This window comes from Sphingomonas astragali (assembly GCF_051400615.1).
In the GTDB taxonomy this organism is placed as follows: Bacteria; Pseudomonadota; Alphaproteobacteria; order Sphingomonadales; family Sphingomonadaceae; genus Sphingomonas.
Map to the genome: position 1 here is coordinate 1,422,339 of NZ_JBLFFH010000001.1, position 229,011 is coordinate 1,651,349.

The 229,011-nt window shown below is 68.8% G+C and carries 185 protein-coding genes, 1 tRNA gene and 1 pseudogene (1 of these 187 cut by a window edge); 93 read left to right on the plus strand and 94 right to left on the minus strand.

The window, feature by feature from the left end:
• The 6 genes from ACMGER_RS07015 to ACMGER_RS07040 all read left to right on the plus strand — a co-directional run.
• Positions 1 to 1,110, plus strand: a 1,110-nt coding sequence (locus ACMGER_RS07015) for a BapA/Bap/LapF family large adhesin (RefSeq protein WP_436811363.1), incomplete at its 5' end; no start/stop codon positions are given.
• A 165-nt stretch (positions 1,111 to 1,275) separates the two neighbouring features.
• On the plus strand, positions 1,276 to 2,532 hold the full coding sequence (locus ACMGER_RS07020; protein WP_436811364.1) for a TolC family protein: 1,257 nt from the start codon (positions 1,276 to 1,278) through the stop codon (positions 2,530 to 2,532).
• Positions 2,529 to 4,679: a type I secretion system permease/ATPase gene (locus ACMGER_RS07025; protein ID WP_436811365.1), complete on the plus strand. Its 2,151-nt coding sequence runs from the start codon at positions 2,529 to 2,531 to the stop codon at positions 4,677 to 4,679. Before ACMGER_RS07020 ends, ACMGER_RS07025 begins: the two co-directional genes overlap by 4 nt.
• Positions 4,676 to 5,863 carry an HlyD family type I secretion periplasmic adaptor subunit gene (locus tag ACMGER_RS07030; protein WP_436811366.1) on the plus strand — a complete coding sequence of 396 codons (1,188 nt, stop codon included), beginning with the start codon at positions 4,676 to 4,678 and terminating at the stop codon, positions 5,861 to 5,863. The genes ACMGER_RS07025 and ACMGER_RS07030 overlap by 4 nt, the downstream gene beginning before the upstream one ends.
• Complete coding sequence (locus ACMGER_RS07035) at positions 5,860 to 8,985, plus strand: UDP-N-acetylmuramoyl-tripeptide--D-alanyl-D-alanine ligase (protein ID WP_436811367.1); 3,126 nt, start codon at positions 5,860 to 5,862, stop codon at positions 8,983 to 8,985. The genes ACMGER_RS07030 and ACMGER_RS07035 overlap by 4 nt, the downstream gene beginning before the upstream one ends.
• A gap of 149 nt (positions 8,986 to 9,134) precedes the next feature.
• Positions 9,135 to 9,560 carry a winged helix DNA-binding protein gene (locus ACMGER_RS07040; protein WP_436811368.1) on the plus strand — a complete coding sequence of 142 codons (426 nt, stop codon included), beginning with the start codon at positions 9,135 to 9,137 and terminating at the stop codon, positions 9,558 to 9,560.
• Positions 9,561 to 9,721: 161 nt separating this feature from the next.
• On the opposite strand, the gene ACMGER_RS07045 is transcribed toward ACMGER_RS07040, so the two are convergent.
• Positions 9,722 to 10,678: a manganese catalase family protein gene (locus ACMGER_RS07045; protein ID WP_436811369.1), complete on the minus strand. Its 957-nt coding sequence runs from the start codon at positions 10,676 to 10,678 to the stop codon at positions 9,722 to 9,724.
• 402 nt (positions 10,679 to 11,080) lie between these two features.
• A complete protein-coding gene (locus tag ACMGER_RS07050) occupies positions 11,081 to 11,293 on the minus strand; it encodes a response regulator transcription factor (RefSeq protein ID WP_436811699.1) in 213 nt (70 codons plus the stop codon).
• A 386-nt stretch (positions 11,294 to 11,679) separates the two neighbouring features.
• Here ACMGER_RS07050 and ACMGER_RS07055 point away from each other — a divergent pair, with 386 nt between their 5' ends.
• Together ACMGER_RS07055 and ACMGER_RS07060 are read left to right on the plus strand one after the other, a co-directional pair.
• Positions 11,680 to 13,026: a GntP family permease gene (locus ACMGER_RS07055; RefSeq protein WP_436811370.1), complete on the plus strand. Its 1,347-nt coding sequence runs from the start codon at positions 11,680 to 11,682 to the stop codon at positions 13,024 to 13,026.
• A gap of 40 nt (positions 13,027 to 13,066) precedes the next feature.
• The gene (locus ACMGER_RS07060) at positions 13,067 to 13,744 is read left to right on the plus strand and encodes a FadR/GntR family transcriptional regulator (RefSeq protein WP_436811371.1); all 678 of its coding nucleotides are present in this window, start codon (positions 13,067 to 13,069) and stop codon (positions 13,742 to 13,744) included.
• 250 nt (positions 13,745 to 13,994) lie between these two features.
• On the opposite strand, the gene ACMGER_RS07065 is transcribed toward ACMGER_RS07060, so the two are convergent.
• Positions 13,995 to 14,519, minus strand: a complete 525-nt coding sequence (locus ACMGER_RS07065; RefSeq protein ID WP_436811700.1) for a gluconokinase — start codon at positions 14,517 to 14,519, stop codon at positions 13,995 to 13,997.
• A gap of 218 nt (positions 14,520 to 14,737) precedes the next feature.
• On the opposite strand from ACMGER_RS07065, the gene ACMGER_RS07070 reads away from it, so the two are divergent.
• The 3 genes from ACMGER_RS07070 to ACMGER_RS07080 all read left to right on the plus strand — a co-directional run bounded on the left by ACMGER_RS07070 (position 14,738) and on the right by ACMGER_RS07080 (position 23,948).
• On the plus strand, positions 14,738 to 17,755 hold the full coding sequence (locus tag ACMGER_RS07070; RefSeq protein ID WP_436811372.1) for a glycosyl hydrolase family 28-related protein: 3,018 nt from the start codon (positions 14,738 to 14,740) through the stop codon (positions 17,753 to 17,755).
• A gap of 41 nt (positions 17,756 to 17,796) precedes the next feature.
• Positions 17,797 to 20,817: a TonB-dependent receptor plug domain-containing protein gene (locus ACMGER_RS07075; protein ID WP_436811373.1), complete on the plus strand. Its 3,021-nt coding sequence runs from the start codon at positions 17,797 to 17,799 to the stop codon at positions 20,815 to 20,817.
• 86 nt (positions 20,818 to 20,903) lie between these two features.
• Positions 20,904 to 23,948: a glycosyl hydrolase family 28-related protein gene (locus tag ACMGER_RS07080; RefSeq protein WP_436811374.1), complete on the plus strand. Its 3,045-nt coding sequence runs from the start codon at positions 20,904 to 20,906 to the stop codon at positions 23,946 to 23,948.
• An 11-nt stretch (positions 23,949 to 23,959) separates the two neighbouring features.
• On the opposite strand, the gene ACMGER_RS07085 is transcribed toward ACMGER_RS07080, so the two are convergent.
• Positions 23,960 to 25,897, minus strand: coding sequence for a TonB-dependent siderophore receptor (locus ACMGER_RS07085; protein ID WP_436811375.1), 1,938 nt, complete (start codon positions 25,895 to 25,897; stop codon positions 23,960 to 23,962).
• Positions 25,898 to 26,036: 139 nt separating this feature from the next.
• Here ACMGER_RS07085 and ACMGER_RS07090 point away from each other — a divergent pair, with 139 nt between their 5' ends.
• On the plus strand, positions 26,037 to 26,876 hold the full coding sequence (locus ACMGER_RS07090) for a LytTR family DNA-binding domain-containing protein (protein ID WP_436811376.1): 840 nt from the start codon (positions 26,037 to 26,039) through the stop codon (positions 26,874 to 26,876).
• 14 nt (positions 26,877 to 26,890) lie between these two features.
• On the opposite strand, the gene ACMGER_RS07095 is transcribed toward ACMGER_RS07090, so the two are convergent.
• Positions 26,891 to 27,355 (minus strand): Lrp/AsnC family transcriptional regulator, encoded by a 465-nt coding sequence (locus ACMGER_RS07095; protein WP_436811377.1) that lies wholly within the window; start codon positions 27,353 to 27,355, stop codon positions 26,891 to 26,893.
• A gap of 128 nt (positions 27,356 to 27,483) precedes the next feature.
• Here ACMGER_RS07095 and ACMGER_RS07100 point away from each other — a divergent pair, with 128 nt between their 5' ends.
• On the plus strand, positions 27,484 to 28,545 hold the full coding sequence (locus ACMGER_RS07100) for a Glu/Leu/Phe/Val family dehydrogenase (RefSeq protein ID WP_436811378.1): 1,062 nt from the start codon (positions 27,484 to 27,486) through the stop codon (positions 28,543 to 28,545).
• An 8-nt stretch (positions 28,546 to 28,553) separates the two neighbouring features.
• On the plus strand, positions 28,554 to 28,862 hold the full coding sequence (locus ACMGER_RS07105) for an ACT-like domain-containing protein (protein WP_436811379.1): 309 nt from the start codon (positions 28,554 to 28,556) through the stop codon (positions 28,860 to 28,862).
• Here ACMGER_RS07105 and ACMGER_RS07110 read toward each other — a convergent pair.
• A complete protein-coding gene (locus ACMGER_RS07110) occupies positions 28,849 to 29,496 on the minus strand; it encodes a helix-turn-helix domain-containing protein (protein ID WP_436811380.1) in 648 nt (215 codons plus the stop codon). The genes ACMGER_RS07105 and ACMGER_RS07110 overlap by 14 nt on opposite strands.
• A gap of 168 nt (positions 29,497 to 29,664) precedes the next feature.
• Here ACMGER_RS07110 and ACMGER_RS07115 point away from each other — a divergent pair, with 168 nt between their 5' ends.
• The 7 genes from ACMGER_RS07115 (at position 29,665) to ACMGER_RS07145 (ending at position 39,954) form a co-directional block, all read left to right on the plus strand.
• Positions 29,665 to 31,644 carry a serine hydrolase domain-containing protein gene (locus ACMGER_RS07115; RefSeq protein WP_436811381.1) on the plus strand — a complete coding sequence of 660 codons (1,980 nt, stop codon included), beginning with the start codon at positions 29,665 to 29,667 and terminating at the stop codon, positions 31,642 to 31,644.
• Between the two features lie 3 nt (positions 31,645 to 31,647).
• Positions 31,648 to 32,679 carry a dipeptide epimerase gene (locus ACMGER_RS07120; protein ID WP_436811382.1) on the plus strand — a complete coding sequence of 344 codons (1,032 nt, stop codon included), beginning with the start codon at positions 31,648 to 31,650 and terminating at the stop codon, positions 32,677 to 32,679.
• Positions 32,680 to 32,821: 142 nt separating this feature from the next.
• Positions 32,822 to 35,008 (plus strand): TonB-dependent receptor, encoded by a 2,187-nt coding sequence (locus tag ACMGER_RS07125; protein WP_436811383.1) that lies wholly within the window; start codon positions 32,822 to 32,824, stop codon positions 35,006 to 35,008.
• Positions 35,009 to 35,025: 17 nt separating this feature from the next.
• Complete coding sequence (locus ACMGER_RS07130; RefSeq protein WP_436811384.1) at positions 35,026 to 36,072, plus strand: N-acetyltransferase DgcN family protein; 1,047 nt, start codon at positions 35,026 to 35,028, stop codon at positions 36,070 to 36,072.
• Positions 36,069 to 37,202 carry a YkvI family membrane protein gene (locus ACMGER_RS07135; RefSeq protein ID WP_436811385.1) on the plus strand — a complete coding sequence of 378 codons (1,134 nt, stop codon included), beginning with the start codon at positions 36,069 to 36,071 and terminating at the stop codon, positions 37,200 to 37,202. The genes ACMGER_RS07130 and ACMGER_RS07135 overlap by 4 nt, the downstream gene beginning before the upstream one ends.
• Positions 37,199 to 38,779: a serine hydrolase gene (locus tag ACMGER_RS07140; protein WP_436811386.1), complete on the plus strand. Its 1,581-nt coding sequence runs from the start codon at positions 37,199 to 37,201 to the stop codon at positions 38,777 to 38,779. Before ACMGER_RS07135 ends, ACMGER_RS07140 begins: the two co-directional genes overlap by 4 nt.
• The gene (locus ACMGER_RS07145) at positions 38,776 to 39,954 is read left to right on the plus strand and encodes a dipeptidase (RefSeq protein ID WP_436811387.1); all 1,179 of its coding nucleotides are present in this window, start codon (positions 38,776 to 38,778) and stop codon (positions 39,952 to 39,954) included. The genes ACMGER_RS07140 and ACMGER_RS07145 overlap by 4 nt, the downstream gene beginning before the upstream one ends.
• A 37-nt stretch (positions 39,955 to 39,991) precedes the next feature.
• Here ACMGER_RS07145 and ACMGER_RS07150 read toward each other — a convergent pair whose 3' ends face one another.
• Complete coding sequence (locus ACMGER_RS07150) at positions 39,992 to 40,141, minus strand: hypothetical protein (RefSeq protein WP_436811388.1); 150 nt, start codon at positions 40,139 to 40,141, stop codon at positions 39,992 to 39,994.
• Between the two features lie 89 nt (positions 40,142 to 40,230).
• Here ACMGER_RS07150 and ACMGER_RS07155 point away from each other — a divergent pair, with 89 nt between their 5' ends.
• Positions 40,231 to 41,568 carry a dicarboxylate/amino acid:cation symporter gene (locus ACMGER_RS07155; protein WP_436811389.1) on the plus strand — a complete coding sequence of 446 codons (1,338 nt, stop codon included), beginning with the start codon at positions 40,231 to 40,233 and terminating at the stop codon, positions 41,566 to 41,568.
• 46 nt (positions 41,569 to 41,614) lie between these two features.
• Positions 41,615 to 42,481, plus strand: a complete 867-nt coding sequence (locus ACMGER_RS07160) for an ROK family protein (protein WP_436811390.1) — start codon at positions 41,615 to 41,617, stop codon at positions 42,479 to 42,481.
• Here the strand turns inward: ACMGER_RS07160 and ACMGER_RS07165 are convergent.
• From ACMGER_RS07165 to ACMGER_RS07185, 5 genes are all read right to left on the minus strand, one after another.
• Positions 42,471 to 43,883 (minus strand): methyl-accepting chemotaxis protein, encoded by a 1,413-nt coding sequence (locus tag ACMGER_RS07165; protein WP_436811391.1) that lies wholly within the window; start codon positions 43,881 to 43,883, stop codon positions 42,471 to 42,473. The two genes, ACMGER_RS07160 and ACMGER_RS07165, sit on opposite strands and share 11 nt — an antisense overlap.
• A gap of 71 nt (positions 43,884 to 43,954) precedes the next feature.
• Positions 43,955 to 45,010, minus strand: a complete 1,056-nt coding sequence (locus ACMGER_RS07170; protein ID WP_436811392.1) for a glycosyltransferase family 2 protein — start codon at positions 45,008 to 45,010, stop codon at positions 43,955 to 43,957.
• Positions 45,007 to 47,472: an aminotransferase class I/II-fold pyridoxal phosphate-dependent enzyme gene (locus tag ACMGER_RS07175; RefSeq protein WP_436811393.1), complete on the minus strand. Its 2,466-nt coding sequence runs from the start codon at positions 47,470 to 47,472 to the stop codon at positions 45,007 to 45,009. The genes ACMGER_RS07170 and ACMGER_RS07175 overlap by 4 nt, the downstream gene beginning before the upstream one ends.
• Before the next feature lie 87 nt (positions 47,473 to 47,559).
• Positions 47,560 to 48,378 (minus strand): class I SAM-dependent methyltransferase, encoded by an 819-nt coding sequence (locus ACMGER_RS07180; protein WP_436811394.1) that lies wholly within the window; start codon positions 48,376 to 48,378, stop codon positions 47,560 to 47,562.
• Entirely contained in the window at positions 48,375 to 50,759 is a 2,385-nt protein-coding gene (locus ACMGER_RS07185; protein WP_436811395.1) for an HAD family hydrolase, read from the minus strand. Before ACMGER_RS07185 ends, ACMGER_RS07180 begins: the two co-directional genes overlap by 4 nt.
• Before the next feature lie 126 nt (positions 50,760 to 50,885).
• On the opposite strand from ACMGER_RS07185, the gene ACMGER_RS07190 reads away from it, so the two are divergent.
• Both ACMGER_RS07190 and ACMGER_RS07195 read left to right on the plus strand, forming a co-directional pair.
• A complete protein-coding gene (locus ACMGER_RS07190) occupies positions 50,886 to 51,749 on the plus strand; it encodes an S-methyl-5'-thioadenosine phosphorylase (RefSeq protein ID WP_436811396.1) in 864 nt (287 codons plus the stop codon).
• A complete protein-coding gene (locus ACMGER_RS07195; RefSeq protein ID WP_436811397.1) occupies positions 51,746 to 52,162 on the plus strand; it encodes a GFA family protein in 417 nt (138 codons plus the stop codon). Before ACMGER_RS07190 ends, ACMGER_RS07195 begins: the two co-directional genes overlap by 4 nt.
• Before the next feature lie 359 nt (positions 52,163 to 52,521).
• Here the strand turns inward: ACMGER_RS07195 and ACMGER_RS07200 are convergent, their stop codons facing one another.
• From ACMGER_RS07200 to ACMGER_RS07215, 4 genes are all read right to left on the minus strand, one after another.
• The gene (locus ACMGER_RS07200; RefSeq protein WP_436811398.1) at positions 52,522 to 52,899 is read right to left on the minus strand and encodes a putative quinol monooxygenase; all 378 of its coding nucleotides are present in this window, start codon (positions 52,897 to 52,899) and stop codon (positions 52,522 to 52,524) included.
• Positions 52,896 to 55,571, minus strand: a complete 2,676-nt coding sequence (gene acnA / locus ACMGER_RS07205) for an aconitate hydratase AcnA (RefSeq protein ID WP_436811399.1) — start codon at positions 55,569 to 55,571, stop codon at positions 52,896 to 52,898. The genes ACMGER_RS07200 and acnA overlap by 4 nt, the downstream gene beginning before the upstream one ends.
• A 382-nt stretch (positions 55,572 to 55,953) precedes the next feature.
• Entirely contained in the window at positions 55,954 to 56,181 is a 228-nt protein-coding gene (locus tag ACMGER_RS07210; protein ID WP_436811400.1) for a hypothetical protein, read from the minus strand.
• An 83-nt stretch (positions 56,182 to 56,264) separates the two neighbouring features.
• Positions 56,265 to 56,477: a cold-shock protein gene (locus tag ACMGER_RS07215; RefSeq protein WP_436811401.1), complete on the minus strand. Its 213-nt coding sequence runs from the start codon at positions 56,475 to 56,477 to the stop codon at positions 56,265 to 56,267.
• 348 nt (positions 56,478 to 56,825) lie between these two features.
• Between ACMGER_RS07215 and ACMGER_RS07220 the strand changes: the two genes are divergently transcribed.
• The 3 genes from ACMGER_RS07220 to ACMGER_RS07230 all read left to right on the plus strand — a co-directional run bounded on the left by ACMGER_RS07220 (position 56,826) and on the right by ACMGER_RS07230 (position 57,700).
• Positions 56,826 to 57,011, plus strand: coding sequence for a hypothetical protein (locus ACMGER_RS07220; RefSeq protein ID WP_436811402.1), 186 nt, complete (start codon positions 56,826 to 56,828; stop codon positions 57,009 to 57,011).
• 203 nt (positions 57,012 to 57,214) lie between these two features.
• Positions 57,215 to 57,439: a hypothetical protein gene (locus ACMGER_RS07225; protein ID WP_436811403.1), complete on the plus strand. Its 225-nt coding sequence runs from the start codon at positions 57,215 to 57,217 to the stop codon at positions 57,437 to 57,439.
• Between the two features lie 54 nt (positions 57,440 to 57,493).
• Positions 57,494 to 57,700 (plus strand): cold-shock protein, encoded by a 207-nt coding sequence (locus ACMGER_RS07230; protein ID WP_436811404.1) that lies wholly within the window; start codon positions 57,494 to 57,496, stop codon positions 57,698 to 57,700.
• Positions 57,701 to 57,767: 67 nt separating this feature from the next.
• Here ACMGER_RS07230 and ACMGER_RS07235 read toward each other — a convergent pair whose 3' ends face one another.
• Positions 57,768 to 59,972, minus strand: a complete 2,205-nt coding sequence (locus tag ACMGER_RS07235; RefSeq protein WP_436811405.1) for a TonB-dependent siderophore receptor — start codon at positions 59,970 to 59,972, stop codon at positions 57,768 to 57,770.
• 349 nt (positions 59,973 to 60,321) lie between these two features.
• Positions 60,322 to 62,832, minus strand: a complete 2,511-nt coding sequence (asnB, locus tag ACMGER_RS07240; RefSeq protein WP_436811406.1) for an asparagine synthase (glutamine-hydrolyzing) — start codon at positions 62,830 to 62,832, stop codon at positions 60,322 to 60,324.
• A 145-nt stretch (positions 62,833 to 62,977) separates the two neighbouring features.
• On the opposite strand from asnB, the gene ACMGER_RS07245 reads away from it, so the two are divergent.
• Entirely contained in the window at positions 62,978 to 63,364 is a 387-nt protein-coding gene (locus ACMGER_RS07245) for a MerC domain-containing protein (protein WP_436811407.1), read from the plus strand.
• A gap of 109 nt (positions 63,365 to 63,473) precedes the next feature.
• On the opposite strand, the gene ACMGER_RS07250 is transcribed toward ACMGER_RS07245, so the two are convergent.
• Positions 63,474 to 64,391, minus strand: a complete 918-nt coding sequence (locus tag ACMGER_RS07250) for a LysR family transcriptional regulator (protein ID WP_436811408.1) — start codon at positions 64,389 to 64,391, stop codon at positions 63,474 to 63,476.
• A 97-nt stretch (positions 64,392 to 64,488) separates the two neighbouring features.
• Between ACMGER_RS07250 and ACMGER_RS07255 the strand changes: the two genes are divergently transcribed.
• Together ACMGER_RS07255 and ACMGER_RS07260 are read left to right on the plus strand one after the other, a co-directional pair.
• On the plus strand, positions 64,489 to 65,481 hold the full coding sequence (locus ACMGER_RS07255) for an aldo/keto reductase (RefSeq protein WP_436811409.1): 993 nt from the start codon (positions 64,489 to 64,491) through the stop codon (positions 65,479 to 65,481).
• A gap of 211 nt (positions 65,482 to 65,692) precedes the next feature.
• Positions 65,693 to 66,154 (plus strand): Fur family transcriptional regulator, encoded by a 462-nt coding sequence (locus ACMGER_RS07260; protein ID WP_436811410.1) that lies wholly within the window; start codon positions 65,693 to 65,695, stop codon positions 66,152 to 66,154.
• Positions 66,155 to 66,339: 185 nt separating this feature from the next.
• Here ACMGER_RS07260 and ACMGER_RS07265 read toward each other — a convergent pair whose 3' ends face one another.
• The 8 genes from ACMGER_RS07265 to ACMGER_RS07300 form a co-directional block, all read right to left on the minus strand.
• On the minus strand, positions 66,340 to 67,650 hold the full coding sequence (locus ACMGER_RS07265; protein WP_436811411.1) for a pectate lyase family protein: 1,311 nt from the start codon (positions 67,648 to 67,650) through the stop codon (positions 66,340 to 66,342).
• 4 nt (positions 67,651 to 67,654) lie between these two features.
• Entirely contained in the window at positions 67,655 to 68,428 is a 774-nt protein-coding gene (locus tag ACMGER_RS07270; protein ID WP_436811412.1) for a rhamnogalacturonan acetylesterase, read from the minus strand.
• Positions 68,428 to 70,026 (minus strand): family 43 glycosylhydrolase, encoded by a 1,599-nt coding sequence (locus tag ACMGER_RS07275; RefSeq protein ID WP_436811413.1) that lies wholly within the window; start codon positions 70,024 to 70,026, stop codon positions 68,428 to 68,430. Before ACMGER_RS07275 ends, ACMGER_RS07270 begins: the two co-directional genes overlap by 1 nt.
• On the minus strand, positions 70,023 to 72,368 hold the full coding sequence (locus ACMGER_RS07280; RefSeq protein WP_436811414.1) for a glycoside hydrolase family 95 protein: 2,346 nt from the start codon (positions 72,366 to 72,368) through the stop codon (positions 70,023 to 70,025). Before ACMGER_RS07280 ends, ACMGER_RS07275 begins: the two co-directional genes overlap by 4 nt.
• Positions 72,365 to 73,672, minus strand: coding sequence for a family 43 glycosylhydrolase (locus ACMGER_RS07285; RefSeq protein ID WP_436811415.1), 1,308 nt, complete (start codon positions 73,670 to 73,672; stop codon positions 72,365 to 72,367). Before ACMGER_RS07285 ends, ACMGER_RS07280 begins: the two co-directional genes overlap by 4 nt.
• The gene (locus ACMGER_RS07290) at positions 73,672 to 77,106 is read right to left on the minus strand and encodes a TonB-dependent receptor domain-containing protein (protein ID WP_436811416.1); all 3,435 of its coding nucleotides are present in this window, start codon (positions 77,104 to 77,106) and stop codon (positions 73,672 to 73,674) included. The genes ACMGER_RS07285 and ACMGER_RS07290 overlap by 1 nt, the downstream gene beginning before the upstream one ends.
• Positions 77,107 to 77,143: 37 nt before the next feature.
• A complete protein-coding gene (locus tag ACMGER_RS07295; protein ID WP_436811417.1) occupies positions 77,144 to 78,193 on the minus strand; it encodes a pectinesterase family protein in 1,050 nt (349 codons plus the stop codon).
• Between the two features lie 123 nt (positions 78,194 to 78,316).
• Complete coding sequence (locus ACMGER_RS07300) at positions 78,317 to 79,372, minus strand: LacI family DNA-binding transcriptional regulator (protein ID WP_436811418.1); 1,056 nt, start codon at positions 79,370 to 79,372, stop codon at positions 78,317 to 78,319.
• A 184-nt stretch (positions 79,373 to 79,556) separates the two neighbouring features.
• Here ACMGER_RS07300 and xylB point away from each other — a divergent pair, with 184 nt between their 5' ends.
• Positions 79,557 to 81,005 (plus strand): xylulokinase, encoded by a 1,449-nt coding sequence (xylB, locus tag ACMGER_RS07305; RefSeq protein WP_436811419.1) that lies wholly within the window; start codon positions 79,557 to 79,559, stop codon positions 81,003 to 81,005.
• On the plus strand, positions 81,005 to 82,315 hold the full coding sequence (xylA, locus tag ACMGER_RS07310) for a xylose isomerase (RefSeq protein WP_436811420.1): 1,311 nt from the start codon (positions 81,005 to 81,007) through the stop codon (positions 82,313 to 82,315). The genes xylB and xylA overlap by 1 nt, the downstream gene beginning before the upstream one ends.
• Before the next feature lie 118 nt (positions 82,316 to 82,433).
• Here xylA and ACMGER_RS07315 read toward each other — a convergent pair whose 3' ends face one another.
• Genes ACMGER_RS07315 through ACMGER_RS07325 form a run of 3 tightly spaced genes read right to left on the minus strand, consistent with a single transcriptional unit; the run spans position 82,434 to position 84,756 of the window.
• Complete coding sequence (locus tag ACMGER_RS07315) at positions 82,434 to 83,144, minus strand: HAD family hydrolase (RefSeq protein WP_436811421.1); 711 nt, start codon at positions 83,142 to 83,144, stop codon at positions 82,434 to 82,436.
• On the minus strand, positions 83,145 to 84,362 hold the full coding sequence (locus ACMGER_RS07320; RefSeq protein WP_436811422.1) for a toxic anion resistance protein: 1,218 nt from the start codon (positions 84,360 to 84,362) through the stop codon (positions 83,145 to 83,147).
• A 58-nt stretch (positions 84,363 to 84,420) separates the two neighbouring features.
• Complete coding sequence (locus tag ACMGER_RS07325) at positions 84,421 to 84,756, minus strand: hypothetical protein (protein WP_436811423.1); 336 nt, start codon at positions 84,754 to 84,756, stop codon at positions 84,421 to 84,423.
• 115 nt (positions 84,757 to 84,871) lie between these two features.
• On the opposite strand from ACMGER_RS07325, the gene typA reads away from it, so the two are divergent.
• Together typA and ACMGER_RS07335 are read left to right on the plus strand one after the other, a co-directional pair.
• On the plus strand, positions 84,872 to 86,695 hold the full coding sequence (gene typA, locus ACMGER_RS07330; protein ID WP_436811424.1) for a translational GTPase TypA: 1,824 nt from the start codon (positions 84,872 to 84,874) through the stop codon (positions 86,693 to 86,695).
• Between the two features lie 79 nt (positions 86,696 to 86,774).
• Positions 86,775 to 87,329, plus strand: a complete 555-nt coding sequence (locus tag ACMGER_RS07335) for a hypothetical protein (protein ID WP_436811425.1) — start codon at positions 86,775 to 86,777, stop codon at positions 87,327 to 87,329.
• 34 nt (positions 87,330 to 87,363) lie between these two features.
• Here the strand turns inward: ACMGER_RS07335 and ACMGER_RS07340 are convergent, their stop codons facing one another.
• A complete protein-coding gene (locus ACMGER_RS07340) occupies positions 87,364 to 88,170 on the minus strand; it encodes an SDR family NAD(P)-dependent oxidoreductase (RefSeq protein ID WP_436811426.1) in 807 nt (268 codons plus the stop codon).
• Between the two features lie 68 nt (positions 88,171 to 88,238).
• Between ACMGER_RS07340 and ACMGER_RS07345 the strand changes: the two genes are divergently transcribed.
• Positions 88,239 to 88,673: a winged helix-turn-helix transcriptional regulator gene (locus ACMGER_RS07345; protein WP_436811427.1), complete on the plus strand. Its 435-nt coding sequence runs from the start codon at positions 88,239 to 88,241 to the stop codon at positions 88,671 to 88,673.
• A 79-nt stretch (positions 88,674 to 88,752) separates the two neighbouring features.
• Here ACMGER_RS07345 and ACMGER_RS07350 read toward each other — a convergent pair whose 3' ends face one another.
• The gene (locus ACMGER_RS07350; RefSeq protein WP_436811428.1) at positions 88,753 to 89,154 is read right to left on the minus strand and encodes an EVE domain-containing protein; all 402 of its coding nucleotides are present in this window, start codon (positions 89,152 to 89,154) and stop codon (positions 88,753 to 88,755) included.
• A gap of 146 nt (positions 89,155 to 89,300) precedes the next feature.
• On the opposite strand from ACMGER_RS07350, the gene ACMGER_RS07355 reads away from it, so the two are divergent.
• Together ACMGER_RS07355 and ACMGER_RS07360 are read left to right on the plus strand one after the other, a co-directional pair.
• Positions 89,301 to 89,660 (plus strand): hypothetical protein, encoded by a 360-nt coding sequence (locus tag ACMGER_RS07355; RefSeq protein ID WP_436811429.1) that lies wholly within the window; start codon positions 89,301 to 89,303, stop codon positions 89,658 to 89,660.
• An 89-nt stretch (positions 89,661 to 89,749) separates the two neighbouring features.
• A complete protein-coding gene (locus ACMGER_RS07360) occupies positions 89,750 to 90,016 on the plus strand; it encodes a DUF3297 family protein (RefSeq protein ID WP_436811430.1) in 267 nt (88 codons plus the stop codon).
• A 126-nt stretch (positions 90,017 to 90,142) separates the two neighbouring features.
• Here the strand turns inward: ACMGER_RS07360 and ACMGER_RS07365 are convergent, their stop codons facing one another.
• The 9 genes from ACMGER_RS07365 to ACMGER_RS07405 all read right to left on the minus strand — a co-directional run bounded on the left by ACMGER_RS07365 (position 90,143) and on the right by ACMGER_RS07405 (position 102,352).
• Positions 90,143 to 90,889: an isocitrate lyase/PEP mutase family protein gene (locus tag ACMGER_RS07365; protein ID WP_436811431.1), complete on the minus strand. Its 747-nt coding sequence runs from the start codon at positions 90,887 to 90,889 to the stop codon at positions 90,143 to 90,145.
• A 109-nt stretch (positions 90,890 to 90,998) separates the two neighbouring features.
• Positions 90,999 to 91,853, minus strand: a complete 855-nt coding sequence (locus ACMGER_RS07370) for a TolB family protein (protein ID WP_436811432.1) — start codon at positions 91,851 to 91,853, stop codon at positions 90,999 to 91,001.
• Positions 91,850 to 93,568, minus strand: a complete 1,719-nt coding sequence (locus ACMGER_RS07375; RefSeq protein ID WP_436811433.1) for a cation acetate symporter — start codon at positions 93,566 to 93,568, stop codon at positions 91,850 to 91,852. The genes ACMGER_RS07370 and ACMGER_RS07375 overlap by 4 nt, the downstream gene beginning before the upstream one ends.
• A complete protein-coding gene (locus tag ACMGER_RS07380) occupies positions 93,565 to 93,888 on the minus strand; it encodes a DUF485 domain-containing protein (RefSeq protein ID WP_436811434.1) in 324 nt (107 codons plus the stop codon). Before ACMGER_RS07380 ends, ACMGER_RS07375 begins: the two co-directional genes overlap by 4 nt.
• Before the next feature lie 309 nt (positions 93,889 to 94,197).
• Positions 94,198 to 95,001: a LytR/AlgR family response regulator transcription factor gene (locus ACMGER_RS07385; RefSeq protein WP_436811435.1), complete on the minus strand. Its 804-nt coding sequence runs from the start codon at positions 94,999 to 95,001 to the stop codon at positions 94,198 to 94,200.
• 126 nt (positions 95,002 to 95,127) lie between these two features.
• A complete protein-coding gene (locus tag ACMGER_RS07390; protein ID WP_436811436.1) occupies positions 95,128 to 96,222 on the minus strand; it encodes a sensor histidine kinase in 1,095 nt (364 codons plus the stop codon).
• Between the two features lie 103 nt (positions 96,223 to 96,325).
• Positions 96,326 to 99,610, minus strand: coding sequence for a TonB-dependent receptor (locus tag ACMGER_RS07395; RefSeq protein ID WP_496047866.1), 3,285 nt, complete (start codon positions 99,608 to 99,610; stop codon positions 96,326 to 96,328).
• A gap of 150 nt (positions 99,611 to 99,760) precedes the next feature.
• Positions 99,761 to 101,827 carry an NAD-dependent DNA ligase LigA gene (gene ligA, locus ACMGER_RS07400; protein WP_436811438.1) on the minus strand — a complete coding sequence of 689 codons (2,067 nt, stop codon included), beginning with the start codon at positions 101,825 to 101,827 and terminating at the stop codon, positions 99,761 to 99,763.
• Positions 101,828 to 101,860: 33 nt separating this feature from the next.
• On the minus strand, positions 101,861 to 102,352 hold the full coding sequence (locus tag ACMGER_RS07405; protein WP_436811439.1) for a winged helix-turn-helix transcriptional regulator: 492 nt from the start codon (positions 102,350 to 102,352) through the stop codon (positions 101,861 to 101,863).
• Between the two features lie 77 nt (positions 102,353 to 102,429).
• On the opposite strand from ACMGER_RS07405, the gene ACMGER_RS07410 reads away from it, so the two are divergent.
• The 6 genes from ACMGER_RS07410 (at position 102,430) to ACMGER_RS07435 (ending at position 107,603) form a co-directional block, all read left to right on the plus strand.
• A complete protein-coding gene (locus ACMGER_RS07410; RefSeq protein WP_436811440.1) occupies positions 102,430 to 103,014 on the plus strand; it encodes a dihydrofolate reductase family protein in 585 nt (194 codons plus the stop codon).
• Between the two features lie 9 nt (positions 103,015 to 103,023).
• Positions 103,024 to 103,689 carry a glutathione S-transferase family protein gene (locus tag ACMGER_RS07415; protein ID WP_436811441.1) on the plus strand — a complete coding sequence of 222 codons (666 nt, stop codon included), beginning with the start codon at positions 103,024 to 103,026 and terminating at the stop codon, positions 103,687 to 103,689.
• Between the two features lie 105 nt (positions 103,690 to 103,794).
• Positions 103,795 to 104,379: a hypothetical protein gene (locus ACMGER_RS07420; RefSeq protein WP_436811442.1), complete on the plus strand. Its 585-nt coding sequence runs from the start codon at positions 103,795 to 103,797 to the stop codon at positions 104,377 to 104,379.
• 45 nt (positions 104,380 to 104,424) lie between these two features.
• The gene (locus tag ACMGER_RS07425; protein ID WP_436811443.1) at positions 104,425 to 105,945 is read left to right on the plus strand and encodes a fumarate hydratase; all 1,521 of its coding nucleotides are present in this window, start codon (positions 104,425 to 104,427) and stop codon (positions 105,943 to 105,945) included.
• A gap of 3 nt (positions 105,946 to 105,948) precedes the next feature.
• The gene (locus tag ACMGER_RS07430) at positions 105,949 to 107,091 is read left to right on the plus strand and encodes an MBL fold metallo-hydrolase (RefSeq protein ID WP_436811444.1); all 1,143 of its coding nucleotides are present in this window, start codon (positions 105,949 to 105,951) and stop codon (positions 107,089 to 107,091) included.
• Between the two features lie 86 nt (positions 107,092 to 107,177).
• On the plus strand, positions 107,178 to 107,603 hold the full coding sequence (locus tag ACMGER_RS07435; protein ID WP_436811445.1) for a hypothetical protein: 426 nt from the start codon (positions 107,178 to 107,180) through the stop codon (positions 107,601 to 107,603).
• 81 nt (positions 107,604 to 107,684) lie between these two features.
• Here ACMGER_RS07435 and ACMGER_RS07440 read toward each other — a convergent pair whose 3' ends face one another.
• On the minus strand, positions 107,685 to 108,239 hold the full coding sequence (locus ACMGER_RS07440) for a DUF3617 domain-containing protein (protein ID WP_436811446.1): 555 nt from the start codon (positions 108,237 to 108,239) through the stop codon (positions 107,685 to 107,687).
• Between the two features lie 308 nt (positions 108,240 to 108,547).
• Here ACMGER_RS07440 and uvrB point away from each other — a divergent pair, with 308 nt between their 5' ends.
• From uvrB to ACMGER_RS07460, 4 genes are all read left to right on the plus strand, one after another.
• Positions 108,548 to 110,734: an excinuclease ABC subunit UvrB gene (gene uvrB / locus ACMGER_RS07445; protein ID WP_436811447.1), complete on the plus strand. Its 2,187-nt coding sequence runs from the start codon at positions 108,548 to 108,550 to the stop codon at positions 110,732 to 110,734.
• Positions 110,735 to 110,933: 199 nt separating this feature from the next.
• Positions 110,934 to 111,431 (plus strand): hypothetical protein, encoded by a 498-nt coding sequence (locus ACMGER_RS07450; protein WP_436811448.1) that lies wholly within the window; start codon positions 110,934 to 110,936, stop codon positions 111,429 to 111,431.
• Between the two features lie 40 nt (positions 111,432 to 111,471).
• Positions 111,472 to 111,621 carry a hypothetical protein gene (locus ACMGER_RS07455; RefSeq protein ID WP_436811449.1) on the plus strand — a complete coding sequence of 50 codons (150 nt, stop codon included), beginning with the start codon at positions 111,472 to 111,474 and terminating at the stop codon, positions 111,619 to 111,621.
• Between the two features lie 918 nt (positions 111,622 to 112,539).
• The gene (locus ACMGER_RS07460; RefSeq protein ID WP_436811450.1) at positions 112,540 to 113,130 is read left to right on the plus strand and encodes an NADPH-dependent FMN reductase; all 591 of its coding nucleotides are present in this window, start codon (positions 112,540 to 112,542) and stop codon (positions 113,128 to 113,130) included.
• Here ACMGER_RS07460 and ACMGER_RS07465 read toward each other — a convergent pair.
• The gene (locus ACMGER_RS07465) at positions 113,124 to 114,725 is read right to left on the minus strand and encodes a hypothetical protein (RefSeq protein WP_436811451.1); all 1,602 of its coding nucleotides are present in this window, start codon (positions 114,723 to 114,725) and stop codon (positions 113,124 to 113,126) included. The genes ACMGER_RS07460 and ACMGER_RS07465 overlap by 7 nt on opposite strands.
• A gap of 289 nt (positions 114,726 to 115,014) precedes the next feature.
• Positions 115,015 to 117,582 (minus strand): DNA mismatch repair protein MutS, encoded by a 2,568-nt coding sequence (mutS, locus tag ACMGER_RS07470; RefSeq protein WP_436811701.1) that lies wholly within the window; start codon positions 117,580 to 117,582, stop codon positions 115,015 to 115,017.
• A gap of 136 nt (positions 117,583 to 117,718) precedes the next feature.
• Here mutS and ACMGER_RS07475 point away from each other — a divergent pair, with 136 nt between their 5' ends.
• A complete protein-coding gene (locus ACMGER_RS07475) occupies positions 117,719 to 119,986 on the plus strand; it encodes an NADP-dependent malic enzyme (RefSeq protein WP_436811452.1) in 2,268 nt (755 codons plus the stop codon).
• 122 nt (positions 119,987 to 120,108) lie between these two features.
• On the opposite strand, the gene ACMGER_RS07480 is transcribed toward ACMGER_RS07475, so the two are convergent.
• Positions 120,109 to 120,897: an SDR family oxidoreductase gene (locus ACMGER_RS07480; protein ID WP_436811453.1), complete on the minus strand. Its 789-nt coding sequence runs from the start codon at positions 120,895 to 120,897 to the stop codon at positions 120,109 to 120,111.
• Positions 120,898 to 121,020: 123 nt separating this feature from the next.
• Positions 121,021 to 122,166, minus strand: coding sequence for an acyl-CoA dehydrogenase family protein (locus ACMGER_RS07485; RefSeq protein ID WP_436811454.1), 1,146 nt, complete (start codon positions 122,164 to 122,166; stop codon positions 121,021 to 121,023).
• 141 nt (positions 122,167 to 122,307) lie between these two features.
• On the opposite strand from ACMGER_RS07485, the gene ACMGER_RS07490 reads away from it, so the two are divergent.
• From ACMGER_RS07490 to ACMGER_RS07500, 3 genes are all read left to right on the plus strand, one after another.
• The gene (locus ACMGER_RS07490) at positions 122,308 to 123,141 is read left to right on the plus strand and encodes an SDR family NAD(P)-dependent oxidoreductase (RefSeq protein ID WP_436811455.1); all 834 of its coding nucleotides are present in this window, start codon (positions 122,308 to 122,310) and stop codon (positions 123,139 to 123,141) included.
• A 5-nt stretch (positions 123,142 to 123,146) separates the two neighbouring features.
• Positions 123,147 to 124,589 carry an MFS transporter gene (locus ACMGER_RS07495; protein WP_436811702.1) on the plus strand — a complete coding sequence of 481 codons (1,443 nt, stop codon included), beginning with the start codon at positions 123,147 to 123,149 and terminating at the stop codon, positions 124,587 to 124,589.
• Positions 124,590 to 124,723: 134 nt separating this feature from the next.
• Entirely contained in the window at positions 124,724 to 125,605 is an 882-nt protein-coding gene (locus ACMGER_RS07500; protein WP_436811456.1) for a tyrosine recombinase XerC, read from the plus strand.
• A gap of 119 nt (positions 125,606 to 125,724) precedes the next feature.
• On the opposite strand, the gene ACMGER_RS07505 is transcribed toward ACMGER_RS07500, so the two are convergent.
• The 4 genes from ACMGER_RS07505 to rsmI form a co-directional block, all read right to left on the minus strand.
• Positions 125,725 to 126,327: a DedA family protein gene (locus tag ACMGER_RS07505; protein WP_436811457.1), complete on the minus strand. Its 603-nt coding sequence runs from the start codon at positions 126,325 to 126,327 to the stop codon at positions 125,725 to 125,727.
• Entirely contained in the window at positions 126,327 to 127,286 is a 960-nt protein-coding gene (gene gshB / locus ACMGER_RS07510) for a glutathione synthase (RefSeq protein WP_436811458.1), read from the minus strand. Before gshB ends, ACMGER_RS07505 begins: the two co-directional genes overlap by 1 nt.
• Positions 127,287 to 127,399: 113 nt before the next feature.
• Positions 127,400 to 127,753 (minus strand): YraN family protein, encoded by a 354-nt coding sequence (locus tag ACMGER_RS07515; protein ID WP_436811459.1) that lies wholly within the window; start codon positions 127,751 to 127,753, stop codon positions 127,400 to 127,402.
• Positions 127,746 to 128,582, minus strand: a complete 837-nt coding sequence (gene rsmI / locus ACMGER_RS07520) for a 16S rRNA (cytidine(1402)-2'-O)-methyltransferase (protein WP_436811460.1) — start codon at positions 128,580 to 128,582, stop codon at positions 127,746 to 127,748. The genes ACMGER_RS07515 and rsmI overlap by 8 nt, the downstream gene beginning before the upstream one ends.
• A gap of 13 nt (positions 128,583 to 128,595) precedes the next feature.
• Between rsmI and ACMGER_RS07525 the strand changes: the two genes are divergently transcribed.
• Positions 128,596 to 129,786, plus strand: coding sequence for a penicillin-binding protein activator (locus ACMGER_RS07525; protein ID WP_436811703.1), 1,191 nt, complete (start codon positions 128,596 to 128,598; stop codon positions 129,784 to 129,786).
• 4 nt (positions 129,787 to 129,790) lie between these two features.
• Here ACMGER_RS07525 and hemW read toward each other — a convergent pair whose 3' ends face one another.
• The gene (hemW, locus tag ACMGER_RS07530; protein WP_436811461.1) at positions 129,791 to 130,909 is read right to left on the minus strand and encodes a radical SAM family heme chaperone HemW; all 1,119 of its coding nucleotides are present in this window, start codon (positions 130,907 to 130,909) and stop codon (positions 129,791 to 129,793) included.
• A gap of 89 nt (positions 130,910 to 130,998) precedes the next feature.
• Between hemW and ACMGER_RS07535 the strand changes: the two genes are divergently transcribed.
• Both ACMGER_RS07535 and ACMGER_RS07540 read left to right on the plus strand, forming a co-directional pair.
• The gene (locus ACMGER_RS07535) at positions 130,999 to 131,682 is read left to right on the plus strand and encodes a DUF2490 domain-containing protein (protein WP_436811462.1); all 684 of its coding nucleotides are present in this window, start codon (positions 130,999 to 131,001) and stop codon (positions 131,680 to 131,682) included.
• Positions 131,683 to 131,727: 45 nt separating this feature from the next.
• Positions 131,728 to 132,288, plus strand: coding sequence for a CAP domain-containing protein (locus tag ACMGER_RS07540; RefSeq protein WP_436811463.1), 561 nt, complete (start codon positions 131,728 to 131,730; stop codon positions 132,286 to 132,288).
• A gap of 48 nt (positions 132,289 to 132,336) precedes the next feature.
• Here ACMGER_RS07540 and rdgB read toward each other — a convergent pair whose 3' ends face one another.
• Together rdgB and rph are read right to left on the minus strand one after the other, a co-directional pair.
• The gene (gene rdgB, locus ACMGER_RS07545) at positions 132,337 to 133,023 is read right to left on the minus strand and encodes an RdgB/HAM1 family non-canonical purine NTP pyrophosphatase (protein WP_436811464.1); all 687 of its coding nucleotides are present in this window, start codon (positions 133,021 to 133,023) and stop codon (positions 132,337 to 132,339) included.
• Positions 133,020 to 133,748 (minus strand): ribonuclease PH, encoded by a 729-nt coding sequence (gene rph / locus ACMGER_RS07550; RefSeq protein WP_436811465.1) that lies wholly within the window; start codon positions 133,746 to 133,748, stop codon positions 133,020 to 133,022. Before rph ends, rdgB begins: the two co-directional genes overlap by 4 nt.
• Positions 133,749 to 133,890: 142 nt before the next feature.
• On the opposite strand from rph, the gene hrcA reads away from it, so the two are divergent.
• The 5 genes from hrcA to ACMGER_RS07575 all read left to right on the plus strand — a co-directional run bounded on the left by hrcA (position 133,891) and on the right by ACMGER_RS07575 (position 139,839).
• Positions 133,891 to 134,931 carry a heat-inducible transcriptional repressor HrcA gene (gene hrcA, locus ACMGER_RS07555; RefSeq protein ID WP_436811704.1) on the plus strand — a complete coding sequence of 347 codons (1,041 nt, stop codon included), beginning with the start codon at positions 133,891 to 133,893 and terminating at the stop codon, positions 134,929 to 134,931.
• Between the two features lie 20 nt (positions 134,932 to 134,951).
• Positions 134,952 to 135,530, plus strand: a complete 579-nt coding sequence (grpE, locus tag ACMGER_RS07560) for a nucleotide exchange factor GrpE (RefSeq protein ID WP_436811466.1) — start codon at positions 134,952 to 134,954, stop codon at positions 135,528 to 135,530.
• A 45-nt stretch (positions 135,531 to 135,575) separates the two neighbouring features.
• Complete coding sequence (locus tag ACMGER_RS07565) at positions 135,576 to 138,326, plus strand: [protein-PII] uridylyltransferase (RefSeq protein WP_436811467.1); 2,751 nt, start codon at positions 135,576 to 135,578, stop codon at positions 138,324 to 138,326.
• A gap of 15 nt (positions 138,327 to 138,341) precedes the next feature.
• A complete protein-coding gene (locus ACMGER_RS07570) occupies positions 138,342 to 138,725 on the plus strand; it encodes a VOC family protein (protein WP_436811468.1) in 384 nt (127 codons plus the stop codon).
• Between the two features lie 85 nt (positions 138,726 to 138,810).
• Positions 138,811 to 139,839 carry an aldo/keto reductase gene (locus ACMGER_RS07575; RefSeq protein ID WP_436811469.1) on the plus strand — a complete coding sequence of 343 codons (1,029 nt, stop codon included), beginning with the start codon at positions 138,811 to 138,813 and terminating at the stop codon, positions 139,837 to 139,839.
• A gap of 304 nt (positions 139,840 to 140,143) precedes the next feature.
• Here the strand turns inward: ACMGER_RS07575 and ACMGER_RS07580 are convergent, their stop codons facing one another.
• From ACMGER_RS07580 to ACMGER_RS07595, 4 genes are all read right to left on the minus strand, one after another.
• Complete coding sequence (locus ACMGER_RS07580) at positions 140,144 to 141,016, minus strand: glycoside hydrolase family 16 protein (RefSeq protein ID WP_436811470.1); 873 nt, start codon at positions 141,014 to 141,016, stop codon at positions 140,144 to 140,146.
• The gene (gene infC / locus ACMGER_RS07585) at positions 141,016 to 141,546 is read right to left on the minus strand and encodes a translation initiation factor IF-3 (RefSeq protein WP_436811471.1); all 531 of its coding nucleotides are present in this window, start codon (positions 141,544 to 141,546) and stop codon (positions 141,016 to 141,018) included. Before infC ends, ACMGER_RS07580 begins: the two co-directional genes overlap by 1 nt.
• 293 nt (positions 141,547 to 141,839) lie before the next feature.
• Positions 141,840 to 143,840: a threonine--tRNA ligase gene (gene thrS / locus ACMGER_RS07590; protein WP_436811472.1), complete on the minus strand. Its 2,001-nt coding sequence runs from the start codon at positions 143,838 to 143,840 to the stop codon at positions 141,840 to 141,842.
• 121 nt (positions 143,841 to 143,961) lie between these two features.
• A complete protein-coding gene (locus tag ACMGER_RS07595) occupies positions 143,962 to 144,123 on the minus strand; it encodes a hypothetical protein (RefSeq protein ID WP_436811473.1) in 162 nt (53 codons plus the stop codon).
• A 41-nt stretch (positions 144,124 to 144,164) separates the two neighbouring features.
• Between ACMGER_RS07595 and ACMGER_RS07600 the strand changes: the two genes are divergently transcribed.
• Positions 144,165 to 144,542 carry a VOC family protein gene (locus ACMGER_RS07600; protein ID WP_436811474.1) on the plus strand — a complete coding sequence of 126 codons (378 nt, stop codon included), beginning with the start codon at positions 144,165 to 144,167 and terminating at the stop codon, positions 144,540 to 144,542.
• Positions 144,543 to 144,638: 96 nt separating this feature from the next.
• Here ACMGER_RS07600 and ACMGER_RS07605 read toward each other — a convergent pair whose 3' ends face one another.
• A complete protein-coding gene (locus tag ACMGER_RS07605; RefSeq protein ID WP_436811475.1) occupies positions 144,639 to 145,460 on the minus strand; it encodes an LD-carboxypeptidase in 822 nt (273 codons plus the stop codon).
• 76 nt (positions 145,461 to 145,536) lie between these two features.
• Between ACMGER_RS07605 and ACMGER_RS07610 the strand changes: the two genes are divergently transcribed.
• The 12 genes from ACMGER_RS07610 (at position 145,537) to ACMGER_RS07665 (ending at position 155,328) form a co-directional block, all read left to right on the plus strand.
• Complete coding sequence (locus tag ACMGER_RS07610) at positions 145,537 to 146,937, plus strand: glutamate ligase domain-containing protein (RefSeq protein ID WP_436811476.1); 1,401 nt, start codon at positions 145,537 to 145,539, stop codon at positions 146,935 to 146,937.
• 70 nt (positions 146,938 to 147,007) lie between these two features.
• Positions 147,008 to 147,352: a DUF6152 family protein gene (locus tag ACMGER_RS07615; protein ID WP_436811477.1), complete on the plus strand. Its 345-nt coding sequence runs from the start codon at positions 147,008 to 147,010 to the stop codon at positions 147,350 to 147,352.
• A 1-nt stretch (position 147,353) separates the two neighbouring features.
• On the plus strand, positions 147,354 to 147,815 hold the full coding sequence (locus tag ACMGER_RS07620; protein ID WP_436811478.1) for a DUF6644 family protein: 462 nt from the start codon (positions 147,354 to 147,356) through the stop codon (positions 147,813 to 147,815).
• A gap of 114 nt (positions 147,816 to 147,929) precedes the next feature.
• The gene (locus ACMGER_RS07625) at positions 147,930 to 149,009 is read left to right on the plus strand and encodes a YjgN family protein (RefSeq protein ID WP_436811479.1); all 1,080 of its coding nucleotides are present in this window, start codon (positions 147,930 to 147,932) and stop codon (positions 149,007 to 149,009) included.
• A gap of 12 nt (positions 149,010 to 149,021) precedes the next feature.
• Positions 149,022 to 150,101, plus strand: a complete 1,080-nt coding sequence (locus ACMGER_RS07630) for a M48 family metallopeptidase (protein WP_436811480.1) — start codon at positions 149,022 to 149,024, stop codon at positions 150,099 to 150,101.
• Between the two features lie 638 nt (positions 150,102 to 150,739).
• Positions 150,740 to 151,444, plus strand: a complete 705-nt coding sequence (locus ACMGER_RS07635) for an alpha/beta fold hydrolase (RefSeq protein ID WP_436811481.1) — start codon at positions 150,740 to 150,742, stop codon at positions 151,442 to 151,444.
• A complete protein-coding gene (locus ACMGER_RS07640; RefSeq protein ID WP_436811482.1) occupies positions 151,441 to 152,175 on the plus strand; it encodes a tetratricopeptide repeat protein in 735 nt (244 codons plus the stop codon). The genes ACMGER_RS07635 and ACMGER_RS07640 overlap by 4 nt, the downstream gene beginning before the upstream one ends.
• A gap of 75 nt (positions 152,176 to 152,250) precedes the next feature.
• Positions 152,251 to 152,700: a VOC family protein gene (locus tag ACMGER_RS07645; RefSeq protein ID WP_436811483.1), complete on the plus strand. Its 450-nt coding sequence runs from the start codon at positions 152,251 to 152,253 to the stop codon at positions 152,698 to 152,700.
• Entirely contained in the window at positions 152,700 to 153,752 is a 1,053-nt protein-coding gene (locus tag ACMGER_RS07650) for an NAD(P)H-dependent flavin oxidoreductase (protein ID WP_436811484.1), read from the plus strand. Before ACMGER_RS07645 ends, ACMGER_RS07650 begins: the two co-directional genes overlap by 1 nt.
• On the plus strand, positions 153,749 to 154,483 hold the full coding sequence (gloB, locus tag ACMGER_RS07655; RefSeq protein ID WP_436811485.1) for a hydroxyacylglutathione hydrolase: 735 nt from the start codon (positions 153,749 to 153,751) through the stop codon (positions 154,481 to 154,483). Before ACMGER_RS07650 ends, gloB begins: the two co-directional genes overlap by 4 nt.
• A gap of 37 nt (positions 154,484 to 154,520) precedes the next feature.
• Entirely contained in the window at positions 154,521 to 154,928 is a 408-nt protein-coding gene (locus ACMGER_RS07660; protein WP_436811486.1) for a hypothetical protein, read from the plus strand.
• 4 nt (positions 154,929 to 154,932) lie between these two features.
• The gene (locus ACMGER_RS07665) at positions 154,933 to 155,328 is read left to right on the plus strand and encodes a hypothetical protein (protein WP_436811487.1); all 396 of its coding nucleotides are present in this window, start codon (positions 154,933 to 154,935) and stop codon (positions 155,326 to 155,328) included.
• Here ACMGER_RS07665 and hslU read toward each other — a convergent pair.
• The gene (hslU, locus tag ACMGER_RS07670) at positions 155,325 to 156,623 is read right to left on the minus strand and encodes an ATP-dependent protease ATPase subunit HslU (protein ID WP_436811488.1); all 1,299 of its coding nucleotides are present in this window, start codon (positions 156,621 to 156,623) and stop codon (positions 155,325 to 155,327) included. The genes ACMGER_RS07665 and hslU overlap by 4 nt on opposite strands.
• Positions 156,624 to 156,725: 102 nt before the next feature.
• Positions 156,726 to 157,280, minus strand: a complete 555-nt coding sequence (gene hslV, locus ACMGER_RS07675) for an ATP-dependent protease subunit HslV (protein ID WP_436811489.1) — start codon at positions 157,278 to 157,280, stop codon at positions 156,726 to 156,728.
• A 119-nt stretch (positions 157,281 to 157,399) separates the two neighbouring features.
• Between hslV and ACMGER_RS07680 the strand changes: the two genes are divergently transcribed.
• Entirely contained in the window at positions 157,400 to 158,629 is a 1,230-nt protein-coding gene (locus ACMGER_RS07680; protein WP_436811490.1) for a Yip1 family protein, read from the plus strand.
• A gap of 159 nt (positions 158,630 to 158,788) precedes the next feature.
• Here ACMGER_RS07680 and ACMGER_RS07685 read toward each other — a convergent pair whose 3' ends face one another.
• From ACMGER_RS07685 to ACMGER_RS07745, 13 genes are all read right to left on the minus strand, one after another.
• A complete protein-coding gene (locus ACMGER_RS07685; RefSeq protein ID WP_436811491.1) occupies positions 158,789 to 159,202 on the minus strand; it encodes a holin family protein in 414 nt (137 codons plus the stop codon).
• A 132-nt stretch (positions 159,203 to 159,334) separates the two neighbouring features.
• Positions 159,335 to 159,880, minus strand: a complete 546-nt coding sequence (locus tag ACMGER_RS07690; protein WP_436811492.1) for a glycoside hydrolase family 108 protein — start codon at positions 159,878 to 159,880, stop codon at positions 159,335 to 159,337.
• Positions 159,881 to 160,247: 367 nt separating this feature from the next.
• The gene (locus ACMGER_RS07695) at positions 160,248 to 161,132 is read right to left on the minus strand and encodes an NAD(P)H-hydrate dehydratase (RefSeq protein WP_436811493.1); all 885 of its coding nucleotides are present in this window, start codon (positions 161,130 to 161,132) and stop codon (positions 160,248 to 160,250) included.
• Positions 161,133 to 161,256: 124 nt separating this feature from the next.
• Positions 161,257 to 162,684: an efflux transporter outer membrane subunit gene (locus tag ACMGER_RS07700; protein WP_436811494.1), complete on the minus strand. Its 1,428-nt coding sequence runs from the start codon at positions 162,682 to 162,684 to the stop codon at positions 161,257 to 161,259.
• Between the two features lie 116 nt (positions 162,685 to 162,800).
• A complete protein-coding gene (locus tag ACMGER_RS07705; protein ID WP_436811495.1) occupies positions 162,801 to 165,977 on the minus strand; it encodes an efflux RND transporter permease subunit in 3,177 nt (1,058 codons plus the stop codon).
• 161 nt (positions 165,978 to 166,138) lie between these two features.
• Positions 166,139 to 167,410, minus strand: coding sequence for an efflux RND transporter periplasmic adaptor subunit (locus ACMGER_RS07710; protein ID WP_436811496.1), 1,272 nt, complete (start codon positions 167,408 to 167,410; stop codon positions 166,139 to 166,141).
• The gene (locus tag ACMGER_RS07715) at positions 167,407 to 167,823 is read right to left on the minus strand and encodes a hypothetical protein (RefSeq protein WP_436811497.1); all 417 of its coding nucleotides are present in this window, start codon (positions 167,821 to 167,823) and stop codon (positions 167,407 to 167,409) included. Before ACMGER_RS07715 ends, ACMGER_RS07710 begins: the two co-directional genes overlap by 4 nt.
• A 581-nt stretch (positions 167,824 to 168,404) precedes the next feature.
• Positions 168,405 to 169,058, minus strand: a complete 654-nt coding sequence (locus ACMGER_RS07720; protein WP_436811498.1) for a TetR/AcrR family transcriptional regulator — start codon at positions 169,056 to 169,058, stop codon at positions 168,405 to 168,407.
• 147 nt (positions 169,059 to 169,205) lie between these two features.
• Complete coding sequence (locus tag ACMGER_RS07725; RefSeq protein ID WP_436811499.1) at positions 169,206 to 172,304, minus strand: TonB-dependent receptor; 3,099 nt, start codon at positions 172,302 to 172,304, stop codon at positions 169,206 to 169,208.
• A gap of 35 nt (positions 172,305 to 172,339) precedes the next feature.
• A complete protein-coding gene (locus ACMGER_RS07730) occupies positions 172,340 to 173,809 on the minus strand; it encodes a Coenzyme F420 hydrogenase/dehydrogenase, beta subunit C-terminal domain (RefSeq protein WP_436811500.1) in 1,470 nt (489 codons plus the stop codon).
• A complete protein-coding gene (locus ACMGER_RS07735; RefSeq protein ID WP_436811501.1) occupies positions 173,806 to 174,861 on the minus strand; it encodes a polysaccharide pyruvyl transferase family protein in 1,056 nt (351 codons plus the stop codon). Before ACMGER_RS07735 ends, ACMGER_RS07730 begins: the two co-directional genes overlap by 4 nt.
• Positions 174,858 to 175,859: a Gfo/Idh/MocA family protein gene (locus ACMGER_RS07740; protein WP_436811502.1), complete on the minus strand. Its 1,002-nt coding sequence runs from the start codon at positions 175,857 to 175,859 to the stop codon at positions 174,858 to 174,860. Before ACMGER_RS07740 ends, ACMGER_RS07735 begins: the two co-directional genes overlap by 4 nt.
• A complete protein-coding gene (locus ACMGER_RS07745) occupies positions 175,856 to 176,812 on the minus strand; it encodes an MDR/zinc-dependent alcohol dehydrogenase-like family protein (protein WP_436811503.1) in 957 nt (318 codons plus the stop codon). Before ACMGER_RS07745 ends, ACMGER_RS07740 begins: the two co-directional genes overlap by 4 nt.
• 62 nt (positions 176,813 to 176,874) lie before the next feature.
• Here ACMGER_RS07745 and ACMGER_RS07750 point away from each other — a divergent pair, with 62 nt between their 5' ends.
• Positions 176,875 to 177,405: a DUF1003 domain-containing protein gene (locus ACMGER_RS07750; protein ID WP_436811504.1), complete on the plus strand. Its 531-nt coding sequence runs from the start codon at positions 176,875 to 176,877 to the stop codon at positions 177,403 to 177,405.
• Positions 177,406 to 177,548: 143 nt separating this feature from the next.
• Here ACMGER_RS07750 and ACMGER_RS07755 read toward each other — a convergent pair whose 3' ends face one another.
• The 4 genes from ACMGER_RS07755 to ACMGER_RS07770 are packed head-to-tail and all read right to left on the minus strand — an operon-like array spanning position 177,549 to position 181,004.
• Complete coding sequence (locus ACMGER_RS07755) at positions 177,549 to 178,652, minus strand: inositol-3-phosphate synthase (RefSeq protein WP_436811505.1); 1,104 nt, start codon at positions 178,650 to 178,652, stop codon at positions 177,549 to 177,551.
• Between the two features lie 11 nt (positions 178,653 to 178,663).
• On the minus strand, positions 178,664 to 179,587 hold the full coding sequence (locus ACMGER_RS07760; RefSeq protein ID WP_436811506.1) for a glycosyl hydrolase: 924 nt from the start codon (positions 179,585 to 179,587) through the stop codon (positions 178,664 to 178,666).
• Positions 179,584 to 180,408 carry a TIGR04290 family methyltransferase gene (locus tag ACMGER_RS07765; protein ID WP_436811507.1) on the minus strand — a complete coding sequence of 275 codons (825 nt, stop codon included), beginning with the start codon at positions 180,406 to 180,408 and terminating at the stop codon, positions 179,584 to 179,586. Before ACMGER_RS07765 ends, ACMGER_RS07760 begins: the two co-directional genes overlap by 4 nt.
• A complete protein-coding gene (locus tag ACMGER_RS07770) occupies positions 180,405 to 181,004 on the minus strand; it encodes a histidine phosphatase family protein (protein WP_436811508.1) in 600 nt (199 codons plus the stop codon). Before ACMGER_RS07770 ends, ACMGER_RS07765 begins: the two co-directional genes overlap by 4 nt.
• A gap of 207 nt (positions 181,005 to 181,211) precedes the next feature.
• On the opposite strand from ACMGER_RS07770, the gene ACMGER_RS07775 reads away from it, so the two are divergent.
• The 7 genes and pseudogenes from ACMGER_RS07775 (at position 181,212) to ACMGER_RS07805 (ending at position 188,778) form a co-directional block, all read left to right on the plus strand.
• Positions 181,212 to 182,327, plus strand: a complete 1,116-nt coding sequence (locus ACMGER_RS07775; protein ID WP_436811509.1) for an NAD-dependent epimerase/dehydratase family protein — start codon at positions 181,212 to 181,214, stop codon at positions 182,325 to 182,327.
• Complete coding sequence (locus ACMGER_RS07780; protein ID WP_436811510.1) at positions 182,324 to 183,409, plus strand: SDR family NAD(P)-dependent oxidoreductase; 1,086 nt, start codon at positions 182,324 to 182,326, stop codon at positions 183,407 to 183,409. Before ACMGER_RS07775 ends, ACMGER_RS07780 begins: the two co-directional genes overlap by 4 nt.
• Positions 183,410 to 183,417: 8 nt before the next feature.
• Positions 183,418 to 184,515: a glycosyltransferase family 4 protein gene (locus ACMGER_RS07785; protein WP_436811511.1), complete on the plus strand. Its 1,098-nt coding sequence runs from the start codon at positions 183,418 to 183,420 to the stop codon at positions 184,513 to 184,515.
• The gene (locus tag ACMGER_RS07790; RefSeq protein WP_436811512.1) at positions 184,512 to 185,618 is read left to right on the plus strand and encodes a CgeB family protein; all 1,107 of its coding nucleotides are present in this window, start codon (positions 184,512 to 184,514) and stop codon (positions 185,616 to 185,618) included. Before ACMGER_RS07785 ends, ACMGER_RS07790 begins: the two co-directional genes overlap by 4 nt.
• Positions 185,615 to 186,703 carry a CgeB family protein gene (locus ACMGER_RS07795; RefSeq protein ID WP_436811513.1) on the plus strand — a complete coding sequence of 363 codons (1,089 nt, stop codon included), beginning with the start codon at positions 185,615 to 185,617 and terminating at the stop codon, positions 186,701 to 186,703. The genes ACMGER_RS07790 and ACMGER_RS07795 overlap by 4 nt, the downstream gene beginning before the upstream one ends.
• Positions 186,700 to 187,710: pseudogene (locus tag ACMGER_RS07800) on the plus strand (CgeB family protein); the annotation flags it as partial. The gene ACMGER_RS07795 and the pseudogene ACMGER_RS07800, both read left to right, overlap by 4 nt.
• A gap of 48 nt (positions 187,711 to 187,758) precedes the next feature.
• A complete protein-coding gene (locus ACMGER_RS07805; RefSeq protein WP_436811705.1) occupies positions 187,759 to 188,778 on the plus strand; it encodes a UDP-glucuronic acid decarboxylase family protein in 1,020 nt (339 codons plus the stop codon).
• Positions 188,779 to 188,795: 17 nt separating this feature from the next.
• On the opposite strand, the gene ACMGER_RS07810 is transcribed toward ACMGER_RS07805, so the two are convergent.
• Positions 188,796 to 188,872, minus strand: a tRNA-Pro gene (locus ACMGER_RS07810).
• A gap of 158 nt (positions 188,873 to 189,030) precedes the next feature.
• On the opposite strand from ACMGER_RS07810, the gene yajC reads away from it, so the two are divergent.
• From yajC to ACMGER_RS07830, 4 genes are all read left to right on the plus strand, one after another.
• Positions 189,031 to 189,372, plus strand: a complete 342-nt coding sequence (yajC, locus tag ACMGER_RS07815; protein WP_436811514.1) for a preprotein translocase subunit YajC — start codon at positions 189,031 to 189,033, stop codon at positions 189,370 to 189,372.
• Complete coding sequence (gene secD / locus ACMGER_RS07820; protein ID WP_436811515.1) at positions 189,372 to 190,973, plus strand: protein translocase subunit SecD; 1,602 nt, start codon at positions 189,372 to 189,374, stop codon at positions 190,971 to 190,973. The genes yajC and secD overlap by 1 nt, the downstream gene beginning before the upstream one ends.
• A gap of 103 nt (positions 190,974 to 191,076) precedes the next feature.
• Positions 191,077 to 192,036: a protein translocase subunit SecF gene (secF, locus tag ACMGER_RS07825; protein WP_436811516.1), complete on the plus strand. Its 960-nt coding sequence runs from the start codon at positions 191,077 to 191,079 to the stop codon at positions 192,034 to 192,036.
• Positions 192,033 to 192,407: an Mth938-like domain-containing protein gene (locus ACMGER_RS07830; RefSeq protein ID WP_436811517.1), complete on the plus strand. Its 375-nt coding sequence runs from the start codon at positions 192,033 to 192,035 to the stop codon at positions 192,405 to 192,407. The genes secF and ACMGER_RS07830 overlap by 4 nt, the downstream gene beginning before the upstream one ends.
• Here ACMGER_RS07830 and ACMGER_RS07835 read toward each other — a convergent pair.
• Entirely contained in the window at positions 192,392 to 193,576 is a 1,185-nt protein-coding gene (locus ACMGER_RS07835; RefSeq protein WP_436811518.1) for a glycosyltransferase, read from the minus strand. The genes ACMGER_RS07830 and ACMGER_RS07835 overlap by 16 nt on opposite strands.
• 117 nt (positions 193,577 to 193,693) lie before the next feature.
• Positions 193,694 to 194,029, minus strand: a complete 336-nt coding sequence (locus ACMGER_RS07840; protein WP_436811519.1) for a glycine zipper 2TM domain-containing protein — start codon at positions 194,027 to 194,029, stop codon at positions 193,694 to 193,696.
• 1,038 nt (positions 194,030 to 195,067) lie between these two features.
• Between ACMGER_RS07840 and ACMGER_RS07845 the strand changes: the two genes are divergently transcribed.
• Together ACMGER_RS07845 and ACMGER_RS07850 are read left to right on the plus strand one after the other, a co-directional pair.
• A complete protein-coding gene (locus ACMGER_RS07845; RefSeq protein WP_436811520.1) occupies positions 195,068 to 195,238 on the plus strand; it encodes a hypothetical protein in 171 nt (56 codons plus the stop codon).
• Positions 195,239 to 195,371: 133 nt separating this feature from the next.
• The gene (locus ACMGER_RS07850; RefSeq protein ID WP_436811521.1) at positions 195,372 to 195,533 is read left to right on the plus strand and encodes a hypothetical protein; all 162 of its coding nucleotides are present in this window, start codon (positions 195,372 to 195,374) and stop codon (positions 195,531 to 195,533) included.
• A gap of 157 nt (positions 195,534 to 195,690) precedes the next feature.
• Here ACMGER_RS07850 and ACMGER_RS07855 read toward each other — a convergent pair whose 3' ends face one another.
• The 6 genes from ACMGER_RS07855 to ACMGER_RS07880 form a co-directional block, all read right to left on the minus strand.
• Positions 195,691 to 196,116 (minus strand): OsmC family protein, encoded by a 426-nt coding sequence (locus tag ACMGER_RS07855; protein WP_436811522.1) that lies wholly within the window; start codon positions 196,114 to 196,116, stop codon positions 195,691 to 195,693.
• An 84-nt stretch (positions 196,117 to 196,200) separates the two neighbouring features.
• A complete protein-coding gene (locus ACMGER_RS07860; RefSeq protein WP_436811523.1) occupies positions 196,201 to 196,530 on the minus strand; it encodes a hypothetical protein in 330 nt (109 codons plus the stop codon).
• Between the two features lie 21 nt (positions 196,531 to 196,551).
• Positions 196,552 to 196,971 (minus strand): glycine zipper 2TM domain-containing protein, encoded by a 420-nt coding sequence (locus ACMGER_RS07865; RefSeq protein ID WP_436811524.1) that lies wholly within the window; start codon positions 196,969 to 196,971, stop codon positions 196,552 to 196,554.
• Positions 196,972 to 197,075: 104 nt separating this feature from the next.
• Positions 197,076 to 198,539 (minus strand): DNA methyltransferase, encoded by a 1,464-nt coding sequence (locus ACMGER_RS07870; RefSeq protein ID WP_436811525.1) that lies wholly within the window; start codon positions 198,537 to 198,539, stop codon positions 197,076 to 197,078.
• A gap of 331 nt (positions 198,540 to 198,870) precedes the next feature.
• On the minus strand, positions 198,871 to 199,245 hold the full coding sequence (locus tag ACMGER_RS07875) for a DUF6491 family protein (RefSeq protein WP_436811526.1): 375 nt from the start codon (positions 199,243 to 199,245) through the stop codon (positions 198,871 to 198,873).
• Positions 199,246 to 199,317: 72 nt separating this feature from the next.
• Positions 199,318 to 202,986 carry a TonB-dependent receptor gene (locus tag ACMGER_RS07880; protein ID WP_436811527.1) on the minus strand — a complete coding sequence of 1,223 codons (3,669 nt, stop codon included), beginning with the start codon at positions 202,984 to 202,986 and terminating at the stop codon, positions 199,318 to 199,320.
• A 260-nt stretch (positions 202,987 to 203,246) separates the two neighbouring features.
• Here ACMGER_RS07880 and ACMGER_RS07885 point away from each other — a divergent pair, with 260 nt between their 5' ends.
• Positions 203,247 to 205,964 carry an exo-rhamnogalacturonan lyase family protein gene (locus ACMGER_RS07885; RefSeq protein WP_436811528.1) on the plus strand — a complete coding sequence of 906 codons (2,718 nt, stop codon included), beginning with the start codon at positions 203,247 to 203,249 and terminating at the stop codon, positions 205,962 to 205,964.
• Positions 205,965 to 206,106: 142 nt separating this feature from the next.
• Here the strand turns inward: ACMGER_RS07885 and ACMGER_RS07890 are convergent, their stop codons facing one another.
• The 3 genes from ACMGER_RS07890 to ACMGER_RS07900 all read right to left on the minus strand — a co-directional run bounded on the left by ACMGER_RS07890 (position 206,107) and on the right by ACMGER_RS07900 (position 210,823).
• Positions 206,107 to 207,315: a rhamnogalacturonan acetylesterase gene (locus ACMGER_RS07890; RefSeq protein ID WP_436811529.1), complete on the minus strand. Its 1,209-nt coding sequence runs from the start codon at positions 207,313 to 207,315 to the stop codon at positions 206,107 to 206,109.
• Positions 207,315 to 209,204, minus strand: coding sequence for a rhamnogalacturonan lyase (locus ACMGER_RS07895; protein WP_436811530.1), 1,890 nt, complete (start codon positions 209,202 to 209,204; stop codon positions 207,315 to 207,317). The genes ACMGER_RS07890 and ACMGER_RS07895 overlap by 1 nt, the downstream gene beginning before the upstream one ends.
• A 68-nt stretch (positions 209,205 to 209,272) precedes the next feature.
• The gene (locus ACMGER_RS07900) at positions 209,273 to 210,823 is read right to left on the minus strand and encodes an alpha-N-arabinofuranosidase (protein ID WP_436811531.1); all 1,551 of its coding nucleotides are present in this window, start codon (positions 210,821 to 210,823) and stop codon (positions 209,273 to 209,275) included.
• A gap of 211 nt (positions 210,824 to 211,034) precedes the next feature.
• Here ACMGER_RS07900 and ACMGER_RS07905 point away from each other — a divergent pair, with 211 nt between their 5' ends.
• A complete protein-coding gene (locus ACMGER_RS07905; RefSeq protein ID WP_436811532.1) occupies positions 211,035 to 214,118 on the plus strand; it encodes a DUF4982 domain-containing protein in 3,084 nt (1,027 codons plus the stop codon).
• 13 nt (positions 214,119 to 214,131) lie between these two features.
• Here ACMGER_RS07905 and ACMGER_RS07910 read toward each other — a convergent pair whose 3' ends face one another.
• From ACMGER_RS07910 to ACMGER_RS07930, 5 genes are all read right to left on the minus strand, one after another.
• On the minus strand, positions 214,132 to 216,582 hold the full coding sequence (locus ACMGER_RS07910; protein ID WP_436811533.1) for a glycosyl hydrolase 115 family protein: 2,451 nt from the start codon (positions 216,580 to 216,582) through the stop codon (positions 214,132 to 214,134).
• Complete coding sequence (locus ACMGER_RS07915; protein ID WP_436811534.1) at positions 216,579 to 218,924, minus strand: glycoside hydrolase family 2 TIM barrel-domain containing protein; 2,346 nt, start codon at positions 218,922 to 218,924, stop codon at positions 216,579 to 216,581. Before ACMGER_RS07915 ends, ACMGER_RS07910 begins: the two co-directional genes overlap by 4 nt.
• A gap of 10 nt (positions 218,925 to 218,934) precedes the next feature.
• Positions 218,935 to 220,170 carry a glycosyl hydrolase 53 family protein gene (locus ACMGER_RS07920; protein WP_436811535.1) on the minus strand — a complete coding sequence of 412 codons (1,236 nt, stop codon included), beginning with the start codon at positions 220,168 to 220,170 and terminating at the stop codon, positions 218,935 to 218,937.
• Between the two features lie 70 nt (positions 220,171 to 220,240).
• The gene (locus tag ACMGER_RS07925) at positions 220,241 to 223,222 is read right to left on the minus strand and encodes a TonB-dependent receptor (protein ID WP_436811536.1); all 2,982 of its coding nucleotides are present in this window, start codon (positions 223,220 to 223,222) and stop codon (positions 220,241 to 220,243) included.
• A gap of 201 nt (positions 223,223 to 223,423) precedes the next feature.
• On the minus strand, positions 223,424 to 226,309 hold the full coding sequence (locus ACMGER_RS07930) for a glycoside hydrolase family 35 protein (RefSeq protein ID WP_436811537.1): 2,886 nt from the start codon (positions 226,307 to 226,309) through the stop codon (positions 223,424 to 223,426).
• Positions 226,310 to 226,697: 388 nt separating this feature from the next.
• Here ACMGER_RS07930 and ACMGER_RS07935 point away from each other — a divergent pair, with 388 nt between their 5' ends.
• The 3 genes from ACMGER_RS07935 to ACMGER_RS07945 form a co-directional block, all read left to right on the plus strand.
• Positions 226,698 to 227,363 (plus strand): cell cycle transcriptional regulator TrcR, encoded by a 666-nt coding sequence (locus ACMGER_RS07935; protein ID WP_436811706.1) that lies wholly within the window; start codon positions 226,698 to 226,700, stop codon positions 227,361 to 227,363.
• Between the two features lie 124 nt (positions 227,364 to 227,487).
• Positions 227,488 to 228,360, plus strand: a complete 873-nt coding sequence (locus tag ACMGER_RS07940) for a dienelactone hydrolase family protein (protein WP_436811538.1) — start codon at positions 227,488 to 227,490, stop codon at positions 228,358 to 228,360.
• Between the two features lie 44 nt (positions 228,361 to 228,404).
• A protein-coding gene (locus ACMGER_RS07945; RefSeq protein WP_436811539.1) for a glutathione S-transferase family protein crosses the window boundary here: on the plus strand, positions 228,405 to 229,011 show its 5' portion. It continues 17 nt past the right edge of the window; the window shows 607 of its 624 coding nt (coding positions 1–607); its start codon is at positions 228,405 to 228,407; its stop codon lies off the right edge, out of view.

Sequence of the window (229,011 nt, forward strand, 5' to 3'; positions counted from 1 at the left end):
GACGTCACCGGCGCACCGGTGGCGAACGACGACCAGGCCACCGCAGGGGTCGTGTACCAGAATGTCGTCGAAACGGTCGCGCTCGCGCCGGAGTTCAACTTCGCTACCGGCGCAGCCGTGCTGCTTCCCACCACCGGGTCCGGCAGTGACACCTTCACGATCGCGCCGAACACAACATCGGATGTCACCGTCGTCGCGAGTAGCGGAGGGGTGCTGTCTCTCCTGCCGAGCTTCACGGTCACCGTGCGCAACGGCTCCGGCGATGTGGTCCACACCGTGACGCAAACCGCACTGGCGGACGTCCTCGGGCTTGGTTCGGGAATCAGCGTGACGGTGGAAGATCTGACCGAAGGAACGTACACCCTGGAAGTCTCGGCCACGAATCCCCTGCTGGGCCTCGGCTTCACGACCACCGTCCAGCTTGCCCAAGAGATCACCCATCTCGACCAGTACGAGGTGGCGGGCACGACCAACGCGACGGGCGACCTGCTCGACAACGACACGCTCGGCTCCGCATTCATCGAGCTGCAGGTGAATGACGGGACGGGGTTCGTCGATGTCGGTGACGCCGGGCTCACGATAAACGGCACCTATGGTACGCTGACGGTCACCGAGACGGGCGAATATGTCTACACGCCCCGCGCGGACCTGCCCCACTCGGCTTCCGACCTGGTCGACAGCTTCACCTACCAGCTCGTCTCCCCCGACGGGCGGACCGAGACCGCCGCTCTCGAGGTCACCGTCGACGTCTCCGGCGCGGGAACCACAGGCATAGCGCCGTTCGCAGCGTCGACGTTCAGCCTGGCGACCGCCGATGTCGTCGAGCTGGGCAGCTACGCCGCCGAGCCGGTAGAGACCGTGAATGCCGACAAGGCGGTGCTGGCTTCGCTGGCCTACGATATGTTCGAAGGGCAGGGCGATCTGGAGAACGTGCTCCGCGGCTACCTCGACGAACCGAATGAATCCACGATCGGTGCGGAGTCAGACAATAGTATACCAAATATAACCGAAATGGACACGGTCCAGATCGAAGCTCAAGATCCCCTATCCTATCTGACGATGCCGGATGATCCAGAGAAGGATTCGATTAATTCTGCTCATATTATCTGACTAATACAGAGGTTTCGGCAACGGGTGTCGGTCGACTTGAACCGACACCCGTTTTTTGCCTATCGTTAACTGGTTGGGCGATAGTGTTATGCCCAAAGGAACGGTGCCGTTATGGCGAGTCATGTCCGTTGCGTCTTTTCCATCTTGTCTGCCGGCAGCATCCTCTTGCTGTGTCTGGCAGGAGAGGCGGGGGCCGCGGACACGGGTGAGCCGGTAACGCTGGAAGGCGCCGCGCGCGAAGCGGTGGCGTGGCATCCGTCGGTGATCGAGGCGGTGGGGCGGCTGAACGCGCGCGCCGAGGAAGTGAGCGTCGCCCGCGCAGGCTATTATCCCCAGATCCGCGCCGGCATCGGCTCCAGCTACGATAACCGGCTCGGCAGCCAGTGGCGGCCGCGTCCCCAGGTCACCGCGTCGCAGATGCTCTACGACTTCGGCAAGGTCTCGGGTGCGGTCGCCTCGGCCCGCGCGGGCACCAGGATCGGCCAGGCCCAGGTCCTTCTCGCCGTCGACGGGCTGATCCGCGACACCGCCTATGCGGCGATCGAGGTGCAGCGTGGCGCGGCGCTCCACCAGGTCGCGCTCGATCAGCTCGCGAGCATCCGCCAGATCAGCGAGCTCGTTCGCAACCGCTACACGCGCGGCGCCGCCACCCGGTCGGACGCGCTCCAGGCGCAGGCGCGCGTCGAGGCGGCGGAGGCGACCCTCACCCAGATCGAGGCCGCGCGGCGGCGCTGGGCGAGCAATCTCGCCTTCCTGCTCGGCCGCAACGCCCCGCCTCAGGTGGTGCCCGACGTGCCGCAGTGGCTGATGACCGCCTGCGTACGCGCAGCGCCCGACTGGACGCAGGTGCCCGCGATCATGGCAGCCGAGGCCGGGCGCGAGCAGGCGAGCGCGGACCTCAGGCGCAGTCGGGCCGAGCGGCTGCCGACCATCTCGGTCGATGGCGGCGCGTCGGCGGACATCACGTCGCCGCTCTCGAACCGCAGCCAGTATAATTTCGGCATCTCCGTTTCGAGCAGCGTGTTCAGCGGCGGCGCCCTGCGCGCACGCCAGCGGGGCGCCGCCTTCGCGCTTGCCGCCGCCGAGGCGGCGGTCGCGGACGCGCGCAACGAGGCCGGCCAGCGCCTCGCCGAAGCGCAGCAGCAGATCGCGAGCCTGTCCGATCTCCTCGACACGCTCGCCTCCCGCCAGGCGAAGATGGCGGAGACCGGCCGGCTCTATCGGCTGCAATATCTCGAAATGGGGACGCGGACGCTGGTCGACCTGCTCAACGCGGAACAGGAGTTGCACCAGGTCCGTTTCGACGCCGCGAACACGGCCCACGACCTGCGGCGGCTGGAGGTGGATTGCCTCTATTATTCCGGCGGTGCGCGCGAGGGATTCGGCCTGAGCGGCAGGGTGGTCATGGGCGTGACGCTGTGAACGCGCTCCGCCCGCCTCCGACGCCGGAATCCGCCGAGCTCGAAGGGTGGCTGAACATGCTGCAGCAGGCTGCCCAGCATTTCCGGCTGCCGGTGTCCATGCAGAGCGCCAAGCTGGCAGGACTTTGGCGCGGTGGCCGCAGCGAGGAGGAGCGCGTGCGTGCGCTCGCCCGTGCCGGCGGGCTCAGCGTTCGTTTCGCCCCTCCCGAGACGATGCGGCTCACGAGCTGGCGGCTGCCGGTGATCGTCAAACTCAGAAGCGGCGACCTCGGGCTGGCGACGGCGATCGACGGCGACGGCGAGATCAGCCTGACGCTGGCCGGCGAAGGGGGGATGCAGACGCGGATGCCGCTCGCCGCGCTCGTCGCCGATGCCGAGCTGTTCGTGATCCCCCGGCCGGCGCGTTCGGCGCCCGACGCGCGGGTCGACGCCTACATCCGCCCCTATGAGGAGCATTGGCTGCGGCGCATCCTCATGCAGGACATCCGCTCCTACAGCCATGTCCTCATCGCCTCGCTGGTGGCGAACTGCCTTGCTCTGGCCGGCGTGCTCTTCTCGATGCAGGTCTACGATCGGGTAGTGCCGGCCGAATCCTTCCCGACGCTCTACATTCTCTTCGCCGGCGTCCTGCTCGCAATCGGCTTCGATTTCCTGCTGCGGCGGCTGCGCATGAACATCATCGACGTGCTCGGCAAGCGCGCCGACCTGCGCCTGTCGGACCGCGTGTTCGGCCATGCGCTCCGGGTCCGCAATCGCGAGCGGCCCGCCTCCACCGGCAGCTTCATCGCGCAGCTGCGCGAGCTCGACCAGGTGCGCGACCTGCTGACCTCGACCACGGTCGCGGCGGTGGCCGATCTTCCCTTCTTCCTTCTCTTCCTGGCGATCTTCTGGTCGATCGGCGGTTGGCTGGTGCTGGTCCCGCTGGCGGCGCTCGTGCTGCTGGTGCTGCCCGGCCTCGCCGCGCAGCGCCGCCTGCGCGCCTATGCCACGGAATCGACGCGCGAATCCTCGCTGCGCAACGCGATCCTGGTCGAAACGGTGCAGGGCATCGAGGACATCAAGGCGCTGCAGGCGGAGAACCGTTTCCAGCTCCAGTGGAACCACTACAACGCGGTCGCGGCGGAGGCGCAGCTCAAGCTGCGCGGGCTCACCAACAGCCTCACCGTCTGGACGCAGAACGTCCAGAACGCCGTCTATGCGACGATCATCTTGTTCGGCGCGCCGATGGTGATCGCGGGCGACCTCACGACCGGCACGCTGGTCGCCGCGTCGATCCTCGGATCCCGGATGATGGCGCCGCTGGCTCAGGTCAGCCAGCTCCTGAGCCGCTTCCAGCAGGCGCGCGTCGCGATGAGCGGCCTCGACCAGATCATGGCGCTGCCGGTCGACGACCCCGAGGACGAGCATCGCATCCAGCTTCCGGCAATTGCGGGCGGGTTCACGGTCCGGTCGGCGGTGTTCCGCTATGCCGATACGAACTCGCCGCCCGCGCTGACGGTGCGCGAGCTCGACATCGCTCCGGGCGAGCGCATCGCCGTGCTCGGCCGCAACGGTGCAGGCAAGTCGACGCTGCTCCAGGGCCTTTCCGGCATGTTGCAGCCGGCATCCGGGGAAGTGCTGCTCGACGACATGGCGCTGCACCAGATCGATCCGGCCGATGTGCGGCGCGACGTGGGGCTGCTCACGCAGAGCAGCCGGCTGTTCCACGGCACGATCCGGGAGAACCTCACGCTTGGCGCGCCACATGCGACCGGCGAGGAGATACTGGCGGCGCTGGCCATGGTCGGGGCGGACCATTTCATCCGGCGCCTGCGCGACGGATTGCAGCATGTGGTGCTGGAAGGCGGCGTGGGGCTCTCGGGCGGGCAACTCCAGTCGCTGCTGCTGGCTCGGCTGCTCATCCGCCAGCCGACCGTCGTGCTGCTCGACGAGCCTACCGCCGCGATGGACGAGATGGCCGAGCGCCACTTCATCCAGCGCTTCAAGGAATGGAGCCGCGGCCGGACGGTGGTGGTCGCCACCCACCGGCTGCGCGTGCTCGATCTCGTCGAGCGGATCATCGTCGTCGACGGCGGGACGGTCGTGCTCGACGACAAGAAGGACGCAGCGCTGCGCACCATGCAGGAAGGAAAAGGCAAGGCGGCATGAGCGCGGGCATCGCCATCGCCGGTCCGGACTTCGTCGACGAGGGCAGCACGCGCCTTTCCGCCTCCTCGAAGCTCGTGTGGCTGCTCGCGGCGCTGTTCGCAGCCGCGCTGACCTGGGCATGGCTCGCCAAGCTCGACGAGGTCGCGACCGGGAGCGGACGCGTGGTGCCGACCAGCCGCGAGCAGGTGCTCCAGTCGCTCGAGGGCGGAATCCTCGCCAAGCTGATGGTACGCCAGGACGATATCGTCCGGCCGGGACAGATCATCGCGCAGCTCGACCCGACCCAGGCCGGCTCCACCGTGGAGGAGAGCGCCGCCAAGTATCGCGCCGCGCTTGCGGCCGAAGCGCGCCTGCGCGCCGAGGTGAACGGCACGCCGCTCGTCTTCCCCGCCGAGCTCGATGCTTATCCGGAGCTCAAGGCGGCGGAAACGCGCCTCCACGAGGCACGCCGCCGCAGCCTCAACGATTCGATCGTTCTGATCGATGAATCGCTGCGCCTCATCAACCGCGAGGTCGCGATCGGCGAATCGCTCATCCAGGTCGGGGCGGCGAGCAATGTCGAGGTGCTGCGGCTGCAGCGCCAGCGCGCCGACCTCCAGCTCAAGAAGTCGGACATCCGCTCGCAATATCTCGTCCAGGCGCGGCAGGACCTCGCCAAGGTGAGCGAGGAGGTGGAAGCGCTGGCGCCGGTGGTGCGCGGCCGCTCCGACACGCTCGAGCGGCTGACGCTGCGCTCGCCCGTGCGCGGCGTCGTCAAGAACATCGAGGTCTCGACGATCGGCGGTGTGGTGCCACCAAACGGCAAGCTCATGGAGATCGTGCCGCTCGACGACAAATTGCTGATCGAGGCCCGCATCGCGCCCCGCGATATCGCCTTCATCCATCCCGGCCAGCGGGCGAGCGTGAAGATCACCGCTTACGACTATTCGATCTACGGCGGGCTTGACGGCGAGGTGACGAGCATCTCGCCCGACACGATCCGCGACGAGGTCAATCCCGAGATCTACTATTACCGCGTCTTCGTCCGCACCAATTCCGATGCGCTGACCAACAAGGCTGGCAAGCGCTTCCCGATCGTGCCGGGCATGATCGCCACGGTCGACATCCACACCGGGCAGAAGACCGTCCTTCAATATCTGCTGAAGCCGCTCAACCGCGCGCGCGAGGCGTTGCGCGAGCGATGAGCGCGGCGCTGGAGAGCCGGCTCAGCCGTCTCGCTCCCGCCGTGCGGGACAGCCCAGCTTTCACGCTCGATGGCGATGCGCGATCGGTCCTCTTCTTCTCCTTCTCCGACGGCAGCAGGCGCGCGCGCGTGTTCTCGGTCGGCGGGCCGGATGGCGAGACCGCCTGGGCCGTGGGCGCGGCGCGGCTGTGCGAGCATGGCGGCGAGGTGCGCTGGCTTCGGGTGGACTGGGTGAACGCCGCCGAACGGATGAGCTGGAAGGAGCTCCGCGCGCGGCTCGCGCGCAGCAAGCGCAACTATTTCCGCCTGGGCATCGCGCTCGATCTGGGCTTCGACCATGCCTTCCTGGAAACCGAACTCAATGCCAACGCCATGCTCTACGGCGGTCCAACCGTCCCGACCGCGGTGGTCAACGAGAAGAATTTCGCTCTCTATGCGGCGGAGCGCCACGGGCTGGACGTGGTCGACTTTGGTGACGAGACGCCGGTCTGGCTGTTCTCGACGAAGGGCCTGTTCATCGGCGACGACCTCGAGTTGCATCGCCTCGACGGCGTCGGGCGCGACGCCGGCCGACGCAGCATCGCGCAGCTGGACCCTGACCGGCTGCTGGGCCTGATCCGGGCCGGGAGCGGCTATCTCGCGTCCCAGGTCCAGGAGGATGGCCGTTTCCACTATGGCTGGCATCCCTGCTTCGACCGGCCGATCCCGTCCTACAACAGCCTGCGCCATGCGAGTTCGCTCTACGCGATGCTGGAGGCCTGGGAGGTCACGCGCGACCCGGCGTTGCTCGCGGCGATCGAGCGTGCGCTCGCCTATCTCACCGGCGAGCTGATCCAGCCTGCCGTCCTGCCCGGCGGCGAACGCGCCGCGTTCCTGGTCGATCCGGGATCGGAGATCAAGCTCGGCGGCAACGCGGTCTGCCTGCTCGCGCTCGTCAAATACAGCGAGCTGATGGCAACCGATCGCTACCGGCCGCTGCTCGACCGGCTCGCGCTCGGCATCCTCCACATGCAGGACGCAGCATCGGGCGGCTTTGTCCATGTCCTCCATCATCCCTCGCTGGAGGTGAAGCAGCGCTTTCGTATCATCTACTACGAAGGCGAGGCGGCCTTCGGGCTGATGCGCCTGTTCGGCCTGACCGGGGACAGCCGCTGGCTCGAAGCGGTGGAACGGGCCTTCGGCCATTTCATCCGTTCGGGCCACTGGAAGGCGCATGATCACTGGCTCAGCTATTGCGCGAACGAGCTCACGCGTCATCGTCCGCGAGAGGCGTATTTCCGTTTCGGCCTCGCCAATGTCGTCGATCATCTCGACTTCGTTCTCAACCGGATCACCACCTTCCCGACGCTGCTGGAGCTGATGATGGCGGCCGAGCGCATGGTCTCGCGTCTGCGCGCGGAGGCGGCGAACCGGCATCTGCTGGATGGCTTCGACCTGCCCAAATTCTACCGCGCGCTCCATTTCCGCGCGCATTACCTGCTGAACGGCCATTTCTGGCCCGAGCTGGCGATGTTCTTCGCCGATCCAGCGAAGATCGTCGGCAGCTTCTTCATCCGTCACCACGCCTTCCGCATCCGGATCGATGACGTCGAGCATTATCTGTCCGGACTGATCGCCTATCGCCGATACCTGGTCGAGCGGCCCGCGGGGCACGAAGACCCGGCCGAAACGCCGGACGAGGAATCCGGCTGGACGGCCGACGCCGTCGCCCGTGCTGCTGCCGGACGCTGGGTCGTACCCGCTCCGAAGGGCTGGTCGGCGGATGGGCTGTGCATCTTCGCGCCCACCCAGCGCGAGGGCGAGATGGTGCTCGTCCGCCAGCCCGGCGAGGACCGGGGAATCCCCGTGCCTCGCCTCGATGCGCTTCCGCATCGTCCGGCGGCGTTCATCACGACGGCACCCGAGACGGTGTCGGCCGGGGACATCCCCGTCCTGTCGGTCGCCAATGCGGACGCGGCCGTCCTTGCGCTCGGCGCCCATGCGCGTGCGAGGATGAAAGGAAAGGTGATCGGCGTCACCGGCAGCGCGGGCAAGACCACGCTTGTCGCAATGCTCGCGCAGGCGCTGGCGCCATGGGGACCGGTCGGCCGGACGCGGCACAATGCGAACCTGCCGCACGGCATCGCCTGGAACCTCGCGTCGATCCCGTGGAACACGCCGCATACGGTGCTGGAGCTGGCGATCGGGCGGATGCGGCACAATGCTCAGCTGGTACGGCCGGACGTGGTGGTATTCACCAACATCCTGCCCGCGCATCTCGAACATCGCCGCGATCTGCGCACCGTCGCCGAGCGCAAGAGCGCGGTCTTCAACGGAATGGCGCCGGGGAGCACGGCGATCCTCAACTGCGACATGGCCGAATGGGCGTACGTCCATGAGGCGGCGCGGGCTCGGGGCCTCAGGGTCATCCAGTTCGGCCGCTCGGCCGAAGCCGACTTCCAGCTGCTCGACTATGATCCGGACGAGGCGCTGGTCGCCGCGCGCACGCCCGACGGCGAAATCCGCTATGCGCTGGCGGCACCGGGCGAGCACATGGCGCTCAACAGCGTCGCCGTGCTTGCGGTGATGTCGTCGCTCGACCTCATGGCCGCACCGGGCGTCGCCGCCTTGCGCAGCTTCAAGCCGCTCGCCGGCCGCGGCGAAGAGCTGCGGCTGTCGGTGGACGGGCGCGCCATCGTCCTGATCGACGACGCGTACAACGCCAATCCCGGCTCGATGGAGGCAGCGATCAGGCTGCTCGCCGGTAGGACGGCGCCCCGGCGGATCGCCGTTCTGGGCGAGATGCTCGATCTCGGTGCCGATGCCGCCACGTATCACACCGCTCTTGCCGCTCTGGTGAATGCATCCGGCGTGGACCGGATCTATGTCGTGGGCGGCCTTTATACCGGCTTCTGGAACGCCTTGGCGCCGGCGCGGCGCGGAGCCTTCGTCGAATCGCTTGATGATCTGAAGGTCCGACTGCGCGGTGCCTTCAGGGAAGGCGATCTGGTGCTTTTCAAGGGCTCGCACGGCAGCGGCATCCACGAAATCGTCGACTGGCTGAAGCACAGCCATCCGCCCCCGCCCCACAACGCGCCTCCGCCGAGCTTCGCAACGACAAATTTGTCAAGTACCAATAATTAAGTATTTGATTTATTTATTCGAAGTCTCGGATATTAACCTTTTATTAACTAATATTAATTAATCCATGTGTGAAGCGTATCGGTGGTGATCGTATGAAGCCGTATACAGTCGCGGATGCCCTATCTTCACCGGTAAGTGAGTCCGTCGGCGTGGACGCTCTTCACAAGAGCCGTCGCGAGGCCGCATCGCGACCACCCGTCTCCTTCAAGCCTTGGCGACCCCTGCTGAATCTCGCCCGTCAGGTGATGGACGCGCGGGCGAAGTGCGCACGCTATTTCCCAAAGGGCGTGTTCCGGGATTCGGCGTGGGACATGATGCTCGAATTGTTCATCGCTGGTGAGGAGCGGCGGATCGTCTGCGTGAAACAGCTCATGGCCGTATCGGGCGAGAGCGCCACTGGCGCCATGCGGCGGATCGACCGGCTCGAGGAGGTGCGGCTGATACGGCGCCGCCCCGACCCGGAGGACAATCGACGCGTGCTGGTCGAACTCACCGATACCGGCCGTGAAGCCATGACCAAGTTGCTCACGCACATTTTTGGCGCCAACTCACAGGAGCCGAATGCGGCTGTGTAACCGGTTAAGGCGCGGAAGCATCATTTCCGTCCCTCAGTCGTCGGCCCGCTGCGGGCTTTGACCCGTCGTCAGCGACACGTGCCAGACAGGGCCTGGCGTCCGACGCCGGATATCGCCCGAGCCGATCGGGATGCGGCGGCGGCGCTTCGCCTATTCGGATTTCATGCAGGCGTCATCTCCGCCGCCTGTTTCACCGCGTCCTTCATGTCGCGGGCGCCGCCGAGATCCTCGTCGGAGATCTTGCCCGCTCCGGGCCCGGCGCCCAGGTCGGCACCGGTGACCGGGCTGCTCGACGGGTCGGAAGCGGTCCGCCGGGCCAGAGCCTGCGCGATCGTGCGCTGGTCGTCATTCAAGTCCACGCTGGCGCTGCCGTCGCCGTCGTCGGCGGGGAGATGCGCGGAAAGATCGTCGACCCGTTCCCACTGCTCGCCCGTATTCCACGGCCCTTCGGCGTCGCCTTCGCCCTGCGAGGCGTTGACGTAGGTGTCGGCGTAGGCGGCGAGGCCGGGGAGCTTGCCCGGCGGGAAATTGTTGGCGATCGAATAGAGCGCCTTCTCGAAGCTCTTCTGGTGCGCGACCTCGCGCGTCATCAGGAAACCGAGCGCATCCTTGATGCCGGGATCGTCGGTGATGTTGATCAGCCGCTCGTACACGATCTTGGCGCGGCTCTCGGCGGCGATGTTCGAGCGCAGGTCGCAGGTGGGATCGCCGCGGCTGTCGACATAGGCCGCGGTCCACGGCACGCCGGAGCTGTTGGTGAGCGACGGTCCGCCGCCGTAGAGCAGCGACTGCGTGTGGCTGTCGCCGCCCGCGTTCATCTTCATGTAGAGCTCGGCCTCGGTCATCGCCGCCTCGGCGAGCTCGGCCTTGACGCCCTTGTTGAGCATCGCGACGATCGACCCGATCACCTCGAGGTGCGACAGCTCCTCCGTGGCGATGTCGAGCAGCATGTCCTTGCGGCCCGGATCGTCCTCGCCGAGTCCCTGGGTGAAATAGCGCATCGCTGCGGCGAGCTCGCCGTCGGGCCCGCCGAACTGTTCGAGCAGGAACGAGGCGAGCACCGGGTTCGGCTCCGAGACCCGGACGGTATATTGCAGGCGCTTGTTGTGCATGAACATGGCGGTCACTCCCTGACAGACGTGAGCCCAAACAGCCCACAAGACGCCCGGTTCCTGCCGAATTTTCCAGAATAACCTATGTTTATCAATTAATTGTAGCGTAGCCGTAACGTCTTTCGACTAGTCTGCCCATGCGTCATGGCCTTCGGAAGCGCAAAGACGAACAATGTGCCGGCCCCCTTGTTGGTCACCTTCTTGAGGTCGGCGGTCATGTTGCCCCAGCCCGTCGGCGGTGGGGTCGCGCCGGTATCTCAAAAAATTCGAGCTGTGCGCAACGCATAGCTCGCGGAACCTTCTCGGCGGCCGCGCTCAGGGTTCCGCAACGAGCGACGACCATCTATCGTGGATGTCTCGAGCTGGCCTCCGTACACGTTCGCGTTCGCACCGACGGACCCACGGACATCATCGGGCGAGCGAGCTTCGCCTGTACCCCATCGTCTGTGCGGCGATCGCGACCTGGGTGCGGTTGCGTACGTTGAGCTTGCGCATCAGCGCGGTCATGTGCGCCTTCACCGTGGCTTCGGCGATGCCGAGGTCGAATGCGATCTGCTTGTTGAGCAATCCGGAATGGACGCCCTCGAGCACCTTGATCTGGGTGGGCGTGAGCCGGGCCATGATCGCCGGCCCGCTCTCGCACGCCTCAACCTCGTTCACCGCCTGATCCTGCTCGGTCCCGATCGTCATCGTCTCTCCCTTTGCGGTTGGATGTCGTCCGCCTCGCGACCGGCCGATCTGTGTCGGCGCTGGGACTCGCGATAGGGCATGTTAGCGCTACTTGTTGGACAGATTCAAGCAGTCAAATCGCCAATTCGCTTCATTTGCGACAATCTGGCTGGTGAAGGCATCTAATCTGTCATACAGATATTGAAGGTTCCCGACGTCGATCTGCGGCGGATGTGGGCGCTAACGGAGGAGCGGATGGGCTTTGGGGGCGACGGGCACCGGCCGGCGGGGAGCGCGCGCCGAACGGCTTTCGGGCATCGGTTTCGCCGGGGTCTGCCATGACCCTGGACGACTATCGCCTTGTCATCGCCGCGGTGCTCGGCATCGCCCTGTCCATTCTCCTCATCATCCGCGGGCGGTTCCATCCGTTCGTGGGGCTGCTGTGCGGTGCCTTCGCCGTCGGGCTGCTTGCCGGAATGCCGATCGGCGACACCGCCAAGGCGGTGCAGAAAGGCGCTGGCGACATCCTGGGCGGAACCGGCCTGGTGGTCGCGCTGGGGCTCGCGCTGGGGGCGATGCTGCAGCTGTCCGACGGCGCCGCCGGGCTTGCCCGCGCGGCGCTGCGTTGGTCGGGTGTCGCCGGGGCGCCCTGGGCAAGCCTGTTCGCCGCGCTGGTGATCGGCCTGCCGTTGTTCTTCGAGACCGGGCTGGTGCTGCTGCTCCCTATCGTCGCCACCGCCGCGGCGGCGCTGCCGCAGGGTGCGAACGGCGATGCGGCCAAGCTCCGGCTGATGCTGCCCGCGCTCGCCGGCCTGTCGGTGGTGCACGCGCTGGTCCCGCCGCATCCGGGGCCGCTGCTTGCGGTCGACGCGCTGGATGCGAGCCTCGGCCGGACCATCGCCTACGGCCTGATCATCGCCCTGCCGGTCGCGGTGATCTCCGGTCCGCTCCTCGCGCGTTTCACCGCGCGCGGCGTGGTGCTGGGGCCGCCCGCGCTCGAGCCGGTGCGGGTGGAGGTGGAGAGCCCGTCGCTCTGGCGGGCGTTCGCGGTCGTGCTGATGCCCGTCGTCCTGATCGCGGTGGGCCAGGTGGAAGCGCTGCTGCCCGCCGCCGTCGCGCCGCGGTTTGCCTGGCTCGGAGCCGCGAGCAACCCGGTCGCGGCGCTGCTGATCGCCTGCCTGCTCGCGCTGCCGCTCCTGTTCGGGCGCCGGCTGGCCGAACCGCGTATCCAGGAGGCGATCTGGACCGAAACGATGAAGCCGGCCGGGACGATCCTGCTCGCGATCGGCGCGGGCGGAGCGCTCAAGCAGGTGCTGGTCAGCGCCGGTCTCTCCGACATGCTCGTGCGGGTGGCGGCGGGCGGCGCCGTCTCGCCGCTGGTGCTCGCGTGGCTGATCGCGGTGTTCATCCGGCTGGCGACCGGATCGGCGACGGTGGCGACGATCACCGCCGCCGGCGTGATGCCCGGGCTGGTGGCGGCGTCGGGCGTGTCGCCCGAATGGACGGTGCTCGCGATCGGCGCCGGCTCGGTCTTCTTCTCGCACGTCAACGATCCGGGCTTCTGGCTGGTCAAGAGCTATCTCGGCACCGACATGCCCGGCACGTTCAGGACCTGGTCGGTGCTCGAGACCGCCATCTCGGTGGTGGGATTGCTGCTGATCCTGGCCGCCAGCAGCGTGTTCTAGGGCCGGGTGTCGCGATGATGCCGAGCAAGGAGGCCGGTCGATGAGTGAGGGAAGGGCGGCGGATCGGGCCTACACGGGCATCGTCGAGATGATCAACGTCGAGGGTCTCGACATCGGCGACAGGTTGCCGTCGGAGGCGCGGCTCGCCGAGATCTTCGGCGTGTCGCGCACGATCGTCCGCGAGGCGCTGGTCCGCCTCGCCTCCGACGGGATCACCGAGGCGCGGCGCGGCGCGGGCTCCTTCGTGAAGAGTCGGCCGTCGGATCGGCTGGTCGCCTTCATGCCGCTCACCGAGCTGTCCTCGACGCTCGGCAGCTACGAGGTCCGCTTCGTGCTCGAAGCGGAGGCGGCGCGTTTGGCCGCCATGCGTCGCTCGACCGAGGACCTCGCCGAGATCGAGGACGGGCTGCTGCGGCTGCGCGAGGCGCTGCTGTCGAGCGCGCCGGCCCATGCCGAGGACATGGAGCTGCATCGGCGGATCGCGCAGGCGACCGCCAATCCCGCCTTCGTGGTCGCCTTCGACGCCCTGTCGGAGGAGACGGATCGCATCATGCGTGCCGGGGTCGACATCTCGCGCTCGCGTCCGCCCGAGGTGATCGGCGCGATGATGCGCGAGCATGAGATGATCGTCGCCGCGATCCGCGCCCAGGATGCGGACGGCGCCGCGCTGGCGATGCGGTGGCATCTTTCGGAAGGCCGCAAGCGGCTGATGCCTTAGGGAAATCGACGTCGGGGAAGGCCTTCCGTAGCCTGGTTTCCAGCCGTCACCCCGGAACGAGTCCGGGGTGACGCTGAGGAGGGTCGAGAGGTCAGTCATCTCCTCAATGTCGATCCGCCCCGGCTCGTCCGGTCGAAGTGGAATTGTGCTCCTGCGGAGGCAGGAGCCCTGGATCATGGGAGCGTCGTTTGCGGCCTGGGCTCCTGCCTTCGCAGGAGCGCTGGTACGGCTTCAATTCGAACAGGATGGGTCAGGCAAGCGTCTCGCCCTCCCCGCGCAGCCAAGCCAGCGCGGCATCGCGGAGCTGGTCCGGCGCGGCGCACCCGTCGAGCGCGATCGCCGCCTCATCGGGATCGGGACGCTCCAGCGTCGCCAGCTGGCTGTCGAGCAGGCTGGCCGGCATATAATGGTGGGGCCGGTTCAGGAGCCGCCGCATCAGCTCGTCGCGACCGCTGTCGAGGAGCAGGAACCGTGTCGGTACCGCGATCGCCTCCCTCAGCTGATCGCGATATCGGCGGCGCAGCGCCGAGCAGGCCGCGACGGCCAGGCCGTCCGATCGTGCCGTCGCGCCGATCGCGTGCCCGATCCGGTCGAGCCACGGCCGGCGATCCTCGTCCGAAAGGGCATGGCCCGCCCGCATCTTCGCGACCGCGGCCTCGTCGTGGAACCGATCGCCTTCCAGGAACGGGCAGCCCAGCGTATCGGCGAGCAGCGCGCCCAGCGTCGACTTGCCGCTTCCGCTCACGCCCATGACGACGATCGCCAGCGCCTCCATGCCGGTGTGATTGCGTGACCCTTGCAAGCGATGTTCCTGAAGGCTGGCCGGCGACGGGCCCTGGCGGCGTCCCCGAAAGTTCGGGCGAGTCCTAGCGACGGTTCGGGCGCGGGGGGAATTACGACCATGGTCGCGGATGGCAGGGCCGCCGCGTCGGCCTATCCAGACGGAAAGCGGGGGCACGCGTCCCCGTCCGGAGAGGCTTGATCGGGAGCAGCATGAGAGCGCGCCTACTCGCGACCGCAGCCATATGGGCCCTCGGCAGCGGCACCGGCCTCGCGGCGGAGTCGGTTCTGCCGGTTGCGCCGAACGATCCGAAGGCCGTCACCGTACGCGCCCGCGGCGACGGGCGCGCCGACGACACCGACGCCATCCAGCGTGCGCTCGACGCGGCGCGCGACAAGACCGGGCACGGTATCGTTTTCCTGCCGTCCGGCCGCTATCGCCTCACCCGCACCGTCGTGGTGCCGCCGGGCGTGCGCATCTTCGGCGTCGGCCCGACCCGGCCGGTGCTCGTGCTCGGCGCCAACACGCCCGGATTCCAGACGGGCGTGTCGACCATGGTCGTGTTCGGCGGCGGAGACCAATACAACGTCGGCAAGGTACCCGTCCCGGTGCCGACCGTGGTGCCGCGCGACCGGATCGTCCGCGACGCCAATTCGGGAACCTTCTACTCGTCGATGAGCAACGTCGACGTCGAGATCGGCCCCGGCAACCCCGCCGCCGCCGCGGTCCGCTTCCGCATGGCCCAGCACGCCTTCCTCAGCCACATGGACTTCCGCCTGGGATCGGCCTTCGCCGGCGTCTACCAGGCGGGCAACGTCATGGAGAACGTCCATTTCCATGGCGGCCGCTACGGCATCGTCACCGAGAAGACCTCGCCCGCCTGGCAATTCACCCTGATCGATTCGAGCTTCGACGGCCAGCGCGACGCGGCGATCCGCGAGCATGAGGCACGCCTCACCATGGTCAACGTCGCGATCCGCGACACGCCGGTGGGGATCGAGATCGACCGCGGCTATGGCGATTCGCTGTGGGGCAAGGACGTCCGCTTCGAGAACGTCTCCCGGGCTGGCGTCGTCATCTCCAACGAGAAGAACGTCTTCACCCAGATCGGCTTCGAGAACGCGCTCGCCAGCAACAGCCCGGTATTCGCGCGCTTCCGCGACAGCGGCCGGACCGTCGACGGCAAGGGCCGCGCCTACAAGGTCGCGTCCTTCTCCTACGGCCTCGCGGTGCCCGAGCTCGGCCGCACCGGCGACTATGCGACCGAGGCCGACATCCAGCCGCTGCCCGCCATGCCTGCGCCGCGCCCGCCCGCGATCCGCGACCTGCCCGCTGTGGCGGAATGGACCGACGTGCGCTCCCTCGGCGTCGTCGGCGACGGGCAGGCGGACGACACCGCGGCGATCCAGCGCGCGATCGACGGCCATCGCGTCCTCTACTTCCCGACCGGCTTCTACAAGGTCACCGACAGCCTGAAGCTGCGGCCGGACACGGTGCTGATCGGGCTGCACCCGGCGATCACCCAATTCTACATCCCCGACAACAATCCGCGCCATGCCGGGCTCGGCACGGTGCTGCCGATCATCGAGAGCCCGCGCGGCGGCGACAATATCCTGTCCGGCCTCGGCCTTTTCACCGGCCGGGTGAACCCGCGCGCGTCCGCGCTGCTGTGGCGGTCGGGCGAGGACAGCCTGGTCGAGGACGTGAAGATCATGGGCGGCGGCGGCACGCCGACCGCGGACGGCAAGCCGCTGGGAACGCTGTCCGCGCGCAGCGGCGATCCGGTCGCCGACGGGCGCTGGGACGCGCAATACCCCAGCATCTGGGTCACCGACGGCGGCGGCGGCACCTTCACCGACGTGTGGAGCCCCAACACCTTCGCGCAGGCGGGCTTCTACGTCACCGACACCAGCACGCCCGGCCATGTCTACGAGATGTCGGTCGAGCATCACGCCCGCAACGAGTTCGTGCTCGACAACGTCCGGAACTGGGAGTTCCTCGCCCCCCAGACCGAGCAGGAGGTGGGTGATGGGCCGAACGCGATCTCGCTGGAGATCCGCAATTCGCGCAACCTGCTGTTCGCCAACTATCACGGCTATCGGGTGACGCGCAGCTACCACCCGGCGCGTAGCGCGGTGAAGCTGTTCAATTCGGGCGACATCCGCTTCCGCAACGTCCATGTGAACGCCGAGAGCGGCTATGCGACCTGCGACGACGAGGGTTGCGGCACCTTCCTGCGCGCCAGCAAATATCCGTTCGAGAATTCGATCGAGGACATGTCGCGCAAGCTGGTGCTGCGCGAGCGCGAGTTCGCGAAGCTCGACATCGGCCCGGCGGATCGCAGCATCGCGCCGCCGCCGCCCGGCAGCCCGAAGGTCGACAAGCTGGAAGAGGGCTTCTGGTCGATCTCCGGCGCGGCGGTGGATGCTAAGGGTGCGCTCTATTTCATCGACCGGCGGTTCCAGCGCATCTACCGCTGGACCGAGAACAAGGGGCTGGAGGTAGTGCGCGACCAGCCGCTCGATGCGGTCAACCTGGCGGTCGACGGCTCGGGTCATCTGCTGGTGCTGTCGTCGCTCGGCGCCAAGGGCGCAGTCTATTCGCTCGATCCGGCGGGCCCGAAGGACCAGCTCACGCTCATCAAGCCGACGCCCGCGCGCGCGGGATCGGGCGCCAGGACGCTGCTGCCGGTCAACTGGTGGAACAACGGCGAGTTCCGCGACCAGCTCGACCACAAGACCTATCAGTTCACCACGCTCGCCGAGATGTTCGCGCGCGACGCGGGCACGCCCAAGGCGCAGGAATATGTCTCCCCGGACGGCAGCATCGCGCTGCCCGCCTTCCGCGTCTGGCAGCAGGGGCCGCCCGACCACGTCGGCTGGCGCTGGTCCGACAGCCTCAACGCCAACGGGCTGGTGAGCGGCAGGCCGGGCGACCGGCTGTTCGTCACCAACGCGTCGGAGAACGTCACCTACAGCGGCACGGTGGGGCCGGGCGGCACGCTGACCGATCTCAAGCCCTTCGCCAACCGCGGCGGCGAGAGCGTCGCCGTCGCCGGGGACGGCCGCGTCTTCGTCGCGAACGGACAGGTGTTCGTCTACGGCGCCGACGGCAAGGAACTGGGCCGCATCGACGTGCCCGACCGGCCGCTGCAGCTCATCTTCGGTGGGCGCGACCGGCGCACGCTGTTCATCCTCACGCACCACGCGCTCTACGCGGTGACGCCGTGAGGTCTTCCATCACAACAGAAACGAGCAGGTGAGGACCGACCATGCTACCGACTTCCACTGATCATCCCCGCGCGACCGCCCGCCGCGGCCTTGCCACGGCGAGCCTCGCCGCGCTTGTCGCCGCGACCTTGGCCATGCCGGCTGCGGCGCAGCAGACGGCGCCCGCCGCTCCCCCGGCACCGGCGGCGGCGGACCAGCCGCCGGCTGTGGAGCAGGACAGCCAACCCCAGGCGACGCAGAGCTCCGACATCATCGTCACCGGTTCGCGCATCACCACCAGCGGCTTCAATGCGCCGACGCCGACCCAGGTGCTCGGCGAGGCGCAGATCGCCAACAACGCGCAGCCGAACGTCTTCAACACCATCGCCCAATTGCCCTCGCTCCAGGGATCGACCGGCGCGGCGACGGGCACCTTCAGCACGTCGAGCGGGCAGCAGGGCCTCAGCTCCTTCTCGCTGCGCGGCCTCGGCCCGATCCGTACCCTGACCCTGCTCGACAGCCAGCGCGTCGTCGCCGCCAACGTCACCGGCGTGCCCGACATCAGCATGTTCCCGCAACTGCTGATCAAGCGCGTCGACGTGGTGACCGGCGGCGCCTCCGCCTCCTACGGATCGGATGCGGTCGGCGGCGTCGTCAACTTCATCACCGACACGCATTTCGAGGGGTTCAAGGGCAATATCCTGGGCAGCATCACCAAGTACGGCGATGACGAGACCGCATTGGTCCAGGCGGCCTATGGCAAGGCGTTCCTCGACAACCGCCTGCATGTCGTGCTGAGTGGGGAATACGATCATGAAGGCGGCGTCGGTGCGGGCGATTTCGGCACCGACCTCGCCGGCAGCCGCGACTGGTATCGGGCGACGACCCTGATGAATACCGGGCAGACCAACAACGGCCTGCCGCAATTCAACTATCGCGACTATGCGCAGCCCTATCAGTTTTCCCGTTATGGCCTGATCAACAACGGTCCGCTCCAGGGCATCGCCTTCGACCAGAACGGCACACCCTATAATTTCAACTATGGATCGGGCGGTCAGCCGACCGGCACCGGCGCCGTCACCAACTGCTATCCCGGCAACAGCTTCTGCGAGGGCGGCGACCTGTCGGGCGCGCCGGGATCGGGCGCGTCGCTCAAATCGTCGCTGGAACGCATCAACGGCTATGGCCGGATCGGCTTCGACTTCGCCCCGGACAATGAAGTCTATGTCACGGTCAATGTGGCCCAGGTGAAGACCAACAACCAGCCGAGCCCCGGCTATGGCCGGTCGAGCCTGACCGTCCAATGCTCCAACCCGTTCCTGCCGCAACTGGTCCGCGACCGCTGCGCCCAGGCCGGCATCACCCAGTTCGGCTTCGGGTCGAGCAATGCGTCCTTCCCCGACCCGCAGGTCTATACCGACCGGCGCCAGTATCGCTTCGTCGCGGGCGCCAAGGGCAAGTTCGATCTGGCCGGGTCGAACTGGAATTATGACGCCTATTATCAGCATGGCATCACCATCTCCGACATCCGGGTCAAGGATATCGTCCTGCAGAACCGCTATGCGGCCGCAGCCGACGCGACCACGCTCAACGGCGCGATCGTCTGCGCCGATCCGGCAGCGCGAGCCTTGGGTTGCCAGCCGATCAACATCTTCGGCGGCTTCACGCCCTCGGCATCGGCGCTCGCCTATGTCGCGCCGCATGACAACGGCCCGTTCCAGCATACCAAGCTGACCCAGGACGTCGCGAGCCTGAACTTCTCCGGCGAGCCACTCGAGCTGTGGGCAGGGCCGCTATCGGTCGCGTTCGGTGGCGAATATCGCCGGGAGTTCTACCGCGTGAACGCCGATCCCTATGGCGCCGGCGTCTCGGACATCAGCCCCAACAGCGCCGACTATCCGGCGGATCCGCTGCTCGATGCGGCGCAGGGCAGCAACTGGGCGGCCGGCAACTACAAGAACGGCCGCGGCAAATATGAAGTCTATGAAGGCTTCCTGGAAATCGACCTGCCGCTGTTCAACAGCAAGTCGATCGGCCGCGCCAACCTGAACGCGGCCGGTCGCGGCACGCATTACAGCACGTCGGGCACGGTCTGGGCGTGGAAGGTGGGCGGCACCTGGGACACGCCGCTCGACGGCGTCCGCCTGCGCGGCGTGACCTCGCGCGACGTGCGCGCGCCGAACCTGTCGGAACTGTTCGCCGCGCCGACCGTCACGACGCTGCCGAACTTCAACAATCCGACTACGAACCCCCCAAGCACGGTGACGGCGTTCCAGAACACGATCGGCAACCCCGATCTGCGGCCGGAAATCGCGCGCAACACCGAAGTCGGCATCGTCCTCGCGCGCCCGTCCTGGCTGCCGGGCCTCAGCGTGTCGTTCGACTATTACAATATCAAGCTGAAGGGCGTGATCTCCACCCTGTCGGCGCAGCAGATCGTGCAATTCTGCGCCGACGGCAATCAGGCTTTCTGCGGCCTCTTCAGCCTGGAGAACGCCAATCAGAGCCTGAACTACATCAATGTCCAGCCGTTCAACCTGGCCTCCTGGTCGACCAGCGGCTTCGATATCGAGGCAAGTTATCAATGGCAGCGGCCTCTGGGCCTGCCGGGCAGCTTCACCGTCCGTGCCCTCGGTACGCACATCCGCAAGTTCATCGTCGACGCGGGCGTTCCCGGCGTCGACCCGGTCGATCAGGCCGGCGCGAACAACGGCAACACGCCCGACTGGAAATGGCTGGCCGTGCAGACCTATGACAGCGACAAGCTTACCCTGACGGTGCAGGAACGCTGGTTCAGCGACGGCACCTTCGGCAACCAATATGTGGTCTGCCAGTCGTCCTGCCCGGTTTCGACCGGAAACCATCCGACCATCGACTATAACAAAATGAAGGGCGCCTTCTACGTCGACGTCGGCGCCACGTTCAAGATCAGCAACCGCCTGTCCATCTATGGAAAGGTCGACAATCTGTTCGACAAGGATCCGGTGGCCTCGCCGCAGACCAATACCGGTCTGGATATCAATCCGGCGCTCTACGACACGCTGGGCCGCATATACCGGGCCGGCGTCCGCTTCAATTTCTGATACCCCCCGCCGCCTCCCCGGTGGAGGCGGTCCTCTCCGCCTTGTCCCGGCCCCTCGCGGCCGGGACAATTTTCAGGAGACGAGACATGCAAGGCTGGTCAGGCATATTGCTCGGGGCGCTGGCGATGCTGCTGGCATCCGCGACGCCTGCGTCGGCATCGCGATCGGTTTTCGTGACGGCCCCTGACGAGCCGCGCGCAATCACGGTGAAGGGCGAGGGCGACGGCCGTGCGGATGATGCCGCCGCCATCCAGCAGGCGATCGACGCCGCCGCGGCGAAGCCCGGCGGCGGGATCGTGTTCGTGCCGTCGGGGCGCTACCGGATCAGCCGCACGATCTTCATCTGGCCGGGCGTGCGCGTGTTCGGGGTCGGCGCCTCGCGGCCGGTGATCGTCCTCGGCGACAACACGCCCGGTTTCCAGCGCGGCGTCGCCAACATGGTGATCTTCGCCGGCGCCAAGCGTGATCCGTCGCGCCGCGTCCCCTTTCCGCCGCCGGGGAGCGTGCCGTTCGACAAGGACATCGCCGACGCCAATCCCGGCACCTTCTATTCGGCGCTCAGCAATATCGACTTCCAGATCGGCGACGGCAATCCGGCCGCGACCGCGATCCGCTTCCATGCCGCGCAGCACGCCTTCCTCAGCCATATCGACTTCGACATCGGCTCGGGCCTGGCCGGCCTCTACCATGTCGCCAATGAGGCCGAGGACCTGCATTTCCGCGGCGGCCGCTACGGCATCCTCGCCGAGAAACCGTCGCCGGCGTGGCAGTTCACGCTCATCGATTCGACCTTCGACGGCCAGCGCGATGCCGCGATCCGCGAGCATGAGGCGAGCCTGACGCTGCTCAACGTCACCATGCGCAACACGCCCGTCGGCATTGAGATCGACCGCGGCTATGGCGACTGGCTGTGGGGCCAGGACCTGCGGCTCGAGAATGTCAGCCAGGCCGGCGTGATCATCTCCAACGAGGAGAATGTCTATACCCAGGTCGGCTTCCAGAACGTGGTGGCGACCGGCACGCCGGTCTTCGCGCGCTTCCGCGACAGCGGCCGGACGACGGCGGGGAAGGGGAGCCGCTACCGCGTCAAGTCCTTCACCTACGGCCTGACGCTTCCGGGCGTCGGCCGGATGGGCCGGTACGAGACGCGGATGGACGCCGAGCCGCTCGCCGCGCTTCCCGCACCGGCGGCGCCGGTGGTCCGCTCGCTTCCCGCCGTCGGCGAATGGGTGAACGTGCGCACGCTCGGCGCCAAGGGCGACAACGCGACCGACGACACCGCCGCGATCCAGCGTGCGATCGACGCGCACCGCGTGGTCTATTTCCCGGCCGGCTTCTACATCGTCAGCGACACGCTGCGCCTGCGCCCCGACACGGTGCTGATCGGCCTCCATCCGAGCCTGACCCAAATCGTGCTCGCCGACCGCACCGCGGCCTATCAGGGCGTCGGCGCGCCCAAGGCGCTGGTGGAGTCGGCGCGCGGCGGCGACACCATCGTCTCCGGCCTCGGCCTCGCGACCGGCGGGCTCAACCCGCGGGCCACCGCGCTGCTGTGGAGGGCCGGCGCGCAGTCGCTCGTCAACGACGTCAAGTTCCAGGGCGGCCATGGCACCAACCTGTTCGACGGAAGCCGCTTCATCCCCTACAACGCGAACCAGACCGGCGACCCCGATCCTGCCAAGCGCTGGGCCGGCCAATATGCGAGCCTGTGGGTGACGCAGGGCGGAGGCGGCACCTTCGTCAACCTCTGGAGCCCCAGCACCTATGCCGATCCCGGCATCTACGTCTCCGACACCGAGACGCCGGGGCGCATCATCCAGGCATCGGTCGAGCATCACGTCCGCAGCGAGTTCGCGCTCAACCGCGTCGCCAACTGGGAGCTGATCGCGCCGCAGACCGAGGGGGAGGCGGGGGAGAGCGGGGACGCGGTGTCGCTCGAGATCCGCGATTCGCGCGATATCCTCGTCGCCAACTATCACGGCTATCGCGTGACGCGGACGCGCAAGCCGGCGCCGGCGGCGGTGACGCTCTACAACTCGCGGGACATCCGCTTCCGCAACGTCCATGTGAACGCGGAGAGCGGGCTCGGCACCTGCGACGAGAACGGCTGCGCGACGTTCCTGCGCGTCAGCAAATACCCCTATGAGAATGCCATCCGCGACGTGACGCACGGCCTCGACGTGCGGGAACGCGAGTTCGCGGTGCTCGACGTGCCGGCCGATCCGGCGCCGGTCGCGCCGGCGACGTTCGGCGGCGGCCGGGTCGAGAAGCTCGCCGACGGCTTCGAGGCGATCGGCGGCGGCGCTGCCGATGCGGCGGGCGCGCTCTACTTCGTCGACCGCAAGACGCAGCGGATCTACGGCTGGTCGAACGACCGCAAGCTGTCGATCGTCCGCGACAATCCGCTCGACCCCGTCAATCTTGCCGTGGATCGCGCGGGCAACCTGCTCGTGCTCTCGTCCCACGGCCGCAACGGGACCGTCTACAGCTTCAGGCCGGGAAGCCCCGAGACCGAGCTCACCGTCATTCCGGCGACGCCGGCCGCCGATCGTCCGGATGCCGCCAAGGTCCTGCCGGTCAACTGGTGGAAAAACGGCGAGTTCAAGGACCAGCTCGATCCGGCGACGCTCCAGTTCACCACGCTGGCCGAAATGTTCGTCCGCGACATGGCGCAGCCCAAGACGCAGGAATATGTCTCGCCGGACGGCAGCCTCGTGCTGCCTGCCTATCGCACCTTCCAGCAGGGACCGCCCGATTTCCGCGGCTTGCGCTTCTCCGACGCGCTCGACGCCTATGGCTTCACGACGGCGAAGCCAGGCACGCGCGCGTTCGTGACCAATGCGTCGGAGAACAGGACCTATTCCGGCCTGGTCGGCGGGCGAGGGGAGATCACGGACCTCAAGCCCTTCGCCAATCGCGGCGGCGAAAGCGTGGTCACGGACGTCGAAGGGCGCGTCTATGTCGCCAACGGCCAGGTGTTCGTCTACGCCCCCGACGGCCGGGAACTGGGTCGCATCGACGTGCCGGAGCGGCCTCTCCAGCTCCTCTTCGGCGGAGAGGACCGGCGGACGCTGTTCATCCTGTCGCACCGCGCGCTCTATCGGGTGATGCCGGCGAATGCCGGCGGATAGCGGGATGTCGGTTAGATTTCGCTCGTCAGCGTGAGCGTAAATACTCGCGGGATATTCGGGGTGAGCAGGCCGGAATTGCTGACGTTCCAGACGAACCGGTCCGTGAGGTTTGCCACGCGTGCGCGGAGCGTGACCGGATAGCCCTCGACCGCGAAGCGCTGCCTCAGGCCGAGATTGAATATCGCGTAACCGGGAAGCGTCACGCGATTCTCGCGGTCGGCATAGCGTTCGCCGCGGATGCTGACGCCGCCGTCGATCGTGAACCCCGCGACGCCGGGCACGCGCCAGGTGAGGTTGGCAAGCGCCATCACCTCGGGTCGCCCGATCGGGCGTATGCCGATCGATCCGCGATCGACGAGCTCGCCTTCGGTCCGCGCATCGAGATAGGTCGCGCCGAGCACCGCACCCAATCGAGGGGTGATCGGCCCGGCCAGGGACAGTTCGGCTCCGCGATGCCGCACCTGGCCGACAAAGTCGAACGCGCCACCGGCATCGATGCCCGGCAGCGGCTTTGAAAGGTCGAACACGCCGGCGATCAGCGTCGGTCCACCGGCAATGGCGTACTTGACGCCGAGCTCGGCCTGCCGTGAGATCGCCGCGGGCAGCACCGCGCCGCGGTTCACCGCATTGGCCGGCGCGACCCCGGCCTCCTCCAGCCCGCGCGCATAGCTGGCAAAGCCGGTCAGCGCGCGGGTGATCCCGATCGACAGCGCGCCGCCATAGATCCATGGCCGGCTCGTCTGACGCATCACCGTCCCGTCGAGCGCGTGCGCCTGCTTGCGATACTCGACATGCTGGACGTCGGCGCGCAGCTCCGCGAAGCCGCCGATCGACAGCCGATAGCCAAATCCGCCCGTCCATTGCTCCACCTCGTCGCGAAGTCGCAGCGGATTGAGGCCGATCGGCGGCTTGGGAAGGGCAGGCGGCCGGTCGATGTCGGGATAGCGGCCGAGCGTGAAGGCCGCGCCGGGATCGCTGAGCACCACGCTGTCGCGCCGTCGGACCATGGCGATCAGGCGATGCTCCAGCGCACCGGTGGTGACGCGTTTGGCGGCCGTGATCTCGGCGGAGAAAGACCGGCGGTTCTCCTCGCCGAACAACAGGCCGTTCGCTTCGGCCTGGGCATCGCCGTGCGGTAAGCGGATCAGGTTGAAGACGTTGCGCCGATAGGCGAGTTCGGATCTGAAGGCCGATGCGCCGAAGCTCCAGCCATCTCCTGCATCGACGTCGAGGATGGCGCCGGCGAGGTCGCTCTCGTTGCTGGCGTCCATCCATGGCTGTGTCCGATCGATGTTGCGCGATATCCGAGGCGGCGGCGTACCCGCGCTGGCGAAGCTGGTGTCGGCGCCTCGCGTGAACCAGTTGTGGCCCCAAATCCCCGTCAGCCGGATGCCGGCCGTCGGCGCCCAGCGAGGGACGAGGCCGACCGCGACGAAATCTCCGCCGGTGCCGTCGGTATAGCGTTGTCCAAGACTCAGCTGCACGCCGCCGGCCATGCTCAGCTGCCTGTCCTGCGTGCCGCCCGCGAAGCGCGTCAGCACGATCGGGCCCGACCCGCCCCACCATCCGGCCTCGATCGTCGCCTGCATTCCGGGTGCGCCGTCGGGAAGGTCATATTGCACTACGCCGGAAGGGGCGGCGAAATCGGTGCGCAGGCCATTGGCGCCGACACGGATGACAGTGCCCTCCATCAACGGCTGAAGCATTCCGGCCGCCCGGACGAAATAGCGATCCTCGATCCGGTAGTTGCCCGCGCTCTGCAGATCGAACCCGCGTACCTCGCTCTCCGTATAGAGTCCGACTTCCTCGATGCCGATGCGCCGGCCGAAGGCATCGTCGGCGGCGCGCACCACGTCGCTGCCTTGCGGCTGGGGCGGCGGTGATATCGCGGTCTGGGCATGGGCTGCCGGAGCCGCGAGCAGCGACAGAGAGCAGATGAAGCGACGCATGATGCACTATCCCGATGGAACGCTGTCGCCTGGTCGGATGCCGCTGCGGCGCGGGCATCGGGAGCAGCTTGGGACGAATGGCGCGCGGACGTGACGAACGGCAGTTCGCGCCCGCGCGCGCGCGGGTTATCGTGCGGTCATGACGACAGGGGTCCGCGAGTCGATCTGGGAGCAGCAGATTCCGTTAAGCGCCGGGCTGGCGATGGGGTTGCTCGGCTTCCTTCTGGGCTATGCCGTGGGCGGGATGGGGACGCCGGTCGATCCGTTCGTGGCCGAACGGCCGGACGAGGCGCGCCTCGCCAACCTGTTGGTCTGGGGACCCGCGCTCGCGATCGGATTCGCCTGCAAGGAACCAGTGCGCGACCTGCTCGCGGCGCCGCGGCGGCCGCTGCTGATGCTGGCCGTTCTCGCCTTCGTCCCGGTGACGATTGCCGATCTGCTCTCCTCGCAACTGGCGATCGCGATATCCGGGGACATGCGATGCGCGCCGGGTACGCCGCCGCTGCCGACCATCTTCAGCTTCCTGCCGCGGGCCGCGATCCTGGGGACGACGGTGCTGCTGGCACTGCTCGCCTGGGGGCGGCATCTCGAAAGTCTCGCGCGTGGGGGATCTGACGATAGGGTGCTCACGCCGCTGCCGGAGGCATGTTCGGCAGTATCGGGCGAATGGCTCCATTTGCCCGAGGCGCCGCTGCTAAGGGTGCGCATCCAGGACGTGGTGCTGATCCGTTCCGCCGGCAACTACAGCGAGATCGTCGCCAGCGGCCGCGTCCATCTCGTGCGAGCGACGCTGAGCGAGCTTGCCCACCGCTTTGCCCCCCTGGGTTTCGTGCGCGTCCATCGCCAGACCGTCGTCAATGCGCGCCAGATCCGCGAAATCCGCCGCGAGCCGAGCGGACGGCCGGTCGTCCATCTCGCCTGCGGAACGCCGATCCCGCTCGGCCGGCGTTTCAGGTCGGCCATCGAAGCCTTGGGCTAGTTACATGAGGGGGATCAGACCGGCAGCGCGGTGGTCGCCTTGATTTCCGAGAGCGCGACGGTCGAGTTGATCTCCTGCACGCCCGGAAGGCGCGACAGCTTCTCGAAGAAGAAGCGTTCATAGGCCTCGATGTCGGCAGCGACGACGCGCAGCATGAAGTCGACCGGTCCCATGAGAACATAGCATTCGAGCACCTCCGGCAGCCCGCGTATCGACGCGGCGAACTCGTCGAGGTTCGCGCGGCCGTGGGCATCGAGCTTCACGGTCGCGAAGACGTGGGCGTTGAGGCCGACTTTCCGGCGATCGACGAGTGCGACCCTGCGCTTGACGAAGCCCTCGCGCTCGAGGCGGTCGATCCGGCGCCAGCAAGGCGAGGAAGACATCCCGACCGCGTCGGCGATCGCCGCGGTGGAGAGCGACGCGTCGTCCTGCAGCAGGCGCAAGATCTTTCGGTCGAAACTGTCCAGATTGCCAGACATGATTTTCCCAGAAGCAGCGGATTTCGGGTGAGAATAACCTGTATTGCCCCAGATTCCAGCATGATCGGGTAAGAAATTCCGGCGTATCGCGGATATCGTCTCGGGATAGGCCTGGGAAGGAACACGAAATGCGGGACCACGCACAACCGATGGAGCTGCCCGAAGAGGTGGTTCGCCTCGACGACCCTCGGACGGGGCTTGCGGGCGCGATCGTGATCCATTCGACGAGGCTCGGACCGGCGGCGGGAGGCTGCCGCTTTCGCGACTATGCCACCGAGCAGGAGGCGACGATCGATGCTTTACGGCTGGCCGAGGGCATGAGCTACAAGAACGCTCTCGCCGGCCTTCCGTTGGGCGGCGGCAAGGCGGTCATCCGGATGCCGTGCGGCCCGTTCGATCGTGCTGCCCTGTTCCATGCGTTCGGCCGCGCCGTCGAGGCCCTCGATGGACGATATGTCACGGCCGAAGACGTCGGCACGCGCGTCGAGGACATGATACGCGTCGCCGAGGTCACCGCGCATGTCGCGGGGCTGCCGGCCCGATCGGGCGCTGCCGGTGGCGACCCGTCGCCCTGGACGGCGCTCGGCGTGCTGAAGGCGATGGAAGCGGCGGTGGCGCGGCGCCTCGGAGCCGGGCTTTCGGATGTCACGGTTGCGGTCCAGGGACTCGGCCAGGTGGGCTTCGCCCTGTGCGAGCTGCTCCATCGGGCCGGTGCCAGGCTGATCGTGGCCGAGCCTCGCAGCGAGATTGCCGCACGGGCGGCGATCATGTTCGGCGCGGAGATCATGACGTCGCGTGCCCTGCTCGAAGCGAAGGCCGACGTGTTCGCGCCCTGTGCGCTGGGAGCGGTCCTTGACGCACGGTCCGTGCGGCGCCTGCGTGCCGGGATCGTCTGCGGCGCGGCGAACAATCAGCTGGCCGCTCCAGCAGACGGCCTCACGCTCGCCGAGCGCGGCATCCTCTATGCGCCCGATTATGTCGTGAACGCCGGGGGCATCATCAATGTCGCGGCCGAGTATCTCGGCTGGAGCGAAGCCGAGGTGCGGCTGCGGGTCGAACGGATCGGATCGCGGCTGTCCGAGGTGCTGGACCTGGCCGCGGCGGACGGCGTCGTTCCGCACGAGGCGGCGGATGCGCTCGCCCGTTCCATTCTGGGGAGCAAGCTGTCCTATCCCGCGCGCGCGGCCTGATTCCGGTCATGGCAACCGGACATGCTCCGAGGACCGCCCCGCGCGCGGCCGTCTTCGCGATCACGGCGGATCGATGCGCGCAGGTCCTGAGCCGCTTGCTCGGGCTGATTGCGCAGCAGGACCGCGTGGTCGAGTGGGCGCAGGTCGAGTGCTCGGCCAGGACATGCCGCGTTTCGCTCGCGGTCCACGACATCGATTCGCGTCGGGCGGAGATCATCGCCGAGAAGATGCGCGGCTTGGTCAAGGTCCGCACCGTCCGGCTGCGTCTTGCCGCTCCCCGTCGACGGGAACCGATAACGGATATCAGACCTGCGTGACTTCGCGGCAGGCTTCTTCGGCGTGCAGGTTGATCAGCGAGTCCATCAGCCCGTCCTCGGCGCTCGAGCAGACGCCGAGGATCACCGCCTCGTCGCAGCCGTCGCCGGTCACATAGGCATGGCCCATGTTCGAATCGATGTAGATCGATTCGCCTTCCTCCAGCGGCACCGGATCATAGAATTCGGTGTGGACGACGATGCGGCCGCTGACGACGAAGATGAACTCCTCGCCGCTGTGGTGGACGAGGTCGCCGAACTCCTCGGCCGACTTGGCGCGCACCCGGGTCAGCACCGGGATCATGCGCTTCCGGCGCAGCTCGGTGCAGAGATAGTAATAATCGTAATTGCGCGTGTTGACGCGCACCGCGCGGTCGAGGTCGCCGATGCTGCGGCGGGCGGTCACCGCCGCCTCCGGCGCCGCCGCATTCTCGGCGAACAGCTCGGACATGCGGATGTTGAGCCGCTGGCTGAGCTGCAGCAGCTTGTCGTAGGTAAGCGTGAGCCGGTCATGCTCGACCTTGGACAGCGTCGACACCGGAATGCCGCTGCGCTCGCTCATCTCCTTGAGCGTCCAGTCGTTGCGCGCACGCAGACCCTTGAGCAGCGTGCCGAGCGTAGGTTGCGCCTGCTTCATATCGCCCGACCCCGCGCCTGCACACGACCGTTTGACAATTTTCTAAATGGGATCATGATGTCCCAATCAGGACGAGGATGTTTCATGTCAGGCGCCAGACTAGTCGTTCCCGCCTGACGACGCAATCGACCGCAGGCCGCACGGCCATAGCGAAGGGGGTCGCGATCCATGTGGAAGCACGCGCTCAAGCTCGGATTGGCGGGGCTGCTCGGCCTCGCCGCCGTTCCTGCGTTCACGCAGCAGTCGCCGTCACTGGTTCCGGAGCCCGCGCCCAAGGCGGCGGCAGCTCCCGCCTTGCCGCCGGCTCCCGCAGGGCCCGGTACGCTGACCAAGGCCGACGTGGACGCCTGGCTCGACGGCTACATGCCCTATGCGCTCGCCCGCGGCGACGTCGCCGGCGCGGTGGTCGTGGTGGTCAAGGACGGGCAGGTGCTCACCCAGCGCGGCTTCGGCTATGCCGATGTCGCGGCGCGGAGGCCCGTCGATCCGGAGCGGACGCTGTTCCGGCCCGGCTCGACCTCGAAGCTGTTCACCTGGACCGCGGTGATGCAGCTGGTCGAGGCCGGCAAGCTCGACCTCGACGCCGATGTGAACCGTTATCTCGACTTCAAGATCCCGCCCTACCGCGGCGAGCCGCTGACCTTGCGCGAGATCATGACGCACACCTCGGGGTTCGAGGAGATCATCAAGGGGCTGCTCGCCTTCGACAAGCCGGTCAAGCCGCTGGGCGACGTGCTCAAGGAGCGCATACCGGAGCGGATCTTCGCGCCCGGATCGACGCCGGCCTATTCCAACTATGCCACCGCGCTGGCCGGCTATATCGTCGAGCGCGTCTCCGGGATGAAGTTCGACGACTATGTCGAGCGCAACATCTTCCAGCGGCTCGGCATGGCGCATACCAGCTTCCGTCAGCCGCTGCCGGCCAACTTGCGGCCGCTGATGTCGCGGGGCTATGAGCTAGGTTCGGGCAAGGCGCAGCGCTATGAGCTGATCGGTCTCGCCCCCGCCGGCGCCGCCGCCTCGACCGGGGCGGACATGGCGAAGTTCATGATCGCGCATCTGAGCGACGGCGGTCCGCTGCTGCGGCCCGAGACGGCGCGGCTGATGCACACGGCGCAGAACAAGAGCGTGCCGGGCAACAACCAGATGGCGCTCGGCTTCTACGAGCAGTGGATCGACGGCCACCGCGCGATCGGCCACGGCGGCGACACTGTCTATTTCCACACCGACCTGATGATCTTCCCGGCGGAGAAGGTCGGCGTGTTCATCTCGATGAACAGCGCGGGCAAGGACGGCGCTCCCAACGCCATTCGCGGCGCGCTGATGGACGAGTTCGTCGATCGCTATCTCTCGCCCGGTCCGCGCAAGCCGCCGGTCGAGCTGGCGACCGCCAAGGAGCACGCCAGGATGCTGGCGGGCAACTGGACCGTCAGCCGCCGGATCGAATCCAGCTTCGCCTCGATCGTCAGCCTGCTCAACGAGATGAAGGTGGGTCTCGACGAGGACGGACGGCCGCTGATCGCCGGTGTTCCGGCGCTCGGCGGAGCGCCGCGCAAGTGGATCGAGGTCGCGCCTTTCCTCTGGGAGGACGCCTATGGTCATGAGCGGCTCGCTGCCCAGGTCAAGGACGGCAAGGTGGTGCGCTGGACCTTCGCGATGGTCTCGCCCTTCATGGTGTGGGACCGCACGCCCTGGTACGCGAGCGGCAGCTGGCTGATCCCGGCGCTGATCTTTGCGCTGGCGGTGATCCTGGTGACCGCCGTCTCCTGGCCCACCGGCTGGATCGCGCGGCGGCGCTATGGCGCGGCGCTGACGCTGGAGGGCCATGCCCGCAAGGCCTATCGCCTCGTGCGCGGCTTCTCGTGGCTGGTGCTGCTCGTGCTGGCCGGCTGGACGGTCGTCATCTCGCAGATCGAGAATTTCGATACCCACGGCAAGACCGACTGGCTGATCCTGCTGCTCCAGGTCGCCGGCACGATCGGCTTTCTCGGCCTGTTTGGCCTCGCCGCCTGGACCCTGTGGCTCGCCTTCAGGGACAAGCGCGGCTGGTTCGCGAAGCTGTGGGCGGTGCTGCTGCTGCTCGGCGCCTTCTTCGTCCTGTGGACGGCACTGGTCTTCAAGCTGATCAGCTTCGGCACCGCCTTCTGAGCCATGGCGCAGCGGCGTTCGGTCGACGTGCGGGTGGAGCGGTTCGCCTATGCCAAGCCGTTCCGCATCGCCGGCCATGTCTTCACCGAATCCTCGGTGGTGGTGGTCGAGGTCTCGGACGGCATTCATGCCGGCCGCGGGGAGGGCGGGGGAGTCTTCTACCTGGGAGACGATGTCGCCGCGATGACCGCCGCGATCGAGAGCGTGCGCGCGCCGCTCACGCGGGGAATGACGCGGGAGGAGCTGCAGGCCGCGCTGCCGCCGTGCGGAGGGCGCAATGCGATCGACTGCGCGCTATGGGAGCTGGAGGCGAAGGCGAGCGGCACGCCGGTCTGGGCGCTGGCCGGGCTGCCGGAGCCCAGGCCTCTGCTCACCACCTTCACGCTCGGCGCCGAGGAGCCGGCGGTGATGGCCCAGGCGGCGGTGCGGGACTTCCCCGAAGCGCGCGCGCTCAAGCTCAAGCTGACCGGGGAACTCGATCTCGATCTCGCCCGCGTGAGAGCGGTGCGCGTGGCGCGGCCGGAGTGTTGGATCGGCGTCGACGCGAACCAGGGCTATGCCGTGGCCGATCTCGTGCGGCTGGTCGCGGGATTGGCCGACCTCGACGTCCGCCTGATCGAGCAGCCGCTGGCGCGCGGGCGCGAGGCGGATCTCGACGGGGTCGACTCGCCCATTCCGATCGCGGCCGACGAAAGCGTGCTCGGCCTCGCTGACGTCGAGGCCATGGCCGAGCGGTTCGACACGATCAACATCAAGCTCGACAAGTGCGGCGGCCTGACCGAGGCGCTGGCGATGGCGCGGCGGGCGCAGGAACTCGGGCTCGGCGTAATGGTCGGCAACATGATGGGGACGAGCCTGGCGATGGCGCCGTCGTTCCTGGTCGGTCAGCTCTGCGATGTGGTCGACCTCGACGGCCCGACCTTCCTCGCCCGCGATCGCGTGCCGGGCATCGCCTATCGCGACGGCCATATCCATTGCGACGATCGTGTCTGGGGACAGCTCGCGGCGCAAGACAGAAATACATTTGCAATATAGGTTGACATTTCTCTGTTTAGGATAAAACATCCTGATCAGATAACATGATCAGGGAGGCGGCAATGACGTCATCGCCCCGGTTCCCGCGACGCCGGTCGTTCGGCGGCGCGGCTGCGGTCGCCGATCTCGGGGGAGACGGATGGTGAATCAGCATGTCGCAACTCTTGCGATGCTCGCGCTTTCGGCAGCGGTCGGCGCACTTACGCTGCCCGGCGTCGCCGCTGCGCAGGATGCGCCGGCGGCCGATGCCACCGTCCGCGATCCCAACGACATCGTCGTCACCGCCCAGAAGCGCGACGAGCGGCTGCAGGACGTGCCGATCTCGATCAGCGTCGTCGGCGGCGAACAGATGCAGCGGAGCGGCGGATCGCAGCTGACCGACTATGCTGCCTATGTGCCGGGGCTGCAGGTCGACAACGCCGGGTCGCCCGGCCGCTCGACGCTGTCGCTGCGCGGCGTCGCGCCGATCGGGCCCAGCGCGACGGTCGGCATGTATCTCGACGACGCGCCGATCGGATCGAGCGGCATCTACAATCGCGCGCAGACCTTCTCGCTCGACCTGCTGCCGTATGACATCGAGCGGTTGGAGGTACTGCGCGGGCCGCAGGGCACGCTCTATGGCGCGAGCTCGATCGGTGGCCTGCTCAAATATGTGACCGTCCAGCCCGACCTTCAGAACCTGTCGGTCCGCGCCAGCGGCGAGGCCTTCACCATCGCGCACGGCGAGGACCTCGGTTGGGCGGCGAGCGCGATGGTGAACGTGCCGATCGTCGCGGACCAGCTGGCGGTCAGCGGGAGCTATTCGCGACGCGACACGCCGGGCTATGTCGACAACATCCAGACGGGCGAGAAGGACGTGAACGACGCGGTCCAGCAGGGCGGCCGCGTGGCGCTGTTGTGGCGGCCCGATCCCGCGCTGACGATCAAGCTCAGCGGGCTGTGGCAGTCGGTCGATTCGGACAATTTCAGCATCCTGTACGAGGGCATGGGCAACCAGCCGCTGGCGCCCGGGGCGCGTTTCCTCAGCACCAACGCGCAGCTGGCAGAGCCCTTCACCAGCGACTTCCAGTTCTACTCGGGCACGGTCGGCTATGACTTCGGCTTCGCGGAGCTGAGCTCGACCACCTCGTACAGCGAGCTCAAGATCCTCGAGACCAGCGACGCCTCGCGCGTCTACGGCGTGATCTGGGGCGGGCTGGCGATCTATCCGGCGCGGCTGCACCAGAAGAAATGGACTGAGGAGGTGCGGCTCACCTCGGCGTCGAGCGACAAGCTCGAGTGGATGCTCGGTTTCTTCTACACCGACGAGGACAATAGCCACGACCAGATCGTCCGCGCGCTCGACGCGTCCGGCGAGGTGCTGCCGGCGTTCGATCCGTTCGCGATCGTCGCGCTACCCAACACCTACAAGGAATATGCGGTCTTCGGGAACGCGACGTGGAAGATCAGCGAGAAGTTCCACATCAGCGGCGGCCTCCGCTGGGCGCGCAACGAGCAGACCTTCACCCAGGTGACGCAGATCCCGCTGCTCGGCCTCGATTCGGGCGGGTCGGGCACCTCGGAGGAGGAGATCGTCACCTACAGCGTCAGCCCGCAGATCAACGTCGATCCCGACACGATGATCTATGCCCGCGTCGCCAGCGGCTATCGCCCGGGTGGGCCGAACATCGCGCTGCCCGGCTTTCCCGCCACCGTCGATTCCGAGACGGTGACGAGCTACGAGGCGGGCATCAAGGCGCGCTTCCTCGATCGCGCGGTCGCCTTCGACGCTGCGGTGTTCCTGCTCGACTGGAACGACCTGCAGACCTCCGCCCCTTTCGCCGAGGGCATCAACGGCCTGGTCAACGCCGGCACCGCGCGGAGCAAGGGCGTCGAGGCGTCGCTGCTGATCCGGCCGGTGGCGGGCCTCAGCGTGGGCGCCAACTTCGCCTACACCGACGCCAAGTGCACCGAGACGACCAGCAACTGCACCGATGGCGACCAGCTGCCCAACGTGCCCAGGATCGCGGCGGCGATGACGGCGGATTACGGGTTCGCGCTCGGCGGCTCGGCGCGGGCGCGGGTCGGCGGCGCGGTGCGCATCGTCGGTGACCGCATCTCCGCCGTCGAGAGCTCGCCGCTGGCGGTGCCGGTCGACGGCTATGCCACGCTCGACCTCAATGCCGCGGTCACCTTCGGCGGGAAATGGACGCTGCGCGGCTATGCCCGCAACCTGACCGACGAGGAGGGGCGGATCACCAGCAACGTCGCGACCACCAACCCCGGCTTCCTGTCGACCGTCCCGCTGCAGCCGCGCACGCTGGGGCTCGCGGTCGACCTGGCTTTTTGAGGGTGGACGCGCCACAAATGAACGCACCTGTAGCCTTGCGTACCGGCGGCCTCGCGCTGCCGCAGCCTTATCTCCTGTTCCTCGGCGACGTCGAGCACGCCGGCTTCGCCAAGACCGCGTTCGGCCTCAGGGATTGGGCGCCGGAGAAGTGCGTGGGGGAGCTCCGGCTGGCCGGCGCCGCCGTGACCACCGGCCTGGAAGCCCTGACCCCGGCGGAGGCCCGTGCGCAGGGTGCGCGGGCGCTGGTGATCGGCGTGGCCAACCCAGGCGGGGTCATCCCGGCGAGCTGGCGCGCCTCGCTGGTCGGGGCGCTGGAGGCAGGGCTCGACTTGATCGCGGGGATGCACGTGCGGCTCGCCGAGATTCCCGAATTGGCCGAGACCGCTCGCCGGCTCGGGCGCCGGCTGATCGACGTGCGCGTGCCGCCGGCCGAGATCCCGGTGGCGACCGGGCGCAAGCGCAGCGGCAAGCGGCTGCTCACCGTCGGCACCGATTGCGCGCTGGGCAAGAAATACACGGCGCTGGCGCTGTGGCGCGCCTTCGTCCGGCGCGGCGTGGAGGCGGATTTCCGCGCGACCGGTCAGACCGGCATCATGATCGCCGGCGGCGGGATGCCGATGGACGCGGTCGTCTCCGATTTCGAGGCCGGCGCGGCGGAGCTGCTCTCGCCCGACGCGCCCGCCGGCCATTGGGACGTGATCGAGGGGCAGGGAGCGCTCACCCATCCGGCCTATGCGGCGGTGTCGCTCGGCCTGCTCCACGGCAGCCAGCCCGACGTGTTCGTGGTCTGCCACGAGCCCGGCCGCACCGAGATGCTGGGCACGGCCGGCTACAAGCTCACCGGCATCGAGGAGATCGTCGAGCTGACGACATTGCTCGGCCGGCGGACCAACCCGGCGATCCGCTGCGTCGGCTTCTCGTTCAATACGTCTACGCTGGGGGAGGGGGAGGCGGCCGAGCTGATGGCGCGCGAGAGCCGTCGGCTCGGCTTGCCCGTCGCCGACCCCATCCGCGGCGGGCCCGCGTTCGAGGCGCTGGTCGACTCCTGCCTGGCGGCCGCATGACCGCGCCGGCGGCAGGATCGAGCTGGTTCCAGCGCTTCCTGCTGCCGGGCTTCGCGCTCAAGGCGGTGATCATCGGCGGCGGCTACGCGACCGGACGCGAGCTGGCGGAGTATTTCCTGTCGAGCGGCCCCTGGGGCGGGCTCGCCGGCATGATGTTGGCGATGCTGCTGTGGAGCGCGATCGCCACCGTCACCTTCGCCTATGCGCGGATGGTGGGCGCGCTCGACTATCGCGCCTTCTTCCGCTCGCTGCTGGGGCCGGGATGGATCGCGTTCGAGGCGGCGTACATCGTGTTCGTGGTGCTGATCCTCGCCGTGTTCGGCGCGAGCGCGGGGGCGATCGGCACGGCGATGTTCGGCTGGCCCGGCTATGCCGGCGCACTGCTGCTGGCGGCAGGGATCGTCGTCACGACCGCGCTCGGCAGCGGCTCGGTCGAACGCGTGTTCAAATATGTCTCGATCCTGCTCTACGGCGTCTACGCGCTGTTCCTGGTGCTCGGCCTGTGGAGCTTCGGCGAGCGTATCCCACAAGGGTTCGCCGCGCAGGGCTCGGCCGAGGGGTGGGCGCTCGGCGGCGTCACCTATGCGAGCTACAACATCGTCGGCGCCGTCGTGATCCTGCCGGTGCTGCGCCACCTGACCGGCCGGCGCGACGCGGTGGTGGCGGGGCTGCTCGCGGGGCCGCTGACGATGTTGCCGGCGATCCTGTTCTTCGTTTGCATGACCGCCTTCTATCCGGCGATCGCGGCGGAGACGCTGCCGTCGGACTTCCTGCTCCGCCAGATGCATGTCCCGGCCTTCCACTGGCTGTTCCAGACGATGATCTTCCTGGCCCTGCTCGAGAGCGGATCGGGCGCGGTGCACGCGATCAACGAGCGGATCGCGGGCGTGATGCGGGCGCGGCGCGGACAAGAGCTGGGCGTGCGTGCCCGGGCGCTGATCGGCGGCGTCCTGCTGCTGCTCTGCATCTTCGTCGCCGACCGGATCGGGCTCGTCGCGCTGATCGCCGGAGGATACCGGCTGCTCGCCTATCTGATCCTGGCCGTCTTCGTCCTGCCGCTGATGACGATCGGGCTCGCGCGTCTCCTCGGCCGCGGGTCCGCACAACCCCGGGGAGAAGTCGCCGCATGATCCGGACCCTCCGCGCGCTGCCAGCGCTGCTGCTTGTGCTCGCCATGCCGGCGCGCGCCGATGTGCCTCCCGGCTTCGACGCATGGGTGGAGGCGCTCCGCGAGAAGACCGGCGCGCCGGGCATCGCGGTGGCGGTCGTCGAGAAGGGCAGGACCACGCTGGCGCGCGGCTGGGGCGTGCGCAGGCTCGGCGATCCGGCCAAGGTCGATGCCGACACGATCTTCCAGACCGGATCGACCGGCAAGGCGTTCACCGCGGCGGCGCTCGCGATCCTGGTCGACCGGGGCAGGATCAAGTGGGACGACCGGGTGATCGACCACATGCCCTGGTTCCGCATGTATGATCCCTGGGTCACGCGCGAGATGACGATCCGCGACCTGCTCGTCCATCGCAGCGGGCTGGGGCTCGGCGCGGGCGACCTGCTGTTCGTGCCCCGCGGCAGCCTGTCGCGCAAGGACACGGTGAGGCGGCTGGCCTACATCAAGCCGGCGACCAGCTTCCGCTCCGGCTATGCCTACGACAACATCCTCTACACCGTCGCCGGCCAGTTGATCGAGGAGGTCACCGGCAAGACCTGGGAAGAGTTCATGACCCAGGAGGTGCTGAAGCGCGGCGGCATGACTACGGCGACCGCCACCTATGAGGCGCGCTGGGCGACGCCCGACCGCGCCTTCCCGCACGCCCGGATCGGCGGCGCGGTGCGCGGCGACGGGTCCAATTCGGTGCTCGACGAGCGCGAGGAGCTCGGTCGCGCCGGAATGCCCGCGGGCGGGCTCGCGCTCAGCGCCAACGACCTCGCCCAGTGGCTCAAGATCCAGCTCGGCCATGGCGCGCTGCCCGGCGGCGGGCGGCTGTTCAGCGAGGCGCAGGCGGCCGAGATGTGGAAGGGCGTGACGATCCAGCCGATCACGCCCTATCCTGGCGCGCTCGCCCCGCTCACGCCCAAGTTCAGCACCTATGCGCTGGGCTGGGAGGTCGAGGACTATCGCGGCGCGCGGATCATCTCGCACGGCGGCGGCGTGTTCGGATCGATCACGCACGTCATCCTGCTGCCCGACCAGGACGTGGGCATCGCTGTGGTGGTCAACTCCGAGGACGTCGCGCTGCTGCGCGGCGTCGCGCACATGCTGGTCGACCATTATCTCGGCGTGCCCGACCAGAACTGGCCGTCGCGTTTCGCGGCGTTCATGGAGCAGCGTATCGCCGGTGGGAAGGCGGCGCTGTCGGCCGCGAAGGCCGCGCCGGCCAAGGTCGGTCCCTCGCTGCCGCTCGATCGTTATGCAGGGACCTATCGCGATCCCTGGTATGGCGACGTGGCCGTCACCAGCGGTGCGGACGGCCTTCGCATCGACTTCAGGACCACGCCGCGCATGGCCGGCAGGCTGGTCCATTGGCAGTACGACACCTTCGTCACCCGGTTCGACGACAAGGCGATCGAGCCGGCCTATGTCACCTTCGCGCTCGACGCGGAGGGCAAGGTCGCGCGGGTATCGATGAAGGCGGAGAGCCCGATCGCCGACTTCAGCTACGACTATCAGGATCTCGACCTGCGTCCGGTGGCGGGGGCGGGCAAGTGAGGCGCGCCACCCTCGCGGCGCTCCTGCTGCTCGGCGCTTGCGCCACCACCCCGCCGCCGGGCGCAGACCCGCTGGCGCTCCACAAGAGCTTCCTCGTGCTCGACACCCATCTCGACACGCCGATGCATTTCGCGCGGCCGGGGTGGAGTTTCGGCGAGCGCCACGATCTCGCGACCGATCTCGTCCAGGTCGACCTCAAGCGCATGGAGGACGGCGCGCTCGATGGCGGCTTCTTCGCCATCTACACCGACCAGGGGCCGCTCACGCCCGAGGGCTATGCCGCCGCGCTCGCCTTCGCGCGCGGGCGATCGGACCTGATCGACCGCACCATCGCCAGCTTCGCGGATCGCATCGGCCCCGCGCTGACCGCCGCCGATGCGCGGCGGCTCGACCGCGAAGGCCGCAAGATCGCCTTCAAGAGCATGGAGAACAGCTACCCGCTGGGCGAGGACCTCTCGCTGCTTGCGGAGTTCCACCGGCGCGGCGTGCGGCTGGCGGGTCCGGTGCACGGCAAGAACAACCAGTTCGCCGATTCCGCCACCGACACGCCCCGATGGGGCGGCCTCAGTCCGCTCGGCCGGCGCTGGGTCGCGGAGATGAACCGGCTCGGCATGGTGATCGACGCGAGCCATGCCTCCGATGCCGCCTTCGACCAGATGCTGGAGCTGTCCAGGGCGCCGATCCTGCTGTCGCATTCCAGCGGCCGCTGGGCGTTCGACCACCCCCGCAACCTCGACGACGGCCGCATCCGCAAGCTGGCGGCCAAGGGCGGCGCGATCTGCATCAGCACCATCTTCCTCTCCGGCCTGAACCTTGCCGGCGAGCGCGCCGCGCTGTTCGCGCGCTACGAGCAGATCGCCACGCTCAGCCCCGAGGAGCAGGTCGTGCTCGCCCGCCGCTGGCGCGAGCTCGACCGGACGGCACCGCTGTGGAACGCGGATTTCGAGCGCTACATGGCGATGGTGCTGCACGTCATCGACGTTGCCGGCGTCGACCATGTCTGCTTCGGCGCGGACTGGGACGGTGGCGGCGGTCTGCCCGGGATCGAGGATATCTCCGCCCTGCCGCGCGTCACGGAACGGCTGAAGCGCGCCGGCTATTCGGACCAGGATCTCGCGAAGATGTGGGGCGGGAACATCCTGCGCATCCTCGATCAGCAGGGCGGCCGGCCTTAGCTGGCGTGATGCACTGGATCGTCGCCTCGCCTGATCCCTAGGCCAGGGTCCGGCACGCCGCGGCCGTCCACTCGTCGATCGGGAAGCGGCATTCGATACGAATCTCGGTGAGCGTCACGTCGCACGGCGCGCCGAAGGTGGTGATCGTGGAGAAGAAGCCGAGCCGCTTACCCTCGCACTCGAACAATGTATTGAGCAGCGGCGAGGGCGCCTTATGGGCCGTATGACGATGAGGACCGGATTGTCCTTTGAACGAGGCTGGGGCATCAGGGGTGCGTGACGATCCCGTCCGTTCCCTCGGTTTCCGCTGTCCGGCGTCCGTTGTACGCGCATCTGTACGTGCAGGTGCTGTGTGCGATCGTGTTGGGAGCGGTGGTGGGTCATGTGTGGCCCGGGGTGGGCGAGGCGCTGCGGCCGCTGGGGGACGGCTTCATCAAGCTGGTGAAGATGGTGATCGCGCCGGTGATCTTCCTCACGGTCGTCACCGGGATCGCGGGGATGCGCGAGCTGGCGGCGGTCGGGCGGGTGGCGGCGCGGGCGTTCGGCTATTTCCTGGTGGTGTCGACACTGGCGCTGCTGGTTGGGCTGATCGTCGCCAATGTCGTGCGGCCGGGGGCGGGGATGCACGTCGATCCGGCGAGCCTCAACGCCGGTGCGGTCGCCGACTATGCCCATCAGGCGCATGAGAGCAGCGTCACCGGCTTTCTGATGGCGGTGATCCCCGAAACGATGGTGTCGGCGCTGACCTCGGGCTCGATCCTGCAGACGCTGTTCGTCGCGATCCTGTTCGGCATCGCGCTCAGCCTGGTCGGCGCGCCGGCGCGGCCGGTGCTCGATCTGGCCGAGCGGGTGATGCTGGTGGTGTTCCGCCTGGTCGCGATCTTGATGCGCGCGGCCCCGATCGGCGCGTTCGGGGCGATCGCCTTCACGGTCGGCAAGTACGGCGCCGGCAGCCTGATCGGGCTGGGCGGCCTGGTCGCCACATTCTACCTGACCTCGCTCTTGTTCGTCCTCGTCGTGCTCGGCGCGATCGCCTGGGCGCACGGCTTCTCGATCCTCAGGCTCATCGTCTATCTCAAGGCCGAGCTGCTGCTCGTGCTCGGCACCTCCTCGTCCGAGGCGGCGTTGCCCAGCCTGATCGACAAGCTCGAACGTGCCGGCTGCGACAAGGGCGTGGTCGGTCTCGTCATTCCCACCGGCTACTCCTTCAACCTCGACGGCACCAACATCTACATGACGCTCGCCGCGCTGTTCATCGCCCAGGCCTGCGGCATCCACCTCTCCTGGGGCGAGCAGTTCGCCCTGCTCGGCGTCGCCATGCTCTCCTCCAAAGGCGCCGCCGGCGTCACCGGCGCCGGCTTCATCACGCTGGCCGCCACCCTCTCCATCGTCCCCGCCGTCCCCGTCGCCGGCATGGCCCTCATCCTCGGCGTCGACCGCTTCATGTCCGAATGCCGATCCCTCACCAACTTCATCGGCAACGCCACCGCCGCCATCGTCGTCGCCACCTGGGAACGCAAGATCGATACCGACCAGCTCGACGCCGCTCTCGCCGGACGCGTTTTCTCTGATATGGCCGCTGCCGAAGACGATGCCGGAGCCGCCACCGCATGACCGCGCTCCGGCAGACCGCATTCGACCCATTGCAAGCGGGCTGACGATGGCGTTCCTGGGTATCGAGACCGGCGGCACCAAGATACTGGCGCGCGTGGTGGCCGAGGACGGCGTCGTGGTCGGCGAGGGGCGCTGGACGACGACCGTGCCGGATGCCGCCGCGGACGCGATCCTTGGCTGCGTGGAGACGGCGGGCGTCGCGATCGCGGCGGGCGGCATCGCGGCCTTCGGTCCGCTGATCGTCAATCCGGCGCTGCCGAACTATGGCGAGATGCTCGACACGCCGAAGCCGGGCTGGACCGGGTCGAATCTGCGCGCGGTCCTCGCCGATCGCCTGGATTGCCCGGTCGCGGTCGATACCGACGTCAACGTGGCCGCTATCGCCGAGCAGGCGTTGGGAGCCGGGCGGGGGCTCGGCAGCGTCGCCTATGTGACGGTCGGTACCGGCATCGGCGCAGGACTTGCGATCGACGGGCGCGCGTTGGTGGGAGCGCTGCACCCCGAGGCGGGGCACATCCGCCTCGTGCGGGCTGCCGGGGATGACGCGCCGAGCACCTGCCCCTTTCATCCCGACTGTGCGGAAGGGCTGACCGCGGGACCGGCCGTGCGGCAGCGGCTGAAAGGGCGGACCTTGCCGGAGGCGCCCGAGGTGGCGGCGCTGGTCGCCCATTATCTGGGCCAGCTCCTGGCGGCGCTGGTGTTCGCCTGGTCGCCGCAGCGGATCGTGATGGGCGGCGGGGTGATGACGACGCCCGGGCTGCTCGACGCGACCGCAGGGGAATTGCGCGCAGCGCTCGGCGGTTACGGTGTGGGACCGGCCGCTAACGCGCCGGATTTCGTCGTGCCGGCGATGCTGGAGAATGCCGGGCTCGAAGGCGCACTGCTGATGGCGCGTCGTGCGGTCAGCTCGTGAACGCCATCTCGAAATTGCCCCAGCGGCGGCCGTTGATCCACAGCGGCACGAACACGCTCTTGACCGCGCGATAGCGGCCCTGGCCAAGATCCTGGCAATAGGTGACGAGCATGAAGTCACCCTCGAACGCGATCGCGCGGGCGGTCGCCTCGTCCATGAACATGCGCCGATTCCGGCAGTTCTCCGCGTTCCACGCGGGATCGCCGGGCCGTTGCGGCAGCGACTTCCATGACAGATGGGTCGGAAGATAGGCATTGACGTCGGTCGCGGCGACACCGAGGATATGGGTCTCGTCGGACCTGGCGATGCGGTCGAGCACGGGCTGGATGGCGCGATCGGCGAAGACGTTGAAGCGGTTCGCATATTGCGCGGGATCGGTGCCGGGGATCGGCCGGTAGTCGGTGTCGAATACCTCGTCGGCGCCGACCTCGCCCGTCGCGAGCGCCGCCTCGATGATCGCCTTGACCTCCTTCATTCCCGCGACGGTGATCTCGACGAAGACGGTGTCGTCGATCGCGATGCCCGAATGGGCGAGCCGATCGAGCATCCCGCTCGACATCGCTTCCAGCCGCAGGATGCGCTCGCGCGCGCTGACGAGCTGGGCGCCGCTCTCGCGGGCATGGACGCCGAAGCCGGTGAGCGTGTCGCGCACGCGTGCGACGCTGTGGCTGGTCACCTCGGTCGAGCGCTCGATGTCGTCGGTGAGGCGGTCGACCTGGCCGACGATCTCGGCGACCTCCAACACGGTCTGGTTGATCTGCGCGACGCCTTTCTGCGCGAGGACGCTCTGGCGCACGCCGTCGTCGATCTCGTGCATCACCGTGCCGGCCTCGCGCACGAAGCTGTCCATGGTGCGGGTGATCTCGTCGGTCGCCTGGCGCGTCTCGAGCGCGAGCTTCTTCACCTCGGCCGCGACCACGGCGAAGGTGCGGCCCGCGTCGCCCGCGCGCTGCGCCTCGATGGTGGCGTTGAGCGCGAGCAGGTTGGTCTTGCGGGCGATGTCGTCGATCGCGCTGGAGACGCGCTGGACCTGCGCCATCGCCGCGGCGAAATCGGTCATGCGTGTACCGAGGTTGGTGATGAGCTCGGTGAGCGCGCCGAAGTCGGCGACCGAGCTCACGATCAGCGACGCCTCGCGCTCCAGCGTCATCCGGGCCCGGTCGGACAGGCGGCGCGCCTCGCTGGTGGCGTCGGCGACGGTGCGCTGGTCGGCCTCGAGCGCCGCGGTGACGCCTTCGAGCTCGGCGAGCGCCTCGAGCTGGGTCGCGATGCGTTCCGAGACGCCGACGATATGGCCCGAGGCATCGCTGCAGCCGACCGCGAGCTGCCCGCAATCGCGCGCCACCGCGCGGATCGCATCGCCGTCGAGTTCCTGCGTCACCATCGCGTGCGCGGTTGCCATGCGCGTGTCGGCTCCTTCACGTAACCGGACGCTGGTAACCCGCTACGGTAAAGGACAGTTTAACCAGAAGGTCAGGCGGTCAGCCGCCGCCGCGCGGCGCGGGCGCGGCCGACCAGGCCCGAGAGCAGCAGGTCGTCGAGGCCGGCATGGCCGAGCCCGAGATGATCGGGCCGCACCGTGAGCGCGTCGGTGAGCCCGAGCGCGCCCGAACGTACCGCTCGTCGCCCGATCCGCCACCACAGCCGCGCCGTCTCCCAGCGGATCAGCTTGACGCTCTCGCGATCGAAGCCGCCGCCGTCGAGGTAGCTTGCCTGGAGCATCGCGATCAGCGTGCCGAGCTGGCGCAGCGCGTCGCGGCTTCCCACCGGCACGCCGGCCATGACGTGACGCGCGACCAGGGCGGCGGCCTCCTCCGCGCTGTCGCCGAGCAGAGGAGCATAGGCGTCGCGGAGCACGGCCTCGGCGCTGCCGATCATCCGAGCCGTGTGACATTGGGAGGCACCGCCCGGATGGCTGCGATAGGTGATCAGCGGTTCGTCGATCCGCGCGATCGCGCCATAGCGGCGCAGGCGGTGATAAAGGTCGAAATCCTCCGCGTAGAGGATCTCGGGCCGGGTGAAGGGATCGAGCTCGCGCGCGACGTCGCCGCGCAGCATCACCGACGACCACACCAGCGGGTTCATGATCTGGAGCAGCCAGCCGATCAGCGCCGGCGTGGTGTTGGCGGGCAGGCGCGAGCGACGGATCGCGCCGTTCTCGAGGATATTGGCGGCGGCGGCGACCAGCACGACCCGGCGGTTCGCCTCCAGATAGTCGACCTGGCGCTGGAGCCGGTCCGACCGGCAGAGATCGTCCTGGTCGAGGCCCGCGATGTAGCGGCCGCGTGCCTCCGAGACGGCGCGGTTGCGGGCGCGCACCGGCCCGCCGTTCGTCTCCGCTTCGATCAGCCGGACGCGCGGATCGGACCAGCCGCGCAGGATCTCGCGCGTATCGTCGGTCGAGCAGTCGTCGACGACGATCACCTCGAAATCGGCGAGCGTCTGTTTCTCCAGGCTGACGAGCGTCTCCTCGATCAGCCCGGCGCCGTCATAGGCTGCCATGATGACGCTGACGGTAGGTGTGTTCATGCCGCCGCTTGTACTCGATTGGCGAGAATCGCCTCGACGATCATGCGGCCAACATCGTTCTGCCACAACCATAAGCCGTTGGCTTGGCCGCGAAAACTCTTCTCTCCGCCGAGCGCGCCCGACGGAACGAAGCCGGCGGCGAGGCCGATGCCGTAAAGGTCGGGAAGCGGTGCGCCGTCGGCCCCGAGCACGCGGCAGCGGTCGTCGACCATGGCTTCGCCCTGGTCGGCGGCCAGCGTGATCGGTGCCCCCGCAGCGTCCTGGAGCGGCAGCGCACGCGGACGATAGCCGAGGGCGGCGATGACGATGTCGGCTCGGTCGAGGATAGTGAGTGCCTGCGGGTCTTCGTCGGCGACGCGGTGCACGGCGACGCGTGGGTCGGGCACGCGGCCGTCGACGCCGAGGATGCGCAGCACCAGCTCGCGCGCCTCCAGCCGGAAGCCGGCGAGACGATAGACGAAGCCCGACAGCGGGCAGATGTCGTCCGGGCCGAAATCGGTGAAGCCCTCCGCATGGGCCGCCTCGACCGAGGGGTAGAAGGGCCGGAGCGGCCGCCGATGGAGCAGGGTGATGCCCCCGGCGCCGAACGGGATGCCCGGCCGCGAGCGCAGCAGCAGCGCGACGGTGGTGAGTGCGCTGGTCGAGCCGCCGATCACGGCGACGCGTGGGTTCCGCTTGCCGGCGAGCAGGTCGGCGACCTTGTCCAGCCCGCCGAGCGCGAGCACCTCGTCGGACTGGAGCAGCCGGTCGCCGGCGCGTCGGACCAGCGGTTCGCCCGCGATCTGCTGGCCGGCGAGGCGGTCGAGCGGCTGGTGGCCGCCGGTGGCGATCACGAGGTTGCGCGCGGCGGCTTCGAAGCGATGGCCGTCCTCGCGGCGGCGCATCGCGACGTGCCACAGCCCGCCGGCACGGCGCGCGCCGAGCACCTCATGGCCGGTCAGCACCTGGCCGCCGCCGCGCTCCACCGCCAGGCCGAGCCGCTCGCCGATCACGTCGAGGAAGGGGCCGGTGGCGGCGAGCGGCACGCCCAGCTTGTCGCGCCATTCCTCGATCGTCCGGACCGCGGGATGCCCGGCGAGGTCGGGCTGCGCCTCGAGCGCGGTGAGGAACGTCTGCGCCGTGCTGTCCGAGGCGATCGCGTAACGGGCGAGCCTGCCCGAGCCGAGATGGCTGCCGCGCTCGACGATGGTGAGGCCGCCCGTCCCGAGGTCGCCGAGCCGGCCTGCCTTGGCAGCGGCGATGAGGATGGCCGTTCCGGACGGTCCGCCGCCGGCGATCAGTGTCTCGGCGACGGGCGCGCGCGGTTCGCTGGTCCGGCGCAGGCCGCACGCCACACGCACCGCCGCCGCGATGGTGCGCACGTCGGCGGGTGTCATGTCGTCGGTCGCGGGCAGCGAGAGGACGCGCGCGGCGATGTCGTCGGCGACGGGCGTGTCGGTCAGTCGTGCGTGCTGCCGGAACAAGGGTTGCTGCCCGAGGTGCGGGCTGAAGTAATGGGCGGCCCCGATCCCGCGCGCTGCCAGCGCCTCGACAATTGCGGCACGGCGCGGCGACAGCGCCGGCGGCAGCAGCACGGGCATGAAGCCAAGCGCGCGGCGGCGGCCCGAGACGCGCTGGAAGCCGAGGCCGTCGAGCGCCTCGCGATAGCTCGCCTCGAGCAGCGCGCGGCGTTCGCTGATCTCCTCGATCTCGTCGAGCTTGGCCGAGGCGATCGCGGCGAGCACCTCGGGCAATTTGGCATTGAGGCCGGGGAGCGAGGCGCTGCGCGGCGCTTCGAAGCCGAAATTGGCCATGGCGCGCAGCCGCTCGATCAACGCGGTGTCGCCGGAATGGACCACGGCGCCCTCGGCGACGGCGAACGGCTTGGTCGCCTGCATCGAGAAGACGACGGCGTGGGGATAGCCCGCGCCGAAGCCGGTGCCGGCATCGTCGAGCGTGCCCAAGGATGCCGCCGCATCGATCACCACGCCCACGCCGTGGCGGCGGGCATATCGGCGATAGCGGGTGAGGTCGATCGCATTGCCGAAGGTGGCATAGGGCACGACCACCGCGATCCGTTCGCCATATTCGGCGAGCAGTGCTTCCTCGGCGTTTGCCGCCGCGGCCCAGTCGGCGGGATCGACGTCGCAAAGCAGCGGCGTGAGGCCCGCCCACATCGCCGCCTCGGCGGTCGCGGCGAAGGTGAAGGCGGGCATCAGCGCATAGCCGCCCGGCCGGCCCGCACGGTCGGCGGCGTCGCGGATCGCGAGCATCAGGCCGAGCGTGGCGTTGGCGAGCGCGAGGCTGGCGCCGCGTCCCGCGAACATCCGTTCGGTGATCGCCGCCTCGAACCGGCGGACCTCCGGCCCGTGGTTGCTGTAGGTGCCGGTCGCCTCGATCCGCGCGAACACGTCGCCGAGTTGGCTCGGACGCGGTGGCCGCGGCGCGATCAGCGGGTAGCGGAGGCGGCGGGCGATCGTCATGACCGCGCACCATGCATAAGGCGGCCTAACAAATGCCTATCCCGCCCAGGTTCCGGCGTTTTCGTCGGCGTCGCGGTGAATCGCCGGTCAGGCGACCGCCCGGTCCTGCCACTCGAGCGCGGCCAGATAGTTGCGCAGGCGATTCTTCTCGAGCGTCTTCAGCAGCTCATTCTCGTGCCACGGCAGCATGTGCATGGCTATCGCCTCGGCCCAGGGCGCGGCCGCATCGAACAGCACGCCGAGCCCGAGCGCGGCGGGAACGTGCGCATAGCAGAGCGCATCGCCCTGCTGCTTGGCATCGGCGATGAAATCCTCGACCGCGGTCAACACGCCGTTGCGCGGACCGCCCTCATGCCTGGCGAGCGCCATACGTCCATGACCGCGCAGGCCCCGGTTCGGCACCAGCCCGTCCCAGTCGAGCGAGGCGCCGGCGGAATAGTCATGGTCGTGGCGGTATTCGGCCGGGATGGTCTCGGGCGCATAGTAGAAGTCGCGGCGGCCGCACGGCCAGGCGACGTCATGGAGAAAGACCAGCAACGGCTTGCCGGCGCGGCGGCAGGCGAGGCGGATCAGGCGGAGCTCATGATAGACGGTGTACCAATTGTGGTCGCCGTCGACGATCCACGCATCGGCTGCCGCATCGATCTGCTGGAGCGCGTCGATGCTGGGCTCGGCGACATGACGAACGGCGGAATGGGCGGCCAGCCAATCGTAGAATTCGGGCCGCGGGCAGGGATCGATGCTGGTGAGCGTGCCGCCGCCGGCCTCTGCGATGCCGGCGAGGCGGGTCGACATCTCGCCGAACTCGGCGCCGATCTCGACGATGTCGCGAACCCCGGCGAGCCGCAGCGCGTCGAAGATCAGGCTGCCGAAGCTCGCCATCGAGTAGAGGTAATGGGCCATCATGCCGCCTTTCGTGCTTCTGCCGCGTGGCTGCGCAGCTTCAATGGACGGAACACCAGGGTCAGCACCTGCGCGCCCTTGATCGTGTCGCCGGGCGGCGGCGCGATCACCACGCCGGCCTCGCCCGCCGCATAGATGCCGTCGGCAATGGCGGCGAGGCCGTCGACGATGGTCGTCGCCTCGCCGTGGCCGGCGGCCCGGTTCGCGTCGAACGCGCCGATCGGCGTCCACGTCGCGCGGTCGATCTGGACGGTCTCGCACAGCGCGCCGAGCTGGATCGCGACCGTCGGCCGCTGCAGCCCGACCGGCACGGCGACGCGGTAGAAGCCCTCGTGCGTCGGATAGGCCGTGAACCGCATCACCGCCTGCTCGCGCTCGGTGAGCAGGATCACCGGCAGCTCGATGCCGCCCGCCTCGAAGTCGGCGCCGCGGATGTCGAGCGTGAAGCGGCTGATGGCGAGCAGCGCCATGTTGAGCGGCAGGCCGTGCCGCGCGATCTCGCCGGGCACGTACATGCGATTGGTCTCGTTGATGTACGAGAGCCCGCGCCGGCGCAGCCCCTCCGTCGCGCTGTCGTGGTCCAGCATCCGGATCGTCATCCTGGTGCCGAGGTTGACGTCGTGGTTGAAGCCCTCGAACAGCGTGACCTCGCTCGGCAGCGGCAGGAACAGCAGGCGGGCCATGATCGCTCCCGCCATGCGGCGGCGCGAGGCGATGTCGTCGCTGCCCGGGCGGCGATGCATGGCCGCGAAGGCGCCGCGCGCGAAATCGAGCGCGGCCTGCTGCACGCGGTCGCGCGCCGCGTTCTGGACGCTCTCGACTCCCGCGTCCTTGCGGATCGGCGTGCCGTCGGGCGTATAGTCGACGGTCGAGCCCTGGGCGATGTTGCACATCTGCTCGACCACCGCGATGCAGGTGCCGAGCGCATGGAGCGCGCGGCATTCGAACAGGTCGGTGCCGAGCAGGCCGCGCTTGTCGAGCCCGCTCAGCGTCTCCTCGCGCAGCAGCAGGTAACGGCCGCCGATCGTCAGGCCCATCTCGCGCTCGAGCACCGGCGTGACGATGTTCTGCACGGTGCCGCGATAGCCGACGTCGACCAGCATCACCGCGTCGCCATCCTGCACGCCATTGGCGCGCAGGTGCGCCTTCAGCCGCTCGCAATAGGCGCGTGAGCGGCTGACGATCTTGCGGACCATCGCCGGGTCGCGGAGCGCCTTCCTGAAGGCGCGGTCGTCCTCGCCGCCGTCGCGCGTCTTGATCAGCCGGGCGATCTCGGGACCGTCGAGCAGCAGCTGCCTGGCGAGCGCGCGCGACGGGATGGTGTCGAGATATTCGTTGGCGAACGCCTCGATCCCCTCGGCATCGCGGAAGCCGGCGCGGGCGGCGGCGATGCGGCTGATCTCGACCGCGCGGCCGCCGGCCTCCGGATAGAGGGCGTCGAACACCCGATAGGGCAGATAGCCGTCGCGCATCAGGAACAGCGGCCGCACCGGCTTGCCGAGGCGGTCGGCGGCGGCGTCGAGCTCGGCCTTGAGCCACAGCGCCATCGCGTGCATCACCGGCCCCATCACATCGTGGCCGACGACATAGGCGATGTCGGTGTCCCGGCGGAGCGCGAGCTGCGGGCGGTGCGGCTGGCAGCAGGGCACGGTCACGCGGGTCGCGGGGTCGAGCATGATCCCGGCCGCCGCTTCGAGGCGGAGGCGCTGGACGGTCTCCTCGTCGAACTGCTCGAGATGGACGGCGTGGATGCCGGCGCGGGCGGCGCCCTCGAAGTCGGCGGCGCGGTTGTCGCCGACGTGGATCACTTCGGCGGGCTCGGCGCCGATCGCCGAAAGGACGGTGCCGAACAGGCCGTGCGCCTTGGACGTCCCGTGCTCGGACGAGACGAAGACCTGGTCGATCATCCCGGCCACGTCCGCGCCGGCCGAGCGTTCGAGCAGCTCGCCGAGCTGCGCCTCGGTCAGGTACATGTCCGAGACGATGACGATGCGCAGCCCCCGCCGCTTCGCCTCGCGCATCAGCTCGACGGTCGGCGTGAAGGGGAAGCAATGACGCGCTTCCAGTGTCAGCTCGTGCGCGACGGCGGCGTCGATCTCCTCGGGCGAGGCGCGCGTCAGCATCCGGCGGTAGATGTCGGCGAGCCCGATCTCGCCGCTCCCGGTGCGCGCATGGGTCATGCGCCGTGCTGCGTTCTCGCACCAGGTGCGCGGCTCGATGCCGCCGCCCGGCACCGTTATGCCGGCGAACACGTCGCGCGGCGCATGGGTGTCGCGCCACAGGAGCGTATCGAAACAGTCGAGCGAAAGCGTGGTGATCCCCGGCGGCGCCCGGTCGAGCAAGGTTGCGAGCTCGTGCGCCCGCACCGTCATCATCGTCGCCATTCCCGCTCCCCGCATTCGTGGTGAGCGAGATATTGACGGAAAGGGTTGCCAAATCGTTGACGATCCCGACTCGCGCGGATGCCGCGGCCCGGTTAGGAGCGGGCAGAACGAGCGAGCGGGGGATTTGTGGGCGGCTGGACGATCGGGATCATCGGCGGGTCGGGGCTCTATGCGATCGACGGGGTCGAGGGCGAATGGATCGAGGTGGAGACGCCGTGGGGGAAGCCCTCCGACGCGATCTTCCGCGGTCAGCTCGGCGAGGTCGGCGTCGCCTTCCTGCCGCGCCACGGCCGCGGCCACCGCATCGCGCCGGGCGAGCTCAACGCGCGCGCCAACATCGACGCGCTGAAGCGGCTCGGCGTCACCGACGTGCTGTCGATCTCCTCGGTCGGCGGGCTGCAGGAGGAGCGGGCGCCGGGGACCTTCACCATCGTCGACCAATTCATCGACCGCACCAGCGCGCGGCCGTCGAGCTTCTTCGGCACGGGGATGGTCGCGCATGTCTCGATGGCCGATCCGGTGTGCCCGCGGCTCGCCGGCATGGCGGCGGCATCAGCGCGGGCCGGGGGCGCCGAGGTGCACGAGGGCGGGACGTGCATCGTCATGGAAGGCCCGCAATTTTCGACCCGCGCCGAGAGCAACCTCTACCGCAGCTGGGGCGCGCATGTGATCGGCATGACCGCGCTGCCCGAGGCCAAGCTCTGTCGCGAGGCGGAGCTGCCCTATGCGATGGTGGCGATGGTCACCGATTACGACTGCTGGCACGACGCCCATGAGGACGTCAGCGTCGCCCAGGTGATCCGCCAGCTCAACGCCAATGCCGAGAAGGCGCGGGCGCTGGTCGGCCATCTGCTGCGAAGCCTGCCGGCGGAGCGGGCGCCGTCGCCGATCGACACCTGCCTCGATGCCGCGCTGATCACCGCGCCCGACGGGCGCGATCCGGCGCTGCTGGCGAAGCTCGACGCGGTGGCGGGGCGGGTGTTGGGATGAGCGATCCGGTCCGCTACTCCGGCGGCTGCCTCTGCGGCGCGATCCGCTGGAAATCGCGGAGCGAGCCGGACTATATGGGCATCTGCTGTTGCGCCGATTGCCGCAAGGCGTCGGGATCGGGCTTCGTCCCGTTCATGGGCTTCGCCGCGGCGGATATGAGCTTCAGCGGCGAGCCGCGCCAGTATCGCTCGACCGCCATCCACGGAGGCGAGGCGACCCGCAACTTCTGTCCGCAGTGCGGCGGGCTCGTCTTCGGCGGCGGGATCGGTGAGACCGACTCCCATACCATCTACGCCGGCTCGCTCGACGATGCATCGCTGTTTCGCCCGACCATGGCGCTGTTCGTGCGGGATCGGCCGACGTGGGTCGAGCTGCCGCCTGGTCTCACGCTGTTCGAGACGATGCCGGAGTAAGGTGGGTCGTGCTCCCGGAGCGGGCAAATGTTGACTAAATTGACTCGGTGCAGGCTTTTGTAAGCCGAAACGCCCCCGAAGCGGCGTGAACGCGCCGCCGAGGCTGCTGGAACGCGGCACCTGCGCGCCACGGACGCGGCACCAGCGCTACATGAACGCGACACCGACGCGCCATGGACGCGGCACGGGCGCGGCATCGACAAGATGGACGGTATCAAAGAACGGGGCGGCGCGGCGACAGCACCGGGTCCCCGAGGCAAGCAGGCGAAATCCTACATTGCAAGTGCAGCGGCGAGCCCGCCGCGAGAATCTGTTCTTAGCCCCTCCCCTGAAGGGGAGGGGCTGAGATATCACACAACCTAAAGCCCCTTGCCGCCGACCGGTCGGGTGGTCGCGGCGGTGTCGAAGCCGGCGATCAGCGGCATCGCCGCCGAGATCGCCGCTTTCACCTGCGGCAGCTGGAGCGAGGCCTTGTGGCTGGCCTCGCTGTCCCAGGCCTCGGTGACCCAGATCGAGTCTGGGTCCTTCGCATCCTCGGCGACGATGTAGCTGAGGCAGCCCGGCATGTCGGCCGAGCCCTGGAGCAGCAGCTCGAGCAGCGCGGCGCGCTGGCCCGGCCTGGCGGCGATCTTGCCGATCATCCCATACATCTGCCCGCCTCCCGCGGCGAAAGCGGCGCGGCCGGCGAGCGCGAGGGCCAGGCCGCCCGCGATCGCCCCGCGCCGCGCGATCCTCACGCCGCCAGCTTCCTCAGCACATACTGGAGGATGCCGCCGTTGAGGAAATATTCGAGCTCGTTGACGGTATCGATCCGGCAGCGCGTCTTGAACGTCTCGGTGGTGCCGTCGGCGCGCTTGAGCGTCACCTCCACCTCCTGGCGCGGGCGGATGCCGGCGACGTCGGTGACGGTGAAGGTCTCGGTGCCGTCGAGCTTCAGCGTCTCGCGGCTCACGCCCTCGGCGAACTGGAGCGGGAGCACGCCCATGCCGACCAGGTTGGAGCGGTGGATGCGCTCGAAGCTCTCGGTGATCACCGCGCGCACGCCGAGCAGGTTGGTGCCCTTGGCCGCCCAGTCGCGCGACGAGCCGGTGCCGTATTCCTTGCCGGCGACCACCACCAGCGGGATGCCGTCGGCCTTGTAGCGCATCGCGGCGTCGTAGATCGGCATGACCTGGTCGTGATACTTGGTCATGCCGCCCTCGACGCCCGGCACCATCTCGTTCCTGATGCGGATGTTGGCGAAGGTGCCGCGCATCATGACTTCGTGGTTGCCGCGGCGCGCGCCGTAGCTGTTGAAGTCGGCCTTGCTGACCTGATGTTCCTGCAGGTAGATGCCGGCCGGGCTGTCGGCCTTGATGCTGCCGGCAGGCGAGATGTGGTCGGTGGTGATCGAATCGCCCAGGATCGCCAGCGCGCGCGCCTCGACGATGTCGCCGACCGGGGCCGGCTCCATCGTCATGCCCTCGAAATAGGGCGGATTGGCGATGTAGGTGCTGCCCGCGCGCCAGCTGTAGGTGTCGGAGCCCTCGACGTCGATCCGGCGCCAGTGGTCGTCGCCCTGGTAAACGTTCGAATATCGGGTACGGAACATGTCGTCGTCGATGTTGGCATCCATCAGCGAACGGATCTCGTCGTTCGTGGGCCAGATATCCCTGAGGTACACGTCCACGCCGTCCGAGCCCTGGCCGATCGGTTCCTCGACCATGTCCTTGGTCACTGTGCCCTTGAGCGCATAGGCGACGACCAGCGGCGGCGAGGCGAGGAAGTTGGCGCGCACGTCCGGCGACACCCGCCCCTCGAAGTTGCGGTTGCCGGAGAGGACCGAGGCGGCGACGATGTCGTTGCCGTTGATCGCCTTGGAGATCGGCTCGGCCAGCGGGCCCGAATTGCCGATGCAGGTGGTGCAGCCGTAGCCGACCAGGTTGAAGCCGATCGCGTCGAGATCGGCCTGGAGGCCGCTCTTGACCAGATAGTCGGTGACGACCTGCGATCCCGGCGCCAGCGAGGTCTTGACCCAGGGCTTGGGGCTAAGGCCCTTCTCGCGCGCCTTGCGGGCGACCAGGCCGGCGGCGATCAGCACCGAGGGGTTGGAGGTGTTGGTGCACGAGGTGATCGCGGCGATCACCACGTCGCCGTCGCCGATGTCGTGCCCGCGCTCGTCGACCGGCACGCGCGCCGGGCGTTCCTTCTTGTAGACCTTGAACAGGTCGCCGTTGAACACCTCGTCGACCTTGTTCAGCGACACGCGGTCCTGCGGGCGCTTGGGACCCGCCAGCGACGCGGTGACCTCGCCCATGTCGAGCTCGAGCGTGTCGGTGAACACCGGGTCGGGCGAGCTCTCGTCGTGCCACATGCCCTGCGCCTTGCAATAGGCCTCGACCAGCGCGATCTCCTCGTCCGGGCGGCCGGTCAGGCGCATGTAATCGAGCGTCTTGGCGTCGATCGGGAAGAAGCCGCAGGTCGCGCCGTACTCGGGCGCCATGTTGCCGATCGTCGCGCGGTCGGCGAGGCTCATGGTGGCGAGGCCGGGGCCGTAGAATTCGACGAAGCGGCCGACCACGCCCTTGGCGCGCAGCATCTGGGTGACGGTCAGCACCAGGTCGGTCGCGGTGATGCCCTCCCTGAGCGCGCCGGTCAGCCTGAAGCCGATCACCTCGGGGATCAGCATCGACACCGGCTGGCCGAGCATCGCCGCCTCCGCCTCGATGCCGCCGACGCCCCAGCCGAGCACGCCGAGGCCGTTGATCATCGTGGTGTGGCTGTCGGTGCCGACCAGCGTATCCGGGTAGGCGATCTCCGTGCCGTCTTCCGCCTTGGACGACCACACGCCGCGGCCGATATACTCCAGGTTGACCTGGTGGCAGATGCCGGTGCCCGGCGGCACCACCTGGAAATTGTCGAGCGCCTTCGATCCCCATTTCAGGAACTCGTAGCGCTCGCCGTTGCGCTGGTACTCGAGCTTGACGTTGTCCTCGAACGCCTTGGGCGTGCCGAACGCGTCGACCATCACGCTATGGTCGATGACGAGGTGGACGGGGACCTGCGGATTGATCTTGGCCGCGTCGCCGCCGAGCCGGGTGATCGCGTCGCGCATCGCCGCGAGGTCGACGACGCAGGGGACGCCGGTAAAGTCCTGCATGAGGACGCGCGCGGGGCGGTACTGGATCTCGCGGTCGGGGGCGACGGGGTTGTTCTGCCACTCGACGATCGCCTTGGCATCCTCGGGGGTGACGGTCTTGCCGTCCTCGAAGCGCAGCATGTTCTCGAGCAGCACCTTCATCGAGAAGGGCAGGCGGGAGATGTCGCCGAACTGCTCGGCCGCCTTGGCCAGCGAGTAATAGTCGTAGCTCCTGCCGCCGACGGTGAGCGTGGAGCGGGTGGCGAGCGTGTCCTGGCCGATCGCGGTCATGGGCGGCGGGTCCTTTCCAGTTGCGGCCAGTCGCGGGAGCGCGGCGGGGAGGCGAGCGACGCGCCGGCTGGCCGGCAGAGCCACTCGCGCGAGGCGCGCCCGGACGGGCGGATGCGAGAGTCGAGGGGCCGATAGCAGGGTGGGGAGTGGGGGGGAAGGGTGCGGGGTGCGGCGGCTTCCCGTCCCGATCCGGAAAAGTCGATAGGCCGCCGCTCTCCTCCGGAAAGACGGTCGCTCATCTGCAGGCGCTCATCTGCAGGGGCGCCGTCCCGCACCGGCGGGAGGATCGCGCCTGCCGGGCTGAAATGCGGCCGCGGACCGGAGCGGTCGCCGCGCGCCGCCCCGTGTCAGCCGAGCGCCTGGAGCGCTGCCGCGGAGCCGTTCATGGAATTTCCATGGCGGTCACGCCCGCCGGCACGCGGCCGGCATATTCGCCGCCGTTCTCCTCGCGCTCGGCGCGGCGACGGGCGATCCGTTCGAGGCTCGTGGCGATCGCCTCGAATGCGGCGACCGAGCGCAGCGCGCGGTCGCGGACATTGTCGAGCGTCGCGGCATCGGCATCGGCGCGGGCGCGCTCGGCCTGGACACGGTAATATTGGCTGTTCTGCATACGGCCCTTCGGTCGTGAGGATGTGAGGGGGACGAGTGCGGGCGGGACGGGATAAGGATCGCCCGCCCGCGTCCGGGCCGGGATCAGTCCTGCGCCTGCAGATTGACCGCACTCATCTTGCCGCGCTGGTCCTGCTCCAGATCGTAGCTGACGCGCTGGTTCTGGTTGAGGGTCTTGAGGCCCGACCGCTCGATCGCGGAGATGTGGACGAATGCATCCTGGCCGCCGCTTTCGGGAGCGATGAAGCCGTAGCCCTTGTCGGCGTTGAAGAACTTGACGGTGCCGATGATGCTCATGCGAGCCATTCCTTCCGTTGGCGGAGCCCGAACTCCGGGACTCCTCGTGTGCTGAAGGGCAGGGAAAGAAGGAATGAGGAGCCGCAGCGCCGAAAACCGTCGATATGCGACTTTAGCCCGCGTGACATAACACATGTCGTGTCGATCCGCCAGAGTCGACGGGCAGAACAATCGTTGCATGGACATTTCGATCTTTCTGATGAAGTTCTAGCGGAAAGCTCGCCGATATTGTGGTTTCATTTTGCCGGGGAATGGCCTATCAATCCGTCATCGCTGGCACACGATGACGTAGGCGCCAGCGGCTGAGAGACTCCGCGCGCTCCCGCTTACGCCGGCAGGAGCAGCTCCATGGACCTCAATTACCTTCTTTCCCGTCATCGGACATCGCTGATGCGCGCCGAAACCGCCAGCTGCAGCGAAGCCCGACTCGCCCATCGTGCCCTCGCCAGATGCTACGCCCAACGCATAGGCGAACTGCGGGGAGAACTGTGGGCGACGACGGCCCCGATCGCCTCGTCGCTGCGGGCGCATTGAGCTTGGCCGGGGACACCCTGCCGATGGGCGCCGGTCGGGCTGGGGCGGGCGGCCGCGACGGCGTTATCCGTATCCGGGAGGGGCCGTCCTGTTTTTCGGGACTGCGCGGCCGATCTTCGCGCCGGACCTGATGGAGAAGGATCGCGATGATCGATAGAAGAGCCGCCTCGTCGACTGAGCCGCGAGAACGGCCGAAACGCAAGATGTTCGGCAAGCCCTCGACCGTGCGCATCTCCTCCGAGAGCGCGGAGCGCATGAGCCGTGTCTCGCTGCTTGCGTGGAACATGCTGGGGGGCGACGCCGCGATCGCTTTCCTCAACGCCCATGACAGCGCACTCGACGGCCGGCCCATCGACCTGGCCGCGGCGAGCGTCGCGGGATGCGAAGCCGTGGAGCGCGCGCTTGCCGCCCGTGCGGCCATCGGCTGAGGTCGCCGCGCGCCGCCACTCCGCAACGGGTTTCGATCAGAGGAGAGCGCATTCATGCCGGTTGGAAGAGTCTGGCTTTACAATGGATCGGCCGGCTTCGGCATCATTCAGCCGGAAGGCGGCGGGAACGATGCGTTTGTCCACGTCACGGCGGTGACGACTGCGCGGCTCGACGGGCTGGAGCGGGGCCAGCGCCTGCGCTATGTCCTGCGGACCGACGCGCGCGGCCAGACCTGCGCGCACGATCTCACGCCCGAGTGAACGGCGATGTCGCCTTCTCCATCAGCGACGGGCTGCGGGCGCCCGCCCCTGGGAGCGGCCGCCCCGGTCAGAAGCGGTAGTTCGCGCTGACGGTGACATTCCGCGGCGCGCCGTAGCGATACTGGCTGTAGAAGCCGATCTGGCTGTAATAGGTCTTGTCGAGCAGGTTCTCGACATTGGCCTGCAGCTGGAGATCCTCGGTCACGTCGTAGCGCGCCATCAGGCTGACCAGCGTGTAGCCGTCCTGCCGGAACCGGAACGGGGCGCCGGTCACCGGGTTGTTCCCTGTCGAATAGGCCCCGCTGCGGTAGTTGACGCCGCCGCCGACGGTCAGGCGGTGGAGCGCGCCCGGCAGGGCATAGGTGGTGAACAGCTTGAGCAGGCGGCGTGGCTGGTCGGTGTTGGCCGGGTTGCCGTCCGCATCCTCGGCCTTGAACTGGCTGTAGCCGAGGTTGACGTTCCATCCCCTGAGCGGCTGGCCGGTGACCTCGACCTCGAAGCCCTTGCTCGTCACGCCGTCGGCGGCGCGATAAACCTCGGTCGGCAGCCCGCCCGGAACCTCGACGATACCGTCGGGCTGGGCGAGATTGTCCTGCTCGATCCGGAACAGCGCGACCGACGTCTGGAGGGCGTCGTCGAAGAACGCGCTCTTGAGGCCGATCTCATAGGCCTTGCCGTCGACCGGTGGCAGATAGCTCAGATTGCGGTCCAGCGCGTTCTGCGGCTGGAAGATCTTGGTGAAGCTCGCATAGACGCGGTGATTGCGCGTCAGGTCGTAAAGCGCGCCGACATAGGGGATGAACACGTCGTCGTCGCCGTAGCGGCGCGGGGGCCCGAAGTTGAAGCCCGACAGCTTCCAGCTCGCCAGCCGTCCGCCGCCGATCAGCTTGAGCCGGTCGCTGACGTTGAGGCGCAGCGCGCCGTAATAGCCGGTCTGTCTGGTCCTTTCCTGGACCGCCAGCGTGCCCATCGTGGAGAAGCCCGGATAGGGATAGGACGTACCGGTCCAGTCGAGGAAATTGCCCGCGGGCGGAAACATGAATTGGCCGGGATTTGCAGGATCGGGAATGAGATTCTCGGCCGCATAGGTCACGTTGTCCCGGTCCATCACGCTGCGCAGCGCGCCGAGCACGACATCGTGCGAGCGGCCGAACAGGCTGAATCGGCCCTTCACCTGCGCATCGAGGCTGTTCTGGATGCTCTCGCCCTTGTCGGAATAGGGATTGCTGGCCAGGCCCAGTCCGGTCGCGGGATCGACCGTACCGTAGATATACAGCAGCCTGGAATGCTGCGCGTTGCGCAGCCGGTTGTAGTTGACCACCGCCGTCCAGCCGTTGCCGAAATCGTGATTGAGGCTGGCGAAGAAGTTCTGGTTGGTGGTGTTCCAGAAAGCCCAGTCGGCCGACGCGGTCTTCGAGCGCGGCCAGACCGCGAAGCTGCCGTCGGTGTAGAAGGAGGGCAGCGCGCCCCACGCCGGCGCGTCCGGCCGGCCCTGCTGGTGGCTGAAGCCGATCCGGAGCAGCGTGTCGTCGGTCACGTCGGCGTCGATCACGCCGTAGAGCACCAGCTTCTTGTTGCTGTAATAGTCGATGTAGCTGTCGCCCTGCTCGTAGCGGCCGACCGCGCGGACGCGCAGGCGGCCGTCGGAGGTGACGGCGCCGCCGACGTCGCCCGAAACCTGCCAGGTGTCCCAGCTGCCGTAGCTGGCGTTGACATAGCCGGTCCAGTCGCGGCGGTCGGCGTGCTTGCGGACGAGGTTGACCGAGGCGGACGGATCGCCCGCGCCGGTGAGCAGACCGGTCGCGCCGCGCACGATCTCGATGCGCTGGTAGATCGAGACGTCGGCGATGGTCTCGCCCGCGCCGCCGGCCAGCGTCCAGGCCAGCGGCACGCCGTCGACCTGGTAGTTCTGGATCTCGAAGCCGCGCGCGTAGAAGCTGTTGCGGACGTCGTCGATCTCGTTGACCGCCACGCCGACGCCGTTCTGGATCACGTCGGCGACCGAACGGAGATTCTGGTCGAGGATGCGCTGCTCGGTGATGATGCTGACCGATTGCGGCGTCTCGCGGACGGTGAGGCCGAGGCCGGTCGCGGTGTCGATGCGGTCGGGCAGCGTATATTGGCCGGTGACGACGATCTCCTCCTCGGACCCGGAGGCGAGGGTGCGGGCATCGTCCTTGCGCTCGGCGCCCTGCCCGGTCGTTTGGGCGGCCGCAGGTGTCGCCAGCGCGACAAGCGCGACGCCGGCAAGATGCAAGAATTTCGATGTCATTCGACCCCCATTTCCAACGGCTTTCTGTGGCCCCGAGTCCGGGACCCGCGATCGTTGGCGCCCGATCCGCTGCCAGGCGGGGCTCGTAACGCAATCGCGATGCATTCGCAATAAGGAGTCGGGGGGGGCACTGAGAGTGGGAAGTGCGGCCCCTTCCAATCCTTCCCGCCAGGGGAGGTGGCAGTCCCCGCGAAAGCGGGGAATGACGGAGGGGGAGGACGGCGACCCACTATCGGTGGGCTTCCTCCGCCTCCATCCCGCTTCGCGTGCCACCTCCCCCTGGCGGGGGAGGATTGGAATGTCCTAGCCCAGCTGCAGTACGGGTGGCCGGCGCGGCGGCTCCGTGCGGTCAGGTCAGGTTCTTGGCGGCGGGGCGGACCGGATCGAGCATCGCGGCGAGCTGGAGCAGGCGCTTCGATTCGAGCGTGCCGACGACGGCGAAGGCGAGGTGGCCTTCTTCCCAATAGGCGACCTGGTCGTCGAGGCGCCGTTCCAGCGCGGGGGTCGGGCCGCCGGGGGTGTCGGCCTTCATGCCGAAGATCGAGAAGCGCTCGCCGCGTTCCGACTGGACCGCTAGGCCGACGCTGGGGCCGCTGGCGGACGGGTAGACCTGGACGTCGAGCAGCTTCCAGCTGGCGGGCAGCACGGGCATGGCGACGCCGGTCGCCTTCTCCATCGCCGCGCGGTCGAAGGCGGCGGCGCCCGACTGGAGGCGCATCGCGGCTCGCATCAGCGTCGCACGGTGGCTCATCACCGCCTCGTCGACGAAGCTCGATGCCTGGGCGGGCGCGCGGAACAGCGGGCCGACGACGTCGTGCAGGCCCCAGCCGAGGAACAGCATCGCCGCCATCGCCGCGGCGCGGCCGAAGGTGGCGAGGCGCCTGCCGGGGGTGGCGGGGGCGGGGTCGTTCGCCGCGATCGCCGGCGTCCGCGGCGTGACCGCGATCGGCGCCGGCGCTTCGACCGGCGCGGCCTTGCGGTCGGTCCACCACAGGCTGAACATCGACAGCGCGTAGAGGAAACGGCCGTGGTCGCGCCTGCCCTCGCGGTGCTCGTCGAACAGGGCGTCGACCTCGCCTTTGCGCAGGAAGCCGAGATCGGCGGCGCCGCTGTCGTGCCACAACTCGCGGGCATAGTCGCCGAAATCGCCGTCGAACCACTCGGCGAGCGGGATCTGGAAGCCCTGCTTGCGACGGTCGACGATGCCGTCGGGCACCCAGGGCTTGATCGCCTCGCGGAGGATGTACTTGCCGGTCCTGCCGCGGATCTTCATGTCCTGCGGCACGCCCATCGCCCAGTCGACGAACACCGGGCTCAAGAGCGGCACGCGCACCTCGAGCGAGTTGGCCATGCTGGCGCGGTCGACCTTGGTCAGCATCGCGCAGGGGAGGTTGAGCGTCAGGTCGGCATAGGCGAACTGGTCGAGCCCGTCGGGGGAGATGGTGGCGGCGGGATCGGAGAAATATTCGTCGCGCAGGCGCTCATAGGCGCCCGGGCCGTCGAACTCGGCGATGAGCTCGGGGTCGAGGACGCGGTCGCGCAGCGCCATCGAGGTGATCTGGGTCTTGGCGAAGAAGCGGCTGGCGCCGTCGGGCAGGCCGGCGGTGCCGACCGCCTTCTGCCAGCGCTGGAGCACGCGGTTCCACCGGCGGACCGGGGTCGGCGGGAGCGACAGGAGGCCGCGCGCGGCGTGGCGGGCGAGCGCGGGCATCCGGCCGACCGCGCGCTCCGTCAGGTGGCGCTTGTAGCCCATGAACAGCTCGTCGCCGCCGTCGCCGGATAGCACGACCTTGACCTGCTCGCGCGCGAGGCGGCTCAAGTACCAGGTCGGGACCGCGGACGGATCGGCGAAGGGCTCGTCATAGCAGCGCTGGAGCTCGGGCAGCAGGTCGCGGGCGGCGGCGAGGTCGACGATGCGGGTGGTGTGGGCGGTGCCGAGGTGACGGGCGACCGCCTCCGCATAGGGGGCCTCGTTGTAGCGCTCGACCGGGAAGCCGATGGTGAAGGTCTTGACCGGGGCGCCGGTGAGCCGGGCCATGGCGGCGACCACGGCGGAGGAATCGATCCCGCCCGAGAGGAACGCGCCGACCTCGACGTCGGCGAGGAGGTGGCGCTCGACCGTCATCAGGAGATGCTCGCGCATCGCCTCGATCCATTCGGCGTCGCTGAGCTTCGGGGCCTGATGATAGGCGGGGCGCCAATAGGGGCGGACCTCGGCCTCGCCCGCGGCGGCGATGGTGAGGAGATGGCCGGGCAGCAGCGTCGCGACCTCGGCGTAGATCGAGCGGTCGGTGCGGATGTGGCCGAAGCTGAAGACGTCGTGAACCGCGCGCGGGTCGACGTCGAAACGGTGGCCGGGCAGCGGCAGCAGCGCCTTGAGCTCGGAGGCGAAGGCGAGGCCGCCGTTCTGCCGGGTGACGTAGAGCGGCTTGATGCCGAGCGGATCGCGCGCGAGCGTCAGGCGGCGCTCGACCCGGTCCCAGATCGCGACCGCGAACATGCCGTCGAGCCGCCGCCACGCCGCGTCGCCCCATTGGCGCCAGGCGGCGAGGATCGTCTCGGTATCGCTGTGGGTGCGGAAGGCGTGGCCGAGCGGGGCGAGCTCGCGGCGCAGCTCGAGATGGTTGTAGATCTCGCCGTTGAACACGATGGCATGGCGGCCGTCAGGGCTCTCGATCGGCTGGTGGCCGCCGGCGATGTCGATGATGCTGAGCCGGCGCATCCCGAAGCCGAAGTCGCCGTCGACCAGGATGCCCTCGTCGTCGGGGCCGCGATGCCGGATCGTGCGGCACTGCGCGGCGACGACGCTATGCGTCACGCGCGCGGCGCCCCGCGCATACCAGCCTGCGATGCCGCACATAGACGTTCCGGATCCTTCTGCCCCGGCGCATTCCCTAGCACAGGACCGGAAATTGCACAGCGTCATCCGCCGCATAGCCGCAACGGCCGATGCCCGGGTAGGAATCTGTGGATGTGATGTTGTAACTTGCCCTCAATGAGCATAGATGGCGGCGATCATGGCGTTCGCGTCCCGTTCAAGCTGGTTCCATGGTCTCGATCGCTGGGCGATCGGGCTCAGCGGGCTGTGCATGGTGCATTGTCTGGCGACGTCGGTGCTGCTCGCGCTCGCCTCGACCGCGGGCGGGCTGCTGCTCGCGCCGTGGATCCATGAGGTGGGTCTCGCCTTCGCGATCCTGCTCGGCGCGTTCGCGCTGGGGCGGGGGATGTTCACCCACGGCTATATGATGCCCTCCGCGATCGGGGCGCTCGGCATCGGGGTGATGGCGGGGGCGCTGACGCTGCCGCACAGCGGCGCCGAGACCTTCTACACGCTGATCGGCGTGGGGCTGCTCGCGCTGGGGCACGACCTCAACCGGCGGGCGGTGAGCTAGGGTGTGTCGTGCTCCTGCGAAGGCAGGAGCCCTGGATCACGGGCGCATCGCCTGCGGCCTGAGCTCCTGCCTTCGCAGGAGCATTGACACTGCTTCAATCCGAGTCGTCCTAGCGCACCGCTGCCGGCGCCACCCGATTGGCCGCGACGAAGAAATCGATGAAGGCGCGCACCGCCGGCCGCATCTGGCGACGGCTGAGGTGGTAGAGGAAGAAGCCGGGGAACGGCGGGCAGTGGTCGGGGAACAGCTCGACCAGGCGGCCGGCGGCAAGATCGTCAGCAATGCGCGCCTCGTAGAGGAAAGCGATCCCCGCGCCGCTGAGCGCCGCCTGATAGGCGAGCTGGTCGTCGTTGGTGGTCATCGCCGCCACCATGTCGGACAGCGTGATCTCCGCGCCGTCGCGCTCGACCTCCCAGGCATAGACGTTGCCGCCGGTGAAGCGGCGCTGGATGCAGCGGTGCTCGGCCAGCGCCTCGAGCGTCGCCGGGCGGCCGTGACGCGCCAGATAGTCGGGCGCCGCGACGATGGTGAAGCGCTGCGGCGGGCCGATACGCACCGCGATCATGTCCGGCTGTAGCGATTCGCCCAGGCGCAGGCCGACGTCGAATCGTTCCGCGACGATGTCGACGAACCGGTCCTCGACGATGATGTCGAGCGAGATCGCCGGATAGGCCCTGGCGAACGCCCCGATGTGCGGCCGCAGCAGCATATCGGCGCTCGACGCTGTCGCCGTGACGCGCACGCGGCCCGACGGGGCGCGGTCCGCCTCGCGCGCTTCCCGCATCCCTTCCGCGATCTCGACGAGCGCCGGCTCGAGCCGGCCGAGCAGCCGCTGGCCCGCATCGGTCAACGACAGGCTGCGCGTCGAGCGGTTGAGCAGGCGCACGCCCAGCCGCTCCTCCAGCGCTCCGACGCTGTGGCTGACCGCCGACGGCGACAGCCCGACCGACCGCGCCGCCGCGCGGAACCCGCCCGCGCGGACCACAGCGGCGAACAGCGTCAGGTGCGGCAGGTGATCGCGGTCCATTGTCCAATCCGATCGAACAGGATGTGCTTCATAGCGCGGGTAATCGGAACAGGACAGCGCGCTACATCGACCGGGCTCCATCCATGAGGAGGACGATATGGAACAGCGTACATTGGGCAATCTCGCGGTCTCGGCGATCGGTCTCGGCTGCATGGGCTTCACCGCAGCCTATGGCGGGCAGGACGAGGCGGCGTCGATCGCGACGCTCCATCGCGCGGTCGAGCTCGGCATCACCTTCTTCGACACCGCCGAGGTCTACGGCCCCTATGAGAATGAGGAGATCGTCGGCCGGGCGCTGCGCGGGGTGCGCGACCGGGTGGTGATCGCCACCAAGTTCGGCTTCACCATCGGCGATGAAGGCATCGGCTTCCAGCGCACGACCGGGCTCGACGGCAGCCCCGCCAATGCGCGGCGGGTCGCGGAGGCATCGCTCGGGCGGCTCGGCATCGACACGATCGACCTGTTCTACCTGCACCGGCCCGACCCGGCGGTGCCGATCGAGGAGTCGGTCGGCGGCATGGCCGAGCTGGTGCGCGAGGGCAAGGTGCGCGCGATCGGCCTGTCGGAGGTGACCGCCGACCAGCTGCGGCGTGCCCATAGCGTCCACCCGATCGCCGCGCTGCAGAGCGAATATTCGCTGTGGTTCCGCGAGGTCGAGGACACGGTGCTGCCCGTCTGCCGCGAGCTCGGCATCGGCTTCGTGCCCTACAGCCCGCTGGGGCGCGGCTTCCTGACCGGCAGCATCCGCAGCCGCGACGATCTGGAGCAGAACGACTTCCGCGCCGGGCTGCCGCGCTTCGCCGAGGGCAATCTGGAGGCGAACCTCGCGCTGGTCGACCGGCTGAAGGCGCTGGCCGAGGCGCGGGGCGTGACGGCGGCGCAGCTCGCCCTCGCCTGGGTGCTGGCGCAGGGCGACGACATCGTTCCCATCCCCGGCGCGCGCAAGATCGCCAATCTGGAGGCGAACGTCGCCGCGGTCGACCTGCGCCTCTCGCTGGAGGAGCTGGTATCGATCGCCGACGTGATGGCCGGCGTCCGAGGCGCGCGCTACGGCGAGCGGGAGGTCGCCCGGCTGGCCGGGCAGCGCTGATCAAGGCGGCGGCGGCTAAGAGCTGTAGCTCATTCCTCCTCTCTCTAGAGGGAATGGGAGAGTGAGGAGGGCCATCGCTAGCTTAGGCACCCTCACCCTCCCGCCGCCTCCGGCGGCTCCGTCCCTCTCCCGTTGGGAGAGGGACGGTAAGGATCGTCCGCTACCCCCTCACCGCCTTGCCGCGGTGCCAGCGGAAGCCTACATTCCGAACATGGCCGCGCACCATCATCACGAACCCCATGGCGCCGCGCTGGCGCATGCCGCCGAGACGGCGCTGACCAGGGCCGGGGAGCAATGGACGCCGATGCGGGCGCAGGTGTTCGAGGCGCTGGCCGGGTTCGACAAGCCGGCGTCCGCCTATGACATCGCCGAGGCGGTGTCCAAGGCGGAAGGGCGCCGCGTCGCCGCCAACAGCGTCTACCGCATCCTCGACCTGTTCGTCGGCGCCAACGTCGCGCGGCGGGTGGAGAGCGCCAACGCCTATGTTGCCAACGCGCATCCCGATTGCCTGCACGACTGCATCTTCCTGGTGTGCGACGTGTGCGGGCAGACCACGCACATCGATGACGATTCGATCACCCGCACGGTGCGGCAGGCGGCGAAGGGGGCGGGGTTCTCGCCCGAGCGGCCGGTGATCGAGGTCCGCGGGAGGTGCGCGGACTGCGAGAAATGAAACGGGCCGTCGGGATGACGGTACGCATTAAGCTTTAAATCCGATCACGCGTCATGCCGGACTTGGTCCGGCATCCACAGCGAGGCAAGCGAAGGACAAGAGGTGCCTGCGCTTGACCAAGCCGCACGGTGGACCCCGGCACAAGGCCGGGTGACGGATGGTGTGCGGCGCTGAAGTCTCGGATGCTAACCGCCGGCCGGCCTGGCCAGCTCGTTCAGATAATCCTCGATCGCGGTGTAGCCGTTGCCGTCCGCATCGGTGGCGCTGTCGTCGCGGTGCGGGTCGAGGCCGAGACGGCGTTCCCAGGCGTCGGGGATGCCGTCGCGGTCGCCGTCCCGCGGGGCGGGGAGCGACTTGAGGTCCGGCCAGCCGCCGTCCTGCGACTGGGTGTCGATCTGGCGGCCGGTGCGGGTGCGCACGCCCTCGACGATGCGGCGGTCGACCGCGTCGCGGACGCGCGAGGCGCCAGCCTCGGCCAGGACGCGGGTGTAGGCCGACGGTGCCGGATCGGACGCGACCGGGGCGACGTCGACCGGCGCGGACAGGCGATAGCCTTCCGGCTGGATGCCCGTCACCAGCGACCATTGATCGGCCGGGATGATGCCGTTCATGCTGTTGCCCGACCAATAGGCACGGGCGAGCGTGTCGGATTCGTCGAACGCGACCGGCTTCTGCGAATCGGGACCGGTCACATAGGCGTTGTCGACAAAATTGTAGCGGGCGAGGGTCGCCTTGTCGGCGTTGTAGCCCGAGTGGCTCCCGCCCCAGTTGTAGAAGACGTTCGAGCGGAAATCGAAGAACGCGCCCTCGGGATCGACGTCGGGGCCGCTGTAGTTGCCGGGGCGCGGCATCCGCGCCTCGTGGTTGGCCCAGAGATTGTGATGGAAGCTGATCCGCGAGCCGCGCCCGCCGCGGATCAGGCTGCCGTAGCCGTGCTCGCCCTTGGCGTGGAGCGAACGGGTGAGCGAATCGGCGATGATCGACCATTGGACGGTGAGGTCCCAGAAGCCTTCGTCCGGCCGTGTGTAGTTGGCCGAGGCCGACAGCGTCTCGTCGACCGACCAGCTCGCCGAGACATGGTCGAGGATGATGCGGCGGCCGCCGAGGATCCAGATCGCGTCGGATTCGGACCTGGATTCGTCGCCGAGCCGCGAGCGGACATAGCGGATCACCACGTCGTCGGCGGCGACCTCGAGCGGATGGTCGCGCAGCGTGATGCCATCGCCGGGGGCCGACTGGCCGGCGATCGTCACCTGCCCCTCGCGGATGCGGAGCGGGCGGGCGAGGCGGATCGTGCCCGAGATGGCGAAGACGATGATGCGCGGGCCGGGCGTCTCGACCGCGGCGCGCAGCGAGCCGGCGCCGTCGTCGGCGAGGGTAGTGACGGTCATCACCCTGCCGCCGCGCCCGCCGCGCGCGAAGCGGCCGGCGCCCTCCGCGCCGGGGAAGGCGAGCTGCTGCACGGCGGGCGGCGTGTCGGCGATCATCGGCATCATGCGGTCACTCGTAGAGCAGGCGCGCGGTGTCGGGCACGGCGACGGCAAGCTCGTGCGCGACCATCGCCGCGAAGACGGCCGCGCCCTTGGCGCCGAGATGGGTGCGGTCGAAGCTCAGCTTGCGCCGGGCGAAGGGCTGGTCGTTCACCTCGGACGCGGCGGTGTCGCCGGTCGGCGCGGCGCCCTTGGGGAGCTGGGCGAGCGTGTCGGCCCCTGCCTCGCCCATTGCCTGCACCGCGGCGGCGCTCCTCGCGTTGAGGTCGATGAGCGGGACCTTGAGCTCGGCGGCGACCTTGCGCACCGCTGCGGCCCAGGGATCGAGGTCGCCGACCAGCCGGCCGTCCTGGAAGGTGCGGCGGGTGAGCGGGGTCACCAGCACCGGGATCGCGCCCGCCGCGCGGGTCTCCTCGACGTAGCGGCGGAGGTTCGCGGGGAATTCGGTGGCGAGGTCGGTCGAGCGGCCGGGCTTGCCCGGCTGGTCGTTGTGGCCGAACTGGATCAGCACCCAGGTCTTGACGAAGCCGGGGGTCCTCATCTCGGCGAGCGCCAGGTCCCACGAGCCTTCGGCGCGGTAGCTGCCCGAGCTGCGACCGCCGCGCGCGAGATTGAGGCAGGCCACGAACGAGGTGACATGCTCCGCGCAGAAGGCGCCGCCCCAGCCGCCAGCGACGGCGGTAGTGGAATCGCCGACCAGGACGATCTTGGAGGCGCGGATCGGCTGGGCCGGCGGCGGAGGCGGGGCGGCTTGCGTGGCGAGCGCGGCGGCGAGCAGCAGCATCACAGCGCGCGGAACCGGAAGTCGCGGAAGCGCGCTTCGCCGGCGCCCGCCGAATAGAGACCTGGACGCAGCATCAGGAACCCTCCCCTGACATTGTGGTGATAGCCCGACACCTCCATGCCGCGGTCGAAGCGCTGCCAGTTGCGGCCGCCGTCGCCGCTGGTGTGGATCGCGACGACATGCTCCTTATTGGCGATGCGGATGCGCATCCGGCGGCCGTGGGGGTTCCTGGGGCGGCCGCGCTCGATGCCGTATTGGTGGGTGACGAAGTTGCGCTCGTCGAAGCCGAGGCCGCAATAGAGCCTGTCGTCGTAGAAGAGGAGGAGGCCGGCGGTGCCGCCGGGCGCGATCTCGATGTCGCAGTCGAATGCGTAGGCGGGGTCGCCGGCGATGAGGAGCAGGGGGGAGGAATCGCTCGGGGCCTTGCCGGCCGCCGCCAGTACCAGCGCGCCGTTCTCGACGCGGGCGCGATCGCGCTCGGCGGGGCCGGGGCGGAAGAAGTTCCACTTGCGGCCGAGCTCCAGCGTGCGGAAGTCGTCCGACAGCGGCTGGCCGTGGGGGAGCGCGGTGCCGCCCCCGGGCTTGGCGATCGGTTGGGAGAGGTCGCCGCCGGTCATGCGGAACCAGCCGTCGTCGGTCCAGCGCACCGGATCGAGCAGCGTCTGACGGCCGAGCGTCCACAAGCCGTTCTCATAGCCGTGGTAGACCGACCACCAGCTGCCGTTCGGCGCCTCGACCAGCGAGGCGTGGCCGCGCGACCACCATTTCTCGTCGCGGCTCTTGGTGTGGACGAGGGGGTTGGCGGGGTCGTTCTGCCAGGGCCCATGGATCGAGCGCGAGCGGGCGGCGATCACCATGTGGCCGGTCGGCGGGCCGGCGGTGCCGCCGACGGCGGTGATCATGTAGAACCAGCCGCCGTGGCGGACGATCTTCGGGCCCTCGGGTGCGAAGCCCTCGACGTCCCAGTCGTCGGGGTAGCGCCAGGGGTCGTAGACATGCTCGGGCTTGCCGACGGTGGAGAGGCCGTCGTCCGACAGCCGGACGCGGTCGCCGCCTGAGAGGAACAGCCAGCGCGAGCCGTCCTCGCCGACCGCGTGGCACGGGTCGATGTGGCTGGGGAGGTGGAGGTCGATCGGGTCCGACCAGGGGCCGTCGATATGGTCGGCCCAGATCACGAAGATCGAGTTCGGCTTGGCCTTGACGGGGATGTAGAGGAAGTAGCGGCCCTTGTGCTTCTCCAGGCTCACTGCCCAGACCGAGCCGATGTTCTTGGTGAGGGCGGCCTTGCGCGGTTGCCAGTTGATGAGGTCGCGGCTGTGCCAGATGGTGAGGCCGGGATAGCTCTCGAAGCTGGAGAAGGTCATGTAATAGTCGTCGCCGTCCTTGAGGATGGCGGGATCGGGGCGGTCGCCCGACAGCAGCGGATTGAGGAAGCGACCGTCGCCCAGATCCGCGATGCGCTGGTTGTCGAAGCCGCGGCGCCAGTTGGCCGGGAAGGAGGTGCAGCCGTCGTCCTTCGACTCGGCCCGCGCGGGTAGCGCGCCCAGCATCGTGCCGGCGAGCGCGGTGGTGAGTGCGTCGCGCCTGGTGACGGTCATGCCTGTCCTTTCGCGAAATCGTTGGCGGTGAGGGTGCGGCGCTGGCCCTTGGCGAGCGTGATCTCGGTACGGCGGCCGTGCGCGAGCACCGTGCGCGTGCCGGGGAGGTCGGCGCGCAGCGTCGCGCGGTCGAGACGGCCGGCGCGCCAGGCGAGGTCGACCTGCCAGCCTCCCCGTGCGCGCAGGCCGGTGATGCTGCCGTCGGGCCAGGCGCGGGGGAGGGCGGGGAACAGGTCGATCATATCGCCGCGGCTCTGCATCAGCATCTCGATCACCGCCGCCGCGCCGCCGAAATTGCCGTCGATCTGGAAAGGCGGATGAGCGTCGAACAGATTGGGATAGGTGCGCTCGGGGCCGAGCAGGAAGGCGAGGATGCCATGGGCATGGTCGCCGTCGCGCAGCCTTGCCCAGAGGTTCGCGCGCCAGGCGGTTGCCCAGCCGGTCGCGCGATCGCCGCGGATCTCGAGGCTGCGGCGGGCGGCGGCGGCGAGATCGGGCGTGGTGTCGGGCGCGATCTGGTGCGAGGGGTAGAGCGCGTAGAGATGGCTGACGTGGCGGTGGTGGATATCCTCCGCGCCCGCGTCCCAATCCTGCTGCCATTCCTGGAGCTGGCCCTGCGCCCCGATCTTGAACGGGGCGAGGCGCGCGCGGGCGGCGCGCAGCTCGGCGACGAACCCGGCGTCGCGGCCGAGGATGGTCGCGGCCTCGCCGGTCTGGTCGAACAGGTCGCGCAGGATCGCCATGTCCATCGTCGGGCCGGCGCACAGCGACGAGCCGTGGCCGTGCCCGTTCTCGGGACTGAGCGACGGGTTGGTGACGAGATAGCCGGTCTCAGGGTCGCGCTGCAGCGTGTCGAGGAAGAAGCGCGCGGCGCCGGCCATGAGCGGATAGGCGGCGGCGAGGAAATCCCTGTCGCGGCCATATTCCCAGCGGGTCCAGAGGTGCGTGCACAGCCAGGCGCCGCCGGTCGGCCACAGGCCGTATGTCGCGCCGTCGATCGGGGCGGTGTCGCGCCACAGATTGGTGTTGTGATGGCACACCCAGCCGCGCGCGCCGTACATCGCCTGCGCGGTATGCGCGCCGCGCTCGGCGATGCCGCGGATCAGCTCCACCAGCGGCTCGACGCATTCGGGGAGGTTGGCGGCCTCGGCGGGCCAGTAGTTCATCTCGGTGTTGATATTGACCGTGTATTTGGAGCCCCAGGGGGGATCGAGCGAGTCGTTCCACAGCCCCTGCAGGGTCGCCGCCTGCCCGCCCGGCCGCGAGCAGGCGATCAGCAGGTAGCGGCCGTATTGGAAATAGAGCGTGGCGAGGCTCGGGTCGGCGGCGAGGTTGTCGGCGCGGACGCGCTGGTCGGTGGGGAGCGCGGCGGCGGGGCTGGTGCCGAGGTCGAGCGTGACGCGGCGGAACAGGCGGCGGTGCTCGGCGGCGGCGTCGGCGGCGATGCGCTTGAAGCTGCGCGCGCGGGCGGCGTCGAGCGTGGCGGCGGTGAGCGCATCGGGGTCGCCGCTCACGTCGTCGAAGCGGCGGAAGCTGGTGGCCATCGCCAGCAGCACGATGAGCTCACGCGCGCCGCGCACCACCAGCCGGTCGCCGCTCGCGGTGACGGTGCCGCCCTTCGCCTGCACCCGCGCGCGGGCGGTGAAGCGCAGCGACGGGGGAATGCCGTGGGCGGCGGTGTTGGTGCCGGTCAGCACCAACTCGCGCCCGTCCGCGCGCGCCGAGGCCGACTTGTGCGGCGAGGTGAAGGAGAGGTCGACGTCGATCGCGCCGCCGCGGCCGGCCTTGAGCCGCACCGCGATCAGCCGGTCGGGGACCGAGGCGAGCACCTCGCGCTCGTGCGGCACGCCGTTCGCGATGAAGCGGGTGGTCGCCACCGCGGCGTCGAGGTCGAGCGCGCGGCGATAGTCCGTCGGCGCGCCGAGGCCGGGGAAGTCGAGGAACAGGTCGCCGAGCGCCTGATAGGGCATCTGCCGGAGCGGCTTGGCCATCACATTGGCGTTGGCGAAGGCCTCCGCCTCGGCGAAGCGGCCCTGGAAGATCATCTCGCGCAGCTTGGGCAGCGCGGCGCGAGCGGCGGGGTTGACGGGATCGTGGAGGCTGCCGCCCCACAAGGTCCCTTCGTTGAGCTGGAGCCGCTCGCGCGCGACGCCGCCGAACACCATCGCGCCGAGCCGGCCGTTGCCGACCGGCAGCGCCTGGGTCCATTCGGCCGCCGGCTGCTCGTACCAGAGCGTGAGCGGGTGGGGCGTCGGCGGCGCGGCGGCCGCCTCGCCGGGCAGCGCCGCGGCGACGCCGGCGGTGGCCATCAGTCCTAGGGTCTCGCGGCGCGAAATGGTCATGTCGTGATCCTGAACGGTTGGTCCCTGGCGACGGTTATGCGGCCTGCCGCGTCGAAGTCGATGCGCACCAGCCCGGGCTTTTCGCGGAAGTGGCTCCAGCTGTCGTTGCCAAAGAAGGTCTGCCACCAGCGCCCCTCGGCGTCGCGCAGCACGTTGCCGCCGCCGCAGCACGGCGCGCCCTCGTGGCGGTCGCGCCACGGGCCGGTCGGCCTGTCGGACATCCAGAAGGCGAAGGAATAACGATCGTCGTAGCGGTCGACCACGCCGAGATAGTAGACGCCGTTCCGCTCGAACATCGTCGCGCCCTCGTAGCCGAAGTGGCGATAGCCCAGGTCGGCGCATTGCCTGCGATGGTGCGACGGGTCGAGGTCCCAGCCGTCGGCGCTGGTCATCGGCTGCCACTCGCCGGCATAGCCGGAGAGGTCGTCCTTCAGCCGGACGATCTCCTCGGCCGAGCCGTAGGTGAGCCACACCGATCCGTCCGGCGCCTCGAATAGGGTCGCGTCGATGCCCTTGCGCAGCGGCTTGTCGGGCGAGAAGGCGTGGACATAGGGGCCCTCCGCGCGACCGGTCGTGCTCCTGAGGATGGCGAGGCCGGCGCGGCTCATGCTGTGGCAGAGCCAGTAGTTGCCGCGGATGAAGTGGATCTCGGGCGCCCACAGCGCGCGGAACGGGACGCCGGCGCGCATCCGCCAACTCTTCTCCCAGCCGCCGTCGCGCTCGATCGACCAGACCAGGCCGAGATAGTCCCAGCGATCGAGGTCCTTCGAGCGCCACAGCTCGACGCCGTCGTTGGTCGCCCAGATGTTGTCGCCGGTCGAGCCGGTCATATAGTAATGGCCGTCGCCACCGAGGCAGACGATCGTGTCGCGGATGTGGACGTCGTGGAGCGGGCGGATGCGCGGCAGCAGCCCTTGCGTCACTGCCGTGCCCGTGTCCGACTCTCCCCAGGGCGCGAGCGGGTAGGGCGGGGTGTCCGGCCCCTTGTAGCGCACATCGGGCAGGCCCGAGGTCCAGCCGCCGCCGGCGCTCGCCGCAGTGGCGGGGCGGCCGGGGCCGCTGGTGCCGCGATAGGGCCAATAGCCGGGCGGGGGCGGCGGGACGATGCGGCCGCTGTTGTCGCCGCCGGTGCGCGGCGGCTCGCCCGGGCGCGGAGCCGGGCCGTAGGGTGGCTGCTGCGCGAACGCCGTGCCCGGCAGCGCCAGCAGCGCCGCGCCCTTCAGCAGGGTGCGGCGATCGAGGGGAAAAGGCTCCCCGCCGTCCGTTTCCGGACGACGGGAAGCAGGCTCTCCGGGGAGGACCATCAAAAGCTCAGCCGCGCGCCGACGCGGTAGATGCGCCCGCTGCTGCCGTAGTTGGTCACCGCTTCCTGGCCCTGATAGGCATAGCGGTTGGTGGCCTGGTTGGTGAGGTTGAGCCCCTCGACCGTGATCGAGAAGGATTTGAAGACGTTGAAGCTCAGCGACGCGTCGACGTTGGTCGTCGCGCGGCTGTAGACGAAGTCGTTGATCAGCGGGCTGTCGCAGCCGGCGCTCTCGATCGGCGCGGTGGTGCCGGTGCCGACGGTGTTGAGGCCCGGGCTGCACGATCCCGCCGCGATCGGATATTGCGAGACATAGCCCTTGCGGTGCGCGACCGAGACGCGGGCGCGGAACGCCGGCACCTCGTAGAACAGGGTCGCATTGAGCGCCTCCGGCGACACGCCGATGAAGGGACCCTTGCCGGTGGTCGCGGGGAGCTTCGCGGTACCGGGATCGAGGATGTAGTTCAGCTCCGACTTGATGTAGGTATAGTTGATCAGCGCGCCGAAGTTCTTGAGGAAGCCCGGCAGGAACGTGAAGTTTTGCTGAAAATTGACCTCGAACCCGCGCAGATAGCCGCCTGGCGCGTCGCGATACTGGCGCGCGAGGAACGGATAGTCGTTGTCGATATAGGCGATCTGGTTGGGGTTGGTGTATTGCGCGCGGATCGCCGCGATCGACGCCGCATCGGCGAGCTGCGACAGCGGCGCGCTGTACAGCACCGTCTGCGGGAAGGACGAGATGTCCTTCGAGAAGCCGGCGATCGAGATCAGGCTCGACCGGGTGAAATACCATTCCAGGCTGGCGTCGAAGTTGGTCGAGCGGAACGGGCTGAGCCTGGGATTGCCGATCGTCATCGACGCGCCGCTGTTGTTGCCGTCGTTCGGGACCGAGATCGAGGTGATCGTCGGCGCAAGGTTGCCGAGCAGCGGCCGCGCCATCACCTGCGACGCGCCGAAGCGGAAGTAGAGGTTGCGGACCGGTTCGTAGACGATGTTCAGCGCCGGCAGCCAGTCGGTATATTTGTTGCGCCCGACGATCGGCCGGCCGGCCTGCGAGGTGCCGGTGGAGGTGAGGTCGGTGATCGCGACGCGCGTGCCGACGTTGCCGCGCAGTGGCTGGCCGAACAGCTCGGAATTGAAGTCGAACTGGAGGTAGAAGGCGGTGTCCTTTTCCTCGACGCCGAAATTGTTGCGGCCGCCGTTGCGCTTGGTGGTCAGGCGGAAGTCGCCGTATTCGTTGATGCAGTCGCACTGGAAGCCGATCAGCTGGTCGATCTTGCCGAGATCCGGCACCAGGAAGCTGGAGATGGTGCCCTCCGGCGCGTCGAGTCCCTGGCCGAACGACACCAGCTTGCTGTTGGCGGCGGTGGTGGAGCCCGCTTCGAGCAGCGTCGGGTTGAGCGTGTCGGTGTTGCGCTCCGCCTGCTCGGTGTAGAAGCCGAAGGTGCGGCGGATCGCGCCGAAGCCGATGTTGAATTCGTCGTTGACCTGCCAATCGAAGTCGACCTTGGCGCCTTCATAGGTGTTGCGCACGTAGCGCTCGTAATGGCGCAGCGCCGAGAAGCCCTTCACCATCTGCCAATTGTTCGGATCGGTGGTGTCGAAGCCGAAGTCGAGGATCGGCATCTTGCCGCCGCCGCGGTCGTCGTAGACGAAATTCTCGGGCGAATCCATGCGGTTGAACTCGGCGAGCAGACCGGTCTGATAGTTGACCGACTTGGACTTGCCGTAGAGCGCCGAGACCTTGAAGGCGTCGCTGAACTCGTGGTCGATCCGTGCGCTGCCCTGCCAGAAGGTGGTGGTGTAGGCCGAATAGTCGACCGCAGAACGCATATCGACGTTGCGCAGCACCAGATAATCGGCGTTGCCGTTGGTGACGTTGGCGTCGAGCACGTCGACCGCAGGGCGGCCGATCAGCTGCCCGCGATAGGCGAGGCCGTTGCTCGACGGGATGTACCCGACCGAATTCGGGTTGTTGTAATAGTCGTAGGGGTCGAGGTTGTTGGGGTTGGTGCTGAAGATATTGGTGCCGAGCACCGCTGGCACCACCTGGCCGTTCTGGTCGAGCGCGGTCGAGAACGCCGGCGTGGTGCCGTACATCTGCTGGCCGCAGTCCTGCGCCGGCGCGAGATCGCTGCCGGCGTTGTAGGTGCACAGGCCAGGATAGGCATTGCGCGCCGTAGTGGGAGCGAGGCGGCCGGAGGCATTGTTGTAGGCCGCGTTGGTGTTGTTGCGGTTGAGCCCGACCGGCGAGAGCTGGTCGTTCTCGCTGACGTTGCGGAAGCGCGAATAGAGGCCGTCTATGGTGAGGCGCGTCTTCGACGTCACGTCCCATTGATAGGCGCCGGTCAGGCCGATGCGGTTGTTGCGCACGATCTGGTGGTTGAGCGACGGCAGCGCCGGGATGCGCACGGTCGAATCGTCGAACCGGCCCGGTGTGTTATAGGGCGCGCCGGGGTAGAGCTTAGCATAAGCGGCCGGGTCCGATCCGGTCTGGAAGGCGGTCGCGTCGGGGTTGGCGTAGCTCAGCGATCCCGCCGGCGCCGAGAAGCCGGCGCGCTGCGGCACGCCTTCGCCGACGAACTGGCTGCTGCGGTAGAGATAGTCCGACTGGCCGGGCGAGCGCAGGTAGGAATCGATGACGTTCTGCGTGCGGTTGTAGGCGGCCGAGAGCAGCAGGCCCATGCGCTTGTCGGCGCCGAAGCGGAACGAGACCAGGCCGGCGAGGCGCGGATTCACCTTCTTGCTGTTCTCGTTGTAGCTGCCCTCCGCCGACAGCGCGAAGCGGCTGCCCTTGTAGTCGAAGGGCTTGCCGGTCACGAGGTCGATCGTGGCGCCGAGCGAGCCCTCGTCGGTCTCGGCCGAGGGGGTCTTCTGCACCTTCAGCGAGCTGAACAGCTCGGAGGCGAAGGTGTTGTAGTCGAACGAGCGGCTGCGGTTGGGGCTGGTGCCGGCGTCGTTGGCGCCGGCGGTCGACAGCGCCTCCAGCCCGTTGAGGCGGGTGCGGTTGAAGTCGCCGCCGAGGCCGCGCACGGTAATGCTGCGGCCCTCGCCGTTGTCGCGGTCGATCGACACGCCGGGCAGGCGCTGCAGCGATTCGGCGAGGTTCGCGTCGGGGAAGTCGGCGATGTCCTCCGCGGTGATCACGTCGATCTGGAGGTCCGACTGGCGCTTCTCGTTGAGCGAGGACTGGATCGAGCCGCGGAAGCCGGTGACGATGATGTCGGCGTCCGCCTCATCGGAGGCGGTCTGGACCGTATCTGCGCCGGTGCCGGATCGGCCGGGGGCGGCCGCGGCTTCGGCCTGCTCGGGCGTCGAGCCGACGCTGGTCTGTGCCGCTGCGGGCGCCGCCGCGAGCGCGATCAGGATCGCTGCGAGCGATACGCCCTGTCCGGCGGCCGTCCTCGCCCGCCGTCCGAAATTGCCTTGGTCCATCGTCTCTCTCCCTCCTTTTGTTGTGTCGTCGTTTCGATCAAGGGCTCCAGCCCAGAATTGATACCGGTGTCATTCGCGCATAAGCGTCAGCCGAACGTTGGGGGCGGCTTGGGGCGGCGACGGCTCCCGGTCCGCGGTTGCCATATTCGGAGAAGCGGGCCTCCGCCGGCGTCAGCTGACGGCGGACGCCGGCCGGGTCGGTGTAGCCCATCGACGTCCAGCCGGCGGGCGCGATATGCGCGTCCATCCAGCAGCGCAGGAACGAGGCCTGGCCGGTCAGCGCCATGTTGCCGCCGGCGCGCCACGGGCGGCCGAGGAAGATCGAGCCGTCGGGGACGCCGGGCTCGCGGGTCAGCCGGCACATGTCGAAGACGAGGCCGTAGCGCTGGCGTTCGTGCGTACTCGGCGCAGCGATATAGCCGGCAGGGGCGTTCGGCACGGAGCGGCTGACGATCTCGCACCGCTCGATCCAGGCGGCGCCGCCGCCGAACACGAAGTCGACGCAGCCGCTGATCCGGCAATCCGCGACCTGGGTCGAGGCCTGGAGCAGCAGCGTGTCCTGGTAGCTTTCGATACGGCAACCGGCGATGCGGGTTCGCTCGCCCGCGGCGGCGACGGCGAGCGCCACCGCCTGCATCGGCTGCGCGAGATAGGGGTGGTCGTTGCGGATGGTGAGGTTGCTGAGCGTGACGCCGGGCGCGGCGATCGTCAGCACCGCCGAGCCGCCGGTGCCCCAGTTGCGCCCCTCCGGCGAGGGCAGCGCGGCGCCGGCCGCGAAGGCGATCACCGCGCCGGGACGGGTCCCGGCCAGCGTGACGTTGGGAACGGTGACGGACAGCTTCTCGCGATAGGTGCCGGGATCGAGGCCGATCGCGAATCGCCGGCCGGCGGCGCGGGCGGCGATCGCGAGCGCCTCGCCGAGAGAGGGGACCGTGCCGCGGCGGCCGGACGTGGCAACGGTGACGTCATGGGAAGCGGCCGCCGCCGGTGCGGCAAGCCCGGCCAACGCGGTCGCCGAAGCGCCCGCGAGCACCTGTCTCCGTCCGAGGACGGAGCGGACATGCACGTCGGCTGCAAGCTCTCCCATCATCCCCTTCCCGCCGTGTCCGACCGGCCGCCTTTGCGGCGTGCCGTCATGTTAGCGCTAGACAAAAGCACGCGAGAAAGCAAGATGACACCGGTGGACCGCCTCGATGGGCGGCTTCGAGGCCTATCGCCGGCGTGACTGGCGGCGCGGCGGGGCGTCCGACTGGCGGCGAATCAGGGTGAAGTCGAGCAGGCGCTGCTCGGGCTCATGCTTGCCCTTGCCGTTGCGGAGTTGGCGCGCGAGCATGGCGAGTGCGCTGTGCGCCATCTCGCCGATCGGCTGGCGGATGGTGGTGAGCTCGGGCCAGATCGAGGTGGCGAAGCCGGTGTCGTCGAACCCGACCACGCTGAGGTCGCCCGGCACGTCGAGCCGGTCGCCGTGCGCGACCGCGATCACCGCTGCCGCCATGTCGTCGTTGCTGGCGAAGATCGCGCTCGGCCGCTCGTCGAGCGCGAGCAACTCCTCGGCGGCGTCGAGGCCGGAGCGGTAGGTGAACTCGCCCTCGACGATCAGCGCGGGATCGGGCGCGATGCCGGCCTCGGCCAGCGCGTCGCGATAGCCGGCGAGCCGTTCCGCGCTCGCCAGCAGGCGGGGGCTGCCCTTGACGAAGCCGATGCGGCGGTGGCCGAGCGCGATCAGGTGCCGCGTCATCGCGCGCGCGGCGGCATGATCGTCGATGCCGACCGACATGACGCCGGGCGCCGGATGGCCGCTGGCGATGGTGACGAGCGGCACGCCGGCCTCGGCGAAGGCGGCGAGCACCACCGGCGATTCGCACAGCGGCGGGGGCAGGATCGCGCCGTCGACTTCCTTCGCCAGCAGGCGCTGGACGAGGATTTTCTCGTCGGTCTCGCCCTCGCATTGCTCGATGACGAGTTGGACGTCGTCGCGGCTGGCGGTGCTGAAGCCGCCGACCAGGAACTCGCTGAGGAAGAAGGCGCTGGGATTGCTGTAGAGCAGGCCGATGCGCAGCCGGTCGGCGCCGGCGAGGCTGCGCGCGGCGGGATTGGGCGCATAGCCCAGCGCCTTGATGATGTCGTTGACCTTCTGGCGCGTCTCGGCCGAGACGTTGTGCCGGCCGTTGATGACGCGCGACACGGTCATCTGCGAGACGCCGGCCCGCTGGGCGACGTCGAAGATCGTCGGCGACGAGGCGGTGGTACGGGGGGATCGGGCCATCGGCGTCGTGTTCCATGTCCGGGCGAGGCGCGCAAGGCGTTCGTCATATCGCGCCGTTGCGGCGGGTCGGCGAAAGTGATAGCGCTAACGTAAATGCCGGGCTCGGAGCCGTGCCGGACTGTCAGGAGAGCGTAAGATGATCCGCCGCCGCGACCCTTCCGTCCGATCGCCGCGACGCTGACGCATGTTCCTCGGCATCGACATCGGCACCTCGGGGGTGAAGGCGGTCGTGCTCGACGAGCGCGGCGCGATCGCGGGGCAGGGCACCGCGGCGCTCACCGTCCAGCGGCCGCATCCCCTGTGGTCGGAGCAGGACCCGGAGGCGTGGTGGGCGGCGACCACCGCGGCGGTGCAGGCGATCGATCCGGCCGTGCGGCGCGCGGTGCGCGGCGTGGGGCTCGCGGGGCAGATGCACGGCGCGACGCTGCTCGGCGCCGACGACCGGCCGCTGCGGCCCGCGATCCTGTGGAACGACGGGCGGAGCTTCGCCGAGTGCGTAGCGATCGAGGCCCGGATGCCCGAGCTGCGGCGGATCGCCGGCAATATGGCGATGCCGGGCTTCACCGCGCCCAAGCTGCTGTGGATTGCCGGGCACGAGCCCGATGTGTTCGCGCGGGTGCGCAGCGTGCTGCTGCCCAAGGATTATGTCCGGCTGCGGATGACCGGCGACAAGGCGTCCGACCTTTCCGACAGCGCCGGGACGTTGTGGCTCGACGTCGGCGCGCGGCGGTGGAGCGAGGCGCTGCTCGCCGCGTGCGGGCTGAGCGAAGCGCAGATGCCGGTGCTGCACGAGGGGAGCGAGATCACCGGCCGGCTGCGGCCCGAGGCCGCCGATCTGTGGGGCATGGGCGCGGTGCCGGTCGCGGCGGGCGGCGGCGACAATGCCGCCGCGGCGGCGGGCGTCGGGGTGGTGAAGGACGGCGACGCGCTGCTGTCGCTCGGGACGTCCGGCGTGATCTTCGTGGCGACGCGCGACTTCCGACCCAATCCGGACCGGGCGGTCCATGCCTTCTGCCATTGCCTGCCGGGCATGTGGCACCAGATGTCGGTGCATCTCTCGGCCGCGGCGTGCGTCGACTGGGTGGCGCGGATCACCGGCGCGGCGGGCGCGGCCGAGCTGTTCGCGCGCGCCGAGGCGGCGGGGCCGGCGAGCGGGCCCGAGATCTTCCTGCCCTATCTGTCCGGCGAGCGCACGCCGCACAACGATGCCGAGGTGCGCGGGGCCTTCCTGCGGCTCGACCATGACAGCGACGGCGGGCGGCTTGCCCAGGCGGTGCTGGAGGGCGTCGCCTTCGCGCTGGCCGACGGCCTTGCGGTGCTGCGCGAGGCGGGGACCGAGCTGACCCGGCTCGCGGTGGTCGGCGGCGGCGCGCGTTCGGGCTATTGGGGGCGCGTGCTGGCGAGTGCGATGGGGCTGCCGCTGGTCTATCTCCAGGGCGGCGAGGTCGGCCCCGCGCTCGGCGGCGCCCGGCTCGCGCAGCTCGCCGTCGACGGCGGCGATCCGGCCGAGGTCTGCGTGCCGCCGCCGGTCGCCCGCACCATCGATCCCGAACCCGATCTCGTCGCGGCGCTGGCGGAGAAGCACGCCGCCTTCCGCGCCGCCTATCCCCGCATCACACCAAGGAGCGCCTGATGGCCACCGACTATTTCGCCGACGTCCCGCAAATCCGCTACGAGGGGCCGGAGACCGACAACGAGCTCGCCTATCGCTGGTACGACAAGGACCGGGTGGTGCTCGGCAAGCGGATGGAGGACCATCTCCGCTTCGCGATCTGCTTCTGGCACAGCTTCTGCTGGCCGGGCAGCGACGTGTTCGGCGGCGGCACCTTCAGCCGGCCGTGGCACGCCGGCGCCAACGACAGCGCCGCGGCGGCGCAGAAGCGCGCGGCGGCGTTCGACCTGTTCGGCAAGCTCGACGTGCCCTTCTACACCTTCCACGACGTCGACGTGATGGCGGAGGCGCACAGCATCGCCGAGCACGGCCGCTTCTTCGCCGAGGCGGTCGACGATCTGGAACGGCTGCAGGGAGAAAGCGGGCGCCGGCTGCTGTGGGGCACCGCCAACCTGTTCAGCCACCCCCGCTATGCCGCGGGCGGGGCGACCAATCCCGATCCCGAGGTCTATGCCTGGGCGGCGTTCCAGGTCCGCCATGCGCTGGAGGCGACGCACCGGCTCGGCGGCACCAATTACGTGCTGTGGGGCGGGCGCGAGGGCTATGAGACGCTGCACAACACCGATCTCGGCCGGGAGCTTGACAATCTCGGGCGGTTCCTCAATCTCGTCGTCGAGCACAAGCACAGGATCGGCTTCACCGGCACGATCCTGATCGAGCCCAAGCCGCACGAGCCGACCAGGCACCAGTACGACTTCGATACCGCGACCGTGTACGGCTTTCTCAAACGCTACGGCCTCGAGGACGAGGTCCGCGTCAACATCGAGGCGAACCACGCGACTCTGTCCGGCCACAGCTTCGAGCATGAGCTGGCGATGGCGCGGGCGCTCGGCATCTTCGGCTCGATCGACGCCAACCGCGGCGATCCGCAGAACGGGTGGGACACCGACCAATTCCCCAATTCTGTCGAGGAGATGACGCTGGCGCTGATCGAGGTGCTGCGCGCGGGCGGCTTCACTACCGGCGGTTTCAACTTCGACGCCAAGGTGCGGCGCCAGTCGGTCGATCCGGTCGACCTGGTCTATGGCCACATCGGCGGGATCGACGTGGTGGCGAAGGGGCTGCTCGGCGCGGCGCGGGTGATCGAGGACGGGCGTGTCGACCGGATCCGGCGCGAACGGTATGCGGGGTGGGATGGGGAGCTTGGCCAGGCGGTCGGCGCGAGCGATCTCGCCGGGATTGCGGACCTTGCCGCCGAGCGCGACCTTGCTCCCGCACCGCGTTCGGGACGGCAGGAGCGGATCGAGAATCTGATCAACCGGCTGATCTGACGATTGGCGCGATCAAAGCGATGTCGGTGCTCCTGCGAAGGCAGGAGCGTTGGCCGTTAGCGCGGTCCCCATGCAAGGCTCCTGCTTTCGCAGGAGCACAGGGCGCTCAGTGGCCTGCCTATTTCCCCACGCCCTCGTCGTCGCGGTAGCGGATCTGGAGGTAGCGTTCGCGAGTCGAGAGCAGGTCGAGATCGCCTTGCGCGAGCTGCTGGGTCATCTCGCCGATCTCCGCCTCGATCGTCCTGAGGCCATCGACGAGCTGCTCGTCCGGGGTGCGGCCGTTGCGCGGGGTGCGGCGCAGCGGCTCGGGCACCCGCTGGTAGCCCTTGACCAACTCGGGGAGCTGCTCGCCGACCAGCTTGCGCACCTCGACCGCGGCGGGGGTGTTCTCATCGAGCGCCGCGAGCTGGGGCGCCAGCGTCTCCAGCCGCGTGCCGATCGTGTCGATCAGGTTGACGGCGGGGGCGGGGAGCGCCGGCCGCTGCTGCTCCAGCCAAGCCTCGGTTTGCCGGGGCAGCGCCTTGAGCGGGATTTGGCCGAAGCGCTCCGGCCGCGGTGCCGGACCGGCGGGCAGCAGCGCGAAGACCAGCGTCGCGGCGATCAGCAGCGCCATCACTGCCAGCGCGCCGAACATGCCGAGCGGCACGAACAGCCCGATCGCCACCGCCGCGACGATGATCGCGGCGTCGGCGGCGAGCACGCGGCCGACACGGGTGACGATCTCCTGCTCGCGGCGCTTGCGGGCGCGGCTGGCGGTACCGCCGTAGCCGGCGCGCGTGCGGTCGAGCACTTCCTGGCTGCGGAAAACGACGTCGTCGACTTCGGACACTTACACGGCCTCTAGCTTGAACGTCTCCTGCGGCCCTTCCAGCGCGGCCTGGGCCTGGCCTTCGGCGCGGGCGATATAGCCCTTCGACTTCTCGACCTCGTTCGACAGCGTGTTGACCGTCGTCTTCATCGAATCGAGCGCCTTGAGCTTGAACGTGTCGATCGCGTCCATCGTGTCGTAGATGTTCTGGAACGCGCGCTGGAGCGTCTCGATCGGGATGGTCGAGCTGGCCGCCTGCTCGTGGATGGTCGCGGTCTGGCTCTTGAGCAGCTTGCCGGTCGAATCGATGATGTCGGCGGTGGTGGTGTTGAGCGCGGTGATCTGCTCCAGCACCAGCTTCTGGTTGGTCAGCGCCTGCGCGACCGTCACCGCGGTGCGCAGCGCCGACACGGTGGTGGTCGAGGCGCGGTCGACGCCCTTCACCAGCTCGACGTTGTTCTTCTTGACGAGGTCGAGCGCGAGATAGCCCTGCGCCGTCACCGCCATCTGCGTCAGCAGATCCTGCGTGCGCTGGCGGGTGTAGAACAGCGCGGTCTCGCGGATCGCCTTGGCCTTGGCGGGATCGCTGTGATCGAGGTCGTTGGCCTTGTCCTCCAGCTTCTGGTCCATCGTCTTGGAGAGGTGGATCATCTGCTCCAGCCGCCCCATCGCGTTCCACAGATTCTGCCGCTCGACGTCGATCGCGGCATTGTCCATCAGCAGCTCGTCCTTGCCCGAGGCGAGGCTCTTGAGGATCGAGGCGATGTGGGTCTGCGACGATTTGTAGCTGTCGAAATAGTCGCGCATCTTGTTGCCGAACGGGATGATCCCGAACAGCTTCTTGGAGGTGAACAGGTCGCCCTTCTTGCCGGGGTCGAGGTCCTCGATCGTGCGGCGGAGTTGGGCGAGGTCGGCGCCGACGCCCGATTCCTGGTCCATCGCCCGGATCGGCCGGTCGAGAAAGCGGTTGGACTGGCCCGCGGCTTCGCGGATCTCCTTCTGGCCCATCGCGGTGATCGCGTCGATGCGCTTGCCGAACTCGGGGGAGTTGACGTCCTGCGCGACCAGATCGTCGATGAACGCGCTGACGCGTTGCTCGAGCTTGGATTGGGTGCCCTCGTCGACCGGCACGAGGCCGGCCGATTTCTCCGGCGCGACCGCGGGCACGGGCTCGGGCGGGGTGAGGACGAGATCCTTCTCGGCGGTGGTGGTCTCGGTGGTGGGAGCGGTGGTCGCCATGGCTATCTCCTGCCGATGCTGTCTCAATGGGCGCAAGGGCGCGCGGGTTCAAGGAGGATCAGTGTTTACCGACCGTCTGGCGGCTGATGATCATGGTGCCTGTGGTCAGCTCCTTGAGGTCGCATTTGTTCGGCTGGGGCGCGACGTCGTCAGCGCAGAAACGCGAACCGGGGACCACGCCGTCGATCGTCGCGCTGGCACCGGGCTTGGCAACGGCGCGCTGCTGGGTGGTGCCGAGGACGAGGCCGTGGCACTCGCCCGAGCTCGACTGCTTGCAGGTCAGCGTCAGCTGTCCCGAGTCCGACAGCACAACCTCGGCACGCAGCTGATGCGACCCGCTGTCGCAGCCGCCGAGCGCCGCTGCCGCCATCAGCAATCCCCACGCCTTGTTCATGCCATCTCCTTGGTGCCTTATCTATGTAACACACGAAGGCGAAATGCCAAGGCTTCCCGCGACGCAGCATTTGCGCTAGGGGCCGCCAACTTTCACGCGAAATCAGAGAATCCCCATGCGCCTCCGCAACGTGGCGATCATCGCCCACGTCGACCACGGCAAGACCACGCTTGTCGACCAGCTGTTCCGCCAGTCCGGCACCTTCCGCGACAACCAGCGCGTCGAGGAACGGGCGATGGACTCGAACGACCTCGAGAAGGAGCGCGGGATCACCATCCTCGCCAAGCCGACCTCGATCGACTGGGAAGGCATCCGCATCAACATCGTCGACACGCCCGGCCACGCCGACTTCGGCGGCGAGGTCGAGCGCATCCTGTCGATGGTCGACGGCGTGGTGCTGCTGGTCGACGCCGCCGAGGGGGCGATGCCGCAGACCAAGTTCGTGACCGGTAAGGCGCTGGCGCTGGGCCTGAGGCCGATCGTGGTGGTCAACAAGATCGACCGCTCGGACGCGCGTGCGCAGGAAGTGCTCGACGAGGTGTTCGACCTGTTCGTCAGCCTCGACGCCAGCGACGAGCAGCTCGATTTCCCGGTGATCTTCGCCTCGGGCCGCAACGGCTATGCCGGCGACAATCCCGACATCCGCGAGGGCACGCTGCGCCCGCTGTTCGAGAGGATCGTCAGCCATGTGCCGCCGCCCAGCCTCGACGAGGACGCGCCGTTCACTTTCCTGGTGACGCTGCTCGACCGCGACAATTTCCTCGGCCGCATCCTCACCGGCCGCGTCCAGTCGGGCGTGGTCAAGGTCAACCAGCCGATCCACGCGCTCGACGAGGCGGGCAACGTCATCGAGACCGGCCGCGCGTCGAAGCTGATGAGCTTCCGCGGGCTCGACCGCGTGCCGGTCGAGGAAGCGCGCGCGGGCGACATCATCAGCCTCGCCGGCCTGGCCGTGGCGACGGTGGCCAACACCATCGCCGATACCTCGGTGAGCGAGCCGATCCAGGCGCAGCCGATCGACCCGCCGACGCTGTCGATGCGCTTCGCCGTCAACGATTCGCCGATGGCGGGGCGCGAGGGATCGAAGGTCACCAGCCGCATGATCCGCGACCGCCTGTTCCGCGAGGCCGAATCGAACGTCGCGATCAAGGTCACCGAGGCGGCCGACAAGGACAGCTTCGAGGTCGCCGGCCGCGGCGAGCTCCAGCTCGGCGTACTGATCGAGACGATGCGCCGCGAGGGCTTCGAGCTCGGCATCAGCCGGCCGCGCGTGCTGTTCCGCGACGGTGAGGGCGGCGGCCGCGAGGAGCCGTACGAGACCGTCGTGATCGATGTCGACGACGAATATTCGGGCACGGTGGTCGACAAGATGAACCAGCGCAAGGCCGAGATGACCGACATGCGCCCGTCGGGCGGCGGCAAGACCCGCATCACCTTCTCGGCGCCGTCGCGCGGGCTGATCGGCTATCACGGCGAATTCCTGTCGGATACGCGCGGCACCGGCATCATGAACCGGCTGTTCGAGAAATACGGGCCGTACAAGGGCCCGATCGAAGGCCGCAAGAACGGCGTGCTGATCTCGAACGGCTCGGGTGAGGCCAACGCCTATGCGCTCGGCAGCCTCGAGGAGCGCGGCATCCTGATGGTGGCGCCGGGTGACCCGCTTTACGAGGGCATGATCATCGGCGAGAACGCCAAGCCGGACGACCTCGAGGTCAATCCGATGAAGGCGAAGCAGCTCACCAACTTCCGCGCGAGCGGCGGCAAGGACGATGCGATCCGCCTGACCCCGCCTAAGAAGATGACGCTGGAGCAGGCGATCGCGTACATCGACGACGACGAGATGGTCGAGGTGACGCCGAAGTCGATCCGCCTGAGGAAGCGCTTCCTCGACCCGCACGAGCGCAAGCGGCAGAAGCGGGTGAGCGAGGCGGCCTGATCCCGCGCTTTTCGCTCCTGCTTCCGGCCGATCCGTGCTTTGATCGGCCGATGGTTCGTGAAGCGAGGAGGGCGCGGACATGCTCGTCGCCGTGCTGCTGACGCTGGCCGGCGTTCAGGACGCCGACCGGCCACAGACGGCAGGCGACGGCACCCAACGCTGGTCGATCCTCGTCGACCCGTGCGCCTCGGCGCGGAACAGCACCAGCGACATCGTCGTCTGCGGCAAGACCGAGGCCGCGACGCCGCGGCTGCCGTTGCCCGCCGAGCGCGGGCCGCCCGACCGGCCGATGCCGAGCAATCCCGATCTCAGCGGCACCGGCGCGCTCGCCGCGGCCGCGCCGCCGTGCGCGGCGGACATGCGAGGATGCACGGTCGGCGTCGACCTGCTCGGCGGCGCGACCTTCCTGGTCCGGGCGGCCGGCAAGCTGATCGATCCCGACAGCTGCTGCGAGGAACCGGGTGAGGCGACCAATCCGGGCCTGCTGATCCGGGACATCGGCGCAGCGGTGAAGCGCGGGTCGGGCAAGCCGCCCGACCGGTCGGCGCGCGTGCCGATCCCGCTGGACGATCCGGCGCCGGTGCAGCCCGTCCCGGAGCCGCCGTCCGGATCGCCGGCCGCTCCCGATGCGTGAGGTCCGTGCGGGTGACGTTATCGGCGCTCCTCGTTCAGGCCGGCACCGCCTCGCGATAACGCGGCGCCACCTCGCTGCGCGACAGCCGGCTCTGCATCGCCAGGCGTGCGTCGTTCATTGCGGTCCAGTCCGCCTCGTCGGCGAGCGGAGGGATGGTCACGCCTTCGCGGCGATCGAAGCCGACCAATGCGGCGTCGACCAGGTCGTGCACGTCCATGACGAAATCGGGCGGAAAGCTGTCGACATCCTTGCCGGAGCGTTCCCAGATCTCGGTACGGGTCGCGCCGGGCAGCACCGCCTGGACGTAGACGCCCTGGTCCTTGAGCTGGTGCGCGAGCGACAGGCTGAGGTTGAGCAGGTGCGCCTTGGACCCTGAATAGACGCCGTCGTAGAATTCGGGCGCCAGCGCCAGCACCGAGGCGATGTTGACGATCGCGCCGGTCCGGCGTGCCGCGAACGCCTTGGCCGCGGCGCCGGCGAGGCGGGTGGGGGCGGTGATGTTGAGCGCGATGATGTCATCGATCTCGGCCGGCTCGGCGTCGAGCAGGGTGCCCTTCATCGACTTGCCGGCGTTGTTGACCAGCAGCGTGATCGACGGGTCGGCGGCGAGGCGCGCTTCCACGGTTGCGAGGTCGGCGCGGTTGGTGAGGTCGGCGCGCAGCACCTCGACGTTGCGGCCGGTCTCGGCGTGGAGGCGCTCGGCCAGCGTTTCCAGGCGGGCGGCGTCGCGCGCCACCAGGACCAGGTCGTAGCTGCGATGGGCGAGGCGATCGGCATAGACGGCGCCGATGCCGGAGGACGCGCCGGTCACGAGCGCGGTCTGGTGCAGGATTTGGGTCATTTCTCTTACTCCCGCGGCTCGGGAGCGAGTCGCTTGCATTTTGATAGTTATGTCACTATCATTATGCAATGGACACCGAGAAATTTTCCTCCGGCATCTGTCCGGTGGCGCGCGGGCTCACCCGCGCAGGGGACATGTGGAGCATGTTGATCCTGCGCGATGCGGGGCTCGGCCTCACCCGTTTCGACCAGTTCCAGAAGAGTCTGGGGATCGCACCCAACATCCTGACGCGGCGGTTGGCCGCGCTGACCGAGTCGGGGCTGCTCGAGCGGCGCCGGTACAGCGAGCGGCCGCCGCGGCACGAATATGTGCTGACCGAATGCGGGCGCGATTATCTGCCGATCCTCCATGCACTGGGCGCCTGGGGGGCGAAGCACTTCGGCGGCGGGCCGATGAGCGTGGTGGTCGAGGCGGAGAGTGGTCGGACGGTGGAGCCGGTGGTGGTCGATCGCGCGACCGGGAGACCGCTCGAGGCGATGGGGCTGGAGCTGCGGCAGCCCTAGGAGGGATCGACGGCGGCTTGGGGTGCGATTCCCTTTAAATCCTCCCCCTGGCGGGGGGAGGATTTGAATAGCGATCCGTCTACCTGCCCGCCATCTCCAGGATGGTTCGCCATTCCTCCTCGCGCACCGGCGTCACCGACAGGCGTGAAAGGCGGAGCATCTCGAGCGCCTTGAGGCGGGGTTCGGCCTTCATCGCGGCGAGGGTGACGGGGCGGGGGAGCGGCTCGACTGCCTTCACCGCGACGCTGGCCCAGCTGCCGTCCTCGCCGTCGGGCTTCCAGGCGCGGGTCACCTCCATGATGCCGACCGCCGCCTTCTGCTTGCCCGAATGGTAGAAGAGGGCGCGGTCGCCGGGCTGCATCTCCTTGAGGAAGATGCGCGCCGTCGCGTTGCGGACGCCGTCCCACTCGGTCGATCTGTCGCGGACGAGATCATCCCAGCCGTACGTCTCGGGTTCCGAACGCATGATCCAATAGGCCATTGCAGCAAAGTCCTCCCTGCCTGAACCTGTGGTAAACGGAGCATTCCGGGTGAGTTAAGACGATCCTCGCTAGGGCAGGCAACAAGCTCGGTCGACCGTGCGTTTCGTTCGTCAAAGCGACCTGGCGAGTCATGAGGAGCATCGAGATGCGCAACCTGTTCAAGAAAGCGACGCTTGGCCTGGCGCTCGGCGCGACCGCGCTCGTCGCGACGGCGGCGCCGGCCGAAGCGCAGCGCTGGCGCGGCTACCGCGGTTATCATCATCACCACTATGATCGGACAGGCCCGGCGATCGCCGCCGGTGTCCTGGGTCTGGCGGTCGGTGCGGCGATCGCGTCGAGCAGCCGCGACCGCTATTACGACCGTCCCTATTATTACGACCGCGGCTATTACCCGCAGCCCTATTATTACGAGCGCGATTACTACCGCTATCGCCCGCGCTGCTACACCGAGTGGCGCTACGATCCCTATTGGGGCGATCGCGAGCGGATCCGCATCTGCCGTTGAGGGCAGTGCCGAGCTGACGGAGGCGGCGCGGGAGCTTCGGCCCCCGCGCCGCTTTTCTTTTTTGCGCGGCTGGGGCAGGAGGCGCGGCCATGACCGACACTCCGCCCGACCGGCTTTCGACCAACCCGCGCAGCCCCCATTTCGACGGGGAGCTGCTCCGTCGCGGCATCGGCATCCGCTTCAAGGGGCAGGAACGGCGCGACGTCGAGGAATATTCGATCAGCGAGGGCTGGATCCGCGTCCAGCTCGGCAAGAAGGTCGACCGCCACGGCCAGCCGCTGACGATCAAGCTCACCGGGCCGGTCGAGGCGTGGTTCGAGAGCCAGGCCGGGGGCGAGGACAGCGCCGAGGGCTAGTTACACCCAGGCCATATCGGTGCTCCTGCGAAGGCAGGAGCCTTGGACCGCTGTCGTGCCGCTTGCGGCCTGGGCTCCTGCCTTCGCAGGAGCACAATTGACCTCATCCGGACAGACCCGAGGCGCTCAGCCCGCGTAGATCGCGCGCGCCGCGTCCTCGACCGCCTGCATTGCGACACGATAGGGGCCGGGGCCGTAGCTGATCCGGGCGACGCCGGCCGCGGCGAACTCGGCGTTGGACGGGGCGCCCGGCCAGGTCATCGCATTCACCGGCAGCGGCGACTCGCGGCAGACGCGCGCGAGCAGGTCGAGGTCGACCAAGCCCGGAACGAAGAAGCCGTTGGCGCCGGCCTCGGCATAGGCATGGGCACGGGCGATGGCGTCGTCGACCTTGGCCGTATCGTGCGTGTCGGGCTTGGCCTGCAGGAAGATGTCGGTGCGGGCGTTGATGAAGAAGTCCGCGCCGGCCGCCTCGCGCGCGACGGCGATGCGTGCGGCGTGGTCTGCCGCCGGACGGAGGCCGTCGCCGGCGAGGCCGTCCTCGAAATTGCAGCCGATCGCGCCGGTGGCGGCGAGCGCGATGAAATTGGCGGCGAGATCCTCCAGGTCGGCCGCGTAGCCGGCCTCGAAGTCGACGGTGACGGGAAGGTCGACCGCGCTCACGATCCGGGCGGCATTGGCGATCACCAGCTCGACCGGCAGGCCCTCGCCGTCGGCATAGCCGTGCGCGTCGGCGACCGACCAGCTTCCCGTCGCGATCGCCTGCGCCCCGGCGCGCGCGACCGCGCGGGCGCTGCCGGCGTCCCAGGCGTTGAACAGCACGAGCGGGGTGCCGGCGGCGTGGAGGGCGGTGAATTGCTGGAACTTGGACATGGACTCTCTCCCGGTGACTCGAACCGCTCTTATGGTCATGCCGGCCTTCATGGGAATGACGGCCGGGGGATGGCAGGGCGGGGCCGTGGGCGCCTCCCGGAACTTGCGTTCAACCCCCGCAACACGGCGGCCAATGGGGTTCGGGCTTGCCGATCAGCACCAGCTCGCCCGACTTGCCGCCGCCGACGTCGCGCGCGATCAGCACCGCCTTGCCGTCGGGCGCGAACAGCGCGCCGATCTCGGTGCCGTTGACGTTGTAGTCCGGGCCGAGTTTCGTCCGCGGCTGCCACCCGCGCGGGCCGCGGCGGCTTTCGTAATAACCCTCGGCGGTCGCGATCAGCATCCGCGTGCCGTCGGGGGAGACCAGCGGTTCGTAGTCGTCGCCCGGACCGTTGATCGCGGGGCCGGCGTTCTCGACCGTCCAGCGGCCGTTCGCGCGGCGGGCGCGCCAGATATCGGTCTTGCCGGCGCCGCCGGGGCGGTTCGAGCCGAAATAGAGCCAGCCGTCGGGCGCCGGGCGGGGGAACCACTCCTGCCCTTCCGAATTGACCGGCGCGGGCAGCCGCTCGGGCGTGCCCCAGCGGTCATCGGCGCCGCGCACGACGGTCCAGATGTCCATGTCCTTGCGGCGGATGCCGTCGGTGCTGCGGCTGGAGATGAACCACAGCCGCCGGCCGCCGTCGGTGAAGACCGGGTCGGCTTCCAGCCCGTCGCCGGCGATCGGGGTGTCCTGCGCCGGTTCCCAGCCGCGCGGGCCGCAGCGGCTGTAGAGGATGCGCCAGCCGCTGAAGTCGGGCTTGGAGCGGACGAACCAAACGTCGCCGGTCAAGGGATCGAACGCCGGATGCGATTCGAACTGGCCGGTCGAGAGCGGCGGGGGCGGGACCCAGCCGGTATCGGCCGCGAGGGCGGCGGGGGAAAGGGCGACAGCCGCGACGGCGGCGAGGCGGCGCCACGACCTCAATGCGCGCTCGCGGTGGCGGCGCCGATGCCGGTCTCGGAGCGGACGCGCTGCTCGAGATAGCCGTCGCGGTCGACGGCGGCGCGGCCGCTGCGGTCGAGCAACGAGACGATCCAGATGGTGAGGAAGGCGACCGGCATCGAGAAGATCGCCGGCGAGGTATAGGGGAAGACCGGCGCGGCGTTGCCGAGCACGGTGACCCACACTGCCGGCGACAGGACGGTGAGGACGAGCGCGAGCACCAGCCCGGCCGTGCCGCCCCAGACGACGCCGCGCGTCGTGCAGCCCTTCCACAGCACCGACAGCAGCAGCACCGGGAAGTTGGCCGAGGCGGCGAGCGCGAAGGCGAGGCTGACCATGAAGGCGACGTTCTGCTTCTCGAAGAGGATGCCGAGCAGGATGGCGACCACCGCCAGCACCACGACGGTGCGGCGCGAGACGCTGAGCTCGTCCTCGGAGTTCGCGCGGCCGTGGCGGAACACCGAGGCGTAGAGGTCGTGGCTCACCGCCGACGCGCCCGCCAGCGTCAGGCCGGAAACCACCGCGAGGATGGTGGCGAAGGCGACCGCGCAGACGAAGCCGAGGAACAGGTCGCCGCCGATCGCGTCGGCGAGGTGGATCGCGGCCATGTTGCCGCCCCCCCTCAGCCCGCCGGTCGCGGGATCGAGGAAGGCCGGGTCGGTCGCGACCAGCACGATCGCGCCGAAGCCGATGATGAAGGTGAGGAGGTAGAAATAGCCGATCCAGCCGGTCGCCCACAGCACCGACTTGCGCGCCTCCCGCGCGTCGGGGACGGTGAAGAAGCGCATCAGGATATGCGGCAGGCCGGCGGTGCCGAACATCAGCGCCATGCCGAACGAGATCGCCGAGACGGGGTCCTTGATGAAGTTGCCGGGACCCATGATCGACCGGCCCGTCTCGGCCGCGGCGGCGGGGTCGGCGCCCGCCCTGGCGGCGAGCATCGTCTTCACCTCGACCGCGCGGGCGAACAGGGCGTCGGGCGAGAAGCCGACGCTCGCCAGCACCGCGAGCGCCATCACGCTCGCGCAGCCGAGCAGCAGCACCGCCTTGATGATCTGCACCCAGGTGGTCGCGATCATGCCGCCGAACAGCACGTAGAGCGTCATCAGCACGCCGACGATCACCACGGCATAGCCATAGGGCAGGCCGAACAGCAGCTTGATGAGCTGGCCGGCGCCGACCATCTGCGCGATCAGGTAGAACAGGACGACCGCGAGCGTGCTGAACGCGGCGAACAGCCGCACCGGCGCCTGCGCGAAGCGGAACGAGGCGACGTCGGCGAAGGTGTAGCGGCCGAGGTTACGCAGCCGCTCGGCGAGCAGGAACAGGATGATCGGCCAGCCGACCAGGAAGCCGGTCGAGTAGATGAGCCCGTCGTAGCCGTCGGCGAAGATCTGCGCCGAGATGCCGAGGAACGAGGCGGCCGACATATAGTCGCCGGCGATGGCGAGGCCGTTCTGGAAGCCGGTGATGCCCCCGCCGGCCGCGTAGAAATCGGCGGTGGTGCGGGTCTTGCGCGCCGCCCAGCGGGTGATGCCGAGCGTCAGCAGGACGAAGGCGCCGAACATCAGGATGGCGGGCCAGTTGGTCCGCTGCTGCTGCGCCTCGCCGGTCAGCGCGTCGGCAAGCGCCGCCCCGGGCAGGGCGAGGGCGAACAGGAATAGGGCGGCGCGGGGCGTGAGGAGGGGGCGCTTCACCGACGAGCGCCCTCGCGGATGGCGCGGACGGCGGGGTCAAAGTCGCGGTTGGCGCGGCGGACGTAGACGCCGGTCAGCACGATGCCGACGAGGATGACGGCGAGGCCGAGCGGGATGCCGAGGGTGGTCGCCCCGCCGCCGATCGGGCGGGCCAGCAGCGCCTTGTCGAAGGCGATCAACAGGACGTAGCCGAAGAAGACCGTCAGCATGATCGCGGTGAGCAGCCAGGCGAAGCGCGACCGGCGGGTGACCAGGGCTTGGTAGCGGGGATCGGCGGCGATCTGCCTCAGGCGTGCGCTGTCGGTGGTGTCCCCTTCCATCGTGCCGGCATCCCCTCTTTTCAGGCTCCGCCGTGATCTGGTCGCGATTCAGGCGGTGGCGGAAACCTGCCCGGATTGCGGCGGAGTGGCAAAGATTATCGTCGGCGGGGTCGTTCGCGCCGGCCTCGGCGGCCATTGCTCAATCGTCTCCTGCGGAGGCAGGAGCCCTGGATCACGGGCGTATCGCTTGCGGCTTGCGCTCCTGCCTGCGCAGGAGCACAAGGACAACATCAGAGCCGATCGACGTTCAGGGGCTAGGCGGATTGTCCTCCAATCCTCCCCTGCAGGAGAGGATGGAACGGCGATCCGCTAATGCACGAACCGCGCAACCACGTCGCGGTAGGAGCGGCTGACCTTCACCTGCCCCCCCGATTCCAGCACCAGGAAGCATTCGCCGTTGGTGTGCGGCTTCACCTGCCGCACCAGGTCGAGGTTGACGATCGTCGAGCGGTGGACGCGCTGGAAGCGACGCGGATCGAGGCGCTTCTCCAAGTCCTTCATCGTCTGGCGGAGGATCAGCGTGTTGTCGCCGGTCTTGATGCACATATAGTCCCCGGCAGCCTCGACCACCTCGATCGTGTCGACGTCGACGCGGAAGATCTTGCCGCGGTCCTTGATGTTGATGAGCTTCTCGAAGCGGCTCGCGGCAGGCTGCTCGGTGCCGTCGGCCGCCAGGGTCTCGGCGGCGTCGGGGGCGACCTCGGCGAGGACTTCCTTGAGCTTCTCGACCTCTTCGGCGCCGCGCTTCTCGCTGAGGCGCTGGCGGACCCGGTCGAGCGTGTCGGCGAGGCGGGCCTCGTCGACCGGCTTCAGGAGGTAATCGACCGCCTGCGCCTCGAACGCGCGGATCGCGTGGTCGGAATAGGCCGTGACGAACACGAACAGCGGCGGCTCGACCTCCATCAATCCCTGCACCACCGAGAAGCCGTCGAACCCCGGCATCTGGATGTCGAGGAAGACGAGGTCGGGCTTGTGGGTCTTGATCGCGCTGATCGCCTCACGGCCGTTGCCGCATTTGGCGACGATCTCGACGTCGTCGAACTCCTGGAGACGAAGCTCGAGGCCCTGGATCGCCAGCGGTTCGTCGTCGACGAGGATGGTGCGGATGGTCATGCTGCCTCACTCAAAAAAGATAGATGTGACTGCCCCCCACCTGCGGACGTTCCCTGCGCCGGCCCTTCCCTCTCCACCGTCGCTTTCCCTACGACGCGTGGAGGGGAGGTTCATGGGTCCGGCCCCTTATGCTGCCTCTCTTACCGGCTCCTCGATCTGGAACGGAATCTCGATCTCGACGCGGAAGCCCTTGCCGGGGGCGGACCGCGTCTCGAAACGGTGATCGGGGCCATAGGCCTGCGCCAGCCGCTCCCTTATATTGGCGAGGCCGACCCCGGTTGAAAGGCTTGGCCGCGGCCGCGCCTCGCTCAAGCCCGGGCCGGTGTCGGATACGGTGATCTGCACCCTATCGCCGACGAGTCGAGCGGAGACGCCGATATCGGCGCCCTCTTCCTGCGGCGTCACGGCATATTTGATCGCATTCTCGACCAAGGGCTGGAGCAGCAGCGAGGGCAGTCGCGCCTTCTCGACGCGCGGCTCGACCTCGAAGGAGGTGCGCAGGCGGTTCTCGAACCGCATCTTCTCGATCTCGAGATAGAGCTTCAGCGTCTCGATCTCCTGCGCGACGGTGACATGGGCGGTCGGCTCGTTGATCAGCGTGTAACGCAGGAACGCCGACAAACGGCTCAGCATCGCGTTGGCACGTTCCGTCTGCTTGAGCAGCACCAGCGTCGAGATCGAGTTGAGCGTGTTGAACAGGAAGTGCGGGTTGAGCTGGTAGCGCAGCATCGCGAGCTGGGCCGAGGAGGCCTGGGTCTCCAGCGCCTGCATCTCGTCGATCTGCTTCTCGACGATCAGGTAGAAGTTGATGCCGAAATAGAGCGCCGACCAGCCGGCGAGCACGGTGAAGTTCAAGAAGATGGTGCCGAGCACCAGGCTGAGCGTGATCCCCGGCTCGGCGCTGCGCACGAACGAATAGGTGAAGGCGTCGATCACCGCATAGACGACGGTGGCGACCGCGAGCGTGACCAGCGTCAGCAGGATCTCCGTCACCCGCGGCAGGCGGCGGTAATAGCCGTAGAGCGTCGAGAGCAGCAGCGTGATGCAATAGCCGACGATCGCCTCGATGATCGCGACGATGATGTTCTCGAACGAGAGGTTGTTCGAGATGGTCGAGACGGTGCGCAGCAGGAGATAGCCCGACCATCCCGCCGCCTGCAGCAGCCAGAAGGCGCGGCTCTTGTCCTCGAAGAACGGGCGCGAGAAGATCGCTGGCTTCACGGGATCAGCGTTTAGCCGGGTTGGCGGGAGGGGGTAAAGCGCAACGAGAAGGGCCGCCGCCTCGGGTGAGGCGGCGGCCCTGTTCGTGACCGGATCGGCCGGCTTAGAAGCTGAAGCGCGCGCCGAGGCGGATCAGGTAGAGCGAGCGACGGACCTCGAGCGATTTGTCGTTCGGCTCGACGTAGCTCGAGTAGCGGTACTGCGCACAGGTCTGTGACGGTGAGGTATTCACGACACCGGAAGCGTCGAGGCACTGCACGCTCACCACGTCCTCGACATAGGGGAAGATCACCTGCCGGAAGCCGCCCCAGTCCTTGTTGAGGAGGTTGGGCAGGTTCTCGATGTCGGCGAACAGCGACACGCGCGACTTGCCGACGAAGGTCGGTATCTCCTGCTCCAGGTGCAGGTCGATCCGAGTGTAGGCACGCGAGCGGGCGATGTTGCGCGGAGCGATCTGGCCGCGATAGTCCTTGAGCCTGGTGTTGTTGATCAGCGTCTCGAGCGCCGCCTGAGTTTCAGGCCGATCATAGGTCACGATCGGATCGTTCTCCTTCGGCACGTAGAGCAGGAAACGGTCGTCGCGGCCGGTGACGCCGAACACCGCGCTGCGCGGCGCATTGGCCGCATCGCCCATCGTGAAGCTGTACGGGCGGCCCGCCTGGGTCTCGCCGAACAGCTGGATGCGGGTCTTGTAGTCGCCGAAGAAGGCATGATCGAAGCCGAGGCCATATTTGAACGACCAGGCGACCTGGTCGTTGGCCGTGCCGTAGGCGGCGCCGCCGCCGTCGAGGAACGCGCCGTTGCCATAGTTCGAACCCGCCGTCGAGGAGGTCGCCGGCGCCTGGTCCTTCACGTCCTGGATCGAATAGGCGAAGTTCAGGTCGAGGCCGAAATCGAAGCGCTTGGCGACGCGAACGACGCCGATGTGGCTGCGGCCCTTGTCGGAGTTCGTCAGGATGATGTCGGTGTTGGTATTGGTGCCGACCAGCGGGCCATAACGGGTGCGGCCATCCGGCAGCGTCCCAATCGGGATCGAGCGGATGTCGGTGAAGAACACCGACGCGCGCGTCCGGCTGAAGTAATAGTCGGCGCCGAAGGTCCAACCGCCGCCTAGGAAGTTGCGCGGCGTCCAGTCGGCGGACAGCGTCGCCTTCCAGACGTTCGGCACCTCGAAGTCGGGATCGAGCGCGTTGATGTTGGCGAGCCCGTTCGGACCGACGTCTGGAATCTGCGCCTGCAGCGCCGCCGGAATGGTCGTGCCGTTGACGTTGTTGAGGATGGCCTGCCCGACCTCGGGAGCGAGATTGGCGCCGTTCGCCTGGAAACCGGTGAGGCAGGTCGTGGTGTTGATCGTGCAGCGCTGCACCGTCACCGAGTTGATCGACACGCCGCCCACGCCGGCGCCGGCGTTGGAATAGCTGTTCGACAGATAGACGTCCGGGGTGCCGCCGCCGAAGATGCCGACGCCGCCGCGGATCTTGAAGTCGTCGATCGGCCGCCAGTTGAAGCCGACGCGCGGCTGGAGCAGGCCCTTGCCCTTGAGCGTGAAGGTGTTGGGGAAGCCGTAGCGCGCGGTGAAGCCCGGGTTGAGCGGCACCGGCGCGCCCCCCGAATCGTAGAGATCGTAACGAAGGCCAGCCGTCAGGCTGAACCGGTCGGTGATCTCCCAGTCGTCCTGGAGACCGAAGGTATACTGGCGATATTTGAAGTCCGCGGCGGCGAGGTTCTGATCGCCCGTCGCCGTGTTCTGATAGATCACCTGGTTCGCGTTGCCCGCCTGGAAGTCGGCGAGCGAGTCGAAATAATAGTTACCGAACGTGTTCTGCAGGAACAGGTTGAAGATGCGGACCTCGTTCATCTCGGCCAGCAGCTTCAGGTCGTGCGCGCCGGCGTTGAGCCGCGCGAGCAGCGATCCGCCATAGGTATCGGTGTAGAAGACGTTCGCCTGGGTCGAATTCTCGGTGCCGATCACGATGTTCGGATTGCCCGAACCGCAGCTCGTCAGCGTGTCGTTGCTTCCTCCGCCGAAGTTGTTGGTCGGGTCGGAGCAGATGCGCATCTGCGCGAACGGCTCACCGCCGGCGGGCCGGCTGCGCTCATAGCTCTTGTAGAGGAAGCGCGCCTCGGTCGAGAAACTGTCCGTCCAGTCCGAGTTCAACTGAACGATGCCGGCGCGCAGCAGCTCGGTGCCGCCGTAGCTGTTCGACTGCAGGCCGAAGCTCGGCGTCGAGCCGCTGGTGCTGACGTTGCCCTGGAATTGGGTCGAATCGTAGGCGTTGATGTACGACAGCGACAGGCGGTGGTGGTCGTTGATGTTCCAGATCAGCTTGCCGACGATCTTCTCGTCCTTATCGGTCGACAGGTCGAAGACCCCGCCCGAGTCATAGCCGTAGCCGCTCTGCGCGATCTGCTGGACCTGGCCGATCTGGGCATCGGTCAGGCCGGGGATGGTGAAGGACGGCTGAAGCGGCTTGCCCTCGGTGTTGCGTTCGGCCGAGACCATGAAGAACAGCTTGTCCTTGATGATCGGACCCGAGAAGGTCGCGCCGTAGGTTTCGCTCTTGTAGTCGAGATCGGTGTCGGTGCTGCCGATCTTCTCGCCCGACAGGCCGTCGGTGTTCTGCGAATAGAAGCCGGTGCCGTGGAATTCGTTGGTGCCCGTCAGCAGCACCGCGTCGACCGCGCCGCCGAGGAAATTGCCCTGACGGATGTCGTAGGGCGCGACCGAGACCGAGAACTGGGCGATCGCGTCGATCGGCACCGGACCGCGGCGGGTCGGGTTGGCGTCGGGATTGAGGCCGAAGTTGTCGCTGACGATCACGCCGTCGATCGAGAAGCGGTTGAAGCGCGGGTTGACGCCGGCGAACGAAACCGAGCGGCCGCCGCCCACGGTGTCCTCGATGCGGGCGAAGGGGTCGCGGCGCATGAGGTCGCGGATGTCGCGGTTGACGGTGGCGACCGCGGCGATGTCCTCGCGGCGGAGGATCGTCTGGGGACCGTCCGAGGTGGCGCCGGCGCCGCGGATCGACGATGCGGTCACGACGATGTCGCCGCCGGCTTCGGCCGCGAGTTCGACCGGAACGGTGTAGGGCTGGCCGACGGTGGTGAAGATGTCGGTGACGGTGGCGTTGCCTTCCGCGCTGGTGACTTCAACCGTGTACGGGCCGCCCGGGCGCAGGCCGCTCGCGTTGAACGCGCCGCTCGCGTCGGTCGTCGCGGTCGAGCGCCGGCCGGTGCCGATGTCCGTGATCGCCACGGTCGCTCCTGCAACAGGTGCGCCGCCGGTCGTGACCGTGCCGCGGATGACCGACGTCGTCTCCTGCGCGTACGCCGCAACCGGCACGACCAGCGCGGCCATGGCCACGCCTCCGAAGAAAGCTGTCCGCATGAAGAATTTCCCCTTTGGAGCCAGTGTGCTCGAACACGGCGACCCCCGCCGTTGTGGCGCCCCCTGCGCCTGATTTGTGACGCTTAAATGACTGGCGGCGAGTCGTGCAATGTCAAGCCGAACGTAATTTTGTTGCGTTGCAAAATGGCATCACCCGGCCGCCGCGACGATCGCCGCCCAGCCCGCCTCGTCGATCACGCGGATGCCCAACTCGGCAGCTTTCTTGAGCTTCGAGCCGGCACCGGGGCCAGCCACCACCAGGTCGGTCTTGGCAGAGACCGAGCCGGATACGCGCGCGCCCAGTGCCTCCGCCTGAGCCTTGGCCTCGTCGCGGCTCAGCGTCTCGAGGCTGCCGGTGAAGACCACGGTCTTGCCGCTCACTTCCGACTCGCGGACGTGGTGGGCGAAGGGCTCGGGATGGACGACCGAGAGCAGGTCGGCCCAGGCCTCGCGGTTGTGCTCCTCGGCGAAGAAGTCGATCAGCGCCTCCGCCACCACAGGCCCCACGCCCTCGACCGACTCGATCTCGGCGCGCGCTTCGGGGTCGATGGCGGCGCGGATGGCGACGTCGGCGATCACCTCGACCGTGCCGAAGGCCTTGACCAGATCGCGCGCGGTGATGCTGCCGATGTGGCGGATGCCGAGGCCGAACAGGAAGCGCACCGGATCGGGCGCGCGCTTGTCGTCGATGGCGCGGAGCAGGTTCGCGGCCCAGACCTTGCCGTCCTTCTTGCGCGGAAGGAGGTCGGCCTCGGACAGGCGGAAGATGTCGGCGGGAGCGTGGATCAGGCCGTCGCGGAAGAAATCCTCGATCTGCTTGGCGCCGAGCCCTTCGATGTCCATCGCGCCGCGGCTGACGAAATGACAGAGGCGCTCGACCCGCTGGGCCGGGCAGATCAGGCCGCCGGTGCAGCGGATGTCGACCTCGCCCTCCTCGGCGACGGCGTCCGAGTCGCATTCGGGGCAATGGGTCGGGAAGGTCCAGGGGTCGCGCGGTTCGTCGCGGGTGAGGTTCTCGACGATCTGCGGGATGACGTCGCCGGCGCGCTGGAGGACGACGCGGTCGCCGGGGCGGACGCCGAGGCGGGCGATCTCGTCGGCGTTGTGCAAGGTCGCGTTGGTGACGACGACGCCGCCGACCGTCACGGGCTTCAGGCGCGCTACGGGGGTGAGCTTGCCGGTGCGGCCGACCTGGATGTCGATCCGCTCCAGCACGGTCTCGGCGCGCTGGGCGGGGAATTTGTGGGCGATGCCCCAGCGCGGGGCGCGGCCGACGCTGCCGAGCCGGGTCTGCCAGTCGAGCCGGTCGACCTTGTAGACCACGCCGTCGATGTCGAAAGGCAGGTCGGCGCGTTCGTGTTCGATCGCGCGGTAGACGGCGAGCGCCTCGTCGACGGTGTCGCAGCGCTGGAACGCCGCGGCGACGGGGAAGCCCCAGCCCCGGATCGCGGCGACCATGCCGGCCTGGGTGTCGGCCGGGAGCGTGCCCGCTTCGCCCCAGCCCCAGGCGAGGAAGCGCAGCGGGCGCGAGGCGGTGACCCCGGCATCCTTCTGGCGGAGCGAGCCGGCGGCGGCGTTGCGCGGATTGGCGAACTGGCGGGCCTTGTCCGGGTCTTCGGCCTCGGCGAGCAGGCGGGCGTTGAGCGCGGCGAAATCGTCCTTCGCCATATAGACCTCGCCGCGCACCTCGAACAGGTCGGGGGCGTCGGCGGGGAGCTCGCGAGGGATGTCGGGGATCGTGCGCGCGTTGGGGGTCACGTCCTCGCCGATGGTGCCGTCGCCGCGGGTGAGCGCGCGGACGAGGCGGCGGTCCTCGTAGCGCAGAGAGCAGGACAGGCCGTCGATCTTGGGTTCGGCGGTGAGTGCGACCGGGGCGTCCTCGACCAGGCTGAGGAAGCGACGGATGCGCGCGACGAACTCGAAGACGTCGGCGTCGTCGAACGCGTTGTCGAGGCTGAACATCGGCCGCGCGTGCGGCACCTTGGCGAGGTGCGCGGCGGGGGCGGCGCCGACCTGACGGCTCGGCGAATCGGCGCGGACGAGCATGGGAAAGGCCGCCTCGATCGCGGCGTTGCGGCGGACCAGCGCGTCGAATGCGGCGTCGCTGATCTCGGGGGCGTCGTCGGTGTGGTAGAGGCGGTTGTGACGGGCGATCTCGGCGGCGAGCCGCTCGAGCTCGGCGGCTGCTTCGGCTTCGGTGGTGGGGAGTGCGTCCATGTGCTTCTCGCTAGCGGAGCGGACGGCGCGGCATCAAGCATCCGCTAACGCCGTCTCATAGGCGGCCTGCAGCCGCGCCCCCACGTTTTCATGTCCAGGCGGCAGCGGCGTGCCGACGTGGACGTGGCGCAGCTCCGTCATGAAATCCTCCCACAAGGGCGGGCCGCCTTCCTCCAGCAGCTGCGCGCGGACCGACAGCTCGCGGGTGACGGGCATGTGGCGGCGGCCCCAGGCGCCCATCATCGCCAGCACGGGGACGAGCTGGATCGCCTTCTCGGTGAGGCTGAGCGTGCTGCGCTGGCTGTGCGCCGGGTCGGGAGCGCGGGTGATGAAGCCGCCTGATTCCAGCTTCCTCAAGCGGTCGGCGAGGATGTTGGACGCGATCCTTTCCTCCGAATGGGTGAGCAGGTCACGGAAATGACGGCGATTCCCGAACATGATGTCACGGATGACGATCAGGCTCCAGCGATCGCCCAGTGCCTCCAGCGTCAGATTGATCGGGCAGCCGGAACGTCTCTCGTCCATAGGTTCTCCAAAAAAACCGCTTGCAATATAGAGACAGTTTGCCTAATCGACAACCGCTTGTGAAATGCAAGCGGTTTATGGAGGAAGTCGAGATGGGCAAGCTGGTGGTGTCGGTGTTCACGAGCCTGGACGGGTACATCGAGCCCGACAGCGGTTTCGAAGGGCCGGCATGGTCCGACGACGTCGAGCGGCACTGGTCGCTGTATGCGCTCTCGCGGGCGAAGCACCTCGTCTACGGGCGCATCAACTTCGAATTCATGCGCGGTTTCTGGAGCCAGGCGGAGACCGATCCGACCAGCGTCGCCGCGGGCATCAGCTATGCGGGGACGATGAACGCGCTGCCGAAGACGGTGTTCTCGCGCACGCTGACCGGCGATCCGGGCTGGAACGCCACGCTGGCCCGGGACGGGATCGCGCCGACGATCGCGCGGCTCAGGGCCGAGGTCGACGGCGACATCTTCGCGTTCGGCGGCAAGGGGCTGATCGGCGCGCTGATCGAGGCGGATGCGGTCGACGAGATCATGATGATGATCGTGCCGGTGCTGTGGGGCGCGGGGCGGCGGCTGTTCGACGGCGGGCACGCGCGGCAGGAGCTGGCGCTGATCGAAAGCCGTCCGCTCGATACCGGGGCAGTGATCCTGCGCTATGCGCGGACGCGATAGGAGGGGACGATGACCGAACCGACGATCAGACTCTACGCGCACCCGCTGTCGTCCTATTGCCACAAGGCGCTCACCGCCCTTTATGAGAAGGGTGTACCGTTCGAGTTCGTGATGCTCGACGGCAGCGAGCCGGCGGCGAGCGAGTTCGCCGCGCTGTGGCCGATCCGGCGCTTCCCGGTCGTCACCGTCGGCGAGCGGACGATCGCGGAGGCGACCGTCATCATCGAGTATCTCGATGTCCATCACCCGGAGCCGGTGCGGCTGATCCCGGAGAATCCCGATGCGGCGATCGAGGTCAGGATGCTCGACCGCTTCTTCGACAATTACGTGATGGCGTCGCAGGGCAAGGTGGTGTTCGATTTCCTGCGTGACAGCGAGCACGACCATCGCGGCGTGCGCGAGGCGCGGGCGATGCTCGATACCGCCTATGCGTGGCTCGACGGATGGCTGGCGGGGCGGGAATGGGCCGCGGCCGGGCAGTTCAGCCTCGCCGACTGCGCGGCGGCGCCGGCGCTGCTCTATGCCGACTGGACGCATCCGATCCCCGGGCGGTTCGCCAACCTCAGGACCTATCGCACGCGTCTGCTCGCGCGGCCGAGCTATGCGCGGGTGCTCGACGAGGCGCGGCCCTATCGTCACATGTTCCCGCTCGGCGCGCCGGAGGGGCGGGACTGAGCGTCCTGCCGCTGCGCCGATCCGAACCGTTCAGCCGTCATCCCGGCTTTCGCCGGGATGACGATTGGGAATATGAATCCTCGCCTGGTCTCGGGAGCCGACGCTATGGGAACCGATCAGCTCTACCTGCACATCCGCGTGGTGATGAGCATCATCCTGGGTCTCGGCATCACCACGCTGCTCAAGGGCGTCGCGGCGATCATCGTGCATCCGCGGCGTTATCATTGGTCCTGGTTCCACATGAGCTGGGTGGTGTGGGCGCTCGTCTCGATCGTCACCTTCTGGTGGTGGGAGTTCCGCCTGGCGGAGGTCGCGCGCTGGACGTTCGGGTCGTACCTGTTCGTGATCGCCTATTGCTCGTGCTTCTTCATGCTCACGGCACTGCTGTTCCCCGAGGACGTGCAGGAATACGGCAGCTACGAGGAGTATCTGCTCGAGCGGCGCGTCTGGTTCTTCGGGCTGATCGCGCTGATGACGCTGATGGACCTCGCCGACACCTCGCTGAAAGGCGCGGCGCGCTGGCAGGCGCTGGGATGGCTCTATCCGATGCATATGCTGGTGGTGCTGGGGGCGGCGGGGCTCGGTGCGTGGTTGAGGGACATACGGGCGCAGCTCGTGCTGGCGCTGGCGGCGCTCGGCTATCAGCTCGTCTATTTCGGGGTCGAGTATTTCACGCTCGCGACCGAATGAGAGGCGTTGCGGCATTCGAGCGCGGGCCTTAGTGGCGGCTCCGCCATGACCGTCACCATCACGCCCGCCGCCCTGATCGAGAGCGTCGCCGACGCGCTCCAGTTCATCAGCTACTATCACCCGATGGACTACATCCGCGCGCTGGGGGCAGCCTATGAGGCCGAGCAGTCGCCCGCCGCCAAGGATGCGATCGCGCAGATCCTGACCAACAGCCGCATGTGCGCCGAGGGGCATCGGCCGATCTGCCAGGACACCGGCATCGTCACCGTGTTCGTGAAATGGGGTCAGGACTGCCGGCTGGACGGCGACCGGTCGCTGCAGGAGGTGATCGACGAGGGGGTGCGGCGCGCCTACCTCCATCCGGAGAACAAGCTCAGGGCCTCGATCCTCGCCGACCCGGCCTTCACCCGGCGCAACACGCGGGACAATACGCCGTCGGTGCTCCACGTCGAGATGGTGCCGGGCGCGACGGTGTCGGTCGACGTCGCGGCCAAGGGCGGCGGCAGCGAGAACAAGTCCAAGTTCAAGATGATGAACCCGTCGGATTCGATCGTCGACTGGGTGCTGGAGACGGTGCCGCAGATGGGCGCCGGCTGGTGCCCGCCGGGGATGCTCGGCATCGGCATCGGCGGCACGGCCGAGAAGGCGATGCTGCTCGCCAAGCAGAGCCTGATGGGCGCGATCGACATGGGCCAGCTCAAGGCGCGGGGGCCGCAGGACGATATCGAGGCGCTCAGGATCGAGCTCTTCGACAAGGTCAACGCGCTCGGCATCGGCGCGCAGGGGCTGGGCGGGCTGTCCACCATCCTCGACGTCAAGATCCTCGACTGGCCGACCCATGCGGCGTCGAAGCCGGTGGCGATGATCCCCAATTGCGCCGCCACCCGCCACGCGCATTTCACGCTCGACGGATCGGGGCCGGCCTATCTGGAGGCGCCGAAGCTCGACGAATGGCCCAAGGTCGACTGGGCGCCCGACAACGCGGCGAAGCGGGTCGATCTCGACGCGCTGACGCCGGAGGTCGTGAAGGGCTGGAAGCAGGGCGACCGGCTGCTGCTGAGCGGCAAGATGCTGACCGGGCGCGATGCGGCGCACAAGCGGATCAAGGACATGCTCGATCGCGGCGAGCCGCTGCCGGTCGAGTTCCGGGGGCGCGTGATCTACTATGTCGGCCCGGTCGATCCGGTCGGCGAGGAGGTGGTGGGCCCGGCCGGCCCGACCACCGCGACACGGATGGACAAGTTCACCCGCATGATGCTGGAGCAGGGCCTGCTGGCGATGGTCGGCAAGGCCGAGCGCGGGCCGGCGGCGGTGGAGGCGATCCGCGACCATCAGTCGGCCTATCTGATGGCGGTGGGCGGCGCGGCTTATCTCGTCGCGCGGGCGATCAAGCGCAGCAAGGTGGTCGGCTTCGAGGATCTCGGCATGGAGGCGATCTACGAATTCGAGGTGCAGGATTTTCCGGTGACGGTCGCCGTCGATTCGACCGGGGCCAACGTCCACCAGCTCGCGCCGCTGGTGTGGCGGGAGAGGATCGCGAAGGAGAAGCTGCTGGAGAAGGCGTGAGCCATGCGCCGCCTGGCCGGGTTTCTCGCGGGCGCTGTGCTGTGGCTCGTCGCCGCGGCCTTCCTGGCGATCACCATCGTCCCCCGCTTCCTTGACCATATCTATTATCGTGGGCCGGCGACCGGGCATTTCGACGGAGAGCGGTTCTTCAATCCCGATGGCGCGGACGATGTGCGGCCGGGACCGGGATTTGCGTTACGCTATCTGACCCGCCGCGATGATCGGCCCGCCTGGCCTTCGCGCGTTGCGGTCGTTCCTTCGAAGCCCGCTCCTCGGGTCGAGGACAGGGCGATGGTCGCGACTTGGGTCGGCCATGCGACGGTGCTGGTGCAGACCGAGGGGCTCAACATCCTCACCGATCCCGTATGGAGCGACACGGTCGGACCGCTGGGGTTCGGGCCGCGGCGCGTGGCCGCGCCGGGCATCCGCTTCGAGGACCTGCCGAAGATCGACCTCGTTCTCGTCAGCCACAACCATTACGACCATCTCGACGTGGCGACGCTGCGGTGGCTGTGGGAGCGCGACCGGCCCGTCATCGTCACCAGTCTCGGCAACGACACGGTGATGGGCTTACCCGCCAGGGCGCTCGACTGGGGCGGGCGCGTGGCGGTGAAGCCCGGCGTCGAGGTGGTGGTGACGCGCAGCCACCACTGGGATTCGCGCTGGTTCGCCGACCGCAATCGCGCCTTGTGGTCGAGCTTCGTGGTGCGGCTGCCGGGCGGCAACCTGTTCTTTGCCGGCGATACCGGGGCCGGAGACCTCCAATGGGCGGACGAGGCGGCCGCCTATGGTCCGGTCCGCCTGGCGCTGATCCCGATCGGCGCATTCCGCTTCGAGGCGGGCCAGATGGCGTCCGGCAGCCATATCGGGCCTCTCGATGCCGCCCTGGTGTTCCGCCGGCTCGGCGCGGCGAACGCGATCGGCGTGCATTGGGGGACGTTCCGGCTTTCCTACGAAGCCTGGGACACACCGCCGAAGCTGCTTGCCGCCACGATGCGCTGCGCCGGGCTCGAGGGCTTCCGCGCAGTGCCGATCGGCGTGCCGCAGGCGATCCCGCCGCTTGCCGCGCGCCCCGCGGCGCGCGAGGTGCCGCGCGACGCCTTGCTGCACTGCCTCGATACGCCCGCAGTCCGTGCACTGCGCTGAGAACCGGTTTGCGAGCGGCCCCGCGCCTGTTAGGAAGCGCGCCGGGGGAAGGGGTTGTGCCTGGGGCTGGAAGCGGCGCCTTTTATGTGACGACGATCGACCGCGCGGGCCTGGCGCTCGGCGCGGGCGGCGCGCTGTCGGGCCTGGTCGCGGCGGCGCTGGTCGCGGCCGGCGGTCGCGCGGGGCCGGGCGCGCTGCTGCTCGGCTGGCTGGTCGGCGCGGTGTTCTCGATGCTGGCGATCATCGCGGTGGCGGGGCCGGTGTGGGTCGCGCTCCACATCGCCGGGCGGCGCGGTCCCTGGACCGCCGCGGCGACGGGCGGACTGATCGCGCTGGTGCTGTTCGGCGCCGGCCAGACCTGGGGCTTCGGCATGTTCGGCGCGCCGGCAAACGACACGGCGACCTTCACCTACCGGATCATGAGCGCGGTCGCGACCAGCCTGATCGTCGCGCTCGCCGCCGCGGCGATCGGCTGGGTGATGCAGCGGATCGCCTATCGACGGATCCTGTAGCCGTTTCGCCGGCTTGAAACAGCTGCGGCGCCGGCTGACGGGCCGGCGCCGCTCGATCTGCTGTGAAAGCGCGTGTCTGTCTCAGCCTGCCTTGGGAGCGGCGCACTCGCCGGTGCGCTTGCCTTCCATGGTCATGGTCATTTCCATGTTGCCCATCGGATTGCCGCCGCCGCCCTGGCCGGCGGAGGTGACCGCGATCTTGTAGGAATCGGGGCTGTAGTTGCCCGTCATCGTCATCTTGCGCTGGGTGCCCGCGACCGTGCAGGTCTGCACCGCGTCGATCTTGCCGCCCGACATGGTGAAGTGGTCGTACTTGCACTGGCCGCCCTGGTCGCCGCCGAAGAAATTGCCCTTGGGCTGCTTGGCGTCCTCCGCGGTGAGGCAGGTGGTGAAGTTCTGCGTCTTGGCCATCGACGCCTTGACCTGCTCGGCCGCGGCGGCGGGCATTCCCGGCACCTTCACGTCGCTGATCGCGACGGTGCTCTGCCACTGCCCCGGCGACATCAGCGCCTGACCGCCGCCGGCCGCTTCGACCTTGGCCGCGACCTCCTCGGAGCTGGCGTTGGTGGCGGAGACCGACGGCCCCTGATTGCAGGCGGCGAGCGGAAGCACCGCGAGAATGATGGCACGCTTCATTGGCATACTCCCTGTTCGGGCTTGGACGCCCCCCTCCCGATGAAGAGCTTAGCCGGGATGTATGACAACTCAAGTGAGATCGGCATGGACGTTTGTTCTTTATAGGTTGGTAATAGAGGATCGACTTGGGGAAGAGGCAAGGACGCTCCGATGGCAGAAAGCAAGTATGATGCCCTGGGACCATTGTTCGCGGACATCGGCGCGGAGCTTGCGAGGATGATTTCTTCGAGATGAAGGAGCGGTCGGCCGGCGCGCGGTTCTGCTGATCCGTCGATTGCTGCCGAACGTCGCTGCCCTATATCGTCCCCATGCCCATCCAGATCCGCACCACCCTCGACGAGCCCGAGACCGGGCAGAGCTTCGTGCCGCACCGGCCCGAGCGGCCGCCCAAGGCGGAAGGGGGCAGGCGGTTCGAGATCGTCTCCGACTACGAACCCTCGGGCGATCAACCGCAGGCGATCCGCGAGTTGGTCGAGGCGGCGGAGGCCGGCGAGCGCGACCAGGTGCTGCTCGGCGTCACCGGATCGGGCAAGACCTTCACCATGGCCAAGGTGATCGAGGCGCTGCAGCGCCCGGCGCTGGTGCTGGCGCCCAACAAGATCCTGGCGGCGCAGCTCTACGGCGAGTTCAAGAGCTTCTTCCCGAACAACGCGGTCGAATATTTCGTCAGCTACTACGACTATTACCAGCCCGAGGCCTATGTGCCGCGGTCGGACACCTACATCGAGAAGGAAAGCTCGGTGAACGAGGCGATCGACCGGATGCGGCATTCGGCGACGCGTGCGCTCTTGGAGCGCGACGACGTGATCATTGTCGCGTCGGTCTCCTGCCTTTACGGCATCGGATCGGTCGAGACCTATTCGGCGATGATCTTCGACCTCAAGAAAGGCCAGACCGTCGACCAGCGCGAGATCATCCGCAAGCTGGTCGCGCTCCAGTACAAGCGCAACGACCAGGCGTTCGCGCGCGGCAACTTCCGCGTGCGCGGCGACAGCCTGGAGATCTTCCCGTCGCACTATGAGGACACCGCCTGGCGGGTGAGCTTCTTCGGCGACGATATCGAGGAGATCGTCGAGTTCGATCCGCTGACCGGCAAGAAGGTCGCGAGCCTCGATTACATCCGCGTCTACGCCAATTCGCACTATGTGACGCCGGGGCCGACGCTCAAGCAGGCGATGGAGGCGATCCGGCACGAGCTGTCGGAGCGCCTGAAGGAGCTGGAGGCGGAGGGGCGGCTGCTCGAGGCGCAAAGGCTGGAGCAGCGCACCAACTTCGACCTGGAGATGATCGCGGCGACGGGCTCGTGCGCGGGGATCGAGAATTATTCGCGCTTCCTCACCGGACGCCTGCCGGGCGAGCCGCCGCCGACCTTGTTCGAATATCTGCCCGAGAGCGCGCTGCTGTTCGTCGACGAGAGCCATCAGACCGTGCCGCAGATCGGGGCGATGGCGCGGGGCGATCATCGGCGCAAGATCACGCTCGCCGAATATGGCTTCCGCCTGCCGAGCTGCATCGACAACCGGCCGCTCAGGTTCAACGAATGGGATGCGATGCGGCCGCAGACGGTGTGCGTGTCGGCGACGCCGGGCGGCTGGGAGATGGAGCAGACCGGCGGCGTCTTCGCCGAGCAGGTGATCCGGCCGACCGGCCTGATCGATCCGCCGGTCGAGATCAAGCCGGTCGAGGAGCAGGTGCAGGACCTGATCCAGGAGTGTCGGGCGACGACGGCCAAGGGCTATCGCACGCTGGTGACGACGCTCACCAAGCGCATGGCCGAGGACCTCACCGAATATATGCACGAGGCGGGGATCAAGGTCCGCTACATGCATTCGGACGTCGAGACGCTGGAGCGCATCGAGCTGATCCGCGACCTGCGCATGGGCGTTTACGACGTGCTGGTCGGCATCAACCTGCTGCGCGAGGGGCTCGATATCCCGGAGTGCGGGCTGGTCGCGATCCTCGATGCCGACAAGGAGGGGTTCCTGCGCTCGGAGACCTCGCTGATCCAGACCATCGGCCGCGCCGCGCGCAACGTCGACGGGCGGGTGATCCTCTATGCCGACCGCATGACCGGCAGCATGGAACGGGCGCTCAACGAGACCAACCGGCGCCGCGAGAAGCAGATGGCGTACAATGCCGAGCACGGCATCACGCCCGCGACGATCCGCAAGACCATCGGCGACATCATCGCGCATGTCGCGTCCAAGGACCAGGTGACGGTCGAGATCGACGCGGACCGGCCGCACATGGTCGGCCACAACCTGCGCGCTTACATCGAGGAGCTCGAGAAAAAGATGCGGGATGCCGCCGCGAACCTGGAATTCGAGGAGGCGGCGCGGTTGCGCGATGAGATCCGGCAGCTGGAGAACGAGGAGCTCGGCCTGCCAGCGGACGAGCACAAGGCGCCGGTGATGGGCCGCTCGAACGAGGGCAAGCCGGGGACGCGCAAGACACGCTATGGGAAGGTGCAGCGGAAGTTCGGCGGACGGCGGTGAGGCACTGGTCCGACCGCCGTAATAGTAGGCTGGCTTTGCGGCCATGAATATCCCATCAGGAGATAGGCATGATCCGCAACATTGCCGACAAGGAAACGGAATTCGTCTGACTCGGCCAGCGCGGCCGCAAGTTGCCGCCAGATATCGCCCCTAAGGGGGCGGTTGAGGCGGGCGGCGGCTTCGCCCATAAGGTGCAGTAATGCGTATTCGTCCGCTCCTCGCCGCGCTGATGCTCGGCACGCTCGCCGGCTGCATTCCCTCCGCCGCCCCGCCGCCCGCGCCGCCGCCGCCGCGCCCGGCGCCGGTGCCGCCGCCTGCACCGCCTCCGCCGCCGGTCTCCAGCGACTGGCGCGACTGGCCGCTGACGCCGGGGAATTGGCGCTATTCGGGCGGGGTCGCGACCTTCGGCACGCCGGAGGCGCCGGTGTTCGCCATCGCCTGCGGGAGCGACCGCCGTGTCACGCTGACGCGCTCGGTACCCGACGGGCCGACGATGGCGATCCGCACCACCAGCCGGGCCCAGACGCTGGCGACCACCAACGGCGGCGGCAGCGCGGTGCTGACGGCGCGCGATCCGCTGCTCGATGCGATCGGTTTCAGCCGCGGGCGCTTCATCGTGCAGGGCGCCGCCGCCCAGCCGCTGGTGATCCCGGCCTGGCCCGAGATCCTGCGCGTCATCGAGGACTGCCGAAGCTGATCGCGGCGCCCGTGCGTTGAGGCGCGCGAGGAGAAAGCCGATGATCCGCAAGCTGAAGTCGGGCGAATACCGCCTCTATTCGCGCAAGGTCGACCCCAGGACGCACAAGCGCCGCAACCTCGGCACCTTCTCGACGCGCGAGGCGGCCGAGAAGCACGAGCGCGAGGTGCAGTATTTCAAGAGGCACTGAGCCATGGCCGTCGCGAGAAGGAGATGGTCGCAGGAGGTGACCGAGCACTCCGGCAGCGGCGGATTCCGGAGGACGCGAAGGACGAGCTTCGCGGTCCGTTCGGCCGCGAACGGCAGACCTGGGAGAATCGTCGAAAACGTTTTTCATTACAAGACTTGAATGCGCGACTCGCCTGATTCACATAGGATTCGTGTCTGGCTAGGCACATCGTCTTAACAAGCGAAAGGAGGTGATCCGATGTCTCATGGTTCAGCAATGGGGTCGGTTCAGTTCGTTCGGGAGACGCGCCGCTGAGCTGACGACGCGGACGGAAGCCCTCCGTCCGTGGGATGCGCGGGAGGTATCCTCCTCCAATCAACGCGCGTCAGTCGACAGCAAGCGGCCCGCATGGTCTCCCGGGCTGGAGCTCTCCGGCCGCTGACCATGTCGGAGGTCGTCGGGTGCCCCAAATGCGGGGCATCCGGCGGCCTCTTTCATTTTGCGCTGCGTCCGTCCAGCGTGCTTGAAGGGTTCCAAGCCCGCCGAACCTCCGTGCTCCTGCGAAGGCAGGAGCCAGGCCGAAACGCATCCTCCATGATCCAGGGCTCCTGCCTTCGCAGGAGCACGGACGCTTCGATCCGAGCGGGACGGATCCTAGCTCGCCGTATCGACCGGCGTTTCGGCGTCCTGATCGCCGACCTCGCCGCGCCGGCGGTTGCTCGGCGATTTGGTCGGCTTGTGGCCGAAATCGAATGCAGCGCCTTCGGCCCGCTCGCCGGGGCGGTCGGTGCCGCCGCGGCCTTCATTGTCCCGCAGCGTCGGATCGCGGGTTGGTGCTGGCCTTTCCCTGGCCGCTGTTCTCGCGCATGGCTCTCTCCTGTCACTGGACTGGCAGTCAACGAAACAGGCGGGGCGAGGCTCCGCGGCAGGGGAACATCGATGGCCGACCGCCTCCTCGTCTTCTACGGCTCCTATCGCCGCGATCGCATGGGCATCCGGCTCGCCCATTATCTGGTGAACGGGTTCCGCGAGCGGGGCGCCGACGTCGAGCTGATCGACGCGCAGGCGGTCGGTCTGCCGATGCTCGACCGCATGTACAAGGAACATGCGCCCGGCGAGGCGCCGCCGGCGCTGGCGGCGCTGGCGGAGAAGATCGTCGCGGCCGACGCCTTCGTGTTCGTGGCCGGCGAATATAATTGGGGAATGCAGCCGGGGCTCAAGAACCTGACCGACCATTTCCTGGAGGAATGGTTCTGGCGGCCGGCGGCGATCGCGAGCTATTCCGCCGGGCGGATCGGCGGCGCGCGCAGCAATGCGATCTGGCACGGCTCGCTCAGCGAGATGGGCATGGTGGTGATCTCGAGCACGATCACTGTCGGGCAGATCGGCCGCGCGCTCGATGCCGAGGGCTCGCCGATCGGCGACGGCGGCGCCGCGCTCGACCGCGAGTTCCCGCGCTTCGCCGACGACCTCGCCTGGTGGACCGAGGCGGTGCGGGAACAGCGAGGGCGGCGGGCGCCGCCTTATTGAGGACCGCCGGCGACGGGCGCCGCTGGTCCCGTCGGAACGGTAAGCGTGATCGCCGGCTCGAAGGACTTGTCGATCCAGGCACCATCCAACTGATAGCTGATCGCTCCCTGGAGCGTACAGCCGACGCGCTGCCAGTCGTCCGTGACGGCGGAGTCATAGTCCGCCTCGACGCTGATGGTGACGAGGAAGCTGCTCGCATTGCTGCGTGGCGCGACGGCGCTCGACACCCGGTAATCGCCAAGCTGCGTCGGCGCGGCCGGACAGCCGCCGACAGCAAGCTTATCGACACGCACCTGCGGAGCCGCGCCCATCATATTGTTGTCGGTGACACGGATCGTGGAGACCCAGCGGACGAGCGAACGGGTCGGTGTTCCGGGCACCGCGCTGGCGGCGAAGGCGACTGGGAAATTCGACTGGAGGACATGGGTGGGCGTCCTGCCCACGGCGAAGCTTGGGCGCACCGGAACCTTGAACGGTTCGAGCCCGGCCGGAAGCAGCGGATCCCTGATCTTCAGCGAGAAGGCCGGCTGATGCGGCCCCGCCGGAAGCGCGGCGGGCGCGGTATACCGGAAGGTGAAGCGGCACGACCTTTCCTGCCCTTCGCTGCGCATCGCCGCGTCGGCGACGGCCAGGCTGGCGGCGGCGGTGCCGGCATCGACGATGTCCCAGCCGGTGTTGCAATAGCGCAGCGGCAGCATCGGCACGTCGGCGTGGAAGGTCGTCTGCTGGCCGGACCTCAGGCTGTTGTCGCCGATGAGAATGAAGCGCGACGTGGCCGTGGCGTTCATGACCCGGACGACCTCGGTCGCGGTCGGCATCGCGTAGAATTGCGCCTGCGGGTTGGCCGCCCCGGCATCGTCGAGCATGAAGCGGTAGAGGCGCAGACGCCCGTTGCCGGTGGTGCCGACGCTTCCGCTCGTCGACGATTTCCCGGTGAGGAACGGCAGGCTGACGCCCCCTCCGACCTTGCCGGCGATGGTGAGGTCCTGCGTCTCGACGGCATTGCGGACCAGCATCCACCCGCGGATCGAGTAGAGGAGCTGGTTGCCGGTCGACACGCCGTTGCGCTGATACCACTCCCAGAACCACAGGCCCGCCTTGAACTGGTCCACGACGCCGCGGGCGGAGCCGTTCTTGGTCCAGTCGCGCACGACGGGCGACAGGAAGGTGCCGCCGGTCAGGCTGGCGGTCTCGTTGAAATTGCCGGTGATCGCGCTGTTCCCCGCCCCTTCCAGCGTGATCGCCGCGATGGTGAAGCCGGCATTGAGATCGACCGAGGCCTTGATCGCGCTCGCGCAGTTGGAGTCATAGGTGACGAGTTGCCGTCCGTCGTCCAGGAACTGCTGGCTGTTATTGTCATATTCGTCGGCGAGATAGCGGCCGCTGTCGACGACGATTCCTCCTGCGCGAGAGTCGCCCGACTTGTAGACATAGGTGAAGATCCGGGCGAGCGAATCGTCGGCCCAGGGCTTGATTCGCCTGGTCGCGAAGCCGGGGACCTGCGCGACGATCTTCGGCACCGAAGAGATGTCGTAATCGCGCTTGCCGCGGCGCAGCTTGAACTTTCCGGCGCCGCTCAGGCACCGGGTCATCATGTCCCCGTAATTCCTTTCCAGCCAGCCGCTGAGCGAGGTCTCGGCATCCTGTCCGGACGGCTCGGGTTCCGGAGTCTGCGCCCTCGCGCCTTCAGTCCCCAAGGCAGATGCCGTCGCGGCAAAAGCCGCGAGCGCAGCAAGTCTCGTCTTCATGATCGGCCCCCTGTCGATCGTGATTACGCGAGGCTAACGATTATGATCTGGGCGGGCGAGTCGAAAAGGCGCCGTGCCGTACGCCTTTTGCATCCGTTTTCGCTTCATCGGGCCTCAGGCGCGCCGTTTCCGGCCGTCATTCCGCCGTCAGCGTCTTCAGCCGATACAGCACCTCCAATGCTTCGCGGGGACTGAGCGCGTCGATGTCGAGGCCGTCGAGCTCCGCCCGGAGCGCATCGACCGCCTCCTCCTCCGCCTCGGCGGCTGCCGCGAAAAGCGGCAGGTCGTCGAGGCCCGCGGCCAGGCCGCCGGTCTTCTCGCGGCCAGCTTCGAGCTTGTCGAGCACAGCCTTGGCGCGCCTGATCGTCGCCGGGGGCAGACCGGCGAGACGGGCGACGGCAAGGCCGTAGCTGCGGTCGGCGGGGCCCTCGGCGACCTCGTGGAGCAGGACGAGGTCGCCCTTCCACTCACGCGCGCGGACGTGGTGGAGGGTAAGCGCATCGCAGCGTTCGGCGAGGCGCGTCAGCTCGTGGTAGTGGGTCGCGAACAGGCAGCGGCAGCGGTTGTCCTCGTGGATCGCCTCGACCACTGCCCAGGCGATGGCGAGACCGTCGTAGGTCGAGGTGCCGCGGCCGACCTCGTCGAGGATGACGAAGCTGCGCTCCGTCGCCTGCGCCAGGATCGCGGCGGTCTCGACCATCTCGACCATGAAGGTCGAGCGGCCGCGCGCGAGGTTGTCGGAGGCGCCGACGCGGCTGAACAGGCGGTCGACGAGGCCCAGCGTCGCGCGCGTGGCGGGGACGTAGCTGCCGGCCTGCGCCAGCACCGCGATCAGCGCGTTCTGGCGCAGGAAGGTCGACTTGCCGCCCATGTTGGGGCCGGTGACCAGCCACAGCCGGTTGGTTTCCGACAGCATGCAGTCATTGGCGACGAAGCGCCCGCCCGACTTCGCCACCGCCGCCTCGACGACGGGATGGCGGCCGCCCTCGACCTCGAAACAGGCATGGTCGACGAGCACGGGCAGCGCCCAGCCGCCCTCGGCGGCGCGTTCGGCGAGACCGGCGGCGACGTCGAGGCGGGCGAGCGCGTCGGCGGTGCGGGCGATGAGCTCGCGGCTGGCGAGCGCCTGTTGGGTCAGCTCCTCGAGATGCGCGGCCTCGGCGGCGAGAGCGTGGGCACCGGCATGGGCGACCTTCATCGCCACCTCGTGCAGCTCGGGCGCGTTGAAGCGGACTACGCCGGCGAGCGTCTGGCGGTGGGTGAAGCCGCTGTCGGGGCGCATCAGCGGATCGGCGGCCTTGGCCGGCACCTCGATATGGTAGCCGAGCACGCCGTTGTGGCGGATCTTGAGCGTCGCGATACCGGTCTGGTCGCGATACCGGGCCTCGAGCGCGGCGATCGCGCGGCGGCCGCCGGCGCCGGAGTCGCGCAGGTCGTCGAGCGCGGCGTCGTAGCCCTCGGCGATGTAGCCGCCGTCGGCGGCGTCGATCGGCGGCGAGGGGACGAGCGCGCGGGTGAGCAGGTCGATGAGCGCGCCATGGCCCTGGAGCTGGGGCGCGAGCTCGACCAGCAGCGCAGGCTCGTGGAACTGGCCGAGCGTCTCGCCGAGCCGCCACGCGCCGTCGAGGCCGTCGCGAAGCTGGCCGAGGTCGCGGGGGGAACCGCGCCCCGCGGCGAGACGGCCGAGCGCGCGGCCGATGTCGGGCAGCGCGCGGAGCGCGGCGCGGGTGCGCTCGCGCAGGGCCGCGTCGTCGTGGAAGCGCTGGACGAGGGCGAGGCGAGCCTCGATCGCCGCCTTGTCCATCAACGGTGCCGACAGGTCCTGCCCGAGCAGGCGCGCGCCGGCCCCGGTGACGGTGCGGTCGACCGCGTCGAGCAGCGATCCGGCGCGGGTGCCGGCGGCGCTGATCGTCAGCTCCAGGCTCTCGCGAGTGGCGGCGTCGATCGCCATCGCCGCCTCGGAGCGGACGATGCGCGGCGGGCGAAGGAAGGGAAGGGCGCCGCGCGCGGTATGCTCGAGATAGGCGACGAGGCCGCCGGCGGCTGCCAGCGCCGCACGCGACATCGCGCCATAGCCGTCGAGCGTCGCGACGCCGAACAGCGCCTTGAGCCGCTCCTCGCCGCGCGCGCTGTCGAAGTCGGCGCGGGGGCGGAACACGGTCGCGTCGGCGAAGCCGCCCTCGGCCGCGACCACCTCGGCCGGGCTCAGCCGGGCGAGCTCGGCGCCGAGGCTGCCGACATTTGTCTCGATCACCTCGAACCGGCCGGTCGAGACGTCCGCGGCGGCGATCGCGATCGTTCCGCCTGCCTCACCCACCGCCACGCACCAGTTGGCGGTGCGCGAATCGAGCAGCGTTTCCTCGGTGAGGGTGCCCGCCGTCACCACGCGGATGATCGAGCGGCCGACCAGCGCCTTGGAGCCGCGCGCCTTGCGGGCTTCCTCCGGCGTCTCGGTCTGGTTGGCGATGGCGACGCGGTGGCCGGCCTTGATCAGCCGGGCGAGATAGCCCTCCATCGCATGGGCGGGTACGCCGCACATCGGGATCGGCGCGCCGCCGTGCTCGCCGCGTGCGGTGAGGGCGATGTCGAGCACGGCGCTCGCGATCTTGGCGTCGTCGAAGAACAGCTCGAAGAAGTCGCCCATCCGGTAGAACAGCAGGCAATCCTCGGCCTCGGCCTTGAGCGCGAGATACTGGGCCATCATCGGAGTGGGAGCGGCATCGGCCATGCGCGCCGGGGTAGCCGAGCGCTCGCGCGGACGGCAAGGGGATCGCGACGGCGCAGCGCGGTTCCCTTCTCCCGAACGAGTGCTAAAGACCCCCGAGAGCCGGGAGAGATTGATGTCCGACGAACGAGCAGAAGCGAACGTGCAGTTTTCGGAGCGCGAGGCGCTGCTGTTTCACTCGGAGGGCCGTCCGGGCAAGATCGAGATCGTCGCGTCCAAGCCGCTGACGACGCAGCGCGACCTGGCGCTCGCCTATTCGCCGGGGGTGGCGGTGCCGGTGCAGGCGATCGCCGACGATCCGGCGACCGCCTACGACTATACCGCCAAGGGCAACCTCGTCGCCGTGATCTCCAACGGCACCGCGATCCTGGGGATGGGCAATCTCGGCGCGCTCGCCTCCAAGCCGGTGATGGAGGGCAAGGCGGTGCTGTTCAAGCGCTTCGCCGACGTCGATTCGATCGACCTCGAATTGAAGACCGAGGACGTCGACCGCTTCATCGACGCGGTCGAGCTGCTCGAGCCGAGCTTCGGCGGCATCAACCTCGAGGACATCAAGGCGCCCGAGTGCTTCATCATCGAGCAGACGCTGCGCGAGCGGATGAACATCCCGGTGTTCCACGACGACCAGCACGGCACGGCGATCATCACCGCGGCGGGGCTGATCAACGCCTGCCTGCTGACCGGGCGCAAGATGGACGGGATCAAGGTCGTCGTGAACGGCGCGGGCGCGGCCGCGATCGCCTGCACCGAGCTGATCAAGGCGATGGGCGTGCGCCACGACAACGTCATCATGTGCGACCGCAAGGGCGTGATCTACCAGGGCCGCGACGACGTGAACCAGTGGCAGTCGGCGCACGCCGCGGTCACCGAGCGCCGCACGCTGACCGAGGCGCTGGAGGGCGCCGACGTGTTCCTCGGCCTCTCCGCCGCGGGGGCGCTCAAGCCCGAGATGGTAAGGCACATGGCCGAGGCGCCGATCATCTTCGCCATGGCCAATCCCGAGCCCGAGATCCGGCCCGAGGCGGCCAAGGCGGTGCGTCCCGACGCGATCGTCGCGACGGGGCGGTCGGACTATCCCAACCAGGTCAACAACGTCATCGGCTTCCCCTTCATCTTCCGCGGCGCGCTCGACGTGCGCGCCACCGGGATCAACGACGAGATGAAGATCGCCGCCGCGAAGGCGATCGCGGAGCTGGCGCGCGAGCGGGTGCCGGAGGAGGTCGCGGTCGCCTATGGCGTGCGCCATGTGTTCGGGCCCGAATATATCATTCCGGCTCCCTTCGACCCGCGCCTCATGGAGAACGTCCCCTCCGCCGTCGCGCAGGCGGCGATGGATTCGGGCGTCGCGACCAAGCCGATCCTCGACATGGCCGCCTATCGCCAGACGCTGCGGGCGCGGCTCAACCCGACCACCTCGGTGCTGACGCTCGCCTATGAGGGCGCGCGGGCGCATCCCAAGCGCGTGCTGTTCGCGGAAGGCGAGGAGGAAGTCGTGCTGCGCGCCGCGATCGCCTTCCGCGAGGGCGGCTACGGCACGCCGGTGCTGGTCGGGCGCGAGGACGTCCACGATCGCCTCCGCGCACTCGGGGTGAGCGATCCGGAGAGCTACGAGGTCCACAACAGCCGCACCTCGACCTTGGTGCCGACGATGGTCGACTTCCTCTACCGCCGGCTGCAGCGGCGCGGCTATCTGCGCCGCGACGCCGAGCGGATGATCAACCAGGACCGCAACATCTTCGGCGCGGTGCTGCTCCAGCTCGGCGAGGCCGATGCGATGATCACCGGCGTCACCCGCACCTATGCCCAGACGATCCGCGAGGTGCGGCGCGTGATCGACCCGGTCGCCGGGCGCACGCCGTTCGGCATCCATGTCATGGTCGGGCAGACCCACACCGTGTTCATGGCCGACACCACGATCAACGAGCGGCCGAGCGCCGAGGAGCTCGCCGACATCGCCGAGCAGACCGCGCTGGTCGCGCGGCGGATGGGGCACGAACCGCGTGTCGCCTTCCTCAGCTACTCGACCTTCGGCAATCCCGAGGGCCAGTGGCTCGACAATATCCGCGCGGCGGTGAAGGTGCTCGACGGCCGGCAGGTCGGCTTCGAGTACGAGGGCGAGATGGCGCCCGACGTGGCGCTCAACCCGAAGCAGCTCGCCAACTATCCGTTCGCGCGCCTGTCCGGCCCGGCCAACGTGCTGATCATGCCGGGGCTGCAGTCGGCCAACATCTCGGCCAAGCTGCTGCGCGAGCTCGGCGGCGACAGCGTGATCGGGCCGATGCTGATCGGCATGGAGAAGCCGGTGCAGGTCGCGCCGATGACCTCGACCGCGAGCGAGCTGGTGACGCTGGCGGTGCTCGCGGCGGGCGGGATCGCGCGGTAGAATTCGATCCATTCGGCCTGAGACAGCCGTTCCCCGGCGAAGGCCGGGGCCAGGATCGATCGCTTGCAACTGGGCCCCGGCCTTCGCCGGGGAACAGTTTTTTACGCCGGCCGAATCCGAACTCAGGCGTCGATGCTGGTCCCCAGCGAGGCGTTGACCAGGCCGCCGTCGACCACCAGCGTGTCGCCCACCACATAGTCCGACGCGCGGCTGGCGAGGAAGATCGCCGCCCCGGCCATATCCTCGAAGCTGCCGATGCGGCGCATCGGGATGCGCCTGGCGACCTCGTCGCCATGATCGCGGGCGGCGCGGTTCATCTCGCTGGCGAAGGCGCCGGGGGCGAGGCTGGTGACGATGATCGCGTCCTGGATCAGCCGCGCTGCCATGCGCTTGGTCAGGTAGATCAGCGCCGCCTTGGAGGCGTGGTAGCTGTAGGTCTCCCACGGATTGAGGCGCAGGCCGTCGATCGAGGTGATGTTGATCACCTTGGACGGCGCATCGAAGCTCGCCTTCGTCTTGAGCAGGCCGTGCAGCGCCTGGGTCAGGAAGAAGGGCGACTTGACGTTGAGGTCCATCACCTTGTCCCAGCCGGTTTCCGGGAATTGATCGAACGGCTCGCCCCAGGCGGCGCCGGCGTTGTTGACGAGGATGTCGAGATGACCTTCGCGTTCGGCGATCGCGGCGGCGAGGGCGCGGCAGCCCTCGACGGTGGAGACGTCCTGCGGCAGCGGAATGCAGCTAGGGCCGAGCTCGGCCGCGGCCTCCTCGCAGGCCGGCGCCTTGCGCGAGGAGATGTAGACCTTCGCGCCCTGTGCGATGAAGCCCTTGGCGATGATCTTGCCGATGCCGCGCGATCCGCCGGTGACGAGGGCGATCTTGCCCTCCAGGCTGAAGAGGCTGTTCAGGGTCATCAAATCTCCCTCTCCCCTCTGGGGAGAGGGCCGGGGAGAGGGGCAGTCTCCGATCCCGGCCCGTCGTTGGTGTGTCGACTGCCCCTCTCCCAACCCTCTCCCCGGAAGGGAGAGGGCTTTTGGCTATCCTCCCCGCTTCAGCGTCTCGCGGGCGATGATGAGCTGCTGGATCTGGCTGGTGCCTTCGTAGATGCGGAACAGGCGGACGTCGCGGTAGAGCCGCTCGATGCCGTAATCGGCGATATAGCCGGCGCCGCCGTAGATCTGCACCGCGCGGTCGGCGACGCGGCCGACCATCTCGCTCGCGAAATATTTGGCCGCGGCCGATTCGAGCACGACCTCCATGCCAGCGTCCTTCGCCCCAGCCGTCTCCAGCACCAGCGCCTTCGCGGCGAGCGCTTCGGTCTTGCTGTCGGCGATCATCGCCTGGATCAGCTGGTGCTCGGCGATCGGCTTGCCGAACTGCCGGCGCTCGCTCGCGTAAGCCACGCAATCCGCGATGAGCCGCTCGGCGACGCCGACGCACACCGCGGAGATGTGCAGCCGCCCGCGATCGAGCACGCGCATCGCGATCTTGAAGCCCTCGCCTTCCTCGCCGAGCCGGTTGGCGGCAGGGACGGGGACGTCGTCGAGATTGACGTCGGCGACCCTGGCGCCCTTCTGCCCCATCTTCTTCTCGGGCTCGCCGATCGTGACGCCCGGCAGGTCGCGCGGCACCAGGAAGGCGGAGACGCCGCGCCCGCCCGGCTCGTCGCCGGTGCGCGCCATCACGGTGAACAGGTTCGCCTTGTCGGCATTGGTGATGAAGCGCTTGGTGCCGGAGAGGCGGTAGACGTCGCCGTCCCTGACCGCGCGCGCCTTCACGCTGCCGGAATCGGAGCCGACGTCGGGCTCGGTCAGCGCGAAGCTGGTGATCACCTCGCCGCTGGCGATGCGCGGCAGCCACTCCGCCTTCTGCGCGGGCGTGCCGGCCATCACCAGCCCCTGGCTGCCGATGCCGACATTGGTGCCGAAGGCGGAGCGGAACGCCGGCGTGGTGCGGCCGAGCTCGATCGCGACGCGCACCTCCTCGGCCATCGTCAGGCCGAGGCCGCCGTATTCCTCGGCGATCGACAGGCCGAACAGGCCCATCGCCTTCATCTCCTCGACCACCGCGTCGGGGATGGCGTCGCGAGCCTCGACCTCGGCCTCGAGCGGGCGCAGCCGCTCGGCGACGAATCGCCGTACCGTATCGATCAGCGCGTCGAAGGTCTCGGGGTCGAGGGCCATCGCATCCGCTCCTTTGTCTTCTGCAACCCTGCTAACCGCCGGCCGTCCGGGCCGCAAGCGCAGCATACCGCATTTTCCAACAGGGCCGATTGACGGCCGCCGGGCCGCCCCTATGCTGCTCCGGAAACGATAGGAGAGCGGATGCGGTTCGAGGGCAAGCGCGCGGTCGTGACCGGCGGCGCATCGGGGATCGGGCGCGCGACCGCCGAGCGGCTGGCGAGCGAAGGCGCCGAGGTGTGGATCGGCGACATCGACGATGCCGGCGGCGAAGCGGCGGCGGCCGCGGTCGGCGGGCATTTCCGGCATTGCGACGTTAGCGATCCGGTCCAGATCGAGGCGCTGATCGGCGCGGCGGATGGGCTCGACCTGCTCGTCAACAACGCGGGCGCCGGCGGGTCGCGCGAGCGGATCGACGCCATCTCGGCCGAGGAATGGGACCGCACCCATGCGCTGCTGCTGCGGTCGGTGGCGATGGGCATCCGCTTTGCCGCGCCGCTGATGGCGAAGCGCGGAGGCGGGGCGATCGTCAACACCTCGTCGGTCTCGGCGTTCCAGTCGGGCGCGGCGCCGATCGCCTATTCGGTGGCCAAGGCCGGCGTGCTCCACCTGACCCGCATCGCCGCCGCCGAGCTGGCGCAGCACGGCATCCGGGTGAACGCGGTTGCGCCGGGCTTCATCACCACCAACATCTTCACCGCCTCGCTCGGCATCGACGGTGCGGCGCGCGAGCAGGCCAATGCCATGATCGCCGGCGTCGCCGCCCAGGCGCAGCCGATCGCGCGCGCCGGCCGGCCCGAGGACATCGCCGCCGCGATCGCCTATCTGCTGAGCGACGAGGCCGGTTTCGTCACCGGCACGCACCTGCTGGTCGACGGCGGCATGAACATCGGGCCGCGTCACAGCTGGGACCCGGCGGCGCCGAGCTTCTTCGACGCCATCGCCCAGGTCGCCGGCGCCAGGGCCGCGCGGCAGTGAGCGACATGGCACGCGGCGACGCTCCCGGTTCCGCGTTGCCGCCGGTGCGGCGGATCGGGCAGGGGACGATGCTCGCCTATGCCTTCGGCGCGGTCGCCTATGGCGTGAAGGATTCGGGGTTCGGCACCTTCTTGCTGCTGTTCTACAATCAGGTGGTGGGGCTCCCGTCCGCGACGGTCGGACTGGTGGTGATGTGTGCGCTGCTGATCGACGCGCTGATCGATCCGGCGGTCGGCTTCTTCTCCGATCGGACGCGCGGGCGGTGGGGGCGGCGACATCCGTGGATGTATGGGGCGGCGCTGCCGATCGCGATCGGCTGGGTGCTGCTGTGGCACCCGCCGGCGCTCAGCGAGCCGATGACGCTGGCCTGGCTGTTCGTGATGGCGGTGCTCGTGAGGAGCGCCGTCTCCTGCTACGAAGTCCCCTCGGTCGCGCTGACGCCCGAGCTCACAGCCGACTATGACGAGCGCACGCGGATCATGGCCTATCGCTACCTGTTCGGCTGGGCCGGCGGGCTGCTGATGCTGCTCGCGGCCTATCAGGTCTTCCTCGCGCCGACGGCGGAGCATCCGAACGGGCTGCTCAACCGCGCCGGCTATGCCCATTTCGCGATTGCGGGCGCGGTGCTGATGGCGGTGGCGATCCTCGTCTCCGCGTTCGGCACGCACCACGAGATCGAGCGGCTGCCGCGGCCCGAGGTGCGCGGGGGGACGCTCAAGAGCAGCTTCGCCGAGCTGGTGGCGACGGTCAGGAACCGCGCCTTCCTCATCCTGATGCTGGCCGGGGTGTGCGCCTACACCAACCAAGGGATCAGCTATGCGCTGTCCAACTATCTCTACAGCTATGTGTGGGGCTTCAGGGGGGCGACCTTCGTCTATCTGATGCTGGTGCTGTTCGCGGGCGTGATCCTGGCGTTCCTGCTGGCGCCGCGCGCCGCCAAGCGCTTCGGCAAGCCGCGCGCGGCGGGCGGGGCGGTGCTGGCGGCGATGCTGTTCCAGACCGCACCCTATTGGCTGCGGCTCGCCGGGCTGTTTCCCTCTCCCGACGAGGCGGCGCTGATCCCCGTGCTGTTCGCCTTCTACATCGTCAGCACCGCGCTCAGCGTATCGGCGTTCATCATCGGCGCGTCGATGATGGCCGACGTGGTCGAGGATTCGGAGACGCGCACGGGCCTGCGCTCGGAAGGGGTGTTCTTCGCCGGTTCCTTCTTCGTGCAGAAATGCACCTCGGGCATCGGCATCTTCCTGGCCGGCCTCATTCTGGCGATCGCCGGCTTTCCCGAAAAGGCGACGCCGGGGCAGGTGCCGGTCGGGACGATCGACCGGCTGACGATCGTGTTCAGCCTGATCTACCTTGCGCTGGCGGCGCTCTCGGCGGTGCTGTTCCTGCGCTTCCCGTTCGGCAAGGCCGAGCACGAGGCACGGATCGCGCGGCTGGCGCAGGAGTAGGCTCCCGTCCGGATCGGCGACGAGCCGTTCGCCAGCGGCGTTTCGGGCGGCGCGATACTGCGCGCGAGCGATCCGGAGCTGATGACCTTGGATCCCGCCTTCGCGAAGATGGCGATTGGGGGTAGGCTCTGCTCGTGTCCGAGCCCCTGCCTCTTCTCTATGCCCAACATCTCGCCCGCGATCGGCGGCGGTCGGCGCATACCGTACGCGCCTATCAGGCGACGGCGGAGCGGCTCGTCGCCTTTCTCCAGCAGCATTGGGGCGAGATGGTCGACCGGGCCGCACTGCGGCGGGTCACTCAGACCGACCTCCGCTCTTTCCTCGCCGCGCGCCGGAACGACGGTCTCTCCAACACCTCCGCCGCGCGCGAGCTGTCGGCGGTGCGCGGCTTCCTCGCCTTCGCCGGGGCCGAAGCGCCGCGGATCAAGGGGCCTCGCGTCAAGAAGGGCGTGCCGCGCCCGATCGCGCCCGACGAGGCGATCGCGCTCGCCGAGGACGTTGCCGAGGACGCCGCCGAACCCTGGATCGGCGCGCGCGACTGGGCGGTGCTGCTGCTGCTCTACGGCGCCGGGCTGCGCATCGGTGAGGCGCTGGGGCTGACCGGTGCGGTGCTGCCGCTGGGCGAGACGATGGCGGTCACCGGCAAGCGCGCCAAGACCCGCATCGTCCCGCTGCTCCCGCAGGTGCGCGAGGCGATCGAGCATTATGTCGCGCTCCAGCCCTGGGGCGTCGCCCGCGACGCCGAGCTGTTCCGCGGCGCCAAGGGCGGCCCGCTCTCGCCGGCGGTGGTGCGCCGGTCGGTCCGCGCCGCGCGCACCCGGCTCGGCCTCCCGCCCCGCACCACGCCGCACGCGCTGCGCCACAGCTTCGCGACCCACCTGCTCGGCCGCGGCGCGGACCTGCGCGCGCTGCAGGAGCTGTTGGGCCACGCCAGCCTCAGCTCGACCCAGGTCTACACCGCGGTCGACGCCGCGCACCTGCTCGACGTCTACCGCAACGCCCACCCGCGGGCGTGAGGCTATCCCGCTCGGACATCAGTGCTCCTGCGAAGGCAGGAGCCCAGGCCGCACGCGATACGCCCATGATCCAGCGCTCCTGCCTTCGCAGGAGCACGGCGCCGGCAGGCAATGGAGGATCAACCCTGCGGGCGCGGTTTCCAGGTGATCACGCGCCAGATGTAGGTCAGCACCAGCGCGATCACGACCACGGTCACGACCGGCCCGACATAGCGGTCGATCTCCTCGATATTGGTCCTCAGCCAATAGCCGGCGCCGACCAGGATCGCGTTCCACACCAGGCTGCCCGCCGCGGTGTAGGCGACGAACTTGCCGAACCCCATGTGCATGAGCCCCGCCGGCAGCGAGATCATCGTGCGGCCGAACGGCAGGAAGCGGAACACGAACACCGTCTTGCCGCCGTGGCGCAGGAAATGGCGGCGGAGGTTCTCGACGTCCTGCCACTCCATCGTCAGCCAGCGGCTCCAGCGGTCGATCCAGGGCTTCAGCCGCTCGTAGCCGAAGCGCCGGCCGATCTCGTACCAGAAGAGGTTGCCGAGCACCGTGCCGGCGGTGCCGACGGCGAGGATGCCCGCGATGTTCAGCCGCCCCTCCGCGGCAGCGATGCCGGCGATCGACATGATCACCTCCGACGGTACCGGCGGGATGACGTTCTCGAGCATCATCAGGAAGAAGATGCCCCAGTAGCTGACGAAGATCGGATTGTGGGTGAAGTCGAACATCAGCCGGCGCGCTCGGCCACCCGGCGCTCGATCGCCTCCCAGATCATCGCGCCGGTGTCGGTGCCGTTGAACCGGTCGATCGCGACGATGCCGGTGGGTGAGGTGACGTTGATCTCGGTCAGCCACTCGCCGCCGATCACGTCGATGCCGACGAAGATGAGGCCGCGCCGCTTGAGCTCGGGGCCGAGCGCCGCGCAGATTTCCTGCTCCTTTGGCGTCAGCTCGGTCTTCGCGGCTTTCCCCCCGACCGCGAGGTTCGATCGGATCTCGCCCTCGCCCGGGATGCGGTTGACCGCCCCCGCGACCTCGCCGTCGACCAGCACGATGCGCTTGTCGCCCTTGACGACGCCCGGCAGGAACGCCTGCACCATGTGCGGCTCGCGATAGGCGGTGTTGAACACCTCGATCAGCGAGGCGAGGTTCTGCCCGTCGCGCCCCACCTTGAAGATCGCCTTGCCGCCGTTGCCGTGGAGCGGCTTCACCACGATCTCGCCATGCGTGGAAAGGAAGGCACGCGCCTCCGCGAGGCTGCGGGTGATCAAGGTCGGCGGCATGAAGCGGGCGAAATCGAGCACCCACACCTTCTCCGGCGCGTTGCGCACGCTGGCGGGATCGTTGACCACCAAGGTCCGGTCGCCGATCCGCTCGAGCAAATGGGTGGCGGTGATGTAGCCGAGGTCGAACGGCGGGTCCTGCCGCATCAGGACCACGTCGACCTGGTCGCCGAGATCGAGCCGCACCGGTTCGCCGAAGCGGAAATGATCGCCCTCGACGCGCTGTACCGTCACCGGATGCGCCGCGGTCCAGACATGGCCGTCGGCGAAGTTCAGGTCCTCGGCCGCATAGTGGAACAGCCGGTGTCCGCGCGCCTGCGCCGACAGCATCAGTGCGAAGGTCGAATCGCCGGCGATATTGATCGATTCGAGCGGGTCCATCTGGACGGCGACACTCAGACCCATTCCCAACCTCCGTTCGCCCTGAGCTTGTCGAAGGGCGACAAGCGGCACCGTCACGACAATCGCCCTTCGACAAGCTCAGGGCGAACGGGAGTTAGGGATCGGAATCGATCCTGTCATCCGATCCACGCATTCTCGATATGCCGCGGCGCCGTGCGCGGGGCGAGCAGGATCACGTCGACGCGGATGTCGTCGCCGGGCCCGGCATAGCGCGGCATCAGATATTCCGCCGCCGCCGCGACACGCGAGAGCCGCCGCTGATCGATCGCGAAATCGAGCTCGGCGTCGCTGGCGCGGGACTTCACCTCGACGAAGGCGATCAGATTGCCCTTGCGCGCGATCAGGTCGACCTCGCCCGCGGGCGTCCGCACGCGCCGGGCAAGGATGCGCCAGCCCTTGAGCCGCAGCCACCACCCCGCGATCCGCTCGCCGCGCCGGCCGGCGGCTTCGGCGGCGCGGCGGTCACGCATCCTTCATCGCCATCGCCCGCGCATAGAGCTCGCGCCGGTCGAGCCCCAGCCGCTTCGCCACCTCCGCCGCCGCCTTGGACGCCGGCAGGCGCGCCAGCGCCTCCTTGAGCGCCGTATCCGCCTCCTCCTCGCTGGCTGGCGCCGGCTCGCCGGGCGGGGCGACGATCACCACGATCTCGCCTTTCGGCGGCGCATCGGCATAGCGCGCCGCCAGCTCGCCGAGCGTACCGGCCACGCATTCCTCGAACCGCTTGGTGATCTCGCGCGCGACCCCGGCTTCACGGTCGCCCAGCCCCTCCGCCAGCGCGGCCAGCGTCGCCGCCAGCCGCGGTCCGCTCTCGTACAGGATGAGCGTCGCGCGCACGCTCGCCACCTCCGCGATCGCCGTCGTTCGCGCGCCGGCCTTCGCCGGGAGGAAGCCGAGGAACAGGAACCGGTCGGTCGGCAGCCCCGTCAGCGTCAACGCCGCGATCGCCGCGCATGGGCCGGGGATCGTCGTCACCGGATGCCCTGCCGCCCGCGCATCACGCACCAGCTTGTAGCCGGGGTCGGAGATCAGCGGCGTCCCCGCGTCCGACACCAAAGCCACCGCCTCGCCCGCCATCCGCGCCACCAGGCCGGGCCGCACCGCCTCGGCATTATGATCGTGGTACGGCGTCATCGGCCGCTTGATGCCGAGGTGATTCAACAGCTTGGCGGTGACCCTGCTGTCCTCGACCGCGATCACGTCGGCGCCTTTCAGCACCTCCGCGGCGCGCGGGGAGAGGTCACCGAGATTGCCGATCGGGGTGGCAACGATGTAGAGGCCAGGAAGAAGTTCGGCGTTCATGAGGGGATTGTCTATGGCGGAAGCGGCGAGCAGGACGCAACGGCGCGGTGCAATCAAGCGGCTGATCGCGCTGGCAGGAGCTGCGCTGCTGGCGGGATGTTCGACGCTCGTGCCGAGGGCTCCGGCCCCCGAAGCGCCGCCGCCTGCCGCTCCGCCGTCCAAGGCGCCCGCCACCTCGACGCTGCCCGAGGACGTCGAACGCCACCGCGTCGCGCTGTTGGTGCCGCTCTCGGGCGCCAACGCCGCGGTCGGCCGCAGCCTCGCCAACGCGACCCAGCTCGCGCTGCTCGACACGCAGAACGAGCGCGTGCGCATCACCAGCTACGACACCGCCGCCGGCGCGGCCGCGGCGGCGAATCGGGCGATCTCCGAGGGCAACCAGCTCATCCTCGGCCCGCTCCTGTCGGAGGACGTGCGCGTGGTCGCTCCCATCGCCAAGCGCGCCGGGGTGCCGGTGCTGAGCTTCTCCAACGACGTATCGGTCGCGGGCGACGGCGTCTATGTGCTCGGCTACATGCCCGCCCAGTCGATCGGGCGGGTGGTCGACTATGCCCGCAAGAGCGGCATCACCAGCTTCGCCGGACTGATGCCCAAAGGCCTCTACGGCGAGCGCGCGTCCAATGCCTTCCTGCGCGCGGTCGAGGGCGCCGGCGGCCGCGTGGTGACGATGCAGACCTACGACCGCAGCGCCGGCTCGATCGCCGCCGCGGTCGGCCGGATGCCCCGGACCTCGCCGTTCCAGGCGGTGCTGATCGCCGATTCGGGCGGCACCGCGGCGCTGGCGGTGCCGGTGATCCGCCGCAACGGCGGGGCTTCTGCGCGCATCCTCGGCACCGAGTTGTGGAACACCGACACCTCGCTCGGGCGGCAGCCGGCGCTGAACGGCGCCTGGTTCGCCAGCGTCTCGGACACGCTCTATCGCCAATATGCCACCAAGTACCGCGCGCGCTTCGGCAGCGCGCCCTATCGCCTGTCGAGCCTCGGTTATGACGCGGTGCTGCTGACGGTACGCATCGCCCGCGATTGGCGGGTCGGCACGCGCTTCCCGCAGAGCGAACTGGGCGACAGCGGCGGCTTCGCCGGGCTCGACGGCGCCTTTCGCTTCGGCCGCGACGGCGTGGCCGAGCGGGCGCTCGAAGTGCAGGAGGTGCGCGGCGGGACGACGGTGACGGTATCGCCGGCACCGTCGGGATTCGCGCGATAGGCGGCTAGGGCCGCACGATCGCCTTCAGGATGCCGTCGAGCAGCAGCACGCCGTCATCCGTGACGGCAAGGCGCGGGCCGCTCCATAGCAACAGACCTTCCATGACGAGCCGGTCCACCGCCGCCTCGTCGAGGACCGCCGGATCGGGCTCGACTCCCTCGGCGAGCCGCAGTCCCATCAGCAGCGCTTCGACCGCCTGGGTGCGCGCGTCGAGCGGGTCCTCGCTCTCGATGCCATGGCTGTTGCGGTCGATCGCGGCGAGCCAGTTCTCGGGCTTCCTCCGGCGAAAGGTCGCGAGCCCGCCACGCCGCCCATGCGCACCGGGGCCGATGCCGGCGTAGTCGCGGTAGCGCCAATAGGCGAGATTGTGGCGGCTCTCCGCGCCCGGCCGCGCATGGTTCGACACCTCGTAGCGCGGCAGGCCGGCGGCGGCGGTCAGCGCCGCGGTCGCCTCGAACAGCTCGGCCGCCGCGTCGCCGTCGGGGACGTGCAGCTCGCCCTTCGCGGCGAGGGTGGCGAAGCGCGTGCCCGGCTCGATGGTGAGCTGGTAGAGCGACAGATGCTCGGTCCCGAACGCGAGTGCACGGGCGAGCTCGGCCTCCCAGGCGGCGAGGTCCTGGCCCGGCCGGGCATAGATCAGGTCGAAGCTCACGCGCGCGAAGGCGTGCTGCGCGGTATCGAGCGCCGCCAGCCCCTCCGCCACGCCATGCGCCCGGCCGAGGAAGGCGAGCGCCGCATCGTCGAGCGCCTGCAGCCCCAGCGACACCCGGTTGACGCCGGCCCGTGCGAGGTCGCCGAAGCGGGCCGCCTCGACCGAGGAGGGATTGGCCTCCAGCGTGATCTCGACGTCGTCCGCGAACCCCCAGGCCGTATCCGCTGCCTCCAGCACCGCCGCCACCGTCTCCGGCGGCATCAGCGAGGGCGTGCCGCCGCCGAAGAACACCGATCCCAGCCGCCGTCCCGGCAGCAGCGCCGCCTCATGCTGCAGGTCGGCGAGCAGCGCCTCGCGCCAGCGCGCCTGGTCGACCTCGTCGCGGACATGGCTGTTGAAGTCGCAATAGGGGCATTTCGACACGCAGAACGGCCAATGGACGTAGAGCGCAAGCGGCGGGGCGGAGGTCATGTCACGCGCGATAACGATCGGGCAAAGATCGGGCAAAGCTGATCCTGCTACGGGCCGGCGCCGGGTGCGTGTCCGTTCGGGAGTATCTCATGCGTTTTCGTTCGATCCTCATCGCTGCCGCCGCGTCGGTCATGGCCAGCCCGGCGGCCGCGCAGACCGACCACGACTCGGCGGTCTGGGTCAACATCACCGCGATGGGCTCGCTCGACGATCGGCTGGTCTATTTCGCCGAGGTCCAGCCGCGCGTGACCGACGACGTCGCGCGGCTGTCGCAGCTGCTGCTGCGCGGCGCGATCGGCTACCGGCTCACGCCGGAGATCACCCTCTACCAGGGCTATGCCCATATCGAGGAACCGAGCGGCGCCGGCATCCCCGGCCGCAACGAGGAGCGCAGCTTCCAGCAGCTCAGCTGGTCGCTGCACAAGGCGGGCCGCTCCGACCTGTCCTCGCGCACCCGGTTCGAGCAGCGCTGGCGCTCCGACGCGGGCGGCATGGCGCTGCGCCTGCGCGAGATGCTGCGCTACGAGCACGCCCTGAGCGATCGCGAAAGGAGCGTCGGCGCGCTGGTCTGGGCTGAGGGCTTCTGGGGCCTCAAGTCGGGCGGCTGGGCGGTGGAGGAGTTCGACCAGCTGCGCAGCTTCGTCGGCGCGGTCATCCCGCTGCCGGGCAAATCGACGCTCGAGGCCGGCTACATGAACCAGGTCCGCGATGCTCCAGGCGCACGGACCAACATGGCGCACATCGCCTCGCTGACCGCTTTCATCCGTTATTGAGGGGGGTTGTCGGGCGTTCATGCGGCCCCGGCTAGGATCGCGGCCATGATCGGGCAGAAGCTGATCCCCGTCCTGGCCGCGCTGCTGGCGGCCTGCTCGTCGGATGCGCCGCAGCGCGTCGTCGAGCCGCGCCCGTTCGACGGGAACGCGCCGCGCGGGGCGGCGCTGCTCCAGCGGGCGGTGATGACGATGCACAATGCCGCGCGCGCCTCGGTCCGCCAGCCGCCGCTCGTGTGGGACGAGGGTCTCGCCGCCGCTGCCGCCGCCTATGCGCAGGAGATGGCGCGCACCCGCCGCTTCGAACATTCGCCGCAGCCGCGCGGCAATCCCAATCAGGGCGAGAACCTCTGGACCGGCACGCGTGGCGCCTACCGCTACGACGAGATGGTCCAGCACTGGCTCGACGAGCGGCGGAACTTCGTCAACGGCCCGATCCCGAACGTCAGCCGTACCGGCCGCTTCGGCGATGTCGGGCACTACAGCCAGATCATCTGGTCGCGCACCACCCGCGTCGGCTGCGCGATGGCGTCGAACCGCCGCGACGAATATCTGGTTTGCCGCTACCTGCCCGCTGGGAACCTGGTCGGCGAGCGGGCCTTGCCGTGAGATCCCAATCTTTTGGCTCCTCCCCTTCAGGGGAGGGGCTTATGGTCACTAGAACACCGCCGCTACCAGCTGCCGGAACGCATCGGCCCGGTGGCTGATCGCGTGCTTGGTGTCCGGGTCCATCTCGCCGAAGGTCTGGTCGTAACCATTGGGCACGAACATCGGATCATAGCCGAAGCCCTTGTCCCCGCGCGGCGGCCACACCAGCGTGCCGTCCACCCGGCCCTCGAACCACTCGACGTGCCCGTCCGGCCAGGCGAGCGCGAGCGCGCAGACGAAATGGGCGTCGCGCGGCGGATTGGGTCCGGTCGCGGCGATGTTGCGCTCGACCAGCTCCATCGCCATCCGGAAGTCCCGATCCGGCGCCCCCTCCGCCGGGCTTCCATCGACGCCGCGCGCCGATGGAACCTTGTAGCCCGGCTCCGCCCAGCGGGCAGAGAAGATGCCGGGCTCCCCGCCCAGCGCCTCGACGCACAGGCCGCTGTCGTCTGCCAGCGCCGGCAGGCCGGACAGGTCCGCCGCCTGCAGCGCCTTGAGCTCGGCGTTGGCGACGAAGGTCGTCCCCGTCTCCTCCGGCTCGGGCAGGTCGAGCGCCTTGGCCGAGACCGGCTGCACGCCATAGGGCCCGAGCAGCGCCTCGATCTCGCGCACCTTGCCGGCATTGTGGCTGGCGATCACCAGCTTGCCGGGCCGCAGCTTGCGGATCGCCTGGGGCGCGTCGCCTTCGCCGCTCACCGCCCGGTCGCCCCATGCACTGCCGCGTCCTGGGCCGCGAAAATCTGCACGCAGCCGATCCGCGCGAGCCGAAGCAGCCGCAGCAGCCCCTCCTCGTCATAGCAGGCGCCCTCGGCGGTGGCCTGCGCCTCGGCGATCTTGCCGTCGTCGAGCAGCACGAAATTGGCATCGGCCTCGGCGGTCGAATCCTCGGGATAGTCGAGGTCGAGCACCGGCACGCCCTGATAGATGCCGCAGCTCACCGCCGCGACCTTGTGCCGGATGGGATCGACCGCGATCAGCCCGCTCGCCAGCAGCTTGTCGACCGCGAGCCTCAGCGCCACCCAGGCACCCGAGATCGAGGCGGTGCGCGTGCCGCCGTCGGCCTGGATCACGTCGCAGTCGAGCGTGATCTGCCGCTCACCGAGCAGCTTGAGGTCGGTGACGGCGCGCAGGCTGCGGCCGATCAGCCGCTGGATCTCCTGCGTGCGGCCCGACTGCTTGCCCTTCGCCGCCTCGCGCTGGCCGCGGGTGTGGGTGGCGCGCGGCAGCATCCCGTATTCCGCCGTCACCCAGCCTTCGCCCTTGCCGCGCAGGAACGGCGGCACCCGCTCCTCGACGCTGGCGGTGACCAGCACCCGCGTGTCGCCGAAGCCGATCAGCACCGATCCCTCGGCATGGCGCGTGAAGTTCGGTTCGATGGTGATGGCGCGCATCTCGTCGGGCGCGCGGCCGGAAGGTCGCATGAAGGTCTCCGTAGCGGTTGAGAGTGCCCCTAGACGGACAACACCGGCCGCGCCACCTTTCCGTTCGCCCTGAGTTCGCCCTTCGGCAAGCTCAGGGCGATCGGGAATGGAATGATCGGGAAAATTGCCTAAGTTCACTCGCATGACCTCCTCGATCACCGACCTCACCGATCGTGCGCGGGACGTGTTCCGGCTGGTGGTCGAAGCCTATCTGGAAACGGGCGCTCCGGTCGGATCGAAGACGATCTCGCTGCTGCCGGGGCTCAACCTGTCGCCGGCTTCGATCCGCAATGTCATGCAGGACCTGGAGGAGGCCGGGCTGCTCGCCGCGCCGCATACTTCCGCCGGGCGGATGCCGACCGAATCGGGCCTCAGGCTGTTCGTCGACGGCATGATGCACGCCGTCGCGCCCACCGCCGAGGAGCGTGCCGCGATCGAAGCGCGCATCGCCGACGCCGGCCCGATCGAAGAGGCGATCGCCGCCACCACCGCGGCGCTCTCGGGCCTGTCCTCCTGCGCCGGCCTGGTGCTGGTGCCCAAGCGCGAGCCGGTGCTGCGTCAGTTCAGCTTCGCGCCGCTCAGCCACGACCGGGTGCTGGCCGTGCTGGTCGGCGAGGACGGATCGGTCGAGAACCGCGTCGTCGACCTGCCGCCCGGCATGACGCCCTCCGCGCTCGAACAGGCTGCCAATTACCTCAGCGCCGCGCTTTCCGGCCGCACGCTCACCGAGGCGCGCCAGCGCATCGCCCGCGAGATCGCCGATGAACGCGCCCGGCTCGACCGCTTCACCCGCGCGCTGGTCGAGCGCGGCCTTGCGGTATGGAGCGAGGACCCGGGCCATCGCCCGGTGCTGATCGTGCGCGGCCAGGCCAACCTGATCGATCCCGCCGCCGCCGCCGACCTCGACCGCGTGCGCGGCCTGCTCGACGAGCTCGAGGGCAAGGAGGAGATCGCCCGCCTGCTCGACAGCGCGCGCGAGGCCGATGCCGCGCGCATCTTCATCGGCTCGGAGAACAAGCTGTTCGCCCTGTCGGGCTCCTCGGTGATCGCGCAGCCGGTTCGTGCGTTGGACGGGCAAGTGGTCGGCGTGGTCGGCGTGATCGGCCCGACGCGGTTGAACTATGCGCGCGTCGTGCCCATGGTGGATTTCACGGCGGCGACGTTGGCGCGCCTGCTCAGTTGAGTTTCAGAAAAACGGACGCAATGAACGACGAGACCAAGAACCAGTCCCCGACGAACGGGGAGGAATTGACCGCGGAGACCGTGGACCTGCGCGAGGAAACCGCGGAGGCCGCTCCCGAGGTCGCCGATCACGACCAGATCGCCAAGCTCGCCGAGGAGCTGGCGGAAGCGAAGGCGGCGGTGCTCTATGCGCGCGCCGATGCGCAGAACGCGCTGCGCCGCGCGGAGAAGGAGCTGCAGGACGCGCGCGCCTATGCGGTGACGGCGTTCGCGCGCGACCTGCTGTCGGTCGCCGACAATCTCGCGCGCGGGCTGGCGGCGATCCCCGCCGAGCTGCGCGAGGACGAGAAGCTCAAGGGCCTGGTGACCGGCATCGAGGCGACGGGCCGCGAGCTCGACAACGTCTTCGCTCGCCACGGCATCGCCAAGATCACGGCGATGGGCGAGAAGCTCGACCCCAACCGTCACCAGGCGATGCTCGAGATCCCGAGCGCGGAGGCGGAGCCCGGCACGATCGTGCAGGAGATGCAGGCCGGCTACATGCTCAAGGACCGCCTGCTCCGCCCGGCGCTGGTGGGTGTTGCCAAGGCGGCGGGATAAATTTCGATCCTCCCCGTGCCGGGAAGGATCGCGTAAAGCACGCCCATGTCCCGCTTCGAGCACGTCCCGCACCGCCGCGCGATCATCGATCGTCGCGTCATCGCCGATGCGCTCGCCGCGCTGGAGGCGAAGGACACCGCCGCGCTCCGCCGCGCCGCTACCGATCGCCTGAAGCAGGCGCTCGACGCCGGCCGCGCCGAGATCGCGCGGCGCTTCGCCGAGCATCCCTCGCGCGGGCTGGAGGCGGCGGCCGCCGGCGCTTTCCTGCTCGACCAGATCCTGCGCCTGCTCTGGGACTTCACCGTCCAGCGGCTCTACCGCAACACCAACCCCACCGCCGCCGAGCGGATGACGCTGATCGCGGTCGGCGGCTACGGCCGCGGCGAGATGGCGCCGCATTCGGATGTCGACATCGGCTTCCTCACCCCGTGGAAGCAGACCGGCTGGTGCGAGCAGGTCATCGAATCGATGCTCTACTCGCTGTGGGACATGGGGCTGAAGGTCGGCCATTCCTCGCGCTCGCTCGACGAGATGGTGCGCGAGGCGAAGAAGGACGTGACGATCCGCACCGCGCTGCTCGAGGCGCGCTACGTCTGGGGCGACACCGATCTCTACGAGGAGGCCGCGCGCCGCTTCAAGCTGGAGGTCGAGGCCGGCACGGTGCGCACCTTCATCGCCCAGAAGCTCGCCGAGCGCGACGAGCGCCACCGCAAGATGGGCGACAGCCGCTACGTCGTCGAGCCCAACGTCAAGGAGGCCAAGGGCGGCCTGCGCGATCTCCACACGCTCTTCTGGATCGGCAAATATATCTACAACGTCGCCAGCGCCGCCGAACTGGTCGACAAGGGCCTGCTCACCCGCGCCGAATACCGCCAGTTCCACCGCGCCGAGAATTTCCTGTGGGCGGTCAGGTGCCATCTCCACCTGATCGCCGGCCGCGCCGAGGACCGGCTCACCTTCGACCTCCAGCGCGAGATCGCCGAGCGGATGCGCTATTCCGACCGGCCGGGGAAGTCGAAGGTCGAACGCTTCATGCAGTTCTACTTCCTCCAGGCGAAGGTGGTCGGCGACCTGACCGGCGTGTTCCTGGCGCATCTGGACGAGCAGTTCGCCGCGCGCGGACGGCGCTTCTTCAACCTGCCGACGATCCGGCGGCGTCCGCGCAAGCTCAAGGGCTTCGTCCTCGACCGCGGCCGTCTCGCGCTGCCGCGCGACAGGTTCTTCGCCGAGGACCCGGTGCGCCTCGTCGAGATGTTCGCGCTCGCCGAGCAGCACGGCCTGGAGATCCACCCGCTGGCGATGCGTGCCGCCGCGCGCGACGCCAAGCTGGTCGACGACGTCCGGGGCGATCCGCGCGCCAACGCGCTGTTCCTCGACCTGCTGACGTCTAAACGGAGTCCGGACACGGTGCTGCGCTGGATGAACGAGGCGGGCGTGTTCGGCCGCTTCGTGCCGGATTTCGGCCGCGTCGTCGCGCAGATGCAGTTCGACATGTACCACCATTACACCGTCGACGAGCACACCATCCGCGCGATCGGCCTGCTGGCGAAGATCGAGCGCGGAGAACTGACGGACGATCATCCGCTCGCCACCGGCCTGTTCCCGCAGATCGTCTCGCGGCGCGCGCTCTACGTCGCGGTGCTGCTCCACGACATCGCCAAGGGGCGCGGCGGCGATCATTCGCTCCTGGGGGCCGAGGTCGCCGAGCGGCTCGGCCCGCGCTTTGGCCTGACGCCCGCCGAGACGGAGATGGTGGCGTGGCTGGTGCGCTGGCACCTGCTGATGTCGGCGACCGCGTTCAAGCGCGACCTCAGCGATTTCAAGACGATTCTCGATTTCGCCGAGCAGGTGCAGAGCCCGCAGCGGCTGATGATGCTGCTGGTGCTGACCATCGTCGACATCCGCGCGGTAGGGCCGGGCGTGTGGAACGGCTGGAAGCGCCAGCTTCTCCACAATCTCTACGAGAGCGCCGAGGAGGTGCTGCGCCTCGGCCATAAGCAGCGCGGCCGCGGCGAGCGGGTCGCCGCCAAGCAGGCCGAACTGGCGGCGGCGCTCGACTGGGACGGCGAGCACATGGCGAGCTTCGTCCGGCGTCTGCCCGAAAGCTATTGGGTGGCCGAGCCGGTCGATGTGCTGGAGGCCAACGCCCGCCTCGTCGAGCGCGCCGGCGGCGAGCAGCTGTTCATCGACGCGCGGCCCGATGCCGAGCAGGGCGCGACGCTGGTGACGGTCTATGCCGCCGACCACCCCGGCCTGTTCTACCGCATCGCCGGCGCGATCCACGCCGCCGGCGGCAACATCATCGACGCGCGCATCCACACCACCCGCGACGGCATGGCCCTCGACAACTTCCTGGTCCAGGACCCCTTGGGCCGCCCCTTCGATGACGCCGGCCAGCTCGGCCGGATCAGGACCGCGATCACCGAAGCGTTGGCCAACCGCTTCAAGCTCAACGACCGTCTCAGGGCCAAGCCGCTGCCGCGCCCGCGCGCGGATGCCTTCCCGATCGAGGCCAACGTGCTGATCGACAACAATGCCTCGAACCGCTTCACCGTGATCGAGGTCAACGCCCGCGACCGGCCGGCGCTGCTCCACCATCTCGCGCACGCCTTGTTCCAGTCGCGCGTGACGATCCGTTCGGCGCACGTCGCCACCTATGGCGAACGGGCGGTCGATACCTTCTATGTCACCGACCTCTTCGGCGATAAGATCATCGCCGCCGGCCGCATCAAGGCGATCGAGAAGCGGCTGCTGGCGGCGGCCGAGGGCGACGGAGCGCTCGATATCGCCGCCTGACAGGGGAGAGACACGATGCCGGTGCTCGGATTTGGCGGCTTCTTCTGGCGTGCGCAGGACCCGGAGGGGCTCAGCGCCTGGTACAAGGAACATCTCGGCATCGGTGCCGGCTGTGCCGCCGACGAGGCGGGCGAGCCCAGCGAATGGGCCTGGCACGTGCAGGGCGGTCCGGTGGTGTTCCAGCCGTTCGAGGCGGGTACCGATTATTTCGCGGCGGACAAGCAGTTCATGCTGAACCTGCGCGTGCGCGACCTCGAGGGGATGTTGGAGCAGCTCAACGCGGTGGGGATCGAGATCGTCACCAAGGACGAATGGGATTCGCCCGAGACCGGCAAGTTCGCCCGCATCCACGATCCCGAGGGCAATGCGATCGAGCTGTGGGAACCGCCGACGAGCTGACGGTCCCGCCCCTTCCAAATCGGCCGAGGCATCCCACCTGAGGCGCGCCGCCGTCCGGCGGTCCTTCCCCAGGTGGAGACATGACATGGAATTCCGTCAACTCGGCCGCTCGGGCCTCAAGGTGCCGGTGCTCAGCTTCGGCACCGGCACGTTCAACCGCGACCACAAGTTCTTCAACACCTGGGGCAAGACCGACGTCGGCGAGGCGACCCGGCTGGTCGACATCTGCCTGGACGCGGGCGTCAACTTCTTCGACACCGCCGACATCTATTCGGCCGGCACGTCGGAGGAAATCCTGGGCGAGGCGCTCAAGGGCAAGCGCGACAGGGCGCTGATCTCGACCAAGGCGACCTTTCGGGCGGGCGACGGCCCCAACGACGTCGGCTCCTCCCGCTACCACCTTGTCCGCGCCTGCGAGGCGAGCCTCAGACGGCTCGGCACCGACCACATCGATCTCTATTTCATGCACGGCTTCGACGCGACCACGCCGGTCGACGAGACGCTGCGGGCGCTCGACGACCTCATCACCAGCGGCAAGATCGGCTATATCGGCGCGTCCAACTTCTCCGGCTGGCACCTGATGAAGTCGCTGGCGACATCGGAGAAATACGGTCTCGCGCGCTACGTCGCCTACCAGGGCTATTATTCGCTGATCGGCCGCGACTATGAATGGGAGCTGATGCCGCTCGGCCTCGACCAGGGCGTCGGCCTGATGGTGTGGAGCCCGCTCGGCTGGGGCCGCCTCACCGGCAAGATCCGCCGCGGCGAGGACAAGAGCGGCCGTATCGCATCGGGTGGTGCGGTCGGCGGCCCGCCGGTCGACGACGAGTATCTCTATTCCGTGGTCGACGTGCTGGAGGCGATCGCCGGCGAGACCGGCAAGTCGGTCCCCCAGGTCGCGCTCAACTGGCTGCTGAGCCGGCCGACGGTCGCCAACATCGTGATCGGCGCCCGCAACGAGGAGCAGCTCAGGTCCAATCTCGACGCGGTCGGCTGGTCGCTCGCGCCCGAGCAGATCGAGCGCCTGGACGACGCCAGCCGCCGCACGCCCGCCTATCCCTATTGGCACCAGATGGACTTCGACGATCGCAACCCGAAGCCGACGCGGTGGTAGCCCTACTGTCCCTCTCCCTTTGGGAGAGGGAAGGAGCCGCCGAAGGCGGCGGGCGGGTGAGGGTGACTGCGGCGAGCGAGGTTACCCTCACCCTCCCACCGGCTGCGCCGGGCGGGCCCCTCCCTCTCCCAGAGGGAGAGGGGAATCGGATAGCTAGATTTGGTCGAGATGCCCATTCCGACCGCGTCAGCCGGGAGCTCCCGAAGTCAATGGTTAGCGGACATTCACAGCGTCTATCTATCGAATGGATGTACGGCTGCGAATGAGCCTGTACCGGCAGTTCGATTTATGAATCAGCACCCGCTCACCTCGCCCGCTTCTGCCACACCCGCACGTAATCGACCTCCATCCGCGCCGGAAACGCGGCCGGGTCGATCCCCTGATCCCCACCCCAGCCGCCGACGGCGACGTTGAGGATCAGATACTGCGGCTTGGCGAACGGCCAGGTGGCGGGATCGCCCTTATGGTCGTTGTCGAAGCGCATGTAGGCGCGCCCGTCGACGCCGATCAGGATGCGGTCCGCGGTCCAGTCGAGCTGATAGGTGTGGAAGGCGGTGCAGGCGTCCGGCACCTGCCTTTCGGCGGTCCTCTGCGTCCTGGCGACGTGGTTGTAGGTCTTGGTGTGGACCGATCCATGGATCGTCCCCGGCGTCTGGCCGACATGCTCCATGATGTCGATCTCGCCGAGCGCGGGCCAGCCGGCGCCGGAATCCGATCCCAGCGTCCAGATCGCCGGCCAGTTGCCCTTGCCGCAGGCGAGCTTGGCGCGGATCTCGAAGAAGCCGTAGGTCCAGTCGGCGATGCCTTGAGTGAGGAGCTTGGCGGAACTGTAGTCCTGCCCGCCGTAATCGGCCTGCTTCTCAAGCCGCTCCCGGCGCGACTCGATGATCAGGTGACCGTCCTCGACCCGCGCATTCTCGCGCCGGTCGGCCGCATAATATTGCAGCTCGTTGTTCCACCAGCCCTCGCGGTTGCGCGCGGTGTCGTAGCGCCATCTGGCGGGATCGGGCAGGCCGGGTGTGTCGAACTCGTCGGCCCACACCTGGACATAGTCCTTCGGCACCGCGATTCGCTCGTCGGTCGCCGCGGGAGCCGGGGGTGTGGCGATGGTCTGGGCGGCGGCGACCGCGGGCGGCAGCATCGTCAGCGCCGCCGCGAGCCACCGCCGCAGCCGCATCACTTCGGCGCCAGCACCATCAGCATCTGGCGGCCTTCCATGCGCGGATAGCTCTCGACCTTCGCATCCTCGGCGGTGTCGTCCTGGACGCGCTTCAACAGGTTCATGCCGAGCTGCCCGTGCGAAAGCTCGCGCCCGCGGAAGCGCAGCGTGACCTTCACCTTGTCGCCCTCGGCGATGAACTTGTGGATCGCCTTCATCTTCGTATCATAGTCATGATCGTCGATGTTCGGACGCATCTTGATCTCCTTGATCTCCTGCGTCTTCTGCGACTTGCGGGCGGCGTTGGCCTTTTTCTGGGCCTCGTACTTGTACTTGCCGACGTCGAGGAACTTGGCGACCGGCGGATCGGCGTTGGGCGATACTTCGACCAGGTCGAGACCCAGCTCCTGCGCCTGCTCCATCGCCTCGCGCGTGTACATCACACCCAGATTCTCGCCCTCATGGTCGATCACGCGGACCTTGGGCGACTGGATGAATTCGTTGAACCGGGGGCCGTTCATCGGCGGCGCCTGCATCGGCCGGCGCATCGTGGGAGGACGGATAGGTATTGCTCCTTTGGTAGCTATGGAAGGCGCTATATAGGCCTTTTGCGGGCCTCAAGAAAGAGCGCGACATGACGATCCCGCGTGCGACGGAATTTCATCTGAACGCCGGGCTGTCGCAAGAACCCTTCCCGCTAAGTGATCAGCAATGTGCGGCTCTCTGCAGAGGTCATGCCGTCCGTTGGACGGATGGAGTCGGGCAGCTCGACAGGCTGCCTGGCCAATATGAGCTTCTTGATGGTTGGCTGATCATGAAGCGATGACGGGGCGAGACGACGTCACTGCAAGTCCGGCGGAAGCGCTTCCCCCACGAGCCGCGTGACGATCTCATCGAGTCCGACGATCTCCTGCCGCTCGCTGCCGAGGCGCCGGACGGCGACGGTGCCTTCCTCCGCCTCGCGCTTGCCGACGACGAGCAGCACCGGGACCTTCGCCACCGAATGCTCGCGGACCTTGTAGTTGATCTTCTCGTTGCGAAGGTCCGCCTCGACCCGCAGCCCTGCGGCGGCGAGCTTCGCCGTCACCGTCTCGGCATAGTCGTCGGCGTCGGAGACGATCGTCGCCACCACCGCCTGCACCGGCGCCAGCCACAGCGGGAAGCGGCCGGCGTGATGCTCGATCAGGATGCCGATGAAGCGCTCGAAGCTGCCCAGGATCGCGCGGTGGAGCATGATCGGGCGATGGCGCTCGCCGTCCTCGCCGACATAGCTCGCGTCGAGCCGCTCGGGCAGCACCGTATCGGTCTGGATCGTGCCGACCTGCCACGTCCGACCGATCGCGTCGGTCAGGTGGAATTCGAGCTTGGGCGCGTAGAAGGCGCCTTCGCCCGGCAGTTCCTCCCAGCCATAGTCCTCGGTGTTGCGCCCGGTCGCCGCCACTGCGTCGCGCAGCGACTGCTCGGACCAGTCCCACATCTTCTCGCTGCCGAAACGCTTGTCGGGGCGCAGCGCCAGCTTGATCGCATATCGCTCGAAGCCCAGGTCCTTGTAGACCGAGTCGAGCAGGTCGATGAACTTGGCGACCTCCTCGACCAGCTGGTCCTCGCGCACGAAGATGTGCGCGTCGTCCTGCGTGAACTGGCGCACGCGCATGATGCCGTGGAGCGCCCCGTGCGGCTCGTTGCGGTGGCAGCAGCCGAACTCGGCCATGCGGATCGGCAGGTCGCGGTAGCTCTTGATGCCCTGGCGGAAGATGAGGACGTGCGCCGGGCAGTTCATCGGCTTCAGCGCCATCAGGTCGGCGGTGCCGCTGAAGATCGCCGCGTCGTCCTCGGTGTTCGGAATCTCGTCGGGCACCACGAACATGTTCTCGCGATACTTGCCCCAATGGCCCGACTGCTCCCACTGGCGCGCGTCCATCAGCTGCGGCGTCTTGACCTCGGCATAGCCGCCCGCGTCGAGCCGGCGGCGCATGTACGCCTCCAGCTCGCGCCAGATGATGTAGCCGTTGGGGTGCCAGAACACGCTGCCCTGCGCCTCGCTCTGGAGGTGGAACAGGTCCATCTCCTGCCCGATCTTGCGGTGGTCGCGCTTGGCCGCCTCCTCCAGCATGTGGAGGTGGGCGTCGAGCTGCTTCCGGTTGAGCCAGCCGGTGCCGTAGATGCGCGAGAGCATCGCGTTCTTCTGGTCGCCGCGCCAATAGGCGCCCGACACGCGCGTCAGCTTGAAGGCGTTGGGATCGAGCTTCCCCGTCGAGGCGAGATGCGGCCCCCGGCACATGTCGAGCCAGTCGCTGCCGGACCAATAGACCGTCAGCTCCTCGTCCTCGGGCAGCTCGGCCGCCCATTCGGCCTTGAACGTCTCGCCCTGCGCCTTCCAGCGCTCGATCAGCTGCTCGCGCATCCATACCTCGCGGCGGAGCGGCTTGTCGGCGGCGATGATCCTGCGCATCTCGGCCTCGATCGCCGGCAGGTCTTCCTCGGTGAAGGGACCGTGCTCCGGTGACGGCGCGAAGTCATAGTAGAAGCCGTCCTCGGTCGCCGGACCGAAGGTGATCTGCGTGCCGGGGAACAGGTTCTGCACCGCCTCCGCCAGCACATGCGCATAGTCGTGGCGCGCGAGCTCCAGCGCATCCTTCTCGTCGCGGCTGGTAATCAGCGCGAGGCCGGCGTCATGTTCCAGCGGGCGGGTGATGTCGCGCAGCTCGCCGTCGACCCGCGCCGCGATCGCCGCCTTGGCGAGGCCGGGGCCGATCGCCGCGGCGATGTCCGCCGGCGTGGTGCCGCGCGCGACCTCGCGGACCGAGCCGTCGGGAAGCGTGATCTGGAGCGTGTCGTTCATCATTCCGTCCTGCGAATCCGGCGTGCCTAATGCACTGGCGGGCGCCCGGAGTGAAGCGGCAGGAACGAGAGGACGGGCGCCGGCTCCTCCCGTTCCCCGGGCGGAGCCTTCGGCCTGTCGGTCAGCGCTGGGTGCCCGAGCCGAAGTCCCCCCGGAGAGCCGGGGTGGCGGTAGTTTCGGTGAGGGCAAGCGGGCGCCGCATGTCGTCCATATAGGCGAGGCGGGTCATCCAGGCTAGGCCCGCGGACGCATCGTCATTGTCGTACGCGACAAGGAAGGGCATCGAGCATATCTAGGCAGCCCAACCCAACAGGAATTCGGATCATGCCTCGCCAGCCGTGCGCCGCCGCCATCATCCCCTGCAACGATCTCGATATCGCCGAAATATGGTGGAACCGCCTTGGCTTCAGCCGCCCGGTGGACCAGGGTTATGACGACTATCGGATGCTCTCGGACGGCGAAGGCGGCGAGGTGCATCTCAACCGCGCGGTCGAAGGCTGGCTGGTACCCGGCCGCAATCCCTTCGGCGTCTACATCTACACTCCGCGTGTCGAGGCCATCGCCGCGGAAATGCGCGACGCGATCATCGAACGCGAGAAGCGCCCGACCCACAAGGAATGGGGCATGTACGAGTTCGCTCTCAATGGCCCCGACGACCTGCTGGTCCGGATCGGCTGGCCGAGCGAGGTGATCCTGGAGTGATCCCACTCAGTCGTGCTCCTGCATAGGCAGGAGCTCTGGAGACGAGGCGTTTCGCTTGCGGTCTGGGCTCCTGCCTTCGCAGGAGCACTGGGACGGCTAGGCCACCCCGAACGGCACCACCATGTTGAGCGTGGCGTGCCCGATGCTGGCGCGCCCCAGATAGGGCACGCCCATCTCCTTGCACCAGCGCTCCATCATCTGCTCCAGCGTCTCGCCGAACTCGACCTCGGTGTCGCCGTCGGGTACGTCGGTCACGGCGCCGAGCCGCACGCCGGCGATGCCGCGCAGCTGCGTCGCGTTGGCCATCTGGAACAGCATCCGGTCGATCCGGTAATAGGATTCCGACACCTCCTCGAGATAGAGGATATGGTCGGTGAGGTCCGGCACCCACGGCGTCCCCAGCATCGCCGTCAGGATCGCGAGGTTGAACGCCGCCGCCGGCCGGCCGTCGAGCGTCGGCTCCAGTACTTTGCGGTCGCGGTCGACCAGCCAGCCGAGCGCCCGTCCCACCGGCATCCCGCCGCTCGCCTCGCTGACGTTCGACGCCATCGGCCCATGCACCGGCTTGCCGATGCGCCGGGCATAGAGCGCACCCAGCAGGAAGCCCATGTCGGAAAAGCCCATGTAGCTCTTCTCGCGCGCTGCGGGCCCCAGCTGCGGCATCACCGTCTCGAGGATACGGTTGGAGCCATAGCCGCCGCGCGCGAACCAGATCGCGTCGACCGCGGGATCGTTGGCATATCTGAGGAACGTCTCGGCCCTGAGCGCATCCGGCCCGGCGAAATGCCCCTCCACCACGAAGCATTGCGGATCGAACACCAGCTCGACCTGCGGGTAGTAGAGCGCCGCGAACGCCGCCACGCGCGCGGCCCCGGCCTGGCTGATCGAACGTGCGGGGGCGCAGACCGCGATGCGCATTCAGGTCACCTTCCGTTCGACACCAATGCGGCAAGCCTCCCTTGCCCTCGACTGGCGGGACGGATAGCCCGCGCTGATGCTTTCCGGCAAATCCTTCTTCTTCGTCGGCGTCGGCGGCTCGGGCATGATGCCGCTGGCGATGATCCTCGCCGGCCGCGGCGCCCATGTCGCGGGATCGGACCGCAGCCTCGACCAGGGCCGCGTCCCCGCCAAGTTCGATGCCCTGCGTGCGCTCGGCGTCGCGCTGTTCCCGCAGGACGGCAGCGGCATCACGTCGCCCGACCAGACCGTGGTCGCCTCGGCCGCGGTGGAGGCGACCGTGCCCGACATGGTGGCGGCAAGCCGCGTCGCCGCTCCGCGCATGAGCCGCGCCGAGCTGCTCGCCAGCCTGTTCAACCAGGCCGCGCTGCCGATCGGCGTCGCCGGCACCAGCGGCAAGTCGACCGTCACCGGCATGATCGGCTGGATCCTCCACGCCGCCGGCCGCGATCCCACGGTGATGAACGGCGCGGTGATGAAGAACTTCGCCTCGGCGCACGCGCCCTTCGCCAGCGCGCTGGTGGGGCAGGGCGACGCCTTCGTCAGCGAGGTCGACGAGAGCGACGGCTCGATCGCGCTCTACCAGCCCAGGATCGCGGTGCTGAACAACGTCAGCCTCGACCACAAGTCCCTGGACGAGCTCAACGCCCTGTTCGCCGCCTTCATCGCCAAGGCGGAAGTGGCGGTGGTCAACACCGGCAATGCCGAGGCCGCCCGCCTCGCCATGGCCTTGCCCCGCAATCGGCTGGTGACGGTGGCGGTGGAGGAGCCGGCCGACCTCACCGCTTCCAGCATCGCCGAGGAGCCGTTCGCGGTCGCCTTCGATCTCGCCGAGGCCGGGGGGACGGTGCGTGTCCGCCTCGCCGTCCCCGGCCGTCACAACGTCGCCAACGCGCTCGCCGCGATCGGCGCCGCGCGCGGGGCGGGCATTCCGCTTGGGCAGGCGGCACAGGCGATCGCCGGCTTCACCGGCCTCAGGCGCCGCTTCGAGCTGGTCGGCGAGGGCGGCGGCGTCGCCGTGATCGACGACTTCGGCCACAACCCCGACAAGATCGCCGCCACGCTCGCGACGCTCCACGCCTTCCCTGGCCGGCTGCTCCTGCTGTTCCAGCCGCACGGCTACGGTCCGCTCAAGGTGATGCGGCGCGAGCTGGTCGAGACCTTCGTCACGGGCCTCGCCGCCGAGGACCTGCTGGTGCTGCCGGACCCGGTCTACATGGGCGGCACCGTCACCCGCGAGGTGACCAGCGCCGACATCGTCACCGACGTCGCCGCCTCGGGCCGCCATGCCCTCCACATCCCGGATCGCGCCGCCGCCGCCGCCCGTCTGGTCGCCGACGCAAGGTCCGGAGATCGCATCGTCGTGATGGGCGCCCGCGACGATACGCTGAGCCTATTGGCGGCGGAGATGGTCGAATCGCTCCGCCGCCGCAGCTGATTCCGTCGCAATTAAAGGGACTCCCGCAAGCATTTGAGCTAAGCTGCTCCGGCTGGATCAGGAGGCTATGATGCGATTCCCGATACTGCTTGCCGCGGCCCTGTCGATCCCGGGTGCGGCCGTCGCCCACCACGGCTGGAGCAGCTACGACGCCACCAAGGTGCTGAAGGTCACCGCCCCGCTCACCAGCGTCTCCTGGGGCAACCCGCACGGCGGCGCCAAGGTCGCCTGGCAGGGCAAGACCTGGGCCGTGGTGCTGGCGCCGGTCGCCAGGATGGAGGCGCGGGGTCTCACCCGCGAGATGCTGACGAGCGGCAAGCCGGTGACGCTCGAAGGCTATCCGCGCAAGGACGGCACGCCAGAGATGCGGATCGAGCGCGTCACCGTCGCCGGAAAGACGGTCGAGCTGCGCTGACTTGATCGAGGGATTCGCCGCGGCGATTGAGGCCAGCGCCTTCGGCACGGCCGCGCGCGAATCGGCGTGGCTCTATCCGGCCGCCAACCTCGTCCACCTGCTCGGGCTGGTCTGCCTGGTCGGCGGCATCGGTGTGGTCGACCTGAGGCTGGTCGGCGCCTTCCGCGCGCTGCCGCTGCCGGCGCTGTCGCGTGCGCTCGTCCCGGTCGCGGTCGCCGGCCTCGTCATGCTGGCGGCAAGCGGCACCGTCCTGTTCGCCGCGGACGCGACCGCGCTGGTCCGCTCGCCGCGCTTCCTGCTCAAGCTGGCGCTCATCGCAATCGCGCTCATCAACGCGCTGGCCTTCCGCTTCCGGTGGCGAGGTGAGGAGGCGCCGTCCTGGCCGCTGCGGGCGATTGCCGGCGCCTCCATCCTCCTCTGGCTCACCGTCGCCGCGCTCGGCCGCCTGATCGCCTACGCCTAGAAGAAGGTAGCCGCCCTGCCCGCCGCCTTCGCCAGAGCGCCGGGCGCCTGGCGACAAAGTGAGTTGACGCTCCCCCGCCGCTGGGCTCCAACGGGACGACGGGGGAGAATCGCGATGGACATGCAGCGGGAGGCGGCGCCGCACAGCGCCTTCGAGTTCCACGGCGACTGGCGTGAGTTCGCGCCGATCGCCTTCACCAACCTGTTGCTGACGATCGTCACGCTCGGCATCTACGCCTTCTGGGCGCGCACCCGCGAGCGGCGCTACCTGTGGAGCCGCACCCGCTTCATCGACGACCGGCTCGAATGGACCGGCACCGGGCTGGAGCTGTTCGTCGGCTATCTGATGGCGCTGCTGTTCTTCCTGCTGCCGCTCGCGCTGCTCAACCTGCTGCTCCAAGGCATGATCCTGCGCGGACATCCCGGCGCGGCGGGGCTGCTGTTCTTCGTCGTCTACATCGTGCTGCTCTACCTGATCGGCGTCGCGATCTTCCGCGCGCTGCGCTATCGGCTCAGCCGCACCTTCTGGCACGGCATCCGCGGCGGCAGCGATACGCAGGGTCTTGCCTATGGCTGGCAGCATCTGTGGCGCTCCGTGCTCGGCTTCCTCGCGCTTGGGTTGATGGTGCCCTGGTCGATGACCAGCCTGTGGAACCGGCGCTGGCGCGAGATGAGCTTCGGCCCCTACCGCTTCGAGGCGAATGCCGACTGGAACCACATCATCGGCCGCTATCTGCTGTTCTATCTGGTGCCGATCGCGCTGTTCGCCGGCGCGTTTCTGATCGGGCTCATGGCCGCGATGACCGCGCGCCTGGGCCAGGAGCCCGGTGCCGTGGCAATCGCCGTGATGGTCGTCTTCGTCCTCGGTTTCTACGGCCTGCTCGGCGTAGTCGCGCTGTTCTTCTACTCGGCCTATTACCGCGAGGCGGTGGGCGCGCTGGAGCTGGGGCCGCTCGCCTTCGATTTCACCGCGCGGACCAGGGACTGGATCATGCTGTTCCTCGGCAACATTGGCCTGGTGCTGGTGACGCTCGGCGTGGGCCTGCTGTTCGTGCCCTACCGCAACTGGAAGTTCTTCATCACCCACCTCGAGGCCTATGGCGAGCTCCACCTCGATCAGCTGACGCAATCCGCCACCCGCGCGCCGACGCAGGGCGAGGGGCTGCTCGATGCGTTTGACGTGGGTGCCTTCTGATGAAGGCGGGCGATGTCGGCGCCTTCTGACGCCGCTGCGGTCTGGCATTACGACGGCCTCAGCGCCGTCCGGCGCGAGGCGCTGCTGGTGCCGGAGGGGACGGGCTTCACGCTGATCGAGGGCGGGGAGGTCATCGGCCCCTTCGCCTTCGCCGACCTCGTCGGCCACGGGCGCATCGACGGCCGGCACCAATATGGGCTGAAAGGCCGTCCCGGCTGGCGGATCGCCCTCGCCGAGCCGATCTCCTCCGCGGTGCTGGTGCGGTTGCCCGGCGAGCAGCGCTATGGCGGGATCGTCGACAGGCTGGGCCTCGTCTACGGCACGCTGATCTTCGCCGGGATCGCGGCGCTCGCGCTGCTCGGCCTGTCCTTCGCGCCCTCGGTGGCGGCGCGGCTGATGCCGCCGGTGGTGGAGCGGCGGCTCGGCGACCTGATGGTCGGCGATTTCGGCGGCCGCACCTGCAACGCGCCCGCCGGCGCCGCCGCGCTCCAGGCGCTGACCGAGCGGCTCGGCCCCGCGGTCGGCGACGCCGACATCCGCGTCGTCAACGTGCCGATCGTCAATGCGGTGACGCTGCCCGGCGGCCATGTGCTGATCTTCCAGGGGCTGCTCCGCGATGCCAGGTCGCCCGACGAGGTCGCCGGCGTGATCGCGCACGAGCTCGGCCATGTCGCGCACCGCGACGTGCTCGCCTCTCTGATCCGCCAGCTCGGCCTCAGCGTGGTGCTGGGCGGCCTCGACGGCAACGTCGGCGGCTATACCAACGCGCTGCTCTCCGCCGGCTACAGCCGCGGCGCGGAAGCCGATGCGGACAGCTTCGCGATCGACGCGCTTAGGGAAGCGCAGGTCTCGCCGCTCGGCACCGCCGCCTTCTTCGACCGGCTCGGCAGGGGCGAGGCGAAGCTCGGCACGTCGCTGCGCGTGCTCGGCTATCTCTCCAGCCATCCGCTGTCGAGCGACCGCCAGCGCCTGTTCCGCGCCAGCGCCCGGAGTCAGGGTTATCGTCCCGCCCTCGACCCGCAACAATGGGCGGCGCTCCGCACCATCTGCACCGCCGATCCCGACGTCGGCAAATCCGAGATGCGGTTCTAGGCCGTGTTTGACGTCCGGCATCGGACGGCCTCCGCGTCGAATGTCGAGGCCCCGGCCTCCTTGCAATGTAGGATTTCGTTTGCTTGGCTTGGTGCGGTCCGATCCGCGCAGGCGTCGTCCGCTCTTTGATCCCGTTGATTTCCTCCATGCCGCGTCCACGGCGCATCCGCGTCGCGCATGTGTCGCGTCAGCGCCGCGTCCACGTCGCTTGCGTGGCGCGTGCTCGACGCGTTCCGGGCGCATCGGCTCGCACACCTGCCCGGAGTCAATTTAGTCAACATTTTCGGGTGTCCTGATACCGGAAGCGCCATCCGGAGCCGGGGCCGTTCTACCCGTGACTTTCGTGACCTTCGACGGATTTCCGCGGGTTTCCGGCGCCTGTCGCAAAGCGCGGCGGCCACCAGTTTGTCCCGCTCGCCAGATTGGCGGGACTTGGGGCCACGCCCCCAAATGGCTCAGCTGATTGTCAACGGAACTAGGGTCCAGACCCATGAATGGCGACGGCGATCGTACGAAATCGCTGTCCTGCATCCCTCCGGATATGGCAGGGCAGGCCTCGACTCGGATACCCGGCCGGGGCTTGCGTGGATGGACGTGAGCAGAGTCAATTTAGTCAACTTTTCGGTCAACATTTTCGCATGACCCGACGCCAGCTCGCCTATCACCACACCCCCGGCGCAGGCCCGACGGTGATGTTCCTGCCGGGCTATGCCTCGGACATGAACGGCACCAAGGCGCTGGCGATCGAGGACTGGGCACGCTCGCAGGGCCGGGCCTGCCTGCGCTTCGACTATTCGGGCTGCGGCGCCAGCCCCGGCCGGTTCGAGGACGGCACGCTCGACCTCTGGCGCGACGACGCGCTCGCCCTGATCGGCGATGTCGCCGAGGGGCCGGTCGTGCTGGTCGGTTCGTCGATGGGCGGCTGGATCATGCTGCTGGCGGCGCTCGCCCGGCCGGACCGGATCGCCGGGCTCGTCGGCATCGCGCCGGCGCCCGACTTCACCGACTGGGGTTTCACCCAGGAGCAGAAGATGACGCTCCTCGAACAGGGCCGGCTGGAGCAGCCCTCGCCATATGCGCCCGAGCCGACCGTCACCACCCGCGCCTTCTGGTCGTCGGGCGAGGCCAACCGGCTGCTGCACGGGGCGATCGCCATCGACGCGCCGGTCCGCCTCGTCCACGGCCAGGCCGATCCCGATGTGCCGTGGACGCTGAGCCTCGACCTCATGCGCCTCATCCGTTCACCCGACGTGCAGGCGATCTTCGTCAAGGACGGCGACCACCGCCTCTCCCGCGAGAGCGACATCGCGCTGATCCTGCGCACGATCGAAGGCCTGCCATGATCCTGCTGCCGCTGCTCCTCCAGACCGTCGCGCCGGTCGAGGCGCCCGAGGCGCGCTTCGACCGCTGCGTCGATCTCGCCACCGGCGCCAATCCGGCTGCGGGCGAGGCGGAGGCCTCGGCCTGGCGGCTTGCCGGCGGCGGCTTCCTTGCTCGCCAGTGCCTCGGCATGGCCTATGCACGTTCGGGCAAATTCGCCGGCGCGGCGGGCGCCTTTTCGGAGGCGGCGCACGAGGCCGAGGTCGCGCACGATGCCCGCGCCGCCAATTATTGGGCGCAGGCGGGCAACGCATGGCTGGCGGCGGGCGATCCGGTAAAGGCGCGCGCGGCGCTCAATGCGGCGCTCTCCAGCGGCACGCTCACCGGCCTTCCGCTCGGCGAGGCGCAGCTCGACCGCGCGCGCGCCGCCGTCGCCGCGGGCGATCTCCCGGCCGCGCGCGACGATATCGACAAGGCGCTGGCGAGCGCCGCCGACGATCCGCTCGCCTGGCTGCTCTCGGCGACGCTGGCACGGCGGATGGGCGACCTCGATCGCGCGCGGAAGGACATCGGCGAGGCGCTCAAGCGCTCGTCGGACGACGCCGCAGTTCAGCTCGAAGCAGGCAACATCGCCGCCGCCGCGGGCGACGAGACCGGTGCCAAGGCGGGATGGCGGAAGGCGGCCGAGCTGGCGCCGGACAGTCCCGCCGCGGCGGCGGCGCGCAAGGCGCTCGCCCAGTTCGACGCGAAATAGCGCCGTCGGCCGGCTTTCGCCGGAGGGACGGGAACATTATCTGGCGAGCGTCGGCTTTGAGGGAGGCGCGCAGCGATGAAATATCTCCATACCATGATCCGCGTCGCCGATCCCGACGCGACGATCCGCTTCTTCGAGCTGCTGGGCCTCGAGGAGGTCCGGCGGATGGAGAATGAGAGGGGCCGCTTCACCCTCATTTTCCTCGCCGCGCCCGAGGACCTGAACGGCCCCGGCGAGCGCGCCCGCGCCGAGGTGGAGCTGACCTACAACTGGCCGCCCGAGAACGGCGAGGCCGAGGTCTATACCGGCGGGCGCAACTTCGGGCATCTCGCCTATCGCGTCGACGATATCTACGAGACCTGCCGGCGGCTGATGGACGCCGGCGTCACCATCAACCGCCCGCCGCGCGACGGCCATATGGCGTTCGTGCGCACCCCCGACGGCATCTCGATCGAGCTGCTCCAGGACGGCGTGCTCGAGCCGGCCGAGCCCTGGGTATCGATGCCCAACACCGGCGAGTGGTGATGGCGCGCTGGCCTGACCGCCGATTGCTCGACCTGACCGGCGCCGAAATACCGATCGTGCAGGCACCGATGGCCGGTTCCGGCGGTGTGCCGCTGGCGGCGGCGGCGCTGCGGGGCGGTGCGCTCGGTTCGCTGCCCTGCGCGATGCTGACGCCGCAGCAGCTGGTGGTGCAGGCGGCGGAGCTCCGCGATCGGGCTGATGGGCCGATCAACCTCAATTTCTTCTGCCACGACCTGGTGGAGGCCGACGACAGCGCCTGGCGGGAGGTGCTGGCGCCCTTCTATGCCGAGGAGAGTGTGGAGCCCGGCCCGCCGCCACCGCTCCGCCGTCCGTTCGACGCGGCGATGGCCGAAGCGGTCGAAGCCGTGCGGCCGGAAGTGGTGAGCTTCCATTTCGGCCTGCCGGCGCCGGAATTGCTCGACCGGGTACGGCAGGCGGGCGCGGCGATATTCGGCAATGCGACGACGGTGGAGGAGGCCCGCTGGCTGACGGAGCGCGGTGTCGACGCAGTGATCGCCCAAGGGGGAGAGGCCGGTGGCCACTCCGGCTGGTTCCTGGACGGGCATCGGCCGACACCGCTTGCCGAGCTGCTGCGGGGCATTCTGGGCGCGGTCCGGCTGCCGGTGATCGCGGCCGGCGGTATCGCCGATGCTCGTATCGCCGCCGCGGCGCTGTCGGTCGGAGCGAGCGGGTTGCAGATCGGCACCGCCTATCTCGCGACGCCCGAAAGTAGCGCGAGTGCGCCGCACAGGGCGCTGCTCGGCACGCCGGTCGAGACGGTGTTCACCACGCTCTTCTCGGGCCGACAGGCGCGCGGCATCCGCAACCGGTTGATCGAGGCGCTAGGCCCGACCCACGCGGCGGTGCCGCCTTTTCCCCATGCTTCGGCCGCGCTGGCGCCCCTCCGGGCAGCCGCCGAGGCCGACGGGCGGGGCGATTATTCGCCGATGTGGGCCGGCACCGGCGTCGCCCGGGCCCGTGCCGAGCCGGCCCAGGCCCTCACCGAACGGCTCGCCGCCGAAACCCTCGCGCTTCTGGAGATCCTATCATGAGCGACCTCGAGATCGTCCGCGTCCCCGCCTTCGACGACAATTACATCTGGCTGGTCCATGATCCCGTGTCGAACGAGACGCTGGTGGTCGACCCGGGCGATGCCGCTCCCACGCTCGCCGCGGCGAAGGAGCGCGGGTGGACGATCACGCAGATCTGGAACACCCACTGGCACCCCGATCACGTCGGCGGCAACCAGGCGGTCAAGGGCGCGACCGGGGCGGTCGTCACCGGTCCGGCGGCGGAGGCGGCCAGGATTCCCACGCTCGACCGCACCGTTGCCGAGGGTGATACGGTGAAGCTCGGCGCCCATGTCGCGCGGGTGCTCGACACCCCCGCCCATACCGCCGGCCACATCAGCTACGTGTTCGACCAGGACAGGCTGCTCTTCCCCGGCGACACCATCTTCGCGATGGGCTGCGGCCGGTTGTTCGAGGGGACGGCGGCGGACATGTATGCCGCCATGCGCAAATATGCCGCGCTGCCGCCGGAGACCCGCGTGTTCGCGGCGCACGAATATACCCAGTCGAACGGCCGCTACGCCCTCGTCGCCGAGCCCGACAACGAGGCGATCCAGGCGCGCATGGCCGAGGTCGACCGCCTGCGCGCGGCGGGCGAGGCGACGCTGCCCACCACCATCGCCGAGGAGCTTGCCACCAACCCCTTCCTGCGCGCATCATCGCCGGAGGAACTGGGCGAGCGCCGCGGAGCGAAAGATGCTTTCCGCGGTTGACTCCGTCATGGTTCACATGGGGACCATGGAGGTTGCGATGAAACCGATTGCCCTGTGTTGCTTACTTCTGGTTGCCGGCTGCACCGCCACGGCCGAGGATGTTGCCCGCGCCGATGCGGCGCAGGCGCGCGAGCAGGCGCGGCTCGACAAGGCGCTGGCGGGCTATCAACCCGGCAAGCCGCAGACCTGCATCAACCCGTTCGGCAATTCCAACGTCTCGATCTACGGTGAGACGCTGCTGTACCGCGACGGGAGCCGCTACTGGCTCAACAAGCCGACCGGCGGCTGTTTCGGCCTGAAGCGCGACGACATCATCGTGACGAAGAGCTACGGCGGCCAGCTCTGCCGCGGCGACATCGTCCGCACCGTCGACCGCAGCAGCGGCTTCCCGAGCGGGGCCTGCTCGTTCGGCGATTTCGTGCCCTACGCCAAGCCGCGGAGCTAGGGCGGTGCGGGCCGGGTTGCTGATCGCGCTCGCCCTCGCCGGCTGCGCGGGCGACCAGGAGCGCATGGCGAAGGCGGAGCGGCGCGAGGCAAGCGAGCTCGCCTCGCGCCTGGAAGGCCGCATCGCCGGCAAGCCCGAGCGCTGTGTCGACGTGCAGCGGCTTCAGGGGCCGCAGCCCTACGGCGGCACGACGCTGATCTATAACGACGGATCGCGGCTGTGGCGAAACGACGTCATCGGCCAATGCCCGGGCCTATGGGGCGATCCGGTCGTCATCGCCGAGGTCTACGGCAGCCAGCTCTGCCGCAACGACCGCTTCCGCACCGTCCAGCGCGGCGGCGGCAACATCCCGTCGGGCTACTGCCGCCTCGGCGATTTCGTGCCGTATACGAAGCGCTAGAGAACATACCGGCTGAGGTCGGTGTTGCGGGCGATGCTGGCGAGCTGGCGGTCGACATAGGCGGCGTCGATCGTCAGCTTGGCGCCGGCGCGGTCCTCGGCGTCGAAGCTCACTTCCTCGAGCAGCTTCTCCATCACCGTCTGCAGGCGGCGGGCGCCGATGTTCTCGATTTCCGCGTTGACCTCGGCAGCGATGCGGGCGACGGCGCGGATGCCGTCTGCGGTGAAGTCGATCGTCACCTCCTCGGTGCCGAGCAGCGCCTTGTACTGCTCGGGCAGCGACGCCTTGGTGTCGGAGAGGATCGCGACGAAATCCTCCTCCGTCAGGCCCTTCAGCTCGACGCGGATGGGGAGGCGGCCCTGGAGCTCGGGCAGCAGGTCGCTCGGCTTGGCGACGTGGAACGCGCCCGAGGCGATGAAGAGGATGTGGTCGGTCTTCATCGGCCCGTATTTGGTCGCGACGGTGGTGCCCTCGATCAGCGGCAGCAGGTCGCGTTGCACGCCCTCGCGGCTCACCGAGCCGCCGCGGACGTCCGACACCGCGATCTTGTCGATCTCGTCGAGGAAGACGATGCCGTTCGCCTCCGCATCCGCCAGCGCGGTGCGGCTGACCTCGTCCTGGTCGAGGCGCTTGTCGGCCTCCTCCTCGACCAGCTTGGCCCAAGCGGCGGGGACGGGGAGCTTGCGGCGCTTGAGGTTCTGCTGGCCGAACGCCTTGCCCATCATCTCGCCGAGGTTGATCATGCCGACCTGGCCGCCCCCCGGAAGCTCGAACGGCATCTGCGGCGCGGCTTCCAGCTCGACCTCGATCTCGGTGGTGTCGAGATGGCCCTCCTGGAAGCGCTGGCGGAAGGCGGTGCGGGTCGCCTCGCTGGCGCCCTTGCCGGTCAGCGCATCGAGCAGGCGCTGCATCGCCGCCTCCTCTGCCTTGTCCTTGACCACGGCGCGGCGGCGCTCCTTCTCGAGCCGTATCGCCTCCTCGACCAGATCGCGGGCGATCTGCTCGACGTCGCGGCCGACATAGCCGACCTCGGTGAACTTGGTCGCCTCGACCTTCACGAACGGCGCGTCGGCGAGCTTGGCCAGGCGGCGGCTGATCTCGGTCTTGCCGCAGCCGGTCGGGCCGATCATCAGGATGTTCTTGGGGCTGACCTCGTCGCGCAGCTCCGGCGGCAGCTTCTGGCGGCGCCAGCGGTTGCGCAGCGCCACGGCGACGGCGCGCTTCGCCTCGGCCTGGCCGATGATGTGCTCGTCGAGTGCGCGGACGATGGCTTTGGGGGTGAGGTTGTCGTTCATTTCCATTCCGTCGCCCCGGCGCAGGCTGGGGCCGCTACATGAGCTATATGAAAGGGCGTCGTGCGAGCAACGTGGCGGCCCCGGCCTGCGCCGGGGCGACGGTCACGTCTCACTGTCCAGCGTCTCCGTCGTCAGCCGGTCGTTGGTGTAGACGCAGACGTCGGCGGCGATCGCCATCGCCTTGCGGCAGATCGCCTCGGCGTCCTGCTCGTAATCGACCAGCGCCCGCGCGGCGGCGAGGGCATAGTTGCCGCCCGATCCGATCGCCGCGATCCCGCCCTCCGGTTCCAGCACGTCGCCGTTGCCGGTGACGACCAGCGTCACATGCTTGTCGGCGACGATCATCATCGCCTCCAGGTTGCGCAGATACTTGTCGGTCCGCCAGTCCTTGGCGAGCTCGACAGCGGCGCGCAGCAGCTGGCCCTGGTGCCGCTCGAGCTTGGCCTCGAGCCGTTCGAACAGGGTGAAGGCATCCGCCGTCGCGCCGGCGAAGCCGCCGATCACCTCGCCGTCGCCGAGGCGCCGCACCTTCTTGGCGTTGGGCTTCATGACGGTCTGGCCCTGGGAGACCTGGCCGTCGCCGATCACGACGACGCGGCCGTTCTTGCGCACGGAGAGGATGGTGGTGCCGTGCCACACCGGTGTAGTCCCGCTCATGGCGCCGGATATGGGGAGCGGCCCCGAGCGCAATCAAGGCTTGTGCAATCAAGGCTTCCCACAAGCGGCGTAGCGGCGCATCGTTGCATCAGCGACTCGAACAGCAAGGGGACTTCGAGATGGCTACGACACCTCCACCTGCACCGACACCTTCGCCGGCCACCGGCGGCATGATCGACCGGATCAAGAACATCCTGCTCTCGCCCAAGCCCGAATGGGATCGGATCGACGCCGAGCCGATGACCGAGAAGGGCATCTTCACCGGCTGGGTGCTGCCGCTTGCGGCGATCGGGCCGGTCGCGAGCCTCATCGGCGGCCAGGTCTTCGGCTACGGCGCCTTCGGCGTCGTGGTGAGGCCGTCGCTGACCACCGGGATCGGCATGGCGATCCTCGGCTATGTGCTCGCGGTGATCGGCGTCTGGGTGCTGGCGAAGATCGTCGACTGGCTCGCCCCCAACTTCGGCGGGACCCGCAATCCGGTGTCGGCGCTGAAGGTGGTCGCCTTCTCCTACACCGCCAGCTTCGTCGGGGGCATCTTCGGGCTGGTGCCGATGCTCGGCATCCTCGGCGTGCTGTTCGGCCTCTACAGCCTCTATCTCCTCTATCTCGGCCTGCCGCGGCTGATGAAGGCGCCGCAGGACAAGGCGCTCGGCTACACGGTCGTGACGGTCCTGTGCGCGATCGTGCTCTACCTCGTCATCGGCGGGATCGTCGGCGCGGTCTCCGCCCGCTTCATGGGCCCGGCCATGTTCGGCGCCGGCACCACGGCCGGGTCGGTCGAGCTGCCCGGCGGCGGATCGGTCGACCTCGCCAAGCTGGAAGCCGCCGCCAAGCGGATGGAGGCGAGCGCCAACGCAGCACAGGCCGCCGCGGCGGCCGGATCGGTCGGCGCGGCGGGCGCGGCGACGGTCAAGCCGATCGATCCCGGTGCGCTCCAGACGCTGCTGCCCACCGCGGCGGCGGGCTGGAACCGCACCGCGGTCGAGAGCGCGAGCGCGGGCGCGGGCGGCGTCGCCGGGTCGAGCGCCAAGGGCGACTACGCCCGCGGTAGCGACACCGCCGAGCTCAGCGTCACCGACATGGGCGGAATGGGTGCGCTCGCCGCGCTCGGCAGCGCGTTCAACGTCCAGGCCAACCGCACCACCGAGACCGGCTTCGAGAAGACCGGGCAGGTCGACGGCCGGATGACGACCGAGAAATGGGACAGCGGGTCGCGGCACGGCGCATATTCGACGGTGGTGGCGAACCGGTTCGTCGTGTCGGTGGAAGGGCAGGCCGACAGCCTCGATACGCTGAAGGCGCTGGCGGCGACGGTGAACCCGGGGACGCTGGAAGGAATGGCGAGGTAGTTCGCAAAATCCTCCCCGGCACGGGGAGGGGGACCATTCGCGCCAGCGAAATGGTGGAGGGGGTTCGCCGCCGGCGATCTGCCGGGAGGCGGCCCCTCCACCACGACGCTTCGGCTTCGCGTCGCGGTCCCCCTCCCCGTGCCGGGGAGGAGCTTCTCACTACTTCTCCACCCCCTTCATCTTCCCCCATTGCCTTGCGACGGTATAGCCGAGGTAGCCCGTCGCGAAGAGGGTGTAGAGCGGCTCGGGGATGCCGCTGAGATAGCCGTTCATGCCCCTGGCGATCGCCTCCGCCGTCGCCGGCTGCACCGCGGCGATCAGGCCCATCGGGATGCTCCACAGCAGCAGCGCGTACATGACGTAGAGGAAGCTCGGCCGCGCCCGGCTGGTCCAGGGGTCGGCCGACTGCGCCTCGGCGAGCACCGCCGCCATCTGCGCCTTGACCAGCTCCATCTCCTGGCTGCCCTGGAGCCTCAGCAGCTCCAGCTTGGCGGCGTCGCGCGCCTTGGGATCGGGGATGATCTTGTCGATGAGGCCGGCGACCGGCCCGATAAGTCCTTCGAGAATGCCCATTGTCCGCTCCGAATGTTGACCGCGGTTGACCGAAAATGTTGACTAAATTGACTCAGGTCGCGCTTGCCGGCGGCACCGCGGACGGCCGTCGAAAGTCACGAAAGTCGCACCTGCTTCGTGTACGCGCGCGAGTCATGGCGAACCGATCCGGTTCGCAAGCCAGCCGTAGAGGAACGCCTCATTGGCCGGCCGCCGCTCGGCGAGGCTGATGTAATATTCGCCCTGCAGCGCCTCGAGCGCCTTGAGCAGCACGGCTTCGCCCTCGGCGCCGCGCGTGTCGGCGAAGCCGGCGAGCGCCGCCAAGGTGAGCGGGCCGATCTGTCCGTCGACGGCGATGTCCGGATAGTCGCTCCCGTTGCGGTTGAGCGCGTTGAGCACGCGCTGAAGGAATCGGGCCGCGACCGCCGGTCCCATGTTGACGCCGGTGTCGAACAGCTCGGCCGCCACGCGCGGGGCATGATCGGCGACGCGGTCGAAGCCCGGCTCGATCCAGTAGACGCGGCGGTAGATCGCCTCGGCCTGTTCGCGCGGAAAGCTCCGCATGTCGCCGGTGTAGCCGTGCTGCCGTGCGGTCGACTGGGTGATGCCCCAGCGCGTGGGTCCGCCGCGGTCGGCTGGATGGTTGGAATAGCCGCCCTCGCGGGCGATGATTTCGTCGATCAGTTGGTCGATATCCATGTGCGCCTCCTTCGAGTCGCGGATGATAACCAAATAGGTTCTATGTAGGAAAGTTGATTTTGACGAATGGGTTGGGGCGGTAACGTATGGCTGTTGTGGCTCGTTCCGATGGGTGAGATGGTTCGCGCGAAGGTGCAGAGACGAAGATTCTTGTTCGCGCGGAGACGCGGAGAAAAATAGGAAATCCGCGCAGAGGCGCAGAGGATTGTGCTTGCTGCGACGCCCGGTCGCGCCAGAGGCCTTAAACTTTCGGCGCCGCGGATTAGGTCTCGTCGACGCGAGATGATCATCCCCGAGCACGCCGTCTCTGCGTCTCCGCGTGAATCAATTTGCGCGTGCCGCGGGGCGAGCCGGGTGCCGTTCTCCTTCAGCGCGGGAGCAGCGGCGGAAGCTCGGGGAGGAGGTCGCGCGCGAGGAAGCCGGTCGGAGCGATGCGGCGCGCTGCCGCCTGCCCGGCCTCTCCGTGGAGCCAGACGCCCCAGGCGGTCGCGGTCAACGGATCGGCGCCGCGCGCGAGCAGGCCGCCGATCACCCCGGCGAGCACGTCGCCCGAGCCCGCAGTGCCGAGGCCGGGCGCATCGCTCGAATGGGCGAGGAGCGTCCCGTCCGGCGCGGCGACCACCGTCTCGCGCGCCTTGAGCGCGACCACCGCGCCGAAGCGGCGCGAGGCGCGCTGTGCGGCGCCGGCCGGGTCGTCGCCGATGGCGCCCTCGTCCTCGCCGGTCAGCGCGGCGAGCTCGCGATGATGGGGTGTCAGGACCAGCCGGCCCCGGAGTCGGCCAATGGCAAAGCGGCAATCCCTGAGCGCAGCCAGGGCGCCGGCGTCGAGCAGCGCGGAGGCGGCGTCCGTGAGCATCTCCGTCAGCTCGTCGACGAGCGCCGGGGTATGATCGCGCGCTCGCATCGCGCAGCCGAGCACGAGCGCGTCGCAGCGGTCGAGCGTCCGCGGCAGGCCGGGCGCGGTGCCGGCGATCTCGCCTTCCGCGTCGGCGGGGAGGGCGATCATCGCGACCTCGGGCATCAATACGCCGAGCGGCATGGCTGCCTCCGCGACGGTCGCGCAGCGGACCTTACCGGCGCCGACGCGCAGCGCCGCCTCCGCCGTCAGCCGGAGCGCGCCCGGCACAAGGGTGGAGCCGCCGACCAGCGCGAGGCGGCCGCGCTGCTCCTTATCGCCGGCGCCGTCGGGCAAGGGATGTGCCGCGCGCCAGGCCGCGTCGATGGGGGAAAGGTCGCGAACGAGGGTCGTCACGCGGGCCGCCTCTTGCTGACAAGGGCGCCACGATGGCGGTTCAGAGCAATGTTTTCAATTGCTTCTGGGGATGAAGTGACGACGCGGAAAGCTCCTCCCCGTGCCGGGGAGGAGCTTTGCCTGGTTACGCCTTCACCGGCGGCGCATCTTCCCAGCCGCCGCCGAGGGCCTTGAACAGCGTGATCTGCGCGTCGGCGATCTGGGCGTCGATCAGGGCGAGCTCGGCCTCGGCCTCGGCGAAGGTGCGTTCGGAATCGAGCAGGGCGAGGCTGTCGATCTGGCCCTCGCGCTGCTGGGCGCGGGTGATGCGGACCGCGACCTCGGCCTCGTTGCGCGCGGCCTGGAGCGCGGTGCGGCGCTCCAGCATCCGGGCGTAGGTGGTGAGCGCGGTCTCGGTCTCCTCGAGCGAGCGCAGCACGGTGCCGTCGAACGTCGCGAGCGCGGCCTGGGTGTCGGCCTCCGCCCCGGCGATGCGGGCGCGGGCGCGGGCCTGGTCGGTGAACGACCAGCTGATCAAAGGGCCGAGAAGCCAGCGTAGGGGGCCGGCGCCGAAGACGTCGCTGATGTCGGGGCCGGTCGAGCCGATCGACGCGCCGAGGCTGATGCGGGGGTAGAGGTCCGCGGTGGCGACGCCGATCCGCGCAGTGGCGGCGGCGAGGCGGCGCTCGGCGGCACGCACGTCCGGGCGGCGGGCGAGGAGGGCGGCGCCGTCGCCGACCGGGATCGGCTTGTCGAGGCGGAGCGTCGCGGTCCGCGCTTTCGCCACGTCGGGGAGATCTGCGGGGGCGCGGCCGGTGAGCGTCGCCAGGCGGAACAGCGCGGCGTCGCGCTCGGCGGCGATCGATGGGACCTCGGCCTGGCGCTGGTTGCGCAGCGCCGCGATGCGCGCAGTGTCGAGCCGGGTGGTGAGGCCGACTTCGGCCCGGCGGCCGGTGAGCCTCAGCGAGCGGTCGAGCAGGCTGACGATGCGCTCGGCGACCGCGAGCCGCTCGGCGGCGCCGGCGGCGTCGGCATAGGCGCGCGCGGTCTCCGCGACGACCGAGACGCGGACGGCGTCGGCGTCGGCCTGGGCGGCGGCGACGTCGCCCCGCGCCGCCTCGACGTCGCGCGTGATGCGGCCGAACAGGTCGACCTCGTAGGAGACGTCGAGCCCGCCGTCGAGCAGCCAGTCCTCGCGCTTCACGCCCGGCACGGTCTGCAGCTGGGGGACGCGGCGATAGGCGGGATTGGCGCTGACGCCGACCTCGGGCAGGCGATCGGTGCGCACCTCGCGCAGCGCCGCGCGGGCGCGGGCGAGGCGGGCGACCGCGACGCGCAGGTCCGTGTTGGCGGCGAGCGCGTCGGCGATCAGGCCGTCGAGGACCGGGTCGTCGTAGAGCCGCCACCATTTGCCCTCGACGGGTGCGATGGTGGTGACCGCGGGCGTGTTCGCCGAGACGAACTTGCCCGAGGCGGTCTGCGGCGGGGTGGGGGCCCGGTAGTCGGGGCCGACGGCGCAGGCGGCGAGCGCGAGCGCCGAGGTGGTTGCGAGGAAGATACGCATGGTTTGCATCCTTTCTCGATCACCCTCACCCTTCCCACCGCCTTCGGCGGCGGGCCCCTTCCCTCTCCCAGCGGGAGAGGGAGGGAGGCGCCGAAGGCGCCGGAAGGCTGAGGGCGACCGCTGGTTCATTCCGCCGGCTGGAGCGCCGGGTCGGCCGCCGTGCCGCCCTTGCGGGAGCGGGCGATGCGGTCGCCGATCGCGCGGCAGACGACGTAGAAGGCCGGGGTGTAGATCAGGCCGAACACGGTGACGCCGACCATCCCGTAGAACACCGCGGTGCCGAGCGCCTGGCGCAGCTCATAGCCGGGGCCCGAGGCCCAGACCAGCGGCACCACGCCCAGGATGAACGCGAAGCTGGTCATCAGGATCGGGCGCAGACGGGTGCGGGCCGCCTCCACCGCCGCCTGGACCACGGTGGCGCCGCGCTCCTCGGCCTGCTTGGCGAACTCGACGATCAGGATCGCGTTCTTGGCGGCGAGCGCGATCAGCACGATCAGGCCGATCTGGGTCAGGATGTTGTTGTCCATGCCCCGGAGGTTGACGCCCGCCATCGCGGCGAGCAGCGTCATCGGCACGATCAGGATGATCGCGAGCGGCAGCATCAGGCTCTCGAACTGCGCCGCCAGCACCAGGAAGACGAACACCACCGACAGCGCGAAGATCAGCGCGGCGATGTTGCCGGCGGCCTTCTGCTGGAAGGCGATGTCGGTCCACTCGGTGGTGAAGCCGGTCGGGAGCCCGGTCGCGAGCCGCTCCATCACTGCGATCGCCTGGCCGGTCGAATAGCCGGGGGCGGTCTCGCCGTCGACCTCGACCGCGGGGAAGAGGTTGTAGCGGGTGACGCGATAGGGGCCGGTCTTGTCCATGAAGGTCGCGACCGCGCCGACCGGCACCATCTCGCCGGTGTTGGAGCGGGTCTTGAGCTGGGCGATGTCGGCCGGGTCGTCGCGCGCCGCCGCCTCCGCCTGCGCGGTCACGCGGAAGGTGCGGCCGAGCAGGTTGAAGTCGTTGATGTAGGCGGAGCCCAGGTAGACCTGCAGCGCCTCGAACACGCGGCTCGGCGGCACGCCGAGCATGTCGGCCTTGGCGCGGTCGATGTCGGCATAGACGCGCGGTGTGGCGGTGTTGAACAGCGTGAACACGTTGGCGAGCTCGCGCTGCTGGTGGGCCTGGCCGATGAGCTGGCCGGCGGCCTGCTCCAGCGCCTGGTAGCCGGCGTCGCTGCGGTCCTGCACGATCATGCGGTAGCCGCCGCCGTTGCCGATGCCCTGGATGACGGGCGGCGGGATCACGAACACGAACGCGTCGTTCACGTCGGCGAGCGCCGCGCGCATGTCGTTCTCGATGTTGCGCTCGGTCCGGTCGGTGCCGGCGCGCTCCTCGAACGGCTTGAAGGTGATATAGGCCGCGCCCGCGTTCGACGCCTGCGTCTGCGAGGCGCCGTCGAAGCCGGCGAACATCACCGCCGCCTCGGTGCCGGGCACCTTGAGCAGCTTTTGCACCACCTTCTTCAGCACCGCGTCGGTCTGCTGGATCGAGCTGCCGGGCGGCAGCTGGATCGCGGCGAGGGCATAGCCCTGGTCCTGCGCGGGGACGAAGCCGGCGGGCGTCGCCCAGAAGATCGCGCCGGTGGCGAGGATCAGCGCGGCATAGGTGGCGAGCGCCGCCTTGGGCGCGCTGGTGATGCGGTGGGTGACCCGAGAATACCAGTTGCTCAGCCGCTCGAAGCCCTGATTGAAGCGGTCGCCTGCCAGCCAGGCGTAGCGCCGCCAGCCGGACGCCGGCGCCTCGGTCGCGCGCGGGCGCAGCAGCAGCGCGGCGAGCGCGGGCGACAGGGTGAGCGACAGGATCAGCGAGATCACGGTCGCCGTGGCGATGGTCACCGCGAACTGGCGGTAGAACTCGCCGGTGATGCCGGTGAGGAAGGTGGTCGGCACGAACACGGCGCAGAGCACCAGCACGATCGCGACCAGCGCCGCCGACACCTCGTCCATCGACTTGTGCGCGGCCTCGCGCGGGGAGAGGCCGTGCTCGAGGTTGCGCTCGACGTTCTCGACGACGACGATCGCGTCGTCGACGACGATGCCGATCGCCAGCACCAGGCCGAACATCGACAGCGTGTTGAGCGAATAGCCGAGCCCGGCCAGCACCGCGAAGGTGCCGATCAGCGACACGGGGATGGCGACGATCGGGATGATCGCGGCGCGCCAGCTCTGCAGGAACACGATGATGACGAGGACGACCAGGATCATCGCCTCGAGCAGCGTCTCCTGCACCGCATGCATCGATTCGCTGATGAACTCGGTCGGATTCCAGATGATGCGGTATTCGAGTCCCTTGGGGAAGCTCTTGGCGGCTTCCTTGAGCTGGGCCTTGATCCCCTCGGCGGCGGCGAGCGCGTTGGTGCCCGGGCGCTGGGTGACGCCCATGATGATCGAGTCCTGACCCGACAGATAGGCGTTGACGCCGTAATCCTCGGCGCCGAGCTCGACGCGGGCGACGTCGCGCAGGCGGGTGATCGCGCCGGTGGGATCGGTGCGGATGATGATGTTGGCGAACTCGTCCGCGGTCTTGAAGCGGCCTTGCGTTTCGACGTTGAGCTGCTGCGCGGCGCCGGTGTCGAACGGCGGCTGGCCGACCACGCCGGCCGCGACCTGCACGTTCTGCGCGCGCAGCGCCGAGACGATGTCGCCGCCGGTGAGGCCGAGCTCGGCCGCGCGGCCCGGATCGATCCACACGCGCATCGCGAAGTCGCGCGCGCCGAACACCTGGACGTCGCCGATGCCGTCGACGCGGGTCAGGCGGTCCTTCAATTGGGTCAGCGCGTAGTTGGAGACGTAGCTGCGATCGAGCGAGCCGTCGGGCGACAGCACGTTGATCGCCATCAGCCACGACGGCGAGGTCTTGCGGACGACGACGCCCTGGCGGCGCACCTCCTCCGGCAGGCTCGGCTCGGCGAGCGCGACGCGGTTCTGCACCAGCACCTGCGCGGTATCGAGGTTGGTGCCGAGCTTGAAGGTGACGGTGATCGTCAGCCGCCCGTCGCCGGTCGACTGCGACGACTGGTAGAGCATGTTGTCGACGCCGTTGATCTGCTGCTCGATCGGCGCGGCGACGGTATCGGCGACGGTCTCGGCCGAGGCGCCGGGGTAGTTGGTGGTGACCGTCACCGTCGGGGGGACGACGTTGGGGAACTGCGAGATCGGCAGGCCTAAATAGGCGAAGGCGCCGATGATCGTGATGATGATCGCGATCACGCCTGCGAAGATCGGCCGGCGGATGAAGAAGTGACTGAGACGCATGTCGGGTCTCCTCGGCCCGTCGGGGCCGGTAAGGGGCATAATTGGGCGCGGGCGGGATGAAGCTTCCGAGCGCAGTCGGGGCGGACGTAGGGCGCCGTCCCGACTGCGCTCGCCGCGAACGGCCGGGTGGGTGGCCCCGGCCGTCCGCTATCCCGTTGCCGCTATCCCGCGAGCGTCGCCTGCGAGGCGGCGGGCTGCTCGACCGCGGCGTCGGCGCCGGCCGGGGCCGGCTGCGGCTTGATCGTGGTCGGCTTCACCGTGACCTTGGCGCCGGGCTGGGCGAACTGGATGCCCTGCAGGATCACCTGGTCGGTGGGGGCGAGACCCGTGCGGATCACGCGCAGCCCCGCGACGACCGGGCCGGGCTCGACCGGCTTGGCGGCGACGGTGCCGTCCTTGCCGACGACGAACACGATCTTGCGCGCCTGGTCGGTGCGCACCGCCGAATCCGGGATCAACAGCGCCCGCGCCGTCCCGCCCTGCGCCAGGCGCATGTTGCCGAACATGCCGGGCGTCAGGAAATAGTCGGGATTGTCGATCACCGCGCGCACGCGAACCGTGCCCGAATGCGAATTGATCGCATTGTCGGTGAAGTCGACGCGGCCGTTCCAGCGATAGGTGGGCTCGTCCTGCAGACGGATCTGCACCTCCTGCGCGCCGCCGCGCTCGGCCTGCCGGTCGCGCTGCGCCTTGAGGTACAAGGCTTCCGAGGCGTCGAAGGCGAAGTAGATCGGGTCGAGCGCGTTGATCGTGGTCAGCATCGTGCCGCCGCCGTCGCTCGCCGAGACGAGGTTGCCCGGATCGATCCGGCGGTCGGAGATGCGGCCGGTGATCGGCGCGCGGACCTGGGTGAACTCCAGGTCGAGCGCGCGGCTGCGCGCCCGCGCCTGCGCCCCGGCCAGCGCCGCGCGGGCGGCGCGGACGCGTGCCGTCAGGCGGTCGATGTCGCTCTTCGACACCGCGTCGTCGGCGAGCAGCCGGTTGGCGCGGGCAAGATCGGCCTCGGCGAGCGCGAGGTCGCTCGACGCGCTGGCGACGCCGGCGCGCGCCTCGGCAAGCGCCGCGGCAAACGGGCGCGGATCGATGGTGAAGAGCAGCTGGCCCTGGCGCACGATCGCGCCGTCGGTGAAGTGGACCGCGGTGACCTGGCCCGAGACGCGCGGACGCACCTCGACGCTGCGGCTCGCCTCGAAGCGGCCGACATAGTCGTCCCACTCGTTGACGTCGCGGGCGAGCGGCGTGGCGACGGTGACGGTGGGCGGGGGCGGCGCGGCGGCCGCCGGCGGGGTCCGGTCGAAATAGAGCACGCCCGCGCCGACCGCGGCGACGGGAAGCGCGACGATCGCAAGCCGCTGCCACAGCGGCCGGTCGGCGATGCGGCGCGCCGGCAGCGGCTCGCCCTCGGCGGTGTTGATCGGGGAAACCATGTTCATCGGTGAGCCCTTCGGTTGCGCGCGGCGCGCGCGACGCTGATGCTGTCGACCAGCAGTTCGTAGTGATCGAGGGTGAAGCCGGCGGCGACGAAGTCCCGGATGTCCTCGCCGGGCACGGTGTAGCCATAATGCCAGCTCAGCACCGCCATGCGGCGCAGCGCCTCGAGGCGGGGATCGGCGAGACGCGGGTTGGGCCGCTCGCCGAATAAGGTGCCGAGCGCCGCTGCGACGCGCCCTGGGGTGCGCAGCGTCGACAGGCTGTCGCGCTCGGCTAACGCCACCACCGACCATTCGAGCGCGGAGAAGCCCGCGCTGCGGTCGACCGGCTTGGGGGAGGTCCGGTCACGGAGGGTGGTGACGAAATCGTTGTTGATGAAATCGGTGCCGGTCTCGGCGAAAGCGACATAGGCCATGCTCATGTCTCCCTTGTCCTTTTGAGACGTGCAGACGCCTCCCTTCGCCGCGGCGGAGGCCGGCGGCGTCAGTTGGCCATGCGAATCTGTGCGGCGAGAGGCGCAGCTTCCCCCTGCGCAGACAGGCCCAAGACCTGCCGGTCAGCCGACTAACCAATAATGCGACGAGCGATTGCGTCGGGTCCGTCAGGGTCCGGCGCGAACCGCGAGAATATGGCAGTAGCGCATCGCTTGTCCCTTTGTCAGGCGAGGCTGGCCCGAAGGGACAGCTTCACCTTCTATACCGTACAGTATAGAAGTGCTGCTGCGCTGCGTCAACCGCTTTCTATACCGGTCGATAAATTTTGTCGAGGGGTGGGGTGAAGGTGAGGTTGTCGGGGGTGGTTGGGTTCCCTCTCACGTCCTTCGTCACCCCGGCCTTGTGCCGGGGTCCGCTCACCCGCGGGCACTGAGGAAGAGGAGCTTGCTGCACCGTTGAAGCAGGAGCGGCTGCGACATCGGTTGGTGGCACAGTGGACCCCCGGCACAAGACAGGGATGATGGAGGGAGCGGAATGGCAGGCTGAACGGTTGCGGCCGGTATTACGTCGCTACCGGAGGATCCTTGCACGGCCACATCGCCATGCTGGTCTCGACGAGCTTCTCGAGCTCGGCGCGGGTAGCGCCGGCGCCTGCCTGCACCGCCATGCCCTGTATGATCGCGTAGAGGTGACTGGTGATGCCGACCGGGTCGATATGGGCGGGAAGGTCGCCTTCCTCCCGGGCGCGTTTCATGCGCTCGATCAGCGCAAGCTTGGCGACCTTGCCGCGCTCCAGCACTTCGAGGCGGATCGACTCGGCCTCGGCCCCGCAGGCCATCGAGCTTATCACGCCCAGGCAGCCGCGCGGCTCGCAGCTGCTGGTCTGGTTCTCCAGGCTTCCGCGCAGCATCGCTTCGGCGACTTCGCGCGCGGTCGGCTTCTCCAGCGACTGGCCGACATAGGCCATCTTCTCGCACTCGTAGAGATCGAGGGCCTTGCGGAACAGCGATTCCTTGTTGCCAAAGGCGGCATAGAGGCTGGGGCGGGTGATGCCCATCGCCTCGGTCAGATCGGTGAGCGACGCCCCTTCATAGCCCTTGCTCCAGAACACGCGGAGCGCGGCGGCAAGGGCCTCATCGACACAGAATTCGCGGGGACGCCCCTTGTGCGGCGGGCTCTGCGGCGTCGCCGGCCGGTCGGCAGTGATGGTTTCCATAACGAGCGGTATATAATGGAAACCGTAAAGAAAGTCCAGCGGTTAGCGGATTTGGGACGAACCGGGAACGATAGCTTCCTATGGGACAACCGGCCGCTACGGCACCGCCGTCCCCGCAAGGGAACTGCGTGCCGTAAGAGCCTGCGATCAGAAGCTGAAGCCGGCCGAGACCTTGATGGTGCGCGGCGGTCCGTCGGTGCTGTAGTCGGCAGGATCGGGCGCGCGATTGGGCAGATTCTGCAGGCGCGTGCCGGTGAGCGCGTCGAATCGATTGTAGTTGCGGTCGTTGAACAGGTTGATGACGTCGACGCGGAAGCGCAGCCGGGTCTGGTCGCCGACGAAGCCGAGCGGGATATATTTGGTCAGCGACACGTCCATCTGGCGATAGCCCCAGAGGTCGCCGTTGCCGTCGACCTCGGTGGCAACGACGTCGCGCTGCGGCGGGGTGCCGGGGGTGTCGAGGAACGTCTTGAGCACGATCGGCGAGGCGATCTGGAACTTGGCCGCGAAGGTCATGTCGAACGGCAGGTCGGCGGTGCCGGCGACGACGATGCGATGCTTGCGCACGCCCGACGAGGCGGTGAACGGATAGTCCTCCATGCTCGGGTAATCGAGGCTGAACAGCTGGCCGAACTCACGGTTCTCCTCCGCCTTGGTGTAGGTGTAGGTCGCGTCCAGGCTCCACGGCGACTCGCGCGTGTAGCGCTTGGTCAGCTTGAGATAGGCGCTGTCGGCGCGGGTCTCGAGGCCGTTGGTGCCGATGATGATCGAGCCGTAGCCCGGCGGCGCGAAGCCGAACGGCGGCTCGGGCGACCCGCTCGGCGGGAAGAAGGTGCCGTCCGGCCGCCGGTTGCCGAGCAGATAGACGAAGCCGTCCTTGCTCGAGACATGGCTGTAGCCGGTCTCGAGGTCGAGCAGGTTGAAGCGGCCGCGGATGCCCAGGCTGAACTGGTCGGAATAGGGCATCTTGAGGTCGTTGTTGATGAAGCGCAGCTCGCGGGCGCCGCCGCCGGGAACGCCGGCGAGCAGCTGCGCGCGGCCCTCTGCGGTCAGGTAGACGGGGTCCCACGGCAGGCAGGTCGGGCTGGGGCTCGGCGAGCAGGTGTTGTCGGGATCGCCGGTGTTGAAGTTGAAGGTGCGGGTGGCGTACAGGCCCTGCGCCAGCTCCTGCTGGATGAAGTCGAACTGGGTGCGGTCGTAGGAGCGGCCGTAGCCGCCGAAGATAGCGAAGCGGCCGGCGTCGTCGAGCTCGTAGGTGAAGCCGAGGCGCGGCTGCCATGCGCCCGTGAACGCCTTCCGCTCCCTGCCGGTCGAGATATAGTCGCGGATGTCGTAGTTGGCGTTCAGCAGGTTCGGATAGAGCGGCTGGCCGTCGGCGCCGGTGGTGGCGCCGGAGACCAGCGCGGCGATCGCGGGGTCGGTGACGTAATCGAGGAAGGCGGGCGTGCGCTCGTAATCCCAGCGTAGGCCCAGGTTGAGCGTCAGCCGGTCGGTGACGTCCCAGTCGTCCTGGATGTAGAGGCCGAGCTGGAAGTTCTTCGACCGGATGCGCGGATCGCCGTCGCCGACCGGCGCGGAGAACTGCAGGCGGTAGGGGACCTGGTCGTTGAACGCGGTGCCGCCGTTCGGATCGTAGGTGACGTTGTAGATATAGAGCGGGTTGAGCCCGCTCTGCTCGAAGGTGTTGAGCGTCACCCACTTCGCCTTGACGCCGACCTTGAAGGTATGCCCCTGGAGGCCGGTGTAGGTGAAGTCGTCGGAGACCTGCCAGCCCTTCTGGCCCTTGTTCTGGAAGTTGTTGCCGGCGCCGAAACGCAGGATTTCGCCGGTTCGTACGATCGAGCCGTTCGTCGGGTCCGGAACGCGCGCGTTGAACAGCGTGACCGTGCCGTCCTGGGCGGGTCGCGGGCTCCACAGTACGTCCTCATAGGCGACCTTGAAGTCGTTGATCCAGGTGTCCGCCGTGTGCTGCCAGCGGGCGAGGCCGCGCCATTCCTCGACCTTGGTGATACTGCGCGTGTCGTAGGCGTTGAGGCCGCTGTTGAGCTGCTCGTCGTCCTCGTTGCGGTACTTGAGCGAGAATTCGAGCAGGTCGCGGCTCGTCGGCTCGACGTCGATCTTGCCGAAGTAGAGGTCCTCGTTGAACTCCTTGTTGTAGGAGCCGAAATAGCCGCGGTACTCCTCGGGGAAGAAGGAGACCGGCAGCGACATGCCGGGCGACACGTCGCGCGGCTCGATGCGGCGCTTGCCTTCATAGGTCACGAAGAAGTGCGCGACGTCCTTGACGATCGGCCCGCCCAGCGCCCCGCCGAACTGCATGTCCTTGCTCTTCACCTTGGCGGGATTGTCGCCGAACAGCTCGATCGGGCGATAGTCGCGCAGATCCTGGTTGGTGAAGTCGATGAAGCCCTCGCCGTGGAACTCGTTGGTGCCCGACTTGGTGGCGGCGGTGATCGCGACCGAGCTGACCTGGTCGAACTCGGCCTTGTAGTTGGAGCTGATCACCCGATACTCGCCGATGGCGAGCTGGGGGAAGGGATTGCCCGAGCTGGTGTCCTGGCCGGTGATGCCGTTCTTGAGGATATAGTCCTTCTGCCCGACGCCGTCGATGAACACGTTGACCGAGCTGCTGCCCTGCGCGCCGCCCTGGACGCGCGAGTTGCCGCCGGCGTCGGTGATGAACTGCACGCCCGGGGCGAGATCGGCGAAGGCGAGGAAGTTGCGGTTGATCTGCGGCAGCTGGTCGATGAGGCGCTGGGTGATGGTCACGCCGACCTCGCCGCCCTCCATGCTGCGGATGCGGTTGCCGGTGACGATGATGTCGTTCGCGCCGCCGGGGGTTTCGGGCGTTCCGGGCGTCTCCGCGGCGGGGGCAGGCGCCAGGTCGAAGTCGAAGGTGGCGCTCTGGCCGACCGCGAGCGCGAACTCGTCGGTGGAGCGGTTGCCGCTCGGCGTCACCACCTCCAGCCGGTAGCGGCCCGGGCGCAGCGACGGGAAGTTGTAGCGCCCGTCCGGCGTCACCACCGCGGTGCGGCGGAAGCCGGTGGCGACCTCGATCGCGACGATCTGGGTCGGGGCCGCACCCTCGGCGGCGCCGGTGATGCGGCCGCGCAGCGAGGCATTGTTGACCTGGGCGTGCACGGGAACGGTCGCCACCACCGAAAGCGCACTGCCGACCAGCAGCGCCGCCGCGAACCGCGTCAGTCCCCCGCGTGCCGCGCCGCCGTTGCACCGAAATCCGATCATGATCTCTCCCCTTTGATGTCCGGCTTTGAAACCGGTTACATGCTGCGGCAGTCATCTGCCTGGTCGGCGTCCGGGTCAAGACGTAATTTGGCAACAGACCGCCGCGTCGCCACGCTCTGCGCCGTGTCCCGGCGCGGCTGCGGGTCCGGCAGGATCGCGAGGAGCTTGCCGAGGCGGCCCCGGCGATAGGTCAGCGCCTGATAGAGGGCAAGGCTCGACCTGGCCCAGAGCCGATAGCCCGTGAACCAGCCGGTGCGGCGGGACAGGGCGAACAGGCGATGGCTCCAGCGGCCGATCCAGACGCGCATCCGGTAGACGAGCCTGCGGCGGAGCGGGAGGCCGGCCTTGGCCGGTGCGACGCGCTTGCGCGGGACGAGGCCAACGCGACGCCAGGTCAGGCGGTAGGCGAGGCCCTCGCGGCGGTGCCTCAAGCCCGCATCCTGGGTCGCGATCACGAAGGCGGTATCGACCGGTTCGAGCCGCAGCCGGCCGGCGGCGCGGCCCTGCTCGATCATCTCGCGCAGCATCGGCGAGCGGACCACGACGACGTTGGTGCCGCGCCCGTCCGACGAATAGGGCTCGACCCAGGCGTCGCCGAAGGCGATGTCGGCGGTCTCCGCCGTCACGTCGTCGCAGAAGTCGCAGGCGGCGTTCTGGAAGAAGCCGGCGCCCCAGTCGCCTTCCACGAGGTGCCACCAGTCGCGATCGACGGTGCGGCCGTCGCGCAGCGTCAGCTCGGTATTGTACCAGTTCGCCGGCCGCTCGGGCCGTTTGCGGCGATAGTCGACGCGAGCGACCGCCGCCGGTTCGACGCCCATCTGCCGCGCGAAGCTCTCGACCATGCGCGCGCTTTTCATATGGCCGCAGAACAGGCCGAGCGTCGTCGTGATGCGGTCGGCGAGGAGGGGATCGGCGGCGCGCTGGAGGTGGACGGCCTTGATGAAGCACGGGATGCCGACGACGGCGTAGCGGCCGGGCACCTCGCGGATCTCGCGCAGCACCTCGGAGAGATCGATCGGATAATAGCGCGACTTGGCACCCGCGCGGACCTCGCCTTCGGTGCGCGAGATGCAGTAGCGGAATAGACGGCCCTCAGTCGCGGGATCGGCCGCGACGACATGGGCGACGCCGTCGACCTTGCCCTGCCGCAGGATCTCGGTGGCGACCCAGCTCACCAGCCCGCCAGAGCTGCCGTCCATGCGGAAACCGCCCTCGTCGGCGTGACCGACATAGGCCGCCTCGAACCGCCCGATCGCCGGATGGCATATCCGCGCGCGGGGGAAGCGTTCGGCGGCGATCCCGTCTTCGTTGCGGGCGGCGGGGGAAAACGGGCAGGTGCGGGCGAGACGGTCGCTCGGCGCCCGCATCACCGTGTCCGGAGCGGCGGGCTTGAGCTGACCGTAGCGGTCCCACGCCATCCGCGTCTCGCCCGCCGCCGCGCAGCCGCCGCAGCCGATGCACAGGCCCGACGCGACGATGTCGTGGCGGCTGACCGGGGCGGTCACGCCTCCCCCAGGGCGAGGTCGAGGAAGCGGTCGGAACGCTGCCGTGCCTCGCGGATGCGATCGATAAGATTGCAGGCGAGCGGCGTGGCGAGGAGCTCGCCTACCCTATCCGGAGCCGTGTCGGCTTCGACCAGGCGATGGTCCGTGCCGAGGCGGCGGGTCAAGTCGCTGAGCTTGATCGAACGATAGTCGGAGGCGACGCAGGCGAACGGCTTGGCGTTGACCAGCGCGAACACGCAGCCGTGGAAGAAATTGGTCACCACCGCGGCCAACGCGGCGATCAGGCGGCGGAAGTCGTCGGGATCGGCCTCGATCCGCTGCTCGTCCGCCCAGTCGTTGCGGTAGCCGATGCTGACCAGGCGATATCCGGCCTTCTCCGCCCAGGCGCGGACGGCGCTCGCGAACCAGGACGGGAAGCTGTGGCCATAGACGGCGATCTCGCGCCGGGGCGGCTCGTCGGCGGGGGGCGGGGGGAATTGCAGGCAAGGGTCGAGCACCACCTCCGGCGCCTTGCCCAGCGCGCCCGCCAGCAGCGCGCGGCTGTTGTCGTCGCGCACCGAGATCGCGTCGAAGGCGGCGAGGCGCTCGGCCCAGCTCGGGTCGATGCCGTCGTTCGCGTCGTGGTTGCCGAAGCTGGCGGCATAGGCGGCGAGGCGGCCGGCGCGCAGGCCCTCGCCGAAGAAGATCGGCTTGGCCGAATACCAGGGGTGGCGGAAGTTCCACACCTCGTCGCTGCCGACCAGCACCAGGTCATAGTCGCCGGCCAGCGCGGGCCTCTCGAGCGGGAAGCGGTGCGAGCGCGGCAGCCGTTCGAACGCGCGGAGGAAGCGGCGGGCCTTCTCGCCGTAGCGGCCGAGGTCGCGGCGCTCCGTCCGGCGCGGGAGCTGCGGCTGGAAGGCGCAGCGCCATTCCGCCTGGCGGACGCTGCGGCTGTCATGGTCGAGCAGCACCGCGTCATGCCCGCGGGCGCGCAGCCCCTCGACCAGGCGGCGCGCCTGCCAGTATGAGCCGTAGTTGATGCAGCAGTGGAAGGTCAGCACGCCGATCTTCATGCCGCCCGCGCTTCCTGGATCAGGCCCGCGGTATAGATGCGGTCGAGCACCTCGGCGGAGGCGGTGAACCGCTCGGCGGCGGGATCGAAGCGGGGCGAGGCGGCGAGCTGCGTCGCCCAGGCCGCGGCGGCGCGGGCGCCCCAGTCGTCGGGCGGGTCGGCGAGGCGTTCGGTGCCGGTGCCGGCGAAGCGATCGGCGACGAAGTCGTAGAAGGAACCGTCGACGTTGCGCAGCGCCGCGCCGCCCTCGGTGCCGTAGAAGGCCGCCTCGATCACCGCATCGCGGCCGGCGTGGAGGCGCCAGGAGCAGGCGAGCCGCACGGACACCTCGCCGGCGAGGAAGCTGGCGACGGCGAAATCCTCCACCTCCTCCGCGCCGGCCGGCGCGCCGGCCTTGCGCAGGTCCGCCTCGACCGCGGCGACGGGCGGGAAGCCGAGCGTCCACAGCGCGAGGTCGACGAGGTGGACGCCGAGGTCGATCACGCACCCGCCGCCCGAGAGCGTGCGGTCGTAGAACCACGGCTTGTCCGGGCCGTAGGCGTTGTGGAAGGTGAGATCGATCGCGAACAGCCGGCCGAGCCCGCCGCTCTGCACCAGCGGCACGATCGCCTGCATCGCCGCGGTGTGGCGATAGGAAAGGTCGATCCCGAGCAGCCGGTCGGCGGCGCGCGCGGCCTCGACGACGCGATGCGCCTCGGCTGCGGTGCGGCCGAGCGGCTTCTGGCAGAACACCGCCGCCCCGGCATCGAGCGCCGCCACCGCCTGTTCGGCATGGAGGGCGCTCGGCGTCGCGATCACCACGCCGTCGAGGCCCAGTGCCAGCATCTCGGCAAGCGAGCCGGCCTGCCGCGCATCCGGCGCGAGCTTCAATGCCTCGGCGACGCATTCGGGCGAAGGGTCGCACACCGCCGCCGCCTCGACGGCGCCGGTGGCGAGCATCGCCGCCATCCGGTGCCGCCCGATCCAGCCGGTGCCGAGGAAGCCGATGCGCGGCGTCATGCGATCATCACCAGCGCCTTGACGAAGCCGTCGGGCTTGTCGCGGGTGGCGTCGAGCGCCTCGCCGAGCCGCTCCAGCGGATAGCGGTGGGTGTAGAGCGGCTCGGGATCGAGCCGGCCGCTCGCCACCGCCTCGACCGCGTCGTGCAGGCCTTGCATCTGCACCTCGGGATCGCGTTCATGGGCGTTGATCACGTCGATGCCCTTCCAGTTCCACATCTGCATGTTCACCTGGCGCGGTCCGTCCTGGTGGTAGCCAGCGACGATCAGCTTCCCGCCGAACGCGACCAGTTCGCCGGCCAGGTCGAGCGGCCATTGCCTGCCGACCGCCTCGATCACGCGCTCGCAGAGCCGGTCGCCGGTCAGCGCCTTGACCGCGTCGATGATCCTCCAATGATCGTCCATCGCGATGGTTTCCGCGGCGCCGTAGCGGCGGGCGAGGTCGAGCGATTCCGCCCGGCGCGAAATGGCGATCACCCGCGCGCCGGCCTCGCTGGCGAGGCGGGTCAGGATCGCGCCGAGGAAGCCGGTGCCGACGATCGCCACGCTCTGCCCGGCGCGGATGTCGCTGCGACGGAAGACGTTGAAGGCGCAGGCGATCGGCTCGCCGGGGAAGGGCTTGCCGGCGAGCTCGGGCGGCAGTTTCGCCACCATGCCGGCTTCGGCGAGATCGTAGTCGGCGAAGCCGCGGTAGGAGATGGCGGCGACGCGATCGCCGGCCGCCAATCCGTCCACGCCCGGTCCCACCGCGTCGATCGTGCCCCAGCCTTCGTGGCCGAGACCACCCGGATCGCCGGGGTATGTCATCCAGGGCAGACCCGCCCAGGGCTCCAGGTTGGAGGCGCAGACGCCGCAGCCTTCCAGCCGGATGCGGACCTCGCCCTGGCCGGGCTCGGGCACGGCGGCCTCCTCGATGCGGATTTCGCCGGGGGCGGCGAGCACGGCGGCGCGCATCAGCGGACACTCTCCTGCAACCAAAGCCGGTGCGAGCCATTGGCGCGGGGGAGGCGATGTGTATGGCCGAACCCGTCACGCCTGTGATGACCGCGACGCTGCGCGACAATATCGCGCGCCTGACCGAGCGGCAGCGGACCGAGGCGAACATGGCGCCGCTCAGCCAGCGGCTTGCCGACCGGATCACGCGGTTCACGGGATCGATGACGTTCGTGGGGATTCATCTGGTCCTCTACGGGACTTGGATCGCGATCAATCTCGGCTGGATTCCGGGCGTGCCGCGCTTCGACCCCAGCTTCGTCGTGCTGGCGATGGAAGCGTCGGTCGAAGCGATCTTTCTCTCGACCTTCGTGCTGATCAGCCAGAACCGCATGGCGGCCGAAGCCGACCGCCGTGCGGATCTCGACCTCCACATCAACCTGCTGGCCGAGCACGAGCTGACCCGACTCGCGGGGCTGATCGAGCGGATCGCCGAGCGGGTCGGCGTTCCGGTCGACGACGCCGAGCTCGAGGAGATCAAGCGCGACGTCGCGCCGGTGGAGGTGCTCGACGCGCTGGACGCGCGCAAGCGCGCGGAAGGGCTCGATCCCTAGAGTCCACCCCGTCCGGATTGAAGCGGTGCAAGTGCTCCTGCGAAGGCAGGATCTCAGGCCGCAAGCGACACTCCTGTGATCCAGGGCTCCTGCTTTCGCAGGAGCACGATTCCACTTCATCAGACAGGTCCTGGCATCGCCGCTCAATCCCGGAGGAAGGCTTCGAGCGCGGCGAAGGCCTCGTCATCGGGCATCTGCCGGGGCGGATGCTTGCAGAAGAAGGCGGCGGCCGACTCGATCGGACCAGCGAGGCCGCGGTCGCGGGCGAGCTTGGCGCAGCGGATCATGTCGATAGCGACGCCGGCGCTGTTCGGGCTGTCCTCGACCGACAGGCGCAGCTCCAGGTTCATCGGCACGCCACCGAACAGCTGGCCCTCCATCCTGAGGAAGCAGACCTTGTTGTCGTTCTGCCAGGCGACATAGTCGCTGGGGCCGACATGGATGTTCTCGTCGACCAGGCGCTCGGCCGCGACCGACTGCACCGCCTCGGTCTTCGAGGTCTTCTTGGAGGCGAGGCGCTTCCTCTCCAGCATGTTGAGGAAGTCGGTGTTGCCGCCGGTGTTGAGCTGATAGGTGCGATCGAGCTTGACGCCGCGCTTCCTGAACAGGTCGGTGAGGACGCGGTGGATGATGGTTGCGCCGAGCTGCGCCTTGATGTCGTCGCCGATCACCGGCACGCCCGCGGCACGGAAGCGTTCGCTCCACTCGGGATCGCTGCCGATGAATACGGGGATGTTGTTGACGAAGGCGACGCCGGCCTCCAGCGCGCATTCGGCGTAGAACTCGCTCGCCTGTTGTGACCCCACCGGCAGATAGTTGACCAGCACGTCGGCATCGGTCTCGCGCAGCACGGCCACCACCTCCTCGCGTGTCGCCTCGGGTTCGTCGGCGACGAGGAAGGTACGGTCGGCAGGGAAGTCGGCCATGTGCTCCGCGACCCCGTCGAGGACGCGGCCCATCCGCACCTTGGCGCCGGTCGGCGGGACGCGCTCGGCGAAGACGGCGGTGCAATTGGGCTTGGCGTAGATCGCCCTGGCGACGTCGCGGCCGACCTTGCGCCGGTCGACGTCCCAGGCGGCGACGACGCGGATGTCGGCGGGGCGGTAGCCGCCGATCTCCCAATGCATCAGGCCGACGGTGTCGTTGGCGCCGGCGCGATAGTGTTCGAGGCCCTGCACCAGCGAGCTCGCGCAATTGCCGACGCCGACGATCGCGAGGTTGATGCCGCGCGGACGGGGGGAGAGCATGGGTCCTCCTTTCAGGCGTTGGCGACCGCCGGCCGGTCGGCGACCGCCGGGGCATAGCGATCGATCATCCAGGCGCAGAAATCGGCGAACTGCTGCGGATCATAGGGCGGGCTGGTGTGGTGCCGGCCGGCACCGAGATGCTCGGGGGTGAAGCAGAAGGTGAGCGTCACCTCGAAGTCGGCGAGCGCCTCCATCTGCCGGTCGAACCAGTCGAGCGCGTCGGGGCGGAAGCTGTCGGCCCAGCTGAGGCCGGTCCGCAGCTTGCGGGTGCCGAGCCGCTTCATCCACGTCACGGCCTCGTCGAGCCGCGGGTCGTGGAAGTGGAACCACTGCATCAGGCCCATCTCGCCCGCGACCCTGGCATAGTCGTCGAGCGCGGGCTTGGGCGTGCCGTCCTCGCGGATCAGGCCCATGTAGAAATGGCGATAGTAGCTCGATCCTTCCGCCTCGCGGTGGCGCGTCTCGGCGCCCCAGGCCATCGGCAGGTCGAACAGCGAGTACCAGTAGATGTTGGGCACGCGGCCGATCAGCAGCTCGGCGGTGCGTTTAAGGCCGAACACCTGCACCTCCTCGGCGCCGAACGAGCCGACGCCGACCTCCGTCACCCACACCGGCTTCTCGGGCGCCGCCGCCTCGATCTCGGCGATACGATCGGGCCAGGCGTGGATCGGCCACAGGTTCCAGTCGAGCGGGAAGCCGTGCACCGCGACCACGTCGACCGCGTCGAGCGCGCCGTGCCCGCGCATCCGGTCCAGCCAGTGCGGATCGATCGGCGACATGCCGCCCAGCACCCGCGTCACCCCCGGGTTGACCTCGCGGATCGCGGCGCCCGCGCGGATCACCGTGTCGGCGTAGATCGCCCAGTCGGGGTCAAGCGCCGGGTCCCAGTGCGACTTGTTGTTGGGCTCGTTCCAGATCATCGCGGCTTCGATCATTCGACGGCGCCTCCTTCCGGTCCTTGGGCGGGATAGACCGCCGCGGGGCCGTATCTGGCGTAGGGCACCGGGGCCACGCGGCAGAGATAGACTTCGGGCTCCGGGTGAGCCTCGATCGCGAAGCCCGCGGCGCGCAGCATCGCCTGGCTGCACGCGGCGTTGGGCGCCCACCAGTTGGTCCAGTCATGTGCGAAGGACCGCTCGATGAAGTGCATCCTGGGATAGGCGGGATTGTCGAAGAAGCTCGGCGGCTGGGTCGTGCCCGGAACGTGGAAGGGGTGGTCCTCCGGCACCTGCAGCACGTCGGGCGAGCCCTGCTGCATCGTCTGGAACAGCATGAGGTCGCCCGCGACATGCTCGCGGATCAGGTCGAGCGCGAGCAGCGGGTGGCGGAGGTGATAGAGCACCCCCATGAAGATCACGAGGTCGAAACGCTCGCCCAGCGCGGCGACGTCGTAGACCGAGAGGTTGCGCAGCTCGATGTCGTCGTAGCCGAGCGTCTCCGCGACCAGCCGCGCCTGCGCCAGATAGCGCTCGTCGGTGTCGATGCCGAGCACGCGCTCGGCGCCGCGCCGCTTCATCTCGACCGCGTAGAAGCCGGCGTTGCAGCCGATGTCGAGCACCGCCTTTCCGCTGAGATCCGCCGGCAGCGCGTCGGCGAAGCGCCGGAACTTGAACGCCGGATAGTCGCCCAGGAAATGGTCGGGCGCGGTCGGGATGCCGTCGAGGTCGATGTTCTGGAACCAGGGCGCGAGCGCCTCGATCCGCTCGCGCAGGGCTTCCTTGGCGGAGTCGATGCGGGCGATGTTGCTTCTCCTCATGCGTGTCCTCGATTGAGCGTGTGGAGCCGTCCGCCCCAGGGGCCGACGATGAGCGTGCTGACCGATCCGGGGTCGACGTCGAAGCGCAGCAGGTTGTCGAGCCCGAGCCCGAGATAGTGCGCGACGATGCCGCGGATGATGTCGCAGTGGCTGACGCACAGCACCGCGGCCTTGGGATTGCCGGAAGCGACCGCCTCGACATGCTTGACCGCGCGCGCGACCGCCGTCGCCATGGTCTCGCCGCCGGGCGGGCAGGCGGTGGAGCGGGTCGCGTTCCAGGACTGCCACGCCTCGTCCGCCTCGAGATCGGCGAAGCTGCGGCCGGTCCATGTGCCGAAATCGATCTCGTCGAGCGCGGCGACGATGCGGACGGTGAGGCCGAGCCGGTCGGCGATCTCCTCCGCGGTCTCGCGGGCGCGCTGCTGCGGGCTGGAATGGATCGCCGCGATCGGCTCGCCGCGCGCGATCTCGCCCGCAAGCCAATGCGCCTGGGCGCGCCCCTCGGCGGTGAGCCCGCCGCCGTGACGCCGGCCGCTCAGCACGCGGCCGACGTCGGCGTGCGCGCAATGGCGGACGAGATGGATGCGTGCGCTCATGCGCTGCGGAGGGGGCCGGGCAGGATCAACATAGATGCTTCCCAACCGGATCGCGCCGGAAAAGTTCCGGTTTAATCCATGTTAAATCAATAGTTTAACATAGGTTATTGGAGGCTGGAATCGGGAACAAGATGAAGAAGAAGGTGTTCCGGAAGCCACCTGATCACCCATCGCTGCCGAGCGCGGCGATTCTGCGAGAGGAACGACGTGACCGAGCATGTCCTGATCACCGGAGGCGCGGGTTTCATCGGCCGGCAGGTGACGTTCGAATTGCTCCGCCGCGGCTACCGCGTGCGTATCCTCGATTCCCTGCTCGAGCAGGTCCATGGCGATATCGAGCGGCCCGACGGGCTGGACCCCGAGGCCGAGCTCATCCGCGCCGACGTGCGCGACGGCGATGCGGTCGCGCGTGCGCTCGACGGGATCGACAGCGTGATCCATCTCGCCGCCGAGGTCGGCGTCGGCCAGTCGATGTACGAGGTCGAGCGCTACACCTCGACCAACGACGTCGGCACGGCGGTGCTGTTCGAGCGGCTGATCGACCGTCCGGTGCGGCGCGTCGTCACCGCCTCGTCGATGAGCGTCTATGGCGAGGGCCTCTACCGCGACATGGCGGGCAACCTGATCGAGGATGCCGAGCGCGGGCTGGTGCGCGACGGGCAGAAGATCTGGAACCCCGTCGACATCGCCGGCCATCCGCTGATGCCGCTGCCGACGCCCGAGTGGAAGCGGCCCAGCCTCGCCTCGATCTACGCGCTCAATAAATATGTGCAGGAGCGCACCACCCATATCATGAGCGCGCCCTATGGCATCGAGAGCGTGTGCCTGAGGCTGTTCAACGTCTACGGACCGGGCCAGGCGCTTTCCAATCCCTATACCGGCGTGCTCGCGATCTTCGCCTCGCGGCTGCTCAACGGCGAGCGGCCGCTGGTGTTCGAGGACGGCGAGCAGCGGCGCGACTTCGTCCATGTCGAGGACGTGGCGCGTGCCTTCGCCGACGCGCTGGAGAAGCCGGGGATCAGCGGCCAGACCTTCAACATCGGCTCGGGCAAGGACCGTTCGGTGACCGAGGTCGCCGAGGCGCTCGCCCGCGCGATGCACCGCAACGACGTAATGCCGGAGATCGTCGGCAAGGCGCGGGTCGGCGACATCCGCCACTGCTTCTGCGACGGCGGGCTGGCGCGGGAGAAGCTGGACTTCATCGCGCGCAAGGACTTCGACGAGGGGCTCGCCGAGCTTGCCGAGTGGGTCGGGCGCCAGACCGCCGTGGACCGGGTCGGAGAGGCGCGGGCGGAGCTCGAAGCCAGGGGGCTGGTGGCATGAGCGGCGCGCCGATCCTCGTCACCGGCGGCGCGGGCTTCATCGGCTCGAACATCGCCGACCGGCTCGCCGCCGAGGGGCGCCGGGTGATCGTCTACGACGCGCTGGCGCGGCCCGGCGTCGAGGCCAACCTCGCGTGGCTCAGGCAGAACCATCCCGGCCGCGTCGTCGAGGCGATCGCCGACATCCGCGACCGGGGCGAGCTCGCCCGCGCGGTGGGCGAGGCGGAGGCGGTGTTCCACATGGCCGCGCAGGTCGCCGTCACCACCAGCCTAGCCGACCCGCGCGAGGATTTCGAGGTGAACGTGCTCGGCACGCTCAATCTGCTCGAAGCGATCCGCGAGAGCGGGCGGCGCATCCCGCTCGTCTTCGCCTCGACCAACAAGGTCTATGGCGATCTCGGCGACCTCGCCTTCACCCGCACCGCACGCGGCTATGTGCCGGCGGACCCGGCGATCCGCGCCAACGGCATCGGCGAGGACCGGCCGCTCGACTTCCACACGCCCTACGGCTGTTCGAAGGGGGCGGCGGACCAATATGTGCTCGACTATGCCCGCAGCTTCGGCCTGCCGGCGGCGGTGCTCCGGATGAGCTGCATCTACGGCCAGCGCCAGATGGGCACCGAGGACCAGGGCTGGGTCGCGCATTTCCTGATCCGCGCGCTCGCGGGCGAACCGGTCACCATCTACGGCGACGGCTATCAGGTGCGCGACATCCTCGACGTCTCCAACGCGGTCGAGGCCTATCTCGCCGCCTGGCGCCGGATCGACCGCGTCGCCGGCCGTGCGTTCAACCTCGGCGGCGGGCCCGGCAACGCGGTGAGCCTGGTCACGCTGCTCGACCATATCGCCGGCCTCCTCGAACGCGACGTCGCCTGCCGCAACGCGGAATGGCGCGCGGGGGACCAACGTTATTTCGTCGCCGATACCCACGCGGCGCAGCAGGAGCTGGCGCTCGGGCCCAAGGTGCCGTGGCGCCGCGGCGTCACCCGCCTTGCGCAATGGCTGGCGGAGCAGCGCGGCATCGACCTTCCGAGCGACGAGCCGCGCGTCGTCCCAATCCGCAGCGCGGCGGGGGCGCTGTGACCGGGCGGATGCGCATCCTGCTCACCGCCGATGCGGTGGGCGGCGTGTGGCAATATGCCACCGACCTCGCCCGCGCGTTCGGCAGCCGCGAGGTCGAGACGGTGATCGCGCTGCTGGGGCCCCCGCCGTCCGCGGCGCAGCGTGCCGAGGCGGCGGCGATTCCGGGCGCGCGGCTGGTCGAGACCGGCCGGCCGCTCGACTGGCTGAGCGACGGCCCCGCGCCGATCCTCGCCGCCGGCGCGGCGATCGCCGAGCTCGCTGGGGACGAGCATGTCGACCTCGTCCAGCTCAACATGCCCTCGCTCAGCGCCGCCGCGCCGCCGCCGGTGCCGGTGCTCGCCGTCGCGCACGGCTGCATCGCGAGCTGGTGGCAGGCGACCTGTCCCGGCGAACCGCTGCCGCGTGCGTTCCACTGGCACCGTTCGCTGACCGGGGAAGGGCTGCGCGCCGCCGACATGGTGGCGGCGCCGAGCGCCGGCTATGCCCGCATGGTCGCGCGCCTCTATGGGCTGCCGCGCACGCCGGCCGTGGTCCATAACGGCCGCGCCTTCGCCCCGCTGGCCAATGGCGCGATGCAGGACTGCGTCTTCACCGCTGGCCGCCTCTGGGACCGTGCCAAGAACGCCGCGCTGCTCGATCGCGTCGCCGGGCGGCTGGCGGTGCCCTTCCATGCGGCAGGCCCGGTCACCGGTCCGCATGGCGAGGCGATCGACCTCCGCCACCTCCACCTGCTCGGTTCGCTCGATGCGGCGGGCATGGCGCGGCAGCTCGCCTGCCGGCCGGTGTTCGTCTCCGCCGCACGGTTCGAACCGTTCGGGCTCGCGGTGCTCGAAGCGGCGGCAGCGGGATCGGCACTGGTGCTCTCCGACATGCCGGTGTTCCGCGAGCTCTGGGACGGGTCCGCACAATTCGTCGCCGGCGAGGACGAGGCTGCCTGGACGCGCGCGATCGAGAGCGTGATCGGCGACACCCGGCGCCGCCTGCGCCTCGGCGCCGCCGCCCGCGAGCGCGCGGCGCGCTACACCGCCGATGCGATGGTCGAGGCGATGGCCGGGCTCTACGCCCGAATGGTTGCACACCATTCGGCCGGGAGGGTGGCGGCATGAGGATCGCCTATTTCACCCATTCGCTCGCCTCGTGCTGGAACCACGGCAACGCGCATTTCCTGCGCGGCGTGCTGAGCGAGCTGGTCGCGCGCGGTCACGACGTGCGCGTGTTCGAGCCCGAAGGCGCCTGGAGCCTCGCCAACCTGCTCGCCGACCACGGCGAGCAGGGGCTGGAGCCCTATCGCCGCGCCTATCCCGAGCTGAGCTCGACCGTGCTGCGCAAGCACGACGACCTCGCCGAGCAGGTCGACGGCGCCGATCTCGTCATCGTCCACGAATGGAACGAGCCGGCGCTGGTCGCCGGCATCGGCCGGCTGCGCGCAGCCGGCGGACGGTTCACCCTGCTGTTCCACGACACGCATCACCGCGCGGTCAGCGCGCCCGGGGAGATGCGCGCCTACGACCTTTCCGCCTATGACGGCGTGCTCGCCTTCGGGGAGGCGCTGGCGGAGGTCTATCGCCGCTGGGGCTGGGGCGAGCGAGTGTGGGTGTGGCACGAGGCCGCGGACCTCCGCCGCTTCCATCCGCCCGCGGAGGAGGGGCGCCGCGAGGGGCTGGTGTGGATCGGCAACTGGGGCGACGGCGAGCGCAGCGACGAGATCGCCGCCTTCCTGCTGCGCCCCGCCGAGGAGGCCGGGCTGCCGCTCGACATCTACGGCGTGCGCTATCCCGCCGAAGCGCTGGCGGCGCTCGCCCGCCACGGCGCGCGCTATCGCGGCTGGGCGCCCAACGCCCGCGCGCCGGAGATCTTCGCGCGCCACGTCGCCACCGTCCATGTCCCGCGCCGCTACTATGCGACGATCCTGCCCGGCATCCCGACGATCCGCGTGTTCGAGGCGCTCGCCTGCGGCATCCCGCTGGTGTCGGCGCCGTGGGAGGATGCCGAGGGGCTGTTCCGGCCCGGCACCGACTATCTCGTCGCACGCGACGGTGCGGAGATGACGCGGCACCTGCTCGACCTGCGTGCCGATGCCGGGCTTCGCGCATCGCTCGTCGCCCACGGCCTGGAGACGATCCGCGCCCGCCACAGCTGCGCCCACCGCGCGGACGCGCTGCTCGCCATCGCCGCCCGCTTCGCCGCTCCAGCAAGGAATGCCGCATGAAGATCGCCTTCTACGGATCGAGCCTGTTGTCCTCCTACTGGAACGGCGCCGCCACCTATTACCGCGGCATCCTCAAGGCGCTTTCGGCGCGCGGCTACGACATCAGCTTCTACGAGCCCGACGCCTTCGACCGCCAGCAGCACCGCGACATCGACCCGCCGATGTGGGCGCGCGTCGTCGTCTATCCCGCCACCGCCGAGGGGCTCGAATCGGTGCTCGCCGAAGCGGGCGAGGCGGACGTCGTCGTCAAGGCGAGCGGCGTCGGCGTGTTCGACCGCGAGTTGCTGGAGGGCCTGTTGGCAAGAAGCCGCCCCGACGCGATCCGCCTGTTCTGGGACGTCGACGCCGCCGCCACGCTCGACGAGATGCGCGGCGACGCCTCGCATCCGGTGCGCCAGGCGCTGAGCGGCCTGGACATGGTGCTGACCTACGGCGGCGGCCCGCCGGTGGTGGACGCCTATCAGGGCTTCGGCGCGGCGCGCTGCGTGCCGGTCTACAACGCGCTCGACCCCGACACCCATTATCCCGTGCCGCGCGACGAGCGTTTCGCCTGCGATCTCACCTTCCTCGCCAACCGGCTCCCCGACCGCGAGGCGCGCGTCGAGGAATTCTTCCTGAAGCCCGCCGCATTGCTCCCCGAGCGCCGCTTTCTGCTCGGCGGCAACGGCTGGGACGACAAGCCGATGCCCGGCAACATCCGCCGGCTGGGGCATGTCGGCACCGCCGATCACAATGCGCTCAACAGCACGCCGCTCGCCGTGCTCAACGTCGCGCGCGATTCGATGGCGCACATCGGCTTCTCGCCCGCGACGCGCGTGTTCGAAGCGGCCGGTGCCGCCGCCTGCCTGATCACCGATGCCTGGGACGGCATCGAGCTGTTCCTGAAGCCCGACGCCGAGGTGCTGGTCGCCCGCGACGGGCAGGACGCCGCCGACCTGCTCGCCGCGCTCACCCCCGAGCGCGCCCGCGCGATCGGCAGGGCGGCGCTCGCCCGCATCCTGTCCGAACACACCTATGCGCTGCGTGGCGCCGAGGTCGACGCGATCCTCCGCAGCCATGCCGCGCGCGCCCGGGAGGCCGCATGAAGCTCGTCGTCCTCGGCCTCAGCCTCGGCTCCTCCTGGGGCAACGGCCATGCCACCACCTGGCGTGCGCTGCTCAGGGCCTTCGCGGCGCGCAGCCACGACATTTTGTTCCTGGAGCGCGAGGTGCCCTGGTACGCCGGCGAGCACCGCGACCTGACCGACCCGGACTATTGCTGGCTGCAATATTATCCCGATCTCTCGGCGCTGGAGACCTGGGCGGCGACCGTGGCCGAGGCGGACGCGGTGATCGTCGGCTCCTATGTGCCCGACGGGGTGGAGGTCGCCCGCTTCGTGCACAAGCACGCGCGCGGCGTCACCGCCTTCTACGACATCGACACGCCGGTCACGCTCGCCAGGCTCGCGCGCGGCGACTTCGAATATCTTTCACCGGAGGTGATCCCCGGCTACGACGTCTATCTCTCCTTCACCGGCGGGCCGACGCTGCGGCGGATCGAGCGCGCGTTCGGCGCGCCTGCCGCCCGCGCGCTTTATTGCTCGGTCGATGCGGAAGCCTATCGCCCGCTCGACGTGCCGAAGCGCTGGGATCTCAGCTATCTCGGCACCTATAGCGACGACCGCCAGCCGACGCTCGACAAGCTGCTGATCGAGACCGCCCGCCGCTGCCCCGACAAGCGCTTCGCCGTCGCCGGCCCGCAATATCCGGCCGGCATCGCCTGGCCCGCCAACGTCGAGCGCATCGAGCACCTGCCCCCCGCGCGCCACGCCGAGTTCTACAGCGCCTCGCGGCTGACGCTCAACGTCACCCGCGCCGACATGATCGCCGCCGGCTGGTCGCCGTCGGTGCGGCTGTTCGAGGCGGCGGCGTGCGGCACGCCGATCCTGTCCGATCGCTGGGACGGGCTCGACAGCCTGTTCGCGCCCGGCCGCGAGATCCTGCTCGCCGACACCACCGCGGACGCGGTCGCCGCGCTGGACCGCGATGCCGCCGCGATCGGCGCGGCGGCGCGCGCCCGCGTGCTGGCGGAGCACACCGCCGTCCACCGGGCCCGGGAGCTCGAACACCATCTCACCGAGGCAACAGCGAGGAAAGCGACCATGAGAATCGAGACTGCACCGCTCACCCTCGTCGCCGGCGGTGCCGGCTTCATCGGCTCGCATCTGTGCGCCGAGCTGCTCGCGCGTGGCGACCATGTCGTCTGCCTGGACAATCTCCAGACCGCGCGCCCCTCCAACCTGAGCGACCTCGAAGGTCATCCCCGCTTCGAGTTCGTCGAGGCCGACGTCACCCATCCGCTGCCGCCGTCGATCACCGCGCGCGCCCGGCGGTTCACGCGCATCTACAATCTCGCCTGCGCCGCCTCGCCGCCGCAGTATCAGGTCGATCCCGAGCACACGATGCTGACCTGCGTCGTCGGCACCGACCAGCTGCTGCGCCTGGCCGAGCTGTCCGGCGCGCGCTTCCTGCTCACCTCGACCAGCGAGGTCTATGGCGACCCCGACGAGCATCCCCAGCGCGAAGATTATCGCGGCCTCGTCAACTGCACGGGCCCGCGCGCCTGCTACGATGAGGGCAAGCGCGCCGCCGAGGCGATGACCTTCGATTTCGGCCGCCTGGGCCGGGCGGAGGTCCGCGTCGCGCGACTGTTCAACACCTATGGCCCGCACATGCACCTCGACGACGGGCGTGTGGTGTCGAACCTCATCTGCCAGGCGCTGTCGGGCCGGGAGATCACCATCTACGGCGACGGCAGCCAGACGCGCAGCTTCTGCTACGTCTCGGACACGGTCGAGGCGCTGGTCCGGTTGATGGAAAGCGACCGCTTCGACGGCATGGAGCCGATCAACATCGGCAATCCCGACGAGATGACCGTCAACGAGCTGCTCGAGCGGATCACCGCGATCACGCGGGTCAATCCGCGCGTCGAATACCGTCCGCTCCCCGTCGACGATCCGCGCCGCCGCCGGCCGGACATCACCCGCGCGCGCCGCCTGCTCGGCTGGGAACCGCGCGTCGATCTCCAGACGGGCCTCACCCGTACCTGCGCCTGGTTCGCCGAGGAACTGGCGCAGGGCACGTCGCCCGAGGAGCTGGAGCTGACCTGCGCGGCGGAGTGAGCCGCCGCCTTTGGAACTGGTCGGGGCGACTGGATTCGAACCAGCGACCCCCACACCCCCAGTGTGATGCGCTACCAGGCTGCGCTACGCCCCGACCATGGGTCTCGGGGCAGGCCCCGAGGCCGCGCCACTTAGGCCGCGTCTCGCCACGATGCAAGCGTCGCCGTTGCACGCACGGCGATCCGGTGTTAGCGGGCGCCGGATATATTCCGGGCGACAAGCCCGGCGAGGCCCCCTATCCACGCGAGAGCCATGTTCATTCCTCCAGCTTATGCCCAGGCCGCAGGCGGAGCGTCCGCTGACGGCGGACTCGCCACCATCATCTCGATGGCGCCGCTCGTCCTCATCTTCATCGCCTTCTACTTCCTGATGATCCGTCCGCAGCAGCGGCGGATGAAGGAGCTCCAGAACGCGATCAATGCGGTCAAGAAGGGCGACCAGATCGTCACCGCCGGCGGCGTCGTCGGCAAGGTGACCAAGGTCGAGGACCGCTTCGTCGAGGTCGAGATCGCGCCCACCGTCAAGGTGCGCGTGGTCAAGGCGACAATCGCAGAGATCACGCCGCAAGGCGGCGCCAAGCCCGCGAACGACTGATGCTCGACTTTCCCCGCTGGAAGATCACCGGCATCGTCGGCGTCCTGCTGATCGCGGTGCTGCTCGCGATTCCGAGCCTGCTGCCGGAGCGCATCGTCAACCAGTCGCCGGTCCACCTGCCGCGGATCAACCTCGGCCTCGACCTTGCCGGTGGCAGCTACATCCTGCTCGAAGGCGATACCGGAGACGTCGCGACCGCGCGGATCGAGACCATGCGCGAGCTGGTCGCGGCCGAGATGCGCCGCGGCAGCCCGCGGATCGAGATCGGCGACATCTCCGGCCGCGACGGCAAGTTGAGCTTCATGGTGCGCGATCCCAGTCAGGTCGACGCCGCGCGCGAGCGGCTGCTCGGCATCACCGGCGGCGGGGCCGGCCTCACCGGCCAGCGCGAATGGGACATCGAGGTGGTCGATTCGACCCGTTTCGTGCTGACGCCGACCAGGGCGGGCCTCGCGCAGGCGGTCGACACCGCGATGAAGGATGCGACCGAGGTCGTCCGCCGCCGCATCGATGAGCTCGGCACGCGCGAGCCGACGATCGTGCGCCAGGGCACCGACCGCATCGTCGTGCAGGTGCCCGGCCTGCAGAACCCGCAGGCGCTCAAGGACCTGCTCGGCAAGACCGCCAAGCTCGAGTTCAAGCTGGTCGACGTCAATGCCGACCAGCAGCAGGTCGCGCAGGGCATCGCTCCGATCGGCGACGTGATCCTGCCCTATGCCGACGATCCCACCGGCCAGCGCAAGATCGCGCTCAGGCGCTCGACGGTGATCTCGGGCGACCAGCTCGCCGACGCGCGGCAGGAGTTCGATCCGCAGACCGGCGCCCCGGTGGTCGCGATCACCTTCAACGGCGAGGGCGGCCGCCGCTTCGCCCGCGTGACGCAGGAGAACACCGGCAAGCCCTTCGCGATCATCGTCGACAACCAGGTGATCTCGGCGCCCAACATCGACGAGCCGATCATGGGCGGCCGCGCCCAAATCCGCGGCGGCTTCACCGTCCAGTCGGCCAACGAGCTCGCGATCGCGCTGCGCTCGGGCAAGCTGCCGGTCGACCTCAAGGTGGTCGACGAGAGCACCGTCGGACCCGACCTCGGCGCCGATTCGATCCGCGCCGGCATCCTCGCCTCGGCGGTGGCGGCGGCGGCGGTGGTCGCCTTCATGTTCGTGACCTACGGCCGGTTCGGGCTCTATGCGAACCTCGCCGTGATCATCAACGTGTTCGTGATCCTGGCGGCGATGGCGCTGATCAACGGCACGCTGACGCTGCCCGGCATCGCCGGCTTCGTGCTGACGATCGGCACCGCGGTCGACGCCAACGTGCTGATCAACGAGCGCATCCGCGAGGAGCGGCGGCGCGGCCGCAGCGTCGTCCAGGCGGTCGAGCTCGGCTACAAGGAAGCGAGCCGCACCATCTTCGAGGCGAACATGACCCACGCCATCTCCGGCGTGATCATGCTGCTGCTGGGCTCCGGTCCGGTGAAGGGCTTCGCGGTCGTGCTGCTGATCGGCATCGCCACCTCGGTGTTCACCGCCGTCACCTTCACCCGTATGCTGGTCGCGCTGTGGATTCGCCGCAACCGGCCGACGGAAATCCATATATGATGAGCTTCACCCGTCGCCCCGGCGCAGGCCGGGGCCGCCCGATACCGGGCGGAACCGAACAACATGCCGGCCCCGGCCTCCGCCGGGGCGACGAGATTTTGTCATGCGCCTCCTGAAGATCGTTCCTGACAATACCAACATCGGCTTCGTCCGTCTGCGCTATTGGGCGTTCGGGCTCACGCTGCTGCTGTCGATCGCCTGCGTGACGCTGGTCGCGGCGAGGGGCCTGAACTTCGGCGTCGACTTCGTCGGCGGCCTGATGATCGAGGAGCGCTTCCCGTCTCCGCCGCCGATCGACAAGGTCCGCGCGACGGTCGAACGGCTCAACGTCGGCCAGGTCAGCCTGCAGCAGTTCGGCGATCCCAAGCTGGTGACGATCCGCCTGCCGGTGCAGCAGGGCGCCGACGAGGGCGCCACCAACCGCGTCGTCCGCACCGTCGAGACCGCGCTGGCGAAGGAATTCCCCGGCGCGACCTTCAGCCGCTACTCGACCGTGTCGGGCAAGGTGTCGGGCGAGCTGGTGCGCAACGGCATCCTCGCGGTCGTGCTGGCGATGATCGGCATCTCGCTGTTCGCGATCTTCCGCTTCGAATGGCAGTTCGGCGTCTCGACCTTCGTCGCGATCCTGCACGACCTGCTGATGACCTTGGGCTTCTTCGCGCTGACCTGGCTCGAGTTCGACCTCACCATCATCGCCGCGGTGCTGACGATCATCGGCTATTCGATCAACGACAAGATCGTGATCGACGACCGCATCCGCGAGAACATGCGCAAGTATCGCAGCATGAGCATGAGCGACATCGTCGACCTCTCGGTCAACGAGACGCTGCCGCGCACGGTGATGACCTCGGTCACCATCCTGCTCGCGCTGTTCGCGATGCTGCTGCTCGGCGGGCATGTGCTGCGCGGCTTCACCGCGGCGATGATCCTCGGCATCGTCGTCGGCACCTATTCGTCGATCTACGTCTCGTCGTCGCTGCTGATCACGTTGGGCCTGCGCGCGCAGCCGCCGGCGGCGCCGGGCGACGCCGCCAGGGCCGAGCGGGTCGCCGAGCGGCCGTGAGGCTGGACCGCAACGCCGTCGCGCCGGGGCCGGTGATCGCCGGCTTCTCGCACGGTGGATTCCGCATCGACGACAATGTCTACCGGGCGCTGCTGATCACCCCCGAGCGCGCCGACGGCTGGGAGCCGCCCGCGCTCGACGCGCTGGACGAGGCGGATGTGGCCTCGGCGCTCGCGCTCGATCCCGTGCCCGAGTTCCTCCTGCTCGGCACCGGCGCCACGCTGGTGCGGCCGTCGCCGGCCTTCACCGCGGCGCTGGAGGCGCGCGGGATCGGGGTCGAGGCGATGGACAGCCGCGCCGCCGCACGCGCCTGGAGCGTGCTCCGCGCCGAAGGCCGCTGGATCGTCGGGGCGCTCTATCCGCTAGGCTGACGCCGGGCCCCCACCAGCCGCGCGAGGTGATCGCGCAGCTGCGCCGCATTCGTCTCCCAACTGAACCGCTCGGCCGCGGCGGCGACGGCGGCCGGGTCGGGCGGATCGAGCAGCACCTCGGCGATCGCGCTGGCGAAGCCTTCGGGCGTGCGCTCGGCGATGCGGCCGGCGGTCGGGCGGTCGATCGTCTCGCGCGCGCCGCCCGCCGGCGTGATCACGATCGGCGTGCCGCTCGCCAGCGCCTCGACCCAGACGTTGGCGAGCCCTTCGGAAGCCGAGGCGAGCGCCATCACGTCGGCGGCGGCGAACAGGGCGGGCAGCTCGCCGTGCGGCACCCCGCCCAGCAGCTGCACCCGCTCGCCCAGGCCCGCGTCGGCGATCCGTCCTTCGAGCGCCGGCCGCTCCGGTCCGTCGCCTGCGATCAGCAAGGTGGTGCCGGGCAGCCGCGCCGCCGCGTCGATCACCACGTCATGGCCCTTGCGCGGGATCAACGCCCCGACCGACAGGATCAGCGGTCCGGTGACGCCGAGCCGCGCCTTCTCCGCGCGGCGGTCGCGCGGATGGAAGCGGCTGCGGTCGATGCCGGTGCGGTGGACGGCGATCCTGTCCGCGCGGATGCCGAGCGCGGCCATGTCGTCGCGCATCGTGTCCGACACCGCGAGCAGTCCGTCGGCCTCGCGGCCCGCCTGTGCCACCTGCGCAGCGGTGGCGTGCGCATGGCCCCAGTGGTGGATATCGGCCCCGCGCGCCTTGATCGACACCGGCACGCCGAACCGCCGCCCGAGCGCGACCGCCGCCGGGCCGTCGGGAAAGAAGAACTCGGCATCGATCACGTCGAAGGGGAACTCGGCGCGGAGCTCATGCAGCAGCGGCGTGAGCGTCCGGACCAGCGCGCCGGCATGGAAGCGCCCGCCCGTGCCCGGCACCACCGTGAAGCGCGGCCGCCATAGGTCGAGCCCGCGCCACTGTTCGTGTCGCGGCAGCCTGGTCAGCGAGCGGTAATGCCCGAGCCGGTCGAGCGGGAAGGGCGGCAGCCCGATCGGCGCGACCACGCGCAGCTCGACATCGGGAAGGGCCGCCAGCCCCTGCGTCTGGCGCTCCACGAAGATGCCGAAATTAGGCCGGCTTGCGTCGGGAAAGAGCGTCGACAAGGTGAGCACGCGGAGCATCGCGGCCCGACCTTAACCCGCCGACGGTTAACTCGTCACTGCAGCTGGTACGATGATTAGAGCGATGTCGAGGCCCTGCCGAGGGGGGACGCATGGTCCGCCCCTCGGGCAGCCGCCTCAGCGGCAGCGGCGCTTGCTGCCGCTGCGCTCGATCTCGCGGCCGGCGAGCGCGCCCGCGCCCGCGCCGAGCAGCGTGCCGAGCGAGCGGTCGCCGCGGGTGTCGACCGTGCGGCCGACCAGCGCGCCGGCAACGCCGCCGACGATCAGGCCGGTGGTACCGTCGGGCTTGCGGCAATAATAGCGGCCGTCGCGGCCGCGCCATTCGCGATACTTGTAACGCTTGTGCCGCTGCGCCTCCGCCTTGCCATAGGAGGCGACGTCGGAGATCGGCACCACCGCGGCGGTCGGAATGACCAGCGTCGCCGCGCCGATCGCGAGCAACAGATTACGCATGACTAGACTCCCTCATCCTTGATTGGATCGTTTCCGTAACGCGATCACCTTGTACGAAGTTGCATGAACCTGCGGCAACAAGGCCGACGGTGCAATTGCCGATGGCGAATCACCCTCGGCTCGACTATCGCGACAGCGTCATGCGGCCGGCGCGATTCGCCGGCACGACGATCCCCGATATCCACGTTATCCACAGGCGCGTGACCGATGATCGCGCTTGGCGCGACTCGCCGGCCATGACAGCATCACTCCTGCAAGACGACGAGAGATTGTCGAGAAATCGACGAAGGATCAAAGACTTGCTCGCCACGATCGAGGCGCCGGTGCCGCAAGGAAACCGCGCGAACGGTCGGTGCGATGGGCTCGCCGCCCAGTCGTCTTCGGGCCGCTCGCGGTGCGAGGATAGACGGACGGAAAGACCATGGCGAGACGATTGCCCCCGGCGATCGTCGGGCGATGATCGGCGAAAGCGAAACGGCGCTCCTCGGAGCTGCTGTCGGAGCGGTCGGCGGTCGAACGACGGCGGGGCGACCTGGCGTCGGGTCGACGGGAAACGAGCCGTCATCCTTCGGGATGAGGGTGACGAACCGGAGACAAACGACGACGGAGCTTCTTCGGCGTCGAGGTCAACGGAGTGATGCGGCATCTTTCGGGATGTGCAGCGATCGCCGGAGACCGAACGGCATCGGAGATCCCCTTCGACGCCGCTGGCCGCCGAGGCCGGTGGATACGTGCTTCTCACGAAGCGCCGCCGCCGGCCCCGGTGACCGAAACAGGTGAAACCTGCTGCCCTTGCCGGCGCGGGCGGATCCAGCCGCCGAAACCAGGCCGCGACACCCCGTGGCCGAAGTCCGGCGACCGGGGGCTGGCAGCGATGCCGGCCCCCTTTTGGTTCGGGTGGACCGCGTGCCTCCTCCATGCCCGTCCGGAACGTCCAGGCCGTATTCGCTTCCGCTCATCGCAAAGCCGCCGCCGACGACGCGATGGAGTCGCAATCCTGCGCTCGACTGGACCGGCGCCCGAATCGCGGGCGCATCCATGGAGGACGCGATGCAGGACGAGCAGCAGCCCATCAACGAGCAGGAAGAGGTGATCGACGATCAGGAGACCGACGAGGACGAGGCTGCCGAAGAGCAGGACGAGGACGTCGAGGAGCAGGACGAGGACGCTGAAGATGCGTCCGCCGCGGATGACGAGGACGAGGTCTGATTCCTTGTCGCGCCCGCGTCGATGGCTCGTCGACGCGGGCGAGTAATCGCCCGCCATTGAGCGCTCTTCCTCGCCCGCAGGAAGGAACGGGAACGGGAGGGCGGGGGTTTTATCGGGCAAAGGAGAAATCCCGATGGCCGACCGCCCCGGAACCCGCACCCAGCCGCGCCCCAACATCTCGACCGAGAACTCCGAGGTCGGCACCGACACCGATCCCAAGGACACCCTCGACCGCGACCGCCCTGCGCCGAAGGAACGGGTCGCGCGCAGGAGTGCGCTGACCAAAGCGGATTGACGCCGCGGCCCCCGTCCGATGAAGCGCATCGAACACCTTGCCCACAGGTCGCGCAGGCTGCTCCGCCAGCCATTTGCGAGCGATCTTGCCGCCAACCTGCTCGCCGCGGGGCTGATCGCGGCGGCGAGCCGGCTGCTGCGCGGTGGCCGCCGCCGCTTCAGGCCAGACGATGGGTCAGCGCGATCTCCGCCTTGAACAGCTTGGAGACGGGGCAGTTTGCCTCGGCGTCGGCGGCGAGACGGGCGAATTCCTCGGGGTCGATACCGGGCACATGCGCGGTGAGATCGAGGTCCGAGCGAGTGATGGCGAAGCCGCCGCCGTCCTGCTCCAGCTTGACCGACGCCTTGGTCTCGAGGCTGCCCTCGCTGTAGCCGGCCCGCGCCAGCGCGAAGCTCAGCGCCATGGTGAAGCAGCCGGCGTGGGCTGCGGCGATCAGCTCCTCGGGATTGGTGCCGTTCTCGTCGCCGAAGCGGGTGTTGAAGCTGTAGGGCGTCCCGTCGAGCACGCCCGATGCGGAGGTGAGCCGTCCCTTGCCGTCCTTGCCGAAGCCTTCATAACGGGCGGTGGCGGTGCGCGTCGTCATCGTGGCGTCTCCTCTTGCTGCCGAGAACCGTTAGATAGGGAGGGCCGACGACAGCGCCATGACTCGAGGCACGGCCGCAGCCGATCAGCCCGGCGCCGGGCGCGGCGGAGTGTCGGCGAGCTGACGGTCGGGCCGGGCGAGCGCGGGGCGCAGCGCGTCGCGTTCCTCGGGCGGCACAGGGGCATCGCCGTCCGGTCGGAAGGCATCGGGTGCACGATCGTGGGATCCGGGATGAGAACGGTCGAGCGCGAGATCGGGAGCAGGGTGCCCGTCGGGCTCGGGCGTGCCGAAGATGCCGCCGGTGGCATTCCTGCGCCACCAGGCGAAGGCGAGCGCGCCGGCGCCGATCAGCCCCGCGCCGATCGCGGCAGTGGCGAGCCGGGATGAACGATTGCGGTCGGTCCGGCGGGCCATGCGCACCCTCCCCTCGTCAAGTCAGCGACAACGAACGTTGTCGCGGTCGATTGCGTTCCCGGCAGCTGCGCCGGCGGCGGCGCCGAGCAGCGCGCCCAAGGTCGAGGAGCGACCCGGTGCGATGATCCCGCCGAGCACCCCACCGGCGATGCCGCCGACGATCAGGCCGGTGGTGCCGTCCGAACGGCGACAATAATAGCGGCCGTCCTCGCCGGCATAGATACGGTCGTTGCGGCCAAGCCGGCGCTCGCGGTAACGGCGGTCGTCGCGATAATAGCGATTGGCGTAATAGCCGCCGTAGCTGGGATCGGGCCGGTTCCAGTCATAATAGCGCGAGCTCCGGTCGCTGGCATAGCCGGGGCCGCCGCCGTAGCCGTCGTAATCGCTGCACCCGGCGACGAGCGTCGCCGCCGCGATCATTCCGAACGCGAACGCACGCATGGCATTCCTCCCCTGTTGTTACGGGTTTGTATCGAACGCGTGAGAAGGGGTTCGGTTGCATGGCGCAGGGAAAGGGGGGCGGGCCTGCGGTAGATCAAGTCGAATCAGAGCAGGCTTCCTTGGGCTCCCGCCTGATGGCTGGCGCGCATCTCGACTCGTGCCGCCTTCTTCACTGGGCTGATCAGCGGTGGCAGTCTCGGCTGGATGCCCTGGAACAGCTCGGCGAGCGTGACGAACTGAAGCGCCGGGAAGCGGCCGAACTCGGTCTCGATGATCGGATGCGAGGCGGCTTCCTCACGCATACCCCTGGTGGGCGGCGACTTCATCACGAACAGTCCGAATCGGTGCCTGTCGCGCTCCATGACGCGACCGAGGTCGCGGACCATGGTCGGATTGATGTTGTCGCCGGCCTTGACCGATACCACGCCGGTTCCGATCCGGCCGCCCTCGGCGAGGTAATTGAACCAGCCGTCCACACCCTTGTCACCACCCTTCCTGTCGCGCGGGAACCCGCCGACTTGCCAGCATACCCATTGCTGGAATTGGTGCGGATCGTCGGCAGCCAGCTTCTCGGCGGAGGCCAGGTCCCTGGGTACGCCAATGGTCTCGAATTGAATGGCCGGATAGCCGTTCCGCATCCGGTCCTCGATCATGCCGATGGCGATGTGGGTAATGTCGATCCCGATCCACCGGCGGCCGAGCTTCTGCGCGGCATCGACTGCTGTTCCACAGCCGCAGAAGGGATCGAGTACGACGTCGCCGGGATTGGACGACGCCGCGATAATACGCTCGAGCAGGGCGCGCGGCTTCTGAGTTGGATAGCCGAGACGTTCCCGTGACACAGGAGCCAGTATCGGAATTGACCAGACCGCATTCATCGCAACGCCGGCAGATTCCACCTGTTCCTCAAGCGTCGGATTACGTTTGCCGGTTTTGTCGAAGGTGACCTTTTGTTTCTTACCCTTCCAGCGCTTCAACGAACTCGCCGTCGGAGGCTCCAAGGGAGCATTGAACGTCTGGCGACCATCCTGCTTTGCATAGAAGAGGATATCATCGTGCATTCGCTGGAACCGCTTCGCTACGGTCGGCCAACGACGGTAGCTCCAGATGATTTCGTTCTGGAAGTTCTCCGCGCCGAACACCGCGTCCAACACGAGCTTCAGATAGTGTGACGCGGTGGGGTCACAGTGGAGATAGAGCGATCCCGTCGGTTTGAGCACCCGATGCAGCTCGACCAGCCGCACCGCCATCATCGCGAGATAGGCCATCAGCGAATTCTCGCCGATCGCCGAATGCATAGCCTCCATCATTACCTGCAGCGAGCGATTGGTCCCCGCCGCGATGTCGAGCAGCGCTTCCCTAGCACCGTCGCCCCATGTCCAGGTATCGTCGAAGGCCTCGATGCTCGCAGCGGCGGCGGTGCCGTTCGCCGATTTGAACGGTACGTTGTAAGCAGCGTTCGAATTGAAAGGCGGGTCGAGATAGATCAGGTCGATACTGTCATCGGGCACATGCTCCCGTAGCACATCGAGATTGTCGCCGTAGAAGAGATGATTGGCGATCTCCACGTCCCGCCTCCAGCGCCTGTAACCGCGCCGGAACATTGCGTGATCCAAACCAGTCCAAAAGGCGGCCTTCATCCGTTTCGGACCCTCCTCGCGACGAGGAAGGCTATCGCAGGTCGCAGGAGGCGGAAGAACGGCCTGCTTCACATCGGAGCGTTCATCAGGGCCTAGCGAGATGTTCCTCCGAAACGGGTCAGCTTCCCCGCGTTCGCCGCTTCAGACCTTTAGGTCGCGGAGGCGGTTGCCCTCAACACAGCTAGGCATGGCGCGCCAACGATGCAGGCTTATCCTCGGCAGCCGGGCCAGAGCGGCTGCGATGGGGATATGCCCTCGCTCATCGCTTCTGAGCTTGGTTCCGCGCCGCCGCGGCTTGTTCGGGCGTGAGCTTACGCACCTGCCGTACCAGGCAAGACCGCAATCCGCTCGCGTCGGGGACGAGCAGCTCGGCGGGCCGGCCGGGACAGATCCGCTCGCCGGCGCGCGATCGGATGCCGATCCGCATGGCCCAGTCGACGTCGGGGCAGCCGGGCGACAGAGTGAGCTCCCATGTCTCGCGTGCGCCGACGCGGACGAGCGCCCGGTCGGGACCGGCATCGCCAAAGCCGGTGACCTGCGACGCCCAGAAGCATTCCCGCCCGCCTCGCCGCGGACCGTCGGCGCCGGTGCAGGCCGCGAGGGCCGAGATGAGCAGGAGAAAACATCGTCGCATCAGGACATCTCCCGACCGAGGGGCGGGACGTTGGCCGAGAGCGGGCGTCCGTCCGGGACGCCCGCTCTCCGGTCAGTTCCCGAACTGGATGCGCACGCCGCCCATGATCCGTCGGCCGCCGTACGACATCCGCATGACCCGGGGGGTGCCGTCACCGAAGGGCACGTAGTCGCCCGTCGAGACCGTCTGCATCTCCCGCGTGACGTTACGCCCTTCGACATAGATCTGGAAGTTGCGGGTGACGTTGTAGGAAGCCTTGAGGTCGATGTAGGTGGTGCCGTCGATGAAGCGTGGCACGCCGGGATTGTAGCCCGGCGCGACGAGCCGCACGTTGGTCCACTGTTCGCCCGGATAGTTGATGTCGATGTTGTTGCCGCCGCACGGCGTGATGCACGAGAAGCGCTCGCTGCGTTTCTGATAGGCGGCGCGCAGGTTGAGCTTGCCGTCGTCGTACCAGAGTGAAGCGTTGATGTAATATTTCGATTCGTCGGGCGGCAGCATGTAATCGCCGGTCAGCGGATCCTGCTGACCGCTCGTGACCGACGAGGTCAGGATCGAGACGTTGGCGTCCGCGCCGGTATATTTCAGGAACGAGGGCAGGAAGGTGAACGCCGTCTTGGCGGAGAATTCCCAGATATCGCGTTTGTAGCCCGGCCCGTTGTCCCAGGTCGGATAGCTGAACTCGATATCGGCCAGCGGCTCGCCGGTGATCGGATCGACCTGGTCGCTTCCCGCGAACGGGCGCGCCGTTCTGGTGACCTGGATGGGATTGCCGATCTTCACGTCGAGCTTGCCGTAGGCGACCGAGAACATCGTGTCCCTGTTCGGATACCATTCGAGGCTGACGTTATAGTTCCAGGCGGTAAACGGCTTCAGGCTCGGGTTCCCGACGCGGCCCGAGCAGCCGTAGATGTCGTCGCCGCCCGACGTGTCGAGCGTCACCCGCTCGTCGACCGTGCAGGTGCCGCCGGGAACCAGCCGCTCGAGCGTGGGAGGCGCGATCGTCTTGCCGCCATAGACGCGCAGCACCAGCTTCTCGTCGAAGCCCCAGAGGTTGAGGTTGACGCTGGGCAGCCAGTCGTTGCTGCTCGAATTGACGTTGACGATCTGGCTGAACGACTGGCTGGTGATGCCGGCGGGTTCGTCGGGATTGGCCGGGTTATAGGCCGGCGTCACCCGGATCGACGTGATCGTCTGCAGGCCGGAAGCCTTGACCTTCCTGAAGACCCCGCGGACGCCGGCGTTGCCGTTGAACAACAGGCCCCAGGGCAGGCGCTGCTCGAAATCGAACATGGCGTAGACGTTCTTCGTGGTCTCGTTCGCCCGGCTGACCGGCTGGTCGTACATCTGGCCGTCGCTGCCCATGCATTGCTTGAGACAGTCGAAGTTCATGAAATCCGAGGCGCCGAGCGCGGCGAACAGCTCGTCGGTGCGGATGCCCTGCCAGGCGGGCGGCAGGTTGCCGCGGTTGGGCAGATCGCCGAAATATTTCGAATCGCTGTTCTCGAGCGTCCGAGCGAAGAGATCGCGCAGCTCCTGCGGGGTGAGCGTGTCGACGCCCGATCGGACGTTCGCCGGATTGGTGCTGGGTACGAAGCCGTAGTTGCAGGAAAGGCCGCCCGGCGCCGACGATCCGGCGGTCGGCTCGCAGGCACGCAGCGTGCCGCGCACATTCGCGGTCGGCACGATGACCGCGGGGATGTAGCCGGGCTCCCCGAAGGTGCCAACGGCGGTGCTCGCGGTATATCCGCCGCCGCCCCAGCGCTGGATCTGGTTGTCCCGGTACATCCCGCCCATCTTGAACCGGGTGATGAAGGGCAGCATGTCGTCGGTCTTGTAGGCGACGTCGAGCTTGGCGATCTTTTCCGTCGATTCGCCGAGCCTCGGAGAATAGGACACGCCGAAGCTGGGGGTGGTCAGCGGCATCTGCGAGACCAGATACTGCGGCGACCCCGGACCGTTGGGACCGGCCGCCACCGCATTCTGCCCGATGCAGGTGGCGGGGTCTGTGCCTCCCGCCACGCAGGCCGGCGCGCGGAGCTGGACGAAGCTGGCCGGGTTGGTCTCGTCGTAATTGTCCGGCAGGTCGATATCCCACAGGCCGTTGGGCTGCAGCGTCAAGCTCGCATCGCCATAGGCATAGGACCGCGACGTGCGCATGTCGCCGCGGCTGGTCGTCGCCTTGGTGAGGCCGGCCATCGCGTCGATCTCGAGCCGCTCGCCGCGATACTCGGCGCCGACCTGCGCATATTTGGTCTTGGTGTCGATGATGTTCTCGATCTGGTCGATGCCGACCGAGTTGTTGGTCAGCGTCATCTGCGTGACGTTGTGCGCATCGTCGACGACGATGCTGTCCGGAACCACGTTCAGCACGTTGCCCAGGACGGCGTTGCCGCCCACGTTGTTGAGTCCGTACTGCGGATCGTAGAGATAATATCCCGCCGGCGCGTTGGGGGACACGCTGCGCGCCAGCGGGTATCCGCCGGCAGCGTCGGTGGTCGTGAAGGCGCCGGCCGGGTTCTGGCTGAACAGCGTGATCGGATTGCGGCTGCGGTTCTGGTCGTGGACCTTGCGGTTGGCGATGGTGCCCTTGGCGTAGACGATCAGGTTGTTGGTCAGCTGATAGTCGAGCCGCCCGTCGAACGCGTAGCGCTCGTCGGTCTGCGTGTTCATGAAGTTGCGGATCAGCGACGGCGTATAGTCGTTCCACTGGTTGAGACAGCTCTGCTGCTCCAGGATCCGCTGCCCCTTCTGCGCCGCGCTGCCCGTCGGATTGTGCGGGAACAGCGTGAAGCAGTCCGCCTTGGTCTGTGCCGATGCGGCCTTGGTGATCAGCGTGCGCGGCGTTTCGGTGCTGTTGGGGAACAGCACGTCCGCCGCGTCGGTGCCGATCGTGTCGGGATTGAAGGTGAAGGTCTTCTCGGGCGACTGGTCGAAGTCGAACAGGCGCGAATAGCCGCGGGTATTGCTGGTGGTGGTCTCGAAGCCGTGGCCGTTGTTCTGGATTTTCGAATAGCTGCCGCTGACGATCACGCCCAGGCGATCGTTGAAGAACTTGCGCGAGGCGACGCCGTTGAAGTCCGGCGTCCAGTCGCGCCCGAGCGAGTTCTGGCCGGCGCCGGCGCGCAGCGAGAAATAGGGTTTCTTGAAATCGAGACCGCTGCGCGTCTTGATCTGGACGCCGCCGCCGATCGAGCCCTCGGTCATGTCGGCCGTCGATCCCTTGACGATATCGATGCTCTTCACGAGCTCGGCGGGAAGCTCGCGCAGGTCGGCGCCGCGGCTGCCGCCGCCGTCGATGGCGAGCGAGTTGGTCGCCTGCACGCCGATCCCGTCGAGTTCCACGCGCGTGAGGGCAGGACCGTTACCGCGGATCGCGACGCTTTCGCCCTCGCCAAATTCGTTGCGGCCGAGCGCCACGCCGGGGACGCGCGAGATCGCCTCGTTGACGTTGCGGTCCGGGAAGGAGCCGATGTCGTCGGCGACGATCGAATCGGTCGCGGTGCGCGCGTTCTTCTTGCGGTCGATCGCGGACTGCTGGCTGGCGCGGGAGCCGACGACGAGGATGTCGTCGGTCGATGAGGTCGTGACCTCGGCGCCCATGTCGGGCGCTTCCGTCTGTCCGCTCTGCCCCGGCGCCGTCTGGGCCATCGCCTCGCCGCCGCACGCCAGCAGCAAGCCCAGCACCGTCCAAGAGGCGCTCACGCCGATACGGCCACGGGATTTCAGTTGATTCGCCATTCTTCCCCCTCTCCTGTTCGACCCGTTCCGGGCGGGGACGTTGTTCGTCCCTCATCCCGCCGGGCAGGTGATTTTTCTGGAGATCGCCCCCAATCCTCGATGTCTCATCATATGGATGCATCGATCAATTAGTAGAATTATCATATTTTAAATGGGTTGCAACCCTTGCGATCGCATTCGCCGCAGCAACAATATTGCATATTGTGGAATATGATTTCAAATAGTACGAATATTCGATAGCTAGCCAACGGAGGGGACCCGTGACACGAACCTCGATCGGCCGGCGCGACTTCATCGGGGCAGCGTTTGTCGCGGGAGTCGCGCCTTCGACGGTGATCCATGCCGCATCGGCGACGCCGGCGCGGCGAAGCGGACCGATCGAGGCGGAGATCGCCTGGCTGGACGGCGGCCCGCCCACAGGCGGATGCGAGGGGCAGACCTGGGGTGTCGCCTGGCCGCAGGGGCAGGTACGCGGGAAAGCCCGGTTCGCGCTCGCCGGCGCCGATGGCAGCCAGGTGCCTGTGCAGAGCTGGACCACCGCCGTCTGGCCTGACGGCTCGTTGAAATGGACCGCGCACGCGATGCCGGGGGGCGCGCCGCTGCAGCCGGGCTATCGGCTCGCCGCCGGCCGTCCGGCGCCGGCGTCCGAGCCGGTCAGCGTCCGCGAGCTTGCCGACTCGATCGAGATCGTCAGCGGCCGCCTATGCTGGGCGCTCGGGCGGAGCGGGACCGCGCTGATCCGATCGGCGCGAAACGGCGAACGCGTGCTGCTCGAGTCCGCCGGGCTGGTCGGCGAGGTCCGCATGGGGGCGCCGGAGGGCGAACGGGTGCCGCTCGAAGGCGTCATCGACCGCGCCGTCGTCGAGCAGCGCGGCCCCGTTCGCGCGGTGATACGGATCGAGGGCACGCATCGCGGCGGCGGCCGGACGATCCTTCCGTTCACGGTGCGCCTCTATGCCTATGCCGGCTCGCGGGCGCTGCGCGTCGTGCACAGCTTCGTCTACGACGTCGAGCCGTCGGAGCTCTTCTTGTCCGGCCTCGGGGTCAGCGTCGGCGTGCCGATGCGCGGCGCCCTGCACGACCGCCACGTCCGGCTGGCGATCGACAAGGACACGATGTTCGCGGAAGCGGTACGCCCGCTCACGGGCCTGCGCCGCGATCCGGGCAAGGCGTTCCGCGAGGCGCAGGTGGCAGGGCGGGCGGTGCCGCCGGTCGCGGAGATGCGCGCGCCGGTGGGAGCCCTGCTCGAGCGCATCCCGGCCTGGAGCGATTTCACGCTGGCGCAGCTCTCCGCGAACGGCTTCACGCTCGCCAAGCGGACCGGCGATGGCCATGGTTGGATCGATGCGGGCGAGGGACGGCGTGCACCGGGTTTCGCCTATGTCGGCTCGTCGCAGGGCGGCGGCGCGATCGCGGCGCGCTATTTCTGGCAGCGCCATCCCACCCAGCTCGACATCCGCGATGCGGCATCGGACCGCGCGCGCCTTACCGCTTGGCTCTGGTCGCCGGAGGCCAGGCCGATGGACCTGCGCCCCTATCACGGCACCATGGGCATGGAGGGCTATGGCGCGCAGAACCAGGGTCTCGACATCACCTATGAGGATTATGAACCCGGCTGGGACCAGGCGCGGGGGATCGCGCGGACGAGCGAGCTGACGCTCTGGGCATTCGACGCAACGCCGGAGACGCCGCGGCTCCAGGCGCTCGCGCGGAGCGCCGCCACGCCGCCCCAGCTGATGGTCGACCCGGCGCATGTCCACGTCGCGGGGGTGTTCGGCGACTGGGGGCTGCCCGACCGGTCGACGCCGCGGCGCGCGGCGATCGAGGATCAGCTCGCCGATCTCATCGACTTCTACGCCGGCGAGGTCGACCGGCGGAGCTGGTACGGCTTCTGGAACCACGGCGACGTGATGCACACATATGATGCCGACCGGCACCAGTGGCGGTACGACATCGGCGGCTTCGCCTGGGCGAACAGCGAGCTCTCGCCCGACCTGTGGCTATGGTACGCCGCGCTGCGCAGCCGCGATCCCAAGGCGTTCCGCCTCGCCGAGGCGATGACGCGGCATACCGGGGAGGTCGACGTCTACCATCTCGGGCGCTTCGCCGGCCTCGGCACGCGTCACGGCGTCCAGCATTGGAGCGACAGCTCGAAGCAGCCGCGCATCAGCAACGCGGCCTATCGCCGGATCTTCTACTATCTCACCGCCGACGAGCGGGCGGGGGACCTGATGCGCGCGCTGGTGACGTCGCACGAGGCGCTGCGCACGGTCGAGATCGGGCGGAAGGTGCCGGGCGCCGAACGGACGCCGCTGCCGGCGGGCGTGATCGAGATGACCTTCGGCACCACCTGGGCGGTGCTCGCCGGCGCCTGGCTCGCCGAATGGGAGCGCACCGGCGACCGGCGCTGGCGCGACCGCATCGTCGCGGGGATGGACAGCATCGGGCGGATGCCGCGCGGCTGGCTCACCGGCAGCGCGCCTTATGACCTCAGGACCGGCCGGTTCCTCGATCCCGGCGCGAAGATCAGGCTGTCGCATCTGAACGCGGTGTTCGGGGCGGTCGAGGTCAATTCGGAGCTGCTGCGGCTGATCGACCTGCCGCACTATCGGACGGCGTGGCTCGATTATTGTCGCTGGTACAATGCGCCCCGCGAGGAGTTCGTTGCCAAATGGGGCGAGCCCTTCGGTCGGCGTAACCTGCGCGAGGGGCATTCGCGCCTCACCGCCTACGCCGCGAAGGCGGCCGGCGACGCCGCGCTCGCGCGCAGGGCTGCGGAGGAGTTCTACTCGGGCGACGCGGGGCTGGGGATGAGCCAGGGCGATCCGCGCCGCACGCTTCCCGGCGGCATCGTCGAATGGCCGGGGGTCTCGACCAATGCGGCCGCGCAATGGGGCCTGGCAGCCATCCAAAACCTGGCCCTGGTGCCTGAGGCGCTCGACGCCGGCGAGCCGCGTCCGCGCCGGCAGCGCGAATAGACTCTGTCATATTTCGGATTGAAGCAGTGTCAGTGCTCCTGCGACGGCAGGAGCTCAGGCCGCAGGTGAATCGCTCGTAATCCAGGGCTCCTGCCTTCGCAGGAGCACGGATGCGAGGACGGGCTGGACCCCGAAGATCGCGTCAACTTCCGGCGGGGCGGACCGAGCTGCTGGCGATGCTCGGCGCGATGGCGATCGTGTCGAGCGCCGGCGGATGCGCCGGATCGAAGCGGCGCGCCTCCGGCCGCAAGTGCTCGGCGAGGTCCGGCACCGTGTCCGCGATACCCGACGCGACGGCGCGCGCAAGCAGCCACGCACCCTTGTTGTCGTGGTGCGTCCTGTCCTTGCCGCCGTCGTTGAACAGCCGCGGCGCCTGGTCCGGTCCGAACGCCTGGTAGAGCGCGATCGTCGCGGACTGGAGGTCGATCAGCGGCACCTGCTCCTCGCGCGCGACCCGGCGCATCGCCTCGGCATAGTCTGCGAGCGTCGGGCGGATGTGGCCCTGCTCGAAGTTGCGGCGCTCGGGCGAGGTCACCAGCACCGGATGCGCGCCGCGCCGCCGCGCCTCGGCGATGTAGGTGCGGAGCCAGGCGGGATAGGTGATCCGCGGATCGACATAGGTCTGCGGCCACTCCGCCTTCTGGTCGTTGTGGCCGAACTGGATCAGCAGCCAATCGCCCGGCTTCACCTGCGACAGCAGCTTGTCGAACCTCAGTTCGGTGACGAACGACTTCAGCGTCTCGCCCGACTCCGCGTGGTTCGCGACGGCGATGTCGGAGCCGAACAGCGCCGGCAGCATCTGCCCCCAACTGGCCGCGGGTTCGGCGCGCTGGTCGGTGACGGTGGAATCGCCGGCGAGGAACACCGTCGGCGCGGCCGCGGGCTCGATGTCGATGGTGGCGACGCGCGGGTCGTCGAGGAACTCGAGCGTGAGCTTGTCGTCCCAGCTGTAGCTGCCCGCCTCGCGCGGCTTGAGCCGCACCGCGGTGCCGCCCGGCGCATTGGCGGGTGGCGAGGCGAGTGTGGGGACGCGGACGTTCACCACGAAGCTTGCCGTGACGTACTGGCCGGGCCGCGTGGTGATATCGCGCAGCATCAGCCGGCGCGCTTCCGCCTTCACCGTGGTGCGGGAAGCGGCACGGCGGTCGCCGAAGCGCACCGTTACGCGATAATTGCCCTCCGGCACCGCCGCCGAGAAGAGGAACTCGCGCCCGCGGCGCTCGGGCTCATAGCCGAAGCCGCCCGGCTGGTACGGCTTGTCCGCCGCGACGACGACGCGGCCGGCTTCGGACCTTGCGCCGGGCCGCAGATCGAAATGCAGCGCGGCCATCAGCATCGCGCTCAGCAGCATCAACGCGCACCAAGGAAATAGGAGAGGTGCGGCGGCTGGTTGTAGGCGGTATTCTGCCAAGCGACGTCGAGACGGTAGACCGGATCGTGCATCAGCGTGACGATACGCTCGGTCGTGGGAATGGGCGTGGTGTAGATGCGCATCTCGCGGCTGCCGGCGCTGGGCAGCACCAGCTCCTCGCGCCAGTCGCCGAGGATGTCGGCCGACAGCGCCGGATTCCGCTTCGTGCCGTTGTTCGAGACCGTGCCGGGCGGGTCGAGCGACAGCGTCTCGGCGCCGTTCGTCCAGTTCCATTTGGTGATCCGGTTGCCGTCGAGCAGCTCGCGCAGGCGGTCGCCGTCCCACCAGATGCCGAAGTTCGCCGCGCGCGGATGCCCCCCGGGGATAACCTGTCCCTTCGCGTCGTAGAGGTCGGGCGAGTTGGAGGCCCAAGCCTCGGCGCCGGGATGGCGCGGATCGATGTCGATGGCGATGCCGCGGCCGGTGTCCCGGTCGGCCGGCGTCGACCAGAGGATGGCGCCGGTGCGCGCATCGAGCATGGCGGCGCCGCGATCGCCGCTCATCCGCATATTCTCGTGCACGCCGAACTTCTCGAGGCCGGGATGGCCGGGATCGAGGTCGGAGACGTGCATCGCGTCGCCGTGGCCGAGCCCCGACGACCAGAGCCCCTTGCCGTCATCATCGATCACCATCGAGCCATAGAAGACCTCGTCGCGCCCGTCGCCGTCGACATCGGCGACGGAAAGCTGGTGGTTGCCCTGGCCGGCGAATTTCTCGTTGCCGGGCGCCGCGCTGTCGAACAGCCAGCGGCGTACGAGCTTGCCGCCGCGATAGTCCCAGGCGGCGACCGTCGAGCGCGTGTAGTAACCGCGCCCGAACACGAGGCTCGGCCGGTGCCCGTCGAGATAGGCGACGCCGGCCAGGTAGCGTTCGGACCGGTTGCCGTAGCCGTCCCCCCAGGTCTCGGCCATCTGCTCGTAGGTCGGCTTATCGGTCCGCGGATCGCGCGGCGGGGCATAGGGCCGAGTGGCGAGCGCGCGGCCGGTGCGGCCGTCGAACACGGTGAGATACTCGGGTCCGGCGAGGATGCGGCCCTTGAGGCTCGCCACCTTGCGCCCGTCGGGCAGCACGGTCGAGCCGGTACGGTCGGGCACGTCGATCCGGTGCTCGCCGCTGCGCCAGTCCTTCGACGCGTCGCCGATCGCCTTGCCGGTGCCGTCGACCGTGCCGTCCGCGGTCTTCATCGCGATCTCGGCGCGGCCGTCGCCGTCGAGGTCGTAGACCATGAACTGCGTATAATGCGCGCCCGAGCGGATGTTGCGGCCGAGATCGATCCGCCACAGCCGCTTGCCGTCGAGGGTATAGGCGTCGACCAGCGTCTCGCCGGTATAGCCGGAGAAGGCATTGTCCTTGGCGATCGTCGGATACCATTTGACGATCAGCTCGTACCGGCCGTCGCCATCGAGGTCGCCGACCGAGGCGTCGTTGGCGGCGTAACCGTAGCTCTCACCGTCGGGCGTGGTGCGGTCGGCAGGCTTGTCGAGCGGGACGGCGAGATAGCCTCCGGCCCAAGGCATGACCGTCGCACCCGGCTTCGCGCCGGCGACAGCCACGGCATAGCGCGAGGCGCGGGAGCCGGTCCTGTCGAGCACGCTCGTCGCCTGGGCGCTCGAGACCTCCGCGATCGGCCTGCCGTCGCGATAGAGGGTGAAGCGCGTGCTCTTGGCATCGCTGCCGAGCAGCCGCCACGAGACATGGTTGCCCTCGGGCGCGGGAACGGCGACCAGCCCACGGTCGAGCGTCTCGACCTGTCGCCCGGCGAGCATCGGGGCCTTCTGCGCGAACGCAGGGCCCGCCGCGGCCAGCACCGCCAGCATCAAACCACGCATCCAACCTCCTTCGGAGAGCGTCAGAGCGGGCCGCGTCCTTCCGGATCGCGGCCCGCCGCCCCCTTTTCTCAACGAAGCATCAGCACCACGACCGAGGCAGGCGGCAGCGTCGCGGTCAGCGTGTCGCCGGCGACGCTCGCGCCGGTAAAGGCGGCCGGCTTGACCGTCTCGGGCGCGTCGAAGCTGTTGTGCGCCTGGATCGCGCCGGTGAGGACGCGCCCCTCGACCGTGCCTGCGGTCGCGCCGGCCAGCCGGGCACTGACGGACGCCGGTCGGTTCGGATCGACGTTGACCAGCGCGACATGAACCAGGCCGTCGGCCCCGCGCGCGGCGGTCACGCTGACCGAAGGCGCCACCCACTGCTCCTTGTTGTACCAGGGCGACTTGAGCTCGACCGGAAGCAAGGTCGCGTCCTGGAAGGGGCGGTACATCTCGAAGACGTGGTAGGTGGGCGTCAGCACCATCTTCGGCCCGTCGGTCAGGATCATCGCCTGCAGCACGTTCACCATCTGCGCGATGTTGGCCATGCGCACCCGGTCGGCGTGGCGGGTGAAGATGTTGATGTTGAGCGCCGCGACGATCGCGTCGCGCATCGTGTTCTGCTGGTAGAGGAAGCCCGGATTGGTGCCCGGCTCGACGTCGTACCAGGTGCCCCATTCGTCGACGGCGAGGTTCACGCGCTTCTGCGGATCATATTTGTCCATGATCGCCGAATGCTTGGTGACCAGTTCCTCCATCTGGAGCGTCTTCGAGATCGTGCGGGCGTATGCCTCCTCGTCAAACTGCGTGGCCGAGCCCTTCTGCTTCCAGCTGCCGGGCACGGTGTAGTAATGGACGCCGATGCCGTCGAAGCTCTTGCCGGCCTCGCGCATCATCACTTCGGTCCAGTTGTAGTCGAACGAGTTGGCCCCGCTGGCGATCTTGAGCGTCGTGGTGCCCTGCGGCACCTTGATGAAGGTGGCGTAGCGGCGGGTGAGGTCGGCGGCATATTCCGGGCGCATGTTGCCGCCGCAGCCCCAGAGCTCGTTGCCGATGCCGAACATCGGCAGCTTCCACGGCGCCTTGCGGCCGTTCCGCGCGCGCTCCTCGGCCAGGCTGCCGGCCGGCGCGGTCATATATTCGACCCACTCGGCCATTTCCTGCGGCGTGCCGTTGCCGACGTTGCCCGACACATAGGCCTCGGCGCCGATCAGCTCGGCGAAGTCCATGAACTCATGCGTACCGAAGCTGTTGGGCTCGGTGACGCCGCCCCAATGGGTGTTGACCTTGACCGGGCGCTTGGCCCGCGGGCCGATACCCTCGCGCCAGTGATATTCGTCGGCGAAGCAGCCGCCGGGCCAGCGCACCACGGGCACGTGCAGGGCCTTCAGCGCCGCGAGCACGTCGTCGCGATAGCCTCGGGTGTTCGGGATCTTCGCGTCCGGGCCCACCCAGATCCCGCCGTAGATGCCGGAGCCGAGATGCTCGGCGAACTGGCTGAAGATGCGGCGGTCGATCCTAGGGCCGGGCGTGTCGGCGCGGATAGTCGCCGTGGCGGCCGGCGCTTGCTGCGCGGAAGCCCCGGACCAGGGGAGGATTGCGGTCGTGGTAAGCGCGGCGGCGATCAGCAGGGTGCGCATGACGCTGCGCCCAACGTCCCTCGACGGAACTTGGAAACAGGAACGACGGTCCATCTTTCCCCTCTCTGTTGCATCCGCCCTGCCGATCGTTTTACGTCAGCGGGTCTCATTTTTTGTTATTACGTCTCACTATGTATGAGCTAATCGCATAACGTCGCAAGCGTTAATTGGTCCGGCGAGGCGCACAAGCGCGACCTTCGGGGGGGTGGACATGGGTGGGATCAATGCGTTCGGAGTCGCTGCCGCGCTGTCGTTGGTCATCGTCGCCGCACCGGCGCCGGCAGCCGCCCATGACGCCTCCACCGCGGTCCGATCGGATCGGCGCACCTACAATCTCAATCCCGGCTGGCGGAGCGTGACGGGCGACCAGCCGGAGGCACAGCACACGGACTTCGACGACAGCAGCTGGAGCACGGTCACGCTGCCCAATGCCTTCAACGAGAAGGAAGCCTTTGCCCGCGATATCAAGGACCTGTCGACCGGCATCACCTGGTATCGCAAGCGTTTCACTCTCCGCGAGGGACGATCGCCCGGCAAAGCTTTCCTCGAGTTCGAAGGCGTCCGCCAGGCGGCCGAGGTCTGGGTCAACGGCCGCCCCGTCGCGCTGTCGGAGAACGGCGCGATGGCGTTCGGCGCGGATATCACCGGGGCGCTCAAGCCCGGCGAGAACCTCATCGCCGTGCGCGTCGACAACGACTGGAAGTACAGGGAACGCGCGACCGGCAGCGGCTTCCAGTGGAACAACAGCAATTTCAACGTGAACTATGGTGGCATCACCAGGAACGTACGCCTCCATCTCACCGGATCGCTCTACCAGACGCTGCCGCTCCACGCCGGCCTCGGCACCACCGGCCAATATGTATGGGCGGACGACTTCGACCTGCCGCGGCGCGCGGCGACGATCCACGCCGAGAGCGAGGTCCGCAACGAAGGTCCCGCCCCTCGGCGCGTTGCGTATCGCGTCGAGGTCCGCGACCTCGCCGGCAAGCTGGTCGGCCGCTTCGACGGCGGCGGCGCGACGATTGCCTCCGGCGAGACGCGGACACTCGCCGCTGCCGGTCGCCTGTCGGGCCTCAACTTCTGGAGCTGGGGCTATGGCTATCTCTACACGGTGACGACCAGCCTGGCCGAGGACGGCCGGGTCGTCGACGCGGTCGATACCCGTACGGGTTTCCGCCAGACGCGCTTCGCGGACGGCATGGTCACGCTCAACGGCCGCGTGATCCACATGCACGGCTATGCCCAGCGCAGCTCCAACGAATGGCCGGCGGTCGGCGTGTCGGTGGCGCCGTGGGTCAGCGATTTCTCCAATGCGCTGATGGTCGAGAGCGGGGGCAACCTCGTGCGCTGGATGCACATCACGCCGTCGAAGCAGGACATCGAATCCGCCGATCGCGTCGGGCTGATCCAGGCGATGCCGGCCGGGGACGCCGAGAGCGACACGACCGGCCGCCGCTGGGAGCAGCGCAAGGAGCTGATGACCGACGCGATCGTCTACAACCGCAACAACCCATCGATCCTGTTCTACGAAGGCGGCAACGAGACCATCAGCGAAGGCCATATGGCGGAGCTGAAGGCGATCCGCGACCGCTACGACCCGCACGGCGGCCGCGCGATCGGCTCGCGCGAGATGCTGGACAGCCGCGTCGCCGAGTACGGCGGCGAGATGCTCTACATCAACAAGAGCGCGGGCAAGCCGGTCTGGGCGATGGAATACAGCCGAGACGAGGGCGCGCGGCTCTACCAGGACGAGTTCACGCCGCCGTTCCACAAGGATTCGCCCGACTACAACCGCAACCAGGACAGCCACGCCGCGGAGGACGTGCGGCGCTGGTGGGACTATTATCGCGTGCGTCCCGGCACGGGCCGGCGGGTGAGCGCGGGCGGCGCCAACATCATCTTCTCCGACAGCAACACCCATTTCCGCGGCGACAACAACTATCGCCGCTCGGGCGAGGTCGATGCGGTGCGGCTGCCCAAGGAAGGCTTCTGGGCGCATCGGGTGATGTGGAACGGCTGGGTCGATCCCGAGACGCCCGCGACCCATGTCGTCGGGCACTGGAACTACGCCCCCGGCACGGTCAAGGACGAGATGGTCGTCTCCAATGGTGAGAACGTGGAGCTGTTCCTGAACGGCCGCTCGCTCGGCAAGGGGCGGCGCAGCAGCGGTTTCCTGTTCACCTGGCCGAAGGTCCGGTGGCGGCCGGGCGTCCTGCGCGCGGTCGCGACGCACGCGGACGGCCGTCGCTCCGAGCACCGGATCGAGACCACCGGCACACCGGCGGCGCTGCGCCTTGAGCCGCATCTTTCGCCGCGCGGCTTCGTGATGGACGGCGCCGACATCGCGCTGGTCGACGTCGAGGTGATCGATGCGAAGGGCCGGCGCGTACCGATCGCCAACGACAAGGTCCATTTCGCGCTGGAAGGCCCTGCGGAATGGCGCGGTGGCATCGCCCAAGGCGATTCGTCGGGCAAGCCGCGAATGGCCGCTGTCGAGGCGCCTGTGCCGGGGACCGTGCAGGCGCCGCAGAAGGACGGCGTCACCCATTATCCCGGCACCGCGCGCAGCGAGGACAATTACATCCTCTCGCGCGACCTTCCGGTCGAGGCGGGCGTCAATCGCATCCTGCTGCGGGCCGGCACCCGGCCCGGCGTGGTGAGGCTGACCGCGACGGCGCCGGGGCTCAAGGGCGCGACGCTGACGATCCCGGCGAAGCTGCCGGCACCGGCGGTCGGCGGGCTGTCGACCGACTTCCCGGAAAGCCACCAGCCGGGCCGGCTCACCCGCGGCCCGACCCCCGCCGGCCCGTCCTATCGCGCTACGCGCACCACCTTCACGCCGTTGGAGATCGTCGCGGGCTCGAACCAGCAGGACGTGGCCAAGACCGTCGACGACAACGAGCTGTCGCACTGGGCGAGCGACGGCCGGCCGGAGTCGGCCTGGATCGAGTATCGCTTCGACACGCCGGTGACGCTGAGCGAGGTCGAGCTCAAGCTGGTCGGCTGGCGCTCGCGTGGCTATCCGCTGGAGATCAGCCTGGACGGAAGCAAGATCTGGTCCGGCGAGACCGAACGCACGCTGGGCTATGCGGTCCAGTCCTTTCCCGAGACGACGGGACGCGTGTTGCGCATCACGCAGATGGGAGCGACCGTCGACCGCGACGCCTTCGGCAAGATCGTGGAGCTCAATTCGGCCCGCGCCGCGGGGGATACCGGCGCCGACGCGGTAGCCCCGGGCTGGCGGCTCGGGATCGTCGAGGCCGAGTTCCATGGCCCGGCGCCCGCACGGGATTAGATCGGCGGGATATTCATGGCGCCGGAACCGGATCGAAGCGGATACGGTCGAGGATGACGCCCGGGCCGTCCAACGCCACCGAAAGACGGTGGTCGCCGCCGGACAGAGGCTCCGGCAGCACCAGATCGATCCGATTGTCGAGCACGGCTCGCGCCCAGGCGGCATCGCCCGTCCGCCGCTCGGCCGCGAGCCTGACGGGCTGACCTGCGTCGACTGAAAGGGCGAGGCCGAACGGCTCTTTCTCGCCGTTCGGATAGGTCGGCAGCACCTCGACGACGGCTCGCCAGCGGCCGGGCGGCAGGGTCACGGTATAGGCGAGCCGAGTGGGCCGGACAGCGGTGACGGCCGCGCCGTCCCGACCGAGTCCGTCGACGACACGCCAGCCGGCCGGTGTCCCCTCGGCCGCATCCGCCTCGATCGCGAGGCGGGATGGAGGCGCAAGACGATGCGGCGGCTCCACATCGGCGGGCAGGGCAGCGGGCGCCGGCAGGACCGGTGGCGTGATGCGGAAGCGGCGCCATTGGCCGTCGGCCGGCTCGACCGCGATGATGCCGCGCCATTTGCCGCCCGCGACCTGCTCGTTGTAGTGGCGGGTGAGCTCGGCGAGGGCGGTGTCGGCCGCGCGTGCCGCGGCACCACGGCGGCCGGCTTCCGCCGGATCGGTGTCGCGCAGGCGGTCGTGCGCCTCCGCCTCGAGCACACGCGCGTTGGCGAGCGCCGACGCGGTGACCGGATATTCGACCAGCTCGAAGAAGGCATTCCGGCGATCGGGCACGATCCGGGCCGCGAGCATCCGCACGCGCTCCGTCAGCCGCTCGAACGCGGTAAGCCGCATATCGGCGTCGGCCGGGTCCAGCGGACTCGGGCGCGGCACCTCGCCGGGCAGCCACCATTGGAGATGCTCCGGGCGCCGCGCGAAGTTCAGCCGGTGATATTCGGCCATGATGCCGGCGATCTCGGCCGCGACATCGCGCCCGATCGTCTCGCCGGCCCAGCCGGCAACCTCGGCGTCGATTGGCCGTGCGCGCGTGCCCGGCACGTCCCAGGCGAGGCGGAGGAAATAGTCGGTCGCCAGCTCCGCGGGCTTGAGGTCGCCGACGTTGGCCACCCACATCGTCCGCGCGCCGAGGTCGAAGGCACGTCCCAGCTCCTCGCGGATCAGTGCCGGAGGCGTGGTCGAAAGCCACAGATAGGATAGCGGCGCGCCGAGATAGGAAAGGTGGTAATAGACGCCGGACCCGCCGCTCCGCCGCCGCTCGGCCGCGTCGGGGAAGTGGCGGATGTAGCCGAAATTGTCGTCCGGCCACATCAGCGTCACGTCGTCGGGCACGGCGAGCCCGCCGCGATAGAGATTCAGCACCTCCTTGTAGGGCGTGAACACCTGCGGCACGCGCGCCACATCGCGGTCGACGTGGCGGCGCAGCATCGCGCGCTGGTCGGCGAAGATACGCTCGAGGAGGCGGCGGCGCTCGGCATCGGTGGCAGGGCCCATCATACCGCTGTCGTGGATGCCGCGCATTCCGAGCGTCCAGACATTCTCGTAACGCGCGTTGGCCTGCACCCGCTCGCGCCAGTAGCGGGCAACGCCCTCCGGATTGGCGGCGTAATTATAGGTTTCGGCGGGGCCCTTCCATTCGCCGACATTGTTGCGCAGCATCGGCTCGGCATGGCTCGATCCCATCACGATCGCATAACGGTCGGCGAGCCGGGCATTGGCGGGATCGGCATTGAAGGGGCGGGTGACCTTGTGCATCGCCGGCCATAGGAGATTCGCCTTGAGCCGCAGCATCAGCTCGAACAGGCGAGCGTAGGTCTTGGGACCGATCGTGCCGTGCTCGGGCTCAAAGGTGCGCGCCGCCCAGGGCTCAAGGCCCCAGTCCTCGTCGTTGAGGAAGATACCGCGATATTTGACCGACGGTGGGCCGAAACGGCTCGCGCCCGGTGCGGCGCGGATCACGGGATGATGCTCCGGCGTCACGTCCGCCCACCAGTGCCAGGGCGAGACGCCGATCGCGCGCGACAGCTCGTAGGCGCCGTAGGCGGTGCCGCGGCGGTCGCTGCCGACGATCACCAGCGCGGCCGGCACGCCGGGAGCGGGCCGTTCGACGACGGCGATGACGAAGCTCTCCCATGCGCCGCGCAGCCGGGCGACGTCGATCGCTCCTCCTTTCGCAAGGCGATCGATCGCGGGATAACGGCCGAGCGTGCCGAGCCAGATCTCGGCCCCGTTGTTTCCGCGCGCGCCGCTGACGCGCTCCAGGTCGCGGCGGAGGTCGGCGGCGGCGATGCGGACCACCTCGTGATCGCGCGGCGAGGTCACCACGTGGGCGATGCCGCGCGCGTCCGCCAGCACGGGACCCGGCCCTGTCGCATCGAAGCGCACCAGCGGCGCGGCGCGAGCCGGCGCCCAGGCGAACGCGGCGAGCAGCAGCACTCCCGCGAGAAGGCGCCGGATCGCGTTCATCGCGCCGCCGCTATCGTCGCGCTTGCCGACCTCAATCCCGACGCGGTGGCGCTGACGCGGATCATATCGGCACCGTCGGCGAGCCGCACCATCACCAGCGCCTGGCCTTCGTGGACGTTGCGGGCCGGGCTGGCGAAGGGCGTGTGATCGGTGTTGCTGCCATTGTCGAACGCGGCGAGGCTTCCGCCCGACACCGCGACGGTGACCGGCGTCGCCGCGTCGGGCACGAGCGTTCCGGCGCTGTCCACCACCTCGACCCGCACGAAGCCGACCGCATCGAAGCCGTGGCCCAGCCGGCGGGTTTCCGGAACCAGCCGGATCGCGGCAGGTGCTCCGGCGGTGTGGAGCGCCTCCTCGCCGAGCTTGCGGCGGCCGTCCCAGCCGATCGCGCGGATCGTGCCGGGGGCATAGTCGACCTGCCATTGCCGTGCGCTGCCGTCGGCGGGGCGCGGCTTCCGCCCGAGCGAGCGGCCGTTCAGGACCAGCTCGACCTCGGGAGCATTGCTGTAGACCTCGACCGTCTCGCGATGCGGCATACGGTCGACGGGCGACCAGTCGGCGAGCGCGCCCGCCCCCTTGGGTTGCGGCATGGCGACGCCGACCATGATGGGCAGCTCGCTGGTGTCGATCACCGGCGTGATGCGGCGGGCGATCTTCACCACCGGCGCCGCCGACCACCAGCTCGCGCGCTCCCAGCCGATCGGCTTCACCCGGTCGGTGCGGTCGACGAGGCCCGCAGGATTGCCGATCGCGGGCCAGCCGGCGCGATCGGCCTCGCCCAGATAGTCGGCGCCGGTCCACAGGAACATGCCCGCATAGGCCGGATCGTCGCGGACCACGAGCCAGCTTCCCCGGTTCTTGCTGTTCTCAGTGCCGATGATCCGGCGGCTCGGCTTGTCGGCGTGGGCCCTGGCGAGCTCGGTCTCGCGATAGTTCTGGCCGATCACGTCGAGCAGGTCGGCGGTGCCGTTCTCGTAATCGTGCGTGGTGTTGGGGCGGAACAGCGCCATGGTGACGGGGCGGCTCGGGTCCTCCTCGTGGAAAATCGCCTTCAGGCGCCGGATGATCGACTGGGCGACAAGCGGATAGGTCGTGTCGTGGATCTCGTTGCCGATCGACCAGATCGCGATCGACGGATGGTTGCGGTCGCGCCGGACGAAGGCGCGGGCGTCGATGGACGACCAATCGGTGAAGAACAGGTGATAGTCCTGCGGGGACTTGGCGACGGTCCACATGTCAAACGCCTCGTCCATCACGATCAGGCCGAGCCGGTCGCATAGGTCGAGGAACTCGGGCGCGAAGGGATGATGCGCGGTGCGGATCGCGTTGGCGCCGAGCGCCTTCAACCTGCTTAGGCGGCGTTCGTAGAAGGACAGCGGCACCGCCATGCCGAACGCGCCGCCGTCGGCATGGATCGCCGCGCCCTTGAGCTTGATGTTGCGGCCGTTCAGCCAAAAGCCGGTCGCCGCCTCGAAACGCATGTCGCGGATGCCGAAGGGGACGCGCTCTACGTCGAGCAGCGTCCCGTCGCTCCCGACCACGTGGACGCGGGCCAGATACATGGCGGGATCGTCGATGTCCCAGCGGCGCGGGGTCGTCACCTCGGTTTCGGCAGCGAGCTCGACGGTGCGGCCGGCCGGGAGCGGCCCGGGCGGGGTGCTCGCACGGGCGACGGTGCGGCCGGTCGGGTCGACGATCTCGACGAAGAGGCGCGCCGAGCGGTCGTCGCTCGCCTGGTTGGCCACCGCCACCTTGATCGCGACGGTCGCGCGCTGCGGATCGACGTGCGGCGTCGTGACGGCGATCCCGTCGGTATCGGCATGGACGTCGCCGGTCGTGATCAGCCGGACATGGCGGTAGATGCCGCCGCCGGCATACCAGCGCGAGGCGGGCTGGGCGCTGGTGTCGGCGCGGACTGCGACGACATTGTCGCCGGGCCGCAGGGCCTCGGTGATCTCGTAGCGGAAGCGCGCATAGCCGTTCGGCCGATGCCCGACGTGCCGGCCGTTCACCCACACGCCCGAGCGCTCCATCACGCCGTCGAACTCGATGAAGACGCGCTTGCCTTCCGGACGGGTGAAGTGCTTGCGGTACCAGACGACGCCGGTCGGCAGCCAGCCGCCCGAGCCGGTGGCGGGGGCGTTGCGGTCGAACGGGCCGGCGATCGCCCAGTCGTGCGGCAGGTCGACCGGCACCCAGCCCGTGTCGGCGTAGGCCGGCTGCTCGGCACCGTCCACGTCGCCGCGGTGGAAGCGCCAGCCCTGGTCGAAGCCAATCCGCTCGCCCGCGAGCGCGGGATAGGCGAGGAGCAGCAGCGCAAGGAAAAGCCCGAACGTCTTCATGCCGCGCCCCTCATCTCAGGCCATAGTCCTTCGCCATGTGGCGATATTCGTCGAGCCACGCATTCGCCCGATAATCGCCGCCGCGGCCGAGGCGCGGAAGAGAAGGGACTGGCGGCGCGGCGGCGGCGGCGAGACCTCCGGGCGCCTCGGCGCCGTTCAGCCCCTGGGAGAGCAGGTCCGGCTTGGGCCCGCCGCCGGCGTTGCGGCCGTCAAGGTCGAACACCGCCTCCTGGTGCCGGGTCGGTTCCCAGATGAACGTCCCCCAGCCGCGCCGCCCCGGCAGCGCATGGACCAGATCGTTGATAGAGCGCTTGCGGCTCGAATATTCGGCGACGAGCAGGCCCTTGTCGGGATAGCGCCGTACGAAATTGCGGAAGGTCCGCTCCCAGTCGCCCTGCGCCAGCTGCTGGTAGCAGGAGAGGCCGATCACGTCGAAGTCGACGTCGCGGGCGACGAGGGCGTCGGTCCATTCGCGCACGATCGGCCAGTGCCGGCCGAGGTGGTTGTGGAGCTGGATCAGCACGGCGGGCTCGGCCGTCCTGGCACCGGCGATCCCCGCGCGCAGCAGCAGCGCCAGCGCGTCGAAACCGCCGACCGTTCCCACGTTCCGGTGATTGGCGTCGGTGACCGGATTGCCTGTCGGCGTCGCGAGCCGCACCCGACCATGGGGCCAGAGCATCCCGAAGGTGATCTCGTTGCCGATCACCGCCATGTCGACCGGCGCGCCGCCCGCACGCATCGCGCGGAGGCTGTCGCGGACATGCGCCTCCACCGCGCCGGCCAGCCGGCTGAGGTCAAGCCCGCGCCACACGGCGGGGACTCCCTGGTGTTCGGGGTCGGCCCAGGTGTCGGAGAAGTGGAAGCTGAGCGCCAGCCCCATGCCAGCCGCCTTGATCCGCCGCCCGAGCTCGACCGTGCGCGCGAGCCCGCCCCATGCCCGGTCCGGCGCCCGCGCCGAATAGCCGCGGGCAGGGTCGACGAACATGCGCAGCCGGATCCAGTTGAAGCCGGCATCCTCGAGGATCTCGACCGGATCGCGCTGGACCCCGCCGACGAAATAACGCGCGCCTGCCGCCTCGTCCTCGGCGATCCACGAGATGTCGGCGCCGAGCATGTACGGCCCGGGCCGCGCGCCGTCCCTTCGCCACGCGGCGAGGAGCGGCGCGGGCAAGGCGGACAGCGCGAGCAGGCCCAGGGCCTCGCGTCGGCAAAGCCGCATCGCGCGGGCTGGCTTGTCTGCGTTCATGCCTACCTCGCGACGAAAAATCGGCCGCCGATCCCGCGGGAGCCGGCGGCCGAGTTGAGGAGGTGGTGCATCAGAAGCGGACGTTCACGCCGGCGCTGACGGTGCGTCCGATCCTGGTTTCGAACAGCGTGTCCTGGCGGGTGCTGTCGATGTAGAGCCGGTTCTGCTCGTCGGTCAGGTTCTGCGCCTCGACGATCAGCTTGATGTTGTCGGTGACGTTGTAGGAGGCGGAGGCGTCGACATAGAGCGTCGGCGCATTGCCCTGGATGTCGCTGCCCTGCGACGCCGGAAGGCCGCGGATGAACCGGTCGCGCCAGTTCACCGTGCCGCGGATGCTGAACTTCCTGTCCTCGTAATAGAGCGTGCCCGACGCGGTGTTCTTCGACAGGCCGACCAGGTCGTCCGTCGTGCTGACGGTGCACTCGCCGGCGGTGCTGGCGAGGCAATAGTCGATGGTCGAGACGACATAAGTGTAATTGGCCAACGCGCCGAAATTGCGGAGGAAGCCTGGGAGGAAGGTGAACGGCACCTGCGCGTTGAGCTCCACGCCCTTCAGCGGCCCACCCGGGGTGTTGAATGGCTGGGAGATGTTGAACAGCTCGGTCGGGGCGGTGTTGCTCCCTTCCAGCAGGGCGTCCGGCAATCCCAGCTGGTTGAACGGGATCTGGCTGTTGATGTTCTGGATGAAGCTCTTGATGTCCTTGTAGAAGAAGGCGACCGAGAGCAGCGAGCCGGGCCGGAAGTACCACTCCACCGCCGCGTCGAAGGTATTGGCGCGGATAGGGTCGAGGAACGGATTGTTGATGTTGCCGACGCGGGTGACCGCATTGACGCCGCTGGTCGGTGCGAGCAGGCCGAGCTCTGGCCGTGCCATCACCTTGGCGCCGGACAGGCGGATCAGCAGATTGTCCATCGGCTCGATGACGATGTTGGCCGACGGCAGCCAGTCGTCATAGCCGGTGGATGCGGTCGCATATTGCCCGACCAGATTGGTCGGGGACGTGATGCCGGCGGGCGGGGCGACCTGGATATAGCCCGACGAGCGCATGTCGGTCTTGACGTAGCGCACGCCGACATCGCCGCGCAGGCCAATGCCCAGCCGGTCGCCGAGATCGAAGGTGCCCATGACATAGGCACTCTTGATCTCTTCGTTCACGCGGGTGTCGACGCCGCCGCATTCGGCCCCGCAATAGCGGACGCTGTCGAAGTCGAACGTCTCCGCCCAGCGATCGGCATCGATCGCCGCCCAGCTCGCCGGCGCGCCATGGCCCCACAGATCGTCCAGCCCGGTGATCTGGCGCGTGATGCTGGCGAGGCTGGTCCCGGCGGGCAATGCGTGCACGGTCAGGTCCGCGCTGTAGGGGCGCAGCGAGACCAGGTGGAATCGGCTTTCGCGATACTGGCCGCCGACCCTGACGGCGAAGGCGTCGCTCACCGTCCACTTGAGGTTGACCTCGCCGGTGAAATTGTCGGTCGTGTTCTTCTGCGGCCTGCCCTGGAAGCTGAACCCGCCGAGCACGGTGCCGTCGGCGGGGCTTGGAGCGTAGATGAAGGCGTTGGGATCCGAGACGTCGAAGCCGAAGCCGATCGTCGGTACGGTGCCGCCGCCGCGATAGTCGATCGAGAAATTGTCGCTGTCGATCACGTCCATGAAGGTCTGGAGGCGCTCCTTGCCGTCCCAGACCGACCGGTTGAGGCCGAAGACGCCGCTGATCTCGAGCGAGTCGTTGAGGCGGCGCTTGAAGTTGAGGTTGGCCTGCTTGAACGTCGACACGAAATGGTCGACCAGCCCTTCGGAGCGGACGTCGACGCCGTCGAACAGGCCGTAGACGAGCGAGCCGTTCTGGTCGAACTCGACGTCGCGCACCGACACCATCGGCTGGCCGTTGTTCGAGATCGAGCGCGCGAAGGACAGGCCGGCGATATAGTCGTCGCGGCGCGTCACCTCGAAGCGCGAATAGAGCAGGTCGAGCGAGATGTCGGTGGCGTCGTCGGGCTTGAACTGCAGCGTCAGCGTGCCGCCGATGCGTTCCTGGTCCTGCTCGGAATTCACATAGCGCGGGATGCGCGGGAAGAAGGCGCCGCTGCCCGGCGTGTTCGGGGCATCCGCCCGGCGCAGGTCCTGGATCGTCTGATAGGCCTCGACCGAGCCGGTGCGCGGGTTGCCGGTGCTGCACATGGTGGGCGTGACGCCGCGGATCGTCGTGTCGGTGCCGCGCGAGCCGTCGTTGCCCGGGTTCTGTGGCGAGTAGCCGATCGGCGAGCAGAAGCCGCCGTTGACGTTGGCGGGCAGCAGGTCGACCGCCGAATAGCCGACCTCGCGGAGGTTGCGCTTCTGATAGGCGGCCGAGGCGAGAATACCGAAGCCGCTGTCGCCGAACTGCTTCGACACCAGCATCGACACGCGCGGATCGACCTTCTTCGACAGCTCGTTCCACACGCCGCGCGCGGTTGCCGAGAACACGAACGGCTTGCCGGTGTCGAACGGCTTGGGCGCGGTGAGGTCGACGGTGGCGCCGAGCGAACCTTCCTCGACGTCCGCAGACGGCGTCTTGCGCACCGTCAGGGCGGAGAAGATCTCGGTCGGGAAGACGTTGAAGTCGAAGCTGCGCCCGCTGTTGCCCGCGCCGAAGATGTCGGAGCCGCCGGTCTGCGACGTTCCCTCCATGCCGTTGATCCGCACCCGGGTGAACTGCGCGCCGAGGCCGCGCACCGAGATGTTGCGCCCCTCGCCGCCATCGCCGCGGGCGAGCGCCACGCCGGGAATGCGCTGCATCGATTCGGCGAGGTTCGAATCGGGGAACTTGCCGATGTCCTCGGCCAGGATGCTGTCGACGGCGGCGGTCTCCTGCCGCTTCTCGGCGAGCGCGGTGCTGAGCGAGGCGCGGAAGCCGGTGACGACGATGTCCTCTTCCTGCGCGGGGGCAGTCGCCTGGTCCGCCGGAGCCGTGGTCTGCGCGATGGCAGACGAGGCCATCAGCATCAGTGTAAGCGCCGCAGCGGATACGCTCGGCCGCAGGTGCGAGGACGACGGGAATGATTTCGACAGCATTTCTCTCTCCCTGTGGCTCGCCTCTTTGGGCAAATTATCTTAAAATATGAGAATAGTATTCATACTATAAGTCATAACAGCCGGCCTGGCTAGATGGCGCGAGCAGGCGAGACCTGCTGCCGCGACTATTCGGGAGGACGATGGCGGCCCAACGCCGCCGCCGCCGGCGACAGCTGCGGTGCCGAGCTGACCTTCGGCCGGCTATCTGAGCTCCGACGGGCGCGAGGGCGCCGCGACCATATGGACGGGAATGCCGCCCTTGACGTTGCGCAGCGTCACCAGCCGAACCGTTTCCAGCGCATTGCCGGGCTTGCCGTCCGAGGTGACCGCCAGCGCGATATGGTTGCGGCCGCGGTGGTTGAGGATGCCCTCGGGGACCGGGAAGGTCCGCTGCGGGCCGACATGGGCGATGAACTGGCCCATGTTCCACCCGTTCACGAACAGCAGCGTGCGATAGTCGACCGGCGAGCGCGGCCTGGCAGGATCGCCGAGCTGGATCGCGATCGTGGCGTCCTGGCCCTCGGGCACGTCGAGGGTGAATTCGGTCCGGTACCAGCTGGTGCCGGGCTGCGTTTCGGCGGCCGGCAGCGTCGCCGTCGTCCAGGCGCTGTCGTCGAAGCCCGGCAGGTGCCAGCCGACGCGCTCGCCGTAGAGGCCGCCGTTGTTGGCGACGCCGCGGACCGGATCGGCCAGCACCTCGCCGCCGCGGCGGCCCTGGATCCTCCACGCGATCGGCACGGCGAAGCTCGGCCCCGTCCGCGGCTCGATCGAGACCGAGATCAGGCCGCGCGCCTCCTTGTGGAAGTCGTCGGCGTCGAGATCCCAATTGTGGCCGTTGTTGCGGACCATCACCGAGAGCACATGCTCGCCGGGCGCACGCGCCACCTCGGGCAGCGCGAGCTCCGCGACGCCGGTGGTGATCGGCCGCGGCAGACCGCCGGGTGTCTCGTCCTGGCCGATGAACCTGCCGTCGAGGAAGACCTGCACCAGCCCCGAACCGCCCGCGCCGTAATGGAGCCGGATGCGTTCGGCATTCGAGCTGCCGGCGAAGCGGCCGCGATACCAGACGTCGCCCTCGTGGAAGCCGTAGGCGTCCATCAGCATGTTGGGCTGGCCATCGGGCCGGGCGGTGATGCTGGCATAGGGTCGGTTGTCGATCGCCTGCCAGCCGCCGTCGTCGAAATCGGGCGCCGCCTCGGGGGTCCTGGACTTCACCTTCCAGCTGGCGAGCGCCGGCAGGGCGAAGTCGGCCGGCCCGGCGAGCGGCCGCGTCGTTCTGCGGCTGCCGGCGGTGCCATCCGTCAGCCCTAGGCGCGCACCGTTCCAGGTGACGGTGCGCAGCCGCGCCGGCGCCCACAGTTCGAAAGGTGTTGCGGCGGCGGTGTCGCCGGTGAGCGCCAGCGTCGATCCCTGCGCCACGGCGGTGCGGACCAGCGCCGGCCCGCGCACCAGCACCGGCCCCGCCGCGGTGTCGTGGCGCCAGAACCGCGCGCCGCCCGCCTCGTCGGTCAGCAGCAGGGTGAGCGGCCGCCGCCCGCCGCCGTCGATGCGCAGGCGGGCGAGGCCGACATGGGCATAGTCGAGCACCAGGTCGCCCCTGGCGGCGTCGAAGCGGTGGCGGACGTCGCCCTCGGTCACCGTCACCGTCGGCGCGGCGGCATAGCGCAGCGCGGTCTCGCCGCGCTCGCCGGTCCGGCCATAGAGCAGCATCAGGTCGCCGCCATCCTGCCGCATCGCCGCCTGCAGCTCGGAGGTGGAATAGACCAGCCGCTGTCCGCCGAGGCTCACCCCCGCCACCAGCCACTTCGCGTCGAAGCCGTCGAGCCGCATCGGCTCCGACTGCGGAAAGCTGTAGCGGCCGTCGGGCAGGTCGGCGGTGATAGTGAAGCGGTCGTCGGTCGCGGCGTTGGACGGCCGGTGCGTCACCATCAGGAAGCGCGCGTCGCTCTCCGGGCTGCGATTGTGATAGACTTGGATATTGGGTGAGGAAGCAGTCGCCGGCCCGGCCGGGACCATGCCGGCGAGGTCGGGGACCGAGGCGATCAGACCGGCGAGCTGCTTCAGCTCCTCGGCCTTGGGACGAAGCGCACGCGTCTCCGAGATGGCGGCGCCGTAATCATAGCTGGTGAAGACGACGGGCGCGGCCAGCCAGCCCCAGCTCGTTCCGCCGAAGCCCATATAGAAGCTCTGGATGTCGATGCCGTTGGCGAGGTTGGTGCCGTAGAACACGCGCTGGAACCGCCTGCCGCGCTGGATGGCGTTGCACTCGTAGCCGCCGTTCGATCCCCAATAGTCGAACCAGCCGCCGCCGAACTCCGCGAGGAAACCCGGCGTGTCGGGGGAGGCGGAGGCGCCGCCCTTCGCCCCGCCGGGGCCGTAGAAGCCCCAGTCGGGCGCCGCCGATTCCCGGGTCGGCCGGCCGGCGACGGTGCAGGTGCCGCCGGGATAGCCGTCGAAAGCGTAGAGGTCGTTCGGCCCCTTCACCACGTTCGGCACGGTCGAGCTTTCCGGCACCCAATAGCCGTTGCGGCCCTGATCGTTATGGAAAATGGGGACGGTGATGCCGTCGGCGCGCGCCTTGGTGTAGAGATGATCCATGTAGCGCCGCTGCGCCGGCGTGGTCAGCGCCAGCTCGTTCTCGATCTGGTGCAGGATCACGGTGCCGTGATGGCCCTTGCCGTCGCCGTTGATCTGGTGGCGCGCGATGATCGCGTTCACCTGGGTCAGCCACTCGTCGGCGGCGGCGAGATAGGCGGGATCGTCGGTGCGCGCCCGCCCGCGCTGGTTGACCAGCCAGCCGGGGAAGCCGCCGCGCGTCAACTCCGCATTCACATAAGGCCCGGCGCGGGTGATGACGTAGAGCCCTTCCTCCTCCGCCATCGTCAGCGCCCGCTCGACGTCGCGGATGCCGGTGAAGTCGTACACGCCCTGTTTCGGGCTATGATAGCCCCAGTCGAAATAGAGCGCGACGGTGTTGAACCCGCTCGCCTTCATCTTCTGGAGCACGTCGCGCCACAGGTCGGGGCTCGGCAGGCGGAACGGGTGGAACTCGCTCGACCAGATCACCAGCCGCTTGCCGTCGATCATCAGCGAGCGCGCATCATAGGAGACGCGGCCGAAGGTCTTGACCGGCGCGGCGGGATTCTCGGCCTGGCGGGCGGTCCTGTGCCGATGCCGCGTGCGGTAGCAACGCCGCGGCGAGCAGTAGGGCGGGCGGCCTCAACCGTAGCTTCAAGGCATCAATCACCACACCGCCTCTCCATTTTCATCATGTGGTTTAGATATGCAAAATATGGCTATCGTGGGAGAGCATCTCCGTCAAACGATGTCGTCCGCCGCATTGGAGCGCGCCTCTTGCGAGAGGCCCGCGCTTGCCATTCCGGCCCATGCGGATTAAGTCACACGCCACGACACGGCCGCTCCGCGAGGGGCGGCCCTTATTGTTTCCGGAGGATTTTTCGTGGCCCAGCCGCTGATGCCGCACGCGACCGCTTCCTGGCTGGTCGACAACACTTCGCTCTCGTTCGAGCAGATCGCCGAATTCTGCGGCCTCCATATCCTGGAGGTGCAGGCGATCGCCGACGATACCGCTTCTGCCAAGCTCACCGGCCGCGATCCGGTGCGTGCGCACGAACTCACCATGGAGGAGATCGAGAAGGGTCAGAACGACCCCGACTATCGCCTCAAGATGCAGAAGGGGCCGGAGCAGATCCGCCGTACCAAGGGCCCGCGCTATACCCCTGTTTCCAAGCGCCAGGACAAGCCCGACGGCATCGCCTGGATCATCCGCAACCATCCGGAGATCTCGGACGGCGCGATCGGCAAGCTGATCGGCACCACCCGCAACACCATCGCCGCGATCCGCGACCGCACGCATTGGAACATCGCCAACATCGTGCCCAAGGACCCGGTAACGCTGGGCCTATGCTCGCAGCGCGAGCTCGACGCGCTGGTCGCCAAGGCTGCCAAGGCGGCGGGCCTCGAGGCGCCGACCGACGAGCGGCTCGCGGGCGACCGCGAGGCGCTGATCGAACAGCTCCGCGCCGAGCGCGACCAGGCCGCACGCGATGCCGAGATCGCCGCGGGCGAGGGCGACGAGGCCCCGGTCGAGCATACCGCCGAGACGCTGTTCAAGCAGTAGGCTTCTCCCTTAGCCCCTCCCCTGAGGGGGAGGGGCTAAGGCCCCGCGTGACCTGAACCCTCCGGAACGATAAGCTCCCCCGACGACGGCCGCCGATTCCCGGCCGAGCGGAAAGGAGCCCCGGATGTGCGACGAACTGACCGCCGACGACAATAGCCGCCTGCTGGCGAGCGACGTGCTTACCCGCCGTCGCTTCGGCGTCATGACCGGCGCCGCCGGCCTTTCGCTGCTGCTTCCGCTGCCAGCCAACGCCAAGGAGGTCGCCGGCCGGGACGTCACCGTCGACACCCCCGATGGCAAGGCCGACGCCTATTTCGTCGCGCCGACCGGCGGCAAGCATCCCGGTGTGCTGATATGGCCGGACATCATGGGCTTGCGCCCGGCCTTCCGCCAGATGGCGGATCGGCTCGCGCAGTCGGGCTATGCCGTGCTGACCGTCAACCAGTTCTACCGCTCGACCAAGGCGCCGTTCCTCGCCCCCGGCGAGTCGTTCGACCAGCCGGCGGTGCGGGAGCGGATCGGGCCCTGGCGTGCGAAACTGACTTCCGACGCCGTCGTCGGCGACGGCAAGGCCTTCATCGCCTTCCTCGACGCGCAGCCGGAGGTCGACGCCAGACGCGGTCTGGCATCCACCGGCTATTGCATGGGCGGCCCGATGGTGCTCCGCACCGCCGCCGCGGTTTCCGACCGCGTGCGGGCGGGGGCCTCCTTCCACGGCGCCGCGCTTGTCACCGACGCGTCCGACAGCCCGCACCTGCTGGTCCCGCGCCTCAAGGGTAGCTACCTGTTCGCGATCGCCGAGAACGACGACCAGCGCTCGCCGACCGACAAGGACAAGTTGCGCGAGGCCTTCACCGCCGCCAAGGTTCCCGCCGAGATCGAGGTCTATGCCGGCGCGATGCACGGCTGGTGCCCGCCCGACAGCCGGGTCTACAACCAGGCGCAAGCCGAGAAGGCCTGGGCGCGGATGCTGGCGCTGTTCGGAACGGCGCTCTGACGACTGAGGAATTGGTCAGAGGTTTCAACGAGAAGGAGAGGGTAATGAGCGATCTGGTCTTCTACACCAATCCGCAATCGCGCGGGCGGATCGCCCGATGGATGCTCGAGGAGGTCGGCGCCGACTATGAGACGGTGGTGCTCGACTATGAGAGCGGGCTGAAGAGCGACGATTATCGCGCGATCAATCCTATGGCCAAGCTGCCCTCGATCGTTCACAAGGGGCGTACGGTGACCGAATGCGCCGCGATCTGCGCCTATCTCGCCGACGCCTTTCCCGACGCCGGCCTGACGCCGCCTGTCGATGACCGTGCCGATTATTATCGCTGGCTGTTCTTCGCCGCCGGGCCGCTCGAGCAGGCGGTGACCACCCGCGCCGCCGGCTGGGAGCCGAGTGGCGATCAACAGCGGATGTTCGGCTTCGGCTGCTACGAACGGACGATCGACACGTTGGAAAGCGCGGTGAGCGGGCTCGGCGAGCGCTGGCTGACCGGCGAGCGCTTCAGCGCGGCCGATCTTTATGTCGGCGCGCATCTCGCCTGGGGCACGATGTTCGGTACGATTCCCAAGCGCGACGCCTTCATGGCCTTTCTCGGCCGCGCGGTGTCGCGGCCGGCGGCGATCCGCGCCAACGAGCTCGACGACGCGCTGA

Bases quoted from the DNA above. Each gene is read 5' to 3' on its own strand.
- ACMGER_RS07050 (WP_436811699.1), bottom strand. From the start codon at position 11,293: ATGGCCCGGCTCACGCCCACCCAGATCAAGGTGCTCGAGGGCGTCCAT.
- ACMGER_RS07495 (WP_436811702.1), top strand. From the start codon at position 123,147: ATGGCACGCGGCGACGCTCCCGGTTCCGCGTTGCCGCCGGTGCGGCGG.
- xylB (WP_436811419.1), top strand. From the start codon at position 79,557: ATGTTCCTCGGCATCGACATCGGCACCTCGGGGGTGAAGGCGGTCGTG.
- ACMGER_RS07270 (WP_436811412.1), bottom strand. From the start codon at position 68,428: ATGCTGCTGCTCGCCGCCGCGCTCGCCACGCAAGCCGCCCCGCCTCCG.
- ACMGER_RS07380 (WP_436811434.1), bottom strand. From the start codon at position 93,888: ATGGAAGGGGACACCACCGACAGCGCACGCCTGAGGCAGATCGCCGCC.
- ACMGER_RS07120 (WP_436811382.1), top strand. From the start codon at position 31,648: ATGGCGCAGCGGCGTTCGGTCGACGTGCGGGTGGAGCGGTTCGCCTAT.
- ACMGER_RS07915 (WP_436811534.1), bottom strand. From the start codon at position 218,924: ATGAAGACGTTCGGGCTTTTCCTTGCGCTGCTGCTCCTCGCCTATCCC.
- hrcA (WP_436811704.1), top strand. From the start codon at position 133,891: ATGACCTCCTCGATCACCGACCTCACCGATCGTGCGCGGGACGTGTTC.
- ACMGER_RS07875 (WP_436811526.1), bottom strand. From the start codon at position 199,245: ATGCGACGATGTTTTCTCCTGCTCATCTCGGCCCTCGCGGCCTGCACC.
- ACMGER_RS07360 (WP_436811430.1), top strand. From the start codon at position 89,750: ATGACCGACACTCCGCCCGACCGGCTTTCGACCAACCCGCGCAGCCCC.
- thrS (WP_436811472.1), bottom strand. From the start codon at position 143,840: ATGAACGACACGCTCCAGATCACGCTTCCCGACGGCTCGGTCCGCGAG.
- secF (WP_436811516.1), top strand. From the start codon at position 191,077: ATGCGCCTCCTGAAGATCGTTCCTGACAATACCAACATCGGCTTCGTC.
- ACMGER_RS07895 (WP_436811530.1), bottom strand. From the start codon at position 209,204: ATGCGTGGTTTGATGCTGGCGGTGCTGGCCGCGGCGGGCCCTGCGTTC.
- ACMGER_RS07105 (WP_436811379.1), top strand. From the start codon at position 28,554: ATGGCAACCGGACATGCTCCGAGGACCGCCCCGCGCGCGGCCGTCTTC.
- ACMGER_RS07680 (WP_436811490.1), top strand. From the start codon at position 157,400: ATGGCTACGACACCTCCACCTGCACCGACACCTTCGCCGGCCACCGGC.
- ACMGER_RS07250 (WP_436811408.1), bottom strand. From the start codon at position 64,391: ATGGACCGCGATCACCTGCCGCACCTGACGCTGTTCGCCGCTGTGGTC.
- ACMGER_RS07345 (WP_436811427.1), top strand. From the start codon at position 88,239: ATGGACACCGAGAAATTTTCCTCCGGCATCTGTCCGGTGGCGCGCGGG.
- hemW (WP_436811461.1), bottom strand. From the start codon at position 130,909: ATGACCTCCGCCCCGCCGCTTGCGCTCTACGTCCATTGGCCGTTCTGC.
- ACMGER_RS07735 (WP_436811501.1), bottom strand. From the start codon at position 174,861: ATGAAGATCGGCGTGCTGACCTTCCACTGCTGCATCAACTACGGCTCA.
- ACMGER_RS07925 (WP_436811536.1), bottom strand. From the start codon at position 223,222: ATGCTGTCGAAATCATTCCCGTCGTCCTCGCACCTGCGGCCGAGCGTA.
- ACMGER_RS07900 (WP_436811531.1), bottom strand. From the start codon at position 210,823: ATGCGCACCCTGCTGATCGCCGCCGCGCTTACCACGACCGCAATCCTC.
- hslV (WP_436811489.1), bottom strand. From the start codon at position 157,280: ATGAGCGGGACTACACCGGTGTGGCACGGCACCACCATCCTCTCCGTG.
- ACMGER_RS07565 (WP_436811467.1), top strand. From the start codon at position 135,576: ATGTCCCGCTTCGAGCACGTCCCGCACCGCCGCGCGATCATCGATCGT.
- ACMGER_RS07940 (WP_436811538.1), top strand. From the start codon at position 227,488: ATGTGCGACGAACTGACCGCCGACGACAATAGCCGCCTGCTGGCGAGC.
- ACMGER_RS07930 (WP_436811537.1), bottom strand. From the start codon at position 226,309: ATGATCGACGGCAAGCGGCTGGTGATCTGGTCGAGCGAGTTCCACCCG.
- ACMGER_RS07760 (WP_436811506.1), bottom strand. From the start codon at position 179,587: ATGATCGAAGCCGCGATGATCTGGAACGAGCCCAACAACAAGTCGCAC.
- ACMGER_RS07835 (WP_436811518.1), bottom strand. From the start codon at position 193,576: ATGCTCCGCGTGCTCACCTTGTCGACGCTCTTTCCCGACGCAAGCCGG.
- ACMGER_RS07710 (WP_436811496.1), bottom strand. From the start codon at position 167,410: ATGAACATGGTTTCCCCGATCAACACCGCCGAGGGCGAGCCGCTGCCG.
- gshB (WP_436811458.1), bottom strand. From the start codon at position 127,286: ATGGGTCTGAGTGTCGCCGTCCAGATGGACCCGCTCGAATCGATCAAT.
- ACMGER_RS07425 (WP_436811443.1), top strand. From the start codon at position 104,425: ATGACCGTCACCATCACGCCCGCCGCCCTGATCGAGAGCGTCGCCGAC.
- ACMGER_RS07515 (WP_436811459.1), bottom strand. From the start codon at position 127,753: ATGCGTGACCGCCGCGCCGCCGAAGCCGCCGGCCGGCGCGGCGAGCGG.
- ACMGER_RS07090 (WP_436811376.1), top strand. From the start codon at position 26,037: ATGACGACAGGGGTCCGCGAGTCGATCTGGGAGCAGCAGATTCCGTTA.
- mutS (WP_436811701.1), bottom strand. From the start codon at position 117,582: ATGATGGCCCAGTATCTCGCGCTCAAGGCCGAGGCCGAGGATTGCCTG.
- ACMGER_RS07750 (WP_436811504.1), top strand. From the start codon at position 176,875: ATGGCCGAACCCGTCACGCCTGTGATGACCGCGACGCTGCGCGACAAT.
- ACMGER_RS07920 (WP_436811535.1), bottom strand. From the start codon at position 220,170: ATGAACGCAGACAAGCCAGCCCGCGCGATGCGGCTTTGCCGACGCGAG.
- ACMGER_RS07935 (WP_436811706.1), top strand. From the start codon at position 226,698: ATGCCGCACGCGACCGCTTCCTGGCTGGTCGACAACACTTCGCTCTCG.
- ACMGER_RS07795 (WP_436811513.1), top strand. From the start codon at position 185,615: ATGAAGATCGCCTTCTACGGATCGAGCCTGTTGTCCTCCTACTGGAAC.
- ACMGER_RS07860 (WP_436811523.1), bottom strand. From the start codon at position 196,530: ATGGCCCGCCGGACCGACCGCAATCGTTCATCCCGGCTCGCCACTGCC.
- rsmI (WP_436811460.1), bottom strand. From the start codon at position 128,582: ATGAACGCCGAACTTCTTCCTGGCCTCTACATCGTTGCCACCCCGATC.
- ACMGER_RS07600 (WP_436811474.1), top strand. From the start codon at position 144,165: ATGCCTCGCCAGCCGTGCGCCGCCGCCATCATCCCCTGCAACGATCTC.
- ACMGER_RS07290 (WP_436811416.1), bottom strand. From the start codon at position 77,106: ATGGACCAAGGCAATTTCGGACGGCGGGCGAGGACGGCCGCCGGACAG.
- ACMGER_RS07880 (WP_436811527.1), bottom strand. From the start codon at position 202,986: ATGGCGAATCAACTGAAATCCCGTGGCCGTATCGGCGTGAGCGCCTCT.
- yajC (WP_436811514.1), top strand. From the start codon at position 189,031: ATGTTCATTCCTCCAGCTTATGCCCAGGCCGCAGGCGGAGCGTCCGCT.
- ACMGER_RS07890 (WP_436811529.1), bottom strand. From the start codon at position 207,315: ATGCTGCTGAGCGCGATGCTGATGGCCGCGCTGCATTTCGATCTGCGG.
- ACMGER_RS07765 (WP_436811507.1), bottom strand. From the start codon at position 180,408: ATGAGGAGAAGCAACATCGCCCGCATCGACTCCGCCAAGGAAGCCCTG.
- ACMGER_RS07715 (WP_436811497.1), bottom strand. From the start codon at position 167,823: ATGGCCTATGTCGCTTTCGCCGAGACCGGCACCGATTTCATCAACAAC.
- ACMGER_RS07185 (WP_436811395.1), bottom strand. From the start codon at position 50,759: ATGGCGACGATGATGACGGTGCGGGCGCACGAGCTCGCAACCTTGCTC.
- ACMGER_RS07045 (WP_436811369.1), bottom strand. From the start codon at position 10,678: ATGTTCATGCACAACAAGCGCCTGCAATATACCGTCCGGGTCTCGGAG.
- ACMGER_RS07035 (WP_436811367.1), top strand. From the start codon at position 5,860: ATGAGCGCGGCGCTGGAGAGCCGGCTCAGCCGTCTCGCTCCCGCCGTG.
- ACMGER_RS07705 (WP_436811495.1), bottom strand. From the start codon at position 165,977: ATGCGTCTCAGTCACTTCTTCATCCGCCGGCCGATCTTCGCAGGCGTG.
- ACMGER_RS07525 (WP_436811703.1), top strand. From the start codon at position 128,596: ATGGCGGAAGCGGCGAGCAGGACGCAACGGCGCGGTGCAATCAAGCGG.
- ACMGER_RS07790 (WP_436811512.1), top strand. From the start codon at position 184,512: ATGAGGATCGCCTATTTCACCCATTCGCTCGCCTCGTGCTGGAACCAC.
- ACMGER_RS07220 (WP_436811402.1), top strand. From the start codon at position 56,826: ATGGACCTCAATTACCTTCTTTCCCGTCATCGGACATCGCTGATGCGC.
- ACMGER_RS07055 (WP_436811370.1), top strand. From the start codon at position 11,680: ATGACCCTGGACGACTATCGCCTTGTCATCGCCGCGGTGCTCGGCATC.
- ACMGER_RS07385 (WP_436811435.1), bottom strand. From the start codon at position 95,001: ATGACCATCCGCACCATCCTCGTCGACGACGAACCGCTGGCGATCCAG.
- ACMGER_RS07085 (WP_436811375.1), bottom strand. From the start codon at position 25,897: ATGCGTCGCTTCATCTGCTCTCTGTCGCTGCTCGCGGCTCCGGCAGCC.
- ACMGER_RS07780 (WP_436811510.1), top strand. From the start codon at position 182,324: ATGAGCGGCGCGCCGATCCTCGTCACCGGCGGCGCGGGCTTCATCGGC.
- gloB (WP_436811485.1), top strand. From the start codon at position 153,749: ATGAGCGACCTCGAGATCGTCCGCGTCCCCGCCTTCGACGACAATTAC.
- ACMGER_RS07255 (WP_436811409.1), top strand. From the start codon at position 64,489: ATGGAACAGCGTACATTGGGCAATCTCGCGGTCTCGGCGATCGGTCTC.
- ACMGER_RS07640 (WP_436811482.1), top strand. From the start codon at position 151,441: ATGATCCTGCTGCCGCTGCTCCTCCAGACCGTCGCGCCGGTCGAGGCG.
- ACMGER_RS07505 (WP_436811457.1), bottom strand. From the start codon at position 126,327: ATGTTCGACTTCACCCACAATCCGATCTTCGTCAGCTACTGGGGCATC.
- ACMGER_RS07235 (WP_436811405.1), bottom strand. From the start codon at position 59,972: ATGACATCGAAATTCTTGCATCTTGCCGGCGTCGCGCTTGTCGCGCTG.
- ACMGER_RS07300 (WP_436811418.1), bottom strand. From the start codon at position 79,372: ATGGCCCGATCCCCCCGTACCACCGCCTCGTCGCCGACGATCTTCGAC.
- ACMGER_RS07135 (WP_436811385.1), top strand. From the start codon at position 36,069: ATGACCGCGCCGGCGGCAGGATCGAGCTGGTTCCAGCGCTTCCTGCTG.
- ACMGER_RS07720 (WP_436811498.1), bottom strand. From the start codon at position 169,058: ATGGAAACCATCACTGCCGACCGGCCGGCGACGCCGCAGAGCCCGCCG.
- ACMGER_RS07570 (WP_436811468.1), top strand. From the start codon at position 138,342: ATGCCGGTGCTCGGATTTGGCGGCTTCTTCTGGCGTGCGCAGGACCCG.
- ACMGER_RS07605 (WP_436811475.1), bottom strand. From the start codon at position 145,460: ATGCGCATCGCGGTCTGCGCCCCCGCACGTTCGATCAGCCAGGCCGGG.
- ACMGER_RS07115 (WP_436811381.1), top strand. From the start codon at position 29,665: ATGTGGAAGCACGCGCTCAAGCTCGGATTGGCGGGGCTGCTCGGCCTC.
- ACMGER_RS07740 (WP_436811502.1), bottom strand. From the start codon at position 175,859: ATGACGCCGCGCATCGGCTTCCTCGGCACCGGCTGGATCGGGCGGCAC.
- ACMGER_RS07070 (WP_436811372.1), top strand. From the start codon at position 14,738: ATGAGAGCGCGCCTACTCGCGACCGCAGCCATATGGGCCCTCGGCAGC.
- ACMGER_RS07410 (WP_436811440.1), top strand. From the start codon at position 102,430: ATGGAGGAAGTCGAGATGGGCAAGCTGGTGGTGTCGGTGTTCACGAGC.
- ACMGER_RS07535 (WP_436811462.1), top strand. From the start codon at position 130,999: ATGCGTTTTCGTTCGATCCTCATCGCTGCCGCCGCGTCGGTCATGGCC.
- ACMGER_RS07450 (WP_436811448.1), top strand. From the start codon at position 110,934: ATGCGTATTCGTCCGCTCCTCGCCGCGCTGATGCTCGGCACGCTCGCC.
- asnB (WP_436811406.1), bottom strand. From the start codon at position 62,832: ATGTGCGGCATCGCAGGCTGGTATGCGCGGGGCGCCGCGCGCGTGACG.
- ACMGER_RS07700 (WP_436811494.1), bottom strand. From the start codon at position 162,684: ATGCAAACCATGCGTATCTTCCTCGCAACCACCTCGGCGCTCGCGCTC.
- ACMGER_RS07845 (WP_436811520.1), top strand. From the start codon at position 195,068: ATGGAGGACGCGATGCAGGACGAGCAGCAGCCCATCAACGAGCAGGAA.
- ACMGER_RS07460 (WP_436811450.1), top strand. From the start codon at position 112,540: ATGGCCGACCGCCTCCTCGTCTTCTACGGCTCCTATCGCCGCGATCGC.
- ACMGER_RS07160 (WP_436811390.1), top strand. From the start codon at position 41,615: ATGGCGTTCCTGGGTATCGAGACCGGCGGCACCAAGATACTGGCGCGC.
- ACMGER_RS07275 (WP_436811413.1), bottom strand. From the start codon at position 70,026: ATGACCGTCACCAGGCGCGACGCACTCACCACCGCGCTCGCCGGCACG.
- ACMGER_RS07490 (WP_436811455.1), top strand. From the start codon at position 122,308: ATGCGGTTCGAGGGCAAGCGCGCGGTCGTGACCGGCGGCGCATCGGGG.
- ACMGER_RS07095 (WP_436811377.1), bottom strand. From the start codon at position 27,355: ATGTCTGGCAATCTGGACAGTTTCGACCGAAAGATCTTGCGCCTGCTG.
- ACMGER_RS07260 (WP_436811410.1), top strand. From the start codon at position 65,693: ATGGCCGCGCACCATCATCACGAACCCCATGGCGCCGCGCTGGCGCAT.
- ACMGER_RS07165 (WP_436811391.1), bottom strand. From the start codon at position 43,883: ATGGCAACCGCGCACGCGATGGTGACGCAGGAACTCGACGGCGATGCG.
- ACMGER_RS07540 (WP_436811463.1), top strand. From the start codon at position 131,728: ATGATCGGGCAGAAGCTGATCCCCGTCCTGGCCGCGCTGCTGGCGGCC.
- ACMGER_RS07295 (WP_436811417.1), bottom strand. From the start codon at position 78,193: ATGGGAGAGCTTGCAGCCGACGTGCATGTCCGCTCCGTCCTCGGACGG.
- ACMGER_RS07910 (WP_436811533.1), bottom strand. From the start codon at position 216,582: ATGAACGCGATCCGGCGCCTTCTCGCGGGAGTGCTGCTGCTCGCCGCG.
- ACMGER_RS07465 (WP_436811451.1), bottom strand. From the start codon at position 114,725: ATGATGACCCGGTGCCTGAGCGGCGCCGGAAAGTTCAAGCTGCGCCGC.
- ACMGER_RS07850 (WP_436811521.1), top strand. From the start codon at position 195,372: ATGGCCGACCGCCCCGGAACCCGCACCCAGCCGCGCCCCAACATCTCG.
- ACMGER_RS07635 (WP_436811481.1), top strand. From the start codon at position 150,740: ATGACCCGACGCCAGCTCGCCTATCACCACACCCCCGGCGCAGGCCCG.
- ACMGER_RS07690 (WP_436811492.1), bottom strand. From the start codon at position 159,880: ATGGATATCGACCAACTGATCGACGAAATCATCGCCCGCGAGGGCGGC.
- ACMGER_RS07140 (WP_436811386.1), top strand. From the start codon at position 37,199: ATGATCCGGACCCTCCGCGCGCTGCCAGCGCTGCTGCTTGTGCTCGCC.
- ACMGER_RS07175 (WP_436811393.1), bottom strand. From the start codon at position 47,472: ATGACGATCGCCCGCCGCCTCCGCTACCCGCTGATCGCGCCGCGGCCA.
- ACMGER_RS07650 (WP_436811484.1), top strand. From the start codon at position 152,700: ATGGCGCGCTGGCCTGACCGCCGATTGCTCGACCTGACCGGCGCCGAA.
- ACMGER_RS07030 (WP_436811366.1), top strand. From the start codon at position 4,676: ATGAGCGCGGGCATCGCCATCGCCGGTCCGGACTTCGTCGACGAGGGC.
- ACMGER_RS07625 (WP_436811479.1), top strand. From the start codon at position 147,930: ATGGACATGCAGCGGGAGGCGGCGCCGCACAGCGCCTTCGAGTTCCAC.
- ACMGER_RS07615 (WP_436811477.1), top strand. From the start codon at position 147,008: ATGCGATTCCCGATACTGCTTGCCGCGGCCCTGTCGATCCCGGGTGCG.
- ACMGER_RS07725 (WP_436811499.1), bottom strand. From the start codon at position 172,304: ATGATCGGATTTCGGTGCAACGGCGGCGCGGCACGCGGGGGACTGACG.
- ACMGER_RS07755 (WP_436811505.1), bottom strand. From the start codon at position 178,652: ATGCTCTCCCCCCGTCCGCGCGGCATCAACCTCGCGATCGTCGGCGTC.
- ACMGER_RS07215 (WP_436811401.1), bottom strand. From the start codon at position 56,477: ATGAGCATCATCGGCACCGTCAAGTTCTTCAACGCCGACAAGGGCTAC.
- ACMGER_RS07785 (WP_436811511.1), top strand. From the start codon at position 183,418: ATGCGCATCCTGCTCACCGCCGATGCGGTGGGCGGCGTGTGGCAATAT.
- hslU (WP_436811488.1), bottom strand. From the start codon at position 156,623: ATGAACGACAACCTCACCCCCAAAGCCATCGTCCGCGCACTCGACGAG.
- ACMGER_RS07170 (WP_436811392.1), bottom strand. From the start codon at position 45,010: ATGAACACACCTACCGTCAGCGTCATCATGGCAGCCTATGACGGCGCC.
- ACMGER_RS07645 (WP_436811483.1), top strand. From the start codon at position 152,251: ATGAAATATCTCCATACCATGATCCGCGTCGCCGATCCCGACGCGACG.
- ACMGER_RS07420 (WP_436811442.1), top strand. From the start codon at position 103,795: ATGGGAACCGATCAGCTCTACCTGCACATCCGCGTGGTGATGAGCATC.
- ACMGER_RS07405 (WP_436811439.1), bottom strand. From the start codon at position 102,352: ATGGACGAGAGACGTTCCGGCTGCCCGATCAATCTGACGCTGGAGGCA.
- ACMGER_RS07395 (WP_496047866.1), bottom strand. From the start codon at position 99,610: ATGCGGACAGCTTTCTTCGGAGGCGTGGCCATGGCCGCGCTGGTCGTG.
- ACMGER_RS07100 (WP_436811378.1), top strand. From the start codon at position 27,484: ATGCGGGACCACGCACAACCGATGGAGCTGCCCGAAGAGGTGGTTCGC.
- ACMGER_RS07285 (WP_436811415.1), bottom strand. From the start codon at position 73,672: ATGGTCCTCCCCGGAGAGCCTGCTTCCCGTCGTCCGGAAACGGACGGC.
- infC (WP_436811471.1), bottom strand. From the start codon at position 141,546: ATGCGCCGGCCGATGCAGGCGCCGCCGATGAACGGCCCCCGGTTCAAC.
- ACMGER_RS07415 (WP_436811441.1), top strand. From the start codon at position 103,024: ATGACCGAACCGACGATCAGACTCTACGCGCACCCGCTGTCGTCCTAT.
- ACMGER_RS07280 (WP_436811414.1), bottom strand. From the start codon at position 72,368: ATGACCATTTCGCGCCGCGAGACCCTAGGACTGATGGCCACCGCCGGC.
- ACMGER_RS07080 (WP_436811374.1), top strand. From the start codon at position 20,904: ATGCAAGGCTGGTCAGGCATATTGCTCGGGGCGCTGGCGATGCTGCTG.
- ACMGER_RS07430 (WP_436811444.1), top strand. From the start codon at position 105,949: ATGCGCCGCCTGGCCGGGTTTCTCGCGGGCGCTGTGCTGTGGCTCGTC.
- ACMGER_RS07265 (WP_436811411.1), bottom strand. From the start codon at position 67,650: ATGATGCCGATGATCGCCGACACGCCGCCCGCCGTGCAGCAGCTCGCC.
- ACMGER_RS07595 (WP_436811473.1), bottom strand. From the start codon at position 144,123: ATGCCCTTCCTTGTCGCGTACGACAATGACGATGCGTCCGCGGGCCTA.
- ACMGER_RS07110 (WP_436811380.1), bottom strand. From the start codon at position 29,496: ATGAAGCAGGCGCAACCTACGCTCGGCACGCTGCTCAAGGGTCTGCGT.
- ACMGER_RS07230 (WP_436811404.1), top strand. From the start codon at position 57,494: ATGCCGGTTGGAAGAGTCTGGCTTTACAATGGATCGGCCGGCTTCGGC.
- xylA (WP_436811420.1), top strand. From the start codon at position 81,005: ATGGCCACCGACTATTTCGCCGACGTCCCGCAAATCCGCTACGAGGGG.
- acnA (WP_436811399.1), bottom strand. From the start codon at position 55,571: ATGACCGCGATCGGCCAGGACACGCTCGCCACCCGCTCCACGCTCACC.
- ACMGER_RS07455 (WP_436811449.1), top strand. From the start codon at position 111,472: ATGATCCGCAAGCTGAAGTCGGGCGAATACCGCCTCTATTCGCGCAAG.
- rph (WP_436811465.1), bottom strand. From the start codon at position 133,748: ATGCGACCTTCCGGCCGCGCGCCCGACGAGATGCGCGCCATCACCATC.
- typA (WP_436811424.1), top strand. From the start codon at position 84,872: ATGCGCCTCCGCAACGTGGCGATCATCGCCCACGTCGACCACGGCAAG.
- ACMGER_RS07805 (WP_436811705.1), top strand. From the start codon at position 187,759: ATGAGAATCGAGACTGCACCGCTCACCCTCGTCGCCGGCGGTGCCGGC.
- ACMGER_RS07335 (WP_436811425.1), top strand. From the start codon at position 86,775: ATGCTCGTCGCCGTGCTGCTGACGCTGGCCGGCGTTCAGGACGCCGAC.
- uvrB (WP_436811447.1), top strand. From the start codon at position 108,548: ATGCCCATCCAGATCCGCACCACCCTCGACGAGCCCGAGACCGGGCAG.
- ACMGER_RS07130 (WP_436811384.1), top strand. From the start codon at position 35,026: ATGAACGCACCTGTAGCCTTGCGTACCGGCGGCCTCGCGCTGCCGCAG.
- ACMGER_RS07225 (WP_436811403.1), top strand. From the start codon at position 57,215: ATGTTCGGCAAGCCCTCGACCGTGCGCATCTCCTCCGAGAGCGCGGAG.
- ACMGER_RS07245 (WP_436811407.1), top strand. From the start codon at position 62,978: ATGGCGGCGATCATGGCGTTCGCGTCCCGTTCAAGCTGGTTCCATGGT.
- ACMGER_RS07840 (WP_436811519.1), bottom strand. From the start codon at position 194,029: ATGCGTAATCTGTTGCTCGCGATCGGCGCGGCGACGCTGGTCATTCCG.
- ACMGER_RS07195 (WP_436811397.1), top strand. From the start codon at position 51,746: ATGAGCGATCCGGTCCGCTACTCCGGCGGCTGCCTCTGCGGCGCGATC.
- ACMGER_RS07855 (WP_436811522.1), bottom strand. From the start codon at position 196,116: ATGACGACGCGCACCGCCACCGCCCGTTATGAAGGCTTCGGCAAGGAC.
- grpE (WP_436811466.1), top strand. From the start codon at position 134,952: ATGAACGACGAGACCAAGAACCAGTCCCCGACGAACGGGGAGGAATTG.
- secD (WP_436811515.1), top strand. From the start codon at position 189,372: ATGCTCGACTTTCCCCGCTGGAAGATCACCGGCATCGTCGGCGTCCTG.
- ACMGER_RS07350 (WP_436811428.1), bottom strand. From the start codon at position 89,154: ATGGCCTATTGGATCATGCGTTCGGAACCCGAGACGTACGGCTGGGAT.
- ligA (WP_436811438.1), bottom strand. From the start codon at position 101,827: ATGGACGCACTCCCCACCACCGAAGCCGAAGCAGCCGCCGAGCTCGAG.
- ACMGER_RS07475 (WP_436811452.1), top strand. From the start codon at position 117,719: ATGTCCGACGAACGAGCAGAAGCGAACGTGCAGTTTTCGGAGCGCGAG.
- ACMGER_RS07685 (WP_436811491.1), bottom strand. From the start codon at position 159,202: ATGGGCATTCTCGAAGGACTTATCGGGCCGGTCGCCGGCCTCATCGAC.
- ACMGER_RS07580 (WP_436811470.1), bottom strand. From the start codon at position 141,016: ATGCGGCTGCGGCGGTGGCTCGCGGCGGCGCTGACGATGCTGCCGCCC.
- ACMGER_RS07610 (WP_436811476.1), top strand. From the start codon at position 145,537: ATGCTTTCCGGCAAATCCTTCTTCTTCGTCGGCGTCGGCGGCTCGGGC.
- ACMGER_RS07905 (WP_436811532.1), top strand. From the start codon at position 211,035: ATGGGTGGGATCAATGCGTTCGGAGTCGCTGCCGCGCTGTCGTTGGTC.
- ACMGER_RS07210 (WP_436811400.1), bottom strand. From the start codon at position 56,181: ATGCAGAACAGCCAATATTACCGTGTCCAGGCCGAGCGCGCCCGCGCC.
- ACMGER_RS07065 (WP_436811700.1), bottom strand. From the start codon at position 14,519: ATGGAGGCGCTGGCGATCGTCGTCATGGGCGTGAGCGGAAGCGGCAAG.
- ACMGER_RS07325 (WP_436811423.1), bottom strand. From the start codon at position 84,756: ATGAACAAGGCGTGGGGATTGCTGATGGCGGCAGCGGCGCTCGGCGGC.
- ACMGER_RS07075 (WP_436811373.1), top strand. From the start codon at position 17,797: ATGCTACCGACTTCCACTGATCATCCCCGCGCGACCGCCCGCCGCGGC.
- ACMGER_RS07440 (WP_436811446.1), bottom strand. From the start codon at position 108,239: ATGAAGCGTGCCATCATTCTCGCGGTGCTTCCGCTCGCCGCCTGCAAT.
- ACMGER_RS07355 (WP_436811429.1), top strand. From the start codon at position 89,301: ATGCGCAACCTGTTCAAGAAAGCGACGCTTGGCCTGGCGCTCGGCGCG.
- ACMGER_RS07060 (WP_436811371.1), top strand. From the start codon at position 13,067: ATGAGTGAGGGAAGGGCGGCGGATCGGGCCTACACGGGCATCGTCGAG.
- ACMGER_RS07340 (WP_436811426.1), bottom strand. From the start codon at position 88,170: ATGACCCAAATCCTGCACCAGACCGCGCTCGTGACCGGCGCGTCCTCC.
- ACMGER_RS07480 (WP_436811453.1), bottom strand. From the start codon at position 120,897: ATGACCCTGAACAGCCTCTTCAGCCTGGAGGGCAAGATCGCCCTCGTC.
- ACMGER_RS07630 (WP_436811480.1), top strand. From the start codon at position 149,022: ATGTCGGCGCCTTCTGACGCCGCTGCGGTCTGGCATTACGACGGCCTC.
- ACMGER_RS07365 (WP_436811431.1), bottom strand. From the start codon at position 90,889: ATGTCCAAGTTCCAGCAATTCACCGCCCTCCACGCCGCCGGCACCCCG.
- ACMGER_RS07770 (WP_436811508.1), bottom strand. From the start codon at position 181,004: ATGAGCGCACGCATCCATCTCGTCCGCCATTGCGCGCACGCCGACGTC.
- ACMGER_RS07865 (WP_436811524.1), bottom strand. From the start codon at position 196,971: ATGCGTGCGTTCGCGTTCGGAATGATCGCGGCGGCGACGCTCGTCGCC.
- ACMGER_RS07180 (WP_436811394.1), bottom strand. From the start codon at position 48,378: ATGATGGCCCATTACCTCTACTCGATGGCGAGCTTCGGCAGCCTGATC.
- ACMGER_RS07575 (WP_436811469.1), top strand. From the start codon at position 138,811: ATGGAATTCCGTCAACTCGGCCGCTCGGGCCTCAAGGTGCCGGTGCTC.
- ACMGER_RS07320 (WP_436811422.1), bottom strand. From the start codon at position 84,362: ATGGCGACCACCGCTCCCACCACCGAGACCACCACCGCCGAGAAGGAT.
- ACMGER_RS07660 (WP_436811486.1), top strand. From the start codon at position 154,521: ATGAAACCGATTGCCCTGTGTTGCTTACTTCTGGTTGCCGGCTGCACC.
- ACMGER_RS07485 (WP_436811454.1), bottom strand. From the start codon at position 122,166: ATGGCCCTCGACCCCGAGACCTTCGACGCGCTGATCGATACGGTACGG.
- ACMGER_RS07745 (WP_436811503.1), bottom strand. From the start codon at position 176,812: ATGCGCGCCGCCGTGCTCGCCGCCCCCGGCGAAATCCGCATCGAGGAG.